Annotated in this window: 197 protein-coding genes, 2 tRNA genes, 7 pseudogenes and 1 riboswitch; of the genes and pseudogenes, 104 read left to right on the top strand and 102 right to left on the bottom strand. The window is 69.8% G+C overall.

Features of this window, described 5'->3' with window-relative positions; all coding sequences use genetic code 11:
• Window positions 1-112 precede the first annotated feature (112 nt).
• The 7 genes and pseudogenes from OHA73_RS21285 (at window position 113) to OHA73_RS21315 (ending at window position 6,753) form a co-directional block, all read left to right on the top strand.
• Window positions 113-397: a hypothetical protein gene (locus OHA73_RS21285; protein WP_327655837.1), complete on the top strand. Its 285-nt coding sequence runs from the start codon at window positions 113-115 to the stop codon at window positions 395-397.
• A gap of 779 nt (window positions 398-1,176) precedes the next feature.
• Window positions 1,177-3,069, top strand: coding sequence for an alkyl/aryl-sulfatase (locus OHA73_RS21290; protein ID WP_403726000.1), 1,893 nt, complete (start codon window positions 1,177-1,179; stop codon window positions 3,067-3,069).
• A gap of 3 nt (window positions 3,070-3,072) precedes the next feature.
• The gene (locus tag OHA73_RS21295) at window positions 3,073-3,609 is read left to right on the top strand and encodes a SulP family inorganic anion transporter (RefSeq protein WP_266718706.1); all 537 of its coding nucleotides are present in this window, start codon (window positions 3,073-3,075) and stop codon (window positions 3,607-3,609) included.
• Window positions 3,610-3,668: 59 nt separating this feature from the next.
• Window positions 3,669-4,070, top strand: a complete 402-nt coding sequence (locus OHA73_RS21300) for a VOC family protein (RefSeq protein ID WP_266711625.1) — start codon at window positions 3,669-3,671, stop codon at window positions 4,068-4,070.
• 399 nt (window positions 4,071-4,469) lie between these two features.
• Window positions 4,470-4,853, top strand: coding sequence for a hypothetical protein (locus OHA73_RS21305; protein WP_266711627.1), 384 nt, complete (start codon window positions 4,470-4,472; stop codon window positions 4,851-4,853).
• Window positions 4,854-4,968: 115 nt separating this feature from the next.
• Window positions 4,969-5,454: pseudogene (locus OHA73_RS21310) on the top strand (transposase); the annotation flags it as partial.
• Between the two features lie 165 nt (window positions 5,455-5,619).
• Window positions 5,620-6,753, top strand: a complete 1,134-nt coding sequence (locus OHA73_RS21315; RefSeq protein ID WP_327655838.1) for an alpha/beta hydrolase — start codon at window positions 5,620-5,622, stop codon at window positions 6,751-6,753.
• 15 nt (window positions 6,754-6,768) lie between these two features.
• On the opposite strand, the gene OHA73_RS21320 is transcribed toward OHA73_RS21315, so the two are convergent.
• The gene (locus tag OHA73_RS21320) at window positions 6,769-6,939 is read right to left on the bottom strand and encodes a hypothetical protein (protein ID WP_327655839.1); all 171 of its coding nucleotides are present in this window, start codon (window positions 6,937-6,939) and stop codon (window positions 6,769-6,771) included.
• A gap of 232 nt (window positions 6,940-7,171) precedes the next feature.
• Here OHA73_RS21320 and OHA73_RS21325 point away from each other — a divergent pair, with 232 nt between their 5' ends.
• Genes OHA73_RS21325 through OHA73_RS21335 form a run of 3 tightly spaced genes read left to right on the top strand, consistent with a single transcriptional unit; the run spans window position 7,172 to window position 9,808 of the window.
• Window positions 7,172-7,798 carry a hypothetical protein gene (locus OHA73_RS21325; protein ID WP_327655840.1) on the top strand — a complete coding sequence of 209 codons (627 nt, stop codon included), beginning with the start codon at window positions 7,172-7,174 and terminating at the stop codon, window positions 7,796-7,798.
• Between the two features lie 10 nt (window positions 7,799-7,808).
• Window positions 7,809-9,101, top strand: coding sequence for a sensor histidine kinase (locus OHA73_RS21330; protein ID WP_327655841.1), 1,293 nt, complete (start codon window positions 7,809-7,811; stop codon window positions 9,099-9,101).
• Window positions 9,102-9,133: 32 nt separating this feature from the next.
• Entirely contained in the window at window positions 9,134-9,808 is a 675-nt protein-coding gene (locus OHA73_RS21335) for a response regulator transcription factor (RefSeq protein ID WP_266711637.1), read from the top strand.
• Between the two features lie 128 nt (window positions 9,809-9,936).
• Here the strand turns inward: OHA73_RS21335 and OHA73_RS21340 are convergent, their stop codons facing one another.
• From OHA73_RS21340 to OHA73_RS21370, 6 genes and pseudogenes are all read right to left on the bottom strand, one after another.
• Window positions 9,937-10,302 (bottom strand): VOC family protein, encoded by a 366-nt coding sequence (locus OHA73_RS21340; protein WP_327655842.1) that lies wholly within the window; start codon window positions 10,300-10,302, stop codon window positions 9,937-9,939.
• 163 nt (window positions 10,303-10,465) lie between these two features.
• On the bottom strand, window positions 10,466-10,792 hold the full coding sequence (locus tag OHA73_RS21345; RefSeq protein WP_327655843.1) for a hypothetical protein: 327 nt from the start codon (window positions 10,790-10,792) through the stop codon (window positions 10,466-10,468).
• Window positions 10,793-11,143: 351 nt separating this feature from the next.
• A pseudogene (locus OHA73_RS21350) lies at window positions 11,144-11,289 on the bottom strand (IS256 family transposase); the annotation flags it as partial.
• 540 nt (window positions 11,290-11,829) lie between these two features.
• Window positions 11,830-12,336 carry a GNAT family N-acetyltransferase gene (locus OHA73_RS21355; protein WP_327658498.1) on the bottom strand — a complete coding sequence of 169 codons (507 nt, stop codon included), beginning with the start codon at window positions 12,334-12,336 and terminating at the stop codon, window positions 11,830-11,832.
• 124 nt (window positions 12,337-12,460) lie between these two features.
• Window positions 12,461-12,898, bottom strand: coding sequence for a hypothetical protein (locus OHA73_RS21360; RefSeq protein ID WP_327655844.1), 438 nt, complete (start codon window positions 12,896-12,898; stop codon window positions 12,461-12,463).
• A gap of 1,018 nt (window positions 12,899-13,916) precedes the next feature.
• Window positions 13,917-14,255, bottom strand: a complete 339-nt coding sequence (locus tag OHA73_RS21370; protein ID WP_327655845.1) for a hypothetical protein — start codon at window positions 14,253-14,255, stop codon at window positions 13,917-13,919.
• 631 nt (window positions 14,256-14,886) lie between these two features.
• Here OHA73_RS21370 and crcB (OHA73_RS21375) point away from each other — a divergent pair.
• The 5 genes from crcB (OHA73_RS21375) (at window position 14,887) to OHA73_RS21395 (ending at window position 17,579) form a co-directional block, all read left to right on the top strand.
• The gene (gene crcB, locus OHA73_RS21375) at window positions 14,887-15,378 is read left to right on the top strand and encodes a fluoride efflux transporter CrcB (protein ID WP_327655846.1); all 492 of its coding nucleotides are present in this window, start codon (window positions 14,887-14,889) and stop codon (window positions 15,376-15,378) included.
• Window positions 15,375-15,725: a DUF190 domain-containing protein gene (locus OHA73_RS21380; RefSeq protein ID WP_327655847.1), complete on the top strand. Its 351-nt coding sequence runs from the start codon at window positions 15,375-15,377 to the stop codon at window positions 15,723-15,725. The genes crcB (OHA73_RS21375) and OHA73_RS21380 overlap by 4 nt, the downstream gene beginning before the upstream one ends.
• Entirely contained in the window at window positions 15,722-16,099 is a 378-nt protein-coding gene (crcB, locus tag OHA73_RS21385) for a fluoride efflux transporter CrcB (RefSeq protein ID WP_327655848.1), read from the top strand. Before OHA73_RS21380 ends, crcB (OHA73_RS21385) begins: the two co-directional genes overlap by 4 nt.
• A 338-nt stretch (window positions 16,100-16,437) precedes the next feature.
• Complete coding sequence (locus OHA73_RS21390; RefSeq protein ID WP_266711649.1) at window positions 16,438-16,971, top strand: DUF4232 domain-containing protein; 534 nt, start codon at window positions 16,438-16,440, stop codon at window positions 16,969-16,971.
• Between the two features lie 194 nt (window positions 16,972-17,165).
• Entirely contained in the window at window positions 17,166-17,579 is a 414-nt protein-coding gene (locus OHA73_RS21395; protein WP_266711651.1) for a hypothetical protein, read from the top strand.
• 50 nt (window positions 17,580-17,629) lie between these two features.
• On the opposite strand, the gene OHA73_RS21400 is transcribed toward OHA73_RS21395, so the two are convergent.
• On the bottom strand, window positions 17,630-17,929 hold the full coding sequence (locus OHA73_RS21400; RefSeq protein ID WP_266711653.1) for a NucA/NucB deoxyribonuclease domain-containing protein: 300 nt from the start codon (window positions 17,927-17,929) through the stop codon (window positions 17,630-17,632).
• A gap of 16 nt (window positions 17,930-17,945) precedes the next feature.
• Here OHA73_RS21400 and OHA73_RS21405 point away from each other — a divergent pair, with 16 nt between their 5' ends.
• Window positions 17,946-18,362 carry a hypothetical protein gene (locus tag OHA73_RS21405; RefSeq protein WP_327655849.1) on the top strand — a complete coding sequence of 139 codons (417 nt, stop codon included), beginning with the start codon at window positions 17,946-17,948 and terminating at the stop codon, window positions 18,360-18,362.
• Between the two features lie 166 nt (window positions 18,363-18,528).
• Here the strand turns inward: OHA73_RS21405 and OHA73_RS21410 are convergent, their stop codons facing one another.
• The 5 genes from OHA73_RS21410 to OHA73_RS21430 form a co-directional block, all read right to left on the bottom strand.
• Window positions 18,529-19,086: a GrpB family protein gene (locus OHA73_RS21410; RefSeq protein WP_327655850.1), complete on the bottom strand. Its 558-nt coding sequence runs from the start codon at window positions 19,084-19,086 to the stop codon at window positions 18,529-18,531.
• A 133-nt stretch (window positions 19,087-19,219) separates the two neighbouring features.
• Window positions 19,220-20,929, bottom strand: coding sequence for a relaxase/mobilization nuclease domain-containing protein (locus OHA73_RS21415; protein WP_327655851.1), 1,710 nt, complete (start codon window positions 20,927-20,929; stop codon window positions 19,220-19,222).
• Window positions 20,926-21,576, bottom strand: coding sequence for a plasmid mobilization relaxosome protein MobC (locus OHA73_RS21420; RefSeq protein WP_327655852.1), 651 nt, complete (start codon window positions 21,574-21,576; stop codon window positions 20,926-20,928). Before OHA73_RS21420 ends, OHA73_RS21415 begins: the two co-directional genes overlap by 4 nt.
• A 48-nt stretch (window positions 21,577-21,624) precedes the next feature.
• Complete coding sequence (locus OHA73_RS21425) at window positions 21,625-22,398, bottom strand: DUF2637 domain-containing protein (RefSeq protein ID WP_327655853.1); 774 nt, start codon at window positions 22,396-22,398, stop codon at window positions 21,625-21,627.
• 263 nt (window positions 22,399-22,661) lie between these two features.
• Entirely contained in the window at window positions 22,662-24,185 is a 1,524-nt protein-coding gene (locus OHA73_RS21430) for a DnaB-like helicase N-terminal domain-containing protein (RefSeq protein WP_327655854.1), read from the bottom strand.
• Window positions 24,186-24,477: 292 nt separating this feature from the next.
• On the opposite strand from OHA73_RS21430, the gene OHA73_RS21435 reads away from it, so the two are divergent.
• Complete coding sequence (locus OHA73_RS21435) at window positions 24,478-24,996, top strand: helix-turn-helix domain-containing protein (protein ID WP_327655855.1); 519 nt, start codon at window positions 24,478-24,480, stop codon at window positions 24,994-24,996.
• 568 nt (window positions 24,997-25,564) lie between these two features.
• Here the strand turns inward: OHA73_RS21435 and OHA73_RS21440 are convergent.
• From OHA73_RS21440 to OHA73_RS21450, 3 genes are all read right to left on the bottom strand, one after another.
• Window positions 25,565-25,921: a hypothetical protein gene (locus OHA73_RS21440; RefSeq protein ID WP_327655856.1), complete on the bottom strand. Its 357-nt coding sequence runs from the start codon at window positions 25,919-25,921 to the stop codon at window positions 25,565-25,567.
• Between the two features lie 238 nt (window positions 25,922-26,159).
• Entirely contained in the window at window positions 26,160-26,930 is a 771-nt protein-coding gene (locus tag OHA73_RS21445; protein ID WP_327655857.1) for an IS5 family transposase, read from the bottom strand.
• A 125-nt stretch (window positions 26,931-27,055) separates the two neighbouring features.
• Window positions 27,056-28,504: a recombinase family protein gene (locus OHA73_RS21450; protein WP_327655858.1), complete on the bottom strand. Its 1,449-nt coding sequence runs from the start codon at window positions 28,502-28,504 to the stop codon at window positions 27,056-27,058.
• A gap of 122 nt (window positions 28,505-28,626) precedes the next feature.
• Between OHA73_RS21450 and OHA73_RS21455 the strand changes: the two genes are divergently transcribed.
• Window positions 28,627-29,046, top strand: coding sequence for a DUF3151 domain-containing protein (locus OHA73_RS21455; RefSeq protein ID WP_327655859.1), 420 nt, complete (start codon window positions 28,627-28,629; stop codon window positions 29,044-29,046).
• 103 nt (window positions 29,047-29,149) lie between these two features.
• Here OHA73_RS21455 and OHA73_RS21460 read toward each other — a convergent pair.
• The 8 genes and pseudogenes from OHA73_RS21460 to OHA73_RS21495 form a co-directional block, all read right to left on the bottom strand.
• Window positions 29,150-29,422 (bottom strand): annotated as a pseudogene (locus OHA73_RS21460) (DUF3151 domain-containing protein); the annotation flags it as partial.
• A gap of 125 nt (window positions 29,423-29,547) precedes the next feature.
• Entirely contained in the window at window positions 29,548-30,579 is a 1,032-nt protein-coding gene (gene fbaA / locus OHA73_RS21465) for a class II fructose-bisphosphate aldolase (RefSeq protein ID WP_267069969.1), read from the bottom strand.
• A gap of 158 nt (window positions 30,580-30,737) precedes the next feature.
• Window positions 30,738-31,298 carry an orotate phosphoribosyltransferase gene (gene pyrE / locus OHA73_RS21470; protein WP_266711677.1) on the bottom strand — a complete coding sequence of 187 codons (561 nt, stop codon included), beginning with the start codon at window positions 31,296-31,298 and terminating at the stop codon, window positions 30,738-30,740.
• 76 nt (window positions 31,299-31,374) lie between these two features.
• A complete protein-coding gene (locus OHA73_RS21475) occupies window positions 31,375-32,169 on the bottom strand; it encodes an aldose epimerase family protein (RefSeq protein ID WP_266711679.1) in 795 nt (264 codons plus the stop codon).
• A 70-nt stretch (window positions 32,170-32,239) separates the two neighbouring features.
• Window positions 32,240-33,196, bottom strand: a complete 957-nt coding sequence (locus OHA73_RS21480) for an SRPBCC family protein (protein ID WP_327655860.1) — start codon at window positions 33,194-33,196, stop codon at window positions 32,240-32,242.
• An 872-nt stretch (window positions 33,197-34,068) separates the two neighbouring features.
• Window positions 34,069-35,592 (bottom strand): polyamine aminopropyltransferase, encoded by a 1,524-nt coding sequence (locus tag OHA73_RS21485; RefSeq protein ID WP_443063106.1) that lies wholly within the window; start codon window positions 35,590-35,592, stop codon window positions 34,069-34,071.
• Window positions 35,593-35,776: 184 nt separating this feature from the next.
• Window positions 35,777-36,301: a DUF2617 family protein gene (locus tag OHA73_RS21490; RefSeq protein ID WP_266711683.1), complete on the bottom strand. Its 525-nt coding sequence runs from the start codon at window positions 36,299-36,301 to the stop codon at window positions 35,777-35,779.
• A gap of 335 nt (window positions 36,302-36,636) precedes the next feature.
• The gene (locus OHA73_RS21495) at window positions 36,637-36,936 is read right to left on the bottom strand and encodes a hypothetical protein (protein WP_327655861.1); all 300 of its coding nucleotides are present in this window, start codon (window positions 36,934-36,936) and stop codon (window positions 36,637-36,639) included.
• Window positions 36,937-37,061: 125 nt separating this feature from the next.
• On the opposite strand from OHA73_RS21495, the pseudogene OHA73_RS21500 reads away from it, so the two are divergent.
• The 5 genes and pseudogenes from OHA73_RS21500 to OHA73_RS21520 form a co-directional block, all read left to right on the top strand.
• A pseudogene (locus OHA73_RS21500) lies at window positions 37,062-37,826 on the top strand (aminotransferase class I/II-fold pyridoxal phosphate-dependent enzyme); the annotation flags it as partial.
• A 255-nt stretch (window positions 37,827-38,081) separates the two neighbouring features.
• Window positions 38,082-38,273 carry a hypothetical protein gene (locus OHA73_RS21505; RefSeq protein WP_327655862.1) on the top strand — a complete coding sequence of 64 codons (192 nt, stop codon included), beginning with the start codon at window positions 38,082-38,084 and terminating at the stop codon, window positions 38,271-38,273.
• On the top strand, window positions 38,270-39,736 hold the full coding sequence (locus OHA73_RS21510; RefSeq protein WP_327655863.1) for an N-6 DNA methylase: 1,467 nt from the start codon (window positions 38,270-38,272) through the stop codon (window positions 39,734-39,736). The genes OHA73_RS21505 and OHA73_RS21510 overlap by 4 nt, the downstream gene beginning before the upstream one ends.
• Complete coding sequence (locus tag OHA73_RS21515; protein WP_327655864.1) at window positions 39,736-41,046, top strand: hypothetical protein; 1,311 nt, start codon at window positions 39,736-39,738, stop codon at window positions 41,044-41,046. Before OHA73_RS21510 ends, OHA73_RS21515 begins: the two co-directional genes overlap by 1 nt.
• Window positions 41,047-41,050: 4 nt before the next feature.
• Window positions 41,051-42,214, top strand: coding sequence for a pyridoxal phosphate-dependent aminotransferase (locus OHA73_RS21520; protein WP_327655865.1), 1,164 nt, complete (start codon window positions 41,051-41,053; stop codon window positions 42,212-42,214).
• A 669-nt stretch (window positions 42,215-42,883) separates the two neighbouring features.
• On the opposite strand, the gene OHA73_RS21525 is transcribed toward OHA73_RS21520, so the two are convergent.
• From OHA73_RS21525 to OHA73_RS21550, 6 genes are all read right to left on the bottom strand, one after another.
• Window positions 42,884-43,363 carry a hypothetical protein gene (locus tag OHA73_RS21525; protein WP_327655866.1) on the bottom strand — a complete coding sequence of 160 codons (480 nt, stop codon included), beginning with the start codon at window positions 43,361-43,363 and terminating at the stop codon, window positions 42,884-42,886.
• 494 nt (window positions 43,364-43,857) lie between these two features.
• Window positions 43,858-45,114 (bottom strand): hypothetical protein, encoded by a 1,257-nt coding sequence (locus tag OHA73_RS21530; RefSeq protein ID WP_327655867.1) that lies wholly within the window; start codon window positions 45,112-45,114, stop codon window positions 43,858-43,860.
• A gap of 157 nt (window positions 45,115-45,271) precedes the next feature.
• A complete protein-coding gene (locus OHA73_RS21535; protein ID WP_327655868.1) occupies window positions 45,272-48,541 on the bottom strand; it encodes a type I restriction endonuclease subunit R in 3,270 nt (1,089 codons plus the stop codon).
• Window positions 48,538-49,758 carry a restriction endonuclease subunit S gene (locus tag OHA73_RS21540; protein WP_327655869.1) on the bottom strand — a complete coding sequence of 407 codons (1,221 nt, stop codon included), beginning with the start codon at window positions 49,756-49,758 and terminating at the stop codon, window positions 48,538-48,540. The genes OHA73_RS21535 and OHA73_RS21540 overlap by 4 nt, the downstream gene beginning before the upstream one ends.
• A 61-nt stretch (window positions 49,759-49,819) precedes the next feature.
• Window positions 49,820-51,442, bottom strand: coding sequence for a class I SAM-dependent DNA methyltransferase (locus OHA73_RS21545; RefSeq protein ID WP_327655870.1), 1,623 nt, complete (start codon window positions 51,440-51,442; stop codon window positions 49,820-49,822).
• Window positions 51,443-51,459: 17 nt separating this feature from the next.
• Window positions 51,460-53,601: a hypothetical protein gene (locus tag OHA73_RS21550; RefSeq protein ID WP_327655871.1), complete on the bottom strand. Its 2,142-nt coding sequence runs from the start codon at window positions 53,599-53,601 to the stop codon at window positions 51,460-51,462.
• A 318-nt stretch (window positions 53,602-53,919) separates the two neighbouring features.
• Here OHA73_RS21550 and OHA73_RS21555 point away from each other — a divergent pair, with 318 nt between their 5' ends.
• From OHA73_RS21555 to OHA73_RS21565, 3 genes are all read left to right on the top strand, one after another.
• Window positions 53,920-56,379 carry an AAA family ATPase gene (locus tag OHA73_RS21555; RefSeq protein WP_327655872.1) on the top strand — a complete coding sequence of 820 codons (2,460 nt, stop codon included), beginning with the start codon at window positions 53,920-53,922 and terminating at the stop codon, window positions 56,377-56,379.
• Window positions 56,376-56,768, top strand: a complete 393-nt coding sequence (locus OHA73_RS21560; protein WP_327655873.1) for a hypothetical protein — start codon at window positions 56,376-56,378, stop codon at window positions 56,766-56,768. The genes OHA73_RS21555 and OHA73_RS21560 overlap by 4 nt, the downstream gene beginning before the upstream one ends.
• An 88-nt stretch (window positions 56,769-56,856) precedes the next feature.
• Entirely contained in the window at window positions 56,857-60,249 is a 3,393-nt protein-coding gene (locus tag OHA73_RS21565) for a HelD family protein (protein ID WP_327655874.1), read from the top strand.
• Window positions 60,250-60,514: 265 nt separating this feature from the next.
• On the opposite strand, the gene OHA73_RS21570 is transcribed toward OHA73_RS21565, so the two are convergent.
• From OHA73_RS21570 to OHA73_RS21580, 3 genes are all read right to left on the bottom strand, one after another.
• Complete coding sequence (locus OHA73_RS21570) at window positions 60,515-61,036, bottom strand: hypothetical protein (RefSeq protein ID WP_327655875.1); 522 nt, start codon at window positions 61,034-61,036, stop codon at window positions 60,515-60,517.
• A 172-nt stretch (window positions 61,037-61,208) separates the two neighbouring features.
• Window positions 61,209-61,691: an NUDIX hydrolase gene (locus OHA73_RS21575; RefSeq protein WP_327655876.1), complete on the bottom strand. Its 483-nt coding sequence runs from the start codon at window positions 61,689-61,691 to the stop codon at window positions 61,209-61,211.
• Between the two features lie 10 nt (window positions 61,692-61,701).
• Window positions 61,702-62,922, bottom strand: a complete 1,221-nt coding sequence (locus tag OHA73_RS21580; protein ID WP_327655877.1) for a helix-turn-helix domain-containing protein — start codon at window positions 62,920-62,922, stop codon at window positions 61,702-61,704.
• Between the two features lie 177 nt (window positions 62,923-63,099).
• On the opposite strand from OHA73_RS21580, the gene OHA73_RS21585 reads away from it, so the two are divergent.
• The 8 genes from OHA73_RS21585 (at window position 63,100) to OHA73_RS21620 (ending at window position 71,209) form a co-directional block, all read left to right on the top strand.
• Window positions 63,100-63,917 (top strand): IS5 family transposase gene (locus OHA73_RS21585; protein ID WP_443063197.1). Its coding sequence is split into 2 segments (ribosomal slippage): window positions 63,100-63,429 and window positions 63,432-63,917, totalling 816 coding nucleotides; the frame shifts between segments, so codons are not numbered across the junction.
• A gap of 101 nt (window positions 63,918-64,018) precedes the next feature.
• Complete coding sequence (locus tag OHA73_RS21590) at window positions 64,019-64,912, top strand: aminoglycoside phosphotransferase family protein (protein WP_327655878.1); 894 nt, start codon at window positions 64,019-64,021, stop codon at window positions 64,910-64,912.
• A gap of 86 nt (window positions 64,913-64,998) precedes the next feature.
• Window positions 64,999-66,249 (top strand): methionine adenosyltransferase, encoded by a 1,251-nt coding sequence (locus OHA73_RS21595; protein WP_327655879.1) that lies wholly within the window; start codon window positions 64,999-65,001, stop codon window positions 66,247-66,249.
• A complete protein-coding gene (locus tag OHA73_RS21600) occupies window positions 66,249-67,175 on the top strand; it encodes a phosphotransferase (protein ID WP_327655880.1) in 927 nt (308 codons plus the stop codon). Before OHA73_RS21595 ends, OHA73_RS21600 begins: the two co-directional genes overlap by 1 nt.
• On the top strand, window positions 67,172-67,888 hold the full coding sequence (locus OHA73_RS21605; RefSeq protein WP_327655881.1) for a histidine phosphatase family protein: 717 nt from the start codon (window positions 67,172-67,174) through the stop codon (window positions 67,886-67,888). Before OHA73_RS21600 ends, OHA73_RS21605 begins: the two co-directional genes overlap by 4 nt.
• Window positions 67,881-69,173: a serine--tRNA ligase gene (gene serS, locus OHA73_RS21610; protein ID WP_327655882.1), complete on the top strand. Its 1,293-nt coding sequence runs from the start codon at window positions 67,881-67,883 to the stop codon at window positions 69,171-69,173. Before OHA73_RS21605 ends, serS begins: the two co-directional genes overlap by 8 nt.
• Window positions 69,174-70,196 (top strand): glycosyltransferase, encoded by a 1,023-nt coding sequence (locus tag OHA73_RS21615; protein ID WP_327655883.1) that lies wholly within the window; start codon window positions 69,174-69,176, stop codon window positions 70,194-70,196.
• Window positions 70,196-71,209: a hypothetical protein gene (locus tag OHA73_RS21620; protein WP_327655884.1), complete on the top strand. Its 1,014-nt coding sequence runs from the start codon at window positions 70,196-70,198 to the stop codon at window positions 71,207-71,209. The genes OHA73_RS21615 and OHA73_RS21620 overlap by 1 nt, the downstream gene beginning before the upstream one ends.
• Window positions 71,210-71,799: 590 nt before the next feature.
• Here OHA73_RS21620 and OHA73_RS21625 read toward each other — a convergent pair.
• The 6 genes from OHA73_RS21625 to OHA73_RS21650 all read right to left on the bottom strand — a co-directional run bounded on the left by OHA73_RS21625 (window position 71,800) and on the right by OHA73_RS21650 (window position 78,954).
• Window positions 71,800-73,533, bottom strand: coding sequence for a relaxase/mobilization nuclease domain-containing protein (locus OHA73_RS21625; RefSeq protein ID WP_327655885.1), 1,734 nt, complete (start codon window positions 73,531-73,533; stop codon window positions 71,800-71,802).
• A complete protein-coding gene (locus tag OHA73_RS21630; protein ID WP_327655886.1) occupies window positions 73,530-74,102 on the bottom strand; it encodes a MobC family plasmid mobilization relaxosome protein in 573 nt (190 codons plus the stop codon). The genes OHA73_RS21625 and OHA73_RS21630 overlap by 4 nt, the downstream gene beginning before the upstream one ends.
• Window positions 74,103-74,367: 265 nt before the next feature.
• Entirely contained in the window at window positions 74,368-75,105 is a 738-nt protein-coding gene (locus OHA73_RS21635) for a DUF2637 domain-containing protein (protein ID WP_327655887.1), read from the bottom strand.
• 281 nt (window positions 75,106-75,386) lie between these two features.
• Window positions 75,387-76,928 (bottom strand): DnaB-like helicase N-terminal domain-containing protein, encoded by a 1,542-nt coding sequence (locus tag OHA73_RS21640; RefSeq protein ID WP_327655888.1) that lies wholly within the window; start codon window positions 76,926-76,928, stop codon window positions 75,387-75,389.
• Window positions 76,929-77,068: 140 nt separating this feature from the next.
• A complete protein-coding gene (locus tag OHA73_RS21645) occupies window positions 77,069-77,329 on the bottom strand; it encodes a hypothetical protein (protein ID WP_327655889.1) in 261 nt (86 codons plus the stop codon).
• 176 nt (window positions 77,330-77,505) lie between these two features.
• Entirely contained in the window at window positions 77,506-78,954 is a 1,449-nt protein-coding gene (locus OHA73_RS21650; RefSeq protein WP_327655890.1) for a recombinase family protein, read from the bottom strand.
• A 23-nt stretch (window positions 78,955-78,977) separates the two neighbouring features.
• On the opposite strand from OHA73_RS21650, the pseudogene OHA73_RS21655 reads away from it, so the two are divergent.
• The 3 genes and pseudogenes from OHA73_RS21655 to OHA73_RS21665 all read left to right on the top strand — a co-directional run.
• Window positions 78,978-79,418: pseudogene (locus OHA73_RS21655) on the top strand (aminotransferase class I/II-fold pyridoxal phosphate-dependent enzyme); the annotation flags it as partial.
• Window positions 79,419-79,515: 97 nt separating this feature from the next.
• On the top strand, window positions 79,516-80,088 hold the full coding sequence (locus tag OHA73_RS21660; protein ID WP_327655891.1) for a SigE family RNA polymerase sigma factor: 573 nt from the start codon (window positions 79,516-79,518) through the stop codon (window positions 80,086-80,088).
• A complete protein-coding gene (locus OHA73_RS21665; RefSeq protein ID WP_327655892.1) occupies window positions 80,085-81,458 on the top strand; it encodes an outer membrane protein assembly factor BamB family protein in 1,374 nt (457 codons plus the stop codon). Before OHA73_RS21660 ends, OHA73_RS21665 begins: the two co-directional genes overlap by 4 nt.
• 88 nt (window positions 81,459-81,546) lie before the next feature.
• Here the strand turns inward: OHA73_RS21665 and OHA73_RS21670 are convergent, their stop codons facing one another.
• Window positions 81,547-82,086 (bottom strand): YbjN domain-containing protein, encoded by a 540-nt coding sequence (locus tag OHA73_RS21670; RefSeq protein ID WP_266711693.1) that lies wholly within the window; start codon window positions 82,084-82,086, stop codon window positions 81,547-81,549.
• A 105-nt stretch (window positions 82,087-82,191) separates the two neighbouring features.
• Entirely contained in the window at window positions 82,192-84,789 is a 2,598-nt protein-coding gene (gene clpB / locus OHA73_RS21675) for an ATP-dependent chaperone ClpB (protein WP_327658500.1), read from the bottom strand.
• A 127-nt stretch (window positions 84,790-84,916) separates the two neighbouring features.
• On the opposite strand from clpB, the gene OHA73_RS21680 reads away from it, so the two are divergent.
• Window positions 84,917-85,330: a pyridoxamine 5'-phosphate oxidase family protein gene (locus tag OHA73_RS21680; protein WP_327655893.1), complete on the top strand. Its 414-nt coding sequence runs from the start codon at window positions 84,917-84,919 to the stop codon at window positions 85,328-85,330.
• A 118-nt stretch (window positions 85,331-85,448) separates the two neighbouring features.
• On the opposite strand, the gene OHA73_RS21685 is transcribed toward OHA73_RS21680, so the two are convergent.
• Together OHA73_RS21685 and OHA73_RS21690 are read right to left on the bottom strand one after the other, a co-directional pair.
• Window positions 85,449-85,793 (bottom strand): hypothetical protein, encoded by a 345-nt coding sequence (locus tag OHA73_RS21685; RefSeq protein WP_266711699.1) that lies wholly within the window; start codon window positions 85,791-85,793, stop codon window positions 85,449-85,451.
• Window positions 85,790-85,990 carry a hypothetical protein gene (locus OHA73_RS21690; RefSeq protein WP_327655894.1) on the bottom strand — a complete coding sequence of 67 codons (201 nt, stop codon included), beginning with the start codon at window positions 85,988-85,990 and terminating at the stop codon, window positions 85,790-85,792. Before OHA73_RS21690 ends, OHA73_RS21685 begins: the two co-directional genes overlap by 4 nt.
• Window positions 85,991-86,118: 128 nt before the next feature.
• Here OHA73_RS21690 and OHA73_RS21695 point away from each other — a divergent pair, with 128 nt between their 5' ends.
• Both OHA73_RS21695 and OHA73_RS21700 read left to right on the top strand, forming a co-directional pair.
• Complete coding sequence (locus OHA73_RS21695) at window positions 86,119-87,102, top strand: helix-turn-helix transcriptional regulator (RefSeq protein ID WP_327655895.1); 984 nt, start codon at window positions 86,119-86,121, stop codon at window positions 87,100-87,102.
• Window positions 87,099-88,100: a helix-turn-helix transcriptional regulator gene (locus OHA73_RS21700; protein WP_327655896.1), complete on the top strand. Its 1,002-nt coding sequence runs from the start codon at window positions 87,099-87,101 to the stop codon at window positions 88,098-88,100. Before OHA73_RS21695 ends, OHA73_RS21700 begins: the two co-directional genes overlap by 4 nt.
• A 17-nt stretch (window positions 88,101-88,117) precedes the next feature.
• Here OHA73_RS21700 and OHA73_RS21705 read toward each other — a convergent pair whose 3' ends face one another.
• The 8 genes from OHA73_RS21705 to OHA73_RS21740 all read right to left on the bottom strand — a co-directional run bounded on the left by OHA73_RS21705 (window position 88,118) and on the right by OHA73_RS21740 (window position 96,350).
• On the bottom strand, window positions 88,118-89,242 hold the full coding sequence (locus OHA73_RS21705; protein ID WP_266711707.1) for a sugar ABC transporter substrate-binding protein: 1,125 nt from the start codon (window positions 89,240-89,242) through the stop codon (window positions 88,118-88,120).
• Window positions 89,243-89,465: 223 nt separating this feature from the next.
• The gene (locus tag OHA73_RS21710; protein ID WP_327655897.1) at window positions 89,466-89,987 is read right to left on the bottom strand and encodes a GNAT family N-acetyltransferase; all 522 of its coding nucleotides are present in this window, start codon (window positions 89,985-89,987) and stop codon (window positions 89,466-89,468) included.
• A 71-nt stretch (window positions 89,988-90,058) separates the two neighbouring features.
• Complete coding sequence (locus tag OHA73_RS21715) at window positions 90,059-90,520, bottom strand: heat shock protein transcriptional repressor HspR (RefSeq protein ID WP_266711711.1); 462 nt, start codon at window positions 90,518-90,520, stop codon at window positions 90,059-90,061.
• A 5-nt stretch (window positions 90,521-90,525) separates the two neighbouring features.
• On the bottom strand, window positions 90,526-91,713 hold the full coding sequence (gene dnaJ, locus OHA73_RS21720) for a molecular chaperone DnaJ (protein ID WP_266711713.1): 1,188 nt from the start codon (window positions 91,711-91,713) through the stop codon (window positions 90,526-90,528).
• Between the two features lie 48 nt (window positions 91,714-91,761).
• A complete protein-coding gene (gene grpE / locus OHA73_RS21725) occupies window positions 91,762-92,436 on the bottom strand; it encodes a nucleotide exchange factor GrpE (RefSeq protein ID WP_327655898.1) in 675 nt (224 codons plus the stop codon).
• The gene (dnaK, locus tag OHA73_RS21730; RefSeq protein ID WP_266711717.1) at window positions 92,433-94,292 is read right to left on the bottom strand and encodes a molecular chaperone DnaK; all 1,860 of its coding nucleotides are present in this window, start codon (window positions 94,290-94,292) and stop codon (window positions 92,433-92,435) included. Before dnaK ends, grpE begins: the two co-directional genes overlap by 4 nt.
• Window positions 94,293-94,473: 181 nt before the next feature.
• Window positions 94,474-95,502, bottom strand: coding sequence for a glycosyltransferase family 4 protein (locus OHA73_RS21735; RefSeq protein WP_327655899.1), 1,029 nt, complete (start codon window positions 95,500-95,502; stop codon window positions 94,474-94,476).
• A 2-nt stretch (window positions 95,503-95,504) separates the two neighbouring features.
• Window positions 95,505-96,350, bottom strand: coding sequence for an NAD-dependent epimerase/dehydratase family protein (locus OHA73_RS21740; RefSeq protein WP_327655900.1), 846 nt, complete (start codon window positions 96,348-96,350; stop codon window positions 95,505-95,507).
• Between the two features lie 197 nt (window positions 96,351-96,547).
• Here OHA73_RS21740 and OHA73_RS21745 point away from each other — a divergent pair, with 197 nt between their 5' ends.
• The 5 genes from OHA73_RS21745 (at window position 96,548) to OHA73_RS21765 (ending at window position 104,432) form a co-directional block, all read left to right on the top strand.
• On the top strand, window positions 96,548-98,830 hold the full coding sequence (locus tag OHA73_RS21745) for a (Fe-S)-binding protein (protein WP_327655901.1): 2,283 nt from the start codon (window positions 96,548-96,550) through the stop codon (window positions 98,828-98,830).
• Between the two features lie 185 nt (window positions 98,831-99,015).
• On the top strand, window positions 99,016-100,410 hold the full coding sequence (locus OHA73_RS21750; protein ID WP_327655902.1) for an FG-GAP repeat protein: 1,395 nt from the start codon (window positions 99,016-99,018) through the stop codon (window positions 100,408-100,410).
• Between the two features lie 116 nt (window positions 100,411-100,526).
• Window positions 100,527-101,750 (top strand): FG-GAP repeat domain-containing protein, encoded by a 1,224-nt coding sequence (locus OHA73_RS21755; protein ID WP_327655903.1) that lies wholly within the window; start codon window positions 100,527-100,529, stop codon window positions 101,748-101,750.
• 173 nt (window positions 101,751-101,923) lie between these two features.
• The gene (locus tag OHA73_RS21760; protein ID WP_327655904.1) at window positions 101,924-103,405 is read left to right on the top strand and encodes an FG-GAP repeat protein; all 1,482 of its coding nucleotides are present in this window, start codon (window positions 101,924-101,926) and stop codon (window positions 103,403-103,405) included.
• 160 nt (window positions 103,406-103,565) lie between these two features.
• The gene (locus OHA73_RS21765; protein WP_327655905.1) at window positions 103,566-104,432 is read left to right on the top strand and encodes a Yip1 family protein; all 867 of its coding nucleotides are present in this window, start codon (window positions 103,566-103,568) and stop codon (window positions 104,430-104,432) included.
• 78 nt (window positions 104,433-104,510) lie between these two features.
• On the opposite strand, the gene OHA73_RS21770 is transcribed toward OHA73_RS21765, so the two are convergent.
• Together OHA73_RS21770 and dcd are read right to left on the bottom strand one after the other, a co-directional pair.
• Window positions 104,511-105,017 (bottom strand): phosphoribosyltransferase, encoded by a 507-nt coding sequence (locus tag OHA73_RS21770; protein WP_266711733.1) that lies wholly within the window; start codon window positions 105,015-105,017, stop codon window positions 104,511-104,513.
• A gap of 11 nt (window positions 105,018-105,028) precedes the next feature.
• Window positions 105,029-105,604, bottom strand: a complete 576-nt coding sequence (gene dcd, locus OHA73_RS21775; RefSeq protein ID WP_267069955.1) for a dCTP deaminase — start codon at window positions 105,602-105,604, stop codon at window positions 105,029-105,031.
• A gap of 509 nt (window positions 105,605-106,113) precedes the next feature.
• Between dcd and OHA73_RS21780 the strand changes: the two genes are divergently transcribed.
• Window positions 106,114-106,187, top strand: a tRNA-Gly gene (locus OHA73_RS21780).
• A 234-nt stretch (window positions 106,188-106,421) separates the two neighbouring features.
• On the opposite strand, the gene OHA73_RS21785 is transcribed toward OHA73_RS21780, so the two are convergent.
• Complete coding sequence (locus OHA73_RS21785) at window positions 106,422-111,470, bottom strand: DUF5979 domain-containing protein (RefSeq protein ID WP_327655906.1); 5,049 nt, start codon at window positions 111,468-111,470, stop codon at window positions 106,422-106,424.
• Window positions 111,471-111,668: 198 nt separating this feature from the next.
• Window positions 111,669-112,664, bottom strand: a complete 996-nt coding sequence (locus OHA73_RS21790) for a chitinase (protein WP_266711739.1) — start codon at window positions 112,662-112,664, stop codon at window positions 111,669-111,671.
• Window positions 112,665-112,936: 272 nt separating this feature from the next.
• Between OHA73_RS21790 and OHA73_RS21795 the strand changes: the two genes are divergently transcribed.
• From OHA73_RS21795 to OHA73_RS21805, 3 genes are read left to right on the top strand one after another with little or no spacing between them, the layout of a single operon-like run.
• A complete protein-coding gene (locus OHA73_RS21795; protein WP_327655907.1) occupies window positions 112,937-113,164 on the top strand; it encodes a hypothetical protein in 228 nt (75 codons plus the stop codon).
• Window positions 113,165-113,183: 19 nt separating this feature from the next.
• Window positions 113,184-115,505, top strand: coding sequence for a bifunctional polysaccharide deacetylase/glycosyltransferase family 2 protein (locus tag OHA73_RS21800; protein WP_327655908.1), 2,322 nt, complete (start codon window positions 113,184-113,186; stop codon window positions 115,503-115,505).
• Complete coding sequence (locus OHA73_RS21805) at window positions 115,502-116,614, top strand: acyltransferase family protein (RefSeq protein WP_443063107.1); 1,113 nt, start codon at window positions 115,502-115,504, stop codon at window positions 116,612-116,614. Before OHA73_RS21800 ends, OHA73_RS21805 begins: the two co-directional genes overlap by 4 nt.
• 15 nt (window positions 116,615-116,629) lie before the next feature.
• Here the strand turns inward: OHA73_RS21805 and OHA73_RS21810 are convergent, their stop codons facing one another.
• The gene (locus OHA73_RS21810) at window positions 116,630-116,896 is read right to left on the bottom strand and encodes a winged helix-turn-helix domain-containing protein (protein WP_327655909.1); all 267 of its coding nucleotides are present in this window, start codon (window positions 116,894-116,896) and stop codon (window positions 116,630-116,632) included.
• A gap of 165 nt (window positions 116,897-117,061) precedes the next feature.
• Here OHA73_RS21810 and OHA73_RS21815 point away from each other — a divergent pair, with 165 nt between their 5' ends.
• The 4 genes from OHA73_RS21815 to OHA73_RS21830 all read left to right on the top strand — a co-directional run bounded on the left by OHA73_RS21815 (window position 117,062) and on the right by OHA73_RS21830 (window position 120,553).
• Window positions 117,062-117,235 (top strand): hypothetical protein, encoded by a 174-nt coding sequence (locus OHA73_RS21815; RefSeq protein ID WP_267069949.1) that lies wholly within the window; start codon window positions 117,062-117,064, stop codon window positions 117,233-117,235.
• On the top strand, window positions 117,232-117,414 hold the full coding sequence (locus OHA73_RS21820) for a hypothetical protein (RefSeq protein ID WP_267069948.1): 183 nt from the start codon (window positions 117,232-117,234) through the stop codon (window positions 117,412-117,414). Before OHA73_RS21815 ends, OHA73_RS21820 begins: the two co-directional genes overlap by 4 nt.
• Window positions 117,415-117,442: 28 nt before the next feature.
• A complete protein-coding gene (locus tag OHA73_RS21825; RefSeq protein WP_267069947.1) occupies window positions 117,443-117,970 on the top strand; it encodes a Uma2 family endonuclease in 528 nt (175 codons plus the stop codon).
• A 90-nt stretch (window positions 117,971-118,060) separates the two neighbouring features.
• Window positions 118,061-120,553, top strand: a complete 2,493-nt coding sequence (locus tag OHA73_RS21830; RefSeq protein ID WP_327655910.1) for a polysaccharide lyase family 8 super-sandwich domain-containing protein — start codon at window positions 118,061-118,063, stop codon at window positions 120,551-120,553.
• Window positions 120,554-120,578: 25 nt separating this feature from the next.
• On the opposite strand, the gene cobN is transcribed toward OHA73_RS21830, so the two are convergent.
• Complete coding sequence (gene cobN / locus OHA73_RS21835) at window positions 120,579-124,325, bottom strand: cobaltochelatase subunit CobN (protein WP_267069945.1); 3,747 nt, start codon at window positions 124,323-124,325, stop codon at window positions 120,579-120,581.
• 53 nt (window positions 124,326-124,378) lie between these two features.
• Window positions 124,379-124,472: riboswitch (cobalamin riboswitch) on the bottom strand.
• 190 nt (window positions 124,473-124,662) lie between these two features.
• On the opposite strand from cobN, the gene OHA73_RS21840 reads away from it, so the two are divergent.
• From OHA73_RS21840 to cobJ, 3 genes are read left to right on the top strand one after another with little or no spacing between them, the layout of a single operon-like run.
• The gene (locus OHA73_RS21840; protein ID WP_443063108.1) at window positions 124,663-125,940 is read left to right on the top strand and encodes a cobalamin biosynthesis protein CobG; all 1,278 of its coding nucleotides are present in this window, start codon (window positions 124,663-124,665) and stop codon (window positions 125,938-125,940) included.
• Between the two features lie 8 nt (window positions 125,941-125,948).
• Complete coding sequence (locus OHA73_RS21845; protein ID WP_267069943.1) at window positions 125,949-126,599, top strand: precorrin-8X methylmutase; 651 nt, start codon at window positions 125,949-125,951, stop codon at window positions 126,597-126,599.
• Window positions 126,596-128,110, top strand: coding sequence for a precorrin-3B C(17)-methyltransferase (gene cobJ / locus OHA73_RS21850; RefSeq protein ID WP_327655912.1), 1,515 nt, complete (start codon window positions 126,596-126,598; stop codon window positions 128,108-128,110). The genes OHA73_RS21845 and cobJ overlap by 4 nt, the downstream gene beginning before the upstream one ends.
• On the opposite strand, the gene OHA73_RS21855 is transcribed toward cobJ, so the two are convergent.
• On the bottom strand, window positions 128,107-128,880 hold the full coding sequence (locus OHA73_RS21855; protein ID WP_266711763.1) for a cobalt-precorrin-6A reductase: 774 nt from the start codon (window positions 128,878-128,880) through the stop codon (window positions 128,107-128,109). The two genes, cobJ and OHA73_RS21855, sit on opposite strands and share 4 nt — an antisense overlap.
• Window positions 128,881-128,891: 11 nt before the next feature.
• Between OHA73_RS21855 and OHA73_RS21860 the strand changes: the two genes are divergently transcribed.
• The 4 genes from OHA73_RS21860 to OHA73_RS21875 all read left to right on the top strand — a co-directional run bounded on the left by OHA73_RS21860 (window position 128,892) and on the right by OHA73_RS21875 (window position 132,618).
• Window positions 128,892-130,025, top strand: coding sequence for a cobalt-precorrin-5B (C(1))-methyltransferase (locus tag OHA73_RS21860; protein WP_267069941.1), 1,134 nt, complete (start codon window positions 128,892-128,894; stop codon window positions 130,023-130,025).
• A gap of 43 nt (window positions 130,026-130,068) precedes the next feature.
• On the top strand, window positions 130,069-132,003 hold the full coding sequence (locus OHA73_RS21865) for an SMI1/KNR4 family protein (protein WP_267069940.1): 1,935 nt from the start codon (window positions 130,069-130,071) through the stop codon (window positions 132,001-132,003).
• An 89-nt stretch (window positions 132,004-132,092) separates the two neighbouring features.
• A complete protein-coding gene (locus OHA73_RS21870) occupies window positions 132,093-132,362 on the top strand; it encodes a type II toxin-antitoxin system Phd/YefM family antitoxin (protein WP_266711769.1) in 270 nt (89 codons plus the stop codon).
• Window positions 132,355-132,618, top strand: a complete 264-nt coding sequence (locus OHA73_RS21875; protein ID WP_267069939.1) for a type II toxin-antitoxin system RelE family toxin — start codon at window positions 132,355-132,357, stop codon at window positions 132,616-132,618. The genes OHA73_RS21870 and OHA73_RS21875 overlap by 8 nt, the downstream gene beginning before the upstream one ends.
• Window positions 132,619-132,642: 24 nt before the next feature.
• Here the strand turns inward: OHA73_RS21875 and cobM are convergent, their stop codons facing one another.
• On the bottom strand, window positions 132,643-133,392 hold the full coding sequence (cobM, locus tag OHA73_RS21880) for a precorrin-4 C(11)-methyltransferase (RefSeq protein WP_266711773.1): 750 nt from the start codon (window positions 133,390-133,392) through the stop codon (window positions 132,643-132,645).
• Window positions 133,389-134,651: a precorrin-6y C5,15-methyltransferase (decarboxylating) subunit CbiE gene (cbiE, locus tag OHA73_RS21885; RefSeq protein WP_443063109.1), complete on the bottom strand. Its 1,263-nt coding sequence runs from the start codon at window positions 134,649-134,651 to the stop codon at window positions 133,389-133,391. The genes cobM and cbiE overlap by 4 nt, the downstream gene beginning before the upstream one ends.
• 120 nt (window positions 134,652-134,771) lie before the next feature.
• Here cbiE and OHA73_RS21890 point away from each other — a divergent pair, with 120 nt between their 5' ends.
• Window positions 134,772-135,182, top strand: coding sequence for a bleomycin resistance protein (locus OHA73_RS21890; RefSeq protein WP_266711775.1), 411 nt, complete (start codon window positions 134,772-134,774; stop codon window positions 135,180-135,182).
• 98 nt (window positions 135,183-135,280) lie between these two features.
• Window positions 135,281-137,077 carry a DUF6049 family protein gene (locus OHA73_RS21895; protein ID WP_267069938.1) on the top strand — a complete coding sequence of 599 codons (1,797 nt, stop codon included), beginning with the start codon at window positions 135,281-135,283 and terminating at the stop codon, window positions 137,075-137,077.
• Between the two features lie 26 nt (window positions 137,078-137,103).
• On the opposite strand, the gene OHA73_RS21900 is transcribed toward OHA73_RS21895, so the two are convergent.
• Both OHA73_RS21900 and OHA73_RS21905 read right to left on the bottom strand, forming a co-directional pair.
• Window positions 137,104-138,066, bottom strand: a complete 963-nt coding sequence (locus tag OHA73_RS21900; protein WP_266711779.1) for a S8 family peptidase — start codon at window positions 138,064-138,066, stop codon at window positions 137,104-137,106.
• Between the two features lie 108 nt (window positions 138,067-138,174).
• Entirely contained in the window at window positions 138,175-139,113 is a 939-nt protein-coding gene (locus tag OHA73_RS21905; protein ID WP_266718713.1) for a LysR family transcriptional regulator, read from the bottom strand.
• 135 nt (window positions 139,114-139,248) lie between these two features.
• Between OHA73_RS21905 and OHA73_RS21910 the strand changes: the two genes are divergently transcribed.
• The 5 genes from OHA73_RS21910 (at window position 139,249) to OHA73_RS21930 (ending at window position 145,086) form a co-directional block, all read left to right on the top strand.
• Window positions 139,249-140,487, top strand: a complete 1,239-nt coding sequence (locus tag OHA73_RS21910; RefSeq protein WP_327655913.1) for an MFS transporter — start codon at window positions 139,249-139,251, stop codon at window positions 140,485-140,487.
• A gap of 59 nt (window positions 140,488-140,546) precedes the next feature.
• Entirely contained in the window at window positions 140,547-141,410 is an 864-nt protein-coding gene (locus OHA73_RS21915) for a ParA family protein (protein ID WP_327655914.1), read from the top strand.
• Window positions 141,410-142,234, top strand: coding sequence for a ParB/RepB/Spo0J family partition protein (locus tag OHA73_RS21920; protein ID WP_327655915.1), 825 nt, complete (start codon window positions 141,410-141,412; stop codon window positions 142,232-142,234). Before OHA73_RS21915 ends, OHA73_RS21920 begins: the two co-directional genes overlap by 1 nt.
• A 47-nt stretch (window positions 142,235-142,281) precedes the next feature.
• A complete protein-coding gene (locus OHA73_RS21925) occupies window positions 142,282-143,691 on the top strand; it encodes an IclR family transcriptional regulator domain-containing protein (protein WP_327655916.1) in 1,410 nt (469 codons plus the stop codon).
• Window positions 143,692-143,763: 72 nt separating this feature from the next.
• A complete protein-coding gene (locus tag OHA73_RS21930) occupies window positions 143,764-145,086 on the top strand; it encodes a PP2C family protein-serine/threonine phosphatase (RefSeq protein ID WP_327655917.1) in 1,323 nt (440 codons plus the stop codon).
• On the opposite strand, the gene OHA73_RS21935 is transcribed toward OHA73_RS21930, so the two are convergent.
• Window positions 145,014-145,649 (bottom strand): NAD(P)-dependent oxidoreductase, encoded by a 636-nt coding sequence (locus tag OHA73_RS21935; RefSeq protein ID WP_266711791.1) that lies wholly within the window; start codon window positions 145,647-145,649, stop codon window positions 145,014-145,016. The two genes, OHA73_RS21930 and OHA73_RS21935, sit on opposite strands and share 73 nt — an antisense overlap.
• Before the next feature lie 125 nt (window positions 145,650-145,774).
• On the opposite strand from OHA73_RS21935, the gene OHA73_RS21940 reads away from it, so the two are divergent.
• Complete coding sequence (locus tag OHA73_RS21940) at window positions 145,775-146,227, top strand: hypothetical protein (RefSeq protein ID WP_327655918.1); 453 nt, start codon at window positions 145,775-145,777, stop codon at window positions 146,225-146,227.
• A 36-nt stretch (window positions 146,228-146,263) separates the two neighbouring features.
• Here the strand turns inward: OHA73_RS21940 and OHA73_RS21945 are convergent, their stop codons facing one another.
• The gene (locus OHA73_RS21945) at window positions 146,264-146,695 is read right to left on the bottom strand and encodes an SH3 domain-containing protein (protein ID WP_266711795.1); all 432 of its coding nucleotides are present in this window, start codon (window positions 146,693-146,695) and stop codon (window positions 146,264-146,266) included.
• 167 nt (window positions 146,696-146,862) lie between these two features.
• Here OHA73_RS21945 and OHA73_RS21950 point away from each other — a divergent pair, with 167 nt between their 5' ends.
• The 5 genes from OHA73_RS21950 to OHA73_RS21970 all read left to right on the top strand — a co-directional run bounded on the left by OHA73_RS21950 (window position 146,863) and on the right by OHA73_RS21970 (window position 151,292).
• A complete protein-coding gene (locus OHA73_RS21950; RefSeq protein ID WP_267069930.1) occupies window positions 146,863-147,906 on the top strand; it encodes an ATP-binding cassette domain-containing protein in 1,044 nt (347 codons plus the stop codon).
• Entirely contained in the window at window positions 147,903-148,757 is an 855-nt protein-coding gene (locus tag OHA73_RS21955) for an ABC transporter permease (RefSeq protein ID WP_327655919.1), read from the top strand. Before OHA73_RS21950 ends, OHA73_RS21955 begins: the two co-directional genes overlap by 4 nt.
• A 69-nt stretch (window positions 148,758-148,826) precedes the next feature.
• A complete protein-coding gene (locus tag OHA73_RS21960; RefSeq protein WP_327655920.1) occupies window positions 148,827-149,783 on the top strand; it encodes a hypothetical protein in 957 nt (318 codons plus the stop codon).
• The gene (locus tag OHA73_RS21965) at window positions 149,713-150,207 is read left to right on the top strand and encodes a DUF7144 family membrane protein (RefSeq protein WP_267069927.1); all 495 of its coding nucleotides are present in this window, start codon (window positions 149,713-149,715) and stop codon (window positions 150,205-150,207) included. Before OHA73_RS21960 ends, OHA73_RS21965 begins: the two co-directional genes overlap by 71 nt.
• 86 nt (window positions 150,208-150,293) lie before the next feature.
• A complete protein-coding gene (locus OHA73_RS21970; protein WP_443063223.1) occupies window positions 150,294-151,292 on the top strand; it encodes an endonuclease/exonuclease/phosphatase family protein in 999 nt (332 codons plus the stop codon).
• Window positions 151,293-151,452: 160 nt separating this feature from the next.
• On the opposite strand, the gene snpA is transcribed toward OHA73_RS21970, so the two are convergent.
• The gene (snpA, locus tag OHA73_RS21975; RefSeq protein WP_443063110.1) at window positions 151,453-152,136 is read right to left on the bottom strand and encodes a snapalysin; all 684 of its coding nucleotides are present in this window, start codon (window positions 152,134-152,136) and stop codon (window positions 151,453-151,455) included.
• Between the two features lie 128 nt (window positions 152,137-152,264).
• Here snpA and OHA73_RS21980 point away from each other — a divergent pair, with 128 nt between their 5' ends.
• The 3 genes from OHA73_RS21980 to metG all read left to right on the top strand — a co-directional run bounded on the left by OHA73_RS21980 (window position 152,265) and on the right by metG (window position 157,553).
• Window positions 152,265-153,197, top strand: a complete 933-nt coding sequence (locus tag OHA73_RS21980) for a LysR family transcriptional regulator (RefSeq protein ID WP_266711805.1) — start codon at window positions 152,265-152,267, stop codon at window positions 153,195-153,197.
• A gap of 154 nt (window positions 153,198-153,351) precedes the next feature.
• Window positions 153,352-155,664: a VWA domain-containing protein gene (locus tag OHA73_RS21985; protein WP_327655921.1), complete on the top strand. Its 2,313-nt coding sequence runs from the start codon at window positions 153,352-153,354 to the stop codon at window positions 155,662-155,664.
• A gap of 158 nt (window positions 155,665-155,822) precedes the next feature.
• Window positions 155,823-157,553: a methionine--tRNA ligase gene (metG, locus tag OHA73_RS21990; RefSeq protein WP_327655922.1), complete on the top strand. Its 1,731-nt coding sequence runs from the start codon at window positions 155,823-155,825 to the stop codon at window positions 157,551-157,553.
• 15 nt (window positions 157,554-157,568) lie between these two features.
• Here metG and OHA73_RS21995 read toward each other — a convergent pair whose 3' ends face one another.
• The 3 genes from OHA73_RS21995 to OHA73_RS22005 are packed head-to-tail and all read right to left on the bottom strand — an operon-like array spanning window position 157,569 to window position 160,737.
• Window positions 157,569-158,393: a hypothetical protein gene (locus OHA73_RS21995; RefSeq protein WP_327655923.1), complete on the bottom strand. Its 825-nt coding sequence runs from the start codon at window positions 158,391-158,393 to the stop codon at window positions 157,569-157,571.
• A complete protein-coding gene (locus tag OHA73_RS22000; RefSeq protein ID WP_267069923.1) occupies window positions 158,366-159,799 on the bottom strand; it encodes an ABC transporter permease subunit in 1,434 nt (477 codons plus the stop codon). Before OHA73_RS22000 ends, OHA73_RS21995 begins: the two co-directional genes overlap by 28 nt.
• Window positions 159,796-160,737 (bottom strand): ABC transporter ATP-binding protein, encoded by a 942-nt coding sequence (locus OHA73_RS22005; protein ID WP_327655924.1) that lies wholly within the window; start codon window positions 160,735-160,737, stop codon window positions 159,796-159,798. The genes OHA73_RS22000 and OHA73_RS22005 overlap by 4 nt, the downstream gene beginning before the upstream one ends.
• Before the next feature lie 121 nt (window positions 160,738-160,858).
• On the opposite strand from OHA73_RS22005, the gene OHA73_RS22010 reads away from it, so the two are divergent.
• Both OHA73_RS22010 and OHA73_RS22015 read left to right on the top strand, forming a co-directional pair.
• Window positions 160,859-162,019: a sensor histidine kinase gene (locus OHA73_RS22010; protein ID WP_327655925.1), complete on the top strand. Its 1,161-nt coding sequence runs from the start codon at window positions 160,859-160,861 to the stop codon at window positions 162,017-162,019.
• A 32-nt stretch (window positions 162,020-162,051) separates the two neighbouring features.
• Entirely contained in the window at window positions 162,052-162,720 is a 669-nt protein-coding gene (locus OHA73_RS22015; protein WP_327655926.1) for a response regulator transcription factor, read from the top strand.
• A gap of 2 nt (window positions 162,721-162,722) precedes the next feature.
• Here OHA73_RS22015 and OHA73_RS22020 read toward each other — a convergent pair whose 3' ends face one another.
• Both OHA73_RS22020 and aspS read right to left on the bottom strand, forming a co-directional pair.
• Complete coding sequence (locus OHA73_RS22020; protein ID WP_327655927.1) at window positions 162,723-163,661, bottom strand: intradiol ring-cleavage dioxygenase; 939 nt, start codon at window positions 163,659-163,661, stop codon at window positions 162,723-162,725.
• Between the two features lie 162 nt (window positions 163,662-163,823).
• A complete protein-coding gene (gene aspS / locus OHA73_RS22025) occupies window positions 163,824-165,590 on the bottom strand; it encodes an aspartate--tRNA ligase (protein ID WP_266711821.1) in 1,767 nt (588 codons plus the stop codon).
• Window positions 165,591-165,891: 301 nt separating this feature from the next.
• On the opposite strand from aspS, the pseudogene OHA73_RS22030 reads away from it, so the two are divergent.
• A pseudogene (locus OHA73_RS22030) lies at window positions 165,892-168,009 on the top strand (ATP-binding SpoIIE family protein phosphatase); the annotation flags it as partial.
• Here OHA73_RS22030 and OHA73_RS22035 read toward each other — a convergent pair.
• The 3 genes from OHA73_RS22035 to OHA73_RS22045 all read right to left on the bottom strand — a co-directional run bounded on the left by OHA73_RS22035 (window position 167,982) and on the right by OHA73_RS22045 (window position 170,874).
• Complete coding sequence (locus OHA73_RS22035; RefSeq protein ID WP_327655928.1) at window positions 167,982-169,178, bottom strand: AI-2E family transporter; 1,197 nt, start codon at window positions 169,176-169,178, stop codon at window positions 167,982-167,984. The pseudogene OHA73_RS22030 and the gene OHA73_RS22035 overlap by 28 nt on opposite strands.
• 94 nt (window positions 169,179-169,272) lie before the next feature.
• Window positions 169,273-170,238 carry a pirin family protein gene (locus tag OHA73_RS22040; protein ID WP_327655929.1) on the bottom strand — a complete coding sequence of 322 codons (966 nt, stop codon included), beginning with the start codon at window positions 170,236-170,238 and terminating at the stop codon, window positions 169,273-169,275.
• A 177-nt stretch (window positions 170,239-170,415) separates the two neighbouring features.
• Window positions 170,416-170,874 (bottom strand): SseB family protein, encoded by a 459-nt coding sequence (locus tag OHA73_RS22045; RefSeq protein WP_266711827.1) that lies wholly within the window; start codon window positions 170,872-170,874, stop codon window positions 170,416-170,418.
• Window positions 170,875-171,070: 196 nt separating this feature from the next.
• Between OHA73_RS22045 and OHA73_RS22050 the strand changes: the two genes are divergently transcribed.
• The 3 genes from OHA73_RS22050 (at window position 171,071) to OHA73_RS22060 (ending at window position 174,732) form a co-directional block, all read left to right on the top strand.
• Entirely contained in the window at window positions 171,071-172,909 is a 1,839-nt protein-coding gene (locus OHA73_RS22050) for an acyl-CoA dehydrogenase (protein WP_266711829.1), read from the top strand.
• Window positions 172,910-173,111: 202 nt separating this feature from the next.
• Window positions 173,112-174,410 (top strand): M18 family aminopeptidase, encoded by a 1,299-nt coding sequence (locus tag OHA73_RS22055; protein WP_327655930.1) that lies wholly within the window; start codon window positions 173,112-173,114, stop codon window positions 174,408-174,410.
• Between the two features lie 97 nt (window positions 174,411-174,507).
• The gene (locus tag OHA73_RS22060) at window positions 174,508-174,732 is read left to right on the top strand and encodes a DUF6458 family protein (protein WP_267069916.1); all 225 of its coding nucleotides are present in this window, start codon (window positions 174,508-174,510) and stop codon (window positions 174,730-174,732) included.
• Window positions 174,733-174,736: 4 nt separating this feature from the next.
• On the opposite strand, the gene OHA73_RS22065 is transcribed toward OHA73_RS22060, so the two are convergent.
• The 3 genes from OHA73_RS22065 to OHA73_RS22075 form a co-directional block, all read right to left on the bottom strand.
• Window positions 174,737-176,554, bottom strand: a complete 1,818-nt coding sequence (locus OHA73_RS22065; RefSeq protein ID WP_327655931.1) for an NHL domain-containing thioredoxin family protein — start codon at window positions 176,552-176,554, stop codon at window positions 174,737-174,739.
• A gap of 29 nt (window positions 176,555-176,583) precedes the next feature.
• Window positions 176,584-177,843, bottom strand: coding sequence for a recombinase family protein (locus OHA73_RS22070; protein WP_266711837.1), 1,260 nt, complete (start codon window positions 177,841-177,843; stop codon window positions 176,584-176,586).
• Between the two features lie 66 nt (window positions 177,844-177,909).
• Window positions 177,910-178,326, bottom strand: coding sequence for a cupin domain-containing protein (locus tag OHA73_RS22075; RefSeq protein ID WP_327655932.1), 417 nt, complete (start codon window positions 178,324-178,326; stop codon window positions 177,910-177,912).
• A 51-nt stretch (window positions 178,327-178,377) separates the two neighbouring features.
• Here OHA73_RS22075 and OHA73_RS22080 point away from each other — a divergent pair.
• Window positions 178,378-179,390: pseudogene (locus OHA73_RS22080) on the top strand (helix-turn-helix domain-containing protein).
• Between the two features lie 61 nt (window positions 179,391-179,451).
• Entirely contained in the window at window positions 179,452-180,324 is an 873-nt protein-coding gene (locus tag OHA73_RS22085) for a YhjD/YihY/BrkB family envelope integrity protein (RefSeq protein WP_327655933.1), read from the top strand.
• A gap of 103 nt (window positions 180,325-180,427) precedes the next feature.
• Here OHA73_RS22085 and OHA73_RS22090 read toward each other — a convergent pair whose 3' ends face one another.
• On the bottom strand, window positions 180,428-181,969 hold the full coding sequence (locus tag OHA73_RS22090; protein ID WP_266711842.1) for an FG-GAP repeat domain-containing protein: 1,542 nt from the start codon (window positions 181,967-181,969) through the stop codon (window positions 180,428-180,430).
• Between the two features lie 226 nt (window positions 181,970-182,195).
• Between OHA73_RS22090 and OHA73_RS22095 the strand changes: the two genes are divergently transcribed.
• Window positions 182,196-182,696: an LURP-one-related/scramblase family protein gene (locus OHA73_RS22095; protein WP_266711844.1), complete on the top strand. Its 501-nt coding sequence runs from the start codon at window positions 182,196-182,198 to the stop codon at window positions 182,694-182,696.
• Between the two features lie 49 nt (window positions 182,697-182,745).
• On the opposite strand, the gene OHA73_RS22100 is transcribed toward OHA73_RS22095, so the two are convergent.
• Window positions 182,746-183,579 carry a carbon-nitrogen family hydrolase gene (locus OHA73_RS22100; RefSeq protein ID WP_327655934.1) on the bottom strand — a complete coding sequence of 278 codons (834 nt, stop codon included), beginning with the start codon at window positions 183,577-183,579 and terminating at the stop codon, window positions 182,746-182,748.
• A gap of 179 nt (window positions 183,580-183,758) precedes the next feature.
• On the opposite strand from OHA73_RS22100, the gene OHA73_RS22105 reads away from it, so the two are divergent.
• On the top strand, window positions 183,759-184,583 hold the full coding sequence (locus OHA73_RS22105; protein ID WP_266711848.1) for a maleylpyruvate isomerase family mycothiol-dependent enzyme: 825 nt from the start codon (window positions 183,759-183,761) through the stop codon (window positions 184,581-184,583).
• A gap of 413 nt (window positions 184,584-184,996) precedes the next feature.
• Here OHA73_RS22105 and OHA73_RS22110 read toward each other — a convergent pair whose 3' ends face one another.
• Window positions 184,997-186,310: an MFS transporter gene (locus OHA73_RS22110; protein WP_266711850.1), complete on the bottom strand. Its 1,314-nt coding sequence runs from the start codon at window positions 186,308-186,310 to the stop codon at window positions 184,997-184,999.
• Window positions 186,307-186,966, bottom strand: a complete 660-nt coding sequence (locus OHA73_RS22115; RefSeq protein WP_266711852.1) for a GntR family transcriptional regulator — start codon at window positions 186,964-186,966, stop codon at window positions 186,307-186,309. The genes OHA73_RS22110 and OHA73_RS22115 overlap by 4 nt, the downstream gene beginning before the upstream one ends.
• A gap of 152 nt (window positions 186,967-187,118) precedes the next feature.
• On the opposite strand from OHA73_RS22115, the gene OHA73_RS22120 reads away from it, so the two are divergent.
• Window positions 187,119-187,997 (top strand): D-alanyl-D-alanine carboxypeptidase family protein, encoded by an 879-nt coding sequence (locus tag OHA73_RS22120; protein ID WP_267069910.1) that lies wholly within the window; start codon window positions 187,119-187,121, stop codon window positions 187,995-187,997.
• A gap of 100 nt (window positions 187,998-188,097) precedes the next feature.
• Here the strand turns inward: OHA73_RS22120 and OHA73_RS22125 are convergent, their stop codons facing one another.
• Genes OHA73_RS22125 through pdhA (OHA73_RS22135) form a run of 3 tightly spaced genes read right to left on the bottom strand, consistent with a single transcriptional unit; the run spans window position 188,098 to window position 191,728 of the window.
• Window positions 188,098-189,486: a dihydrolipoamide acetyltransferase family protein gene (locus tag OHA73_RS22125; protein ID WP_266711856.1), complete on the bottom strand. Its 1,389-nt coding sequence runs from the start codon at window positions 189,484-189,486 to the stop codon at window positions 188,098-188,100.
• A gap of 14 nt (window positions 189,487-189,500) precedes the next feature.
• On the bottom strand, window positions 189,501-190,481 hold the full coding sequence (locus OHA73_RS22130) for an alpha-ketoacid dehydrogenase subunit beta (protein ID WP_267069909.1): 981 nt from the start codon (window positions 190,479-190,481) through the stop codon (window positions 189,501-189,503).
• A 5-nt stretch (window positions 190,482-190,486) separates the two neighbouring features.
• Entirely contained in the window at window positions 190,487-191,728 is a 1,242-nt protein-coding gene (pdhA, locus tag OHA73_RS22135; RefSeq protein WP_443063111.1) for a pyruvate dehydrogenase (acetyl-transferring) E1 component subunit alpha, read from the bottom strand.
• Window positions 191,729-192,109: 381 nt separating this feature from the next.
• On the opposite strand from pdhA (OHA73_RS22135), the gene OHA73_RS22140 reads away from it, so the two are divergent.
• Entirely contained in the window at window positions 192,110-192,766 is a 657-nt protein-coding gene (locus tag OHA73_RS22140; protein WP_266711862.1) for a response regulator, read from the top strand.
• Window positions 192,767-192,876: 110 nt separating this feature from the next.
• Complete coding sequence (locus OHA73_RS22145; protein WP_266711864.1) at window positions 192,877-193,356, top strand: pyridoxamine 5'-phosphate oxidase family protein; 480 nt, start codon at window positions 192,877-192,879, stop codon at window positions 193,354-193,356.
• 44 nt (window positions 193,357-193,400) lie between these two features.
• Here OHA73_RS22145 and OHA73_RS22150 read toward each other — a convergent pair whose 3' ends face one another.
• Both OHA73_RS22150 and OHA73_RS22155 read right to left on the bottom strand, forming a co-directional pair.
• Window positions 193,401-194,990 carry a protein kinase domain-containing protein gene (locus OHA73_RS22150; protein WP_266711866.1) on the bottom strand — a complete coding sequence of 530 codons (1,590 nt, stop codon included), beginning with the start codon at window positions 194,988-194,990 and terminating at the stop codon, window positions 193,401-193,403.
• A gap of 348 nt (window positions 194,991-195,338) precedes the next feature.
• Window positions 195,339-195,884, bottom strand: coding sequence for a bacterial proteasome activator family protein (locus tag OHA73_RS22155; protein WP_266711868.1), 546 nt, complete (start codon window positions 195,882-195,884; stop codon window positions 195,339-195,341).
• Window positions 195,885-196,045: 161 nt separating this feature from the next.
• Here OHA73_RS22155 and OHA73_RS22160 point away from each other — a divergent pair, with 161 nt between their 5' ends.
• Complete coding sequence (locus OHA73_RS22160) at window positions 196,046-196,504, top strand: hypothetical protein (RefSeq protein WP_327655935.1); 459 nt, start codon at window positions 196,046-196,048, stop codon at window positions 196,502-196,504.
• A gap of 10 nt (window positions 196,505-196,514) precedes the next feature.
• Here the strand turns inward: OHA73_RS22160 and OHA73_RS22165 are convergent, their stop codons facing one another.
• The 7 genes from OHA73_RS22165 to pdhA (OHA73_RS22195) all read right to left on the bottom strand — a co-directional run bounded on the left by OHA73_RS22165 (window position 196,515) and on the right by pdhA (OHA73_RS22195) (window position 204,846).
• Window positions 196,515-197,495 carry an NAD(P)H-quinone oxidoreductase gene (locus OHA73_RS22165; RefSeq protein ID WP_266711872.1) on the bottom strand — a complete coding sequence of 327 codons (981 nt, stop codon included), beginning with the start codon at window positions 197,493-197,495 and terminating at the stop codon, window positions 196,515-196,517.
• Window positions 197,496-197,555: 60 nt separating this feature from the next.
• Window positions 197,556-198,653 (bottom strand): potassium channel family protein, encoded by a 1,098-nt coding sequence (locus OHA73_RS22170; RefSeq protein WP_267069907.1) that lies wholly within the window; start codon window positions 198,651-198,653, stop codon window positions 197,556-197,558.
• Entirely contained in the window at window positions 198,650-200,221 is a 1,572-nt protein-coding gene (locus OHA73_RS22175) for a molybdopterin molybdotransferase MoeA (protein ID WP_267069906.1), read from the bottom strand. Before OHA73_RS22175 ends, OHA73_RS22170 begins: the two co-directional genes overlap by 4 nt.
• On the bottom strand, window positions 200,218-201,126 hold the full coding sequence (locus tag OHA73_RS22180) for a DUF6457 domain-containing protein (protein ID WP_267069905.1): 909 nt from the start codon (window positions 201,124-201,126) through the stop codon (window positions 200,218-200,220). The genes OHA73_RS22175 and OHA73_RS22180 overlap by 4 nt, the downstream gene beginning before the upstream one ends.
• A gap of 83 nt (window positions 201,127-201,209) precedes the next feature.
• On the bottom strand, window positions 201,210-202,670 hold the full coding sequence (locus OHA73_RS22185; protein WP_267069904.1) for a dihydrolipoamide acetyltransferase family protein: 1,461 nt from the start codon (window positions 202,668-202,670) through the stop codon (window positions 201,210-201,212).
• 14 nt (window positions 202,671-202,684) lie between these two features.
• Window positions 202,685-203,707, bottom strand: coding sequence for an alpha-ketoacid dehydrogenase subunit beta (locus OHA73_RS22190; protein ID WP_267069903.1), 1,023 nt, complete (start codon window positions 203,705-203,707; stop codon window positions 202,685-202,687).
• Entirely contained in the window at window positions 203,704-204,846 is a 1,143-nt protein-coding gene (gene pdhA / locus OHA73_RS22195) for a pyruvate dehydrogenase (acetyl-transferring) E1 component subunit alpha (RefSeq protein WP_267069902.1), read from the bottom strand. Before pdhA (OHA73_RS22195) ends, OHA73_RS22190 begins: the two co-directional genes overlap by 4 nt.
• Window positions 204,847-205,020: 174 nt before the next feature.
• On the opposite strand from pdhA (OHA73_RS22195), the gene OHA73_RS22200 reads away from it, so the two are divergent.
• Window positions 205,021-205,530, top strand: coding sequence for an Lrp/AsnC family transcriptional regulator (locus tag OHA73_RS22200; RefSeq protein ID WP_266711886.1), 510 nt, complete (start codon window positions 205,021-205,023; stop codon window positions 205,528-205,530).
• A 45-nt stretch (window positions 205,531-205,575) separates the two neighbouring features.
• Here OHA73_RS22200 and OHA73_RS22205 read toward each other — a convergent pair whose 3' ends face one another.
• Complete coding sequence (locus tag OHA73_RS22205; protein WP_266711888.1) at window positions 205,576-206,184, bottom strand: TetR/AcrR family transcriptional regulator; 609 nt, start codon at window positions 206,182-206,184, stop codon at window positions 205,576-205,578.
• Entirely contained in the window at window positions 206,181-207,689 is a 1,509-nt protein-coding gene (locus OHA73_RS22210) for a 3-hydroxyacyl-CoA dehydrogenase (protein ID WP_267069901.1), read from the bottom strand. The genes OHA73_RS22205 and OHA73_RS22210 overlap by 4 nt, the downstream gene beginning before the upstream one ends.
• A 228-nt stretch (window positions 207,690-207,917) precedes the next feature.
• On the opposite strand from OHA73_RS22210, the gene paaN reads away from it, so the two are divergent.
• Window positions 207,918-209,630, top strand: a complete 1,713-nt coding sequence (gene paaN / locus OHA73_RS22215; protein ID WP_267069900.1) for a phenylacetic acid degradation protein PaaN — start codon at window positions 207,918-207,920, stop codon at window positions 209,628-209,630.
• Here the strand turns inward: paaN and OHA73_RS22220 are convergent.
• The 3 genes from OHA73_RS22220 to OHA73_RS22230 are packed head-to-tail and all read right to left on the bottom strand — an operon-like array spanning window position 209,627 to window position 212,545.
• Window positions 209,627-210,409, bottom strand: coding sequence for a TrmH family RNA methyltransferase (locus OHA73_RS22220; protein ID WP_327658504.1), 783 nt, complete (start codon window positions 210,407-210,409; stop codon window positions 209,627-209,629). The genes paaN and OHA73_RS22220 overlap by 4 nt on opposite strands.
• Window positions 210,410-210,455: 46 nt before the next feature.
• A complete protein-coding gene (locus OHA73_RS22225) occupies window positions 210,456-211,643 on the bottom strand; it encodes an HTTM domain-containing protein (RefSeq protein WP_327655936.1) in 1,188 nt (395 codons plus the stop codon).
• A 23-nt stretch (window positions 211,644-211,666) separates the two neighbouring features.
• The gene (locus OHA73_RS22230; RefSeq protein ID WP_327655937.1) at window positions 211,667-212,545 is read right to left on the bottom strand and encodes a DUF5819 family protein; all 879 of its coding nucleotides are present in this window, start codon (window positions 212,543-212,545) and stop codon (window positions 211,667-211,669) included.
• A gap of 290 nt (window positions 212,546-212,835) precedes the next feature.
• Here OHA73_RS22230 and paaA point away from each other — a divergent pair, with 290 nt between their 5' ends.
• From paaA to OHA73_RS22260, 6 genes are all read left to right on the top strand, one after another.
• Window positions 212,836-213,858, top strand: a complete 1,023-nt coding sequence (paaA, locus tag OHA73_RS22235; RefSeq protein ID WP_266711898.1) for a 1,2-phenylacetyl-CoA epoxidase subunit PaaA — start codon at window positions 212,836-212,838, stop codon at window positions 213,856-213,858.
• Window positions 213,855-214,166, top strand: a complete 312-nt coding sequence (gene paaB, locus OHA73_RS22240; protein WP_267069898.1) for a 1,2-phenylacetyl-CoA epoxidase subunit PaaB — start codon at window positions 213,855-213,857, stop codon at window positions 214,164-214,166. The genes paaA and paaB overlap by 4 nt, the downstream gene beginning before the upstream one ends.
• The gene (gene paaC / locus OHA73_RS22245; RefSeq protein ID WP_443063112.1) at window positions 214,163-214,930 is read left to right on the top strand and encodes a 1,2-phenylacetyl-CoA epoxidase subunit PaaC; all 768 of its coding nucleotides are present in this window, start codon (window positions 214,163-214,165) and stop codon (window positions 214,928-214,930) included. The genes paaB and paaC overlap by 4 nt, the downstream gene beginning before the upstream one ends.
• Window positions 214,924-215,529: a 1,2-phenylacetyl-CoA epoxidase subunit PaaD gene (gene paaD / locus OHA73_RS22250; RefSeq protein ID WP_327655938.1), complete on the top strand. Its 606-nt coding sequence runs from the start codon at window positions 214,924-214,926 to the stop codon at window positions 215,527-215,529. Before paaC ends, paaD begins: the two co-directional genes overlap by 7 nt.
• Window positions 215,529-216,656, top strand: coding sequence for a 1,2-phenylacetyl-CoA epoxidase subunit PaaE (gene paaE / locus OHA73_RS22255; RefSeq protein WP_327655939.1), 1,128 nt, complete (start codon window positions 215,529-215,531; stop codon window positions 216,654-216,656). Before paaD ends, paaE begins: the two co-directional genes overlap by 1 nt.
• Window positions 216,657-216,780: 124 nt before the next feature.
• Window positions 216,781-217,935: an acyl-CoA dehydrogenase family protein gene (locus OHA73_RS22260; RefSeq protein WP_327655940.1), complete on the top strand. Its 1,155-nt coding sequence runs from the start codon at window positions 216,781-216,783 to the stop codon at window positions 217,933-217,935.
• 49 nt (window positions 217,936-217,984) lie between these two features.
• Here OHA73_RS22260 and OHA73_RS22265 read toward each other — a convergent pair whose 3' ends face one another.
• From OHA73_RS22265 to OHA73_RS22280, 4 genes are all read right to left on the bottom strand, one after another.
• A complete protein-coding gene (locus OHA73_RS22265; protein ID WP_266718725.1) occupies window positions 217,985-218,314 on the bottom strand; it encodes a rhodanese-like domain-containing protein in 330 nt (109 codons plus the stop codon).
• A 50-nt stretch (window positions 218,315-218,364) separates the two neighbouring features.
• Window positions 218,365-219,255: a hypothetical protein gene (locus OHA73_RS22270; RefSeq protein WP_327655941.1), complete on the bottom strand. Its 891-nt coding sequence runs from the start codon at window positions 219,253-219,255 to the stop codon at window positions 218,365-218,367.
• A gap of 57 nt (window positions 219,256-219,312) precedes the next feature.
• Entirely contained in the window at window positions 219,313-220,761 is a 1,449-nt protein-coding gene (locus tag OHA73_RS22275; protein ID WP_327655942.1) for a DUF2252 domain-containing protein, read from the bottom strand.
• A 257-nt stretch (window positions 220,762-221,018) separates the two neighbouring features.
• Entirely contained in the window at window positions 221,019-221,408 is a 390-nt protein-coding gene (locus OHA73_RS22280; RefSeq protein ID WP_266718726.1) for a winged helix-turn-helix transcriptional regulator, read from the bottom strand.
• Window positions 221,409-221,562: 154 nt separating this feature from the next.
• On the opposite strand from OHA73_RS22280, the gene OHA73_RS22285 reads away from it, so the two are divergent.
• A complete protein-coding gene (locus tag OHA73_RS22285) occupies window positions 221,563-222,216 on the top strand; it encodes an FMN-dependent NADH-azoreductase (protein ID WP_266711912.1) in 654 nt (217 codons plus the stop codon).
• Between the two features lie 186 nt (window positions 222,217-222,402).
• Here the strand turns inward: OHA73_RS22285 and OHA73_RS22290 are convergent.
• A tRNA-Leu gene (locus tag OHA73_RS22290) sits at window positions 222,403-222,485 on the bottom strand.
• Window positions 222,486-222,819: 334 nt separating this feature from the next.
• Here OHA73_RS22290 and OHA73_RS22295 point away from each other — a divergent pair.
• The 5 genes from OHA73_RS22295 to OHA73_RS22315 all read left to right on the top strand — a co-directional run bounded on the left by OHA73_RS22295 (window position 222,820) and on the right by OHA73_RS22315 (window position 228,831).
• Window positions 222,820-223,701 (top strand): FhaA domain-containing protein, encoded by an 882-nt coding sequence (locus OHA73_RS22295; protein WP_266711914.1) that lies wholly within the window; start codon window positions 222,820-222,822, stop codon window positions 223,699-223,701.
• A gap of 10 nt (window positions 223,702-223,711) precedes the next feature.
• Window positions 223,712-224,233, top strand: a complete 522-nt coding sequence (locus tag OHA73_RS22300; RefSeq protein WP_266711916.1) for an FHA domain-containing protein FhaB/FipA — start codon at window positions 223,712-223,714, stop codon at window positions 224,231-224,233.
• A 158-nt stretch (window positions 224,234-224,391) separates the two neighbouring features.
• Entirely contained in the window at window positions 224,392-225,921 is a 1,530-nt protein-coding gene (locus tag OHA73_RS22305; protein WP_266711918.1) for a Stp1/IreP family PP2C-type Ser/Thr phosphatase, read from the top strand.
• A gap of 25 nt (window positions 225,922-225,946) precedes the next feature.
• Window positions 225,947-227,374: an FtsW/RodA/SpoVE family cell cycle protein gene (locus tag OHA73_RS22310; protein WP_266711920.1), complete on the top strand. Its 1,428-nt coding sequence runs from the start codon at window positions 225,947-225,949 to the stop codon at window positions 227,372-227,374.
• Complete coding sequence (locus OHA73_RS22315) at window positions 227,371-228,831, top strand: peptidoglycan D,D-transpeptidase FtsI family protein (RefSeq protein ID WP_266711922.1); 1,461 nt, start codon at window positions 227,371-227,373, stop codon at window positions 228,829-228,831. The genes OHA73_RS22310 and OHA73_RS22315 overlap by 4 nt, the downstream gene beginning before the upstream one ends.
• The last annotated feature ends 141 nt before the right edge of the window (window positions 228,832-228,972 follow it).

Below are 228,972 nucleotides of genomic sequence, written 5' to 3' on the forward strand. Positions count from 1 at the left end.
GTCTCGCAATAGAGAACGTGTTCCCCGGTCGTCGGCGGCCGGGGAACACCCCTCCGAGAGCCTGTGGGCGATCGCCATCGAAGCGCTGCTCTCCTACGTGTGGGTGGTGCTGATGCTGTGCACCACGGTCTACAGCTGCGTGCACTACCTCGTCGCTCCGCAGGACGCCCACTTCAGGGCTCTGCTGGCTTGGGGCCTGGGCATCGCGGTCATCGCTACCATCCAGGTGAGCGTCGCCGCCCTGGTCGACCTGCACCTCGAGCTGCTGCTGCCGCTCTATCCGCTGGCGTACTGGACCATCAACGCCCTGGCGGCGATCCGCTCTCAGACCCCGGGCCTCGTGCGCGGGCCCCGCAAGAAGCGGGTCGTGTGGGACCTCGCCCGCAGCTCGACCTGACGCCTACAAGCGGCCGAACAACCGAAGCCGGCGGCGGCTTCGTTGGGGTCGGGGGCGGGCCAGCCCCGCCGGTTCGAGGAAGCGAGGCTGACCCCCAAGGAGAGAGCCCAGCCGCGAGGTGTGTGCACTTCCCCAGAACGCTCACTCCGCGTCAGGTACCCGCAGCGGAGCCCCGCCACTGTAACGATGCACCAACCGCCAAGTTCTGCGTTCTAGCAGCGAATTGACGAATCCCCGAGGAACCAAAGCGCCTTCACGCACCGTTCATGCAGGCGAAGCGCCGATGCGAAGGTACACCGCAGGTTGACGTTGCCTCCCGTCAGTGAGGCACTTCAAATCTCTCCAGGGTGGCTGCGAATCGGGCGGATCAGCAGAACGCCGAGGCCCGGGCAGACGAGTTGTGGTCCAGGGTCTCGATCCGCATTGGGCGCAAGCAAGCGCCGCCGGCGCACAGGAGGGGAACCGACGGACGCGGCGGCAGCCTGCTCACCGCAGGAACGTTTCCACACGAGGATCATGAAATCTCGTAACCGCGCCGCCTTGAGTCGACGGACCCTTCAGCTCCGTAGGTGGGAGGCCGCGGCTGTGGCCTGATGTTTGTGGGCATGGTCCGCAGCAGCCGCACCGGCTCATGTTGTGACTGATCGCAAGGGCCATCGCCGGGGCTTCGCGGGGCGTCCTTCGCTGTGCTCGGCTTCACTGTCCAGAGGCGGCCTGCCTCAAGAGGGCGGGGTGAGTCGCGGCGGCGTTTTGTCGCTTTCTGGTGTGAATCTAACGATATGAATCTGACGCCGAAGGCCGTGCAGCCGCCCATCGCCCAGCAGCAGGCCGAGATGCGGGAGCGCCTCCCGTTCGCCGACTCCCAGGACTTCGAGGACGCCTCGCGGGGGCTCATCGCCCGCAGGGTGCCGAGCGCCGTCACCGACGCCGACGGCGCCGTCGTGTGGGACAACGACACGTACGCCTTCCTGAAGGGCGATGCTCCCGACACGGTGAACCCGAGCCTGTGGCGTCAGTCCCAACTGGTCGCCGAACAGGGCCTGTTCGAAGTGGTCGAGGGTATCTACCAGGTGCGCGGCCTCGACCTGTCGAACGTCACGTTCGTCGAAGGCGCCACCGGTGTCCTCGTCATCGACCCGCTGATCTCCACGGAGACCGCCGCTGCGGCCCTGGCCCTGTACCGCGAGCACCGAGGCGAGCGTCCGGTAACAGGTGTCCTGTATACGCACTCGCATGTCGACCACTTCGGCGGCGTCAAGGGCGTCACCACCCAGGAGGACGTCGACGCCGGCCGGGTCACGATCATCGCGCCGGAGGGTTTCACCGAGCACGCGGTGGCGGAGAACGTGTACGCGGGCACCGCGATGGGTCGGCGCGCCGCCTATATGTACGGGGCCGCACTCGCCCGCGGCCCCCAGGGCGCGGTCGGAGCCGGGCTCGGCCAGACCACCTCCACCGGCACGGTCACTCTGATCCCGCCGACCCTGATCGTCACCGAGACGGGGCAGGAGGAGGTCGTCGACGGGATCCGGATGATTTTCCAGATGGCCCCCAACACCGAGGCGCCGGCCGAACTGCTCATCCACTTCCCCGACTTCAGGGCCCTGTGCACGGCCGAGGACGCCACCCACACGCTGCACAATCTGCTGACGCTGCGCGGCGCCGTGGTCCGTGACCCGCACGCCTGGTCGCACGCGCTCACCGAGACCATCGACCTGTTTGGCGAGGCGACGGACGTGGCGTTCGCCTCGCACCACTGGCCCACCTGGGGGCGGGACCGCGTAGTCGGCTTCCTGGGCGTCCAGCGTGACCTCTACGGCTACCTGCACGACCAGTCGCTGCGGCTGATCAACAAGGGCTGGACCGGCATCGAGATCGCCGAGCACCTGGAACTGCCCCCGGCTTTGGAGAACGCCTGGAACACCCACGGCTACTACGGTTCGGTCAGTCACAACCTCAAGGCCATCTACCAGCGCTACATGGGCTGGTTCGACGGCAACCCGGCCCACCTGTGGCAGCACCCTCCGGTCGAAGCCGGCCGACGCTATGTCGAGTTCATGGGCGGTGCCGACGCCGTCGTGGACAAGGCGCGCGGTTCCTTCGATGAGGGCGACTACCGGTGGGCGGCCGAGGTGCTCAGCCACGTCGTCTTCGCCGAGCCCGACCATGCCGCGGCCCGCGAACTGCTCGCCGACACCTTGGAACAGCTCGGCTACGGCGCGGAGAACGGCACGTGGCGAAACTTCTACCTCTCCGGCACCACCGAACTGCGCGCAGGCCAGTTCGGCACCCCCACCGTCACCGCGTCTCCCGACATCGTCGCGCACCTCACCCCCACGATGCTGTTCGACGCCATCGCCATCCAGATCGACGGCCCCAAGGCGTGGGACGAACAGCTCACGGTCGACGTCCGCCTCACCGACGCCGACGAGCGCTACCGCCTCACCCTGTCCAACGGCGTCCTCAACTACAGCGTCGCGACGCAGAAGACGGCCGCGGACGTCACCCTCACCAGCACAGTCCACGCCCTGTCGGAGCTGGCTGTCACCGGGCTCACCCCGGAGAGCCTCGACCGGGCCGGTGTCCAGGTCGAGGGCGACACGTCGGCGCTCCAGCGCCTCACCGCCGTACTCGATCCCGGCGACCCGGACTTCCCCATCGTCACCCCCTGACCTATTGCCAGGTGTTCGACGGGCCCGCGCCCGGCACGTGCCGTCCAGGAGGGCGATCATGACCGACAGCGGGACCCCGCGGCCCCCACCCCTTCGCCTGAGAACCCGGCGCCACCGGTCAAGCCAGCCGGACTCGGACGTCCGACGGCACGCGACGTCGTCTCCGGCTTCGCCACCGGCCTGTTCTCCATCCCCGAAGGCATGGCCTACGCGGGTATCGGAGGCTTCGCCGCGCCCCTGGGCCTATGGTCCGGCGTCGTCCCCACCATCGTCGGCTCGGTGTTCGCCCGTACCGCCCTGATGGTCACCACCCTCACCATCCTGGTCGGCGTGGTCATGCTGCTGATGAGGCTGCTGAAGCTCGGCTCCGTGATGTCGTTCGTATCGACAGCCGTGATGACCGGCTTCACCACCGGCATCGCACTGCAGATCGTCACCGGCGTCCTCAAGGACGCCACCGGCAGCAGTAATGATCGTGTTCCCTCGGCGGTCGGTGGCCGGGGAACACGCCCCTTGATCCGTTCACCGTTCCTGTCATAAGAACATCGCTCCACCCGACCTCTATGCATAGCTCGCCCGCTCGTAGATCCTTTGGAGCTGTGACAGAAGCGGCTAACACTCCTTCATGGACCAAAGGCATCAGTGCGATCACTCTCTTCGTCGAGGATCTCGACGCCACGAAGCAGTTCTACCGTGAGGTCTTCGGGCTACCGGTGGCCTACGAGAATGACAACTCGGCTGTCTTCGAGTTCGGCAACACCATCATCAACCTGCTGAAGATCACAGCAGCACCCGAGCTCATCGCGCCCGCTCGCGTCGCCCAGGCCGACGTCGGCTCCCGTCTCCAACTCACCCTGCCGGTGGACGATGTGGACGCGATGTGCAAGGAACTGGTCGCCCGCGGTGTCACCCTGCTCAACGGCCCCATGGACCGGCCCTGGGGCATACGGACCGCCAGCTTCCGCGATCCCGGCGGCCACATCTGGGAAATTGCCCAGTGACTGCGCCGCTTGGCCTCGGGCCCCGGACACACCTCTGCCGGCCACCTCGACGCGGCGCGAAAACTCCTCGACGGCCGACGATGGATGATCCAGACCTAACGCGGCCGGCGGGTATGCCACCAAGGACAGGCTGAGTCCACGAAGTGCCTGAACGGCCTTGCGGAACAACCCGGCAGGCCGTGCCGATAACCAACGTCTGGTCGCTGAGGCTCCGTGTGCGCCTCGCATGATGATCAGTGCGGATGCTGCGGTTGGACAGCGATGCTTCTAGGGGGAGTTGAAGTGCAGAACACGAGTGGAGAGGCTGGCCTCGTCATAGCCGTGGTGGTCGTCGGCCTGGTAATACGGCAGCAGCTGCGTACCCGTCCCGTTTCGCGTGCCGGATCGCTGGTCACTCCAATGGCAGTCGGTGCCTTTGGTGCCATCGGGATCGCGTTCGGTATCGGCTCGGTCGTCAAATATCGCCCGCTGACCACGCTGACCGTTGCCCTCCTGGTGGCAAGCCTGGCCATCGCGGCGTCATTCGGCGTGGCAAGGGCCCGGACCGTGGAGATCTGGCGTGGACCCCAGAGCGAGGTGCTGCGCAAGGGGACGGCAGCGACGACTGGTCTGTGGCTCGCCTCGGGTGGGGTGCACATCGGGCTGGCACTGTGGATCGACCACGCGGCCGGGACCGGGCTCCTGGGGAGCGCGTCGCTCTACGCATACCTGGCGATCGGCCTGGGGACGCAGAACCTCCTGGTGCGCAGGCGCGCCGCCGCACTCTCCTGGCTCTGTCCATAGCGCTGTTCGGGTCCACCGCCGTGGTGGTGGGCCCCCGGGCTCCGCCCGTGCGAGCCTGTCGGCCGCGTATCAGGGCCAGTTCCTGTCGTATCTGGCGGTGGACCTCGTCCTGGGCCTCATCGTCCCCAGCCTCGCCAACTCGCTCCAGGCCGTGCTCGACCAGCGCAAACTCCTGGCCCACCGCATCGAGGAACTGCTGGAGGCCCACCCTCTTTCCCAGGTCCTGATCTCGATGCCCGGTATCGGCATCAGGACCGGCGCCCGCATCCTCATCGACGTCGGCGACGGCACCCGCTTCCCCAGTGCCGCCCACCTCGCGGCCTACGCCGGCCTCGCCCCCGCGACCCGCAGCTCCGGGTCCTCGATCCGCGGCGAACAGCCCTCCCGCAGAGGAAACAAGCAGCTCAAACGAGCCTTCTTCCTCTCCGCTTTCGCCGCCCTGGGCGACCCGCAATCCCGCACCTACTACGAAAAGAAGATCAGCCAGGGCAAGCACCACACCCAAGCCCTCCTCTGCCTCGCCCGCCGCCGAGCCGACGTCCTCTTCGCCATGCTCCGCGACGGCACCTTCTACCAACCACCAACCCCGATTGCCCCTTGACCAAAGTCATAGGGACGCCCCCCCAACGTGGTGCTCTCGCCTGCTGCTTGGACGGTCAGCAACCTCAAGTGCACCTGCGCAGCGGGCACTTCACCCTCCCGCACCATTCCATCCGTGATAGCACAGGAGGGGTTTGTCAGGTCGAGTGTCGAACGGGGTGCTGTGGTGGCTGTGGGCTATCTGGTGACCGTGGTGTTGGCCGTACTGATCGTGGTGTTCTGCCTGGCTCGCATACGCGGACCGCAACCGCTCTTCTACTTCAGCTACCGGCTCGGCCTGGTCTTCAACGAGATCCCGCACGTCGCTCTCTACGCACTGGCGGCCTCGACGGCACTGGCCTTCTCGGAAGGCGACATCACCACGACCTCCGACCGGGTGAACGTCGGGGTGGCGGGGGCCGCGGCTGCCGGACTCATGGTGGTCACCCTGCGCGGGATGCGGGCGGCGTCCGTGGTGCGTGTCGCCTTGGACGACGCGCTCGGCGCCGGGACAGGGACGCACCGCCGGCCGCCGCTGGCACGCATCCTGTTCAGGCCCGTCTTCCGCCGCCGCCGTGACGTCAAGCGGGTGGGCAACCTCAGCTACGGGGACGCAGGCCGTCGCAACCTCCTCGACGTCTACCACCACCGCTCGTGCCCCGAGGGCGGCTCCGTAATGATCCACTTCCATGGTGGCCACTACGACCAGGGTCGGAAGAACACTCAGTCGCTGCCCCTGCTCTACCGGCTCGCCAGCCAGGGCTGGGTCTGCATCAGCGCCAACTACCGGCTGCGCCCCGACTTCCCGCATCCCGCCCATCTGATCGACGCGAAGAAGGTCATCGCCTGGGCGCGCGAACACGCAGCGGAATACGGCGCGGCGCCTGCGGCGGCCGTGTTCGTATCGGGGAGCTCCGCAGGCGGGCACATGGCGGCGCAGGCAGCACTCACCCCCAATGAACCGGACTACCAGCCCGGGTTCGAGGAGGCGGACACCTCCGTGACCGCCGCCGTCGTGCTCAACGGTTTTCTCGCGGAGTACTTCGACGGAGACCCGGCGACCTCGCCCGTAAACCTCGTCCGGACGGATGCACCGCCATTCCTCATCGCGCACGGGGACCTGGACGAGCACGTGGACACGGAGAACCCAAGGGCTCTTGTCACCGCTTTGGGATCGGTCTCCGCCTCGCCGGTCGTGTACGTCGAACTACCGGGTGCCCACCACGCTTTCGACCTCTTCCACTCATTCCGGTTTGAAGCGCTCATCGGCGGCGTCGAGGACTTCGCCGCGTGGGTGACGGCCCGGAGGAATCCGGCCTAAGAACTCGTCACACGATCATGCGTTGATCTCGCCGCCGCGCGGGCCCGCGGCCGCGTCGGAGGGCGCCCCAACGCCGTCAACGCCGACCTGCTGCGTCAGGCCCGCGACCTGCTGTCCAACCCGGACAACAGCGTCGAGTCGATTGCCGAGCTCCTCGGCGTCTCCGTCGGCGCCCTCTACAACCACATCCTTGACCTCAAGCCGCTCCGCGTCACCCGCATCCCCACGGTTTCGCCCGGGGAACGCTGAGCTCAGCACGGGTGGGGGCATGGTGCGAGAGGTGGAGGGGGCGGGCGAGGGGTCACGGGGTGGGGAAAACCGAACCACCGGGTTACGTGCGGGCACCATCGTCCACAGTGGGCCCGCCCGGAAAGCTGGAGGCATCGCGTTCGTCCAGCTCACAGTGAGGTGCATTCCCATGGTCACATCAGCTTCCCCGGCCCCGGCCCACCTGTCCGCTCCGTCCATCCGACGCGGAGCGCGGGCGGTCCTGCGGGAGCCGTTCCGGGCAGCGACCTGGCGGCGCGTGGCGTACCTGCTGCTGGCCCTGCCGGTCGGCGTGCTGTGCGTACCGCTGGCGCTCGTCGGCGGTCCGGCCGGCCGCGTCCAGCGCGGGCTGGCCCGGCGGCTGCTCGGCCTGCAGATTGCGGAGCCGGCGCACACCGGCCCCAGGGCCCTGGCACACGCAGTGATCAGCCTGCCGCTCAACCTCATAGCCGCCGTGCTCACCGTCTACGGCTGGTCGACGGTGCCGCTCAACTTCGGCTGGCCGCTGCGTCCCCTCATCAGCCTCGGCGACGCCGACCCCACCCACGCCTGGGGTGGCCCAACCCTCGCGGGAGTCTGGGGTCTGCACGCCCTCGGCGGGCTGGGCTTCCTCCTCCTCATGCCGTGGATCGGCCGGGGCCTGACCGCACTTCAGGCCCGGCTGGCCACCGGCCTCCTCGGCGGCCGCCGCACCGGGGTGCTCACGCCCGTACTCCTGGCCCTGCTGGTCGTCGTCGTGGGTGCCGCACTGGCCCTCCCGGTCGCCCATCAGATCTAAGTTGAGTCCCATGCGCCGCCTACGCACCTTCGTCACCACCCCCTTCGCCCCCAGAAGCCTGACCGCTCTCCTGTACACACTCCTCGTGCTGCCCCTCGCCGTGGCGGGGGCCCTGCTCGTCGTCACCGGCCTGCTCCTCGGCGGCCTGCTGTCGGTGACCCCGCTCGGCCCGTGGCTGATCGCACTGACCGTGCGCGGCGCGCTCTCCCTGGGAATTCTCCAACGGGCACTGGCTCAGGCCCTGTTGGGGATGGCGATCGAGCCGCCGGTGCTGCGCAGCGAGCCCGGAGTCTTCGGCTGGCGGCGGGCCGCGCTCGGCGCCCGGGCCGGCTGGCGCGCGGTGGGCTGCGCGCTCGCCGCGCCCCTGACCGCGGCCCTGCCCGTCGCGGCCGTGACGATCGGCTACGTGTACGGGCTGCTGCTGGCCCTGCATCCCGTCCTCAAGCACTGGAACTACGTCACCGTCCGCGCGGCCGACGGTTCCGTACGGCACGTATCACTGCAGGTCATGGGTGTCGAGTTCGACTCCTGGCCGCGCTGGGTGGTGGCCGTCGCGGCCGGGCTGCTGCTCCTGCTGACCGCCCCGTGGTTGTTGCGCCACGCCCTCGCCCCGCACCGGGCTCTACTCAGCTCCCTCCTCGGCCCGGGCGCCGCCGACCAGCGCATCCGCACGCTCGAGGAGACCCGCGCCCAGGCCGTCGACGACGCGGCGGCCGTGCTGCGCCGTATCGAGCGGGATCTGCACGACGGCGCACAGGCGCGTCTGGTCGGCCTCGGGATGCATCTGACGCTGATTCATGAACTGATCACCGCCGACGCCGACCGCGACCGGCTGCTCGCAGTCGTCCACACCGCCCAGGGCAACGCGAAACAGGCCGTGGTCGATCTCCGCAACCTTGTCCGCGGCATCCACCCGCCCGTCCTGGACCAGGGGTTGGACGCCGCGCTGGCCACTCTCGCCGCGGACAGTGCGCTGCCGGTGACCCTCACCGCCGACATCCCCGTCCGCCCCACCCCTGCGATCGAGTCCATCGCCTACTTCTGCGCCGCCGAGCTCCTCGCCAACGCGGTCAAGCACAGCAGCGCCTCGGAAGTGTCCATCGATGTCGCCGCCGGGTCGGGAGCGGCGGCCGGTGCGCTGCGGCTGGCCGTCCGCGACGACGGCCGCGGCGGGGCGGTCCTCGGTGCGGGCAGCGGGCTGACCGGTCTGTTGGCCCGGGTCCGCACCGTGGACGGCATCCTGACCTGTGACAGTCCCTCCGGAGGGCCTACGGTGGTCACCGTCCTCCTGCCCGCCAGATGAACAACTGATCACAGACAGCAGAGGTACCGGCCATGCGCGTCGTCATCGCCGAGGACTCCGCGATCCTGCGTGACGGACTCGCCCAACTCCTCGCCCTGCGCGGCGTGGAGGTGGCCGCCGCCGTCGAGGACGCCGAGGCACTGCTCACCGCCGTCGCCGAGCACCGTCCGGACGCCGCCGTGATCGATATCCGGCTGCCGCCCGGCCATACCGACGAGGGCCTGCGCGCGGCTGTGACGATCCGTCAGGAGTATCCGGCCACCGGCGTGTTGATCTTCTCGCAGTACGTCGAGACGAAGTTCGCGGACCGCCTGCTCGGCAGTCGGAGCACAAGCAGTGGAAGTGACGGTGGTGGAATCGGCTATCTCCTGAAGGAACGCGTCATGGACATCGGCGAGTTCGTGGACTCGCTGCGGCGGGTCGCGGCCGGTGGTACCGCCCTGGACCCGGAGGTCGTCGCCCAGCTCTTCGGCGCCGCCCGCCGCGCCTCGGCATTGGACGCCCTGACCCCGCGCGAGCGCGAGGTGCTGTCCCTGATGGCCCAGGGCCGGACGAACTCCTCCATCGCGGAGGCCTTCGTCGTCTCCGAGCGTGCGGTCGAGAAGCACATCGCCAATATCTTCACCAAGCTCGACCTACCACCCTCCGACACCGACAACCGGCGGGTGCTGGCGGTGCTGCGCTACCTGGAGACCGGCGGCGCGTAGCCCCGAGTCTCCGTCGGGTCCGCGGCGCCGAGCCGCGAGGAGGTCGTCGCGAGCATCAAAGCCACTGCCTGCAAATGACCTCTACCGCAGGCAGCCCACGCCCTGCACAAGCTCCCGAACCAGCGTCATCAGGCCGGGGTCGGCTGAGTGAGGTTCACCGCGTTACCGTCGGGGTCCTTGATGTGGGCGACGCGCTGTCCCCACGGCATGTCGTTGGGTCCGCCGGTGACCGAGCCACCCAACGCCTCCACCCGGCCGAGCGTCGCCTCGACGTCGTCGACACCGATGCTGAGCAGGATCCGCGGCGCCGCCCTGCTTCCCGGGTCGTCCTTGGCCACCAGCCCGAGGTCGGTGTCGCCGATGCGCAAGCCGAGGTAGAAGACCGGGCCCTTCGCCGGCACCCGGAAGATCTCCTCGGCCCCGAACAATTCCGTATAGAAGCCGAGCAGAACGTCCTGGTCGGCAGTCAGGATCACTGGCTGGATGGTGGACATGGCACCCCTGTCGAGAACGGTCGTATCGCTGGACAGACCGTTCGAGGGCGGTGGACTCATCGGCAAACTCGCTCCGCCGGACGGACCGCTGGTGAAGGACTTGAGCGCCGGCTTCACCCAAGCCGGAAGAGCTCTCCGCAACGTGAGCCCACCGGCTCATCACTCACGTGCCATCGGGCACTTCTTCCTGCCGTGGCTGGTAGTCGAGATATACACGGTCCGTGTGACCAGGCCATGACAGGGAGAGCCGCCGGCATCCGGCCTGGGGCAGGTCCACGATCGAGGAACCTAGATCCACAACGCGGGCAACCCGCTGCGCCGGATTCGCGAGTGTGGCCTCGATGGTCAACCGCGCATCACCGGGAGCGTCGTCGCGCGGCACCCAGCGGATCTTGTTCGTTCTCGCGCTGCCGCCGGACGGCGCGTGGTACGGATAGCCGAACAGGACCGCCAGGATGCGGTTGTGCTCACCGAGCGCGTAGTGGGGCACGCTGCGGGGTCCGAAGCTGTCAGCGGCCCACGTCGGGAGGCGACCAGACCTGGTTCCCGGGCCGCAGGTCCCACCTCCGTTGGTGGCCGCCGAACGGGATTTCGGTGTGCGGTCTGTGCCGGCGGCGTCCGGTGTGGACTTTCCTAACGAACACGCGGGCAGAAGGACAGCGAGCAGCAGGCACAGCGCCCCAAAGGATCTGGGCGCGCCTTTCACGCGATCGGTGCGGGCAGGTGTCTTCACGCACCACTCCCCCAAGTTGACCTGCCGTCCGGGCACTTAACGGTAGTCCGCAGGCTCAGCTGAGGGTGCGGGTCTGTGCAGCGATCGGTGGAGCGCGGTCGGGTTGATTTAGCTGCGGCCTGCGGCGAGTCGGCCGTCGAGGGTGATGTCGAAGGCCTGAAGCGCGGCCTTCCAGCGCATGGTCCAGCGATTGCGTCCGGTGCCGTGGGATCCAGGCTCATGACGGCCAGGCAGACGCACTTCAGCTCGGCCTGCAGACGGTGCAATCGGCAAAACGGGTGAGCACGGGTCGCCACGAAGGCGCCGCTATGAAGTGGCCTGCCCATCCTCACCTGCACGCGGCACGGAACCTCCGGGCTCAGCTGGGTTGGAGTGGCGCTCGGATGCCTCCAGGAGGGACTCCCAACTCCTTTGCCTCGCCTTGTAGACGCACCAGCTTTCACTGCGCATTCGCTGAAATACGCCGAGTTTTCTGAGGATGAGGCGGTCGTCGGCGTTCGCCTCCAGTCGCCCCGCCCGTATCTCGTCCAATCGCCACCCGAGTACCGCAGCATCAAGAAGTGCCTCGAACGTCGGCTCTGCTTCGTCTCCCATTGGCTGCCCTTCCCCTGAGCTTGCCTGTGAGTCGTCAGCGTACGTCGCGTCGTTCAACTGCGTTCCACATGAAGCTATTTGACCGAAGGTGCGCGATTGGTGCGCAAACTGTCCACCGGCACGAAAAGGAGCCCCCCTCGCCCGCCACGTCCGCACGCGGAGCCCGCTCCCGCGCGCAGGTCAACCCACCGGAGCGCCGCCTACGACAAGTGCTTCCGCATCAGTGTGCATGTGGTCTCGTATCGACGCAGTGTCCCGTCGGAGGCTTGCTCGTCCCACGAATCGGGCCGGCTGCCGTACGCGATGTAGCCCAGGCGTTCGTACAGGGCGCGAGCGCGCGAATTGTCCTCTTCCACGCCCAGCTCCGCCTGCCGCAGGCCGCGGTCCTTGATGCGTTGTTCCGCGGCCTCAATGAGGACGGTTCCGATTCCACACGATTGCAGTGCGGGATGGACGGCCAACTGCCACAGAGTTCCAGCACCTTCTGAGGCCCGGTAGTCCACGCCGCCCTTCGCGATCGGAATGTTCGCGGGCGTGCAGACGGCCAAGTAATCGACGTCACCAGCCTGAGCTCGCTTCAACTGCTGTGCGACGCCTCGGAGATGGTGGTCGGATCCTGCCCATGAGCACGACGTCAGATCAGCAGACGTCAGATCACGCACGACGAGTCTCACCTCAACCTTGACCAAGACAAGCACCTCCGGCATGCCCGCATCCCCACCGACCAGGCCCGGCGCGATGCGGATTCGCGACGCGGGCCTGCACAGCGCCTGCCAGAAGGCGAGCGGCCTGGCCCCCTGGCGGGCCGTGTCGCTCACGATGCCCAGCCAGTCAGACCGGCGGGTTGGAGTAGGCCTTGCGCCAGAACGCGGCCTTGGTCCCCGATCCTGCGATGCCGTCGAGAGCACCCTTGTAACCGTAGAACTTCTTCAGGTTGGCCTGGAGCGACACGATCGTCTTGGGCCCCACGACCCCGTCGATGGCGCCCTTGTAAGGCGAGGGCTGACTGGGCCAGGTGGCCAGGTATCGCTGCAGCGCCTTCCAGCTGCTGGTCCCGAGCGCCCCGTCGATCGAGCCCGTGTAGCCGTACATGGTGAGGATCCACCGCTGGATCCTTTTGGCACCCTGGCGGTCAAGGCCGAGATTGACCACGGCCGCGCTCGCCGGTCCTGCGAAGCCGACCACCGCCACACCGGAAGCCGCCACCGCCAGCAGCCCGCCTCTGATCAGCCCGCGACGCGAGACACCGTCCCGCCTGCTCTGCTCCACGTTCTTCCCTCCCCGTGGCCGGGGATCTTCTCCCGGCTCGGCGCACAACTTAACCCTGTTCGCCGTCGAACACCCCGGGTTCGTGGACTCCCGCCCTGGGCCCGGCCTTCCCACCGGCGGATCACACGATCACTGGCGCCCCGTTGTCTGCCTCCGCACCTGCCGGTGAACAGCGGGAAGGCAACTGCTCTATCAGCGGCGTCGACGGGTCTGCACAGGCGAGGACGGGGCCGGGCCGCCCGATCACCGAGCGGGCGGTCGAGGTCGTCGTCGAACTCGAACAGGCCGGCTATCTGAATCGGCGACGGGTCGGACGGCGCAACCAGTACACCCTCGACCGATCAGCCGCTCCGGCACCCGGCGGAAAGAGGTCTCACCGTTCGCGACCTGGCTGAAGCCGTTGCAGGCCGTGAGCTTCAGGTGCGCAGAACGTCTGTGGAGTTCTGGTGGGCCTGCGTACCCTCCAGTTGCTTGCTGTGTCACTTCCGGTTCGCCAGGGAGGGTGTGGCGTGCTTGGCGCCGGGAACTCGGACTGCCGTGTTCCGTGGTTAGGCAGTCAGCCTGGGACGCCTGGTGTCCGCGGTCGGCCGTCCGGCGGCGGACACCGCGCACTTGGTCTGGGATCCGGTTGTCGTGCGGCCTCATGGCGTAGAGGAAATGCGCGGGGCCGTAACTGATTGGGCGGGCTTTCCAGAGGAACCTGGAAGTGGGTGGTACCGGCAGTGACGGGCTCCCCTCCACGGCTGGTGCCGCCCCGGCCGTGGCGCCGATGTCGCGGGAATGCGTCGGAGCCACGGGGACTGGTCCGACGATTCCTTCCCTCGGCGGCCCAACCGGAACGCCGTAATGCCTCAGATGCGCAGCGCGATGGTCGGAGGCTTGCGGAGCTCCCCTGTTGCCGCCGCAGATGCGGCGGCAACAGGGGACGCGCGGGACCGTGGCTCCCCTTTTCTCGGTCCTCGCGCGGGGTGCCCTCCTGGCGTGGGGGCGAGGCTGCGGGAGTTGCCTCGCCGCTCGGTCACGTGCGGAGGGCGGAGGCTGGAGCCGCGTTGTCGGTGATGCGGCTCCAGCCGGCCTCGGTCGTCATGACTCGGGGGCAGGGAGCCCGGGGCATGGGTGTGAGCCCAATTCCCCTTCTAGGTGCGAGCGTAGGGCGGTCCCAGGGCGATCGGAAGAGCGTTGCGGGCATGCGGCCCGCGAGGCCGGTCGGTTCCAGGAGCCCACGGCTCATCGCATAGGAGATGTCGAGGGCGGCGTGCTCGTCGACCACCTGGTCGACGATGTGCTGCTGGCCCAGATCGTGCCCACCCGACGCCTGCCATGCCGCGTGCCGGTTGACGTTGTACTTGCGCTGCACCCCGCTACGGAGACCGAGCTGAGACTTCGTGCGGAGGCGTCATCCTCAGTCTCGGCCGGCAGAGTCCGTTGAATGGAGAAGAACGGGTGGCGGCCGCCGTTCGGGACGGCGGCCGCGTGCCCTCCTGTCCTCCCCGGACAAGCCACTGGAGCACTCCCTCCAGGCAGCCGGGGGCGTGCTTCTGCCCGGCCTCGAAGTTGCCCCGAGGGACCGGCCGGGCTGTCGGTGACTTCCGCGGGAGTGGAAGGCAAGCCCGGCGTCTTCACGATGCGCCACAGGCTCGCTCTGCTGCAGGGTTGCCCCTCCCCGGTAGGCCAGAAGGCGCGGAGGGTTGTACTCACCGTAGAACCCGAGCTGCAAAACGAACCCTGACAGCCCGGAACCGTTACGCACGGCCGCACCGCGCTGCACGGACACGTGCGGCCACTGTCCTCACAAGTCCCCGAATCGCACAGTGGCGACGGGTGTTCCCCGTGCACGGGATAGCCTGGGGTTATGCGGTGCTTTTGTGTGCCGCGCGGCGGTGGGGCTCGCCGTACCCGAACCGCGGCAATGCTGCCGCCAACAGTCCCTACCCGTGACCGACCCTGTCCGTGCACCTGCGGTCGGGGCACCACGTGTAGGGAGAGGTATGCGTTCGGACGAGACTGGGCTGTCGACAGCGGAGCCCACCGACCCCGATATCGATCTGGCCGGGACGGGGCAGCGCCAGGAGCTGCGGCGTTCGCATGACGGTGTCTTGCTGGTGATCGCTCTGGGCGGGGCGCTGGGTGCTGTCGCTCGCTTCGAGGCCGCCCAGGCGTGGCCGACCGTCGGCAACGGCTTCCCCTTCACCACCTTGGCGGTGAACGTCATCGGCTGCCTGGTGATCGGGATCTTCCTCGTCGCGGTCACCGAGATCTTCTCCGCCCGCCCGCTGCTCCGCCCGTTCTTCGGCACCGGGGTACTCGGCGGCTTCACGACCTTCTCCACCTACTGCGTGGACATCGAGCGTCTCGTCACCGGCGGCCGGCCGGGCATCGCACTCACCTACCTGGCGGCAACCGCCGCGGCAGCGGTGGCCGCGGTGACCGTGGGCGCGTGGAGCACGCGCCGGATCCTGGCGAAGTGGAGCGAATCATGAGCTGGAGCACGCAGGCGGCACTGCGGCTGACCGTCCTGGTCGATGACACCGACCTGTGGCACCACAAACCTGTGTGCAGCGAGATCGTCCACCGGGCCCACGCCGCTGGACTGATGGGCGCCTCGATCTTCCACGGCATGGAGGGCTTCGGCAGCCGACAGGTTGTCCACACCACCCGGCTGCTGTCGATGGCCGACGACCTCCCCGTGGCCGTGGTGATCGTCGATACCGAAGAACGCGTCCAAGCCTTCCTCCCGCAGCTGGAAGAGATGAACATCGAGGGCCTGATCACCCTGGAACCCGTCCAGGTCGTCCGCTTCGACAGCGCACAGGTGAAGAGCCCGTGAGTGATCTTCTGCTGGTCGCTCTCGGCGGCGCGGTCGGCGCCCCGCTGCGCTATCTCACCGACAGGGCCGTCCAGGCCCGCCACGACACCGTCTTCCCCTGGGGCACGTTCACCGTCAACGTCGTCGGCTCCCTGATCCTGGGCACCCTCACCGGCGCCGCCCTCTCCGGAACCGCCGGACACACCGTGCAGCTGCTACTGGGCACCGGGCTCTGCGGAGCACTGACCACCTACTCGACGTTCTCCTACGAGACACTGCGCCTGGCCGAGGGTGGGGCACGGTTCTTCGCCGCGGCCAATGCCGTCGTCACCATCGTGGCCGGACTCGGCGCCGTCTTCGTCGGCTCTGCCCTCGCCCAGGCACTGTTCGCATGATCCGAATCAGCGCCGCGCAAGAAGGCCGGCATGTACGGACCTGCTCGCTTCCCTGCCGAGCACCAGAACTTGCCGTGTCCGTGCTGTTCGTCGGATGGGCTGCGGCGACACTGCCCGATCTGATCGATGCCAGGTCGTAGGTACGGGCTCCGATTGGCCCGCACCCGGTCGGCCAGACGCGGCGGTCGATAACCGACCATCTCAGTCCGAGTATTTACCCACCCTGCCCTCTTGTGACCGTTTGGTGACATTGGTGGTGAGTCTCGTGGCAAGACGCCAGTGCAGAGGAAGTTGCGACTGCCTCCGTACGTGAGCACGAACTGCAAGGAGGAACGAACATGGTCATCTCGCGCGCCACCATCGCCGTCACCGCCGCGGTCGCTTTCGCTGCCGCGGGAACGGGGACGGCTCTCGCATCTGACGCCACATCGTCTGCGACGCGAGCCACGCAGGAATGCCAGCCGGGCACTCTGAAGGCGACCACGACGCAGCTCGGGACCGAACAGGCGGGCATGAACCATGCCGGGACGTTCCTGAAGCTCACCAACACCGGGAACGTCACTTGCGTGATTTCCGGCTACGCGGGCCTCGCCCTGGAAGGCAGCGGCCACACCGCGCTGACGACGCAGACCGAACACAGCGACACCTACTTCGCCGCGGACCCCGGGCGGCATGATGTCACCCTGCAGGCTGGCGACTCGGCCTACGCCGACCTCGTGTGGACGCATACCGGAGCTGATACTGCAGCCGCCCGCTACCTGCAGATATCGCCTACGGGCGGCAATTCGCACAGCACCGTGGCCTTCAAGCAAGACGTGGACAACGGCGATCTGTCAGTCACGGCGTGGAGCGACGCTCCGCCCACCATCTGAGTTGGGTGTGGCTCTCGGCTCTTCCAAGATTTTCGTAGGCGTTGATCGACTGCCCGGTTTCCGCTCGGCCGGCTGGATCGGCACGGCACGCTGGTGACGTGTGATGTCAATGTGACGGACCTGCTGCCGCAGCTGTCGGCGGGAGCAGCGCAGGGAGAGAGCCATCCGTGGCCTTGAGCAGGCAGACTGACGGGATGGAAATCGTGGGGACGTGGTCGGGCACCGTGTGCGTAGAGAATTCTCTGTTCGGGGCGCAGGAGGACGCCACCGTCGGCGAGGAGCCCTGGACGGAACTTGACCTGGACTCAGGCCCTCTGGTTGCCGGTCGCGGCGCTTTGCTCATCGTCAGCCCCTCGATTGATCACGACGCTGACGTCACGGTTCAGGTACTGAGCGGCGCGCCCGACGCTCGTGAGCAGGCAGGGTGGGCGACGGCCGGTAGGGCCGTGTACCACAGCACCGGTACTGATCTGGCTGTCTGTTCTCTCACACAGGGCTTCGAGTCGACCGGACTCGAGCTCCAGGAGCGCACGTACTCGGTTCGGCTGTTGCGGCGCCAAGTCCAGATGGAAGAGCAGAACGACGCATTCCTCATCCAACTGTGGTGAGCCGGCGGGTGGGTGGCGCGATCTGCGATCACGCCACCCACCGTGCGCTCTCAGGTGATGCGAACCTGGAACGCGTCGGTGTGCAGGACTCTCTGCGCCTTGTAGAACGCTGCCAGGGCTGCTCCGGCCTTGGAGTTGTCAGTACCCGGCACGTACTTCAAGGAGTAGTTGCCGTTTCCCGCACCGCTTCCTTCCCAGGTTGCGGCGAAGGGGAATTCGTCGCACTGTTCGTCCGCGTTGGGCGGTGGCAGCTTCTTGCATTCACGGGCCGTGGTGTTGCGGTTGTTCTTGTACTGGCCGTCCGCCGTGGCGTCCCACTTCGAGTACAGCCGGTAGTTCTCCCTGGTCAACCACTACCAGCAACAGATGCCGAAGCCCCTGTCCGCCCCATTCGTCACCGCCCACGGCAAGGAACTCGGCCTCGGCCGTGACACCCGGGTATGGCAGTTCCTCAAGGCCGCCGCCGAACGCCCGATCACCGAGGAGCAGTGGCGGGACTTCCTGCGGATGAGCCCGTGGTTCGAGGACCACAAGCACTTCATGCGGGACCAGGTGACCGCCTACCGGGAGACGGGACGCCTGGCCGCCGCCACCTACGGCATGGTGCAGGGCAAGGCATCCGTGCGGGACATCGACGAGAAGACAAAACCCTGGATGCTCAACAGCCTCTACGTCCCCCGCACAGTCCGCCACGAACGAGGCGCCCCACTGCCGCGCACCTACGCCGTCTCCGACGACTTCGCCGCCCTGCAACGCGAACAGGACCGCCTCCCGAAAAGCTGATCTGCCCAGACCCCTCCCAGTCCCGGGTGCTGCGGAAGCATGCGTCGCGTGCTCCCCGCTGACGTCCAAGATGAAGCGGGAACGTCTTGCATGTGCTGGGCGGGCGGTGGCAGCGGCATGCGACACCAGCGAGGGATCCTCAGCGAGGCAGGTTCGGTTCCCGGGCTCAGATGCCGGGCGTCCAGCCTGAGGCTCCCGCCCAGGCTTCGGCCCGCTCGCTGATCTCGGCGATCAGCGGGCCCTTGGCCGCCGCGTAGGCGTTCATGTCGGGCCAGTCCTGCTCGGCCAGGTGCTGCTTGTGCCGGGCGTAGGCCGCACGGTCGGCGGCATCCCTGCGCAGCCAGTCGCGGAACAGCAGGTGACGGCGCTCCCACTCGCTTCCGGCCGTGCAGATGTGTACCTGGACGCCCAGGTCGGGGGTGCGCACCATGCGGTGGCCGGGCTGGCGCACGCGCAGGACGTATCCGGCCCTCTCCAAGGCCAGGAGATAGGCGTCCTCGTCATCGGCGTCCGGCACGCTCAGGTCGATGTCGATGATGGGCTTGGCGACCAGCCCGGGCACGGCCGTCGAACCGACGTGGTCGACCCGCCGGGCCACCGGGCCCACCGCGTCGACGATGCGTCGCCGTTCCCGCTCGAACGCGACCGGCCATGCCGGGTCGTAGGCGACAACCCGGATCTCGCGCTTTTCCTGGCCGCCTATCAACTCAGTCTGATCGCCCATGACTCCATTACAGCCCAGCGGGATGACGGTCTGTTCCCCGGTCCATGCCAATTCGCCCGCGGCCTACAGCTACGAGCCTTGGGTTCACAGTCATCCAGGCACCTGCCAGTGGCTGTCCGTGCCGTCAGGGTGCTCAACGGGCACGGCTTGGTCGGGGTAGGGGCGAGACGGACGCGGGCTGTACCTGCGGGCTGGGTGCCACGTGGGCCCGGTGATCGCTGCGGGCCTGTGCCGCGAGGGCGCGTGCGCTGGGTGCTTGTCGTGCGGCGAGGCGTTGGATGCGCCAGGTGAGGACCCGGGCCGGTCGGTCGGCGTCGGCAAGCGGGCGTCGGCCGACGGCGCTGCGCAAGACCTCCTCGGGGTTGTGCCCGGCCTTCTCGGCTTGGGTGAAGGTCGCGGTGAGCGCGTCGAAGGCGGCGTCCTCGACGATCTTCTCGGCGTACTCGGGTACGACGTGGTGGACCAGGCGGATGTGCCGTTCGACGGTGGGGCGGGGCGGCCGTTGCTGGGCGAGAGCGGCCAGGGGTGCAGTAGCCGCTTCGTCGTAGGCGGCCTGGAGGTCGAGCTGGGTGCGCTGAGCGGCGGCGGCCTGCTGGTCGTGGTGGCGGAGCTGGTGCCATCGGGCAGCAGCGATCACGGCCAGGAGCGCGACATCGAGGAACATCGCCAGGACGGCGCCGTCCTTCGGCGACGGCTCGCGCAGAATCGCGCGGACCGCACTGCGCAGGGCGCGAGCATGCTGGTGATCGGCCCGGATGCGGGAGCGAGCCGCTCGCTCAAACTCCCTTGACGCCCTATGGAGTTGGGCCCGCAGTGGTGCGGGCGCGATGAGGGGCAGGGTGTCGAGGGCTTCGCCGAGGGCGTTGATGTGGGCTTGGGCGGCCTCGTCATCGGCGTTGCTGTCGAGGTGGTGGGGGATGCGTTCGGTGGCGGCTGTTGCCTGGTGCCAGGGGTCCGTGCGACGCGCGGCCGTCTGACCGTCGGCGTGCGAGGCAAGGTCGTCGAGTCGCTTTTTGATCTTCGGGAAAGACAGGTCCGGTGCGAGTTCGGAGCCGGAGAACCGGATCGGCTCGCCGGCCTGGTTGGTGTCGCTGGTGAGAGTGACCGTGTAACCCCGGATGTCGCCGGAGGGGAAGTGCTTCACGTCGACCTGGACACCGTCGGTGTGAGCGAGCAGGTCGAGAAACTCCTCAGTTCCGCGGGCGGCGGCCACGGCGGTACGAACCGTGGTGCGCAGGCGCTCGCGAGTAGTGCTGGGCTGCCCTGCGCGCTTGGCCTTCTCCTGTTCGGCGCGGGTGGATCGCCTGGCGGCCGTGCGGTCACCGCGCACCACCTGGAACAGGCCGTACTCCTTTTCGACCTTGGCGAGTTCGCGGTCGGCGGTGAGGTAGTCGTTCCAGTGCCGGGCCGGGCGCAGGTCGGCGCGGATCGTGGTGGCGGCGATGTGGATGTGGTCGTCGGCGTGGCGCACGGCGACCCAGCGGCAGCCGTCCGGATCACCGGCGGGGGCGATGCCGGTGGCGGCGACGACGCGGCGGGCGATGTCGGCCCATTCGTCGTCGGTGAGGTGGCGGTCGGTTGTGGCGGCGCGGATCGAGCAGTGCCACATGTGGCGTTCGGGCGCGCGGCCGAGGCGTTCGGCCTGTTTGACGTGCAGGTCGAGGTCCGCGACGAGCTGCCTGCGGGCGGCGTCGGGGTCATCGGGGGTGCGGCCTGGGTCAGGGGCGAAACCATCCCAGGAGGCGACCAAGTGCGGGTCGTGGTGGTCGGTGGCCTTCTTGGTGTCGTACAGGTAGCGGATGAGGCCGGCGGTGCTCTTGCCGCCCGTGATCTTCGCGATCACCCGGCCGCCTTCGTGGTGACGGCCTGGTTCGCGGCGTTCGCGATGTGGCGGACCGCCGTGCCGACGGCATCCAGGGTGCGATCGGTCTGGGCCAGCAGGGCGCTGTCCCCAGGGTGTGGATACCCGCCGGAGTTGAGCCTCCAGGCGATCTGGTTGACGTTGCGGCCGATCTTGGCGACCTGCTCACGCAGGGCGTTGAGCTCGTCGATGTAGTCGTCGAGCTGGGTGCGCTGGCCGGGGAGAGTGAAGCCGAGGTCACCGTTGATGTGGGCCATGACGAGGGCGCCGACGTAGTGGGCGGCCGCGATGTTCAGGGACCGGGCCTTGGCCAGGATGACGGCCTTCTCGTCGGCGCTGTAGCGCACGTCGACGCGGTCTGTGCGCTGCACGGGCATGCGGCTGCGACGGCGGGCGACGCGGTGCACGGCGGCTTCGTCGGCGGCACGCGGCAGCGGCAGTTCGGCGTCGACGAGAGGCTTCTCCGAAGTGGGCGCCCCCTGGCGCCCGCGTGCCTCCGCCACCCCTGGGGCGGAGGCTCCCCCGTTGGACCGGCCCTTGGACGGTCCAACGGGATACCTTGCTCCGCCGGTGGGCCCGGTGGTCATCTCCTGCTGGGCGGTGCGCAGTTCGTCGTGCGACTCATGCATGGGCTGGTTCTCCGGGAGTGCGAGGCCGAGATCGAGGAGGTCTGGAAGTCAGGCGGCTTCCGCGCCGAGTTCTGGTCGACCGGCGGCGGCGTCGAGCTCCGTCTGGACGAGGCCCTTCAGCTGGTCCGCTTCCTGTCGCCCGATGCTGAGGCCCTGGTTACGGAAGGCGGTCTCGATGTGGCGGCGTGAGGCGCGTTCGTTGCGGCCCAGGGGTGCGGTGCGGGCGATGTCGAGCCGGTCTGCGGAGGCGTACTCGAAGGTGAACTCTTCGGTCGTGGCTGGGGCCTCAGGAGCGTCAGCCACGTCGGTAAGGCCCGAAGCGGCGCCGGTGGCGTCTGGTACCACGTCGGTGGCCTCGGCTTCCACTTCGGGCGTGGGATGGCGGCGGACGACGAGGTAGAGGTGGACGGCGCCGGCCAGAGCGAGTGGGGCGATGGCCGAGAGCGCTCCGACGGTGACGTCGTCGAGCCGGAGGCCGTCCCCCGGGTGGGTCTGTTCGTTGAGGCGTACAGCGTGCAGGGCGTTGGCCCAGATGCTGGTGATGGTGGCGGCGCCGACGAGGGTCCATACGTAGGCGCGTGAAGGGGTGGGGGCGGTGCGCAGCATGAGCAGAGCGCCCACGCCGATGCCGATGAACCCGTCGATCACAAGCGGGAAGGCGTACGTGAGCAGCCCGCGGATGTGGATGGCCACAGCCATCTGCCGCAGGGCGTCGTAGGAGAGGGCGAAGGCGAACGCGGCGAGCAAGGCGATGCCGGCGCGGATCGCTGCGGTGCCCGCGGCCGGGGCCGTGGGCGTGGCCGGGGTGGTGCGGGAGGGCAAGGTTCGAACTCCAGAAAGATGCTTTGCGGGACTGTGAGGGGAGCGTTCACGCGGGGTCACGCGAGGGGGCGTACACGCGGGCCCCCTTCTAAAGGGGGGCCCGCGCGTGAACGCTCGGGTGCGTGTACGGCGTGAACGGTCCCGTGATCGTTTGACCTGCGGTTTTTCCGTGTCCGTGTACGCCGCGAGCGGTTCATGGCGCCGGTTGCGCGTGAGGGGCGCGTGTACGGTTCCGTGAACGCTCTGCAGGGGCCGGGGACGGTTCAGCCGACGGCGGTGAGGTGGCGGGCGGAGGCGTAGTAGCGGGCCTGCTGGCCGCCCCCGGATCCTCCGGCGATGCCGTCGGCGCGAGTGGCCAGGCCGGTGTCGACGAGGCGGGTCAGATGGCGGCGTGCCTTCTCCACGTCGGCACGCTCGGGCTCGGCCCCGCCAGTGAGGGTGGCCGCCAGCTCGCGGACGGTCATCCCGTTCACGGCGTTGCGCAGCAGGACGGCGGGATCCCGGCTGGGGTCGACGGTGGTGGTGCCGCGCTTGTGGTCGTGGGTGACGTCCAGCGGGCCGATCTCCCCGGTGGGGGTTTTGAGGTGGTGCAGGGTGACGGCGGGGTCGCCGGCCCGGCCGGTCACGAACAGGACGCTGCCCGCTCCGGCCGTCAGCCACGTGGAGCCGTAGACCTGGTCGAGGGCTGGGCGTTGGCCGCGTGGGGCGTCGGCGGTGGCCTTGCGCTGGTGGTGCAGCTCCAGGATCTCGACGCCGCCTCGCAGGGCGCGCATGCGGGCGTTGTGGAAGGCGACGGCGAGGCTGTCGTCGACCATGGTGCTGACCGCGTCCTTGAGGCTGTCGATCACGATGGTGTCGGCCTGGTGGGCGGCGGCGAGGTCAGCGAGGAGGTCCGGCTCCTTGTCGAGGGTGGCGGGCAGCGGACCCTGCCAGACGACGAGCCGGTCCCGGAGGATCTTCTCGTCGGTGTCGAAGACGCGCCGTGCCATGGCCTTGGCGATCTGCTTGGGCCGGTCCATGGCCAGGTAGAGGACCCGCCTGCTGGGGGCGACCGGCATTTCCAGGACCGTCTCCTGCAGGCCGAGGCGGGCGAAGATCACCTGGTGGGCCAGGGTGGTCTTCCCGACCCCCGGTGCGCCGACGATCATCAGGCTCTCGCCGGGCGCCCAGATGGTCTGTTCCCGGGTGCCCCACAGGGGTTCGGCGTCCGCGCCGGTCTCGCGCACGAAGCACCAGCCGTCGACCGCGAAGCGCGACAGGCGCCCCTGCCCCGACGCGAGGGCGCGCTCACGTTCGGAGCGCATCTCGGTTTCCACCTCGCTGCGGAGCGCCTCGGGATCGGCTCCCGGTTCCCGGGCGCGCTGCACGGTGTGGACTGCGAAGGAGAGCAGGCGGCGCAGGTCGGCCTTCGCGCGGACGATCTGTGCGTGGTGTTCGGCGCTGCCGATGCCATAAAGGGCGTTGGCGAGCTGGTGCAGGTGGGCAGGGCCGCCGATTCGCTGCAGGTCGCCCTGCTGCTGGAGTACCTCGGTGAGCACGATCGGGTCGGTCGGCTTGTCCTCGCGGTGCTGGGCGAGGAGCGCGCGCCAGATGGTTTCGTGCGCGGGCCGGTAGAAGGCGTCGTCGCCCAGGACGGGGCGGACCGCGTCGATGACGGCGCTGTCGTGCATGCAGGCGCCGAGCACCGCGCGCTCGGCGTCCACGTTGTAAGGCGGCTCGGCCGCGTCGAGCGTCGACTCGGGACCGTCCTCGTAGCGGGATGGCGTGTTCGGCCGGTTGTCGGCCATACTGGGCCTCAGCTCCTCTGCTCGCGGGCCATACGGGACGGCAATCCCGGCCTCGCGTGTTGATCGCTAGGGATGGCGGTTGAGAGGTTTGCGCTTGAAGCCCCCGGCACTGCCGGGGGCTTTTTCGTGCCCACGCATCAGTACGGGCGCCGCCTTGGGCGCCTTGCGCGGGATCATCAGCATGCCACACGAATTGCAGATCGCAGTATTGCTCTGCGTATCGCAGAGTAGATGTTACTGTTGAGGAGTTCCTGCGAACGGCAGAGAACCGCTACGAACGGAAGGAGCAGTGGTGCCGGAGGAAGAAGCGCCCGAAGACGGCGTCCTGCTCAGCGGCGAGGCGAATGTCGCCACGCGCATCAGGGTGGAGCGCGAGGCGCGCGGCTGGAGCACCAACGCCGTCTCCGACCACCTGAACGAGGCCGGCTTCGACATGAACCCGTCCGCGGTCTGGCGCATCGAGAACGGCAAGCGCCGCATCAACCTCGACGACGCCATCGGCTTCGCCGAGGTCTTCGGCATCGACCTGCGCAACCTCGTGGGGCCGCCACAACTGGCCGCCAAGGCGCGCGCCATGGAACTCATCGACGAGGTGGTGGACGCGTTCCGCGCGACGCAGAGAGCCAACATGGCATTCACCGAGGCGCGCGACGCCCTCGACACCTACCTCACCGAGCACCCCGACATCCGCGACGAAGCCGACCTCATGGTCCAGAGCGCCATCGCGGAGGAGGCCGAAAAGACCATGCAGAAGATGCACGGCCCTCCGTCCGGCGAACACGACAACGACACCCCCGGCGACGAGGCGTAGCCCTCCGTAGGCCCAACCCCGCGCGCCCGCGCCGAGCCCGCAAACCCTCGGCATGAGCAGCTCACTCACATCCCTGGCCATCAATCGGCGAGCCGGTGTTGCCGCACCCACGCCCGCCGGACCTCGAAGAGGATCCACTCCTTGCGCCACCCCCTCCCCACCCCACATCGACCTTCGCTCGAAGGCCGCAGCCTCCCTCGCCCTGTCCCACCACCGCCCGCTCCCCCAAGCGGCGGCCACAGCGGGAACGGTGAGGGAGGTCCGGCCCTTTGACCGAGGACGAGTGGCTGCGCCGCGTAGAAGCTCAACTCCCTGACCGGGACGAGGAGTGGGTCGAGGACCTGCTCCGGATCTTCGGCATAGAACGTGCATGAGAACGAATGAGAGCCGGGCTCCAGCCAGCTTGATTGCTGGCTGGGGCCCGGCTCCCGTTCGTGACCGCACACTGAGGCTTTGCCAACCTCAGATTGGGCAGGTCGAGGGGTGCGTGGGGCGAGACAGGGCCTACACCCACGGAGGCGTCTCCGGACGGCACACCGGCCAACTCGGGCCTGAGTGATGGACTCGCTCAGCGTGCTGGGACGTGCACGGTGAAGCGGACTTTGGTGGAGCCGAGCGTCTCGGTCACCTTCCAGCAGCCGGGCTCGGGGAAGTTGATGACCGTCGGCCACCACTGCCGGCCATCGTCGGCGGTGGCAAATCCACCAGTACTGCTGCGCGCGGAGCCGGGGCGGTCCAGTCGTTCGACGTCGACGTGCGGGGTGCCCTTCTGATCAGTCATCTGCCCGTGGGCGTCCAGCGTTATCGACGCGTACTTCGTGCGGTATCCCTGTTCGCGTTCGTCCGCGTGATCCAGAAGGTCTGGTCTGGCCACCCATAAGTCATCAGCGCCGTACCATCTGCGCTTCTTGTCGAAGTCCTGCACAGCGGCTGGCACGGAGTCGGAAGAGACGGGAGCGGTGTCGGTGCAGGCTGCATTTGTCCTGCCAGGAGCATCCGGCCGGCCTGTCGAGCAGGAGGGCGAAACCGGCTGGGGTGGCATCGAGGTCGAACAGCCGACGGCCAGCAACACCAACGGGCCAACCCAGGACGCTGCTCCTCGTGCCATCCGGCTTCGCATGCGCCTCAGTCTTCCACGGCGGTGAGCTCCAGCGGGTGCGTCCTCAACCTGCGATCGAGTTGGTGCGGTGCAGGGTGAGGACGGCCCGGACGAGGCTGGTGATGCGGGTCGTCGAACAGCGGATCTTACGCAGGAGCCGCCAGGTCTTCAGGGCTGCCATGGCCTGTTCGACGAGAGCCCGGATCTTCGCGTGGGACCGGTTCGCCGCTTGTTGGCCTGCGGAGAGTGTCTCCCATCGGCCCCAGTGCGGGATTCGGATCGTGCCGCCGGCGCCGCGGTAGCCCTTGTCCGCCCAGCAGGCGATCTGCACCTGGTCGAGAGCGTCGATGATGCCGTGCTCCCGAGCTGCCCGAACATCGTGGACCGCACCGGGCAATGCGGGTGACGCCCACAGCAGCTGGCCGAATGGATCCGCGAGGACCTGCACGTTCATCCCGTGCCTGCGGTGCTTGCCGGAGTAGAACGGCCGGTCGGCGGCTATACGGTCGATGGGCAGGAGCGTTCCGTCCAGCAATACGTACGCCTCGGTCGACGCTGCCCCGACGGCCTCGGTCAGCGTCGGTGCGAGCGCCGCGAGCAGGTCGACTGCTTCGGTCACGTAGCGGTAGACCGTGCTCGTTCCAACCCGGAAACCTGTCGCAAGTTGGGCATAGGTCGTCCCGTTCCGAAGATGCGCCAGCGCGAGCAGTGCCTGCCTGCCAGAGCTCAGTCGGCGCCAGCGGCTCCCGATCCGGCGACGGTGCTCACTCAACCGGGCGGCAAGGAAGCGTAGGGAACGGCTGGACACGTCCAGCCCGCACGGATAGACAAGCACAGGAAGCCTCTGGAGAGTCGGGCAATCTTGGTCGTGAACCCGTCTACCAGGGGCTTCGCCTCTGCGTCAGCTCAACAGCCCAACTCAGAAGTCGAGTTGGCAAAGCCTCACTGCCTACATTGCCGTCACCTGAGTACCGGCTCGATGTCCGCCGGATCGAAGACCGGCCCGTTGGACGCCGGCTTGATGACAACCGCACGGAAGACCTTGAGCACGGCTGCCCGCTGCTGCTCGATCGTCAGGTCCTCCCACCGCTCCCGTACGTCGACGGGCCCGGCCTCAAAGGTCGCCACCTCGGCCCGGTGGAGGGCACGCTCCCTCTGGAGCTCCGCCATCTGCTTCTCAAGGTCATCGGTGAGGGCGACGTAGCGGGCAGCGGACATCCGCTTCTCCTGCCATGCCTGCTTGAACTCCGCCATGTCCCTTTCCAGGGAGGCCAGTTCCTCCTCCTTGGTCCACTCCGGCGCACGCGTCCGGACATCCGTCAGCGCCTTGTCCGAGCTGAGGAACACGGCGTTCCTGATGAGGCGGTCGACCGGCTCCCCCGACCTGGCCACTCCCCCGCATCCCCCGTCGTTCTTCCCGGGGCAGGCGTACCTGAACTGCGACGACGTCTTCGACTTCCGGTACGAGGGGAAGGCGCGCATCTTCGTGCCGCATCGACCGCACCGGGCGATGCCGGAGAGCAGGTACTTGGTGGCGTAATCCCGGACCACCCGCCCCTCCGTCTCCTGCCGGACCTTGTCCATCAGGAGATGCCACTCGTCCGGCGTGACCACCGGTTCCCAGTCGCCGACAACGGGCTCGCCGCGCTCATCGAGGAACAACTCCCCCTGGTGCATGCGGTAGCCGCAGACCCGCGGGTTCATCAGCATGCGCTTGATCTTGGAGTCGTCGAAGAAGCCGCCGCTGTGCGACCGAATTCCCTTGTCCCGCCACTCGCGCGCGATCGTCGCCCAGCGGATGCCGCCCAGGAAGTCCCTCACCGCCTTGCGGAGGTTCTCGGCTTCCTCCGGCACCACGGTCCTGCGGTCCTCACGACTCCATCCGTACGGAGCCCGGCCGCCCGGCAGCTTTCCCTGCGTGGCCAGTTCGAGGTGCTTGCGCTTCGTACGTCGCGAGGTGTCCGCCGAGGACTTGTTGGCGATGGTGACCTTGATCCGCGCGATGAACCGGCCGTTCTCCGTGGACAGGTCGATGTCCGACGCCGATACGGAGTCGAAGACGAGATGACGCTTGCGGCGCTCGGCGTCCTCGTACTCATCGATCCACGCTTCGAGTTCGCGCGGCTGCCGTGTGAAGCGGTCGATGTCCCAGGCGACGACACCGTCGATCCGCCCGGCCTTGAGGTCCTCCAGCATCTTCCGGAACTCCGGGCGCACGGTCCTGCGCTTGTACGCGGACAGGTCGTTGTCCTCATAGACCTTGGCGACCTCCCACCCCCGCGCGGCACAGTGCAGTCGGCAGTCCTCCTCCTGCCGCACGACGCCAAGGCCCTCGGCCTCGTCGTCCTTGCTGATGCGGGTGTAGATGCCCACCTGGATGCCACCGGAGGGCCCCCGTCGTTCTGCCATGCGCGGGATCGTCGCACACCGTGAACGCATACATCAAACGCCGTTCTCACTACCATTTACTCCCTGGCCGAGGTTCCCTGCACCCATCCCGAACTGCAGGCGGCAAGTGGCAGACTGGCGGTATGACGACGCACAAGAACCTGCTGGGTGGACCGGACCCGACGTACCTTCCGGAGAACGAAGAGGCGTACTGCCTCCTGGGCGAGGAGTCCCAGTCGCCGGCCGATGTCGCGGCCAAGTACCCGACCTTCTCGCTCGCCTGGGCCATGCTCGCCGACGACGCCTTCGAGGCGGGGCGTGTGGTCGAGTCGTACGCGTACGCGCGCACCGGTTACCACCGCGGGCTCGACTCGCTGCGCCGGGCGGGGTGGAAGGGGCACGGCCCCGTCCCTTGGGACCACCAGGCAAATCGCGGGTTCCTGCGCTGCCTCGCCGCCCTCGCCCGCGCCGCCGGCGCGATCGAGGAGAAGGACGAGACCGAGCGGTGCTGGCAGTTCCTCAAGGACAGCAGCGAAGAGGCGTACACGACGCTGAAGCGCTGACCAGCGCGGCGGTAGCCGTTGCAGCCGCCGTAGCAGCACAAAAAAATGCCGCCGCTTCTTACGAAGCGGCGGCACCGAGTGCACGATTACATCTTCCGCCACTCTCCCACGGCACCGGGCCGTGGCCCTTCCAGCCGGCACGGCGCAGCGAGTCGAGGCCGCGGTGGTAGCCGGTGCGGGCGTAGGCGTAGGACTCGACGACGCTGCCGCGCTCGAACGCGTCGTCGGCGAGCTGCGCCCAGGCGAGCGAGGAGGTGGGGTACTTCGCGGCGACGTCCGCAGGGGCCGTGCCGGACGCGAGCAGCTCGCGGGGCTCCGGGTCGTCCGGGAGCTCGGTCGGGGGCGGACCGCCGAGGAGGTTCTCGTGAAGGTTCATGGGGTCAAGTGTGCCGCGCCCGGACGGTTACCCGTCGAGCGCCCTCGTGACATGCGACGGGCCCGGCTCCCCGAGGGGATGCCGGGCCCTTGCACAGAAGGGCCTGCGGGAGGCCCCACGGAGGACTACTTGATGCGCGTACCCGTCGAACGCAGGTTCTCGCAGGCCTGGACGATGCGGGCGGTCATGCTCGCCTCGGCCTTCTTGCCCCACACGCGCGGGTCGTACGTCTTCTTGTTGCCGACCTCGCCGTCGACCTTCAGGACGCCGTCGTAGTTCTCGAACATGTGGCCCGCGATGGGCCGCGTGAAGGCGTACTGGGTGTCGGTGTCGAGGTTCATCTTCACGACGCCGTTCTCCAGCGCGGTCGTGATCTCCTCGACCGTCGAGCCGGAGCCGCCGTGGAAGACGAAGTCGAACGGCTTCGAGCCGGCCGGCTGACCGTACTTCGCGGCGACGCCCTCGTTCAGCTCCTTGAGCAGGTCGGGGCGGAGCACGACGTTGCCCGGCTTGTAGACGCCGTGCACGTTGCCGAAGGACGCGGCCAGCAGGTAGCGGCCCTTCTCGCCCAGGCCCAGGGCCTCGGCGGTGCGCAGCGCGTCGTCGACCGTGGTGTAGAGGTTGTCGTTGATCTCGTGCGAGACGCCGTCCTCCTCGCCACCGGTCGGCGTGATCTCGATCTCGAGGATGATGTTCGCGGCCTTGGCCTTGGCGAGCAGCTCCTGCGCGATCGTGAGGTTGTCGGCGAGGGTCTCGGCCGAGCCGTCCCACATGTGCGACTGGAAGAGCGGCAGGCCGCCGGCCTCGACGCGCTTGGCGGAGATGTCGAGCAGCGGGCGCACGTAGCCGTCCAGCTTGCCCTTGGGGCAGTGGTCGGTGTGCAGCGCGATCTTGTTGCCGTAGCGCGCGGCGGCGACGTGCGCGAACTCGGCGAGCGCCTCGGCGCCGACGACCATGTCCTTCACGCCCTGGCCCGAGAGGTACTCGGCGCCACCGGTGGAGATCTGGATGATGCCGTCGGACTCGGCCTCGGCGAAGCCCTGAAGCGCCGCGTTCAGCGTCTGCGTCGACGAGACGTTGATGGCCGGGTAGGCGAACTTCCCCGCCTTGGCCCGGTCGAGCATCTCGTTGTACTGGTCCGGGGTTGCGATGGCCATCTGCCGTCTCCTCGTAAAGCGCGCGGGTTGCGGGTTCGGGTTGTCGTTCTGGGTGACCCTCACCAAGGGGGTGACATCATCGTCGACCCCATCCTTCCAGACTCGGCCAAATGCTCCAGCCCTGCGAAGTGGACCGGGTCGGTCCGGGTGAGTCCGGGTCAGTCCAGTCCGAGCTCGTCCTTCGAGAAGGCGAAGAGGTACGGAACCCCGGCGCCCTCGGTGATCTTCTCGGCGGCGCCGGTGGCCCGGTCCACGATGGTCACGACGGCGACGACCTCGGCCCCGGCCTCGCGCACCGCCTCGACGGCCTCCAGCGGGGAACCGCCGGTGGTGGACGTGTCCTCGACGACGACCACGCGACGGCCCTTGATCTCCGGGCCCTCCACACGCTTCTGCATGCCGTGCGCCTTGGCGGCCTTGCGGACGACGAACGCGTCGAGGCGCTCGCCGCGGGCGGCGGCGGCGTGCAGCATCGCGCCGGCGACGGGGTCGGCGCCCATGGTGAGGCCGCCGACCGCGTCGAACTCCAGCCCGTGCTTGCCGGTCAGGTCGAGCAGCACCTGGCCGACCAGCGGGGCGGCCTCGCCGTCGAGGGTGACGCGGCGCAGGTCGACGTAGTAGTCGGCCTCGATCCCGGAGGAGAGCGTCACCTTGCCGTGCACCACGGCCTTGTCCTTGATCTGCTGGAGCAGCGCGTCGCGCACGTCGTTCGAAGTCATGGCTATGAGCTTAAGGGCCCGGCGCGGGGGCCGGTTTTACAGGTGGCTCCACGTCGTTACAGGTGGCTCCACGTCTCTACAGGTGGCTCCACGTCCAGGTCGTGCTCGCCTCCAGCGGCTCCACGGGCGTGACCAGGCGCGGCGCGGTGTTCAACCCGTTCGGAGGCCCTGTCTGCGGCTCCACGCACACAGCCGCGTCCTGCTCGTCGTACACGACGACCCACTGCTCGGGGCTCTTCACCTCGAGCTGGAGGGCGCCCGGCCAGGACAGCATGACGTCGACGCCGTCGGGCATCCCGAAGCAGTCGTCCCAGGGCCCCGGGGTGGGCTCGATGCGCTTGCCGGTCGGCAGGTGGTCGGCGCCGCGCTCCTCCTGCCAGGCCGGGTCGAAGGCGATCTGCACGCTGCTGCCGCCGTCGGTGACCGTCCGGTTGAACCAGGGGTGCCAGCCGATCTGCGCGGGAAACGAGTCGCCGTACGTCTCGATCCCCATCGACAGGGTCAGCGAGTTCTCGGTGAGCGAGACGAGCTGCGTGACGCGTCCGCTGTACGGCCAGGGGTCGGTGAGGTCGTACGTGAAGGCCGCCTCGGTGTGGGTGGCGCGCGCGGTGGTCCACTCGGCGTTTCGGCCGAAGCCGTGGATGGCGTGCGGCGGGGAGTTCAGCGGCATCTGATGGACCTTGCCGCCGTCCCGGAACTGCCCGTCCCTGATGCGCCCGCACCACGGCACCATCGGAAAGCAGCCGTACTTCTCGCCCTGCCGCAGCAGCTCGGTACCGGAAATCTTCAGGCTGCTGATACGGCAGCCGTTGCCCGGCGCCACGGTCACTTCCGCGTCGCCCGCGGTCAGCGTCGTCTCCTGTGTCGTCACGGGTCCTGAGCCTATGCGGGGCGGGGCCACCGGCGCCTGCGCAGGGCTCCGCCGATTGTGCGGAGAGGGCCTAGCGGCGCCTGCGCAGGACCCGGCCGACGACGATCGCCGAGGCGAGTGCGACGGCGGCCGCGGGGGCGGCCCAGCGCAGCGTGGCGCTGGTCGTGACGCCTTCGGGGGCTGGCACGGGGGCGTACCGGCCGCGCGGCGGTGCGTGGTCGACCTCTTCCGCGCTGCGGCCGATCATCGTGCGCCGGGCGTGCGCGGCGACCGGCTCCGCCGGGAGGTCGGATTCGGGTCCGTCGGCGGCCGCGAGATCCGTGTCGGGGTCGAGGGACGGCGGCGGAATCTCGGTGTCGAAGACGGAGGAGTGGTCGTCGCCCCCTTCGGCTCCGCCTTCGCCGGAACCGTTGTGGGCGGCGCTCTCGCGGGGGTCGCCGACCGAGCTGCTGCCGGAGCCCTCGACGGTGTCCTCAGCCGGCCCACCGCCCGCGTCGTCGTCCGTGTCCGCGCCGGTACCCGCGCCCGGGTCCGTGCTCACGTCCGTGCGCGCGTCGTCGTCGGAGTCCGCGCTCCCGCTCATGTCCTCGTCGGGGTCCGAGCCCGGCTCCTGGCCGGTCGCTCCCAGGTTCTCCGCGAAACGGTTCAGCAGACGATGGACCGCCGACGCCACGGCCTCGCGCGGCAGTTCCGCGACCCGGCCGTCGCCGGAACCGGTGCCGGAGAAGGTGACGGCGGAGCCGCCGGCCGCCGCCGCGACCCGGGCGGTCAGGGCGAACTTCACGCCTCCCGTGCCGCGGGCCTCGCTGCCTTCACCCGTCACGGCGAAGGAGCCGTCCGCCGACTGCGTCACGGTGACGCCGCCGCGGTACGTGATGGTGTGCCCGCCGATACGTACCTTCAGCCGGCCTCCGCCACCGGAGGCGTCACGCTGGTAGCCGGGCAGGGCCCGGTCGACGCGTTGGGAATCGCAGAGCACCGCCCGCAGTGACTCCGCCGGAACCGGAACGAACACCTCATGCTCCATGCCGCCGAGCCTAGCGACCTCATCGCTCACGTGTCCCCCCTTCGCCCTCCGCCTTTCGACTTTCCAACGCCCCAGGGTGCCCTTGTGCTACCGCGACCGCGAGTGGGCGCGGGGGCTGCACCACATCGACGACGGGCGCTACCCCGGCGCCGCACATCGACGACGGCAGGCGCCGCCCTCGGCCCCACGCATCGACCACGGCAGGCGCCGCCCCGGCCAGCACACCGCCCCCGGCACCACGAAACAGGCACCACCCCGGGGAGCCGGAGCCCGGAGGGGGCGGGCGGGTGGGAGACGACCAAGGCCCGGCCCAGCCGAAAACACGACGGCGTCGCGAACCGACACCGCAGACGCCACCCCGGCAAAACCCAGGCCCCCGCATCGACCACGGCAGACGCCACACCCGGCCCGCCCCCACAACCCCGACCCCACGCATCACCGACGGCAGGCGCCACCCTGGCCCACGAACCAACCCTCGGCACCCCGAAACAGGCACCACCCCGCGGGGCCGAAGCCCCCGGAGGGGGCGGGCGGGTGGGAGACGACCGAAGCCCGGCGCAGCCGGAAAGGCACGGCGCCGCGAACCGGCACCACAGGCGCCACCCCCGGCAAAACCCCGGCCCACGCCTCGACCACGACAGGCGCCACCCCGGCCCACAAACCAACCCCCGGCGCCGCGAACCGACACCACAGGCGCCGCCCCACAACCCCGGCGCCGCAAACCGGCACCGCAGGCGCCACCCCCGGCACCGCCCCACAACCCCGCCCCCGCGCAACACCCCCGACGACCCCCGGCCCCGCCGACCCGCACCCCGGGCCCCGGGCCCCGCCGACCCGCACCCCGGCCCCCCGAACCCGCCGGCCAGGCGTCGTCAGTCGCCGAATCGCGGATGCACCAACGTCGACGGCGCGTGTCCCGCCCCGGCCCGTACCACCCGCGCCCCCGCCGGAGGCCCAGGTCGCGTCCATCCCGCCAGGACGAACCCCACACCCCCGTCGCCGCGATACGCCACCGCCCGCAACCCCGCGGAGCGAACCGTCGCGGCAGCCGTCCCCAGCGGCCCCGCCCCGCCCCTCACCCGCGCCACCACTCGCCCCCGGTCCGCGAGAACCCGCCCCACCAACCCGTAGAACTCCTGCGAGTACAGCTTCGTGCTCGCCGTGCTGCCGGGGTCGGGCAGATCGCACACCACCACGTCGTACGGCAGCGCCCGCGGAGCGCTCCGCAGCCACGCGAACACGTCCCCCGTCAGCACCCGCACCCGCGGATCCCCGAGCGACCGCCCGTTCAGCTCGCGCAGCCCCGGGTCGGTCCGGGCCAGGTGCACCACCGCCGGGTCGGGGTCGACCACGTCCACGCGCCGCACCCCGCGGACCCGCAGCGCCTCCCGCGCGGCGAGGCCGTCACCCCCGCCGAGGATCAGGACCCGCGCGCGCGGACCGCCGTGCAGCGCGGGGGCGACGAACTGCCGGTAGGGACGGCCCCGTTCGCGCCCGTCGGCCCGCAGCTGCCCGTCGAGAAAGAGCGACGTGGGGCGCCGCCCACCGCCCGTGAGCACGACTTCCTGCGCCCCGGTCTGCACGGCGACCCGCACATCCGCCCCGAACAGGGCGTGCCGCGCCGCCCGTTCGAAGTCGTCGACGAGGACCCAGGACGTGGCGAGCACACCGAGCACCGTGACGTTCGCGACGATCAGCAGCCAGCAGGCCCGCCGGCTCAGGTCCCGCCGGAACAGGCCGAGGACGAGCACTGTCCCCGCCACCGCGTTGACCGCCCCGGTGAGCAGCGCCCCCGTCAACTGTCCGAGCAGCGGCAGCAGAAGGAAAGGGAACGCAAGGCCGCCGACCAGCGCACCCACATAGTCCGCCGCGAACAGGTCGGCCACGGCCCCGCCCGCGTCCTGCCGCCGGATCCGCTGGATCAGCACCATGAGGAGCGGCACTTCCGCCCCGATCAGCACCCCGATGGCCAGCGAGAACCCGACGAGCAGCCAGCGCGGCCCGTCCGCCCAGGCCCCGCCCCAGGCCCCGGTCCACGCGAACACCGCGTACAGCGCCATGGCGCTGCATCCGCCGACGAGCGCGAGCAGCGCCTCGATCATTCCGAAGCCGACCGCGGCGCGCAGCCGCAGCCACTTGGCGGCGAGCGAGCCGAGGCCCATCGCGAAGACCATGACGGAGAGCACGACGGAGGCCTGGGTGACCGAGTCGCCCATCAAGTACGAGGCGAGCGCGACCAGTTCGAGTTCGTAGACCAGTCCGCAGGCCGCGCAGACGAAGACGCCTGCGAGGACGAGGAGGCGCCCGGTGCCCGGCTTCACCGGGAGCGGGGACCGGACCGGGCCGCCCAGGGACCTGGGGTCTCGGGTCGTCACGGGTGGGTGCGGTTCGATCACGCCTGGAACGCTACGTCACCGTTCGACTCCGTCCGGTCACCCACAAGTGTGGAACCGATGTACCGCAGGCATACCCGTGATCCGCGCGACCTGCGCGACCACCGCGAGCCGGGCTCACGCGGCCGCTCACTCCGCCGCCCGGGCCTCCGCCCACGCGCCTCCGCCCGCACCACCGCCCGCGCCGCTACAGCGCGGCGGCCACCGGCATCCGCGCCCCCACCCGCGTACGAGTGGCGACCAACTGGCCGTCCTGCGGGTAGGCGTGCCAGGTGCGCCAGTGCACCTGACCCTCGTGCCGCTGGGCGAGCATCGCGGTGAAGGCGTGCGGGCTGCCGGGAAAGACGCCCGCCAGACCGTTCGGATGGTCGGCGACGAGCGCGAGCAATTCCTGTGCGCGGCCCGCAAATTGACCCGCAGTCAAATGTTCGACGCGGGCCGCGAATTCGTACTCCCAGTCGCCGAGGCGCTTCGCGACGCCCAGCGGGAGCGGCGTACTGCTGCCGGGAATGCACGCCACGGTCTCCGAACAGCTGCCGTTCTCCTCCTCGAGCAGCACCTGGTGAGAGGCGCCGAGCAGCCTCAACTGAAGCCTGGCATCGTCGATGTCGAGGTCGAGCGTGGCGAGCGCGGGCAAGGGCTCCCGGCCGAGGGCCCAGGCCAGATCGGCCGCACTCGTATCGGTATAGGCGGTGTTCAGGGTCGTGAGCATGGGTCGGCTCCGCTAGCACGCAAAGGGAGGTGGGGCCGGCTGCGTCGAAGGAGCCGGCTCGTGCCCACGTGAACGCGATAACTACGTAGTACGAGGGCTGCGTTGACGGTTAAAGGGAATCATGGTGGGCGACGCCATCACAGCATTTTTACCCAACTTCGGAGGGTTTCCATCCCCCCGAGGGCAGCACAGCTCAACTGTTCAACTTCCACGAGCACCTTTCGCGCCCGGCGCACAACCTCCGAGGGCACAACCGGACAAGCGTGCGGCCCACGCGGACCGACTGCCCCGTGTCAGTCGCCTCCGCGCGGGCCGCACGCCCCGACAGCGGTGTGTCAGCTTCCGCCGCCCCCGCATCCACCACCGCCACCACCGCACGACGAGCCGCCTCCACCACAGGAGGAGCCGCCGCCGCACGAGTGGCCGTGATGACCGCCGCCGGAGTCACCGGACGAGGAACACCCGTAGCCGCCGCCACCGCTCGCGGCACCGCCACCGGCCCACCAGCTGCTCCTGCCGGCACGGTTCTTCTTCAACGATGTACTGGGTGAGCGGCCGCTGCCGCCCGCCCTTGCCGTCCCGAGCACGATGGCGAGCACCACCATCACGAAGACCACGATGAAGAACACGTTCATCACCGGCCCTCCTCTCTCTTCCCCCGTATCCCCCGAGGGGCCGCCCCGTGCGGGCGTGACAGGGGAATGCCCGTGCCCGGAGCACGCCAAGCAGGAGTTGAGGAAGTCCAGAGGTTCGGCGCAGGATGACCGGCATGACCTCCAGCGCACGCCCCCTGCTCAACCGCCGCCTCGCCGAGTTCGGAACGACGATCTTCGCCGAGATGTCCGCGCTCGCCGTGCGGACCGGCGCCATCAACCTCGGCCAGGGCTTCCCCGACACCGACGGCCCCGAGCAGGTGCGCGAGGCCGCCGTACGGGCGCTGCGCGCGGGACACGGCAACCAGTACCCGCCGGGCCCCGGCATCCCCGAGCTGCGCACCGCGATCGCCGACCACCAGCAGCGCCGCTACGGCATGGAGTTCGACCCCGACCGCGAGGTCCTGGTCACGGCGGGCGCCACGGAGGCCATCGCCGCCTCCCTCCTCGCCCTCGTCGAACCCGGCGACGAGGTCATCGCCTTCGAGCCCTACTACGACTCGTACGCGGCGAGCATCGCGCTCGCGGGCGGTACGCGCGTACCCGTGACGCTGCGCCCGCACGAAGGTTCCTTCCGCCTCGACCTCGACGAGCTGCGCGACGCGGTCACCGACCGCACCCGTCTCCTCCTCATCAACACCCCGCACAACCCCACCGGCACCGTCCTCAGCCGCGCCGAACTGACCGCCATCGCCGAACTCGCCGTCGAACGCGACCTCCTGGTCGTCACCGACGAGGTCTACGAGCACCTCACCTACGGCGACGCCGAACACATCCCGCTCGCCACGCTCCCCGGCATGCGCGAGCGCACGGTCACCATCGGCTCCGCGGGCAAGACGTTCTCGTTCACCGGCTGGAAGGTCGGCTGGGTCAAGCCTTCTTCACGCACCTATTTCTCTCGCACCGCACGCACGCGGTCACGGCGGCCGGCGCACTCGCACCCCTGTAGTCCCAAATAGCGTGCACTCGCTAGACACCCGTCTTTCGCTCGCGAGCTTTATAGAAAATCCCAAACCCCGTGCACTGTGGGCCACTTAGGCCCTAGCTTCTACTGTCTTACCTGTTGCCGGGGATCACACGGGGCGTTCGGCCTCTCCTGGATCCCTCTGTTCTCAGGAAGGACGCACGTGCCGCAAAAGCCGATGTACGTGATCATCGCGGTCCTCGCTGCGCTGGTGGTCGCGCTCACAACCAGCCTCGTCGCCGCCTTCGCGGGCGAGCGACCCACGGCGGTCTTCAAATCCGGAGGGGCTACCTTCGGCGCTGCTCTGACGCTCGCTCTCGGCGTGCTGGCTGCTTTGGGGGTGGTGGGCCCGTGACCGAGACCCGTATCCCGCAAGGGAGTTCGCCTGCCGATGACAAAGCGATGCATGGGGCTCTCGCGCAGGTGCGCCAAGAGCGCGCACGGCTTTCCCGCCAGATGAACGCTCCTGACGCGGCCCGAATCGTCCTCGGGCTGCTCTACCTGAATCGAACCGCGCGCTTCGCCGCCGAGCCGGGTATTCCCACGTGGGGATGGCTGGTGAGCGAGGCCCAGAAGGGCAGCTCGTCCATGGGGCCTGCTGTGAGGAAGTGTCTCGCCCGTCGGCTTCCGTCGATCGACACCGGCGACGGCTCGACGACGCACGACTCCATACCCGCCCTACCTCCGGGCGCCGACGCCCCTCTACGCGGCATCATCCGCGCGATCAGCTCCGTTCAACACGTCGGAACGCTACTCGATGAGAGCCTCAGAGACCTATCGGCTGACCAGGCACGCGAGGACCGCTACTTCACGCCGGATGACATCGCTCGCCTCATGGTCGGTACCGTCGCACCCCAGGACGGGAACTCCGTGCTTGACCCCGTATGTGGTTCAGGTGGGCTGCTGGTCGAGGCCCACCGCTACGTCCGTGATCGCGTAGGACTCGACCCGAACATGTCCTTGCGGGGAAGGGATCGGCACACCCAGACTTCGCAAGTCGCCCTCATGAACGTCTCCGTTCGAGGTATCGAAGCCCATATCTATCCGCCGAGGGACAGTCTCGCCGAGGCCGAACCGGATCGGTACGACATAGTCCTGGCCAATCTCCCCTTCAACCAGCGCGACTGGGCACCAGAGGACCAAGTCTCCTCCGACCCCCGGTGGTCGGAAGAAACCGCGCCCAAGAGTTCAGCCAACTCGGCGTGGATCCAGCACGTCAGGCATGCACTGGCCGAGCAGGGCAGGGCCGCCTTCCTGATGGCCGACACCGTGGCCACGAGCAGTCAGCCCGCTACACGGCGGCTGCGGGAGAGGCTGCTGCGGGAAGATCTGGTCGAATGTGTCATCTCGCTGCCGCCGCGCATATTTGGCCACACGGATACCACGGCCTGCCTCTGGGTGCTCAACAAGGACAAGAGCCCACGCCCCGACTGGAATGTCGTCGACCGTCGCGGACACGTGCTGTTCATCAACGCGCGGCGGGCTTTCGAGGCCGTCCCACGATCGAGAGCGCGCCGACTGGGCGAGAAGCACTGCAAGCACATCCTGGCCACTCTGGCCATATGGCGCGGCAGCACCGACAACGGTGACGCGCCCACGGACTACCGCGATGAACCCGGCTGGTCCCGGAGCTGCTCTACGAAGGAAGTCGCCGGCGACGATTACAAGGTCCTGCCCACCCGGTGGGCCACAGAGCCTTTGGATCCCGAATGCGATACACGGAGGCGGATCGACCAGCTCAAGCAAGAGCTGATCGACGACCTCACCCAAGTCCACACTCTCGAGACGCAATTGCTGGACGCATTGGAGGAGATCTGATGGGCGAGACTGCACGTCATGACGACTCCGCCAGCGGAGCGTGGCAGAGGACAGCCATCGCTGACCTCAAGGACATGTACACCACTTCCGGAGTCCTGGACGACAAAGCTCGTGACCAGGCAGGCATCATCAGCTCGACGTATGTCGAGGACGGCAGGATCCGCACGCCCCAGCCTGGGACGCCTGCCCCAGATGGCTCGTCCCCCAATCGAGCAATCCTCAAGGAGGGCGATCTGGCCGTCGTACTCGTCAGGAGAACGGGCGATGCCGCTCTCGTCACTGCCGACCACGCGGGGTGGACTGCATCCAGGTCGATCGGAATCGTTCGTGGGGATCCGCACGTCGTCAAGTGGCTGCGAATCTGGCTGCAAACGCCCACGGCGAAGTCACGGATCGATGAGGACGTGACGGCGCACGTCGAACCGACAGTGAGTCTCGGAACGCTCCGCCACATGCCTTTCCCTCTCCCCCCACCAGACATCATCACCACGTACGACACAGTCTTTCGCCTCATCGAAGAGATGATCCAGCTCCGCCAGGCGGCTGCCCGAAGGGCAATGGAATTGGCCGACGCAATCCATGACGACTACTGCTCCTCCTCGGGACCGGCCTGGAGGACACGACCGCTCGGCGAGGTCGCCAAGGCGAAAACGGGCACCGGTTCCGCGCGCTCTATTCCCCACAAGTCGAATGAGCCCGGTATAGACGTAATTGCCCCGACCGATCTCTTCGACCTCCCGGTGCCCTATGTGTCGAATTTTCGCCTCAGCAGTCCCGCCCACAAGACGGCATGGCCGCCCGGCACCTTCATGCTGAGCACTCGACCTGACGGCACACACATCGCCGTGACGCAGCACCCGGCAACACCCACCCGAGGAGTCGTGGCGCTGCAGCCCACGGACGAAAGTGACGGCTGGTGGCTGCTCCACGAGATGAGAAGCCGGAGCAGTGACATCGCGCAGGCAGCCCCGGGCCGGAACTCCCGAGAGATCTCCGCACGCGCTCTCACTCGCCTGAGCATCGCCTGGCCCGACCCGATCACCCGCGAAGACTTCCACTTCAAGGTCGATCCGCTGCACGCGACAGCACGGCAACTGGTTTCCGCAGTCTCGACGCTGAGCGCCCTCAAAGACGCGATCCTTCGCGACATCGCAGCAAAGGCCCGCACTGTCTTGGAGCGCGGGAAGGAGCCCGACCCAGGCGGCACACCTCTCGCCCCCGCGATCCTCCCCATGCCGCGCGAGGCCACAGCCGACCATGAGCCAGGATGGACTCCGGAAAGTCGACGGGAACCCGAGCGAGAACGGTGAAGAGATGAACGACAGGCCCCTGCTCAACCGCAGGCTGGACGGGCTCGGGACGACGATCTTCGCGGAGATGTCGGCGCTTGCGACGGCAACGGGAGCGATCAATCTGGGCCAGGGGTTCCCCGACACGGATGGTCCGGAGTCCGTACGTGAAGCGGCCGTACGCGCCCTGCGCGAAGGCCACGGCAACCAGTACCCGCCGGGCCCCGGCATCCCCCAACTGCGCGCAGCCATCAGCGATCACCAGCGCCGCTTCTACGACCTGAGCTTCGACCCCGACACTGAAGTTCTGGTCACCGCGGGAGCGACGGAGGCGATCGCCGCATCCATGCTCGCTCTGCTCGAACCCGGCGACGAGGTGATCGCCTTCGAGCCCTTCTACGACTCGTACGCCGCGTGCATCGCGATGGCCGGCGCGAAGCGGATCCCCCTCACCCTGCACGCGCCGTCCTTCCGCCCGGACCTGGACGAGCTGCGCTCCAAGATCACCCCGCGCACCCGCCTCCTGCTCATCAACACCCCGCACAACCCGACGGGGATGGTGCTCACAGCCGAGGAGCAGAGCGCCATCGCGGCCCTCGCCATCGAGCACGATCTGCTGGTCGTCACCGACGAGGTGTACGAGCACCTGGTCTTCGCCGGCGCCCACCGCCCCATCGCGGCCCTGCCCGGCATGCGTGAGCGCACGGTCACCATCGGCTCCGCGGGCAAGACCTTCTCGTTCACGGGCTGGAAGGTTGGTTGGGTCACTGCGGAAGGTCCACTCCTCGCGGCCGTCCGGACGGCCAAGCAGTATCTGACCTACGTCAGTTCGGGCCCGTTCCAGTACGCCATCGCCGAGGCGCTGCGACTGCCCGACTCGTACTTCGACGACTTCCGCGACGACCTGCGTCGCAAGCGCGACCTGCTCGGCGACGGCCTGCGCGCGGCCGGGTTCGAGGTCTACGAGCCGCAAGGCACGTACTTCATCACCACCGAGATCACCCCCTTCGGCGAGAAGGACGCCTACGCCTTCTGCCGTGCACTCCCGGAACGCTGCGGCGTCGTCGCCGTCCCCAACTCCGTCTTCTACGACGACCCCGAGGTCGGCCGCAGCCAGGTCCGCTTCACGTTCTGCAAGCGGGTCGAGGTCCTGGAGGAAGCGGTCGAGCGTCTCGGGACGCTGGCGTAGTCCGTTGCCCAGCCGATTCGACGTTGCGGAAGTTACGGTGCCGCTCTGCGCGGGATGCCACCTGGAGGCAGCGTCATGAGCAGCGTTGCCGACACCCTGCTCGTCCTGGTGCCGCAGCTCTCCGGGCTGCGTGAGCCTCGCCGGTGCTGCGTCTGGTGCGATGCCGCGCTGGGCTCCGGACGCAACGTCGATCTCGGCGAACGCGAAGCAGGCGAACGCCACTGGTTCCCCCGCGCGGCTGCCCGCGTTGCACCGCGCGGGAGGTCTACCGGCAGCTCATAGAGCACACCAGTTCCTGCGAACAGTGCGTCGATGATGAGAGCTTGTGCGCTGCCTCGACGGACCTGCGCCGCGCACTACGGGAAGGGCAGCGTGGGTGAGCAGGCTCGCGACGCCGCAGCGCGGAGTCATCCCCTGCTACTGCCCCATCCGTAAGCCCGGCACAGAACTGCGCTGCACGCGCCCGCCAGCTCACGGCGGTGACCACCACGACTACACAGCGAACAGACGAACAGCTCCGGGATTCGCCCAGGCACAACCTGGCCCGCCCGCGTCGGCGAGACGCAAACGGGCTGAAGACACCCGACACCGGGCACACCTGCGCGCCCGTCGGCGGGACCAGGCAGCCGCCCGGTTCGCCCTCAAGCTCGGATCCCAGGGCCTTACGCGTCAACGACGAAGTTCCGAGACGCTGTCGGCGGGATCCCCTTCCAGGATGGTCCAGCTCCACGAGCGACCGTCGACCGTCAGAGTGATGTCGTCTGCGATGCGCCATCCGCTCATCCATCGGCCACCACCGTGATTGCGCGCCCGACACGAACAGGTGCATACATAGCCGAGTGCACCCATACAGCGAGGGTTGCACTTCTCGGAACGGTTGAACTCTCTGCCAAGCAGAATGCGGCCGTGCCGCTGCACAAGGGTGCCAGCGAGTTCGATGAAGTGGTCGGTGGACACGGCCCAGGAGTCGCTTTCCCGTTCCCACTCCGGCCTAGCTCGCCGATGTACGTAGTCGTGCACGAACTGCTCATGCTTCTGCCAACCGTACTTGGGGATCCAGTAGCCGGTGCGCCCCTTGGCGGGAAGAGTGACGATGGGGGCGTCGGTGTCGCCCCACAGCGGGATCCACGATGGTCTCGGTACAGGCACTTCCCGAATCGTGCTGCGCGGGCGGCGCGGCACTGAAGGCGACCTGTCGGAGTGGCCGGTCGGGGAGAGGGGTGCCCGGGGCGCTCCGGGCTGATAGCGCTGCTTTGCCGACTCCGGGCACTGCCCTGTCCGCCGGTCGGCGCGAGGATGGGCGAGCACCTTCCCAGTACGCCGATCTATCCGTATGACGCCGCCACAGAGCCGACACCGGCCCTTCTCAGTAGGGGAAGTGGGCAAAAGCGCTCCCTTCGTACTGAGAGAGTCCGAATGCTTTGACGGGCTCAGGCCCTTCGGACGCGGCAGGCCCAGCGTAGGCGTGAAGTCCTGTGACGGACACCGAGTTGGAGATATCTGACTACACACCTGGCCATCACGCCGAACTCCATCAGCGTGCATCAGGAGACCCTTCAGGAGACCGGAACGAGGGAGCTCGACAGATGCAGGGCCGCCAGGAGGCTGGCGCCAGACGTCCGGTATACCGGGATGGTCGGCGCTCAATCAGTCTTCTCGTCGCCTTGTTCGTCGTTCCCGCGCAGACGACGCGCTCTCTCGGCGATACCGGTGGAAAGCTTGCTCTTCACCGAATTGGCCCGGCCGAGCGTCTCGCTGCCGAGACTTCGGGCCGCATCAACACCCATTACTCCGGTTGCCAATGCATTGTCCCTCACTTCCAAGACAGCTTCCGTCCAGCGCCTCGCCTCAGATGAGTTTCCGCCGGTCTCGATTCCGAGCCGTACGTGAAAGTCATGGACGCCGGCCGCAGCCCGGTTGCTCGACTGGACCACAGTCGGGGACGTCGTCGGGTGCAGCAGCACCTTGGCGTTGGCCACGCCGGCAGCAGTGTTCATCCTGGCCAGCAGATTCTCGGTGCTCTGCGATATGTGCTCCAACCGGTCTTGCCGGGCAGCCTTCAGACCCAGGCGATGCCCGTTGAGCTCATCCGGGGAAGCGTCCAGCACCCTGTCGAGTTCGAGTACGGCGATCGCGTCCTGCAACCGGAAGGAGCGGGCAAGAACGGCGAGCCACTCCCGAACGATGCCCTCAGCCTCCTTGACCCTCGTGGCGAGATCACCGATCTTGGTCTGCCTCTCCATGTTCTCCGCAAGCGCGTCGAGTTGACGCAACGCGTACGCCTGCGTCTCCGCAATCGTCGCCGGCGCGGCGTGCACCTTCGACCAGGTAACTTCGTCGACCCTGCCCCGCTTCTCTCGGATGGTCATGGCCTCCTCGATCACGAAGCCCACTCCGATCATGCGGGCCAACACAGCGTCCTTCTGGGCACGCAGTACGTCGTCGACCTTCTTGTCGATCGCGGCGAGATAGTCAGTGATCTCGTCCATGGTCTGTTGCATCGCAACCTGCGCCATGAACTTCCCGGCGTTGGCAAGAGTCGTCGGGTTGGACAGGAGCGATCGGGGCGCGTGCGCGAACTCGAGGAATCCCTTGATCTGGCCCTTCTGCCCCTTCAGCACACCCGTGCTGAGCCCTGTTTTCGCGCTCTCTCTCAGGCCATACTTCTTGATAAGCAGCGCCGATTTTGGTGTCAGCTTCACCCAGTGAGCGGAGTTGGCGGCGATCTCCGATGCTGCCTCGGCGGCTGCAGCACCCGTGGCGAAGACGGACTTGTACCATCGCGGCCCGAGGCTCTTGGACGGCAGTCCCTCCGAAGCGAGGAAGCTTTCGACATCCTTTGTGCTCCCCATGACTGTCAGCCCATCGCCGTCGCTGATCAGCTGAATCTCGTTGTCCATGGTCCGCTCCTGCAGTGGCTTCTCGCCGTCGAAGGTGGTCGGAGTTCGCAGAGTGATCGCCGGACCGCGGCCGAGGTCTTCCAAAAGCAGGAGACCTCGGCCCAGACCCGGCCGGGACGTGGGTGCACTGCCATTTCGCCGGCGTGGTCGCGCGGCCTCAGCTGTCGGGCATACCGGTCGTTGCCCACTCGTCGGCGAAGTGCTCCATCTGCTTCAGGACCAGGTCCACAGCCTCCGCGCGCCTGTCCGGCGGATAGCCGTGGCGGGCCAGCAGGCGCTTGATGGCGCTGCGGAGACCGGCGCGGACCGGTTCACGGGCGATCCAGTCGGGCTTGAGCTTCTTTTGGACCTCCGCGACGAGATCGCGGGCGATGCTCGCCAGGACTTCATCGCCCATGAGTTCCTGAGCCGTATCGTGTTCGGCTACGGCGTCGTAGAAGGCGAGCTCGCGCCAATTCAGCGGCGGATCGAACTTCTCGCCGCGCCGAGCGTCTTCGACCACCTCCTTGGCCATCTCGACCAGCTTGGCAATGAGTTCGGCGCTCGTGTACTGCTGCCGCGTGTACCGGATCATCAGGTCCTGCAGACGGTCGGAGAAGGCCGTGCGGCGGACGATGTTGTGACGGGTGACCTCGCGCATCTTCTGCTCGATGAGCCGACGCAACGCCTCCGCCGCGAGGTGCGGGGTATCGCTTCCCTGGAGCTTGGCGACAACCGCGTCGTTGAGGTGCGTCAGGTCGGCCATCTCCAGGCCGGCCTCGGCGAACAGGTCCGATATGCCGCCGGTCTCGACCACAGACGAGGTCAGCTGGGCGAGGTACAGCTCGACGTCGCGGGCGACGGGCAGGCCGCGGGCTTCGCGGTCCGCCGCGTCGAGCTTGGCCATGTAGGCGCGGACCTCGACGAAGAACTGGATGTCCCGGCGCCAGGTCGGGTGATCCGGGAAACGTTCGCCGATGTTCGTGGCGCTGGCGGACAGCGCGTAGAAGCGCTCCAGGCGGTGGGAGTGGTCGCGGAAACGTCGGCCGACGGTCTGGCGGGGGTCGTCGAGCTGCTCCGGGTCGTTGCCGGGGGTACGCGGGTTCCGGAGGTACTCGGCGGCTCCACCAGCGGCGTTGACGAACGCCTTCGCTGTCGGCTGTTCAAGACGCGCCCGCCAGTTGTAGCCGCGCAAGATGTCGCTGAGGATGCCGTACTCATTGCGCAACTCGTCCAGCGCGCGGTCTAGGTCTTGGCCGAGGGTGCGGTCCTCCTGGTCGGCATCCGTATACTCGGCGATCGCCTTTTGCAGGTTCTCCGTCAGCGGCGCGTAGCCGACGAGCAGACCGTCCTCCTTGCCGCGGAAACGGCGGTTGACCCGAGCGAGCGCCTGCATCAGGTTGGCGCCCTTGAGCGGACGGTCCAGGTACATGGTGTGGACCGGCGGAGCATCGAAACCGGTCAGCAGCATGTTGTTGACGATGAGCAGCTCCAGCTCGTCGTCGGGGTCTTTGGCCCGGTTGATGACCGCCTTACGCTGGCCGTCGGGCAGCGCGTGGACGAGCAGACGGTCCTCGTCCTTGCGGGAGTTCGAGGAGAAGACGATCTTCATCGCGCCCTTGGCCGGCTCGTCGTGGTGCCACTCCGGCCGCAACTCACGCAGGGCGTCGTAGACGCGGACGCAAATCTCACGGGTCGCGCAGACGACCATCGCCTTACCGGCTGCCCCGCCATCCTCGGAGACGCCGACGAACGGTCGCATCCGCTCGCGCCGCTCCTCCCAATGCGCCACCAGGTCTTCGGCAAGGTCTCGGACACGGGCAGGTAAGCCGTACATGGCGTTCATCGTGGCCACGGCGGTCTCGACCCGGCGGCGCTCGGTGTCATCGAGACCATCGGTGATGCGGTCGGCCTCTTCGTCGATCTGTGTCGGGTCGACGTCCTTGTCGAGGACGAGCTTGATGACGCGGCCCTCGTGGAAGACCTTGACCGTCGCGCCATCGTCGGCGGCCCTCTTGAGGTCGTAGATGTCGATGTAACGGCCGAAGACCTGGCGGGTGTTGCGGTCGGCCTCGGAGATCGGCGTTCCGGTGAATGCGAGGAGCGTGGCGTGCGGGAGGGCGTCGCGGAGGTGGCGGGCGTAGCCGTCGAGGTTGTCGTAGTGGCTGCGGTGGGCCTCATCGACGACGACCACGATGTTGCGCCGGTCGGAGAGCAACGGGTGGTCGGCCCCCGACTCCTTCTCCTTCTTGGTCTTGCCGAACTTCTGCAGGGTGGTGAAGAGGATGCCGCCGGTCCGCTTGGCCGCGAGCTCCTCCCGCAGTTGGGCCCGGGTCGATATCTGGAGGGGCGTACCCGGAAGGATCTCGCTCTCCAGGAAGGTGGAGTACAGCTGGTCGTCGAGGTCGTTGCGGTCGGTGATGACGACGACGGTCGGGTTCAACAGCGCCGGGTCGCCCATCACCATCGCCGAGGTGAGCACCATCTCCTCGGACTTGCCCGAACCCTGCGTGTGCCAGACGACACCGGCCTTACCGTCTCCAGATGCCGCCTCCCGCACCTTCTTCGCGGCCTCGATCACCGCGAAGTACTGGTGCGGCTTCGCGATGCGCTTCATCCGCTTGGCCGGGACGAAGTTGATGAAGGACCGGCACAGGGAGAGGAACCGAGGCTGGGTGAACAGCCCGTGCAGGGCCAGATCCTGGCCCGAGTCAAACACCCCATCGCTGTCCGCGGCGAACGGGTCGACCCGAGCCCCGGTCTCGTCCGTGTTCCACGGCGCGAAGTGCTCGTACGGAGTGAAGGGTGTGCCGTACTTGGCCGTGATGCCGTCGGAGAGCAGCACCACCGCGTTGTAGCGGAAGGCGGTCGGGAATTCCTTCACGTACCGGGAGACCTGGGAGTGCGCGTCCTGGAGCGTGGCGCTCTCGTCGCCGGCACGCTTCAACTCCAGTACGGCGAGCGGGAGTCCATTGACGTACAGAACGATGTCGAAGCGGCGCCGCTTCTCGCCGTCGACAACGGTGACCTGGTTCAGCGCGCGGTACGTGTTCCCATCCGGGTCCGTCAGGTCGACGAGGCGGATGGTCGGGTTGCGCTCGGCACCGAAGGTGTCGGTGTAGACGACGGAGCGGATGCCGGTCGTCAGGTAACCGTGGGCGGTGCGGTTCTCCTCGTACGTGTCCTGCGACTCCGGGGTTGCAGCGACACCGACGGCGTCGCGGACGGCGTCGGGGGGCAGCTCGGGGTTGAGCCGCTCGACCGCCTCCTGGAGGTCGGGGTAGAGGATCAGGTCGTCCCAGGACTTACGGTGCCCGGAACCGGGGGCGAACTCGTTACCGGATGCCGGCAGCCAGGCCAACTCGGCGAGCTCGTCGAGGGCGAGCAGTTCCCAGTCGGCTTCCAGGGGGCGGTGACTCTGGCTTCTTCCGCTCTCGTCGTACGTCATGTGCGATCCTCGACAATCTTCTCGGCGTCTTTGACGCGAAGGCGTCCGGACATGAGCTGGGGGAGGAGGATGTCTCGGAGGGCGGCGAGGGTCAGCGTCTCCGCCAGGGCCTGGTCAGCTTGCTCCTCCAGTGCCTCGAGCTTGGGGCGGAGTTGCTGCTGCCGCGTCCTATTAGGCAGGGTGATCTCCAGGCCACCAAGTTGAGCGCGGCGAAGCTCAGTTTGGCCAGTACTTCCCTCGCCCATCGCCTCGATCTCAGGCTGAGCACGGAGCAACGCAAACCCAGCACAGACCGGGTCTACACGCGCTTCGTCAAAGCGCACGATCGTAATGTGGGAGTCGACGGTAGCCGCATCATCAGAAGTCCACAGTGCGACTCGACCGAGGGTCCCGACGCCCGTCGAATTGACTAGTACGTCGTTTCGATGGAGCAGCTTCGGAGCCTTTACCTTCTCACGTAGCGTGCGGCGTGCAGGGCCCAGGTTCACACGGCCATCACGGATGCATTTCTGATTCAGGACTACAAGAGATTCGCAAGATTCTGAATACTTTGGGGCAACTCCCCGAGTTAGTACGTTTGATACGGATGCGACGTCGACTTGCGCGAGGTCGCCCGCAAGCGAGGAACGAGCAAAGAGGGTCAACCCAAGTTGACGAGCCGCGGTTGCGATGCGCTCATTGACGGCGATCTTGTCATCCAAAGATCCGAGCACGGAGACGATCCGATCCTGCTCTCCGCGACTGGGGATGCACACGTGGAAGGCTTTTGCCTCGGGGTAGTAAACAGTCTGGTGGGTTGTTCCATGCGCGAACCGCCGGACGGAGTCCTGCTCCATGACCAGGATGTAGTGAAGGTAGCGAGATGAAATCTGCGGCCCGCATACCCAGTTGATGAAATCCTGGCTCGTCGCCATTGGAACACCCATGGTGACCACATAGCCCACCGATGCCGTTCGAGACAGGCAAACAGTACCGGCGGGAAGCAATCGTGCGGATGAGTTGTCCAGGCCGTCCTGCGTGATCGTTTGCAGGGTGGATGTAATGACTCGCCCATGATTTCCGGTCGCATCCTTGATGCCGATCCATGGGACGTCACCATCCCAGTACTCGGCGTGCCGACGGCTTGGAGTATGACCACTCTCCAGACGGGCAATGTCTGACAACGGAGTCCAGATAAAGCCCGAAGGTGACGGAATGCTGGGTTTGCCGACGCTCAATGCCCACTTACCAGGGATGATCCCGGTTGTGGCGGCGCGTCCGCCCGTAGTTGTACTGGTCCTAGCCATCGAGGGCCCCCAACTGTTCCCGAACCGTCTTCTCAAGCTCCGCCGACTGCTCGAACAGCCCGAACAGCTCCTTCGTCAGCGTGGAGATCCGTGCCGCCACAGCCTCCGCGTCCTCCTCCTCTGTCTCGACTGCCCCTACGTACCGCCCCGGCGTCAGCACGTACCCATGCTCACGGATAGTGACCAGGTCGGCCGAGAAGCAGAACCCCGCCTCATCCGCGTACGTCAGCCCAGCCTTCCGCGCCGACGCCGTCCCCCGCCACGCGTGATATGTGTCGGCGATCTTCGCGAGGTCGGCCTCTGTCAGGAACCGTTCCGTCCGGTCCACCATCTCGCCCATGTTCCGCGCGTCGATGAAGAGGATCTCGCCTCGCCGGTCGTCCAGACGCTTCGCACCCTGCGGCGTCTTGTCCTTGGCCAGGAACCACAGGCAGGCCGGGATCTGTGCCGTACGGAACAACTGCGACGGCATGGCGACCATGCACGCCACCAGATCGGCCTCGACCAGAGCCTGCCTGATCTCGCCCTCGCCACTGGACTGCGAGCTCATCGACCCGTTCGCCAGGACAATGCCGGCGGTCCCCCGCTCTCCCAGCTTGGAAATCATGTGCTGGAGCCACGCGTAGTTGGCGTTGTTCTTCGGCGGGACGCCGTGCCGCCACCTCGGGTCGCCCTCGTCCCTCGCCCACTCCTTGATATTGAAGGGCGGGTTGGCCATAACGAAGTCGGCCTTGAGGTCAGGGTGCTTGTCGTCGGCGAAGGTGTCACCCCAACGGGCGGCAAGGTTACCGTCGATGCCGTGAATGGCGAGGTTCATCTTGGCCAGGCGCCAGGTGCGCTCGTTGAGCTCCTGACCATAGACAGCGATGTCCGCCTTGTGGCCGCGCCCTTGATGCGCCTCGATAAACTTTGCCGCTTGGACGAACATGCCACCCGAGCCGCAAGCCGGGTCGTACACACGCCCCTCGTACGGTTCCAGAATCTCGACGATCAGCCGGACCACCGACTGTGGCGTGTAGAACTCACCGGCCCGTTTGCCCTCGGCCCGCGCGAAGTTGCCGAGGAAGTACTCGTACACCTCACCCAGCACGTCCTGTGCCGGCTTGTCGCCGCTGCCACCGAAGCGGGCGTCGCTGATGAGGTCGACGAGTTCGCCGAGACGCTTCTGGTCGACGTTGTCGCGGTTGAAGATCTTCGGCAGGACGCCCGTGAGCGAGGCGTTCTCGCGCATGACGGCGTCCATCGCGTCGTCGAGGAGCTTGCCGACGCCCTGGCTCTTGGCGTGAGTGGCGATCCACGTCCAGCGGGCGGTCTCCGGTACCCAGAAGACGTGGGCGCCGGTGTACTCATCCTGGTCCTCCAGGAAGTCGGCCATCCGGTCCTCGCCGATGCCGGCATCGGCGAGTTCCACGGCGAGTTCGGAGCGGCGCTCCTCGAAGGCGTCGGAGACGTACTTCAGGAAGATCAAGCCGAGGACGAACTCCTTGTACTGCGCGGCGTCAATGGAACCGCGCAGCTTGTCGGCGGCCTTCCACAGAATCGCCTGAATCTCCCTGGCGGTGGAGGCGCTGAACAACTCCGCCTGTTCGGTCGGTTTTTTCGTAGCGGTAGCCATAGGGAATATCGTCTCTTTCAATCGTCGGTTCCGGGGAGATTCTGGAGGGTGAGCGTGCCGTCTGCGATACCAGCGGCGGTAAGGCGGGCCAAGTCGTCGAGAGCGGCGGACTGCTCCCGCAAGAGGTGCGCGCGGGTCTCGATCTCCGCGAGCATGACGTCGAAGCGCTCGGCCTCGCGTCGGCTCAGGTCGGGTATGAGGAGGTCTTCGATGCCCCGCGAGGCCCGCACCGCGCCGCTGGTACGCGCATACTCGGCGGCTGCCGCCCGCAGTAGAGCCGCCAGCACCCGTGGCAGCACCGGCGGATCGGCATCTGGGTGGACCCGGAGAATGCGGGCTGGGGCTGCCACCAGGGACAGGCCCTCTTCGTCGACGTAGGCACCGAAGCGAGGGCTCGTTGTGACGACTATGTCTCCCGGCTCGGTGAACAGGGCGTGTTCGTATCCGGTGAGGAGTACTCCGCGATCGATGCGGCGGCCGCCCGGAGGCGCGATACCGAGGACCTCGTCGGGCGTGAGCACCGTGTAGTGACCGTCTGTCGTGAGGTGCTCGTGGGCGAAACGGTGCCCAGGGCGGCGGCGTAATCGTCGATCGTCGAGGAGACGGCGGACGGTGGTGCGCCGCACCGGCTGGTCGTCGGGGCGCAGCACGGCCTGGACGCTCAGTGCCGTGCGCAGGTCGGTACGCTGCCCGGCCTGCTCGTGCAACTCCGTCAGGCGCTGCTCCAGGGCGCTGATGCGGACCGGACGCTCGATGACGTCTCGGGTGTAGCGGGCCATGGGCGGGCGGTGCTGGGTGGTGAAGGCGGCGCCCGGCCGATCGTTGAGGTCCTTTGCGGGCACGATCACCGCATGGCGGGGTTCGTGCCGGCGGTCACCGAGCCAGGTAGCGGCGCGCCAGATGGCGATGTCCTCGGCGAGCGCGTCAAGGACCGTTTCGGTGAGCGGCTGCGCGGAGTAATCGGCGAGGAGGACCAGGCCCGTGCGGTGTTCCGCCGAGGTGCGGGCCAGCACCCAGAGGGCGGTGCGGTAGCCGGGACGGTAGGGAAACGCACCGTCGGGGAGGCTTACCGTGGCCTTGAGCAAACCGTCCCGGAGGAAAGACCGGCGCAGGCGATCGGCCTCGCTGTGCCGGGGTAGCGGGCGGACGAGTACGTCGGCGGGGCCGAGGACGACCGCTGTGGAACCTTCGTCGAGATAGTCGGTGAGTGCCTGCACCTGTTCCAGGACGGCCTGCGGGCTGCGGTTCTCCGCCGGTTCGTAGGGGAGGACAGAGACCAGCAGATGGGGGTATCCCCAGTCGTCGACAGGCAGGTCCTCCCCCTCAGTTACGCCGAGGTCGAACTCGTTCACTCCTCGGACGAGCATCCGACGGCGGACCAGGCGAGCCCGCACCGGGTCGGAGTCAGCGGCGAGGTAGGTGTGGCCGGAGCCCTCGGCGGACCGGGCGTGCAGCGCGGCGAGCAAGTCGCCAGAGCAGGCATACGGGGTGGCGACGACGGAGCCTTCTTGAAGAGTGCCGACGCCGGACAGGGCCGCGAGGGCGCATACCACCGCCGGGGTGGGCTCGTCGGCTGCCAGGTCGTGGGAGCCGAGGCGGCGGCGGACCTCCAGGATCCAGTCGAAAGCCTCGGCAGGTGTGTATGCGGCCTCAGTCAGTTCGTCGGCCAACGCAGCCAGCTGGGGGCCGATGGTGCCCGGCTCCGGGACGGCCCTCAACTCAGCTGACACATACGTGTCCTCGGGATCGAGCTCGTCTGCCTGAGCGAGGACCGCATCCCAACTCTCGCCGGAGAGAGGGGCGTCGAGTTGCCATCGCAGGCAGATCAACGCGGTCAGCGCCCCAACCAAGACGGAGGTCGAAAGGGCCGGCGTCCGCCACGCGGCCAGGGTATACAGGGCCAGTTCGGCCCGCAGATGGCGAGGGTCGGCGTTGCCGCGGCCCGTCGTCGTCAGCCAGTCGACGACCGCGCAGGCGTCGAACAGGGGCCGCCCATCCTTGTGGGCGACGGGCGCCGGGAAGTCCGAGTGTCTGCGGCTCCAAGTGGTGGGGACGGGCCGACGCACCTGCGCCAGGGTGGCAATTTCCGTGTAGGTGATCCGCCAGGACGGCAGCTCGGGAACGATGCGCGAGAAGGCCTCTTGGCCTGTGCTGGTCACTCGTCTCGCCCCCTCTGTTCTGGCTCCATTAGCGGTCCATGGCCCCGGCAGCCCTCGGTGGGCTCGCGGCAGGCAGAACCATATAGCGAGGGGAAAACGGAAGGAGGGAGAAGGCTGATAACCCTGGTTATCAGCCTTCTCGAAGCTTCTCGGAGCTCTTTGGCCTCACTCTGGTGCTCAGTCGGCACAACAGCACTGGTGCCCACCCCAGTCACGCATCTCAGAGTTCCAGCTCACCGGCACAGCACTGCAGACGCCCACGTCTCCAGCGCCTCGATGCCTGTCCCTCCGAACCAGGACCAGATCCAGGGAAGCCCCATGACGAGTTCAGAACAGCCCACGCCGGACACGCACCCTTCCACGAACCCTGCCGGGGAGACTCCCGCCGGCCAGTCGGTACCCCTCGCCGATCTGGTGGAGGCACAGCTGGCTGAGGCAAGCCTCGGCGAACCCGTGAAGGCGCTCCTGGCAGAGGCACTCGGCAACACGGAGGCCCAGAGGACCTCCCCGATGGGACGGATCTACCTCGACTCCGTCTCCGTGGAAGGCTTCCGTGGCATCGGCTCTCGCGCCTGGCTCAACCTGAGCCCGCGGCCGGGTGTCACGCTCGTCGTAGGTCGCAACGGCTCCGGCAAGTCCAGCATCGCCGAGGCCGTCGAGACGGCGTTCACCGGGACGAACATGCGCTGGCTGGGACAGGACGCGACGCGCACCAGCAACTGGCGGAACCTGCACGAGAGTTCCAAGACGGAAGTCGAGGTCAAGCTCGCCGTCGAGGGTGATATCGGCCGGAGCACGCTCACTCGCACCTGGACCGGTAACGACATCGGCGACTGCGCGGGCACGTTCCGACGGCCCGGACACGGCACGGTCTCCCTCGACCAGGTGGACTGGAATCAGGCCCTCGTGGACTACCGACCCTTCTTGTCGTACGTCGATCTCGGCCGCATGATCAGCGGGAAGCCCTCCCAGATGTATGACTCCATCGCCACGATCCTCGGCCTGGGGCACATCAGCACCGCGTACAACCACCTCGGGCAGCAGGAAAGGGCGCTGGGTGACGCCGTCAAGGCCGTGAAGAACGAGGTGCCGGAGCTTAAGAGCGCGCTGTACGCACTGCAGGACGACGAACGTGCGGTCCAGGCACTCGTAGCCATCGAGACGAAGGGCCGTCCCGACTTCGAGGCCCTTGAGGGTCTGGTGGCGGGCCTGCCCGCCACCGACGACGGTCTCCTCGCCGAACTGCGCGCCGCGGTCGACATGCAGGGTCCCGACCTTCAGCAGGTCGGGGCCGCAGTGGACCGGCTGCGCGAGGCGCTCGCCAGAGTCGAGGACGTGCGACTGACCGGCGCCGAGGACGCACTGCAGCGGGCCCTTCTCCTGGAGAAGGCGCTGGCCCACAACAACCGCCACCCCGACGAGGGGACCTGCCCCGTCTGCGGCACCGAACAGGTCCTCGACGTCGCGTGGGCTGCCGACGCCAGCGTTCAGATCGAGATGCTCCGCCAGGAGGCAAAGACCGCCGAGGACGCCCGTAGCGGACTGCGGTCGGCGACCCGAGCGGCGCAGGACCTCGCCCAGACGCCCGGGCGGATCCCGGTTGCCCTGGCCGATCCGTGGAGCGCCTGGCTCGCCTGCCGGACAGTCAGCGACCCGAGTGAGCTCGCCCAGCGCGTCCACGACACTGCATTGGTCCTGGCCGATGCCTGCGCCGCTGTGAAGGACAACGCCACCAGAGAGCTGGAGAAGCGGGACGAGCGGTGGCGCCAGCTCGTCACACGCCTGGCGAGCTGGACGGAGAAGGCCCGCGCCGCGGCGGAGGGCGAGCCCCGGATGGGTCACGTCAGGAAGGCCCGCGCCTGGATCAAGGCGCTCTCCGCCGAACTGCGGGAGAAGCGTATGGAGGGCTTCACCAGTCGCTCTCAGCGGATCTGGGAGAAGCTTCGCCAGGAGAGCGACATCGACCTCCAGTCGGTGACTCTTCAGGGCAGCGAGAAGGCTAATGTCCGCAAGCTCGTCATGGACGTCACCGTCGACGGCGAGGCGGCTTCGGCACTGAGCGTCATGAGCCAGGGAGAGCAGCACTCTCTCGCGCTGTCGCTGTTCCTGCCCCGGGCCGCCACCGCTGACAGTCCGTTCGGCTTCATCGTCATCGACGACCCCGTACAGTCCATGGACCCCGCCAAGGTCAACGGGCTCGCCCAGGTCCTGCACGAGCTCGGCGAGCACCGGCAGGTGATCGTGTTCACCCACGACACCCGACTCCAGCGCGCCTTCACGACCCAGGACCTGCCGGTCACGGTGTTCGAGGTGGAACGGGGCAAGTCGTCCAAGGTGCACGTCAAGCCGGTGACCGACCCCGTTCGCCAGGCAATCGGGGACGCCAGGGCCCTTGCCAGCACCAAGAATCTGCCGGAAGCAGCACGCACCCATGTGCTGCCCAGCCTGTGCCGGATCGCCCTGGAGAACGCCTTCGTCGAGGCAGCCTGGGTCCAGCATCACCACTCGGGAGGCTCTGAGGATGACCTGCATGCCGCCGTAGCCGACGCCGACAAGCTCATGAAGATGGCCGCGCTGGCCTTCTTCGGCGACATCGGCCGCACCGGCGATGTATATCGGGAACTGCGCACCCGCTGCGGACCGCGCTCGGTGGACCTTCTCAAGCAGTGCCAGACCGGCGCCCACGCCGCGGGCGCGCGGATCGCCGATCCTCACCGGTTCGTCGACGAGACCGCGGATCTCGCACAGAAGGTGCGTACGGCGGGGGTGACCAAGTGACGACCGCTCCAGTCGCCTCCGTCGAAGAGTTGCTGCTGACGGCCGACCTGTTGATCTCCGACCCCAGCATCGGGGCGACGGCCACCGGCCGGCACCGCGGAGCCTCCCTCGCACTGCGGACAGCACTGGAGATTGCTGTCGACCGCACGCTCGACGCAACGGTGCCGGGGCTCGCCGACACCACCACGCGGGCCAAGATGCTGTGCCTGCGCTGCTACATCGACGCGACGACCGCCCGCCGGACCAACACCGTCTGGTCGCACCTCTGCCTGGGATGTCACTACCACCAGTACGAGATCGGCCCCACCCAGGACCAGGTCCGCGCGTGGAGAGCGGAAGTCAACGAACTGGTACGGGAATTGACATTCCTGTCAACTATTAACAACTGACCCATGTGTCTGCTAAGTCTTTTACCGGGGGTCGGGCATATGCCCGACATGTAGCGCCTCTCTGGGGGCTACAGGGGGAAGGACGTACATGAGCACCACTGCACGAGACGAGATCATCGCCGAGGAGCAGAAGGCGGTGGATCACGCCTACAACTGCTACGAAAAGCGTCTGGCCGAACTGAGTGGCGGCTCCATCGCCTCGGCCTCGGCAAGCGGCAAGGACAGCGTCGCCAACCGGCAAGCCGCCGATGACAAGGCCGCTGAATACGCGGGTCTCGGTGACGCGTCGCTGGTCATCAGCCGCGTGGACACGCGGGATGGCCCGGACGAAGAGCCGGATACCTGGTACGTCGGCCGTCGTGCCGTCTCGGATGTGGAGACCCGCGACTCCGTCGTAGTGCTGTGGACCACCCCGCAGGCGCAGAAGTGGTCCAAGGCTCTGCCTGACGCTCCGGGGGACATGCTCCTGCGGAGGCAACTGCGTTGCACACAGCGCGTCGTCAACGAGTATGTCGACGAGATCTCGGTCGCGGTCCCCTCTCCCCAGCCGGTCGAGGACGAAGCCGCCCCGGAAGCCACGACGACAGCACCCTCCCGCGTCCTACCGCAGCCGGAACCGATGCAGCCGCCGGCCCTCACGCCCTCTGGCCCTGCCCGGGGGCATCGCAAGAAGCCCCAGGCCGTCGACGACCTCCTCCTGCGAGAGCTTCAGCGATCCCGCAGGGGCAGCATGCGGGACATCGTCGAGACCATCCGCCGCGACCAGATGAACCTCGTCACCGAGTCCCCCTCCGACGTCCTCGTCGTGCAGGGCGGCCCGGGAACAGGCAAGTCAGCGGTCGGCCTGCACCGGGTGACGTGGCTCGTCAACAACGGCCATTTCAAGGCGCAGGACATCCTCGTTGTCGGCCCTCACGAACGATTCCTCGAATACGTCGGCCAGGTCCTCCCGACCCTCGGTACGCGGAACATCAACGCGGTGCAGGTGAACCATCTTTGGGATGGAGAGATCCTCGGTACGGATACGTCGCGAGCGCGGTTGATCAAGTCCGACGACCGCATCGCCGACGTCCTCCGTCGGCGCGTCGAGCACGAGTGTCGACCTGAAGCGATCGACGAGTTCACGAGCACTCCCTCGTACAAGGACGCCAAGCCCGAACTCGCCGTCACGGCAGGCAGCGCCACCCTGCGCGTCCCGCACTCCGAGATCCTCGCGCTGCTCCAGGAAGCACGTGAGAGCGACGGCTCCTACCGTGAGCGCCGTGACCGCTTCCGCAGTCTGCTGATCGACCGCCTACTCCAGGAGCCCACTTCCCGCGCTACACGCCGCAGCCCAAGCGAAGCGGTCCGCCGTAGCCTGGGGCGTAACCGCCAAGTCGGGCGTCTGATCGAGCGCGTCTGGCCGTCGCCGAGCGCCAGGGAGGCCCTCCGGGGCCTCTACGACTCATCCGAACTCCTGCAAACCTGCGCCAACGGCATCCTCAATGTCGAGGAACAGAAGAGCCTCCACCGTCCGAGGGCAGACAAGGCCGATGCCGACCCGTGGACGCTCGACGACCGAGTCTGTCTCGAAGAGCTCCAGTTCCTCATCACCGGAGAGACCCCGCCACGCTACGGACACATTGTCGTGGACGAGGCCCAGGACCTGACGCCGATGCAGGCCCGATGCCTTCGCCGGCGTATCGCGGTGAACGGATCCATGACGGTCCTCGGTGACCTCGCCCAGGCCACGGGCCCGCACACCTACGCCGATTGGGATCACCTCGGCACTCTGCTGTCCGACCACGGCGACTGGCGCATCGCAGAACTGAACACCAGCTACCGCGTACCCGCCGAAATCATGGCCTTCGTCGCGCCGCTGGCCCGCACGATCGCACCCTCTCTCGCGTACCCACAGGCCGTACGTGAAGCCGGTACCGACAGCGTCCGAACACTGGCCGCCGAGCCGTGGACGCTGCTCGACGACACCGTCGCCCAAACGACGCGGCTCGCCGGCACGAGCGACGGGCGGACTCTGCGCTCCGTGGCCGTCATCGTCCCCGACGACTCCGGCTGGCTGGACAAGATCAACCAGCATCTGGACCAGACCGATGGCCTTACCGGAGAACAGCGCGCTGCCTTGTCTGTTCTCCCCGCCGCCCAGGCGAAGGGCATGGAGTACGACCACGTCCTCGTCGTCGAGCCCACCACCATCGCCAACCGCGGACCGGCCGGCCTGCGTCAGCTGTACGTCGCTCTCACTCGAAGCACCCAGAGCCTGACCGTCCTTCACACCTCCCCGCTTCCGGAAGCCCTTATGGACACCACCCGCACCACCGAGCGCGGATCCGCCGAAAACGAACCAGGCATAGCGGCCGGTGACCTTCCTGAGATCGGCACCGACATCCGCGTCCAAGTCCTCGACCGAGGTACGGGCGGCCGCTACAGAGTCAAAGCCCTGTCGCCGGTGCTCGAAGTCCCTCTGGTCCTGACCGTCCGCCACGGATCAACTCCTCCGCGTCCCGGCGAGAAGGTGGACTGTTGGGTCTTCGCCCATGAGAAGACCCACTGTGTACTCACCTCGGACCAACGGGGCCGACAGCCCATCTCGCCCAGGATGGCCGAACGCTACGTGACGGCGCTCAGCGTGCTCGACGAACTGGCCGACGACGACTCTGTCGTACCGGAGAACGTCCGCGAGCGAGTCTCCGAACTGAAGGGCATGGCCAACCGCGTACTCCGCCGTGACCAGGCGGACTGGGTGGACGTGCGGCGGGTGCTCGGATCTCCCGACAGAGGCCGTGTCAGCCTCCTCCGTGACCTCGCCGCCAACACCAACCGCGCGCTCAAGGACGGCAATCTGGACGTGAACCGGCTCCGGGAAGACCTTGCGCGTACGGGCTGGTCCCAATCCCTGGCCCAGGCCCAAGAGGCGCTCCAGCACCGAAGGACCACCTCGGCCGATCCGGAGGCCGATACCGATACCGATTCCGCGCCAGCTTCTGCAGCACAGCAGCCCGAACAGGAAGTAGTCGAGCCCATGCCACCCGCCGAGGACACGTCCACCACCACGACGCCTCCTGTGAAGGGTCTTCAGCTCGCGCTGGAGGCCACGGCCGCCGCCGACCGCACGTGCAAGAAGCACGAAGCAGCGCGACATGCCCTGATGTCAGTCCTGTTCGAGGCAGATGTGCAAGCGACGACATCCCCGGTCATTGACGTCAGCCGCACGGCTGAGGACGGCCACTTCCTTTATGAGGTCCTCGGCGCAGGCCACTCCTCCTACGCCGAACTCCGCTCGGGTGCAGCCCGCCTTCTGGAGATCAATCACACCCTGCCCGCTCCGGCCGACCGTCTCTACCTGGTCCTCTCCGAACCACCGGCCGAGAATTGGTCTGCCGAAGCTCTCCACGACGTCTTCGGCGTCCATGTTCTCTGGCGCACCCGCGACAGCTGGGACGGGCTGGACGCCGGTACCGCCCTGGGCTCGGGGCAGGCGTAATCCCCTCGGCGCAGGTCATGCCCGACGAGTTCTGCTTCTGCAGGATGAGCTCGACCACCCAGGCGCGTGTGAACACCTCACCGTGCTCCACCGCCGCCTGGAGAGACTTGGGAATGCTGAGGTCGTCGGGGCTGAACAGCGCGAAAGTTGCAACGCGAGGACAGCACCGCCCCTACCGCCGCGAACCGCGATTCCATCCACAGAGCGTAGTCAGGTAGTAGCAGGAGTTCAGGTGGGCGAGACAAACGTCTCGAAGATAGGACCTTCAAGCGCCGTGCTTTGCGCGAAGGCGTTCGTTCTCCTTCTCCAGCGCCTCAACCCGCCGTTCGAGCTCGGCTCGTGTCGGCCGCTTCAAAGGTAGCGATCGGGCCGGTTCAGGCTCAGGTGGCCCCGCGAGCAGGCCGATGGGTTCGTAAGCCACGACTGTTGTCCGCTCTTCCCTGCATTCAGGGCATGGCTTGGTGTACGCCCCCGCAGAGATGGGGTCGGCGTACGAGCAGTGCGCCTGTGTCTCGATGATGTGGCCGCAGTAGAGCCGCACACGCCACCGCATGATTTCGTGATCCTGCTTTTTGAAGGACTCCAAAAGTTTGGCGAGCTCCTCGAATGCCTGCCGACGACGCTCCGCCCTCGCTGGGTCTGCCCGACACTTGGCGATGTCCTCATCGACCTGCCGCTGAACCCACCGGCTGCTCTCCTCACTCTGCTTCTGACGGCAATGGTCGCTGCGAGTGAGTTCGTAGTCCTCAAGTGGAACGCCGCTGCTTCGGTACTCGACTCCACGCATGATGGCAGCGTATTCGCGGTGCACCAACTACCCGTACTGACGGTCACTTACGAGAACCTTCATGCTATTTCTGATCGAAATTGGCGAGAGAGGCCCGAATATAGCCACCGAAAGGAGCATGCGGCACAGGTCCGAGGCGCGAACTGCTCGACGCACTCAACGTCTACGCAGACTACAAAACAGATTCCGGCGCCATTCCGTGCTCCAGATAGGTGGTCGCGCCATTGGCACGAGCCTCGACGCCCGCCATGATGCGGCGTGCAAGGCGAGGGATGGTGAGCTCCGACAGCTCCCCAGTGTCATGGAAGGCGTATCCACGGAGCTCGTCGGCTTGGAGCTCGATGTGCCCGCACTCATCCTCAGTGAGACGGCCTCCGTCGAAGAGGTAAAGGACCTTGTCACCCTCTCCGGGACTGGGTGCCCAATCCACGACGAGAAGGCGGCCGATGCCCGGCTTGATGCCCAGCTCCTCGTGTACTTCGCGCACGCAGGCTTGCAGAGGCGACTCACCGTCCTCCACGTACCCGCCGGGGATATCCCGGTAGTCCTTGTACGACGGCTCGACGAGCAGGACCCTGCCGGCATCGTCGAAGAAGAGCGCGCCGGCTGCCATGCGCGGGTGGGCCATCTTCGCTTCGTGCTCGTTCTCGGTCACGGGACGGACTCTAACCGCCGACTACGCCGAGCCTGCGGGCCAGGTCTGCCACCGGCTGGGACGGGCGGCCTCGGGTGCCGCGGATCCAGCCGATGACCAGTTCCCGGCTCAGGTAGTGGTGCCGTACCTGTTCGGGGGCGGCCTGCTCGGCGTCGAGGAGGGTGGTCAGGGCTTCGTCGGTTCGGTTCCAGGCGCTGAGTGCTCGGGCGACTTCCAGGCTGTGCCGCACGCGTCGTTCCACCGGCAAGCCGCTGGTGTCGATGCGTTGCCCGAGGTCCGCGGCTATCTGGATGTCGCCGAACTCTCCGGCAGTGGCGACACAGTGGATGGCCACGTTGGTCGGGCCGAAGGCCGTCCAGAGGTGGTTGGCGTCGCCGCCCAGGCGCTGTGCGGCATCGTCGGCTTCTCGGAGGAAGGTCTGCGTCGTTGCCCGGTCCTCCGCTCGGGCTGCCGCCATGGCGCCGGCGAGGAAGAGCGTGCCATAGACGGACAGGTACTCGTCGTTCGCGGTGCTCAGGCCGGGCTGCATGACGGCCGCCGCGTCGTTGACCAGTTGGATCGCCGCGGTGAAGCGGCCGGTGGCCATCAGGCAGTGCGTGACCGCCCGGAAGAGCGATCCGGTCACCGTGCTTTGGCCGCTCTGCTGCGCTGCCGCCAGGCCGCGGTCGGCGGCGATCCACGCCAGTTCCGACTCACCCACCTTGCCCAGCACCATCGCCGCACCGTGATAGGTCAAGGCGAGTTCTGCTTGGGCCTCCTCGCTTTCGCGCCCCGAGTACGCGCGGGAGGCGGCAAGGGCGTCGGCCAGGACGAGGGGGAGCCGTCGGGTGACGAGGCCGAACCTGGATTCCTGGTACGCGTCGAGGACTTTCTTCACCTCGGCCCGGAGATCCTCCAGAGCCGGCGGCTCGTCGTCGGGTGGGGGTCCCAGTAGGGGCGTGAGCTGCTTGTAGTCCATGAGGGCTTCGCGCAAGGCGGGGACCGTTCGACGACCGGTGTCGGCCGACCACTCGACGAGGGTCGGCTCCGCGAGCAGGTCTCCGAGGGAGACGTCCAGTGCGTCGGCGAGTGAGGTGATCACCGAGAGGCGGTCGAGCTCGATCCGGTTGTTCTCCGCTTTGCTCAGCCAGTCCGTGGTCCGCCCGACGAGGCCGGCCAGGACCTCCTGGGATAGCCCGCGTCGGCGCCGGTACCAGGCGACGCGCTCGCCGGTGGTCAGATGCTCTGTCATCCCTCGCATGTCCTGAGCATCACCTCGTGGCGGAAAGGGACCCCGGAAGAATTTTCCGGGGTGCTACGGGATTCCTTCTCTACTGTCGCAGCAGACCGAGAAACCCGCCGGACTAAAAGGCTCTAACAAAAGCTGCTGATCATGAGTGTTTCGGTCTGTCTGTCCGTAGGTCTGGTCATGGGAGAGCGTCAGTCGCGGCCATGGATCGTGTCGGACGAACTGTGGTCGATGATCGAGCCGTTGCTGCCGAAGCCGGGCCCGAAGAAGGTCGAGGGCAGACCACGGGTCCCGGACCGGCAGGCACTGTGCGGGATCCTCTTTGTGCTGCACACCGGCATCCAATGGGAGTACCTGCCGCAGGAGTTGGGCTTCGGCTCGGGCATGACCTGCTGGCGCCGGCTGGCCGCCTGGAACGAGGCGGGGGTGTGGGACGGACTGCACCTGGTGCTGCTGAAGAAGCTACGGTCGGCGGGCAAGCTGGACTGGTCCCGGGCGGTGATCGATTCCTCGCACGTGCGGGCCGCTCGGCGGGGCCCAAAAGCGGGCCGAGCCCGGTCGACCGCGCGCGGCCGGGCAGCAAGCACCACGTGCTCACCGACGGCCAGGGCATCCCGCTCGCCGTATCGCTGACCGGCGGCAACCGCAACGACGTCACTCAACTCCTGCCCCTGCTCGACAAGGTCCCCGCCGTGGCAGGCACGGTCGGACGGCCACGCAAGCGGCCGGACCTGTTGTTCGCTGACCGCGGCTACGACCACGACATCTACCGGCGCCAGGTACGACAGCGCGGCATCCGCCCGGTCATTGCCGAACGCGGTCAGCCGCACGGCACCGGACTGGGCACCTTCCGGTACGTGGTCGAGCGCACCATCGCGTGGCTGCACGGCTTCCGTCGTCTCCGCATCCGCTGGGAGCGGCGTGACGACATCCATGAAGCCTTCCTCGGGCTGGCCGCCTGCCTGATCACTCATCGGCACGTCCAACGCCTTTGTTAGCACCTCTAAGTAGTCAACTCCCTTCACTCCGGCTGGCTTTGATGATCGGCCCTGCTCAGCAAGCGGGGCAGGGCACGGCCTACGGATCGGAGGTGTAGAAAGTGCACTGCGCGAAGGTGTCGGAGTCGTGGATCGAGCAGGAGCTCGGTCCGTTCGCGCCGCCGGTCGTCAAGCCGTACTCCCGAACACGGTTCGCCATGGACGGTAGTGCTCTGCTGAAGTTCTACACGGGCATTGATCCCGAGGACCGGCGCCTGCGCGAAGCTGCGACGGTTGAGTGTGCCGCCCTCATGGGCATCTCGGTTCCGTCCGTCCTGGCCACAGGAAATGACGGGGCCGGATCCTGGACGGTGTTCCAGGCGGTGGGCGGCACGCCCTGCTCAGTGGGTACGCGCACGGCGGCAGAGGAGTACATCGGTCACGTCGTGGCTGTCAGCAGCTGGCTGCACCGTCCTACCGCCGGCGTCACGCCCGGCTCCGGCTGGAGAGGGTGCCGCTCCGCCTCTGCCTCCTCCAGCCAGTTCCTGTTGGACCAGTTCTCCCCTCGCTGCCGGTGGCTGCCCTGGTGGGCAGTGCTGGACCAGGCCCTCCAGACGATCGATTCCCACCCGGTCGTTCGCCTGCACGGTGATCTAAAACCCGAGCACGTCCTCATCGACGGCAAGCATCTGCACGTCGTCGACTGGGAGGCGAGCTCCTGTGGGCCAGCCGTTGCCGACCAGGCCGACGTGGTCTTCCACTTCGTACGCGACCAGGTGTACGAGGGCGTACCGCCCGGGCGCCTTCCAGTCGACCTCCTGACCCGGCTGCCCTACAGCGGGCCAGTTCTCGCCTGGCGCCTGCTGCTCTGGCTCGATCGTCGTCGTACGCATGACATCGAGCTCGTCACCACCCACGACGTCCACCGACTCGCGGCCGCGGAGACGGCCGCCTCCGCGTACAGGTCGCTTGCTCGGACCGTCTCGCATCTCCGCGCTGCCGGCGTTCCCCGCTGAACGCTGAATCCCAATCGCACCGCTCGTCCAGGCGTGCTGACGCCTGCGCTCATCCCATTCTTCCCACCCCTGAACGGGAGTTCGTGATGCCTCGTACGAGCACGATCATCGGCAACAGTCACCTCGTCATCGACACCGCCACGGCCAGGCCGGACGCGACGACCATCGTCGAGCGGAAGGGCCTCGGCCACCCGGACACCCTCGCCGATCACCTCGCGGAGCGTCTGTCCCGCGCCTACAGCCATCACACCGTCGCCCGGTTCGGCGCCGTACTGCACCACAACTTCGACAAGCTCGCTCTCCTCGGCGGAGCGAGTGAAGTCCGCTACGGGGGCGGAAAGATGGCGGCCCCGGTCCGTGTCCTGGTCAACGGGCGTGCGGCGCCCATGTGCGGGGACGACAAGATCCCGGTCAAGGAGATCGTCGAGGCCGAGGTCCGGCAGTTCTTCGCCGAGCGGCTCCCCGAGGTGTCGGATCACCTCGACATCGTCTTCAACATCACCAGCAACTCCAGCCCGGGGGCGGTCCTCACGGGCGACGAGGTGCCTGACCGCACACGCTGGTTCAATCCCCGGTCTGTCGATGACCTGCGCGAGCGTCGAGTTCGGCTCTCGAACGACACCTCGTTGGGAACCGGCTGGGCCCCGGAGAACGCCTTCGAGTCGTTCGTCCGTGAGCTAGTGGACCACTTCTCCGGCGAGAGCGAGTTCACCCGCGCCCACGCCTGGTGCGGGTCGGACGTCAAGCTCATGGGTTACTGGGACGGCGGCCAGGCCGACATCGTCGTGTGCGTCCCGCAGAAGTCGCGCCACGTCGCCAGCCGGGCCGAGTACGTCCGCAACACGGAGTCCGTCCTGGCCGAATGCCACCGTCTGGCCGACCTGCAACTTGCTGGAACCCAGGCACGCTTCCGACTCAACGCCCGCGACGTCCCGGAGAAGGACGAGCTGTACCTCACCTACACCGGAAGCTCGATCGAGTCGGGGGACGAGGGCGTCGTGGGTCGCGGTAACCGGGTCAACGGGCTGATCACACCGCTGCGGCCGATGAACCTGGAGGGCGCCAACGGCAAGAACCCCGTCTACCACGTCGGCAAGCTCTACAACATCGCCGCCCAGCGCCTGGCTCACCGTCTGCACGAGGCCACGGACGGGCACGCGGAAGTCCATCTGGTCAGCACCACCGGCCAGCGTCTGGACGAGCCGTGGCGCATCTTGGTCCGTCTCTCCTCTCCTGACGCCCAGCTCGACAAGGTGCAGTCCCTCGTCACGGAGGCTCTGAGCGCGTTCCCAGCCCTGACGGACGAGCTCGTCTCCGACGGGATCGTGCTGAGCTGATGACGAAGCGGACGCTCGGAGAGGTCCCCGCAGGGTGCCGGCAGCGGTTACTCGCGCACTACGGGCCTGCGGCCAAGCCATGGCTCGACGCCGTCCCGGGGCAGCTGGCGCGTGCGGCAGATCGCTGGAAGCTCGCGCTCGGCGAGTACCACGATGCCGGGCACGCCTCGGTGATCGCGACGGCGACCCGACTCGACGGGCGTCCGCTGCTCCTGAAGGCTTGGGTCGACCCGTCTCGCTATGGCCACGAGGTCGAGGCGCTACGGCTCTGGGCCCGCGGACCAACCATCGACGTGTTGGAGGCTGCAGACGACCTGGCTACGGCCGCGCTCGAACTCGTCGGAGGCCAGCCTGGCGGTGCGGACCGGCCGAGGCGGGAGCTGCAGATGGTCGCGGCGGCCCTCCACGGCCTGCACGCCTTCGGACGGCACCGTCGCCGGGCGGGCGTACTACCGCTTCTTACTGACCACCTCGACGGCGAAGTCGGGCCCCGGATCGGGCGGCGGTTGCAGACGCTCAATCTGGGCAGCTGGCGTCCCCTGGCTGAAGCCGGGCAGTCGACCGTCGCCGATCTGAAGGAAGGGTCCCGCAGGTCGACGGTGCTGCATGCGGACCTGTACCGGGAGAACGTGCTGTTCGACTGGCGAGGACTCCCTCGGCTGATCGATCCGCTTCCCATGGTGGGCGACCCGGCCTTCGACTGGGCCTTCTGGGCCGTCTACTACGACCTCGGACGCGCCACCAACAGACGACTGGCCATCGCCTCACGCGTCTCCCGGGTCCCCATTCCAGTGCTCGCGCCCTGGTGTCGTCTCTTGGCGGTCGACGGTCTCCTGTTCTACGTGGAGTCCGGCGATCCGCGAGCGACGCTCATGGCCGAAGTGCTCGGCGACCTCTTGGCGACGACCTCCCGGAGCGGATCGTGACGACATACATCCTCCGCCATGGCCAGACGAACTACAGCAAGCGCTACCTCGTCAATGGCGACCCGACCAAGCAGATCCTCCTGACCGATGAAGGCCGACAGTCGCTGGGCCTCGTATGGAGCGCCGTTCCTCTCCGCTCCGTGGCCACCTGGCTGACGAGTGAATTCCCGCGGGCGCGCCAGACCGCTTTGCTCCTCATGGGCGTCCCGTCGCCCGAGCCGATCGTCGACGCGCGGCTCAACGAACTCGACTACGGAGATTTCGAGGGCAAACCCTTCCTCGAATACGCGGCCTGGCTCGATGCACACGGCCCTGGCCAGTGCCCGCCCGGCGCCGTGGAGTCACAGCGTGAGGGCATACGCCGCATGCTCACGGGCGTGCTCGCCGCCCTGGAACCTCCCGGGCCTCGGGTCCTCGTCGGCCACGGGCTGCTGCTGTCCGTCCTCCACTGGCACCGGAATCGGGCCACCGATGAGGCCATGCCGCTGTTCTTCCCCGAAGCCCCGTACGTCGAGCCGCTCGTTCTTCTCGACGACGAGCTGCCCCTTCTGGTCACGGAACTCATGGATGATCTTGATTCGGCCGCCCTGCGCGAGATCACCGCCGGTGATGACGCGTCGATATTGCGGATCGGCGAGGGTCCGGCGGTTGCTACCGTCGATCCGGTATCCCCATCCCATTCGCCGGATAAGAAGGATCTTCCCCATGCATGATGCCCGCGCCCTGATCGAAATGGGTGCCGAAGCGGTACGTCGGCTCGCTCGTCGCGGTTACTCCCTGGACCTGTCCCGGCTGGAAGACCTTCAGTCCCGGCGCAACCAGAGCATCCGCTCGGCCGACGAGCTGCGGGCGGAGTCCAAGCGGGTGGCGAGCGAGGTCCAGCAGACGGCCAAGCAGGGTGGGGACATCTCCAAGCTGAAGGAGCGCGCCCGCGACCTGAAGGACGAGATCCGCGACATCGAGGCCGCGCAGGAGAAGGTCCAGGAAGAGCTCACCGAGCTCCTCCTGACCATCCCCAACCTCCCCGACGACGAGGCTCCGGACGGCGACTCCGAGGAGTTCGCGGTCGAAATCCGGCGCGTCGGCAATCCGCCGGCGTTCTCGTTCAAGCCACAGGACCACGTCGACCTGGGCGAGGCCACCGGCATCCTCGACTTCGCCCGCGCCACCAAGCTGTCCGGTTCGCGCTTTGCGGTCTCCCGCGGTGCCGGCGCCGCCCTGGAGCGTGCTCTGGCCACGCTCTTCCTCGACATCCACACACGCCGCCACGGCTACGTCGAGCACGGTGTCCCGTACTTGGTGACCCGCAAGACGATGACCGGCACCGGCCAGCTGCCGAAGTTCGAAGAGGACCTGTTCAAGACCGGCGCCGCCGATCGCGACCTGTTCCTCATCCCGACGGCCGAGGTCCCGCTGACCAACCTCTACGCCGACGAGATCATCCCGCCCGCCGAGCTGCCCCTGGCCCTCACGGCCCACACCCCGTGCTTCCGCTCGGAGGCCGGCTCGTACGGGCGCGACACCCGCGGCCTGATCCGCCAGCACCAGTTCTCCAAGGTGGAGATGGTCAAGATCGTTGACCCGGAGACGGCGGACGCTGAGCTGGAGACGATGGTCGGCCATGCCGAGGCGTGCCTGAAGGAGCTCGGGCTCGCCTACCGCGTGGTCAAGCTGGCCGCCGGCGACACCGGCTTCTCCGCCCAGCTCACGTACGACATCGAAGTCTGGATCCCGAGCCAGAACACCTACCGGGAAATCTCCTCGATCTCCAACTTCGGTAGCTTCCAGGCCCGCCGCGCCAACATCCGCACCCGCGGGGATGACGGCAAGCCCAAGCTCGTCGCCACCCTCAACGGCTCCGGCCTGCCCGTCGGCCGCACCCTGGCCGCGCTCCTTGAGCAGTGCCAGCAGCAGGACGGCTCGCTCGTCCTCCCCGAATCTCTCTTCCCGTACCTCGGCTTCCGCCGGATCTCGGCGGACGGAACACCGGAGGCATAAGTGCTCGTCGGCGTCTGCGACTTCCCTGGTAGCTACGCCTTTCCACCCGCCGGATACGGCGGAATCGAACGATGGCTGTGGGCGGTCGCCGTAGGCGCCCGAGCCGCAGGCGCCGACGTACACCTCCTCGGGCCGGGCTGGCTCACGGACCTGGAGTACGACTGGGTCCGCAAGCCGGTCCGCTTAGAGGACGTCACCGCCGGATCGCTGGCCGAGCGCGAGCTACGCGATATCGACTACGACCTGTTGGTCGTAGGGCACGAATACCCCTCGTTGCCCGCGTGGACCCGGACGTGGAGTGAGCTGGACTGCGACGTCGCCACATTCCAGCACTCCCCCGTCTTCCAACACTCCGACACTGCATTCGACGGCAAGCAGTCGCGCCTCTACTGCTACTCGCCCGAGATGATCGAGCGATACGCCGGTCACCAGCCCATCCCTGAGCTGGCCGTGCACTTGGGCCTCGACGAGGACGAGCCGCCCTCCGTCGCCGGACGCGACCTCGTATGGCTCGGCCGCATCGACGCCGAGAAGGCGCCCCATCTGGCCGTGCGTGCCGCCCAGTTACTCGGCCGCCGGATACGGATCGTCGGACCCGTTTTCGACGAGGAGTACGTACGACGCCATGCCCGGCTCCTCAACGCGGACCACGTCGAATGGGTCGGCGAACTTGGCGGCCCCGCCAAGACCGCAGCCATCCGCGACGCCTCCGTCTTCGTCTATACGTACGCACGCGACTACGTGGAGGCCGGCGCCGCAATCTTCGGAGAATCCCTCCGCACTGGCACACCCATGGCCGCGCTCACCTGGCGCACGGGCACCTGCGCCGAAGCCGCCCTCTGCGACGCGACCGGCGCAATCGCCGTGGCTGACCCCGAGGTGGATGACGAGGCCGCCGCTCACCAACTGGCGCGCGCCATCGAGCGGGTGGAGATCCTAGATCACCGGCAAGTCCAAGAGATCGGCCTCCACCGCTTTGATCCCGCTCGGCACTTCAGCGCGATGGCAGCGCGATCATGCTGATGACTACAGCCAGTACGGCCGGAGACACGCTGGCTCAACGGATGCCCGCTGTGCTCCGCGCGAGCTTGGGGCCGCACTGGGAGTTCACGGCCGACCCGGACCACATCGAGGTCCAGCATCCGCACCGTGGCACCCCCTACAGACCGCCACGCAGAAGTCCGTCGTGGACTTACCTGCTCGACAGCCTGGAGAACTCCTTCGCGAGTTCCGGAGCCGTGCGCGACGCCTCTCTCCCGCTCCGCTGGGGCAGGGAAACCGAGCTGACCATCTCCTCTGTGCAGGCCCTCGACCCGCTCCTCAAGGACGGCAGACCCCACACGTATCGGAGCGGCTTCCTCCCCCAGCCGGTGGTCCGCTTCACCGGTCAGCGCGACGCCACCGGCCAGTTACGGGAGGGGTTCCTCAGCGCGTTCGTCAACGTTTCCCGGGTCCAACCGGTAAGGAACTTGGATGAGTACGGATCCATTCTCGACAGCTGGCTGACCACGCTCTCGCAACTAGGCTTTCACACACGGCACTTACGCATCTATGGCAAGTTGCGCCCATGGCGTCGACGCCAGGTCGAAGGCATTACGCTCCGCTTCGCCCACCTGGATCTCACTCTCGGCGACATCGTCCTCCTGTGGCACACCGACCACCCGGATCGCTTGGCAGTAGACCTCGGGACGGGCCTGGAGCGCCTGGCCTGGGCGCGTACCCAGACGCACTGGGAGGAACTGATCTATGGCCGCTTCGCCCACGCAGCACCACCAGCGACGTTGGACGCCATCCGCACCGCCACGCTCCTCCTGGGCCAGGGGATCACTCCTGCGGCCCGGGGCGCCGGCGGCGTCACCCGTAGGGTCATCGCCACCATCGACACGGCTGCTGCGCGCCTCGGCGTCAGTGCCGTCGTGCGAGACGCATACGACTACTGGTCGCTCATCGGCTCTCCGCTCGTTCCATGGCCGGAGGTCGCTCGCGCTATCGAGGAGGAGAAAACGGGCGCGACCAGATCAGCAGTGCGGTCCTGACACTCGGGGCCTCTCCCACCGAGCGAGGTCGAGAGCCAACCAAATGCGTTCTCCGCAGAGGTACCTAAGCAGCAAATAATGGCCGGGTTGGTGACAGTTCGGCAGATTCTCCACCGTCGACCATGCGCGTTGGCTACCGTCCCTCAATGAAGTCACAGGTAGCCGAAGTCACTGAAGCCTGTACCTGCCTCGCGAAGGACAGCGTCTGCCAGGACTGCAGAGGCGAAGGGTGGGTCACACCACTACCTGAAGACGGACTCCGGCGAGACGCCACCGGCAGCTGCACGTCGTGCGACGGGCGGGGCGGCCACCGCCTGCCGCACGAACCGACGTGCCCTGTGATGCAGAAGCACCCTGGGCTTGAATATTTCGCACCACAGCTCATCAGCGACTCGGGCAGCACCACCGTCTTCAGCACCGGCGACGCGCTCGCTCGTCCGGAGGTACGACGGCGTCTCGGGCAGATTCTGTTCGGGCCATAGCTCTGACGAGCGGATTCGCGGGCAAACGGATCCCTCTGGAGCCTGACCAAGGTGAGATCGGCACAGGACCCTGCGGTTCGCGCAGGGCCCCGCGCCGCAGCTGAGCGGTTACCGCTGGGGCCGGTTCTGCCGCGGGGCCGGCGAGGAGACGCTCGGCTGCGCTGCAGGGGCCACCGTGCTTCCAGGGAATGTTCCTGTGGTCGTGCGTCGGCGAGCCGCTTCGGCTCGGCGGTTGGGGGCGGGGTTGCGGCCGGTGTGTTGGATGCGGGTGATGAGAACGCGGGCAGGTTGGCGGGCGGTGTTCAACTCGCGTTGTCCGGCGGCTTCTTTGAGGAGTGGGTGGGACTGGTAGCCGCGCGCTTCGGCGTCGGCGAGGACAGCGGCCAGGGCGGGCCAACTGGAGTCGGCAAGGATGCGGGCGGCGTGGTCGGGGACGGTGGCGCGCACGTCGCTGGCCAGGGTGAGGCGGGCTTGTTCCTTGGGCTGGCGGCGCTCCAGTTCGGCGAGTACGGGGCTCATGGCTTGGTCGGTTGCGGTCTGGAGATGGTCGAGGGCCTGGCGGGCGGCGTCGGCCTGGTGGGCGTGCTGTTTGGCCTCGTGCCAGCGCTGGGAGAGGATCGCGGACCACACGAGGGCGGCGAGGAGGGTGGCGAGAGCGCTACCGTCCGGCCCTGTTGCGGTGTTGATGATGTCGCGGGCTGCGATTCGTACAGCATCGGCCGCCCGATTCTCGGCGCGGATCTGGGAGCGCTGAGCGCGGGCGAACGTCGTTGCCGCGGCGACGAGTTCGGGGCGCAGGTCAGCCGGGGCCTGCTGAGCGGTGGCCTCGATGAGTTCGCCGAGGGCGGCGATGTGGGCCTGGGAGCGTTCGTCGCCCTCCTTGGTGATCGTGGTGGTGTCGCCGAGTTGGGCGTGGAGGGTGTCGAGGGCTTCGGTGGCTTGATGCCACGGTGTGGCGGGTTTGTTGCGGCGTGCGGTGGGGTGTTCTTCGGGCGCGACGGCTTCCAGGCGGGCCCGCAGTTTGGGCAGGGTGAGGTCGGGGGCGATCTTTCCTCCGGGGTGGAAGATCTGCTCGCCCTTGCCGTTTAGGTCGCCGGGGCGCCCTGCGGCGTATCCGAGGAGATCGCCGGAAGGCCCACGTCGGGGCTTGATCGCGACGCCGTCGGCCTCAAGGTAGGCAAGCAGCTCCTCGGTACTGGCGGCATGCGGGATGGCCGCGCGGACCCGATCCTCAAGCCACTTCCTGCTGGTCCGGTTCCAGCCGAGGCGCTCGGCCTTGTGCATCTCGGGTTGGGTGGGACGGCGCGCGGCGGTTCGATCGCCCTTCTTCAACTGCAGCAGCCCGTAGTCCATTTCGATCTCGCGGCACGCGTCACCGACGCGCTGGCCACTGTTGTGGAGCCGCGGGCGGCGGCCGTCTTCGCGGACGGTGGTGGCCAGGATGTGGATGTGGTCGTCCGCGTGGCGTACGGCGATCCAGCGACAGGCCAGGTCGTCGCCGGGCGCGGCGATGCCGGCAGAGTCAACGATGCGTTGGGCGATCTCGCCCCACTCTGCGTCGGAGAGGTACCGGTCCTCGGGTGCGGCACGCACGGGGCAGTGCCATACATGGTCGGTGAATGGTCGGCCGAACTCGCTGTTGCGCAGGCGCACCGGCTCGTTGAGGTAGCGGGCGAGTTCAGTGAGGGTCGCGTTCTCCTTGCGGCCGGGGTCGGGCATGCCGAGCATCGCGAAGCCGGCGACGATGTGCGGATCAAGGTGCTCGTCCTGGCGGCCGGGGCCGTAGAGGTAGGCGAGCAGGCCACGGGTGTTGGACCCGGCCGGTTTGATGGCGGCGATCACGCGGACGGCTCCTCTTCTTCCAGCTCGGCCAGTTCGACGGGCTGGCGCAGGGCCTCAGCGATCAGGTCCAGGAGCTGCTGGAGTTCGGTCAAGTGCCGGCGGAGGTCAGGGGGCGTGTAGTCGCTGTTGAGGGCGCGGGCGATCTGGTTGACGTTGACTCCGATGCGGTTGAGCTGGCGCAGTACTTGGGCGCGGAAGTGGTGGGTTCGGCGGCGGTCCTCGGACAGCGGGAGGTTCGCGGTGAACCGTCCGGTGATGAAGGCGAGGACGACGTCGGCGGCGAAGCCGGAGTCGCCCTTGTAACCGTGCTCGGCGGCGATGTCCTGGAGGTGAGCGCGCTCCTCGTCGAGGAAGCGCAGGGGGCCGACGCGTGCGTCGCGCTTTTCGCCGGTGAAGCGGCGGATCGTGGGCTGCGCGCTCTTCACGGCGGGTTCGCCGGCGGCAGCGGCGTCTTCACGTACGGGGTGCAGGATCTCGCGCTGAGCGGCGTGGAGCTCGTCCGGGTCGGGGCCGTCCTCGGCCCCGACCTGCTGGACTGGCGCCCCCTGGCGCTGGGCCTCCTCCGCCACCCCTGGGGCGGAGGTCCCCGAGATCCGGCCTTGAGTCGGACTCGGGGTACTACTGGCTCCGTCCGGGACAGTCCGTCCGAACGCCCGCTGCAAACGTCGCAGCAGAGTAGGCGACTTCGAAGCAAGCAGCGGCACGCTGGAATCGTGATCGGCGTGGTGGCGATCGTGCGTCACGAGGAGGTTCTCCGGAGGGGCTGGAAGAGCTGCGGGGCGGGCCGTGGTCGGCGGAACAGGCATTGAGGTTGCGGCCCAAACAAAAGGACGGTCAGCTGCCGGTCTGGACGGTTCCGTGTCCGAGCTCGACTTCGGGCCGGAGGATGTTCATCACCTCGGTCAGTCGCTTACCGCTGACCGAAAGTCCCTTGTCCCGTATGGACTGTTGGACGATTGCCCGGGTGAGGGTGCGTTTCTCGGAGACGGCGATGCGGCCGATCTCCACGAGTTCGTCGAGGGTGGCGCTCGGCGGTCGGCCCCCGCGTGCCTTGCTCTGCGGAATCCGGTGGTGGGGTTCCGGTCGCTGAACGGAAGCGTCCGCCATCGGCCGGGCCGCCCGATCAGGAGTCGAGTCCTGGCGGGCGGCGGGCTCGGCGACGAGCTGGTGGATCTGCCGCATCAGTACGCCGAAAGCAAGGAGCGCAGCGGTCGGCGGGACGGCGGCGACCACGTAGTCGAGCATGGGCACGGCGCCTGCGTCGCCCGTTCCGCTCACGCCCGCCACGTTGAGCGCGATGGATCCGACCGAGCCGACGCCGGTGAGGGCAATGGCCCACCGGTCGGTGACCCGGCGCAGACCCGCGCGGAGCATCAGGAGTTCGCCCGCGACGATGAAGGCGTCCAGGGTGGCGGGCCATGCCCACCGCCGGGCCGGCGAGCCACGGAGTCCGTGGTTTCCGGCGACCTCGGCAAGGTGCGCGTACGAGAGCCAGAAGCCGCCGACAGTAAGGGCCACGATGACGCCTCCGGCTGCGGCAAGCGCGTATCGCTCGGCGGTCTGCTTGGTCATGCCCACGGTCCTTCCAACGTGACGACGAGCTGTGGGGCGGCGCTGGCCTGGGGTGTGATGACGAGCAAGGTCGGTTCTCCACAAGCGGTGAGGGCAGGGGCGCTTACGCTGCCCCCTCTCCAAGGAGGGGGCAGCGCGTAGGCGCTGGGGTGTGAATGCGCCGTGCGATGAGGTGTAGGCGCTTGACCTGCGGTTTTTGAAGATTCGTACGTGGTGAAGGCGGTGCGTACGCGGCCTCGGCGGGCCGGGGCGCGTACGGCACCGCGTACAGGGCCGCCGGGTCAGGACACGGCGGTGATGTGGCGGACTACGGCCTTCCACCGGGTGGCTTGGCCACCGCCGGTGCCGCCGCCTGCGCCGGTCTCCTGGGTGGCGTCGCCGCTCTTCGTGAGGTTCTCCAGGCGGCGCCTGGCCCTGGCGATGTCCGCGGCGCCGGGCTTGTCCTCACCAGTGATCTGGGTGGCGAGCGTGCGTGCGGTGAGCCCGCTCGCGCCGGCCTGCCGCAGGAGCGTCAGCGGGTCGAGGCTCGTATCGACGCGTGAGGTGCCACGGGGGTGGTCGTGGATGACCGGCAACGGGCCGATCTCGTCGTCGACGGTCTTGAGGTGGTGGAGGTGGACCACCGGATCCCCGGCGGAGCCGTTGAGGAACACGACGCTTCCGGCGCCCGCGGTGAACCAGGCCGATCCGTAGACCTGGTCCAGGACCGGCCGTTGGCTGCGCGAGACATCGGCTCCCTGCTTGCGCTGGTGGTGCAGTTCGAGCAGCTCGACGCCGTCGCGCAGGAGCTGTTGGCGGGCGTTGTTGTACGCGAGACCGGCCTCGTCGTCGGTGAGCTTTCCGACCACATCCTTGAGGCTGTCGATCACCACGGTGTCGGCGCCGTGCTCGGCAGCCAGCTCGGCGAGAAGCTGCGGCTCCGTGTTGAGCGAAGCGGGCAGCGGACCCGACCAGAAGACCAGGCGCCGACGGAGGATGTCCCGGTCTGCCTGGTGCACGACGCGGGTGAAGGCGCGGGCGAGCTGGCTGGGCCGGTCCGCGGCGATGTAGAGAACCTTTTCACCCTCCCGCACCGGCATGTCCAGGACCTGGGCGAGCAGGCCGAGGCGAGCGAGGACGATCTGCTGGGCGATCGTCGACTTGCCGACACCGGGCGGCCCGACGAGCATCAGGCTCTCGCCGGGAGCCCAGGCTGCTTTTCCCGGCGTCCCCCACACAGGCTGGGTGGTGGCCGGGGTGTCGGTGACGAAGGACCAACCGTCCACGGCGTACCGCTGCAGCCTCCCGCCTGAGCTGCGGCGTGCGCGGTCGGCGGCCTCGCTCAGCGATGTCGCCAGCAGGCCGCGCACCTCGGCCGGGTCGGCTCCCGGCGCGGTGGCGCCTTGGAGTACGCGGACCGCCGTGGCCTGCAAGCCGCGCAGGTCGGCGTGGCTGCGGACTATGTCCGCGTAGTACGAGGCACCCGAGCCGACGGTTGCCAAACTCGCCAGAGAGTGCAGGTACTGGGGGCCACCCACACGCGTGAGGTCACCCGTTGACTTCAACTGGTGCGACAGCGCGATCGGGTCGGTCGGTGCTTCCTGCCTGCGCAGCTCCAGCAGGGCATGCCAGATCGTCGTGTGCGCCGGCTGGTGGAAGTCCCCTGGATCCAGCGTCTGCCGGACCTCGTCGATGACCGCACCGTGGAACATGCAGGCGCCGAGCACAGCCGCCTCGGCGTCCACGTCGTGAGGTGAGGTGGTCGTGACGTCGATCGCGTCCTGCGGGCTGGAACGGGAGTGAGTCGATGGTGTCTGCCACTGCGGGGTCGTACCCTGGAGCACAGAGCTTCCTTGTCTCGGGCCGATACGGACTGGCAGGTCCCGGCACCGGATAGATCGTTTGGGCGGTCGTCGAGGGAGTCGTCGCGGCCCTTGGTGCTCCAACACCGGGGCCGCTTCTCTTTTCTCGTACGTCGGTGGGCTCAGGCGGCCTTCTCATAGCGCGAGCCGGTCATCAGGTTCGCCAGCCGCGCCGCGCTGTGCGGGCTGATCGTCGTGGTGAATCCGGCGCAGACGCGGCGCAGGGCCTGAGCGCGAGCTTCCTCCTGTAGTGCGACTCGGGTCGTGGGTGTGGTCTGTGCTGTGCTCGCCTCGGGCAGCAGGCGCACGGGCAGCTCCTGGTGGGCGGTGCGGGGATGGCAGCCCCCGCACCACACGGATCGATCGTTGGGCGGTCGGTACATCGCGCCGTCTCCAGGTGCTCCAACACCTGGGACGTGCATGCCGTCGGCGGAGGACCGGCAGGTCGACCGTCATCGGCAGTGCCTTAAGGATCCGGAGAATCGCCGGTTTTCCCAGACGGGAATCTGCTGCTATCTTTCCGCCCCCGCGTGCCCGCCCAAGGCACCTCGGTCAGCCCTCAGAGCGGGTTCTGCTCGATCGCGATGCGGTCCCAGTCCATGTGCCTGCCGAACTTCTTCGGTTCGTCGATGACCACCCCGGCGAACAGGAAGCGCAGCACCGCATTCCGTCGCTCGTCGGTCATCGCCTCGTCCTCCCAAGCTGCGCGAGCGCCTTCCCCCGTCAGGCCGTCGAGGAGCACCATCGGCCGGACGACGACCTTGCGTTGGGCCTTGGCAATGCGATCAGTGATCTCCTTGCGCATCCTGCGGAACTCCGCAGTGGAGAGCTCCTTCGCCGTCCACATCTCGTTCAGTTCGGCGAGCTGCCGCTGGTCGTCCTCCAGCTCCCTGGCCGCACTCTCGGCGAGATTGCTGCTGGCGAGCCGACCATCCACGCGGAGCTTGCCGAGCAATTCGACGGCGGCGTCAGCGACGAAATCTTCAAGGGTCTTAGCCGTGATCGACCGAGTGCACTTCATCTCGTCGTTCCGACCGCGGCGGTTGCACTGGTAGACCGGGCCAGTGTTCTTGGCGGTGCCGGACATCAGCGTTCCGCACCGTCCGCACATCACCAGGCCGCGCAGCAGGTAGTAGCGCTGAGGCGGATTGCTGAGCGACTCCCGGTACACCGCCGAGCGGTACTCACGCCGCGCCCGCACCTCCGCCCAGACCCCCGCGTCGATGATTGCTGGCCAGGCACCAGGTCCGGCCTCGACACCCTGGTGCATGCGAATGCCTGCGACGTGCCGGGAATCGAGCAGGCCACGCACCGTTCCCGCGTTCCATACCTTGCCGCTCGCCGTGGGAACGCCCCGGTGGTGCAAGTCTTTCGCGATCGGCGCCGCCCCCTCGCCCTTCAGGTACCGGTCGAAGACCTCCCGGACGACCTCGGCCTCCTCCTCGACGATCGTCATCCCGTCCTTGGTGTAGCCGAACCGACGTACGCCGCCCTGCGGCTTCCCTTCTCGCACCCGGTCCTGAAGCGCGTCCTTCAACCTCCGTGAGGTGTCGTCCGAGGAGCGGCAGGCGTGCGCGACTTCGATACGGAGGATGAAGCGGTCGTCCGGGTCGGAGAGGTCACGCCGGTTGGCCTCACCGTGCAGCGTGATCGCCTGATCGTCGGCGACCTGGAGCAGTTCCTCCAAGTCCCTTGGCTGGCGCATCAGCCGGTCGGGGTGGTAAGCGACGATGTGCCGGAAACTCCGGCCTCGGGCCTCCTCCAGGAGACGCTCCCAACCGGGCCGCTTGCGCCTACGACTCCACGCCGAGCGGCTGTTGTCGACGAAGACGTGCGCCGGATCGATGACGAGCCCGCGGCGCTCGGCCACCTCCCGGCAGATGCGCTCCTGGCGGTCGACACCTGTCTGGTCGTCGTCCTCGGCCGTGGATATCCGGCAGTAGATGGCCGCCGACTCCCCGGCGACCGAGGTGTGGGAGTTTCCCCTGGTGGGCTTGGTGCGTGGCATGCAAATAAGTGTATGAACACGGCGTGGCCTGGGTGACGTCCACGCCGGAGCTCGTCACGGCGGTCCGCTCCGCGAAGCAGTTCCTGACGTACGTCTCCGCGGGCCCCTTCCAGTACGCGGTCGCCGAGGCCCTCGCCCTCCCCGACACGTACTTCTCCGACTTCCGCGCCACCATGACGGCCAAGCGCGAACTGCTCGCGACCGGCCTGGAAGACGCGGGCTTCACCGTCTTCCGCCCCCAGGGCACCTACTTCATCACCACCGACATCCGCCCCCTCGGCTTCGACGACGGCTTCGAGTTCTGCCGCGCCCTCCCCGAACGCTGCGGCGTCGTCGCCGTCCCCAACGCCGTCTTCTACGACGACCGCGCCGCGGGAGCCCCCTTCGTCCGCTTCGCCTTCTGCAAGCAGGACGAGGTCCTGAGCGAGGCGGCGGCGCGGCTCGCCAAGGTGCGTACGCGGTAGGGCGGTTCACGGCGGCCCATTGAAGAAGGCCCGCACGACAGGCATAGATGTCCCGTGCTCCGCGCGTCCTTGTGGGCGTCAGAGAACGGGAGGGCCAATGGACCCGCAGGATCAGCTCAGATTCCGGGACTTCGTCGACGCCAGGTGGGGCACCCTGCTCCGCCTGGCGAACCTGCTCACCGGCGGCGACCGGCACGAGGCCGAAGACCTCGTACAGACCGCGCTGATGAAGGCGCTCGGGCGCTGGCGGCACATCGACGACCCCGAGGGGTACGTCCGCAAGGTGATGTACCGGCACCAGGTCAGCCGCTGGCGGCTGCGCCGACCGCACCGCGAACCGACGTTCGACGCCTCGCGCACCGTATGGCGCGAAGAGGGCACGGCCGACGGCACCGCCGACGCCGACCTGCGGATCACCATGGCGGGCGCGCTGGCCCGGCTCACCCCGCGCCAGCGCACGATGCTCGTCCTGCGCTACTTCGAGGACCTGTCCGAGACCGAGGTGGCGGCCGCCCTGGGCTGCTCGGTCGGCACCGTACGCAGCACCACCCACCGCTCCCTGGCCCGGCTGCGCACGCTCGCCCCGGAACTCGACGCCCGGCGCCCCGCCGCGGCCACCGATCCCGACCGCCCCGCGAACGGCACCGCGCCGAAGGGAGCCCACGCATGAACGCCGACCAGCTCGACCACAGGCTCCGGGACGTCCTGCACGCGTGGACCCCCGACACCACCGCCGCCCCCACGGACCTCGCCGACCGTCTCGTACGCCGCCGCAGGCGCCGCACCACGCTGCGCGTCACCGGCGCCGCACTCGGCCTCACCGCCATCGCCTTCGGCACGGTCCTCGTCACCGGCACGGGCGACGACCGGCCACCGACCCCGACCAACCACGTCAGCCGGGAGGGCAAACTGCGCTGGCAGACGCCCCTGCCCGGCAAGACCGCGTGGGACGCCTGCGCCACCGGCCCCGGCACCGTGTACTGCAGGAACTCCGGATACGACGGCCTCGGCGTCGACACCCGTACCGGAAAGGTCGTGTGGCAGCGCAAGGCCGCGCACCCCGACAACGGCGGCACCCCTTCGGGCTCGATCACCGGCGTCCGCGACGGAATCCTCTACTCGTACGCCGACCACGCGCCCGGCACCTCGAACCCCGGCACCGACGTCGTCGCCGTCGACATCGACAGCCGCAAGGTGCTGTGGCGGCACAAGCTGGCCGACGACAGCCGCGACGCGGACTCCGCCGTGCTCTTCGACGGCGGCATTCTCGCCAACACCCCGACGTTCAAGAGCGCGGCCGCCCTCGATCCCAGGACCGGCCGCACCCTGTGGACACACAAGTGGAAGCAGGCCGACTGCACCGCCGCCGCGATCGGCGGCGTCCCGCACCTGATGTGCTCGCCCGACAGTGAGAAGGCGCCGCAGCGCAGCACCGTCGTCCGCCTCGACCCGGCGACCGGCCGCCCGCACACGGTCGCGACGGTCAAGGGCATGACGAGCTACATCGGCAGGGACGGGGACACCGTGCTCCTCGCGGCCCCGGTCGGAAAGCAGAAGTTCATCGGCGAACCCGGCCCCACCGACCTGATCCGCGTCGACACGGGCACCGGGAAGGTGACGCGGCACCGCGCCGACGGACCGCGCGGCGGCGTGATCGCGGACGGCGTCATGCTCACGGTCCGCAAGGACGGCACGGCCCTCGCGTGGTCGGCCGCCGACGGGAAACAACTGTGGGCGAGCGAGTCGGGCCTCCGGCTCCGCAAGGACCCCAGCGGCCCCGGCATGTACGAACTGGCCTCCGCCGCGGCCGTGAACCTCACCGACCAGGTCGCCTACTTCCTCGACCCGACCGGGAACATGGTGGGCCTCGACCTCGACAACGGCGCGGTGCGCTGGCGCGGCAAGGTGAAGCTGCCCGAGCGGCCGGTGCGGGGCGGCGTCGCCCCCGAGCTGATGACCGAGGGACGCCACGGCCTCATCGGCCAGGTCGACGGCGAACTGTTCCGCATCGACCCGAAGCCGGCGCGCACAGAGTCGTAGCCACGACAAGAGCCCGGCCGGCAGCCGCCCTCATGGGCAGACACACCGGCCGGGCTCTCACGCAAAACTCACGCGGACGCACTCGGACTCACTGGGAGTCGTCGCCGTCCTCCGGCTTCTCCGCGGAGTCGACGTCGGCCTCCAGGCCGAGCTGCTCCACCAGCCACCGGTCGAACTCGATCGCGGCGCGCACCCAGCTGACCGTCGACGACACGAAGTGCTCGAGCGCGACCCCGGTGCCGATCAGCATCTGCGCCTCGCCGATGAGGCGGACGGTGCCGTCGTCGTGGGTGTGGCTGTAGACCTTCGGCCACAGGGTGCGGCGGTTCCAGTCGTCGATCGACTCGAGCAGCTGCGGCTTGATCTCGATGCCGTGCGGCCGGTCGTAGAACGTCCGCACCGAGAAGACCTGCTGGTCGTCCTCGCCGCGGAACATGAAGTACGTACGGAACTCCTCCCACGGCGCCGCGAGGTCACCCTCCTCGTCGGTGACGTACTTGAGCTCCATCTGCTCCAGAAGCTGCTTGACCAGGTCCTGGTCGGGAACGACGGGACCGGCCGGTCCCGCTCCCTCTTGCGGGTCGGGCTGTCCCCCGAAATTGGGAATCGAGGACGGGTCGATGCTCACTTGCTTGGTCCCTTCGTATGGATGCCGCCATCCTCTCCCACCGAGGCCCCCCAAGGGCAAGCCCGCGCCCCTTCGCAGGGGCGCGGGCGTTTCGCGGCGGGCGGACTACAGCGTCTTCCCCGTCGCCGGCCCCACGGTCAACCCGTCGCCGAACGCGTCGACGCGGACCGTGTCGCCGTCCTTGACCTCGCCGGAGAGGATCTCCTTGGCGAGGCGGTCGCCGATGGCGGTTTGGATCAGGCGGCGCAGGGGGCGGGCGCCGTAGGCCGGGTCGTTGCCCTCGTCGGCGAGCCAGGCCAGGGCCTCGTCGGAGACGTCCAGGGTGAGGCGGCGGTCGGCGAGGCGCTTCGCGAGGCGGTTCAGCTGGAGGCGGGCGATGCGGGAGAGCTCGTCCTTGTCCAGGGCCGAGAAGACCACCAGGTCGTCGAGGCGGTTGAGGAATTCGGGCTTGAAGGACGCCCGGACGACTTCGAGGACTTGTTGCTTCTTCTCTTCCGCCGAGGTGAGCGGTTCGACCAGGTACTGGCTGCCCAGGTTCGACGTCAGGACGAGGATCGTGTTGCGGAAGTCGACCGTGTGGCCCTGGCCGTCGGTGAGGCGGCCGTCGTCGAGGACCTGGAGGAGGATGTCGAAGACCTCGGGGTGGGCCTTCTCGACCTCGTCCAGGAGGACGACGGAGTACGGGCGGCGGCGGACCGCCTCGGTGAGCTGGCCGCCCTCCTCGTAGCCGACGTAGCCGGGCGGGGCGCCGACCAGGCGGGCGACGCTGTGCTTCTCGCCGTACTCCGACATGTCGATGCGGATCATGGCCCGCTCGTCGTCGAAGAGGAAGTCGGCGAGGGCCTTGGCGAGTTCGGTCTTGCCGACGCCCGTCGGGCCGAGGAAGAGGAAGGAGCCGGTGGGGCGGTCGGGGTCGGCGATGCCGGCGCGGGTGCGGCGGACCGCGTCGGAGACCGCGCGGACCGCTTCGGTCTGGCCGATGAGGCGCTTGCCGAGCTCGTCCTCCATGCGCAGGAGCTTCTGCGTCTCGCCCTCCAGGAGGCGTCCTGCCGGGATGCCGGTCCAGGAGGCGACGACGTCGGCGATGTCGTCGGGGCCGACCTCGTCCTTGACCATGGTGTCCTTGGAGACTTCCTCCTCGGCCTCGGACGCTTCCTCCAGGTCGCGTTCGAGCGTCGGGATCTCGCCGTAGAGGAGCTTGCTCGCGGTGTCGAAGTCGCCGTCGCGCTGGGCCCGTTCGGCCTGGCCGCGCAGTTCGTCGAGCTTCTCCTTCAGTTCACCGACGCGGTTGAGGGACTCCTTCTCCTTCTCCCAGCGTGCGGTGAGTCCGCGCAGCTCCTCCTCCTTGTCGGCGAGGTCGCGGCGGAGCTTGTCCAGGCGGTCGCGGGAGGCCGGGTCGGTCTCCTTGGCGAGGGCCATCTCCTCCATCTTCAACCGGTCGACCGAGCGCTGGAGTTCGTCGATCTCCAGGGGCGAGGAGTCGATCTCCATGCGGAGCCGGGAGGCCGCCTCGTCGACGAGGTCGATGGCCTTGTCGGGGAGGAAGCGGGAGGTGATGTAGCGGTCGGAGAGCGTCGAGGCCGCGACGAGGGCGCTGTCGTTGATCTGGACCTTGTGGTGGGCCTCGTAGCGGCCCTTGAGGCCACGGAGGATCGCGATGGAGTCCTCCACGGAGGGCTCCGCCACCAGGACCTGCTGGAAGCGGCGCTCCAGGGCCGGGTCCTTCTCGATGCGTTCGCGGTACTCGTCGAGCGTGGTCGCGCCGACCATGCGCAGTTCGCCGCGGGCGAGCATCGGCTTGAGCATGTTGCCCGCGTCCATGGCGGAGTCGCCGCCGGCGCCCGCGCCGACGACGGTGTGCAGCTCGTCGATGAACGTGATGATCTGGCCGTCGCTCTCCTTGATCTCGGAGAGGACGGTCTTGAGGCGCTCCTCGAACTCGCCGCGGTACTTGGCGCCCGCGACCATCGCGCCGAGGTCGAGCGAGACGAGCCGCTTGTCCTTGAGGGACTCCGGTACGTCGCCCTTGATGATGCGCTGGGCGAGGCCTTCGACGACGGCCGTCTTTCCGACGCCGGGTTCGCCGATGAGCACCGGGTTGTTCTTGGTGCGGCGGGACAGGACCTGGACGACGCGGCGGATCTCCTGGTCGCGGCCGATGACCGGGTCGAGCTTGCCCTCGCGGGCCGCCGCCGTGAAGTCCGTACCGAACTTCTCCAGCGCCTTGTAGGACCCTTCGGGGTCGGGTGTGGTCACCCGGCGCCCTCCCCTGCTCTTGGTGAATGCGTCGACCAGCTTCTTCGCGCCGGCCCCGTTCTGTGTCAGTACGTCGGCGGCGGCGCCGCCCTTGGCCGCGATGCCGATGAGCAGGTGTTCCGTGGAGAGGTAGTCGTCGCCGAGGTCCTTGGCGCGCTCGGACGCGTCGGCGATGACGGCGAGCAGGTCGCGGTTGGGCTGGGGCGGCGCGACGGTGGATCCCGTCACGCTGGGCAGCGAGGCCAGTACCCGCTCGGCGCCCGCCCGCACCTGCGCCTGGTCGGCGTCGACCGCGGCGAGGAGGTCGGTGATGTTCTCGTTGTCCTGGCCCTCCAGCAGGGCCAGGAGCAGGTGGGCCGGGGTCAGATCCGGGTGGCCCCCGGACACGGCCCGGCTGCTTGCCGCGTTGATCGCGTCGCGGCTCCGGTTCGTCAGCTCGGCGTCCACGTGCCTGCTCTCCTCCATGCGCTAGGGAAACTCACTCTGACTCATCGAACGTGCACAAAGTTGAGTCTATTCCACTCAAGGGCGTCCAGGGAAAGGGCCCGGTCCCCTCTGGGATAGGTTCCCGTTCATGGCCAAGCGCATCGACCTCGACGCCCCCGGATCCGCCTTCCTCGACTTCTGGCGCGAACGGCACCTGTGCACCCTGACGACGCTGCGCGCGAACGGCACGCCCCATGTGGTCCCGGTCGGGGTGACGTACGACGCCGAGGCGCGGGTCGCCCGCATCATCACGGGCAAGTCCACAAGGAAGGCCGCCCATGTCGTCGAGGGGTCGGGGTTCGCCGCGGTGTGCCAGGTCGACGGCCGGTGGTGGGCCACGCTGGAGGGGCGGGCGACGGTGCACACCGACCCGGAGCGCGTCGCGGACGCCGAGCGCCGCTATGCCGAGCGCTACTCGCGCGCGCCCCGTCCGAACCCGGACCGGGTGGTCATCGAGATAGCGGTGGGCCGGGCCACGGCGAACGTCCCCGACCCCGCGTAGCCCCCGGCCGCAATACGCCCCCGTACACAACTACAGCGGCGCCACCGTGTCAGGTTCACGGTGGCGCCGCTGCAGGGGGGGGAAGCACCTGCGCGATTACAACGACGGGGGCATCGCGTCAGGCACTGCGGGGGGTGGCTGTGGAGCGTGGGTGGGACTGCGAGGGCTCGGGTCCTGCCTCGCCGACCAGTTCATGGTCCCGCTGGTCGAGGTTCACAAAGATCATTCCGTACCGGACGACCGTACGTACCGGCTGTGGGGCGCCGCGCGGTCGGCGCAGGCACCGGTAGGCCCGGATGTCGTCGCCCTCGCGGACCACGATGATGGGCTCTCCGAACAGGGTGACCATGAGGGAGTCACCGTCGCTCGGAATCGCGGTCACGAGGTCGATGGTGTGCCAACCGGAGCGGTAGGCGATCGCCATCTCCCGGCGTAACGACCGGTCGTCGGGCGGGGTGATCATGCGCCGCCGCCTCCGGTCACGGGAGCGACTCCCCACGCGACGTCGTCGGCGCCGGCCACGGTTGTGACGCTCTGCGTACCGACCTGATCAGAGCCCCAGGCGACATCGCCAGGCGTGGCGGCACCGGCGGTGCCGAGCGCCAGCGCAACAGCCGCGACCGCCGCGCCGAGCACTGAGCGAAGCATTCTCTTACTCATGTCGGCTTCGTCCTTACTTGATGGCTTCTTCTCCCCCGCACCACAGACGATGACTCATTCGGGCACATGGAAACCACAGCGGCGATGCATCATGTTCCTGCACGTTCAGGACCCTGGGGGGTGGAGATTTGCCAACGAGCAACCCAAAAGCGACACATCCTCATCCGGTCACTGAGCTGTGCCCGGAGGGAGAGCGCCTTTACGCCAGAGCGCTGAGCGCCGGCCGTGTCGCGCGCGCCGAGATCAAGTCAGCTCCCTGCCTGCTGGAATTCGCGCTCCTGCACCCGGATCCAGATGACGCGGACTGGCTCCGTCCGGTTCCGCCCTCGGTCGTACTGTCCCAGCGGTTGCAGCCCATAGAGCGGGAAATCCACGAACGACGGGAGCTGTCCGGTGAACTCACCGCTGCTTTCCAGCCGTTCATGGCCATCAGTGCCCAGATGCCCGCGACGACGCACGCCATCACCGTGCTGGAGGGCGGCGGCCGGATCAAGGCGGCGCTCGACAAGGCCATCGCCGAGAGCCGCACGGAAGTGCTGACCGTGCAGCCGGGGGGCGGTCGCAGCGAGCATCTGCTGATCGAGGCCCTGGAACGCAGCCGGCCCCTCATCGAGCGCGGCATATCGATGCGCACGCTGTATCAGCACACGGTCCGATACAGCCAGAACACCTTCGCGTACATGGACAAGATGGCGGGTGCCAGGGTAGAGATCAGGACGCTCGAGGAACTCATCGAGCGGCTCATCATCTGCGATCACGACGTAGCGTTCATCCCGGCCGAGGCCGGCGACAGCATGGCCCTCGAGCTGCGCCACCCCGGCCTCGTGCAGTACCTGATCAATGTCTTCGACCACATGTGGCGGCGCGCCACCCCGCTGCAGGAAGACGTCCCGTACGAGTCGACTCCCGAAGGAATCACCGGTGTTCAGCGCTCCATCGCCAAACTGCTCATCGAAGGGCATGTCGACGAGGCCATCGCCCGTCGGCTCGGCATGAACGTGCGCACCTGCCGCGCCCACATAGCGAAGATCGCCGCGGCGCTCGGCAGCGGCAGCCGGGCCCAACTCGGCTATCTGATCGCCCAGTCCGGCATGCTGGAGCAGGATTCGTGACGACCGAATCGCACACCGGGCGCCAGGTGGACTCCCATGGCCATGGCGCGGAGGAGCTGTGCCAGGAGGGCTCGGAGCTGTACGCCCGTGCGCTGCGCGAGGGCCGTGTCCACAAGCGTGACACCGAACCGGCGCCCTGCCTGCTGCGCTTCGGCCTCCTCGTGCCCGCCGACGACGATCCGACGACGCTGAGACCGGTGGCCCCCGCGGTCGCCCTGCCGCGCCTCCTCGGCTCGTACGAGGAGGAGATCGTCCGGCAGAGACGGCGCAGTTCGCGCCTGGCCGACCAGTTCGCCCCGCTGATCGCTCTGGAGACGCAGCGCGCCTCGATCCCCAGTACGCCCATGTTCCGGGTCCTGATGGGGTTCCGGCGGATCAACGAGGCGATCGACGAGGCCGCGGGCGAGGCCTCCCAGGAGCTCCTGACCATCCAGCCGGGCGGCCGGCGTCCCCCGCGAGGGCTCGCGGCGGCGCTCCCCCGGGAGCAGGCCCTCCTCACCGGCGGTGGCCGGATGCGCACGCTGTACCAGCACACGGCCCGGCACTCCCCCGCCGTCATGGCGCACTACGAACAGCTCATCGGCGACGTCCAGGTCCGCACGCTCGACGAGGTCACCGAGCGGCTCGTCATGCTGGACCGCACGGTCGCCTTCATCCCCGCGAACCGCGACCGCACGGTGGCCCTCGAGGTCCGCCACCCGGCCCTGATCAGCTATCTCGCCACGACCTTCGAACGCCTGTGGCAGCTGGCCACGCCGATGTACCCGCAGGCGGCGGTCGAGGAGCCGGCCTCGGACGGCGTCACGACGCGTCAGCGCACCATCGCGACGCTGCTCATCGAGGGCCACACGGACGCGGTGATCGCGGAGCGGCTCGGCATGAACGTCCGCACCGTCCGCGTGCACATCGCGAAGCTCGCGGCGACGCTGGGCAGCGACAGCAGGGCCCAACTGGGCTATCTGATCGGCCAGTCGGGCATCCTGGAGGACGCGGACTAGCCAGCCACCCACACCGGCTACTTCAACCCCGCCTCCGCGCAAGCCTGTGCGTACTTCGCCGTGCAGATCTGCGACACCTTGAAGATCTTGTCCTTGACGACGGTGCTCTTGATGTTGTCCTTGGTGAGCGCGACGACGCTGACGCTCGCCGTCCTGATCTGCTTGGTGGTCGGGCTGTCGGTGCGGTCCATCGCCAGCGCCTCGAACTCGATGTCGCGCCCCTGCGAGATCCGCACGGCCATCTCGGCGGCGGTCTCCGCCTCGTCCGGGTACGGCTTGTAGACGCTCATGTACTGCTCGCCGTCCAGGATCCGCTGCACGGCGGCGAGTTCGGCGTCCTGGCCGGTGATCGGCGGCATGTCGCGGACGCCGACCTCCTTCAGGGCCTGGATCACGCCGCCGGCCATCCCGTCGTTGGCGACGTACACGCCCGCGATGTTGTCCGCGCCGAGCGCGTTGACGGCCTGCTCCATGTTGGCCTTGGCGTTGGACGGCTTCCAGCCCGCGGTGTCGTACGACTTCGCGACGGTCACGGCGTTGCCGAGTTCCACGCGGGCGGCGGCCTTGAACTGCGCGGCGTTGGGGTCGCTGGGCGAGCCGTTGATCATCACGACCTTGTCGCGCTTGGTGGCCTTGGTCCCGCCGAGTGCGGAGATCAGCGCCTTGCCCTGGGTCTGTCCGACGAGCTCGTTGTCGAAGCCGACGTAGGCGTCCACGGGCCCCTCCGCGAGCCGGTCGTACGCGATGACGTGGATGCCCGCGTCCTTCGCCTTGCGCACGGCCGGGGCGATGTCCTTGGCGTCCACGGCGTCGACGACGATCGTGTCGACCTTCGCGGCGATCATCTCCTGCAGCTGCTTGCGCTGGAGGGCCGCGTTCTGCTTGGCATTGGCGTAGACCAGCTCCCCCTTGCCGGACGTCAGCTTCGCCACCTGACGCTCGAATATGGGGTGGTCGAACTTCTCGTAGCGAGCGGTCTCCTTCTCCGGAAGCAGCAGACCGATCTTGACATCGTTGCCCTTGGTGGTGGACGCGCTGGGCCCGCTGTCGCCGCCCGGCAGCACGCCGCCGCAGGCCGAGAGCGAGGCGACCAGGACGGATGCGGCGCCGGCCATGGCGGCGCAACGCATACGCGTGTTCATGTGCGGATACCTCCCTGACGTGGCCGCGACGGTGCGGCCGAGGTGGCTCGAAGCCAACTCGCCCGCCCACTGACCGTCAAGAGGTGAAGCCACACCGCAACGAAAACGGGTCCATTACTTCTTCACATGAAGCCGAAGACGGCGAATACCGGACACCTTCGCAAGGTGTTCAAGACCTTCACAGGAAACTCAAAGGCGACTCTCGAATCTCAGGCCTCGAGTCTCAGCCCTCGAACTCCGTCAGGTCGATCGCGTACAGCATGCAGCCCTCCACCCGGCCGGGCAGCGGCGCCATCCCCAGCTTGTGGAGAACCTTCTCCGAGGAGGTGTCGCCCTCCGCGGTGACCGCGACGACCCGGTCGATGCCCCGGTCCTGAAGCGCGAACTCCAGCGTCGCCTGCGCCGCCTCCGAGGCGTACCCCTGGCCCCAGAACTGTCGCGCGAGCCGCCACTGGATGCCGATCTGGCCCGCCACCTGCTCCGGGGCGTCCGGCACGTACAGGCCGACGGCGCCCGCCAGCTCGCCGGGGCCGAGGAGTTCCACGGCGAAGACCCCGAAGCCCTCGTCGTCCCACTCCTCCTCCCAGCGCTCGATGTCCTCGGCGGTCTCGTCGAGGGAGCGGAGGGAGCCGTCGCCGACACGGCTCATCACGGCAGGGTCGGCCTGGATCTCGGCGAGCGGGGCGAGGTCGTCGTCCGGCTGCCAGCGGCGCAGGAGGAGGCGGGGGGTGCGGATCTCGGTCATGGCTCCATCCTGCGGCATACGAAAGGGCCCCGGTGACAACGCCTCCGGGGCCCTTCACGCATGAGTGCGGACTACTGCTCGGACGACCGCTTCGGCCGCCACACCACCAGCGCGCTCGTCTGCTGGACCTCCTGGTACGGGACCAGGTCCCGCCGGTAGGAGGCGTGCACCGCCGCCTCGCGCTGCTGGATCGCGGAGGCCGCGCTCTCCACTGCCGAGGAGAGCTCGGCCACGCGGGACTGCAGCGCGGCGACCTGGTTCTCCAGCTCGATGATGCGCTTGATGCCGGCCAGGTTGATGCCCTCTGCCTGCGACAACTGCTGCACCGCACGGAGCAGTTCGATGTCGCGGGCCGAGTAGCGCCGGCCGCGCCCGGCCGTGCGGTCGGGCGAGACCAGGCCGAGGCGGTCGTACTGGCGCAGGGTCTGTGGATGCAGGCCGGACAGCTGTGCCGCCACCGAAATGACGTACACCGGCGTTTCGTCGGTCAGTTCGTACGGGTTGTGGCGCCGACGGCCGGGCTGCCCGTCCATCACATTCACGCTCCCTTCGCGGCCTTGAACAGTTCTGCCCGCACGTCGGTGTCCTCAGTCGCCTTGCGGTACGACTCGAGGGCGCTGCGGGCGTCCTCCGAAAGGTCCTTGGGGACGGCCACCTCGACCGTCACCAGCAGATCCCCGCGCGTGCCGTCCTTGCGGACGGCGCCCTTGCCGCGGGCCCGCATCGTCCGCCCGTTCGGCGTGCCCGGGGGCAGCTTCAGGGTGACCGGCGGGCCGCCGAGCGTGGGCACCTTGACCTCGGCGCCGAGCGTCGCCTCGGTGAACGTCACCGGGACGGTGACGGTGAGGTTGTCGCCCTTGCGGCCGAAGACCGGGTGCGCGTCGACGTGCACGACGACGTACAGATCGCCCCCGGGGCCGCCCCGTTCACCGGGAGCGCCCTTGCCGCGGAGCCGGATGCGCTGGCCGTCCGAGACCCCCGCGGGGATCCTGACCTGCATGGTGCGGGAGGACTTGGCCCGCCCACTGCCCTTGCAGGCATCGCACGGCGTCTCGGCGATCAGGCCGCGGCCCTTGCAGTCCACGCACGGGTCGGTGAGGGAGAAGCCGCCACCGCCGCCCCGCGAGACCTGTCCGGTGCCGACGCAGGTCGGGCACACGCGCGGTGTGCCGTTCGCGTCGCCGGTGCCGGAGCACGCCTTGCAGGGAGCCTGGGACGACATGCGCAGCGGGACCGTGGCCCCGTCCACCGCCTCGGTGAAGCTCAGCGTCACCTCGGACTCGATGTCCTGGCCACGGCGCGGCTGAGTACGGGTACCCGTACCCGCGCCGCCCCGGTTGAACAGGCCACCGAACACATCGCCGATGCCGCCGCCGAAGCCGCCCGGACCGCCCTGGCCCTGGGCGCCGCCTCCGAAGAGGTCGCCCAGGTCGAAGTTGAACGAGCCGCCCGCCCCCGCACCGCCGGGTCCCGGACGGAACCCGCCGCTGCCGAACAGGGCGCGCGCCTCGTCGTACTCCTTGCGCTTCTTGGGGTCACCGAGGATGTCGTTCGCCTCGGAGATCTCCTTGAAGCGCTCCTCCGCCTTGTCGTTGCCCTTGTTGGCGTCGGGGTGGTTCTCGCGGGCGAGCTTGCGGTACGCCTTCTTGATCTCGGCGTCGGTGGCGTCCTTCGGGACGCCGAGGACCTTGTAGTAGTCCTTCTCGATGAAGTCCTTGGTGCTCATCGGCCTCGACGTCCCTCCTCACTCACATCAATCAGTACGCGTACGACGTCAGCCCTCTTCCGGGCCACCGTTGTCCTTCTCGTCGCCCTTGGTCTCGGCCGACTCGGCAGCGTCCTCGGACTTGCCCTGCGCACCCGGCTGCGGCTCGGCCACGGCCACCCGCGCGGGGCGGATGGTGCGCTCGCCGATCCGGTAACCCGGCTGCAGGATCGCCACGCAGGTCGTCTCGGTGACGTCCGGCGCGTAGGAGTGCATCAGGGCCTCGTGCACGGTCGGGTCGAAGGGCTCGCCCTCCTTGCCGAACTGCTGAAGGCCCATCTTCGCGGCGACCGTCTCCGTGGATTCGGCCACCGACTTGAAGCCGCCGACGAGCTCGCCGTGCTCACGGGCACGGCCGATGTCGTCGAGAACGGGAAGCAGCTCGGTCAGGAGGTTCGCGACGGCGATCTCCTTGACCGTGACGCGGTCCCGCTCCACACGGCGCCGGTAGTTCTGGTACTCGGCCTGCAGGCGCTGGAGGTCCGCGGTGCGCTCGTTGAGCGCGGTACGCACCTGGTCCAGCTGTGCCGTCAGGGCAACATCCTGAGCAGAAGCTGAGTCCCCGGCCGGGGCCGCCCCCTCCGTGTCGGAGGGAGCGGCCTGCGGCTCGGCGTCGTCGGGGGTGGCGCCGGAGGGGACGTCAGGCTTCTCGTTCTCCTCGAAGCCCGGGGTCTCCTCCGTCACGCGGCACCGTCCTTGCGGTCCTTGTCCTCGTCGACGATCTCGGCGTCGACGACGTCGTCGTCGGCCTTGGCGTCACCCTGAGGAGCGTCACCCTGCGGGGCGTCACCGGCGGCCTGCGCGCCCTGGGCGTCGGCGTACATGGCCTGGCCCAGCTTCTGCGAGACGGCGGCGACCTTCTCGGTGGCGGTGCGGATCTCGGCCGAGTCCTCGCCCTTGAGCTTTTCCTTCAGCTCGGTGAGGGCTTCCTCGACCTCGGTCTTGACCTCGCCGGGGACCTTCTCCTCGTTGTCCTTGAGGAACTTCTCCGTCTGGTAGACGAGCTGCTCGCCCTGGTTGCGGGACTCGGCGGCCTCGCGGCGGGCGTGGTCCTCGTCCGCGTACTTCTCGGCCTCTTCGCGCATCCGGTTGACCTCGTCCTTCGGCAGCGAGGAGCCACCGGTGACGGTCATCTTCTGCTCCTTGCCCGTGCCGAGGTCCTTGGCCGTGACGTGCATGATGCCGTTGGCGTCGATGTCGAAGGCGACCTCGACCTGCGGGACACCACGCGGGGCCGGCGGCAGACCGGTCAGCTCGAACATACCGAGCTTCTTGTTGTACGCCGCGATCTCGCGCTCGCCCTGGTAGACCTGGATCTGCACCGACGGCTGGTTGTCCTCGGCCGTCGTGAAGATCTCCGAACGCTTCGTCGGGATCGTCGTGTTGCGCTCGATCAGCTTGGTCATGATGCCGCCCTTGGTCTCAATACCCAGGGACAGCGGGGTCACGTCGAGGAGCAGGACGTCCTTGACCTCACCCTTGAGGACACCGGCCTGCAGGGCGGCGCCGATGGCGACGACCTCGTCCGGGTTGACGCCCTTGTTGGCCTCGTTGCCCGCGGTCAGTTCCTTGACCAGCTCGGCGACGGCCGGCATACGGGTCGAACCACCGACGAGAACGACGTGGTCGATCTCGGACAGGTTGATGCCCGCGTCCTTGATGACGTTGTGGAACGGCGTCTTGCAGCGCTCCAGAAGGTCCGACGTGAGCTGCTGGAACTGGGCGCGCGTGAGCTTCTCGTCCAGGTGCAGCGGGCCCTCGGCGGACGCCGTGATGTACGGCAGGTTGATCGTGGTCTCCGTGGAGGAGGACAGCTCGATCTTCGCCTTCTCGGCGGCCTCGCGCAGGCGCTGAAGCGCCATCTTGTCCTTGCCCAGGTCCACGCCGTGGCCGTTGTTGAACTGCTTGACCAGGTAGTCGACGACGCGCTGGTCCCAGTCGTCACCGCCGAGCTGGTTGTCGCCGTTCGTGGCCTTCACCTCGACGACGCCGTCGCCGATCTCCAGGAGCGAGACGTCGAAGGTGCCGCCACCGAGGTCGAAGACCAGGATGGTCTGGTCGTCCTTGTCCAGGCCGTAGGCCAGGGCCGCGGACGTCGGCTCGTTGACGATGCGCAGGACGTTCATGCCCGCGATCTCGCCGGCTTCCTTCGTCGCCTGTCGCTCGGAGTCGTTGAAGTAGGCCGGGACGGTGATGACCGCGTCCGTGACCTTCTCGCCGAGGTAGGACTCCGCGTCGCGCTTCAGCTTCTGCAGGATGAACGCGGAGATCTGCTGCGGGTTGAAGTCCTTCCCGTCCAGGTCGATCTTCCAGTCGGTGCCCATGTGGCGCTTCACCGAGCGGATGGTCCGGTCCACGTTCGTGACCGCCTGGCGCTTCGCAACCTCGCCGACCAGCACTTCGCCGTTCTTCGCGAAAGCGACGACGGACGGCGTGGTCCTGGCGCCCTCGGCGTTCGCGATGACGGTGGGCTCACCGCCCTCCAGAACGCTGACGACGGAGTTAGTCGTGCCCAGGTCGATGCCGACCGCACGTGCCATTTCGATTCCTCCAGCTACCTACTTGAGTGGAACTGGCTCAAGACTGCAACACCCTCCCCCTCGGCGTCAACAGACCTGAGTCCCACCCACTCAAGTTTTATCCTGCCCTTATCGGCAGACCGCTGGAGACACAGCTCTGACCTGGGCTTTTGTGAAGTGTCGTGAGCTCGTACGGCGATGATTACGCTACGAGCGAGGCGTAGAGGCACTCGGTGCGCTCGGTCCAGGCGCCTTCCCCGTACCGCTTCGCGTACACCGCGCGGCAGTGCTCCCGCAGCGTCGGGAAGATCTTGGCGGCCACGTCGAGCGCGCCGGGAAGGTGGGCGTCCAGGGTGGTGACCGTACCCGTGCCCTCGGACCGCACGGCACGCGGCACCGCCGACGCTCCGGCCCCCTCGAAGGCCAGCACCGGCAGCCCCGCCGCGAGCGCCTCCGCGTACACGAGCGGCACCGCCCTGCGCGTCCCCCGCCCCGGCAGCACGATCCCCCGATATCCCGGAAGCGCCCGCCTGAGCTCCCCCCGCCCCACGGCCCCGCACATCCGCACCGACGCGGGCGCCGCCGCCCGGCACCGCCCCTCCAGCGGCCCGGCCCCGATCACATCGAGACGCTCACCCGCGGGCCAGCGGCGCAGCAGTTCGAGCACGCCCCGCTCCGGCGCGAGCGGCCCGACGCACACCCAGGCGGCACCAGACCCATTGGCCCCGTCTGCACCGCTGCCCCCGTCGACCCCACTCGCCCCGCCCGCCCCGACCTCCGGTTCCGCGACCGTGGGTACGAAGTCGGGCACCACGTCGAGGCGTTCCCGGGGCAGCCCGGCGCGCGCGCACGCGTCCCGGCTCGCCTCCGAGAGGACCACGAGGCGGTCGGCCCGCCGCAGCAGCGGATCCTGCCGCAGCCCGCCGCGCGGCGCCCACGGGAACTGCAGCGCGGCGAACCGGGAGCCACGGTGGGGCCCGTGCCGCAGGGTGGCGACCACCGGGCCCGTCCACTCGGTGACCCAGGCGCGGCCGAAGGCGGGGTACAGGTTGTGGACGTGCACGACGTCCGGGCCGAACGCCCGCAGGGTGGCGAGGGGGCCGCGGCCACGGCCGTTCGCCGCGACGAGGCGCACCTCGTGTCCTGCGCGGGTGAGCGCGGCGACCTGGTCGAGGACGGCCTCGTCCTCGCCGCCCGGGGCGCCGAAACCGTGGACGACGGCGATCCTCATGGTCAGACCCTGGCCTCGGCGGTCGTGACCACACCGAACGCGCCGCCCGCGTCGACAAGGGCCGCGTCCACGATGTCGAGCAGCCCCAACGCGGGCTCCCATCCGGTGAGTTCCCGCAGCGGCCCGGCGTCCGGACGGTGCGACTCCACCTCCTCGTACGCCGCCTCACAGGGAACGAAGCGGAGCGGGGAGGGGGAGCCGGAGCGTTCGACGATGACGCCCGCCAGGTCGGCGACGGCCGTCTCCTGCGTGCCGCAGACGTCGAAGGCGCGGCCGGCCGCGGCGGGCTCGGCGAGCAGCCGCAGCAGCGCGTCGACGGTGTCGGCGACGTGGGTGCAGCGCAGGCGCCGGGTGCCGTCGCCGTGGATGGTGAGCGGCAGGCCCGCGACCGCCCGTTCGGCGAGGCGCGGGAGGACGGCGCCGCGCGCGGGCGACTGGCGCGGTCCGACGGTGTCGTACAGATGGACCACGGTCACGTCCCCGTCGGGGGCCTCCCCCGCGGACTCCGTGGAGGCGAGGAGCAGGCTGCGGCCGTGCTGCCGGGCGGCCTCGGCGACGGGGCGAACTCCCTCGGTCGCCAGGTGGACCACCGCATCGCAGCGGCCCGCGAGTTCGGCGACGAGCCGGGCGTCGAGGGCCGAGCCGCGCACGAAGCGGAGCCGGGAATTGGGCCAGGCGGCGGCGAGGTTGGCGCGGTCGCCCGTGGAGAGGTCGTCGAGGACGACGACGGTGTGTCCTTCGGCAAGCAGCGCATCGGTGAGGTGCGAGCCGACGAAGCCCGCGCCACCGGTGACCAGGTATGTCAAAGGTGCGGTCATGGAGGGTGCGGTCGTCAACGGTGCGCTCATCCCCATAAGTTATTCCGTAATGTCCAAATATGGGGTGAATAACACGATCCGCTTTGGGGGCCCGCAATGATCCGCACAGGGGGACCTGCGCGACACAGATCACCAGCCTGGCGACTACATTGCGCACAGGTAAGTGGGTAGTCTCAGACGGACAACCTAAGTTACCGCTTAGTAACGCAGGCCCGAGGAGCCCCCAAATGCAACTCGCCGCGATCATCGTGTCGCTGGCCCTGATCGTCGTCGGCGTGGCTCTGTTCGTCCGAGCCATCGCGCAGATCTACCGCTACGTGCGGCTCGGCCAGAACGTCCCCGCGGGGACGCGTACCGACGAACCCGTGCAGCGCACCGTCACCGTGGTCAAGGAGTTCCTCGGCCACACCCGCATGAACAAGTGGGGCATCGTCGGCTTCGCGCACTGGTTCGTCGCCGTCGGCTTCTTCTCGCTCATCCTGACGATCGTGAACGCCATCGGCCAGCTGTTCCAGGCCGACTGGCTGCTGCCGATCATCGGCGAGTGGGCGCCGTACAACATCTTCGTCGAGTTCATCGGCCTGATGACGTCGCTGGGCATCCTCACGCTGATCGTGATCCGCCAGCTGTCGAAGCCGAACAAGGCGGGCCGCAAGTCCCGCTTCGCCGGCTCGAACTTCGGCCAGGCGTACTTCGTCGAGGCCGTCATCCTGATCATCGGCGTCTGCATCCTGGCGCTGCACGCCCTTGAGGCGACGATGCACGGGCTCGACCACTACGAGGCGTCGTTCTTCGTCACGTACCCGCTGGTCCTGGCCTTCAAGGGGCTGAGCCTCGGCGCGCTGCAGAACATCGTGTACTTCACCGCCATGGTGAAGATCGCGACCTCGTTCATCTGGATGATCACGGTCGCCCTGAAGACCGACATGGGTGTCGCCTGGCACCGCTTCCTGGCCTTCCCCAACATCTGGTTCAAGCGCGAGGCGGACGGCGACGTCGCGCTCGGCGGGCTTCAGCCGATGACCTCCAAGGGCGAGCCGATCGACTTCGAGGACCCGGGCGAGGACGACGTCTACGGCGTCTCCCAGGTCGAGCACTTCTCCTGGAAGGGCCTGCTCGACTTCTCCACCTGCACCGAGTGCGGCCGCTGCCAGTCGCAGTGCCCCGCCTGGAACACGGGCAAGCCGCTCTCCCCGAAGCTGCTGATCATGTCGCTGCGCGACCACGCGCACGCCAAGGCCCCCTACCTGCTCGCCGGTGGCGGCAAGGACATGGAGGGCAACGAGCGGGCCACCGAGGAGCAGCTGGCGAACGTGCCGGCCGCCGCCCTCGCGGAGGCCGAGCGCCCGCTGATCGGCACGCACGAAGAGAACGGCGTCATCGACCCGGACGTCCTGTGGTCCTGCACCACCTGCGGCGCCTGTGTCGAGCAGTGCCCGGTCGACATCGAGCACGTCGACCACATCGTCGACATGCGCCGCTACCAGGTGATGATCGAGAGCGCGTTCCCGTCCGAGGCGGGCACGATGCTCAAGAACCTGGAGAAGAAGGGCAACCCCTGGGGCCTGGCGAAGAAGCAGCGCCTGGAGTGGCTCAAGGAGCTCGACTTCGAGGTGCCGGTCGTCGGCAAGGACATCGAGGACCTCACCGAGGTCGAGTACCTCTACTGGGTCGGCTGCGCCGGCGCCCTGGAGGACCGGGCGAAGAAGACCACCAAGGCCTTCGCCGAGCTGCTCAACATCGCGGGCGTCAAGTTCGCGATCATGGGCGGCGACGAGAAGTGCACCGGTGACTCCGCCCGCCGCCTCGGCAACGAGCCGCTGTTCCAGCAGCTCGGCCAGGAGAACGTCATGTCGCTGAACATGGCCTTCGGCGAGGAGTACGACGAGGACGGCAAGGTCACCGAGGAGTCCAAGAAGCCCCGGACGGCCAAGAAGATCGTCGCGACCTGCCCGCACTGCCTCAACACGATCGGCAAGGAGTACCCGCAGATCGGTGGGGATTACGAGGTGATCCACCACACGCAGCTGCTCCAGCACCTGGTCGACGAGGGCAAGCTGACGCCGGTCACGCCGGTCGAGGGCATCATCACGTACCACGACCCGTGCTACCTGGGCCGTCACAACAAGATCTACTCCCCGCCGCGCGAGATCATCGCCAGTGTCCCGGGCATCCGCAACGAAGAGATGCACCGCCACAAGGAACGCGGCTTCTGCTGCGGCGCCGGTGGTGCGCGGATGTGGATGGAGGAGCGGATCGGCAAGCGCATCAACAACGAGCGTGTTGACGAAGCGCTTTCGCTGAACCCGGACATCGTCTCCACCGCCTGCCCGTTCTGCCTCGTCATGCTGACCGACTCGGTCAACGGCAAGAAGAACGATGGCAAGGCCAAGGAGTCCGTCACGGTCGTCGACGTGGCCCAGCTCCTGCTCGACTCCGTCAGGACGCCGGTCGACCCGGCGGGCGAGGCGGAGACCGAGGACGCGCCGGAGCCCGAGCCGGTGAAGTAACCATCTGAGCCGGTGAAGTAGTCACCTGCGTACGACCGAAGAGGGCACCCCGTTCACGACGGGGTGCCCTCTTCGCTTGTTCCGTCCCGTTCACTTGTTCTGTCCCGTACAACCATTCACCGGCCCCCAGCCGTCACACCAGCGGACCATCGAGAACAACTGCCCGACCCAACGCTGGAGTTGACGTGCGCCTCAAGAAAATCGCCATGGTCGCCGGGGTGGCCGCCCTGACCGCGGGCGGCCTCACCCTCCCCCTCGCGGGGACCGCCTCCGCGGCGAGCACGCTGAAGGACGACTTCAACGGCGACGGCTACCGTGACCTCGCCATCGGCACGCCGAAGGCCAACGCCGTGACGGTGACGTTCGGTTCGGCCTCCGGGGTGGGCAGCGCCAAGTCCGTGACCGTCACCCAGGAGACCTCCGGCGTGCCCGGGGCCACCGAGAAGGAGGACGAGTTCGGGGAGAACGTCACCAGCGGCGACGTCAACGGCGACGGGTACGCCGACCTGATCGTCGGCGCCCCCGGCGAGCGGGTCACCGACTGGGCGAGCGGCTCGCTGAACGTGGTGTGGGGCGGCGCGAACGGCTTCACCAAGGGCGCCACCGTCTACCACGCGCCCTCCGCCGACGACGAACGCTTCGGCGAGGGCGCCGTCTTCGTCGACCTCGACGGCGACGACCACGCGCAGCTCGCCGTCGTCAGCGCCAAGAAGTACTGGTGGTACTCGGACAGCAACGCCCCCGAGGACGCCTACGCGCCCGAGGTCGAGTTCGTGCCCGAGGGCGTGACGCTGGAGGGCCTCACCGCCGACCAGTTCCACGGCAAGGGCGTCGGGAAGACGTACACGTACGTCCTCTACGGCAAGAACGCCGACGGCAGCCCCTACACGGGGTGGGTCGACGGCGGTCCCGGCGACATCGGTTACCACTCCGGGCGGATCGACGGTCAGTTCGCAGGATCCACCACCGAGGCCGCCGCCTCCGGCGACGTGAACTGCGACGGCTACCCCGACCTCGTCACCGGCCAGGCCGCCGACAACTCGGTCTGGGTGTTCTCCGGCGGATCCACCATCTTCACCGACGAGATGGAGGGCATGCACAAGGTCACCCAGGACAGCGACGGCATCCCGGGCGCGACGGAGGCCGAGGACCGCTTCGGCGCCTCCGTCTCCGTCGGTGACGTGGACGGCGACGGCTGCGACGACGTCGCGGTCGGCGCGCCCGGCGAGACCGTCGACGGCGTGCGGGGCACCGGATCGGCCGTCGTCCTCAAGGGCTCCGCGCGCTACATCGGCGAGGGCCGCGCCTACCACCAGGAGACCAGCGGGGTGCCGGGCGTCGCCGAGACCGGCGACCACTTCGGCTCCACGGTCCGCCTCAAGGACATCAACGGGGGCGGCCGCGCGGACCTGTCCGTCGCCGCGTCCGGCGAGGACATCGGCTCGGCCGCGGACGCGGGCGCCGTCACGGTGCTGAAGGGCTCGTCGCCGTACCCGACGACGACGGGCGCGACCTCGTTCAACGGCGCGGACTTCGGCCTTCCCGGCGCGGGCATCGCGTTCGGCACGTCCCTGCGCTGACGTTCCCGTCCTTGCCCCTGCCATCATGTGGAAGTTGTGAACTCATGGGAGGGGCGGGGGCGTTGTTGATACCCGGGTACATACAAAGAGCCGGCGTACGAAGAGGCAGCGGGGCTGTGTTGTGCGCCGCACTGCTCGCCGCCGCGCTCACGGGGTGCGGCGGCCACGACGGCGGCGGCGCCCACCGCCCCGCGACCGTGGCGGGCAAGCAGCAGCGGAGCGCGCCGCTGCCGGTCCCGCGCGGCAAGGGCAGCAAGCTCCCGAGCGACTTCAACGGTGACGGCGCCCCCGACCTCGTCCTCGACGACCTCGCGCACGACGGGCTCGGCGACGACCCCGGCATCGGCGTCGTCTACGGGAGGAAGGGCCACGGACTCGTCGCCGGGACCCGGCAGTTGCTGACCCCGGCGAAGTACGCGGCCCGGATCAAGGGGCAGGCCCCGGCCACGTTCGCTTCGGAGGCGAGCTGCGACCTCGACCGGGACGGCTACGCCGACCTCGTGGTGTCGACGGACCCGCCGTACGACGGTCAGGGCATGCCGCCGGTACCGCTCCAGATCCTCTTCGGCTCGCCCACCGGGATCTCCGGCAAGGGCGTCACGCTGAAGATCCCCGCGCGGGCCAGGTTCGGCAACGAGTGGCCGGACCAGCCGGTGTGCGGGGACTTCGACGGCGACGGCAGGAACGACCTGGTCGTGCACGCCAGCGGGGGACGGCTCAGCGTGCTGCCGGGCCCCTTCACCCGCGCCGGCGCCCCGCGCGGCACCACCGGCATCGCGCAGGCCTCCGGGAACGTGCCGACGGGCCCCGCCGCCGACCTGAACGGCGACGGCACCGACGACGTCCTGGTCCGCGCCCACACCGGCACGGCACGCTCCGCCGTCGCCCTCGGCGGCCCGAACGGCTTCACCAAGGGCGCCACGTACCCGGCGGGCACGGACGCGGTCTTCGGCCGCTTCGGGGCGGCGGTCCTCGACGAGGCCGGCCTCAAGCTGTACGCGCCCGGGGGCCGGGCCACCCGCACGGTCCGGGTCACCGGCGACCGGCTCGCCGCGGCGGACCTGAACGGCGACGGCCGCGACGAACTGGCCGTGTCGGACGCCTCGGACGGCGTCCACCTCATCGGTTCGGGCAAGCCCCGCAGGGCCCCGGCGAAGGGCCACGTGATCGCGGTCGCGGACTACGACGGGGACGGCCGCGACGACCTCGCCCTGCAACACACCAAGGGCACCACGGGCGCCACGGACACGGTGACCGTGCTGACCGGAAACCGCACCGCCGCCACGCTCGTATCGGGCACCCCACAGCTCACGTTCTCCACCACAGAGTTCAGCAACTAGCTTCTGTCCAGCAGAAACTCAGTCGCCACGTACAACCCTCCCGCCCCACCAACGGTCTCCTGTTAGCCGACCGCAAGGTCACAGCCGGGGTAATTCCCGGCCAACGACCCGCGAACGGCACCCCGTTGACGGGACGCCCGCCAGGCGTCCCCCTTGCCGCAGGAGCCAACCGAATGGCCAAGCACAGACGTAACCCCGCCCCGTCCCCGGCCCGCCTCCGGCTCGCCATGGCCACCGCCACGGCGGCCGCCCTGACCGGCGGGATCTTCGTCGCCACGGCGGGGACCGCGACCGCGGCCACCCCCGGCGTCGCCGCCTCCGACGCCGACTTCAACGGCGACGGCATGGCCGACGTCGCCACGTCCGCGCCGCTCGCGTACGTGGGCGGGCACTCCGGCGCCGGACAGGTCAGCGTCCTGTACGGCGGCGGCAAGCACACCACCATCAGCCAGAACTCCACCGGCGTGCCCGGCACGGCCGAGACGAACGACGCGTTCGGCTCCGCCACCGCCTACGGCGACTTCAACAGCGACGGCTTCGACGACCTGGTCGTCGGCGCCCCCGGCGAGGACGTCGGCACCGACAAGGACGGCGGCACCGCGGCCATCCTGTGGGGCTCCGCGAACGGTCTGTCCGGCGGCAAGAGCGGCAAGACGCTCACCGACCCGCGCCCCTCGAAGCACGACGCCTTCGGCGCCCGCCTGACGGCCGGCGACTACTTCGGCGCCGGCACGGACGACATCATCGTGGCCACACCGAACTCGTCCACCATGGACCGGATCGCGATGGGCGGCGACCAGAGCTGGTCCACCCTGAGCGCACCCGTGCAGAGCGGCTCCGACGGCGTCGGCGTCCACAACCTGCACACCGGCGACGTCAACGGCGACGGCCTGGACGACTTGCTCGTCAACGGGTACGAGGCCGACTCCGACATGGGCTGGAACGCCAACTACTACCTGCCGGGCGGCAGCGGCTTCAGAACCGGCGCCGACGCCGTCAAGCTGCCCGCCGGCGTGATCACGGACGTCGGTGACGTCGACAGCGACGGCTACGGCGACGTCGTCATCGGCCTGGAGTGGGACACCGACTCCGGCGTCCCCGGCGCCCAGCTGGGCGGCGCCGTCAAGATCGCCCACGGCTCCGCGAACGGCCCGGTCGCCTCCGCGATCCAGACCATCGACCAGGACACCTCCGGCGTCCCCGGCGGCGGTGAGACCGGCGACGACTTCGGCGGCGAGCTCGACCTCGGCGACATCAACGGCGACGGCCACCTCGACCTCGTCGTCGGCTCCGTCGGCGAGAACCTGGGCGGCGTCGCGGACGCCGGCGCGATCACCGTCCTGTACGGCGCGGCCGACGGCTCCGGCATCACCGGCGCGGGCGCCGAGCTCTACAGCCAGAACACCCCGGGCGTCCCCAACTCCGATGAGAAGGACGACAACTTCGGCTCCGACGTCCACATCGACGACCTCAACGACGACGGCCGCGGCGACGTGATCGTGGGCGCCCTGGGCGAGAACGGCGGCAACGGCGCGGTCTACGCCCTGAACTCCCAGGCCGACGGCACCCTTTCCGGCTCCGCCGGCACCTACGTCTCGACACTCGGCATCTCCGGCTCCGGCACCCCGCTGCTCGGCGCCAACTTCGCCGACTGACGCACCCTGCCTGCGCGGCGCCCCTAGGGCCTGACCCAAACGACAGGCCCTAAGGGTCCCCGTCGGGGGTCCCCTACGGGATGTCACAGCTCAGCCGCAATGCCGGGCCCGAACCCCGGGCCCGGCATTCCGTTCACGGAAACCAGGTACGTTCGAGTACGTGGCTGGATTCAGGAACGGACGCGGCCGGGACAACCGCGAAGCGCCGCAGGGGCACCCTCCGTACGGGCCCCCTCAGCAGCAGCAACACGGGTACGGGCAACAGCAACAGCAGCAACAACGGCAGCAGTGGCCGCAGCCGAACGGCGGGCACGGCGAGCCGGAGTACTTCGGCGATCCGAACGCGCCCCGTACCCACGACCCGTACGCGGCGAACAACCCCGGTCACACCCAGGCGTTCTCGGTGAACCCCGGCGACGACCCGTACGCGTACGGCCAGGGCTCCACCTACCAGGCGGGCGCGGCCGCCCCGGCCGGACCGGTCGGCCCCCGCCTGCACTGGAAGCCGCTGCTGTCCGGGATCATCCTGCGCCCCGCGCCGACGTATCTCCAGATGCGCGACTACGCGATGTGGGGCCCGGCCCTGCTCGTCACGTTCCTCTACGGGCTCCTGGCGATCTTCGGCTTCGACGGCGCCCGCGAGGACGTCATCAACGCCACGATGTCCTCGGCGATCCCCTACGTCCTGACGACCGGCATCGCGATCACGCTCAGCTTCTTCGTGCTCGGCGTGGTCACCCACACGCTGGCCCGCCAGCTCGGCGGCGAGGGCGCGTGGCAGCCCACGGTCGGCCTGTCCATGCTGATCGCCTCCCTCACCGACACCCCGCGCCTGCTCTTCGGCATGTTCCTCGGCGGCGACGCGATGTTCGTCCAGCTCATCGGCTGGGCGACCTGGGTCGCGGCGGGCGCCCTGCTGACCACGATGGTCTCCAAGTCCCACGACCTCCCCTGGCCGAAGGCGCTCGCGGCGTCGGCGATCCAACTGATCGCACTGCTCTCGATCATCAAGCTCGGCACGTTCTAGACGTCCCCGGCCAGCGCCTTCCGGCACACGAAATGAGGGGCCCCGTGGGGCCCCTCATTTCGTACATCCGACGCACGCTCAGGCGTCGAGAACCTGCCCGTCCCGCTTCACGACGGGCGGTTCAACACTCCACGGGAAGTTAATCCACTCATCGGTCCGCTTCCACACGTACTCGCACTTCACGAGCGAGTGGGACTTCTCATAGACGACGGCCGAGCGGACCTCGGCCACGGTGTCGAGGCAGAAGTCGTGCACGAGCTTCAGCGTCTTGCCGGTGTCCGCGACGTCGTCGGTGATCAGCACCTTCTTGTCGCTGAAGTCGATCGCGTTCGGCACGGGCGCGAGCATGACCGGCATCTCGAGCGTGGTCCCGACGCCCGTGTAGAACTCCACGTTCACCAGGTGGATGTTCTTCACGTCCAGCGCGTACCCGAGCCCGCCGGCGACGAAGACGCCGCCGCGCGCGATGCTGAGGATGATGTCGGGCTGGTACCCGTCGTCGGCGACGGTCTGCGCGAGCTCGCGCATGGCGACACCGAACTTCTCGTACGTAAGGTTCTCGCGCACGGGCGCCACATCACTCATGTTGCTGCTGCTCACACCTGGGTCCGATGGAAATTGAGGAAGGAACGGGAGGCGGTCGGCCCGCGCTGTCCCTGGTAACGCGAACCGTAGCGCTCGCTGCCGTACGGGAACTCGGCGGGTGACGACAGCCGGAACATGCACAGCTGGCCGATCTTCATGCCCGGCCACAGCTTGATGGGCAGCGTCGCGAGGTTCGACAGCTCAAGGGTCACGTGACCGCTGAAGCCCGGGTCGATGAACCCGGCCGTCGAGTGCGTGACGAGCCCGAGCCGCCCGAGCGAGCTCTTGCCCTCCAGCCGCGAGGCGAGGTCCTCGGGCAGGGAGATGACCTCGTACGTCGACGCGAGCACGAACTCACCGGGGTGCAGGATGAAGGGCTCGTCACCCTCCGGCACCACCATCCGCGTCAGCTCCGCCTGCTCGACGCTCGGGTCGATGTGCGGGTACTTGTGGTTCTCGAACACCCTGAAGTAGCGGTCGAGCCGCACATCGATGCTCGACGGCTGCACCATGGATTCGTCGTAAGGATCGATCCGGACCCGGCCGGCGTCGATCTCGGCCCGGATGTCCTTGTCTGAGAGAAGCACGTAGCGAGGATACGCAGTGGGCGCGGGCCCGCCACAATCGGCGGGGCCCGCGCCCACTGTCACTGGTGCCGCTTACCGCTCGTCCGGTCCCACAGGAACGGCGTGCCGAAGTCGCGCGCACCGCGGACACCGAATCAGCCGGCTTGGACCGAGACGGTCCGCCTGCTGCATCGGGAACGAAGCGGTGCTGAACACGTGCCCTTCGGCACATCGGACGACGGTGCGATCCATCGAGTCCATCAAGTCCCGGAGTCCCTTCCCCACGGAGCCATTGGGCCAGTTTCCTGACCGACGACGAAAAGCAACATTACGGGATGAAAGGGACGCCAATCCAGGCGGCACCCCGCGGTGAATCGTCCTCGGCCGGAATCCCCACCGTACGCTTCAACTCCCTTCACCCGCAGTCACTTCCACCCCGCACAACGCAGCCGGGCCCCGGGGCTTCAGCGCCCGGGGCCCGGCATGGGGTACAGTGTCGCCAGTACGGATCGCCTCAACGGCCGTACCGCGCGGGTGTAGTTTAATGGTAGAACATAAGCTTCCCAAGCTTAGAGCGCGAGTTCGATTCTCGTCACCCGCTCCACAGCCAAGGCCCAGGTCATCGACCCGGGCCTTTTTGCTGTGCGGACTCGCTCAGTCGTCGCGTGCCACATGGGTGCCAGAAGCCGTGGATCTACGAGCCTGTTCCGGGCCGCAAGGTCCTCACGGCCCGAGCCCCCGAAGTCCCCGCCGCGGTCGGCCACTTCCACACATGAACAGACGGTGGCCCCCGGCGAGTTCGTATCGCCGGGGGCCACCGTCCTGTTACCGCCGAGGATCAGCCGCGGCCCCTGCGGGACATCGCGCGGATCGTGAGGCCGGCCGCGAGGGCGAGGACGGTGAGCAGGGCGCCCAGGATCGTCCAGTCGCGGAAGCCGGTGTCGGCGAGGTGGCCGCCGCCGTCGTGGCCGCCGGTGCCTCCGCCGTTGGTGCCGCCGGACTCCGGGAAGGTGTTGGTGACGTCGACCGTGGCCGCGTCGTTCACCTGGACCGTGCCGTCGGAGCCGTCGTCGGAGGCCTCGTACGTCACCGTGTCACCGGTGGGCACGTTCGTCTCCTGCACCGTGCAGGTCGAGCCCTCCGGGACGCTGATCGTGCGGTCCTCGCCGTCCTTCAGCTCGAAGGAGCTGTCGTCCGAGGACAGGGCCACGTCGCCCTGGTCGGTCGTGCAGGCGAGCGAGAAGTCGTACGGGCCGGCTCCTCCGTTGACCACGTGCTTGCTGACGGTCAGGTCGGCCGCCGGGAAGGTGTTCGTGACCTTGATGGCTGCCTGCTCGTCGGAGTCGCCCGCCGTGATCACCGTCGGGTTGTCGGCGGATCCGTGGTCGACGGTCGCCTTGGCGGCGCCCCCGGTGTCCACCTCCTCCGCCCAGCAACGGGTGTTCACCGGCAGCGGCTTGATGGTGACGGGCTCACCGTTCTTCACCTCGAACGTCTTGTGCAGGATGCGGTCGCTCGGTTCGCCCGAGGCGTTCGGAAGGGTGCAGGAGACGTCGACGCCGTAGGTGCGGCCGTCGTCGGCGTAGCCCGCCGCGTCGCCGTCGATCGCCTTGTTCAGGGTCAGCGCACCGAACTCGTACGTGTTGGTGATCCGGGCGAACTGCGGGGTCTCCGTGCCGATGTTCGGCTTGATGGTGACCTCTACCGGGTTGTCCTTGGTGTGGTCGGACGCGCCGCCTCTGGCCGAGGTCTCCCAGATCTTGCACTCGGCGCCCGCCGGGATCCCCTTGACGTTGACCGGCTTGTCGGCGGAGACCCGGTAGTCCTCGTCGAGGACCACCCGCGGCAGTCTGCCCTGGGGGTGGATGGTGCAGGTGACGTGGTACGGGTACGGGATCCTGCGCAGCAGGTCCGTCGCCGCGTCGGGGTGCTTGCCGAGCCGCTTGACGAGCCTCAACTCACCGTAGGAGAGGGCGACCCCGACCTTGATCGGCTCATTGGCCTGGAGCACCCGCGGGGAGCCGGCGCGGTCGGTGGTCTCGTTGTGGGCGTAGGAGTTCCACGCGATGGTCGGGTCGCCGTTGTGGGCGACGTCGAGCGGGGTGTTCATCGCGTACGTGATGTCGACGGTGCCGCCGGGCTCCAGCGGCTGCGGGAACTTCAGGTCCATGTCGGCGCCGCGCGCCTTGCTGCTGTAGGCGTCGTCCCACGTGGTGGACGGGCACTGGTCCGCGCTCGAACCGGCGCCGCCCATGTCCAGGTCGTCGGTGCACAGCGGCTCGTCGTTCTCGTACTTGGTGGTCATCTCGCCGGGGCTGTCGCCGTCGAGCTGCGGCTCGGAGGCGAGCGTGGGCCGCTTGTCCCAGGCGGTGGCGCGGTCCTGGTCGAGGATGACGCCCTCGTCACCGGCGACCGGGAACCGGTCGATGACGCGCATGTTCGTGCCGTCCTCGGTGCCGGCGTTCCGCAGGCGCATCAAGTAGTGGTACTGGTCACCGGGGTTGACCAGGGCGACGCACGGGTTGGCGGTGTACTTGCGGCCGGTGGAGTCGGTCGTCATCAGGCAGGAGTCGTCGCCCACGTCGACGGTCTTGTTGGTCTTGGTGTTGTACCAGCCGAGGGAGTCGTTGCCCGAGACCCACTTGCGGGCGGTGAACGCGGCGCCGGTCTTGGCCGTCAGCTTCGCGTCGTCGACGCAGTACAGGCCGGAGCCGAACATGGCGCCGTTCTCCTCCGCCTCGCTCGCGTCCTCGCAGGCCAGGTCCGGGTCGGACGAGGTGGCACCCATGGTGTTGGTGACGGACTCGTCGGCGCGGATGCCGGCTTCCAGCTTCACGTGGATCTCGATGGTGAAGCTGCCGCCGGGCGGGAAGTTCCACGCCTTGCCGTCGTCGTCCTTGGAGAAGTCCCAGGTGAGCCCGGAGGTCCGGTCGCCGTCGGTGGTCTGCGAGAAGACGGGCGTCGGGATGGCGACGGTGCCGTCCGGCTCCTTCTTGTCGATGATCTTGTACGGCTCGCCGTTGTCACCCGCGAAGGTGTCGTCGAACGCGATGCCCTCGGGGAGGTCGTCCTTGACGACGAGGTTCGGGACGTTCGCCGTACCGGTGTTGGTGACCTTCAGATAGAAGGGGGCGTCCTCGCCGGGGGAGAGAACGGTGTCCGGGGTCTTGTCGACGTCGAGCTTGGGGTCGCCCTTGACCAGGTCGAGGGTGGCGTTGACCGGGTCGATGTCCCGGGGCTTGTCCTCGTCCTCGACCTTGGTGAGGAACTGGCCGCTGGCCGTGTCCTCCAGGTGGCTGGGGACCGGGCCGCCGCTGCTGCGCAGGGTGGGGCGCGGGCTGACGTCGAGGGTGAGGATGCCGGAGCAGGTGTTGTCGGCGCACTCCGGCTTGATCACGTAGCCGTCGTTGCTGGTGCTCGTCGAGGAGTACGTGGCGCGGATGCCGGTGACGTCGGCGGCGTTGACGCCGGACGGCAGGGCGGCGTCGGCGGACGGGGTGCCGTTGACCCACTCCCCGTTCACGTACGCGTCGATCTGTACGCGGTTGGCGCCGGCCGGCATCTGGTTCGACTTGATGGACACGAGGTCGACGGCGTCGAAGAAGTCGTCGTCCTGGTCGATGATCTTCAGGTACTTGGCCGACATGTTGCCGGTGTTGCGGACGGTGAGCGTCATGTCCGCGTGCTGGCGGGGCAGTCCGGCGACGTACTCGGGGAGCTGGCCGGGCGCGATGGTCTTGTTCAGGGAGGCGCCGTCGGCGGCGGGCCCGGTCTCCATGGACTTGCAGTCGCTGCCGTCGACGTCACCGCCCTGGCTGTCCTTCGCCGTGACGGAGAAGCAGTTCTGGAACGTCTCGCCGTTCTCGACACCCTCGCGGCGCTCGCCGGTGACCTTGATGGTGACGCTGTCGCCCGGCGCCATCTTGCCGTCGTAGACCCCGCGCACGCCGGTGGCCCGCGCGAGCACGGCCGGGTCCACACCGTCGTAGTCGACCCACTCCTCTTCCTGCGGGTCCCACACCTGAATGGTCACCGGTGCGTCGGACGGCGAGACGGAGACGGACGTGATCTCCAACTTGTCGAAGGGGCTTTCGCTGCCGGGCTTGCCGTCCGCGTCGGCGGACGGGTCGGTGATGACCACATCGCTCAGCGGCAGGTTGCCGGTGTTCGTGAACTTCAGGTCCATGTCGATGGGCTGACCCGGCGGCACGTCCGTCTGGCTGACGGTCTTGACGCCGTCGCCGGCGCCGGACGGGTCCTCGACGATGAGGTTCTGGCAGGCGCTGCCGGAGGCGGTGCCGCTGCCGTCGCTGCGGCCGGCGTCGCCCTTGGTGCCCGCGCAGTTGCTGACGCCGTCGGCCACGTCTCCCGCGTCGACGTCGTCGGTCAGGGTGCCGTGCAGGTCGAGCCCCGCGTCGGCGCCCTCCGCGATGGACGGATTGCCGTCCGCGTCGACGCCGGTGTAGGTGACCTCGACCTTCTTGACCTGCTTGCAGTCCGCGGGGACGTCGTAGGTCGCGTTCTCCGTGTAGGTCTCTTCGCGGGTGGTCCCGTCCTCGCAGGTGACGGTGAGCTTCGCCTCGGTCGCGCCCTCGGGGAAGCGCAGCCGCACCTTGTCGACGTCGAGCTTGTCGAACTCGCTGGTCGCGTTCGCGTCCGGCTCGGTGATCGTCATCGACTTCACCTTGAACGGCGACTTGTTCGTGACGTCGACCCCGGTGCTGACCGGCGAGTTCTCGCCGATGACCGCGTGCTCGTTGGAACCGTGGGAGAAGTCGCCGTTGGTGTCGGCGTAGTACTTCTTCGTCGAGTCGAGGACCAGGATGTCCGGCAGGATGTCGTACGTGTCGCAGGCCTGGTCGCCGTCGACGTCGCCGTCCGTGGTCTCCTTCGCGGACGGGGTCGCGCAGTTGTTGACCGTGATCTTGTCGGTGGGCTTCAGGTCCGAGCCGTCCGAGCGCTTGGTGTCCCGCAGCTTCATGCCGACATCGACGCTGCCGCCGTTCTCGTCGTACGGCAGCGGGTCGCCGTTGCTGTTGGTGAAGACGACTTCAAAGCCGACCACGTCACCCGGTTCCACCCCGTCCGGCAGCGGAAGCTTGCCGGGAGAGGTGATGTCGTCGCCGGTGTGCGTCTGCCCGTCGGCCGTGGTGACCACCAGGTGTGCCTGGTCGGCGCCCTTGGGGAACGCGGTGACGGTGGCCCCGGTGAAGTCGAAGTACTCGAACGTCTCCTCGGTGTCGTCGGACACCGACAGCTCGGTGACCTCGGCCGAGGACGAGGAGTTGTTGCGCACGTTCAGCTTGATCGTGGACTCTTCGCCGCTCATCGCGACCGCCGAGCCGTCCTCCCACTCCTTGGTCGTCACCGGCTTGACCACGCGCGGGATGTTGATGGTGATGTCGGAGTCGGAGGTCTTCGGGTCCGCGTTGTCGGCGTCGGCCTGCGCGGTGTTGGTGATGGTGGTGCCGTCCTCCAACTCCGTGTCGGCCGGCACCCGCATCCCGATCTCCACCGAGCCCGCCTGGCCCGCGCGCAGGCCGGTCTCGCCCTCGGGATTCTGCAGCGGCTGCTTGTAGACGATCGTCAGCTGCCGCGTCGCCTCGTCGTAGGTGACGTCGCGGGTGCTGTTCGACTGCGGGAGGTCGGTCACCTCCAGGCCCTCCGGCAGGGTGTCGGTGACCGTGAAGTTCACGCAGTCCACGTCCAGGCCGGAGCACTGGCCGTTGAGGGTGTAGATGAACTCGTCGCCGGGCTCCAGCGGCCCGTCGGCGTCGTTGGTCTTCGTGATGCCGACCGCGCTCATCGGGTCGTCGGCGGCCGCGAGCGGAGCGGTCAATGCCTGGGAGCCGAACAACAGGCTGAGCACCGCGGCCAGCACGACCATCGCTCGTAGTCGCGTTGGCCTGCCTCTTGGCACAAACCGGTTCCGCATGCGCATCACGTCAACTCCCGGGCCGAAAACTTGGGCGTGATCGCGACGGTAGGAGGTGATGACTTATCTGACTGTTACGGCATGCCGGTGGATTGACGGCCTATCAGTTAATTCGCCCGTTCGGCGGCACGGGAGGCGCCGCGAGGGCGCTCAGCCGGACAGCGCCCTCCCGTACGCCCCCTCGCTCTGCCGCACCCCGCTGCAATTGGTGGCCGCGTCGTCCGTGTCCGTGCCGGACTCGCACGGCACATCGCGGAACGTCGCCCACGTCGAGACCCACGCGATGCCCTTCTTCTCGGCGAAGGACCGCAGCTGTGCCGCGTCCGCGAGGGTGAAGGTCTCGCCGTCGATGTCGTTCGCGCCGAGCATCGAGGTGAGTGCCATGCCGCGCCAGGCCTTCGCGTCGGAGAGGCCGAAGACCTTCTTCAGCTGGGTGTGGGTGGCGCGGGCCGAGGTGCGGGCGTAGTCGCTCATGTCGCCCTGGTAGGACTCGCCGTAGTTCATGGTCATGACGTTGACCGTGGAGACCTGGACGGACTGGTTGTTGGCGGCTTCGAGGAGGTCGACGCTGTCCTCGTCCAGGCCGGACGGCATCACGGGGAGCGTGAAGGTGACGTCCACGTCGCGCTGTTTCTGCAACAGGGCTATCGCCTTGGCGCGCTTGGTGTTCGCTGCGGAGTCCTTGAGGGTGTCGCCCTCGATGTCGAAGTCGACGTGGGTGGCGTCGCCCGCCGCGTCCAGCGCCTTGGCGTAGGCGGCGGCCAGGTCGGACGCGGTGTCGCAGGTGGTGGCGAGCTCGTTGCCGTCGGCGCCGCCGAAGGAGACGCGGAGTGTGGCGCCGGAGGCGGCGAGTTTCTTGAGGCGGGAGGCGACCCCGGCGTCGGCGATTTTCGTGTGGCCACCCCAACTCGGCGTGCAGCTGGAGCTGTTGGATACGACGAAAGCGAGGTTGTACGCGTCCGGGGAGCCGGCCGAGTCGGTGGCGTAGGCCGTGGAGGCGCTGACGTACGGGGCGTACCCGGTGGCGGCGGAGGAGTCGGCCTTGGACCGGGTGTCGGAACTGGTGTCGGACGACGTGGCGCAGCCCGCGCACGCGAGCACGGCCAGGCCCAGCATTCCGGCGGCGGACTTCAGCGGAATCGGCATACGGAGAACCTCGCACCCGAAACTGTGTCAGCCGGCCGTTTTCACTCAAGAATTGCACAGGAGAACCGGGGCAGAACGGCCGATAATCCCCCACCCGCCCAGGCCGCTGACAGCCTTCGCCGCATTTCAGGGCGGGCTGACAAGCAGCGCTCAGCATGGGCCACAAAAGGCTGCATACTCTGCGCGGAATGCGCTCCGATGCCGTTCTCGAAACCCCTGCCGCAGGTCGCGGCCGCCGCCGTAAACCCCGCAGTGCCCCTGGCGAGGGCCCCGTGTTCGTCGACTCCTCCGGCCGCAGAGCCCGACTGCTGCGCCGCCTGGGGATCGCCGTGTGCGTGGGCTGCGCGGGCTACGTGGTGTTGCTGGTTCTCGCGTTCATGGGCGTGGGCATTCCGCTGACTTCCTCGGACCTGCTGCCCTTCGGCGACGCCCGGCAGGCGCCCCCTTCCGCTCCCGCCAACGGCGCGCCCGGTACTCCCGGCGCTCTCGGCGCCAACTGAGCGGAGGACGAGCCCAGTTATGTCCCAAGAGACGAAGCTGCCCACGCCGCGCGGCGGACGCCGGCACGCCAATCCGAGCCGTATCGCCCGCATGGGCCGCCGCGCCGCGACGCTCCAACGCCCGCGCACACTCCTCGCGTTGCTGCTCCTGCTGGCCCTGAGCTGCGCGCTGCTGCTCGACGGCTACGTGCGCGGCGAGGTGTTCAACGACAAGCGGGTCCGGGACGGGGCCGCGTACGACCAGGTGTCGGACTCCGCCCTGGAGTCCGGCCCGATCTGGACGTCCCGCAACGGGAAGGTCCAGGACGAGTCCGTACCGAAGAAGACCATCGTGCTCACCTTCGACGACGGCCCGAACCCCCAGTACACGTCGAAGGTCCTCGACATCCTCGACGACAACGACGTGCCCGGCACGTTCTTCCTCGTCGGCTCGATGGCCGCGCGCTACCCGGACCTCGTGAAGCAGACGGTCGACCAGGGCAATGAGGTCGGCATCCACTCGTTCTCGCACGTGGACCTCTCGTACCAGTCGTACGCGCGCCTGAAGCGGGAGCTGAAGCAGACGCAGCTGGCGATCGCGGGTGCGGCGGGCGTCACCACGACACTGTTCCGGGCGCCGTACTCCTCGGAGACCGACGCCATCGACAACTACAGCCTGGGCGTCTACAAGAAGGTCGCGAAGCTCGGCTACACCAGCGTGTTCATCGACACCGACAGCGACGACTGGAAGCAGCCGGGCGTCAAGAGCATCATCGACACGGCCACGCCGAAGTCCGGCAAGGGTGCCTCGGTGCTCTTCCACGACGCGGGCGGCGACCGGGACCAGACGCTGAAGGCGCTGCCGCAGTACATCAAGAAGATGAAGGCCAAGGGCTACACCTTCACCACGGTGAGCGGCGCCCAGGCGATGAACCAGAAGGCCAAGGCCAAGACGGCAGCGAAGGCAGGGGCACAGACCGGGGCCCAAGCCGGTCGGCCGCACGCGCTGCCCGGCGCCCGTGAGCAGGATCTCGATCCCACCTCCACGGCCGCCGAGCAGGCCTCCCTCCACGAGGCCACCGGCTCCACGCTCTACGTCGGCAAGTCCCTCATCGTGGCCACCGCCATCGCCGAGTGGACGATGCCGGTGCTCTCCGTGTTCCTGGCCGTCGTCGGCGTCGCCGTCATGGCCAGATTCGCGCTCATGCTGCTCGTGGCCCGCCGCCACTACCGGCAGCGCAACCACCCTTCCTTCTCCTGGGGGCCGCCCGCCACCCGCCCGGTGAGCGTGATCGTGCCCGCGTACAACGAGAAGGAGTGCATAGCGAACACGGTGAACTCGCTGATGTCCGGCACGCATCCGCTCGAGGTCATCGTCGTCGACGACGGTTCGTCGGACGGCACCGCGGAGATCGTCGAGTCCCTCGGCCACCCGAACGTGCGCGTCGTCCGGCAGGAGAACGCGGGCAAGTCGTCCGCCCTCAACAACGGTGTACGGCACGCCCGTTACGACATCGTCGTGATGATGGACGGCGACACGGTCTTCGAGCCGGACACCGTCGCCAAGCTCGTGCAGCCCTTCGCCGACCCCGAGGTGGGCGCCGTCTCCGGCAACGCCAAGGTCGGCAACCGCAGGACGCTGATCGGCGCCTGGCAGCACATCGAGTACGTGATGGGCTTCAACCTGGACCGCCGCATGTACGACACGCTGCGCTGCATGCCCACCATCCCGGGCGCCATCGGCGCGTTCCGCCGGGACGCGGTGCTCGACGCGGGCGGCATGAGCGAGGACACCCTCGCAGAGGACACCGACATCACCATCGCCATGCACCGGGCGGGCTGGCGCGTGGTCTACGAGGAGCACGCGCGGGCGTGGACGGAAGCGCCGGGCTCGTTCAAGCAGCTGTGGAGCCAGCGCTACCGCTGGTCGTACGGCACGATGCAGGCGCTCTGGAAGCATCGCAAGTCCCTTACGGACAAGGGGCCTTCGGGGCGCTTCGGGCGGGTCGGCATGCCGCTCGTCGTGCTCTTCCAGATCGTCACGCCGGTCTTCGCGCCGCTCATCGACGTGTTCACCGTCTACTCGATGATTTTCGTGGACTTCAAGGCGTCGCTGTTGGCGTGGCTGGCCGTGCTCGGGGTTCAACTCGCCTGCGCCGCCTACGCGTTCAGGCTCGACAAGGAGAAGTACCGGTATCTGCTGATGCTGCCGCTGCAACAACTCGCGTACCGGCAGATGATGTATCTCGTCCTGATCCACTCCTGCGTCACCGCCCTCACGGGCGGCCGGCTGCGCTGGCAGAAGCTCAAGCGCACGGGCGAGGTCGGGACGCCGACGGCCGGTACGGGGGCGGGTCGGTGATCGAGGACGCTCCGACGCGGGAGCTGCGGGCGGTGGGCGTGCCGCCGGTTCCCGTACGCGATTCGGCTCCCGTACGTGTCCCGGCTCCCGCGCCTTCCGCGCATCCGGCGGGGCGCGACCGGTACTTCGACGCGCTGCGGGCCGTCGCGCTGGTCCGGGTCGTCGCGTACCACTGCTTCGGCTGGGCCTGGGCGGGGCTCGTGTTTCCGTCCATGGGCGTGATGTTCGCGCTGGCCGGATCGCTGATGGCCCGGTCCCTGCAACGGCCCGCGCTGTCCGTCATCCGCAGCCGGATGCGGCGGCTGCTCGTGCCGTTCTGGGCGTGGGGCGCGGTCGTCGTCGCGGCGATGCTGGTCCATGGCTGGATGCCGGGCTGGCGGATCGTCTACTGGGTGGTCCCCATCGGTGATCCGCCGGGCAACGCCTGGGGTGAGCAGGCCTGGGAGATCCTCTGGTACCTGCGCTGCTACCTGTGGTTCGTGCTGCTGTCCCCGCTGCTGCTGCGGGTCTTCCGGTGGGCGCCGGTGCCGGTGCTGCTGCTGTCGCTCGTTCCGATCGCGCTGTTCGACACCGGAGATGCCACCGACTTCTGCATCTTCGTCTTCTGCTGGCTGCTCGGATTCGCCCACCGGGACGGGTTGTTGGAGCGGTGGAAGGGGTCGGTCGTCGTCGTGCTCTCCGGCGCCGCGCTCGCGTTCGGGCTCTGGTACGCGCTCAGCCACCAGGGCGAGTACGGGACGTACGACCTGGACGACGTGCCGCTCGCGCAGGCGTTCTGGTCGGCCGGGTTCGTCACGCTTCTCTTCTACGCGAAGGCGCGGTGGCGTATCGACTTCGCGTGGCTGGCGCGGTGGCGGAGGCTCGACCGCGTCGTCACCGTGTTCAACGCGCGTGCCGTCACGATCTACCTCTGGCACGAGATCGCGCTGATCCTCGCGGTGCCGCTGGTCGACACGTTCTGGAACGTTCCGGCGTTCGAGAGGTGGCTGCCGCTGGAGAGCCAGTGGTTTTTGTTCGGCATCGGGTGGGTGCTGATCGCGGTGGCGGTGCCGATGTGGGGCTGGGTCGAGGACGTCGCGGCGAAACGCTCGCCGCGCCTGTTGCCGTGAGCCCTGAGGCCCCTGCTATTCGGCGGGGGCCTCTTCCGTCGGCAGCTCGCGGACCACGAAGGTGCCGCGGGCGTGGACGGTGACCACGAGGCCCTTGTCGCGCAGGATCGACAGGGCGCGGCGCACCGTAATGGTGCCCGCGCCGAAGTCGTGCGCCATGGTCATCTCGCCAGGCAGGCGCATCCCCGGCGTGTAGGTGCCACTGCGGATGCGTCGCTCGATGATGTTGGCGAGCTGCACGTAGTGGTAGTCGAGGCCCTCGGGGTCAATCTTGTCGCTCACGAAGGCGACCGTAATGGGTCGACCACGGTCATGCACTATCAGTATCGGTCAGTAGCGGTCAGCCGCTTCTTATCGCGTCAAGAAGCTTCTAGCTTCAGCAATGGAAGACCCCCGCGACGCTGGAACGTCCGGGGGCACGGCCAACGCTTACTAGGAGCGCTGACGATGACCGACCTTATCCGCCTCGCCCTCACCTGGGTGCTGCATCTCGTACTTCCAGGGACCGGCCGGCACCGCGCCGGAAACCCCTACCCCCTCGCGCGGAGGCGCCTCGCCCTCGTGCTCGCCGCCGATTGCGGGATCGATCTCGACCGACACGTACGAGGAGCAGTCGCATGAACGACAACCCCCACCGCCCCGTCCGCATGTGCGTGTGGTGCGAGGTGATGACGCACGAACCCGTGCTCGTCGCCGAGGTGCACCAGGGCACGGGCCCCGGCTTCAACGTGTACGCGTGCCCGCAGTGTGCCGAGTGGACTCAGCCGCACGAAGTCGACCTTCCGAGGCGGCTACCGTGAGGGACGGAACGCGAACCGTGGAGGCGGCATGCCGGCAAGCAATGCAGAACGGTCGGGCCCGCTGGAACACCAGCAGTTCGCCGTGCGAATGCGCAACGCGCTTGAGGCCGACGCCCGCCGTGCCACGCGGGACGAGTTGCAGGTCGAAGTGGAGACCACCGTCTTCTTCAAGCCCGACAAGTCCAGCTTCCTCACCCCCGACTTCCTGGTCCGCCGCGGCCTGCCCGGAGCCGACGCCTTCGCCGACGACACCGTCCTGGTCGGCGAGGTGGTCTCCGGCCCGTACAACCACAAGCGCAGGCTGTGGAAGACGGACCGCTACGCGGAGGCAGGCATCCCCTGGTACTGGGAGGTCGAGCTCGACTCCGGCCGGACGTGGGACGTCACGTCGGTGCGGGCGTACGTACTGGCCCCCATCATCCAGGCCGGGCTCGCCGTGAAATCGCTGCATCCCACGGCGTACGTCCCCGTCGGCGAATGGGAGCCCGGCGGCCTCGGCATCGAGTTCCCCGAGCCCTTCGCCATGAGCATCGGCTGGGAGGACCTCGCGTTCTGAGCCGACGGCTCTTGTCGGGGATCACCCCGTCTGCTTGACTCCGGCGCGCGCGTGCCGATCGTGGGCGAACGACGGAGGGACGGACGACCGATGGAGATCACCCGTAGACGTCTGCTGAGTGTCATCGCCGCGAGCGGGGTGCTTGCCGCCGTGCCCACCCAGTGGGCGAGCGCGGCTCAACTCCCGGACGGGGCCGCGCGGTTGCTCGCCAATGCGACCGAGATGTTCGCGGGCACCACCGAGTCCAACGCGCGCAAGGAGACGGCCGACAAGCTCGCCGCGATCGAGAAGACCGCCCGCACGAACCTCGCGGCGATGGACGCGGCGTCAGGCGACGGTGAGCTGTTCAAGGGCGTGCCGCTCGGCAGCAGCGACCCGAACCTCAACACCACGTACCAGCGGGTGTACGAGATCGCGCTCGCGACCCGCACCCCGGGCATCTCCCCTGATCTGTACGGGAGTTCAGCCGTGCGCGGCCGGGTCGTCGACGCACTGACGTGGCTGCACGAGGAGTACTACGGCGACCAGTCGACCGGCTATTACGGCAACTGGTTCACCTGGGAGATAGGCGTCTCGCAGCACGTCAGCCGGACGCTGGTGCTGCTGGGCGACGCGGCGTCCGCCGAGCTGACCACCACGTACATCGCCTCCATGGACGCGTATCTGCGCAGCGGCAAGAACGGCGACGTCGACCTCGACTCGCGCTTCCACACCGGCGCCAACCTCGCCGACATCACCACCAACCGCATCCTCCAGGGTGCCCTCACCGGCGACGAGGCCCGCATCCGCAAGGCCCTCACCGACCAGCTGACGGTCTTCGCGACGATCGACCCGTACGACCTCCAGCACGGCGTCACGGACGGCCACTACGCCGACGGCTCCTTCATCCAGCACTCCTCCGTCGCGTACACGGGCTCGTACGGAAAGGGCCTGCTCACGCGCGTCATCCAGACGCTGAAGCTGCTCGACGGGACCGGGTTCGCGTACGGCGACGAGCTGATCCCCACGGTGCAGAAGTGGGTGCGCGACGGGTTCGCGCCGCTGATCTTCGAGGGCTGGATGATGGAGGCGGTGAAGGGGCGGGCCGTGTCGCGGACGGCCAGCGGGTACACCGACTCCGCCGTCGTCGTCGAGGCCGTCGTCGACCTCGCGTCCCTGTCGACGGGCGACGCGGCGACCGCGCTCAAGTCGTACGTGAAGCACATCCGCGGCACGTCGAAGGCGTCGCTCGACCCGGCGACGTTCGTCTCGCCGCTCAGCATCGTCCGGTACGCCGACATCCTCGCGGACTCCTCCGTCCCGGCCGCCGACCTCAACCCGCCCGCCCGCTCCGTCGCCTTCAACGCCATGGACCGCACGGTGCACCGCCGCCCCGGCTACGCGTTCACGCTCTCCCGCAGCTCGCGCCGGATCAGCAAGTACGAGTACATGAGCGGCGAGAACCTGCTGCCCTGGTTCCAGGGCGACGGCGCCCACTATCTGTACCTGGCGGGCCAGGACCAGACCCAGTCTTTCGGCGTCGACTACTTCACCACCGTCTCGCCGTACGGACTCGCGGGCGTGACGGCACCCGTCGAACACCGGGGATCCGTACCGGAGTTGTACGGAGGGAAGCTCTTTTACGACAACCCTTCCCATCCCCTGAACTTCACCGCGTCGTCCGAGTCGCAGAACAAGTACGTGTACTTCCCTACGGCCACGCAGGCGTACTCGGGCGGGGCCGTGCTCGACGACACGTACGGAGCCGTCGGGTGGGTCGCGTCGGACGACGTGCCGTGGCGGGACAAGCGGGCGGGACTGCTGCCCGAGGACTTCGTGGCGTACCGGAGCGCGCGGGCCACCAAGTCGTGGTTCCTGCTCGACGACGAGATCGTGGTGCTCGCGGCCGGGGTCGGGGACGCTCCCGGCGGCGGGCGAGCGGTGACGACGACCGTCGACGCGCGCGTGGCCCCGGCCGGTGACGCGGTGACCGTGGCCGAGGGCGACGGCTGGGTGCGCTGGGCGGACGGGACGCAGGGCGCGGCGGTGGGATACGTACGCCTTGCGGGGCCGAAGGCGAAGGCGCGGCTCGACACGGTGACGCGCAGCCGACGCGTCGTACGGACCACGAACCCGGACACGGCGGTGACCCGGCAGGTGTTCTCGCTGACGGTCGAGCAGGCGGCCGGGGCGAAACCGGTCTCCTTCGCGTACACGCTGCTGCCGAACGCGTCCGAGTCCGCGGTACGGGCGTACAAGGGTGCGCGCGTGCTCACGAACACCTCACGGATGCAGGCCGTGGCCCACGACGGGCTCGGGCTCACGGGGGCGAACACCTTCACGTCCGGCGCCCACCACACGGCGGGACTCGACGTCGAGGGCCCGGCGTCCGTCCTCGTGCGGCGCCGAGGCGGCAAGGTCACGGTGGCGGTGTCCGACCCGACGACCGAACGCGACACGGTGACGCTGGTGCTGCGCGGTCACCGCCTGCGCAAGGCCGACGGCGACGACGCGGTGCGCGTCACCGCCGTGCCGGGCGGAACCCGGCTCGACGTCGACACGCACCACGCGTACGGACGGAGCTTCGGTGTGACTCTCCGCTGACGCTGAAGCGGTAAGGCGGTGAGGCCTACTCGTCCGCCTCCAGGTCGCCCTCCGTCTCCAGGTACACCTGGCGGAGGGCCTCCAGCGTCTGCGGGTCCGGCTTCTCCCACATGCCGCGCGACTCGGCTTCGAGCAGCCGCTCCGCGATGCCGTGCAGGGCCCACGGGTTGTTCTCGCTGAGGAACTGGCGGTTCGTCTCGTCGAGGACGTACGTCTCGGTCAACTTGTCGTACATCCAGTCGGCGATGACGCCGGTCGTGGCGTCGTAGCCGAACAAGTAGTCCACCGTCGCGGCGAGTTCGAAGGCACCCTTGTAACCGTGGCGGCGCATCGCCTCGATCCACTTGGGGTTCACGACACGGGCCCGGAAGACGCGGGACGTCTCCTCGACGAGCGTGCGGGTCTTGACCGTCTCGGGACGGGTGGAGTCGCCGATGTACGCCTCGGGGGCGGACCCGCGCAGCGCGCGCACGGTGGCGACCATGCCGCCGTGGTACTGGAAGTAGTCGTCCGAGTCGGCGATGTCGTGCTCGCGGGTGTCGGTGTTCTTCGCCGCGACCGCGATCCGCTTGTAGGCCGTCTCCATCTCCGTACGGGCGGAGCGTCCCTCCAGGCCGCGGCCGTACGCGTATCCGCCCCACACCGTGTAGACCTCGGCGAGGTCGGCGTCCGTGCGCCAGTCCTTGGAGTCGATGAGCTGGAGCAGACCGGCGCCGTACGTCCCCGGGCGGGAGCCGAAGATCCGGGTCGTCGCGCGCCGCTCGTCGCCGTGCTCGGCCAGGTCGGCCTGGGTGTGGGCCCGCACGTAGTTGATCTCGGCCGGTTCGTCGAGCGACGCGGCGAGGCGCACCGCGTCGTCCAGGAGGCCGATGGTGTGCGGGAACGCGTCGCGGAAGAAGCCGGAGATCCGGAGGGTGACGTCGATGCGGGGGCGGTTCAGCTCCTCGTACGGGATCGGCTCCAGGCCGGTGACGCGGCGCGAGGCGTCGTCCCAGACCGGGCGGATGCCGAGGAGGGCGAGGGCCTCCGCGATGTCGTCGCCGGCGGTGCGCATGGCACTCGTGCCCCAGAGGGAGAGGCCCACGGAGGTGGGGTACTCGCCGTTGTCGTCCTTGTACCGGGTGAGCAGGCTCTCGGCGAGGGCCTGACCCGTCTCCCAGGCGAGGCGGCTCGGGACGGCCTTCGGGTCGACGGAGTAGAAGTTCCGCCCGGTCGGCAGCACGTTGACGAGCCCGCGGAGCGGTGAGCCGGAGGGCCCGGCGGGCACGAAGCGGCCTTCCAGGGCGCGGATGGCGTTGTCCAGCTCGTCGGTGGTTGCGCTCAGCCGAGGCACGACCTCGCGAGCCGCGAAGTCGAGGATGGCGGCAACACCATCCAGCCCCGCCGGCGTTTGAGGCGCGGGGTCCGGGGCGGAGCCCCGATCTTCCAGCCCCGCCGGCGTTTGAGGCGCGGGGTCCGGGGCAGAGCCCCGAGGCGTGAGCCCGGACGACGCCAGCGCCTGCGGCACCGCTTCCGGGTCCCAATCCGCCGCCTCCATCGCCTCGACCAACGTCCGCGCCAGCGCCTCCGCCTCGTCGGCAGACGTAAGGGTCGCCGCGGATTCATCCAGGCCGAGCGCCTCCCGCAACCCCGGAAGGGCTTGGTTGCCGCCCCAGATCTGACGCGCACGCAGAATCGCCAGGACCAGGTTGACCCGGCCCGCCCCGGAGGGCGCCGCGCCGAGGACGTGCAGACCGTCGCGGATCTGGACGTCCTTGATCTCGCAGAGCCAGCCGTCGAGATGCATGATGAAGTCGTCGAAGCCCTCGTCCTCGGGCCGGTTCTCGATCCCCAGGTCGTGGTCGAGCTTCGCGGCCTGGATGAGGGTCCAGATCTGGGCCCGGATCGCCGGCAGTTTCGCCGGGTCCATGGACGCGATCTGGGCGTGCTCGTCGAGGAGTTGCTCAAGCCGGGCGATGTCGCCGTAGGAGTCCGCACGCGCCATCGGCGGCACCAGGTGGTCGATGAGCGTGGCGTGCACACGGCGCTTGGCCTGCGTGCCCTCGCCCGGGTCGTTCACGAGGAACGGGTAGATCAGCGGCAGATCGCCGAGCGCCGCGTCCGGCCCGCACGCCGCCGAAAGCCCCGCGTTCTTGCCCGGCAGCCACTCCAGGTTGCCGTGCTTGCCGAGGTGGATCATCGCGTCCGCGCCGAAACCGCCGTCGCCGGACGATGCCGCGATCCAGCGGTACGCCGCCAAGTAGTGGTGGGACGGCGGGAGATCGGGGTCGTGGTAGATCGCGATCGGGTTCTCGCCGAAGCCGCGCGGCGGCTGGATGAGGATGAGGAGATTGCCGCGACGCAGGGCCGCGAGGACGATGTCGCCCTCCGGATTGCGCGACCGGTCCACGAACATCTCGCCGGGCGGCGGCCCCCAGTGCCGCTCGACGCTCTCCCGCAGCTCCTGCGGCAGCGTCGCGTACCAGCGCTTGTAGTCGGCGGCCGGGATGCGGACCGGGTTCTTCGCGAGCTGCTCCTCGGTGAGCCACTCCTGGTCGTGGCCGCCCGCGTCGATGAGCGCGCGGATCAGCTCGTCGCCGTCGCCGGAGGCGAGACCGGGGATCTCGGCCCGGTCCCCGAAGTCGTAGCCCTCGTCGAGGAGCCTGCGCAGCAGCGAGACCGCGGACGCCGGGGTGTCGAGGCCCACCGCGTTGCCGATGCGCGAGTGCTTCGTCGGGTACGCGGACAGGACGAGCGCGAGCTTCTTGTCCGCCGCCGGGATGTGCCGAAGTCGCGCGTGGCGTACGGCGATCCCGGCGACGCGGGCCGCGCGCTCGGGGTCGGCGACGTACGCCGGGAGCCCGTCCTCGTCGATCTCCTTGAAGGAGAACGGGACGGTGATGAGGCGGCCGTCGAACTCCGGCACCGCGATCTGGCTCGCGGCGTCCAGCGGCGAGACACCCTCGTCGTTCTCCTCCCAGTCGGCCCGGGAGGAGGTCAGGCACAGGGCCTGGAGGATCGGGACGTCGAGCTGCGTGAGCGCGCCCGCGTCCCACGACTCGTCGTCGCCACCGGCGCTCGCCTGCGCCGGGCGGGTGCCGCCCGCGGCGAGGACCGTCGTGACGATCGCGTCGACCGGGCGCAGGGCGTCGATCAGCTCCGGCTCGGGGGCGCGCAGCGACGCGACGTACAGCGGGAGGGGCCGGGCGCCCGCGCGCTCGATCTCGTCGCAGAGGCCGTGCACGAACGCCGTGTTGCCGCTCATGTGGTGGGCGCGGTAGTAGAGCACGGCGACCGTGGGGGCGTCGTCGTGCTGCGTGTCGTCGTGCTGCGTGGAGGGCTCGCGGTCCAGCGGGCCCCAGGCCGGCGCGGCGACCGGCGGCTCGAAGCCGTGGCCGGTCAGCAGCACCGTGTCCGAGAGGAAGCGGGCCAGGTGGTCCAGGTTCTCCGGGCCGCCGTGCGCCAGGTACTTGTGGGCCTCGGCCGCGATGCCGACCGGCACCGTGGACGTCGCCATCAGCTGGGCGTCGGGGGCCTGTTCACCGGTGAGGACGACCAGCGGGATCCCGGCGGCGGTCAGCCGGTCGATGCCGTCCTGCCAGGCGCGGACGCCGCCGAGGAGGCGTACGACCACCAGGTCCACGCCGTCGAGGAGACCCGGCAGGTCCGTCTCCACGTCGATGCGGGAGGGGTTGTCGAAGCGGTACGTGACCGGGGCGTCGGCGGCGTTGGCCGCACGGGCGCTGAGCAGGTCGGTGTCCGACGTCGACAGGAGCAGGAGCTGCTGGGGCATGCGTCGTCTGGCCTTCCTCGGGGTGTCCGCGCCCCGGGTGGTCGTGTGTAAGGGAGTTCCTGGCTCGCTCTCCGTGTGGAGAGTTCACAGTGGCGGGACCGCGCCGGAATCACACCGGGCTTCCTCCCCTGTCGCCGTCGCCGGCGATGGCCGACCGGGTCCGGTCAGCCACCGAGCATCGTACGGTGCCGGGCGACGACCTGGTACGGGGTGGTGGAAAGAGCCCATAGGTATGCTCCCCGGCATGTCCCCCTCCCCCATATCCGTCCCGCCCCCTGAGCCGGGTGCAGCCTCGACGGGCTCCGGTGACGCCTGTCCCGGGGCTTTGCGTCTACACATGGCCGACGACGGGTTTCTCGCGCGGGTGCGGATCCCTGGCGGGGTGCTGAGCGTGGACCAGGCGCGGGCGCTCGCCGGGGCGGCGGGGCGGCTCGGGGACGGGATGCTGCGTCTCACCTCGCGGGGGAATGTGCAGTTGCGGGGTTTGCGGGACGGGTGCGGGGCGGAGTTGGCGGGGGTGCTCGGGGCGGCCGGGCTGCTGCCGTCTGCCGCGCACGAGCGGGTCCGCAACGTGGTGGCTTCGCCGATGTCCGGGCTCGACGGGTGCGGGTTCGTGGACGTGCGGGAGTGGTTGACCGGGCTCGACGCGGGGCTGTGTGCGAGTTCCGTCACGCCGGAGTTGTCCGGGCGGTTTCTGTTCGGGTTGGACGACGGTCGGGGGGACGTGGCTGCGCTGCGGCCCGACGTGTTGGTGCGGGGCTTGCCGTCCGGCGAGGCGGAGGTGTTCCTCGGGGAGGTGGGGGTGCGGGTTCCGTACGCTCGCGCGGCGGAGGTCGCGGTCGCCGCGGCGGAGGTGTTCGTGGCGGCTGCGCGGGAGGCGTCGGGGCGGGTGTGGCGTGTGGCTGAACTTGGGCTTCCCGCCGAGGAGTTGGAGCGTCTGCTGTCCGCCCACCCGGCGTTGACGCCTCGGGGCTCCGCCCCGGACCCCGCTGCTCAATCGCCGCAGGGGCTGGATTTTGCCGAACCGGCGTTGACGCCACGGGGCTCCGCCCCGGACCCCGCTGCTCAATCGCCGCAGGGGCTTAATTCGGCCGCCACCGCCTTGGGCAATCTGCCGCCTTGGGCGGCAGGGTGGGCAAGGCGGCCCCCGGTGCCGCGCAACAAGGACGTTGGGCCCGGCCCCGGTGCCCGGCCGGTGGTCACCGTGCCGCTCGGGGCCATCGGGCCTCGCCAATGGGACGCGCTCACCGAGTTGGCCGGGCAGCTTCCCCCGCGGGAGCTGCGGCTGACGCCCTGGCGCAGCGTCGTCGTGCCCGGGGCCACGCCGGAGCAGATCGAGCGGCTCGCCGAGACCGGACTCGTGGCCGACCCCACCTCCCCCTGGACCCGCGTAGCGGCATGTATCGGGCGGCCCGGGTGCGCCAAGTCCCACGCCGACGTACGGCACGACGCCACCGTCCACCTCGGCGACGCCCACCCGACCCTCCCCACCTACTGGTCCGGCTGCGAACGCCGCTGCGGGCACCCCGCCGAGCCGTACGTCGACATCGTGGCGCAGCCCGACGGCAGCCACACCACCACCGTTCCCTCCGTCCCCCACCACACCGAGAGCTGAGACCAACCGTGTTCGACTACGAGAAGGACGGCGCGGCGATCTACCGCGAGTCCTTTGCCACGATCCGCGCGGAAGCCGCGGACGGACTCGCGGCGCTGCCCGCCGACGTCGCCCAGGTGGCCGTCCGCATGATCCACGCCTGCGGCCAGGTGGATCTCGTACAGGACATCGGCCACTCGACCGGCGTCGTGGCGAACGCGCGGGCCGCGCTGCGCGCCGGGGCGCCCATCCTGTGCGACGCCCACATGGTCGCCAGCGGCGTCACCCGCAAGCGGCTCCCCGCCGACAACGAGGTCGTCTGTACTCTCCGGGACCCTCAAGTCCCGTCGCTGGCAGCCGAGTTGGGGACCACCCGCAGCGCCGCCGCGCTCGAACTCTGGCGCGACCGCCTCGACGGTGCCGTCGTCGCCATCGGTAACGCACCCACCGCGCTCTTCCACCTCATGGAGATGATCGCGAAGGGCGCGCCGAAGCCCGCCGCCGTGCTCGGCATACCCGTCGGCTTCGTCGGCGCCGCCGAGTCGAAGGACGCGCTCGCCGCGAACGAACTGGGCCTCGAACACCTCGTCGTACGGGGACGCAGGGGCGGCAGCGCCATCACCGCCGCCGCACTGAACGCGATCGCGACCGAGGCGGAGATCATGGAGGACCGGGCATGAGCAACGCGCCTTCCCAGCAGGGCAAGCTGTACGGCGTCGGGCTCGGTCCCGGCGACCCGGAGTTGATGACGGTGGCCGCGGTGAAGGCGATCGCCTCCGCCGACGTCATCGCGTACCACTGCGCACGCCACGGACGTTCCATCGCCCGCTCGATCGCCGCGGAGCACATCCGCGAGGAGCAGATCGAGGAGCGGCTGATGTACCCGCTCACGGTCGAGACGACGGACCACCCCGGCGGCTACCGGGGCGCGCTCGACGACTTCTACGCCGAGGCCGCCGCCACCCTCGCCGCCCACCTCGACGCGGGCCGCACGGTCGCCGTGCTCGCCGAGGGCGACCCGATGTTCTACGGCTCGTACCAGCACATGCACAAGAGGCTCGCCGACCGTTACGAGACGACCGTCATCCCGGGCGTCACGTCCATCAGCGCGGCGGCCGCACGGCTCGGGCAGCCGCTGTGCGAGGACAAGGAGACGCTGACCGTCATCCCCGGCACGCTCCCGGAGGACGAGCTGTCCGCGCGGATCGCCGCGGCGGACTCCGCGGTCGTCATGAAGCTGGGGCGTACGTTCACCAAGGTGCGTGCGGCGCTGGAGAGTTCGGGGCGACTCGACGACGCGCGCTACGTCGAGCGCGCCTTCATGGACGGCGAGCGCACGGGTGCACTCGCCGACATCGACCCGGCCTCCGTGCCGTACTTCTCCGTCGCCGTGCTGCCCTCGCGGGTCGACGCGGAACCGGTGGCGGACCCGGACCCGGCTCGCGGCGAGGTCGTGGTCGTCGGCACCGGTCCCGCGGGCGCGCCCTGGCTGACGCCTGAGTCGCGCGGCGCCCTCGCGAACGCCGACGACCTGGTCGGCTACACCACGTACATCGCGCGCGTCCCCGAACGGCCGGGGCAGGTGCGGCACGGCTCGGACAACAAGGTCGAGTCCGAGCGCGCCGAGTTCGCCCTCGACCTGGCCCGCCGCGGGCATCGCGTCGCGGTCGTCTCCGGGGGCGACCCCGGCGTCTTCGCGATGGCGACGGCGGTACTCGAAGTCGCCTCGGAGGACCGCTACTCGGGGATACCGGTGCGGGTGCTGCCCGGCGTGACGGCGGCCAACGCGGCGGCGGCGAAGGCGGGCGCGCCCCTCGGCCACGACTACGCGACGATTTCGTTGTCGGACCGGCTCAAGCCGTGGGAGGTCATCGCGGAACGCCTCCGTACGGCGGCGGCCGCGGATCTCGTCCTGGCCCTCTACAACCCCGGTTCGCGCAGCCGGACCTGGCAGGTGGGCAAGGCGCGCGAGCTGCTCCTCGAGCTGCGGCTGCCGGACACCCCGGTGGTGCTCGCGCGCGATGTCGGCGGCCCCGAGGAGAGCGTCCGCGTCATCCGCCTCGCGGACCTGGACCCGGAGGTCGTCGACATGCGTACGTTGCTGATCGTCGGCTCGTCCCAGACCCAGGCGGTGGTCCGTGCGGACGGCCGTACGGTGACGTGGACCCCACGCCGCTACCCCGACTTTTAAGCCCCGCTTGTGGACGAGAGGCCGCGGGGGCCGGGGCAGAGCCCCGAGGCGTTGAGCCACTCGGCCGCTTCCTCGACGGTCGTGGCCACCGGGACCCCGTCGGGTACCGGGGGACGGCGGACCACGACCACCGGCACCCCGGCCTCGCGGGCGGCGGTCAGCTTCGGGGACGTCGCCGCCCCGCCGCTGTCCTTGGTCACCAGGACGTCGATGGCGTGGTCCGCGAGGACCGCGCGTTCGGCGTCCAGCGTGAACGGGCCACGGTCCAGCAACACCTCCATCCGCGGCGGAAACGGCGGCTCGGGCGCGTCCACGGACCGTACGAGGAAGTGCGCGTCGTCGACATGGGCGAACGCGGCGAGACCCATCCGCCCCGTGGTGAGAAAGACCCGCCCCGCCCCACGCACCGCCTCCGCCGCCTCCTCCAGCGACGCGACCTCCCGCCAGTCGTCCCCCACACCCGGCACCCACCCGGGCCGCCGCAGCGCGAGCAGGGGAACATGGGCGGTGGCGGCGGCCCGCGCCGCATTGAAACTGATCGTCTCGGCGAAGGGATGGGTCGCATCGATGACCGCGCTCACCGCGTGCTCGCACACCCACTCCGCCATCCCCTCGGCACCCCCGAACCCACCGATCCGCACCTCACCGACCGGCAGCCGGGGCGCCGCGACGCGCCCCGCGAGCGAGCTGGTCACACGGACGTGCGGATGCAGGGCCTCGGCCAGGCGCCGGGCCTCGGTCGTCCCGCCGAGAATCAGCACGTGCGGCATCGGGGAACTCCATGAGTGGTGAGACAGAAGCGAAGGGTGGACGCGGCGCCCAACTCAAGCACACCGGTCTGCGCCCCGGCTGGACGACCGGCGCCTGCGCGACCGCCGCGACCACGGCCGCGTACACGGCACTCCTGACCGGCGAGTTCCCCGACCCGGTGACGATCACCCTCCCGAAGGGCCAGACACCGTCGTTCGCCCTCGCGGTCGAGTCCCACGACGGGGAGTCCGCGACGGCGGGCGTGGTCAAGGACGCAGGCGACGACCCGGACGTCACGCACGGCGCGCTCGTACGGTCCACGGTGCGGCGCCTCCCGCCCGGCTCTGGAGTGGTCTTCAAGGCGGGCCCAGGCGTCGGCACGGTCACCCGGCCCGGACTCCCGCTGCCCGTCGGCGAACCGGCCGTCAACCCCGTGCCCCGCGAGATGATCCGCACGCACATCGACCGGGTGGCTGGGGCGCAGGGCGTCCCCGGCGACGTAGAGGTCACGATCTCCATCGACCACGGCGAGGAGATCGCCCGCTCGACCTGGAACCCCCGCCTCGGCATCCTCGGCGGCCTCTCGGTCCTCGGCACGACGGGGATCGTCGTCCCCTACTCGTGCTCGGCGTGGATCGACTCGATCCGCCGCGGCGTGGACGTGGCGCGGGCGGCGGGACGCACACACGTGGCGGGCTGCACGGGCTCCACGTCCGAGAAGACGGTCGTCCGCGAACACGACCTGCCCGAGGACGCGTTGCTCGACATGGGCGACTTCGCGGGCGCGGTCCTGAAGTACATCCGCCGCCACCCGGTCGACCGCCTCACCATCTGCGGCGGCTTCGCCAAACTCTCCAAACTGGCGGCCGGCCACCTGGACCTCCACTCGGGCCGCTCCCAGGTCGACAAGACCTTCCTCGCGGAACTGGCCCGCAGGGGCGGCGCGTCGGAGGCACTGGCCCAGGAGGTCACCGAAGCCAACACCGGCCTCGCCGCCCTCCAACTCTGCACGGCGGCAGGCGTCCCCCTGGGCGACCTGGTGGCGAACACGGCCCGCGACGAGGCCCTCGCGGTCCTCCGCGGCGCCCCTGTCGCGGTCGACGTCATCTGCATCGACCGGGCGGGAACGGTCGTCGGCCGGAGCGGGGCACAGGGACCGCGCTGACACGTCACGGCCGTTGTCAGTGGCGGGTGCCATCCTGGCGTTCATGGGGAACTCGGGGTGGGGGCCGCTGCTCAAGCGGTGGAGCGAGGAATGGCTGGAGGCGCGGCGCGCCGAGGACTCGGACGTGTTCGAGGACCTGGACGAGGACGTCGTGCGGGACCGCTGGCTGGGCTTCGAACCGGCCGGGGCGGAGGCCGTCTCGGCGTTGGAGGAGCGGATCCGGGGGCTCGGGATAGACGTGCCGCTGCCGCCGTCGTTGCGCGGGTTCCTCGAGACGACGGACGGGTGGCGGCACGCCGGCGGCTGGGTCTATCTGCTGGCGGGGGCGGCGGACATCGGGCCGTACGGGGATCCGTACGGGCAGCAGGCGCTGTACGAGGAGTATCTGGACGAGGACGCGCCCGACGACGAGGTACTCCTGGCCGGCATGTGGGGGCGGGCGCTACAGCTGTCGCTCGACTCGGACATGACGGATGTGCTGCTCGACCCGGGCGACGTGGGCGCCGACGGGGAGTGGGCGGTGTACGTGTACCACGGGTGGAGTGGTGAACGGCCGGGCCGGTACCCGTCGTTCCGCGCGTTCATGGAGGACATGTACCAGGAGTTCTACCGCCTGGGCAGCGGTCACTCCAGCTTCGAGAACGCGGTGACGCGGGACCTCGACTCGCGAGTGGAGGATGCCCGACTCGCCTGCCTGAGAGGCGAGTTGGACAACGCGCTCGACGTCTTCCGTGAAGCGGGGGAACTCGGCAGGCCCCGGGCCGGCCTGCTGGCCGCACAGCTGCGGACACTGCTCGGCGACGGCGGCGGCTGGGTGCCGGTCGACCCGCGCATGGACGATCCGCTGTACGCGGGCGAGGTGCTGCCCTTGAAGGCGCTCCACCACGTGCGCGAGGGCGGGCAGCGCGACGACCTCGTGCTCGGCCCGGTGACCGAGGACTACGCGACGGACCGGGAGCGGGCCGCGGCCGTGCTGGCGCGGATCAGGGAGCGTACGTACGAGTACGCGTCGCCGGGGCCCTTCGGGCGCGCGGTCGTCGAGGCCAGGGAGCTGGCGCGCTGGGGCGACACGGACGGCGCCTGGCGGGTGCTCGCGGCGGCGGTCCCGCGCTGGGAACCGTATCGGGACGACCACGTGGCACCGTTCGGCCTGCTCGGCGACCCGCTGCTGGGCCCGGTCGTCACGCCGGAACGCGGCCGGGAACTGCTCACCACGCCTCGCGCCGGTCAGACGGCAGCCGCGCCCGCCGACCGGAATGAGCCGAAGCCGGTGGTGGTGCCCGACGGGCTCGGATGGCTGACCCAGTGGCACCCGAGGGCCGAACTGCGCCGGGACGCCTACCGGTTCGTTCTTGTGGAGGACATCCGCCCCGAGGAGCTGGCGGAGCGGTTCGGTGCGGGACCGCTGGAGCCCGTGGCGGCCGAGTCCGACCTGCGGAACCTTCCCTTCGCGCAGCCGCGACGGCAGGGCCCCCGCACCCCTCTGGCCAGGATCGGCGCCCTGGACGGCTGGAGCTTCGCCTTCGAGTCGGGCCTCTGGCCGGACGCCGAGTCGGGGCGCCTGCCGGCCTTCGACCCGGACCGCCTGACACACCCGGGCACCGCCCTGTCGCACGGCACCCGCGCCCTCACGGTCTGGTGGGAACCCGGCCTGTTCCACTTCGCGTGCGCCGAGGACGGCGAGCAGCGGTACGCCTTCACGGTCCACGAGAACGAGCGCCAGGAAACGGGCACGATCCCCGCCGCACTCTCCCCCGCCCTACTGTTCCCCGACCCCACAGGACCCGCCGCCGACCTCTCGGACGAGAACCGCGCGCTGGACGCGATAGCGGCGACGTTCGACGTCTCGCTGCCCCAATTCGCCCTGAACACCGGCCGGTTGCCCGTCCTGCCGACCCGCCCGTGGCTCGGCAGCAGACCACCGGAAGCCGCGAAGCCGGGCGCGAGGCTCACGTTCACGCGCAGGAGGGCCCGGTGAGCCGGTTCAACGGCCATCGGCCATCGGCCATCGGCCATCGGCCATCGGCCATCATGTGTACACATGGCACACTAGGTACATTTGAGCGTATGACGCAGCCGCTGCCCATAGAGTCCATCCGCGATGTCCGCGCGCACCTGGCCGAGGTGGTGGAGCGGGCCGACCGGGACGACGTGCCCACGGTGATCACGCGCCGCGGCAAAGAGGTCGCCGCCGTTGTGTCCATCGAGGTGCTGCGGAAGTACCAGGAATGGGAAGAGCGCGAGATCAACCGCATCATCGACGAGCGCATGGCGAAGCCCTCGGCCGGCGTCCCGATCGAGGACGTCATGAGGGAGACGTTGGCGCGCGGTGAGTGAGTACCGCACCGTCTTCCACCCCGAGGCACAGGCCGAACTGCGCAAGATCCCGCGCGCCATGGCACTCCGCATCCTGGCCAAACTGACCGAGCTGGAGAGCGATCCGCTCGGCTTCAACACCACCGCGCTGGTTTCCCAGCCCGACAGGCGCCGCCTCCGAGTGGGCGACTACCGCGTGATCTACACGATCGACAACGGCGAGCTGGTGGTGTGGGTCGTGCACATCGGGCGTCGGTCCACCGTTCACGAGACCTGAGTTACGAGATCTGAGTTCCCCGACTCAGCACACGTGCCGGTCGCGTTCCGTCGAGTACAAGTGGCTGTCGCGGAACTGCGAAGCGCCGAGCGTGCGGCCCACCAGGATGACCGCCGTGCGCAGCACGCCCGCCCCCTTCACCTGGTCCGCGATGTCGGCGAGCGTGCCGCGCAGGACCAGTTCGTCGGCGCGGCTGGCGTAGGCGACCACCGCGGCCGGGCAGTCCTCGCCGTAGTGGGGGACGAGTTCGGCGACGATCCGGTCCACGTAGCGGGCGCCCAGGTGCAGGACCAGGAGTGCGCCGCTCGCGCCCAGCGTCGCCAGGTCCTCGCCGGGAGGCATCGGCGTGGCCTGCTGGGCGATGCGGGTCAGGATCACCGTCTGGCCGACCGTCGGCACCGTCAGTTCGCGCTTCAGGGCCGCTGCCGCCGCCGCGAACGCCGGGACGCCGGGCACCACTTCGTACGGGATGCCGAGTGCGTCCAGGCGGCGCATCTGTTCCGCCACCGCGGAGAACACCGACGGGTCGCCGGAGTGGAGGCGGGCGACGTCGTGGCCCGCCTCGTGTGCGGCCACGTATTCGCGCTCGATGGCGTCCAGGTCGAGGTTCGCCGTGTCGATGAGGCGTGCGTCCTGTGGGCACTCGGAGAGGAGCTCCTCCGGGACCAGTGAACCCGCGTACAGGCACACCTGGCACGCCGCCAGCGTGCGCGCGCCGCGCAGGGTGATCAGGTCCGCGGCTCCGGGGCCCGCCCCGATGAAGTAGACGGTCATCGATCCTCAACCCCTGTTTTCGTTACTGACCATTGCGTGACCGGCATCGCCTGCCGCCATCCGGTGAAGCCGCCGACCGGCACCGCGTGCGCGACGGAGAGCTTCACCAACTCGCCTCCGTGGCGGCGGTACCAGTCCGCCAGGAGGGCCTCGGATTCGAGGGTGACCGTGTTGGCCACCAGGCGGCCGCCCGGCGCGAGCGCCGCCCAGCAGGCGTCGAGCAGGCCCGGCGCCGTGAGGCCGCCGCCGATGAACACCGCGTCGGGAGAAGGGAGTTCGGCCAGGGCGGCGGGCGCCGGGCCCGTCACCACGTGCAGGGTCGGGACGCCGAGGCGGGACGCGTTGCCCGCGATGCGCTCCGCCCGTACCGGGTCCTTCTCCACCGTGTACGCGGCGCAGGAGGGGTGCGTGCGCATCCACTCGATCGCGATCGAGCCCGAGCCGCCGCCGATGTCCCACAGCAGCTCACCCGGCGCGGGCGCGAGCGCGGCCAGCGTCGCGGCGCGCACATGCCGCTTCGTGAGCTGGCCGTCGCTGTCGTACGCGGCGTCGGGCAGGCCCGGTACCGCGCCGAGGCGCAGGGCGTCGGGGCCGCGGCGGCAGTCGACGGCGATGACGTTGAGGGGGTCGCCGGGGGCGTGCGGCCACACCTCGGCCACGCCCTCGTACGCCGACTCCTGCTCGGTGCCGAGCTGTTCCAGGACGGTGAGGCGGCTGGGGCCGAAGCCGCGCGCGGTGAGCAGCGCCGCCACCTCGGCGGGGGTGTCCGCGCCCGCCGAGAGGACCAGGACGCGGCGGCCGTCGTGCAGTGCGGCGGTGAGGCGGTCCGCCGGGCGGCCGACCAGCGTCACGACCTCGGTGTCCTCGACGGGCCAGCCGAGCCGGGCGCACGCGTAGGAGAGCGAGGAGGGGTGCGGGAGGACGTGGACGGCGTCGGGGCCCGCGATCTCGGTGAGGGTCCGGCCGATCCCGTAGAACATCGGGTCGCCGCTGGCCAGGATCGCAAGGCGGCGGCCCGCGTACCGGTCGAGGAGAGCAGGGACGGCGGGGCGCAGGGGCGAGGGCCACGGGACGCGTTCGGCGGCGCACTCGGCGGGCAGCAGGGCGAGTTGGCGCGGTCCACCGAGGACGGCGTCGGCGGCGAGGAGCGCGGTGCGCGAGGTGTCCGGGAGGCCCGGCCAGCCGTCGGCCCCGATCCCGACGACGGTCGCCACGGGTCCTGCGGGGTGCGCGGGAGACGCGGGTGTCGCGGGAGTCACTGCCAGGTACCTCGTAGGTCGTACGTCATGCTCAGGAAGGTCACGTCAAGGCCGTCGACGTCGGGAGCCGCACTCTATCGGGCGACATCGGCGCCCCGGCCGAGCGCCCCTGGAGGCCCGATGTCCCGCACCCCGACGACCGGCCGCGTCGCCCCGGTCATGCCCGGCCGCGACCTGGAGGCGACCGTCGCCTTCTACGCCGACCTCGGCTTCACCGCCGACGCCCACTATCCGGACGACGGCTATCTGATCCTCGTCCGCGACACCGTCGAACTGCACTTCTTCCACGCCCCCGACACCGACCCGCTGAGCACCGCGCACGCCGCGTACCTGCGGCTCGACGGGGGCGCGCACATCGCGGACGCCCTGTACGAGGAGTGGCGGGGCGTCGGCCTGAGCCAGGCCCCCGACGCGACGCCGCGGCTCGTCGAGCCGGACGACACGGTGTACGGGATGCGGGAGTTCGCGCTCGTCGACCCGGACGGGAACCTGCTGCGGATCGGCTCCGAACTGGAGGAGCGGGAGGGCTGACGCCGACGCGCCGCCCGGCCGTCCGGTCCTCGTACCGGCCCCCTCCACGGTGTTACCTCAAGACCTCAGGGACCGGCGGCAGAGGGGAACGAGGCGGCATGGCGAGGAACGGGACGGCACGGGCCTGGGTCGTGTGCGCCATGGTGCTCGGGGCCACGGCCCTCCCCGGTACGACGCCGGAGGCGACCGCGGCGGACGACCCCACACAGGCCGCCGTCGTCTGGCCGGTGACCACGACCCCGCACATGACGGCGGCCGCGCTCGGCTCGGGGGCGGACGCGAAGCCGGTCTTCGACGACGACTCGCTCGCCGGCCTGTTCGCGCCCGGCGGCCGGCTGCGCGAGGTCGTCGAGGCGGGCAAGGGCCGCGACGTCAGCTGGGTGCTCGACCCGGACGTGGTGATCGCCGCGCAGGAGATGTCCACCGGCTACCGCGTCGCGAAGAACTCCGACTCCGCCAGCCCGCAGGACACCACCGAGGGCACAGGACAAGGCGCGGCCCGCTCCTGGCTCAGCGCGCTGCGGGACGCCGTCGAGGGCCGCGAGGTCTGGCTCCTCCCGTACGCCGACACGGACCTTGCCTCGCTGGCCCATCACCCCGGCACCGACACCGACGACCTCACGGAGGTCGTGTCCGGGCTCGCGGCCGACACGAAGAAGCGGGTCGACCGGATCCTCGGCATCGGCACCCGCGCGGGGCTCGGCTGGCCCGCCGACGGCGCGCTCGACTCCGACGTGACCGCGCTCGGCGCCAAGCTGGGCGTGACGCGGGTGCTCGCCTCGGGCCAGGGGCTCACGCCCGCGGGCGCAGAGCCGGTGACCGTGGGCAGCGGCGACGACGCGATGACGGCGCTGCCCTACGAGGCCGACCTCACGACCGCGCTCGGCCGCGTCAAGGACCGGGCGCCCGACCCCACTCCCTCCGCGACATCCCCGTCACCGTCACCGTCGCCGTCGTCCGGCGACTCCACGTCGTCCCCGAGCGCGAGCGCCTCCGCGAGCCCCGACACCGCCGACAAGGACACCGTCGACCACATCACCGCGCTCGTGAAGGCGAACGCCCGCCCGGTCCTCGTACCGCCCCGCAATATGTCGGGAACGGCGGCGGACGCGCTCGGCGCCGCCATCGACTCCGGCACCGACGACGGCTGGCTCGACCTCCAGGACCTCCGCGCGGCCGACGACGACCCGGTGAAGGGGACGGCCGCGTCCCCGTCCGCGTACCCGGCACGGCTGCGCGCCGGCGAGCTGGACAAGGAACAACTGACCGACGCTGCGGGCAACTTGGACCGGCTCGCGACCCTCAGTAAGGTGCTCGCCGACCCGAAGGACACCACGGCGTCCGTGCACGCGGCGATGGCCCGCGCCCTGGCCACCGCCTGGCGGGTGGAGGAGGACTCGGCGCAGCGGACGTTCCAGGACCGTACGACGGACTTCCTGTCGACGTCGGTGAAGTCGCTGCGGCTGGTGCCGAAGACGACCGTCACGGTCACGTCGGGCGACGCCTCGATCCCGGTCACGGTCGACAACGCGCTCCAGCAGGAGGTCTCCGGGCTCGAACTGCGCGTCACGTCCAGCGACTCCGAGCGTCTCAAGGTCAACGACGGCGTGATCTCCGTGTCGGCCGAGGGCTCGGCGAGCCACACCTCCCAGATCGACGTCACCGCGAAGGCCAACGGCAAGGCGCATCTGACGGCGCAGCTCTACACGACGAGCGACGGCAAACCGTGGGGCGACGAGATGACCTTCGAGGTCGACGTGACGTCGGTGTCGTCCGGGGCGATCGCCGTAGTGGCGGCGGGCGTCGGGCTCATCGTCCTGGCCGCGGTGTTCCGGATGCGCCGGGTGCGCAGACGGAACAGCCGCAACGACGAGCCCGAGACCCACGACGACTGATCACAACGACTGATCACGACGACTGATTACGAGTCCTTGTCCGCCTTCTTCACCGCCGCCTCCGCGTCCACGATGCCGAGGCCCAGCTTGTCGTTGTGCTTCGGGTTGGTGGCCGTCTCCCGGATCGTGGAGATGATCTCGTCGGGGTCGAGCCCCTGGTGGTGCAGGAGCGCCGCGAGCGCGGAGACGTACGGCGCCGCCATCGACGTGCCGGAGAGCTTCCCGTAGCCGGACGTGTCCTTCAGGGTCTCCTTCGTCGTGTACGTCGGCAGCGTGGAGAGGATGTCCTCGCCGGGGGCCGAAACGGCCTGCTCCGCACCGAAGTTGGAGAAGTCGGCCGCCGTGCCCTTCTCGGTGCTCGCGCCGACCACCAGGACCGGCGTGTCCACCTTGTACGGCTGGGTGTCCGCGCCGTCGTTGCCTGCCGCGGCGACGACCACCGCGCCCTTGTCGTGGGCGTGCTGGATGGCCTGGTTGAGGATGCCGCCCTGGAGCAGCTTCGTCATCAGGACGCCCTCGCCGAGCGAGAGGTTGATGACGTCGGCGCCGTGGTCGGCGGCCCAGACGATGCCCCTGGTGATGTTGCCGTTGGACCCGGAGCCGTTCGCGCCGAGCACCCGCACCGGCATGATCTTGGCGCCGGGCGCGCCGCCCGCGACGCCGACTCCGTTGTCGGTGTGGGCGGCGGCGATGCCGGAGACGTGGGTGCCGTGGCCGTTGAGGTCCTTGGGGTCGTCGTCGCCGTCGACGAAGTCGTGGCCGTCGACGAGCCGGCCCTTGAGGTCGGGGTGGTCGGTGGCGACGCCGGAGTCGACGACGGCGATGGTCGTGTCGTCGCCCTTCGACGTGTCCCAGGCGGCCGGCAGTTTCATCGCGTCGAGGGCCCACTGGTCCTTCCGCATGGGGTCCGGCTTGCTGTCGTCCCCGCAAGCGGTCAGGAGCAGGAGGCTGGCGACGGTGGCGGCGACGAGCGGTGTACGGATGCGCATGTTCCGAGCCTGCGGGCCCCCGCCGCCTCACGCATGTGGTGGCCAGCCGTGTGGGCTACCGCCGGCGTCAACGCGCCCAACCCGACATTCAGCGCGCCGAGCCCGGCCTCAACGCGCCCAGCCCGGCGTCCAGAAGTCGCCCGAGCCGTCCTCCTGCCGCTCGTACCGGTCCGTCAGATACGCACGGAGCGCCGCGAGACCGGGGTGCCGGTTGTCGTCCCGCCACAGCAGCGACAGCGGGTAGAGCGGCGTCGGACGGCGTACGGGGATGAACCGGAGCTCGATGTCGGCGGGGCGGGTCAGGGGGGTGCGGGTGCCCATGATGGTGGCCACGTCGTCCGCCGCCGCGACCGTCCGCAGCAGGTGGCCGCCGCCGAAGGTGGTGCCGCCGACGTCGATGGTGAGACCGAAGGCGCGCTCCAACTCCTCGTAATACGCGGCCCATTCGCTGCCCTTGACCATGCCGGGCATCCAGATCCGGTGCCCGGCCAGCTCGGCGGGCGTGACCTCGGGGCGGTCCGCCAGGGGGTGCGCCGCGCCGGTGACAATGATGGCCGGCTCGTCGATGACGCGGGCGCTGCGCACCTCGCGCGGCAGCCGGTCCTCGGGCACCGCGCGCGTCCAGAACGCGGCGTCGATGCGCCCCTCGCGTACGGACGCGAGCGCGGCCCGCCCGCCGTGGCCGAGGGCGACGACGTCGAGCGGGAGGTGCGGGTGGGCCTGGTGGAAGTCCTGCACGACCCCGTTGGTGATCACGTTGGAGCCGAGCACGTCCACGCGCAGCGGGCGCCCGCCGCCGCGCACGGAGTCGGCGGCCCGCTCGGCGACCGCGAGCAGCTCCCGCGCGTGCGGCAGGAAGGTCTCGCCGTCGAGGGTGAGCCGGGCGCCGCGCGGGGCGCGCGTGAAGAGGCGCACGCCGAGCTCCCGCTCCAGTGCGGCGACGCGCTTGGAGGCGGCCTGCTGGGTGATGCCGAGCTCGGCGGCGGCGATCTGGATCTGCCCCTCGTCGGCGACGGCGACGAAGGTGCGTACGGTTTCCGGGTCCACGCTCTCCATACAACCATTGGTTGTACGGATATGAGTGCCGGTTGTTTGCCGCGGCGCGCCGCTCGGAGCTTGTATCTCCCGGTCGGAGACGGGAATCAGGGGCGGGAACCAGTGGCGGGGACGAGAGGGCGGGGCATGCGGCTCGGGCGGGATTTCGGGTGGCTGTGGGCCGCCTTCGCGGTGAGCACCGCCGGTTCGTGGCTCGCGCTCGACGCGTTCCAGCTGATCGCCGTCCTGGTGCTGCACAGCGGCGCCGCACAGGTGTCGTTCCTGTCGGCCGCCGGACTCGCGGTCGGCGCACTGCTCGCGGTGCCGCTCGGTCCGTGGATCGAGTTCCGGCGCAAGCGGCCCGTGCTGGTCCTCGCGGACCTGGTGCGCTGCGCGGCCCTGCTCACGCTGCCCCTCGCGTACGCCCTCGACGCGCTGACCTTCACTCAACTCGTCCTCGTCTCCGTGGTCGTGGCCGCCGCCGACATCGTGTTCCGCGCGGCGAGCGGCGCCCACCTCAAGGCGCTCGTCCCGGACGAGGGCCTGCTGGCAGCCAACGCCCGGTTCGAGTCGACACAGTGGACCGCCACGGCCGTCGGACCGCCGCTCGGCGGTGCGCTCATCGGCGCCTTCGGACCGCTGACGACGGTCCTCCTGGACGCGGTGAGCTACGTCCTGTCGGCGGTGGGCGTCCGCGCCATCCGCGCACCCGAGCCGAAGCCCGCGCGCAGCCCGAACGGCGGCCGGTTCAGCGCCGCGGACATCGCGCAGGGCTGGCGCCATCTGTGGCGGCAGCCCCGGCTGCGCGCCCTGTTCCTCAACAACAGCCTGGTGAACGCCCTGATCATGGTGGGCGCCCCGCTCATGGCGGTGCTGCTCCTCGACGACCTGGGCCTCGCCCCCTGGCAGTACGGCCTGGTCTTCGGGATCCCGTGCCTGGGCGGGCTCGCCGGCTCCCGGCTCACCGAGCCGCTGGTGAGGCGGTACGGGGAGCGGCGGGTGCTCCTGGTGAGCGGGTCGGTCCGGGCGTGCTGGCCGATCGGGCTCGCGTTCGTGGGGCCGGGAGTCGCGGGGATGCTCGTGGTGGTCGTCGTGGAGTTCGGCCTCATCACGTGCTCCGCCGTCTTCAGCCCCGTCATGGCGGCCGAACGGCTGCGGCTGACGGACGACGACCGGGTGGCGCGCGTGCTGTCCGCCTGGACCGTCACCCAGCGGGCCGTCACCGCCGCGCTCACGCTGGTGTGGGGCGTCTTCGCGGCACTGATCGGGACGCGCGGGGCGCTCGCGCTCGCCGGAGTGCTGCTGCTCGGGACACCCCTGCTGCTGCGCGGCCTGCGCTCCCCGGCGTGTACACCCCGCCCCGCGGCGCCCACGCTGCCAGAGTGACCACGAACAACCGCCCCAAATGCACCGGATTTCCCGGTTCATTGAGTTAGGGAGCTTTCGTGGCAAACGTACACGTGATCCTCAATCAGAAGGGCGGCGTGGGCAAGTCCACGCTCGCCGTGAACCTCGCGGCCGTCACCGCCGACGTGCTCGGCGCGGGCGCCCCCGACGCCGAGCGGCCGCCCGTCGTCGCCGTCTCCATCGACCCGCAGGGCTCGGCCGTGTGGTGGTCGGAGCGGGTCGGAGAGGGCCTCCCCTTCGACTTCGTGCAGGCCCACGACGACCTCTCGGGGCTCGCGGCGCTCTCCCGTATCCCGTCCGCCCAGCACGTCTTCGTCGACACCCCGGGCTGGCTCGACCTCGCCGACGACGACGGCACCGACCCTCTCGGCAAGGGCGCGGCAGCCGACGCCCTGCGCGCGGTGCTCTCCAACGCCACCGACGTCATCGTCCCCATCGAGCCGGAGCCGCTCGGCTTCCAGCCCACGCAGCGCACGGTGGAGCGGGTCGTGAAGCCCCGCGGACTGCCCTTCCGCGTGGTCATCAACAACTGGGACCCGCGCGACGGCAAGGCCGATCTGGCGCAGACCCGCGCGTTCGTCGAGGCGCAGGACTGGCCGCTCGCGCGCACCGTCGTGCGCCACTACAAGCTGCACACGCGGGCCAGCGCGGACGGCCTCGTCGTCACGCAGTACGGCGCCAACCGGGTCGCGCTCCAGGCCCGCGAGGACTTCTTCCGGCTCGCCCTGGAGGTGGGCCTCGCGGCGATCCCGGCCCCGGCCCGCAGCACCAAGAAGACGGCCAAGAAGGCCGACGCGAAGACCACCAAGAAGGCCGCCACTCCGGCTGCCGCGAAGACCGCCACGAAGACCGCCACGAAGCCCGCCGCCAAGTCCTCCCGCAGCAAGAAGGTGACCGTCTGATGGGGCGTCGTACCGACCTGTCCTCGCTCCTGTCCTCCGAGAAGGCGGCCGCCGAGGAGCAGGCCGCGGCGCCCGCCCAGCGCAGACGCCCCGACACCAAGCCGCTCACCGTCGCGATCGGCGACCTCACCGAGAACCCGGACAACCCGCGGCACGAGCTGCGCGACCTCGACGGGCTCGCCGAGACGGTCCGCGAACGCGGCGTCCTCCAGGCCCTCGGCGTCGTCTCCGCCGCCGTCTTCCTCGCCGCGCGCCCGCACCACAAGGAGGCCGTGGGCAAGGCCCCGTACGTCGTCCTGCACGGCCACCGGCGGCTCGCGGCGGCCCGGATGGCGGGCCTGGACGAGGTTCCGGTCCTGGTCAGGGACGATGCGACGCGTTCCGACGAGGACGCGCTGATCGAGAACGTGCAGCGCGACGACCTCACGGAACTGGAGCAGGCGCAGGCCATCCAGGGCCTGATCACCTCCTACGGCTACTCGCAGCGCCAGGTCGCCGCCCGGATCGGCAAGACGCAGGGCTTCATCTCCCAGCGCCTGTCGCTGATGAAGCTGCGCGAGGACATCCAGGAGGCGCTCGCCGACGGCCGTGTCTCCATCGAGGACGCCCGCCGCATCGCCCGCCTCCCGAAGGAGGAGCAGGTGCTCCCCGGCGAGCCGGATGCCGCCGCGACCGTCCCGGCCGCCCGCAAGGAGAAGCGCGGCCGCGATTACGGCGTAATCAAGATCGACAGCCGGGGGACCCCGGACGATGTGGTCGAGGCGCTGCGTCGGCATCTGGCCCCCGCCACCCTCGACCGGATCATCGAACTGCTCGGCCGATAGTCGACTGTGTCGTCCACGCGGTCTCCGTGGTCGCTTACCGTGGCCCCGTGCTCGAAGTGCCGACCGTGCCGTCCCCGTCCGTGACCCCGCAGCCGCCCGCCGAGGCCGTCGCCCCGCTGATGCGCGGCCTCGACGTGCTGCGGAGTCTCACGGCCGCCGACAGCGGGGACGGCACGCTCGCCCTCGCCGACCTGGCCCGCACCACGGGCCTGGCCCGCTCCACGGTCGACCGGATCTGCGCGACCCTCGCCCATCTGGGCTTCGTACGCCTCGACGGGCGTGACGCCTCGCTCGCCCCGCCCCTGATGACCGTCGCCAACGCCTGCCTGGACGCGCTGCGGGTGCCGGGGGTCCTCGGCCCGCTCGCCGACGAACTGGCCGACGAGCTCGACGAATCCGTCTCCCTCGCGGTCCCCGACGGCGACGGCATCCGCTTCGTCCACCAGGTGCTGCGCAGGCGCGCCCTGTCCATCAGCTTCCGGGTGGGCGACGCGCTGCCGGGGGGTGGGTGTGCGCCGGGGCTGGTCTTCCGGGACGGCCTTTCCCTCGCGGTCGACGATCAGTTGGTGGAGCGGGGGCTGGTCGCGGTGGCGGTGCCGGTGAGGGGTCCTGACGGTTCCGTGGTCTGTGCCCTGAGCGTGGTGAGCCATACGAGCCGGCATGCCGCCGGGGAGCTGGCGGGGGCGGTACGGGGGCCGTTGGAGGCGTGTGTGCGGTCGATGGAATCCGTGCTGGCCACCTCTTCCCACGCCTCGGGGCGCCGCCCCGGACCCCGCGCCTCAAACGCCGGCGGGGCTGATATTGAACGCGCCCCAGTTGTGTCCCTCGCCAGGGGCCTCCGCGTCCTTACCGCCTTCGACAGCGCCCACCCCACCCTGACGCTCACCGAGATCGCCGAGGCCACCGGGCTCGCCCGTGCGACGGCCCGCCGCGCCCTCATCACCTACGAGCACCTCGGCTACGTGACCCACGAGGACCGCGCCTTCCGTCTCACCCCGCGCGTCCTCACCCTCGGCTGCGCCCCGCTCTCCCGCACCACGCTCCCCCGCATCGCCGCTCCGCACCTCGCGGCCCTGTCGAAGCGGCTCGGTGAATCCGTCGGCCTGTCCGTGCCGGACGGCGACCGTGTGCGGTGCACCGCGCGGGTGACGCCGCGCCGGGTCATGAGCGTCGACATCGGCGTCGGCTCCCGGCTGCCCGCGAAGGACACGGCCGCCGGGCTGCTGCTCCGGGGCGACGGGGAGTCGGCCGTGGCCGACGGGCCCGAGGCAGGGCTGCGGTCCGTCGCCGTGCCGGTGCGGGACCGGGCGGGCCGGGTCGTCTCCGCGCTCGACGTCACCGCCCACCAGGGCCGCGGGGACGACGACGCGTGGACCGAGGCGCTGCGGGACACCGCGGCGCTGATCGCGGCGGACCTGCACGTGACCTCACGCTTCGTGAGCGTCCCGGTGCACTGAGACCCGGATCTCACCGGCGTACGGACCTTGGTCCCTACTCCTCGCGACGAATGCCCCGCATTCTCATATGTGATGACATCCCGCAGCTCCAGCAGCTTCTACTCCTCGATCCGTGGCGCGGCTCCCTCCGCCTCCCGCCCCACGGGCGGCTGGCGTGCCGTGGTGCTGCTCGTCGCGGTGATGGCGCTCATCATCACGACGCTCGACGTGGCGACGCCCGCGGACTTCCGGGCGCGCGCCCTGCTCGGCCTCGTGCCGATCGTCGTGGCGCTGCTCGCCCCCGTGATCGTCACCGCCGTCGTCACCGGGCTGCTGATCATCGCCTACCTGGGGCTGCAGGCCGTGGCGCCGCTGCCGAGCGGCGGCTGGGCCGTGCTCGGCCCGCTGATGATCGGCACCGGTGGCCTGCTCGGCGTGCTCATCGCCCGTCGCAGGGAGGAGCAGCGGGCCCGCCTCCAGGCCCTCACGGACATCGCCGAGGCCACGCAGCGCGCGGTGATGCGCGGACTGCCCGAGCGCTTCGAGGACCTGCGCATCGCCGACTTCTACCAGCCCGCCGCCCGCGCGGCCCGCGTCGGCGGCGACTGGTACGACTTCCAGCCCTCGCCGTACGGGGTGCGCGCCGTCCTCGGCGACGTCAGCGGCAAGGGCCTGCCCGCGGTGTCCGCGTCGGCGTGGCTGCTCGGCGCGTTCCGGGAGGCGGCGTACCACGAGGAGCGGATCGACGAGGTGGCCCGGCGCCTGGAGATCGCCATGCAGCGCTACAGCGCCTGGACCCGGCTCACGAACGACGAGGGCCTCACGGACGCGTTCTCCACCGGACTGCTGCTGCACTTCCCGCCGACGTCCCCCGATGTGGTCGACGTCGTCAACTTCGGGCACGAGCCGCCGCTGGTCGTCACCGCGGACGGCCGCGTGCACACCCCCGACCTCCCGGCCGGACTCCCCCTCGGCATGGGCACGCTGAGCGCCGCGGGGCCCGGCGTGGCCCGGCTGCCCTTCGGGGTCGGGGACACGCTGATCCTCTTCACCGACGGCGTGACCGAGTGCCGTGACGAGGACGGCACCTTCTACCCCGTACGCGAGCGGCTGCCGCGACTGGTGTCCCCGCGCGGCGCGCAGGACCCGCCCGAGGCGCTGCTGCGCCGCCTGGCGGAGGACCTGCGCGAGCACCGGTACGGCCCGCCGAGCGACGACGCCGCGATCACCGTGCTCCGCAGGACCGCGGAGCGCGCGCCGTACCAGAACGAGGCGGACGCCGAGCTGTACGCGTACCGGCCGAAGGAGGAGACCGCGGACTCGGCCGTTCAGGGGGCCGTGGCTCAGTACGCCACCGACATGCGCTTCCTGGAGTGCGCGTCGCGCTCGATCTCGTCGACGAAGGCCAGCGCGTAGTCCTCCGCGCTGATCCGGCTCTCGCCGTTCGCGTCCTGCATCAGCCGGTCGCCGCCGACCCGGAACTCCTCGGTGCGCTCCCCCGGGCCGATCTCCGCGGCCGGCGAGATGTACGTCCAGTCGAGGTCGTCGACCGTGCGCAGATACGCGAGCACGTCCCGGTGCGCGAGCGCCTCGCCGCGGTACGCGTCGGGGAAGTCCGGCTGGTCCGCCAGCGCCTCGCCCGGCGCGACCTCCAGGCTGCCCGCCCCGCCGACCACCACGAGCCGCGCGACCCCGGACCCGCGCACCCCGGCGACCACGGACTGGTTGAGCGCGAGGAACGGCTTCTGCGGGTCGGATCCGTCACGGGGCGGCGCGAGGGCGGAGGCCACGGCGTCGTGCCCGCCCGCGAGTTCCGACAGCCGCTGCACGTCGGAGACGTCCGCCGCGACGGCCGTGACACCGGCGACGGGAACGTCGCCCGAGCGGCTGACGGCGGTCACGCTGTGGCCGCGGCCCAGGGCCTCTGCGGCGATACGGCTGCCGACCATGCCGGTGGCGCCCAGGAGCAGGATGTTCATGCGCTCAGCGAAACACGGAGCGCCACCGCGCGCATGTTGCGAAGGGCGTGCCACGAGAGGTCAATGGAAGGCGAAGAAAGCGGAACTCGGGGCATCCGAGGGGGCCTGGCAGAAAGGAGCCCGTCATGGCTCAGCATGCGGCACCCGCACCCGGACGTGGCACCACCGGACGCAGCACCGCCGGACGCGGCACCAGTAGTGCTGCTCTCTCCCCGACGAGCGCGGCCGTCGTCGTTCCCGTCGTGACCGGCATCGCGTACGGCTTCTGGGCGGCGAGCATCGACCGCTTCGGCGGCGAGGTCACCGGAGGCAACATCGCGCTCGGCTTCGTCACGGGCATCATCGTGGCGGCGCTCTGCTTCGGCATCCACCACTGGTCGAAGCAGCAGGCGGGCCGGCACTTCCTCGCGCGGGCCTCGGCCTGGGGCGCGTTCGCCGGCATCGCGGTCGGCTTCCTGCACAGCCTCTCGGATCCCGCGATCCTGTGGTCGATCATGCTCGGCCTGATCGTCGGGGCGTCCACGTTCGTGGGCACGTACTACCGGTACTACTCGGCGAGCGAGTACGCACCCGTATAGAACGTACGTTCTATCGCTCCGACGCATGATGCCGAACTAGTACGTGACGCCGAACTCCCGGGTCTCGGTCTCCCGGTAGTACCAGCCGCTCGGGCCGTGGTCATGATCGTGCCGCGGCCCGTCGGACGGTGCCCCGGACGTACAGCTCGGCACGCCGTGGCCGCCGGTGTCGACGTACGCGGCGCTGGCCCAGCCGCGGGCGCCGGTGAACCAGTACCAGGTCGAGGTGCCGTGCACGGACGAGCCGTCGGTGGCGCACTCGATACGGTCCTGGCTGCCCGGCGCGAGCCGGTACACGACGGATGCCGAGGTGCTCGGCCCCGAGCGCAGGTTGAGATCGGACTGCGAGACGACCGTCCCCCAGACGACGTCCCCGCTGTTCGCACTGGCCGGTGCCGCGGCGGTCACGGCGAGCAGTCCGCCCGCCAGAAGCCCGGCGGCAGCCAGGGCCGGAGTGGTTCGGCGCATGATCGGCCTCCCAAAAGTGAGCCCAAGATCCCCACGCCCCCACGTCCAGGAAACACCCGTTCGGCCCAGTGCTCCACCGGAGACCCGGTGGCGCGGAGCGGGCGGCCGATGAGTTCCCGTCGCAGCCCCGGTCTTCCTCTGTGACGTGACCGAGAGGGGCACCCGACATGAGCACCACCGCCACCACGACCGGCCTGGCCATCGAGACCGCGGGCCTCGTCAAGACCTTCGGCGACAACCGCGCCGTCGACGGCATCGACCTGACCGTCCCGGCCGGCACGGTCTACGGAGTGCTCGGGCCGAACGGCGCGGGCAAGACCACCGCCGTGAAGATGCTCGCCACGCTGCTGCGGCCCGACGCGGGCGAGGCCCATGTTTTCGGCCACGACGTGGTGCGCGAGGCCGACGCGGTGCGCTCCCGCGTCAGCCTCACCGGACAGTACGCGTCGGTCGACGAGGACCTGACGGGCCACGAGAACCTCGTGCTGCTCGCCCGCCTGACCGGCCACGGCAAGAAGCCTGCGGCCGCGCGCGCCGACCAACTACTCGACGCCTTCGGCCTGTTGGATGCCGCAAGCCGCCAGGTGAAGAACTACTCGGGCGGCATGCGGCGCCGTATCGACATCGCCGCGTCCATCCTCAACACCCCCGACCTGCTGTTCCTGGACGAGCCGACCACCGGGCTCGACCCGCGCAGCCGCAACCAGGTGTGGGAGATCGTCCGCGCGGTCGTCGCGCAGGGCACGACGGTCCTGCTGACCACCCAGTACCTCGACGAGGCCGACCAGCTGGCGGCCCGGATCGCCGTCATCGACAAGGGCCGCGTGATCGCCGAGGGCACCAAGGGCGAGCTGAAGTCGTCGGTCGGCTCCGGATCCGTCCACGTACGCCTGCGCGACGCGGACCAACGACCGGACGCCGAGCGGCTGTTGAACACCGTGCTCGACGCCCAGGTGGTCCTGGAGCCCGACCCCGTGGCGCTCACCGCCCGCGTCGGCGGCGCCGACAACGGCCGGGGCGCGGCCGAGCAGGCCTCCCGCGCGCTCGCCGAACTGGCCGCCGCCCGCATCACCGTGGACACCTTCGCCCTCGGCCAGCCCAGCCTCGACGAGGTGTTCCTGGCCCTCACCGACCAGCCCGTGCAGGACCAGAACCCTGTACAGGACCCGAAGTCCGGACAGGACCAGAAGTCCGAGGAGGCGACGGCATGAGCATCACGACCACCCCCAGTACCGAAGCGCAGGAGCTCGCCCCGGTCAGCGCCGAGTCCCTCGCCGAGCTGCTCATCGCCAAGGAACGCCCGCCCCGGCCCAGCGCCGTGTCCACGTCGCTCACCTTCGGCTGGCGCGCGATCCTCAAGATCAAGCACGTGCCGGAGCAGCTCTTCGACGTCACGGCGTTCCCCGTGATGATGGTGCTGATGTACACGTACCTGTTCGGCGGCGCCCTGGCAGGCTCCCCGAGCGAGTACATCCAGTACCTGCTGCCCGGCATCCTCGTGATGTCGGTCGTGATGATCACGATGTACACGGGCATCTCGGTCAACACCGACATCGAGAAGGGCGTCTTCGACCGCTTCCGTACGCTCCCGATCTGGCGCCCGTCCGTGATGGTCGGGTACCTCCTCGGCGACGCCCTGCGCTACACGATCGCGTCCGTCGTGATGCTCGCGGTCGGCCTGATCATGGGGTTCCGGCCGGACGGCGGGGTGCTCGGCGTCGTCGCGGCCATCGCGGTCCTGCTGGTCTTCTCCTTCGCGTTCTCGTGGATCTGGACGATGTTCGGGCTGCTGCTGCGCACCGAGAAGTCGGTGATGGGCGTCAGCATGATGGTGATCTTCCCGCTGACGTTCCTCAGCGACATCTTCGTGAAGCCCGAGACGATGCCGGGCTGGCTGCAGGCCTTCGTCAACAACAACCCGGTCACGCACGTCGCGTCCGCCGTGCGCGGCCTGATGGACGGCGACTGGCCGACGGCCGAGGTGCTGTGGTCGCTGGGCTGGGCGGCGCTGCTGATCGCCGTGTTCGGGCCGATCACGATGCGCCTCTACAACCGCAAGTAGGCCCTGGGCGGTAGTCCGTATGCAGGCACCCCGGTCGCGCACGGCGCGGCCGGGGCCTTGCCTGGAACGGTGATCCGAAGAACCGCCTCCGCCGTTCTGCTCGTCCTCGCCTGCCTCCTCGTCCCGCTCGGCACGCTCTCCACCTGGGCGAAGTACGAGATCGGGGACAGCGACCGGTACGTGTCCGCGATGGCGCCGCCGGCCGGCGACCCGGACGTGCAGAACGCGGTCGCCGACGCGGTGACCACGGGGGTCATGAAGAACCTCGACGTGGGCGCGCTCGCATCGGTCGTCGAGGACTATCTGCACGACGCGGTCGTCTCGTTCACGGACACCGACGCCTTCCGGGGCGCCTGGAACACCGCGAACCGCGCCGCCCACGACGCCGTGCAACAGGCCCTCGACGAGGGCACCACGGGGCCCGTCACGCTCGACCTGGCCCCCGTCACCCGGCAGGTCAAGCAGCAGCTGGAGGAGAACGGGGTGCCGTTCGCCGAGCGGATCCCGGTCGCCCACACCGAGGTCACCCTGCTGTCCGCCGGCGACCTGGCCGGGCTGCGGAAGGGCTTCCACGCCTTCCAACTCGCGGGCCCCTGGCTCCCGTTGGCCGCCGTCGTGTGCGCCGTCGCGGGCCTCGCGCTCGCCCGGCGGCGCCGTCCCGCGCTCGCCCTGACCGCCCTCGGCGCCGCCCTGGGCGCGGCCGCGCTGCTCATCGCGCTGCCGCTCGCCCGCGCGTTGACGCTCGAAGACATCTCCGACGCGGCGAACAAGGCGGCGACCGCCGCGGTCTACGACGCCCTGACCTCGCCGATGCGGACCGCGTCGTGGGTGATCCTCGCGGTGGGCGTGGTGGTGGCGCTCGCGGTGTGGCTCGGCCGGCACCCGTTCAGCCGCGCGCGGAATGCCGCCTCCCTGCTCCGGCGCGAGCATTCCAGTGACACGAGGAGGCGCCCGCATGACACAAACACCGCCGGAAACCGAGAAGACGACCGCCTGGTCCCAGGACCACCGCACGCCCGACCCTGACCCCACGCTCGGCGAGAGCCCGCGCGGCGCCTGGGCGGCCGGCGGCACCCTGTTCGCCGGCGTCCTGATGCTGGTCAGCGGCTGCCTCGGCGTCCTCAACGGGATCGCCGCCATCGCCAAGGACGACGTCTACAGCCGGATCGGCGACTACGTCTACGCCTTCGACCTCACCACGTGGGGCTGGATCCACCTGGTCATCGGCGCGCTCGTCGCGGTCACCGGCTGGGGCGTGCTCAAGGGCCAGGACTGGGCGCGCGGCGCGGGCATCGCCCTCGGCGCGCTCTACGTCGTCGAGTACTTCCTGTTCCTGCCGTACGCGCCCGTGTGGTCGCTCATCTCCATCGCCATCGGCGTCTTCGTCATCTGGGCCCTCGCCACGGACCACGGCCGCGCGCCCAACCCCGGGGCCGCCAAACCGGCCTGACAGCGGGGCGCCCCGGCTAACCTGGAGGGCTCCGAACAGACCGGTACGGAGACGGGGGCCGGGTCTTGGACCAGCGACAGCAGCACATCACGGACGAAGCGCCCGGCGCCCCGCGGTACGAACCGCGGGGCGCCGGGCGCCGCCGTGTGAACAGGACGGGGGCGTGGGCGGCGGCGCTGCTGCTCGTCGGGGTGAGCGTGGTGGTCGGCTGCCGGGCCGCGGACCGCGACGCGGTGACCCCCGTCCCCCAGCTCCTCGCGTTCCTCCCTTGGCTGATCGCGCCCACGGCCGCCGCCCTGCTCCTCGCGCTGCTGTCGCGCTGGCGTACGGGGCTGGTCTGGGGCCTCGCCGTACTCGGCGCGCTCGCCTGGTACATGGAGCCGTACGGGACGGACGGCGAGCCGGACGGCGCCCCCGTCTCCGGCGTCCGGGTGCTGGCGTCCAACGTCCAGTTCAGCCGCGGCACCAACGCGCTGATCGACACGGTCGCCCGGCACCGCCCCGACATCGTCTTCGTCGAGGAGTGCGGGCAGCCCTGCCGGGACGCGCTGGACCGCGAGTCGCTGCGCACCCGCTACCCGCACCGGCAGGCCGTGGCGGCGGACGGCTCGGAAGGCTCGATGATCCTCAGCAGGTTCCCGCTGAAGGCGGCGCCGACGGTGGCAGGGACGATGGGCATGCCGGCCGCCACCGCCGACGTACGCGGTCACGCGGTGCGCCTCCAACTCGTGCACCCCATGCCGCCGTTGCCCGACCAGGTGGGCCTGTGGAAGACGGAGCTGGGCCGCCTCGCGGACGCGGCGCGGGCCACCGAAGGGCCCGGGATCATGGCGGGGGACTTCAACGCGACGCAGGATCACGCGGCGTTCCGCCGGATCCTCGACGCGGGGCCGCTGCACGACGCGGCCCGCCTCACCGGCCACGCCCGCACCCCGAGCTGGCCGTCGACCGCGCCCGGACCGCTGGGCACGCAGATCGACCACGTACTGGTGACCGACGACTTCTCGGCGGACAAGGCCCGCTTCATCGACCTCGCGGACACGGACCACCGGGCGCTCCTGGTGGACCTGACGCTGCACGGCTGAGCGCACCGGGCCGCCGCCCGTGGGGAGACGGGCGGCGGCCGGGTGAGGGAAGAGAGACGGCGGCCCGCTGCGGTCAGTTCGCAGGTGGGGGCCGGGCCGCGCGCCTCGTCCGTCGGATCCGCCAGGGCCTGACGGGAGTTCGAAGACAGGCCCTGGGGCCCTAGCGCAGCTCGGCCTCGGCCTTGTGCAGGGCCTTGGCGAACCCGTTGGCCCACAGGGATTCCACCTGTGCCTTCTCGTTCGCGTCCGGGTTCGAGTTGGTGCACGAGGGGCCAGGACCGCCGCCCGACATCAGCTCACTGCACGGCCCCTCGTAGTGATCGGGGAGGCCGAGCACATGGCCCGTCTCGTGCGTGGTCACGCGCGTGGAGTCGTACTCCTGGTTCTGCGCGTAGTCCAGGAAGACGTAGCCGCTGCCGTGCCCGTCCGTCGACGCGTACGAACCGCGCGAGTCGTTCCCCTCGCGGTACGAGAAGTCGCCCCCGCCGGACGAGGCCTGGAGCTTCACGTTCGACACCGACGCGTTCCAGATCGACGCGCTGCTCGCTATCTGCTGCTGGAAGGTGGGCGCTTGTGAGGCGTCGTACGAGACGGTGACGGACTGGGCGCCTGGGTTGGCGGCCCGCTTCTCGGCGACGGACTTCAGGACGGCCTGGAAGAAGGCCTTGTTGGCGGCGGCCTCCTCGGCGGAGCCGGCGTAGTGCGAGCCGACGTAGTGCGCGACCCGCTCCGTGGACCCGGAGGACGAGGCGGACGCGGGGGCCGCGGCGAGGGCGGCGACGGTGAGCCCGGCGCCGAGGGCGCAGGCGAGCAGACGAACAGATGTGGGGGGTGTCATGTTCATGCGTGAGAGTCTGGGGCGGACGGGACGCACGAGGTAGATGCCACTGCGCGATAACTCCGCGTTATCCCCACACAGTTGACGCTGGTGACTCTGGTGCGACGTACGGGACCGGCCTACGCTCGACGCCCATGGAGCTGGAAGTGCGGCACCTGCGCGTCCTGTGCGCGATCGAGGACACCGGCAGCCTGCACAAGGCGGCCCGTCACCTGGGCATGACCCAGCCCGCCCTCAGCACCCAGCTGCGCCGCATCGAGGACCACCTCGGCGGCCGCCTGTTCACCCGCGAACGCACCGGCTGCCGCGCGACGCCGCTCGGCCGCACCCTGCTCACGCGGGCCCGCCCGCTGGTGGACGACCTGCGCGCGCTGGTCGACGAGACGCGCGCGATGGCGCAGGACTCGGCCGGTGGCCTCCTGCGCATCGGCTCCACGGCCAGCCGCGCGATACCGGGCTGGCTGCGCCGCCTGCGCGCGAGTTCGCCGCACGAGCCGTCGCTGCGCATGGACGTCTCGGCGCACGCGCTGCTCCGCCTGGTGGCCGAGGGCGGCCTCGACGTGGCGTTCGTCCACGAGGTGGAGGGCAGCCCCCTGCGCATACCGGAGTCCCTGACCTGCAAGGTCCTCCTGGCCCGCGAACCCCAGTACGTCTCCCTGCCGGCGGACCATCCGGCGGCCGGCAGCCCGGTCGTGCGTCTGACGGACCTGGCGGAGGACCGGTGGATGATCGACCCGACGGTGGACGGCGAATGGGACGGCCTGCTCCGGGCGTTCCGCTCCGCGGGCCTCAACCCCCGTGTCCTGCACGGTGATTACCTGACCGCGTCCAACCTCGTCGCGACCGGCGAGGTGGTGACGCTCTGCCAGCCGACCTCGCTCGCCCGCCCCGACATGGCCATCCGCCCTCTTGAGGGCGACCCGGTCGCCGTACGCCTCCTCCTCGCGGCCCGCTCCGCACCCGTCCTGGACGCGGTTCTGCCGGCCCTGCGGGAGGCCTATTGGGAGTCGGCACACCAGTCACCGGCGTATCGGACACGTCTCACGGAGTCGGGCGTGATCGACTGAATCCATACAGAAAGGGCGGCAGTTGTCCGCTCGGTCGAACGACCCGACCCTGCCCAAGATCACGGTCCGTGGCGGCTAACCTTACGTGTCCACCCTGGCCAGGGGTTCCAGGGAGCAGGGACGTCGGGGACAACTCATGCGGAAGGTTGCGCACATGGGCATTCTGGATCTGCTGCGGAACGCATTCGGGCGATCGCGCAAAAAAGACGAGACCGCTGCCGCCGCGGACCCAGCGCCTGCCGCTGCCGCTTCCGACCAGGCGCCAACGGTCCCCGCTCCGTCCAAGGGCGAAGCCGACGACCTGGTCTCGGCCGCCTTCGACAACATCTCGGTCCCGAAACCGTCGAGCCCGGTGGGCGGCGAGCGGCTGCCGCGGGAGCCTGCGGCGGAGCGGGGCGAGGCGGAGGCGCCGACCGGGGAGAAGTCCGAGGCTGCGGCGCCGGCCGAGGAAGAGGCTGCGGCTCCGGCCGAGGCGGAGGCTGCGGCTCCGGCCAAGGCGGAGGCTGCGGCTCCGGCCAAGGCGGAGGCTGCGGCTCCCGCCGAGGCGGAGGCTGCGGCTCCCGCCGAGGAGAAGACCGCGGCTCTGGCCGAGGAAGAGGCAGCGGCCCCCGCCAAGGCGGAGGCTGCGGCTCCGACCGAGGAGTCGACTTCGACCGAGCGGAAGACGGAGGCTGCGGCCGAGGAGACGCCTTCGGCCGAGCCGAAGACGGAGGCTGCGGCACCGGCGGAGGCCGAGACGGCCGCTGCTGAGACTCCGTCGGAGGATGCGGCCGAGGCGGAAGCTGCGGCGTCGGCCGAGGTCACGGCAGCGGCTCCGGCCGCGGCCGAGGAGAAGGCCGAGCCCAAGTCTGAGGATGCGGCGGCGGCTCCGACTGCGGCCAAGGAGAAGGCAGAGGCGGCGAACGCGGCGGCTCCGGCCAAGGACAAGGCAGAGGCTGCGGCTCCGGCCAAGGCAGAGGCTGCGACCTCGGCGCCGGCGGAGCCCGAGATCGGGACCGAGGCCAAGGACAACGCCGAGGGCGCGACCGTCGCCGCGGCCGAGACCAAGGCCAACGCCGAAGCCCCGGCCCCCGCCAAGGTCGCGACCAAGGGCGAGGCCAAGGTCGAGGCCGAAGCCCCGGCCCCCGCCGAGGCCAAGACCAAGGCCGCCGCCCCCGCCGCGAGCAAGACCAAGGCCAAGAAGGCAGCCCCCGCCAAGGGCAAGGCCAAGGCTGCGGCTCCCGCCGCGAGCGAGACCAAGGTCGACACCGAAGACGCGGCCTCCGCTGTGGGCAAGGCCAAGACCGAGGACGCCACCCCCGCCGAGGCCGAGACCAAGGTCGACGCCGAGGCTGCGGCCCCCGCCAAGGCCAAGGCTGCGAAGCCCGCCAAGGGCAAGTCCAAGGCCGACACTGAGGCCCTGGCCCCCGCCGAGGCCAAGGCTGCCGCCCCCGCCAAGAGCGAGACCAAGGCCGAGGCCAAGGTCGAGGCCGAGGATGCGGCGGCCCCCGCTGTGGGCAAGCGTCCCGCAGGGCGGGACGGGTGGGCACAGCCCCCGGTGCAGGCCGAAGAGGACAAGGGGGCCGACCCCGTCACGGCGGAGGAGCCCACCCCGGCTCAGGCCGACAAGACCGAGGAGCCCACCCCGGCCCAGGCCGAAGAGACGGAAAAGGTCGACCCTGTCGCGGCGAAGACCCCGGCTCAGGCCGAAGAGACCAAGGACGTCGACCCCACCCCGGTAAAGACCCCGGCCCAGGCCGACAAGACCGAAAAGGTCGACCCCGTCGCGGCGAAGACCCCGGCTCAGGCCGAAGAGACCAAGGACGTCGACCCCACCCCGGCCGAGATCAAGACCCGCGCTCCCGGCCTGGAGGCCGCCCACCAGGCCGCCGGCACCGCCCTCAAGACCCGCGGCCTCACCGGCACCCGCGCCACGGTCTACCTCGTCCTGGACCGCTCCGGCTCCATGCGCTCGTACTACAAGAACGGCTCGACCACCGCCCTCGCGGAGCAGACCGTCGCGCTGGCCGCCCACCTCGACACCCGCGAGACCCCCACCGTCCACACGGTGATCTTCTCGACGGACATCGACGCCTCCGGAGACCTCACCCTGGACGCGTACGAGGGCAAGGTCGACGCCTGGCACGCGGAGGCGGGCCGGATGGGCCGCACCAGCTACCACCGCGCCATCGAGGAGATCGTCGCGCACCACGAGAAGTCGGACGACCCGAAGGCCCCGGCCCTGGTGATCTTCCAGACGGACGGCCCCCCGGACGTCCAGCGCCCGGCGAACGAGGCCCTCGCGAAGGCGGCCGAGCGCCCCCTCTTCTTCCAGTTCGTGACGTTCGGCGACCCGGACTCGAAGAACTTCGACTACCTCCGCAAGCTGAAGGCGGAGAACGCCGCGGTCTTCCACGCGGGCGAGACCCCGCTGGAACTCACGGACGCGGAGCTCTACAAGGGCCTCTTGGAGGCCTGGCGCCCGTAACCCCCGCCCCGTAACCCCGCTCTCCCCCAAGAGCCCCCGATACCCCATGGCCGTCCGCGCAGTAAAACACCGCGCGGGCGGCCACCCCATGTCGGCTACGATTTCTAGATTCCACTCACGTCAATTCCATTCACGTCACAACCCGGGAGCAGCCCCCGATGGCTCGACACCTCATCACCAGCGCCCTTCCGTACATCAACGGGATCAAGCACCTGGGCAACATGGTGGGGTCCATGCTCCCGGCCGACGTGTACTCCCGTTACCTGCGCCTGCGCGGCCACGACGTGCTGTACATCTGCGCGACGGACGAGCACGGCACGCCCGCCGAGCTGGCGGCCAAGGAGCGCGGCATCCCGGTCGCCGAGTTCTGCGCGCAGGCGCACGACGCGCAGAAGGCGGTCTACGACGGGTTCGGTCTCGCCTTCGACCACTTCGGCCGCAGCTCGTCGCAGCAGAACGCGGAGATCACCCAGCACTTCGCCCGCAAGCTGAACGAGAACGGGTTCATCGAGGAGCGCTCGATCCGGCAGGTGTACTCGCCCGCCGACGGCCGCTTCCTGCCCGACCGTTACGTCGAGGGCACCTGCCCGCACTGCGGCTACGACAAGGCCCGCGGCGACCAGTGCGAGAACTGCACGCGCGTCCTCGACCCCACCGACCTGATCGACCCGCGCTCCGCGATCTCCGGCTCCACCGAGCTCGAGGTCCGCGAGACCAAGCACCTCTTCCTCCTCCAGTCGAAGCTGCAGGTCGAGGTCGAGGCGTGGATCGACGAGGTCGCCGACGAGTGGCCGCAGCTCGCGTCCTCCATCGCCCGCAAGTGGCTGACCGAGGGTCTCAACGACCGCTCGATCACCCGCGACCTGGACTGGGGCGTCCCGGTCCCGGCGGACACGTGGCCGGAGCTTGCGGCCGACGGCAAGGTCTTCTACGTATGGTTCGACGCCCCGATCGAGTACATCGGCGCGACGAAGGAGTGGGCCGACCAGGCCCCCGACGGTGAGACGCGCGACTGGAAGTCGTGGTGGTACGAGCCGGCCGGCGCCACCGACGTCCGGTACACGGAGTTCATGGCGAAGGACAACGTCCCGTTCCACAGCGTCATGTTCCCGGCGACGGAGATGGGCATCCGTGAGCCGTGGAAGAAGGTCGACTACCTCAAGGCCTTCAACTGGCTGACGTACTACGGCGGCAAGTTCTCCACGTCGCAGAAGCGCGGTGTCTTCACCGACCAGGCCCTGGAGATCCTCCCGGCCGACTACTGGCGCTACTTCCTCATCGCGAACGCGCCGGAGTCGGACGACTCGTCCTTCACCTGGGAGCACTTCACGGCGACGGTGAACAAGGACCTGGCCGACACCCTCGGCAACTTCGTCAACCGCGTCCTGTCCTTCTCCCGCAAGCGCTTCGGCGACGACGTCCCGGCGGGCGGCGAGCCGGGCGAGGCGGAGACGAAGCTCGGCCAGGAGATCTCCACGCTCCTCGCCGAGTACGAGACCCAGATGGAGGCCCTCCAGTTCCGCAAGGCCGCGGCGGCGCTGCGCGCCCTGTGGTCGGCGGGCAACTCCTACCTGGAGGAGAAGGCCCCCTGGCTGGAGATCAAGACCGACAAGGACGCGGCCGCGCTGACCCTCCGTACGGCGATGAACCTCATCCGCCTCTACGCGGTGGTCTCCGAGCCCTTCATCCCGGCGTCGGCAGCCGCCATGCGCGCGGCGTTCGACCTCCCCGGCGACGACGCCTCGTGGGTCACCCCCGAGGAGGCCACGTCCCTGACCACGGTCCCGGCCGGCACCCCCTTCACCGTCCCCCCGGTCCTCTTCGCGAAGATCACCGACGAGGACCTGGAGTCCTACAAGGAGCGCTTCGGCGGCGAGCCCGCCGCCTAGGGCCTGTCGGCGGGCTCAGGCGTCCCGGCGCCTGAGCACCGCCCACCCCACCACCAGCGCCCCGCCCGCGTAGGCGGCGAGGACGGCGATGCCGGTCCAGGGGGCGAGTGGGGCCGTGCCGGGGCCGGTCGTCGTCTGGACGGCGAGGCCCGCCGTCATCGGGGAGAACTTCTGGACCCGGTGCAGCACGTGCTCCGGCATCGTGATGATCAGCGTGGCCAGGTAGGGCCCGTACAGCAGCGCCATCACCGCCCCGACGGCTGCCGCCGCGTGCCGCACCATCAGCGCCACCCCCACGCTCAGCAGCGCGACGAGCAGCAGATAGACGGCCGTGCCGAGCGTCGCCCGCCACAACTCGGGCGAGGAGAGCGGGAGTTGGGGGAATCCTGACGATCCCGGCGAGTCCGATGGTCCCGATGATCCCGACAGGACGGCGCGGCCCGCCGCCAGGGAGCCGAGGACCGCGGGGAGCGCCGCCGCCAGGACCGCCGCCGCCGTCACCGCCGCCTTCGCCAGGAACACCGTGGTGCGCCGCGGGTTCGCCGCGAGGGTCGTACGGATCATGCGCGGGTACTCGCCGCAGACCACGCCGATCGCGACGAGCGCGGCCGCCGTCTGCGCCAGGTACACCCCGGACAGGGACAGTGCGGTCGGCGCGAGGACCCCCGACTGCCCCTCCTCGGCGCTCGCCGCGATCAGCGCGGTGAACGCGATCATCGCCCCGGTCAGGGACACCACCGTCCACAACTGCCCGGGAACGGTACGGAGTTTGGTCCACTCGCCGTGCACGGCGCGCGCCGCGCCCGCCGCCGTCATACGTCCCGCCCGGTCAGCCGCCACCGCGCCGCCCCGAGCACCACCACCACGTACAGGCACAGCACCCCGAAGCCCGCCCACGGTGTGATGACGGTGTCGAGGAGCCGGCGGGTCTGCTGGACCGCGAGGCCGGCCGTCGGCGTGGCCCGGCCGACGAAGTCGCTGAAGCCGATGGACGTGCTCTGCGCGACGATCGGCAGCACCACGAACGTCACGATCATCAGGACCACCGCCGGCACCGCGCGCCGCAGCAGCGCCCCGACCCCCAGGCTCAGCACGGCGGCCAGCGCCAGGAACGCGGCGCTGCCGACGATCGCCCGCATCGTCGCCGGGTCGGTGAGGGAGAGCTCGGGGAAGAGCGGCGGGGCGAAGCCGTTGTCGCGCAGGGCGGGGCGGGCGACGAGGAACTCCGCCACGCTCGCGACCAGGCCCACGACGAAGACCGTCGCGCCGAGGACGAGCGCCTTCGCGGCGAGCACCCGGCCGCGCCGCGGGCTCGCGGTGAACGTGGTGCGCACCGTCCCGGTCTTGTACTCGGACGTGATGAACAGGACGCCGAGGGCGATCACCGCGATCGTCGCGATCTGGATGCCGTCGTCGAGCGCCATCTTGACCAGGTCGGGCTGTCCGCCGAGCTGTCCGACGCCGCCCATGCCGAGGCCGCCCAGGTCACCGCTGCCGGTGATCGTGAAGGTGCCGGCCTGCTCACGGAAGGGCTTCGGGTCGGCGACGGGGTCGGCCATCTCGCCCTTCTTCACGGTCTGCTTGATGTCCGTCTGCCGCCAGCCGCCCTTGCCCTGCGCGGGGAAGGCGACATGGTCGAAGACCGCCCTGCCGAGCGTGGCCTCGGGGTGCATGCGCAGGTCGCCGGGGCCGCTGCGCTCCTCCTTGCCGTCCATCGGCGACGTGACGAAGAGGCCCGCCTCGGCGGTGGCCGGCAGCCCGGCGACGGTGAGCGTGCCGACCTTGGTCCAGGCACGGCCGTCGGCGGACTCGTAGCCGGTGACCCGGTCCCCGGACCGTACGAGCCGCAGCCAGCGCGGTGCGTCCGCGCCGCCGGAGCCGGTCAGTTCGTGCTTCCCGTCGGCCATCATCCGCACGCCGTGCTCCGGCGTCACCATCAGGGCGGCGTACGAGGATCCGCTCGCGGTGCCGTCCTTCAGGAGCAGCCCCGCCTTCGCCCAGCCGGCACTGTTCTTCTGCGCGGCGACGCGCACGGTGAAGGTGCCGTCGCCCGCGGCCGTCCGGTGCACGAAGGACGAGGCGTCGTACTTCTTCGGGCCGCCGTAGCCGAACTGGCTGCCGTTCGCCGACGCGACGGTCAGCAGCAGGCTGAGGGCGAGCAGCGCGATCAGGGCGAGGGGGGTGCTGCGGACGCTGCGCAGCTTGGTCCACTCGGCGCGCACGGCACGGACCATCGGCGACCTCATGAGGACGCCTCCTGTGCGCTCAGTCCGGTAGCGGCGAACTCCGTTGCCGCACCGGTGAGTTCCATGTACGCCTCCTCCAACGTGGCCCGGTGCCGGGACAGTTCGGAGAACGGAATGTTGTGCGCGCCGAGCCGGGCGACGACCTCCTCGGCGGCCAGACCGGTGACGGTGAGCGCGTCGGGGCCGGTCACGGCGACGGTGGCGTCGGCGCCCGCGAGGACCGCCAGGGCCTCGGCGCGCCGACTGGTGCGCAGGGCGACGCGCTCGCCGGACGCCTCGTCGAGCAGCGCGGCGACGTCGGTGTCGGCGAGCAGCCGCCCCCGGCCGATCACGATGACGTGGTCCGCGGTGTCCTGAAGTTCGCTCATCAGGTGCGAGGAGACGAGGACCGTACGCCCTTCTGCCGCAAGGGACTTGAGGAAGCGTCGGATCCACTGGATGCCCTCGGGGTCCAGTCCGTTGACCGGCTCGTCGAGGATCAGCACGGGCGGATCGCCGAGCAGCGCGGCCGCGATGCCGAGCCGCTGGCGCATCCCGAGGGAGAAGCCGCCCGCGCGCTTCTTCGCGGCGGAGGCGAGGCCGACCTGGTCGAGGACGAGGTCGACGCGGCGGCTCGGCAGCCCGTTGTAGTGGGCGAGCCACAGCAGATGGTCGCGGGCCCGGCGGCCCGGGTGCAGCGCCTCGCAGTCGAGCAGCGCGCCGACGGTGGACAGCGGGTCGGCGAGCCGCGTGTAGTCCTGCCCGCCGATGAGCGCGGCTCCACTGTCGGGCCGGTCGAGCCCGAGCATCATCCGCAGCGTCGTCGACTTCCCGGCCCCGTTGGGCCCGACGAACCCGGTCACCCGCCCCGCCTCGACGGTGAAGCTGAGCCCGTCCACGGCCACGGTGGCCCCGTACCGCTTGCACAGCCCGCGGGCCTCGATCGTCATATCCGTCATGCCAGTTGACGTTAGGGACCGGGCGCCGCGGCGGCGTCCCGCCCGGGCGTGGTCTCCCGGAGGAGCCGCTCCCCCCGCAGGGGGACGCCGCCCGCGCCCCGGCCCGCCGATAATGACCGCCATGACGGGGACCTGGACCACGGCACGGGCACGGGCCCAGCGCGCGGCCACCGCACGTGACCTGCCGCTGCTCGCCGCCACGGTCCTGGCCCTCGCGGCCCTCGCCGAGGTCACCGGGCAGAGCCGCGACCCGGCCCCCGAACTCCCCGGCCTGCTCGCCCTGGCGCTGGGCGCGACGGCCCCCCTCGCCTTCGTCCGCTCCCAGCTCCTGCTCACCGCCACGGCCCTCACCGCGGCCGCGCTGCTCGCCCCCCTCACGTACGGCCAGACGCTGTACGCGGGCCTCCCGGCGCTCGCCGCCGCCCTGTACCTGGTGGGGCGGCGCGGTCCTGGCCGCACCGCCGTCCTGTTCGCCGTGCCCTTCACCGCGTACGCGCTCACGGACGACAGCGGCCCCTACGGCGTCGTCCTCCTCGCGGGCGCGGCGGCCGCGCTCACCGCAGGCGGCGCCCGGCGCGCGCAGGCCGAGGCGGCCCGCCGCAGCGCCGCCGACTGGGCGTACGCGGACACGACCCTCGCCCACGCGGCGCTCGGCGAACGGGCCCGTATCGCAAGGGAGTTGCATGACATCGTGGCCCACCACATCTCGACGATCTCGGTGCAGGCGGAGACGGCCAGATACACGACGCCCGGTCTGCCGCCGGAGGGCGCCGAGCGTTTCCTGGCGATCGGCGACACCGCCCGGCTCGCCCTCACCGAGATGCGCCGGCTGCTCGGCGTCCTGCGCGAGGACGCCCCCGCCGAACCCGCCGCGGCCGCGCCCCGCTCCCCGCAGCCGGGCCTCGACCAGCTCGTCACCCTCGTCGACGAGGCCCGCGCGGCGACCGGCACCGCCGTCCGCCTCATCGTCCGCGGCCACGTCACCGCCCTCGACCCCGGCCTGGAACTCACCGCGTACCGCATCGTCCAGGAAGCCCTGACCAACGCCCGCCGGCACGCGCCGGGCGTCGCCGTGGACGTCGAACTGCACTACATGGAGAGCCAGTTGGCGATACGCGTACGGGACTGCGGACCGGGCACGGGCCCCGGCGAGCCGGGCCACGGCCTGCTCGGCATGCGCGAACGCACGGCGATGGCGGGCGGCACCCTGCGCGCGGGCCCGGCACCGGCAGGCGGCTTCCTGGTGGAGGCGTCCCTGCCGGTCAAGGGCCCCGCCGTATGAACGCCCCCCTGAACGCCCCCATGAATGCCTCCATGAGCGCCATCCGGATCGTCGTCGCCGACGACCAGGACGTCGTACGGGCCGGATTCGGCGCGCTTCTCGACAGCCAGGACGACTTCACTGTCGTGGGCAGCGCACCCGGCGGCGTCGAAGCGGTCCGCGTCTGCCGCGAGGTCCGCCCCGACCTGGTCCTGATGGACGTCCGCATGCCCGGAATGGACGGCATCGAGGCCACTCGCCGCATCGCGCGCGACCTGCCCGCGACCCGCGTCGTGATGCTGACGACCTTCGACCTCGACGAGTACGTGTACGACGCGCTCGCCGCAGGCGCCAGCGGCTTCCTGCTCAAGGACATGCAGGCCGAGCGGCTCTTCGAGGCGGTGCGTGTGGTCGCCGCGGGCGAGGCGCTGCTCGCGCCGACCGTCACCCGCCGCCTGATCGCCGAGTTCACCCGGCTCCGCCCGCGCGCGGTCCCCGAACAGGCCCTCGCCGTCGACGCGTTGACCCCGCGCGAGCGCGAGGTGCTGCGACTGATCGCCGAGGGCCTGTCCAACCAGGAGATCGCCGGACGCCTCGTGGTCGGCGGCGAGACCGTGAAGACCCACGTCAGCCGGGTCCTCGCCAAGCTCGGCGTCCGCGACCGGGCGCAGGCGGTGGTGGCGGCGTACGAGTCGGGACTCGTGGTGCCGCGCTCGGGGTGAGCTCAGGAGGACTGGGAAGCGGCGGGCGACGGCATCGTGTCCGTCGAGTCGTGTGTCTCGTCCGGCGCCACCCCCATCGTCAGCGACGCCACGACGCCCTTGTCGATGTGCTTCTTGAGGTACTTGAGGTGCAGCAGGCCGCCCTCGGTGCCGTTGTCCGGGTAGATCGTGTCCTCGTCGAGCGTCGTACGGGTCGTGGTGTTCGTCGAGTACGGCGTGACCTCGGCCGAGGCGAGGACGGACGCCTCGGAGAAGAAGAGCTGGCCGGTGTGGCAGGTGTGGCCGCCCTCGTAGCCCGCGTCGGTCCACTCGCCGTCGACGTGCACCTTGACGTGGATGTGCACGCAGCGGCCCTGGTACCAGCCCGGGAAGACCGTCTTGAACGCGACGCGGCCGTGTTTGTCGGTCTTCCATGTGCCGCGCAGATAGCGCTCGTCGTCGGTGGGTTCCTGGTGCCCGCCACCGCCGCCACCGGGGCCGCCCGTCGGGGGCTCACCTGTCGGCGTGCCCGTGGGCATGTCCGTGGGGGCGCCCGTGGGAGGCGTGCCGCCGCCGGAGCTCATGTCCTCGTAGCCGGAGTAGATGCCGACGGCATTGCAGTGCCAGATGTCGACGGCGGCGTTCTTCAGCGGCTTGCAGGTCTCCGCGTCGATCACCTTGAGGCTCAGCAGGAGCGGGATGCCCTCCTGGTCCTCGGTGATGTCACGGCGGAGCTTGTCGGCGTCGATGTAGTACGGGCCCTCGGTGGTCTCCGTGGTGAGCTGGTAGCAGGCCTCCGTGTCCGACGCCGTTTCGTCGGCGAACGCTCCGCCCTCCGTGAGGGTGCCGGCGATGCCCACGGCCGCGACGGCCGCACCACCCGCCAGGATGGCCCTACGGCGGGTCAACTCTCGTCTGTGTGACGCTACTTGGGTCTCAGGTTGCTCAGTCGGCTCGGTCATGGGCGTGGACGCTAGGGGCCGAAGCTGTCAGGGACATGGGTGCCGACTGTGAATCAGGACTGCGCATCAGGACTGCGCATCACCCGGAAACGCCAGGGCCCCCGCTCCGGTGTGCGGAGCGGGGGCCCTGACGTGAACTGCCGTACGGAGCCGGTGACTTGGTTACTTCTTCTCGACCGGCTTGCGCAGCTGGATGTTGAGCTCGCGCAGGCGCGACTCGTCCAGCTCGGTGGGCGCGCCCATCATCAGGTCCTGCGCGTTGCCGTTCAGCGGGAAGGAGATGGTCTCCCGGATGTTCGGCTCGTCGGCGAGGAGCATGACGATGCGGTCGACGCCCGGGGCGATCCCGCCGTGCGGCGGGGCGCCGAAGCGGAACGCGCGGAGCATGCCCGCGAACTCGGCCTCCACGGTCTCGGCGTCGTAGCCCGCGATCTCGAACGCCTTGATCATGATGTCGGGCTCGTGGTTACGGATGGCGCCGGAGGACAGCTCGATGCCGTTGCAGACGATGTCGTACTGCCAGGCCAGGATGTCCAGCGGGTCCTTCTCCTCCAGGTCCTGCATACCGCCCTGCGGCATGGAGAACGGGTTGTGGGAGAAGTCGATCTTGCCGGTCTCCTCGTCCTTCTCGTACATCGGGAAGTCGACGATCCAGCAGAAGCGGAACACGCCCTCCTCGAAGTGGCCGGCGCGCTTGGCGGCCTCGACGCGGACGGCGCTCATGATCTTCGAGACCTCGTCGAACTCGCCCGCGCCGAAGAACACTGCGTGGCCGGCCTTGAGGCCGAGGCGCTCGGTGAGGACCTTGACGTTCTCCTCGGTGAGGAACTTGGCGATCGGACCGGCGAACGTGCCGTCCTCGCCGACGCGGATCCAGGCGAGGCCCTTCGCGCCCTGCTCGACCGCGTAGTCACCGAGGCCGTCGAAGAACTTGCGGGACTGCGACGCGGTGTCCGGGACGGGCAGCGCACGGACGTGCTTGCCGGCGAACGCCTTGAACTCCGAGCCCTCGAACACGTCGGTGATGTCGACGAGTTCGAGCTTGGCGCGCAGGTCCGGCTTGTCGTTGCCGTACTTCAGCATCGACTCGCGGAACGGGATGCGCGGGAACGGGGACGTGACCTCGCGGCCGCCGCCGAACTCCGTGAAGATCTCCGTCATGAGCTTCTCGATGGGGCGGAAGACGTCTTCCTGCTCCACGAAGCTCATCTCGATGTCGAGCTGGTAGAACTCGCCCGGCGAGCGGTCCGCGCGCGCGTCCTCGTCGCGGAAGCACGGCGCGATCTGGAAGTAGCGGTCGAAGCCCGAGATCATCAGCAGCTGCTTGAACTGCTGCGGCGCCTGGGGGAGGGCGTAGAACTTGCCCGGGTTCAGGCGGGACGGGACGACGAAGTCGCGGGCGCCCTCGGGGGAGGTCGCGGCGAGGATCGGCGTCGCCATCTCGTTGAAGCCGAGGTTGACCATCTTCGAGCGGATCGAGGCGATGACCTCGCTGCGCAGCATGATGTTGCGGTGCATGCGCTCGCGGCGCAGGTCCAGGAAGCGGTACTCCAGGCGGCGCTCCTCGCCCACCCCGTCGTCCTGGTTGATCTGGAACGGCAGCTGCTGCGCCGCGCCGAGCACCTCGACCGTGGAGGCCTCGATCTCGACCTCGCCGGTGGGCAGCTCCGGGTTGACGTTGTCCGCGCCGCGGGAGACGACCTTGCCGTCGATACGGACGACGGTCTCCTTGGTCAGCTTGTCGAGAACCTCGGCGGCCTCGGTGCCGGGACGGGCGACGAGCTGCGTGATGCCGTAGTGGTCGCGCAGATCGATGAAGAGGATGCCGCCCAGGTCTCGGCGATTGTGCAGCCAGCCGCTCAGCCGGACGTCGGAGCCGACGTCAGAGGCGCGGAGCTCGCCGCAGGTGTGGGACCTGTACCGATGCATCGTCGTTCATCCAGCCTTTGCGCTTGGGGTTCCCGGGAGACAACCGGGATCCCCCCAAGCCTACCGGCCCCGCCTTGGGCCCTCCGCCTCCGCCGCCTTGGGCAATCTGCCGCCAAGGGCGGCAGGGTGGGCAAGGCGGCACCCCGGCGCGGGCAGCGCCTCCGGTCGGCCCCCACCCCGTCGCGGCCCGCCGTCAGCCCCGCCGCAGCCGCACCGCAGCCCCGTCCCACCGCAACACCCCCACCCGCCCCGGCGAAGCCTCTGGTGGCCGTAATCGATCACCTCTTCCTAGAGTGGGGCAATGCGCACCGGTGACCTCCCTCCCGTGGAGGACGTCCTCGCCGCTCTGGCCACCGGGCTGTGGCGATGGGACAACCGGGCCGGGCTCGTCACCTTCGACGCCGAGGCCGCCCGGCTCGTCGGCCTGCCCACCGCCGCCCCTGGCGAGCCGGTCACCTTGACGGAGTCCGCGGCCCGCGCCCGTTTCCACCCGGTCGACTGGAACGAGATAGACGGGATCGTGCAGCTCGCCGTCGCCGAGGGCACCCTCGCCGAGGCCCGGCTGCGCGTCATGGACGACCAGGGCCGGGTGCTGCGCACCGTACGCAGCCGCTCCAAGCCGGTCGCGCACGGCGACTCCCCGGACTCGTACGAGCTGATCGGCACGATCCAGGAAGTGACCGAGCCGCCGCCCGGGGCCGCCTCCCGCACCCCCGTGACCGGCGACTGGCGGCGCTCGCGCGAGGCCTTCCTGCTGGACGCGGGGCGGGCGCTCGCGGAGGCCGGGTCCACGGAGGAGGTGCTGCGGGTCGCCGCCGGGCTCTCCATGCCGGGGTTCTCGCCGGACGGCCTCGCGGTGTTCGGCGTCGCGGGCGACCGGCTCACCGTCATCGGGCACCACGGCCAGGAGGACGGCGACGAGTCCCCGTTCACCGACATGGACCTGGCCACGGACTACCCGGGCGCCGAGGTCGTCCGCACCGGGCGCGCGGTCTACCTGTCGTCGCCGGACGAGTACCGCGCCCGCTATCCGGCCGCCTGGCCGCTGGCCGCCCGCTTCGAGCGCAAGTCGTGGGCGTTCCTGCCGCTGATCGTCGCGGGCCGCACGCTCGGCGCGTGGATGGCGGGCTTCACCTACCCGGTGTCGTTCACGCCCGACGAGCGCTCGGTCCTCACCACGGTCGCGCGGATGCTGGCGCAGGCCCTCTCCAGGGCCGGGGTCGCCGAGTCGGAGCGGGAGCTGACCGACGGCCTGCAGAAGTCGATGCTGCCGACGCTCGGCCCGGAGATCCCGGGGATGAGCGTCGCCGCCCGCTATGTGCCGACCGGCGGCGGCCTCCAGGTCGGCGGCGACTGGTACGACATGATCCCGCTGCCGGGCGGTGGCATCGCCCTGGTCATCGGCGACGTACAGGGCCACGACGTGCGCGCGGCGGGCCTGATGGGGCAGCTCCGGGTCGCCCTGCGCGCGTACGCCTCCGAGGGGCACCGGCCCGACGCCGTGCTCTCCCGCGCCTCCCGCTTCCTGCACGGCATCGGCGACACCGACGAACCGGGGGCCGACCCGCGGTTCGCGACCTGTCTGTACGTCCAGGCCGACCCCGCAACCGGCGTCCTGGAGATCGCCCGCGCCGGGCACCCGGACCCCGCGATCCGGATGGCCGACGGCACCGTCCTCGTCCGCCCCACCGCGGGCGGCCTGCCGCTCGGCGTCGACCCCGACGCGGACTACCCGACGACCCGTCTCGTCCTCGAACCCGCAGAGACGCTGCTCATCTGCACGGACGGCCTGATCGAGACGGGCGGGCACGACCTGGACACCGGCTGGTCGCGGATCCGCGCGGCCCTGGAGGCCGGCCCCGACGAGCGCCTGGAAGAGCTGGCCGACGCCCTGGTGCAGGCGGTGCACGGCCCCTCCTCGCACCACACCACGGGGCCGCTCGCGGACCGCCGCGAGGACGACATCGCGCTGTTGCTGCTGCGCCGCACCACCCAGTCGGCCGGTGCCACCGTGGCCCGGCGCACCGCGATGACCATCGCCCAGGCCGAGCCCGAGCGGATCGCGGCCGCCCGCCAGCAGCTGCGGGAGCTGCTGCACGACTGGGCCGACACGGATCAGATGGACTCGGCGGTGCTGCTCGTCTCCGAGATGGTCACCAACGTCCTGGTGCACACCGACGGCGACGCGCTCCTGGTCGCCGAGATGACCCGGCACGGCGCCGAACCGCGCCGGCTGCGCGTGGAGGTCGCGGACGCCTCCGACGACCTGCCGCACAAGCGCCGCCCCGGTGAACTGGCGTCATCGGGGCGGGGTCTGGTGCTCATGGAGCTGCTGGCCGACCGGTGGGGCGTGGACCCGCGGGGCGAGGGCAAGAGCATCTGGTTCGAGCTCTACGAACCCTCGGAGGCCCCGGCGGACCCGGCAGCACCGGAGGCCCCGGAGGCCTCGGTGGATCCGGTGGACCCGGTGGACCCGGAGGACCCGGTGGACCCGGAGGGCCCGTCACCCGTTTCACGTGAAACAGAAGGTGGTCCTTCGCCCATGTCATCGGGCGCGTAACGCCTCCTCAGCTCCCCGAGGACGCCGAACGCGGCGGCCACCAGCGGCACCGCGAGCAGCATCCCGAGAATGCCCGCGACCGCCGCGCCCGCCGTGATCGCCAGCATCACCATCGCCGGGTGCATCTGCACGGTGCGCGACTGGATCATCGGCTGCAGGATGTGCCCCTCCAGCTGCTGCACGGCGAGGATCACCCCGAGCGTCCACAGGGCGATGATCAGCCCCCGGTCGGCGAGCGCGACGAGCACGGCGACGGCCCCGGACAGGGTCGCGCCGAGGTAGGGGATGTACGCGCCGACGAAGACCAGCGCGCCCAGGCCCACTGCACCCGGCACCTGAAGGATCAGCAGTCCGACGGTGATGCAGATGCCGTCGATGAGCGCGATGAACGTGGTGCCGCGCATGAACCCCGAGATCGCCTCGAAGGCCCGCCGCCCCATGGCCTCCAGGACCTCGCCGTGGTGCGGGGCGATCGCGCGCGCGAGCCCTGCGGCCCGGTTGGAGTCCTTCAGGAAGAAGAAGGTGAGCAACAGCGCGAGCACGCTGGTGGCGAGCAGCGAGCCCAGCGCGGAGAGCCCGGCGATCACCCCGCCTGCCAGGTTGGAGCCCCACTTGCCGACCTGGTCCTTGGCCTTGTCGGCGACATCGCCGAGATCATCGGCGCCGGTGAGGCCGACGTGGTCCCTGAGCCAGTCCCCGGCCTGCCGCACCGAGTCGACGATCTGCTGCCCGGTGTCGATCAGCGCGGTGACCACGATGTAGCCGGCGCCGCCGACCACGGCGATGAGCGCGACGCAGGTGAGGATGGCGGCCAGCGCGCGCGGCAGCTTCAGCTTGGTGAGCCATTCGAAGACCGGGCCGAGGAGCGCGGTGCCTAGCAGCGCGAGCAGCACGGGCGTGACGGCCGAATGGAAGATGATGACCAGCGCGATCCCGACGCCCGCGACCGCGGTGACGAGCAGCATGACTGCGCACCAGGCGGCGAGGCGGCGGGCGGGGTCGGGGAGGAGTGGCTTACCGGTCTGCACCCCGCCAGACGATCATGCACGCGAACGCCCCGCCTCCCGGCCGGGTCCGGCCGAGTGACGGGGCGTCACATCACGCATCACCTCACGCGATGCCTTACGTGTGCGGCAGGCGCTCCTTGCTGGGGATGACGCCCAGGCGTCCGGCCTGGAAGTCGTCGAAGGCCTGCTGCAGTTCGGCCTTGTTGTTCATCACGAACGGGCCGTAGTGCGCCATGGGCTCACGGATCGGCTGCCCGCCCAGGATGACCACTTCGAGGTCGGGGGTGTTGCCGTCCTGGGCCTCGTCGGCGCGCACGGTCAGGGACGAGCCCGCGCCGAACACGGCGGTCTGTCCCGTGTGCACGGGACGCCGGTCGGCGCCGACGGAGCCGCGGCCCGCGAGCACGTACACGAGGCCGTTGTAGTCCTCGCGCCAGGGCAGCGTCGCCTCGGCGCCCGGGCGGACGGTGGCGTGCACCATCGTGATCGGGGTGTGCGTGATGCCGGGACCCTCGTTGCCGTCCAGCTCACCGGCGATGACGCGGAGCAGCGCGCCGCCGTCTTCGGTGGTGAGCAGCTTGACCTGGCCACCGCGGATGTCCTGGTAGCGCGGGTTCTGCATCTTGTCCTTGGCGGGCAGGTTGACCCACAGCTGGAGGCCGTGGAACAGACCGCCACTCATGACGAGCGACTCGGGCGGCGTCTCGATGTGCAGGAGGCCGCTGCCCGCCGTCATCCACTGGGTGTCGCCGTTGGTGATGGTGCCGCCACCGCCGTGCGAGTCCTGGTGGATGAAGGTGCCGTCGATGATGTACGTGACGGTCTCGAAGCCGCGGTGCGGGTGCCAGGGCGTGCCCTTGGGCTCACCGGCCTCGTACTCCACCTCACCCATCTGGTCCATCATGATGAACGGGTCGAGGTGCTTGTAGTTGATCCCGGCGAACGCGCGGCGCACCGGGAATCCCTCCCCTTCGAAACCGCTGGGCGCGGTCGTCACGGCGAGCACGGGGCGCGCCACGGCGTCCGCCGGCGCGGCCACACGGGGCAGGGTCAGCGGGTTCTCGACGGTCACAGCGGGCATGGCGGCCTCCTCAAGGTCTGATTTCAATTTAGTTGAACGGTGAACATCTAGCAAGTCGTGCGGTATTCCCGGCCGCGCCGGGGCCGGGTCCGGACACGCAAAAGACCCGGACGCGTGAGCGTCCGGGCCCGTAGGAAGTAGCGGGGGTGCGGTTATCCGTCTACGAAGTAATGGCGTCTAGCCATACATGCGGCGCATCGCGAAGTCGACCATCTCCTCGACCGCCTTCGCGTCGAAGACCATCCGGTGCTCGCCCTCCATGTCGAGGACGAAGCCGTATCCGGTGGGCAGCAGGTCGATCACCTCCGCACCGGTGATGACGAAGTACTTGGACTCCTTGCCCGCGTACCTGCGCAGCTCCTTGAGCGTGCTGAACATCGGGATCACCGGCTGCTGCGTGTTGTGCAGCGCGAGGAAGCCCGGGTTGTCACCACGCGGGCAGTAGACCTTCGACGAGGCGAAGATCTGCTGGAAGTCCTCGGCGGACATCGAGCCCGTGGTGAACGCGCGGACCGCGTCCGTGAGCGAGGGCGGCGACGGCTCCGGATACAGCGGCGGAGCCTGCTGCCCGTACCCGCCCTGCGGCGGCGCGTACTGCTGCTGCCCGGCGCCCGGGCTCTGGTCGTAGCCGTACATGAGGGAAAGACTACCGACGCCCGAGGGGGCGGCGGGACGAGAGCGCCAAGGCGCCTAGTTCGTCACAGATGCCCACTGGGGGTTGATTCTTATTACCCACGGGTAGCATTGTGTTGGTTACTAGTTGGTATGCGTACGAGGACGGTCCGGGCGACCCCGGACGACCCGCCTCCCCGATCTTTACGGAGCCGTCGCCATGGGGCATTACAAGTCGAATCTCCGCGACATCGAGTTCAACCTCTTCGAGGTACTCGACCGCGACAAGCTGTACGGCACCGGACCGTTCGCGGAGATGGACGTCGACACCGCCAAGAGCATCCTCGAAGAGGTCACCCGCCTCTCCGAGAACGACCTTGCGGAGTCCTTCGCGGACGCCGACCGCAACCCGCCGGTCTTCGACCCGGAGACCAACACGGCGCCGGTCCCGGCCTCCTTCAAAAAGTCCTACCAGGCCTTCATGGACGCCGAGTACTGGCGTCTCGGCCTGCCCGAGGAGATCGGCGGCACCACCGCCCCGCGCTCGCTCATCTGGGCCCACGCGGAGCTGATCCTCGGCGCCAACCCGGCGGTCTGGATGTACTCGTCCGGTCCCGCGTTCGCCGGCATCCTCTTCGAGGAGGGCAACGAGCAGCAGAAGAAGGCTGCCGAGATCGCCGTCGAGAAGCAGTGGGGCTCGACGATGGTGCTGACCGAGCCGGACGCCGGTTCGGACGTGGGCGCCGGCCGTGCGAAGGCCGTCGAGCAGGCGGACGGCTCCTGGCACATCGAGGGCGTGAAGCGGTTCATCACGTCCGGTGAGCACGACATGTCGGAGAACATCCTCCACTACGTCCTCGCCCGCCCCGAGGGCCACGGCCCCGGCACCAAGGGCCTCTCCCTCTTCCTCGTCCCGAAGTTCGAGTTCGACTGGGAGACCGGCGAGCTGGGCGAGCGCAACGGCGTCTACGCCACCAACGTCGAGCACAAGATGGGCCTCAAGGCCTCCAACACGTGCGAGATGACCTTCGGCGACCAGCACCCCGCCAAGGGCTGGCTGATCGGCGACAAGCACGAGGGCATCCGCCAGATGTTCCGCATCATCGAGTTCGCCCGCATGATGGTCGGCACGAAGGCGATCTCCACGCTGTCGACGGGCTACCTCAACGCCCTCGAGTACGCCAAGGAGCGCGTCCAGGGCTCCGACCTGGCCCGCAGCACGGACAAGACCGCGCCGAAGGTCACCATCACGCACCACCCGGACGTGCGCCGCGCCCTGATGACGCAGAAGGCGTACGCGGAGGGCATGCGCACGCTCGTCCTCTACACGGCCTCCGTGCAGGACGCGATCCAGGTCAAGGAGGCCGCGGGCGAGGACGCTTCGGCCGAGCACGCGCTCAACGACCTGCTCCTGCCGATCGTGAAGGGCTACGGCTCCGAGAAGGGCTACGAGCAGCTGGCCCAGTCGCTGCAGACGTTCGGCGGCTCCGGCTTCCTGCAGGAGTACCCGATCGAGCAGTACATCCGTGACTCGAAGATCGACACGCTCTACGAGGGCACGACCGCGATCCAGGGCCAGGACTTCTTCTTCCGGAAGATCGTCCGCAACCAGGGTGCCGCGCTGAACGCGCTCTCCGAGGAGATCAAGAAGTTCCTCGCCGTGGAGACCGGCGGCGAGGAGCTGACCGCGGCCCGCGAGACGCTCGCGAAGGCGGCGGGCGAGCTGGAGGCCATCGTCGGCCTCATGATCAACGACCTGGTCGCCACCGAGCAGGACGTGAAGTCGATCTACAAGGTCGGCCTCAACACGACCCGTCTGCTGATGGCCTCCGGCGACGTGGTCGTCGGCTACCTGCTCCTCAAGGGTGCGGCCGTCGCGGCGGAGAAGCTCGCGGCGGGTGCCTCCGCCAAGGACGTGCCGTTCTACCAGGGCAAGATCGCCGCGGCGAAGTTCTTCGCGGCGAACGTCCTGCCGGGCGTGACGGGCGCCCGCAAGCTCGCCCAGACCACGAGCGAGTCCGGCGTGGACATCATGGACCTGGACGAGTCGGCGTTCTGACGCTCCGCTGAACCGGTATGTGGCCAAGGCCCGTCGTCCCTTTCGCGGACGGCGGGCCTTGCCCATGGCCACAGAGCGTGCCGTCGTCGGCAGCCACGGCCACCCGTAGTTGCGCGCACAGTTCCCCGCGCCCCTTTCAGGGCCGCCGGAGGCAGGCCGATGGGGCCGCGCCCGACCAGAGGCACTGGCCTACCCTTGCCGCATGAACACCGCCTCCCGCCCCTTCGATCGCGGGCACACCGACGACCTGATGTCCTTCCTCGCGGCGAGCCCCACGCCGTACCACGCCGTGGCCAACGTGGCCGCACGCCTGGAGAAGGCGGGCTTCCAGCAGGTCGCCGAGACCGACGCCTGGGACGGCACCAGCGGAGGCAAGTTCGTCACCCGCGGCGGCGCCGTGATCGCCTGGTACGTGCCCGAGGGGGCCCGCGCCCACACGCCGTTCCGGATCGTCGGCGCGCACACCGACTCCCCGAACCTGCGCGTGAAGCCGCAGCCCGACATGGCGAGCAACGGCTGGCGGCAGGTCGCCGTGGAGATCTACGGCGGACCGCTGCTCAACTCCTGGCTCGACCGCGACCTCGGCCTCGCGGGCCGCGTCTCGCTGCGCGACGGCACCGAGCGCCTCGTGAACGTCGACCGCGCCCTGCTGCGCGTCCCGCAGCTCGCCGTGCACCTAGACCGCTCCGTCACGACGGACGGCCTGAAGCTCGACAAGCAGCGCCACATGCAGCCCATCTGGGGCCTCGGCGGCGACGTCCACGAGGGCGACCTCATGGCCTTCCTGGAGGACGAGAACGGGCTCGGCCGCGGCGACATCACCGGCTGGGACCTCATGACGTACGCGATCGAGGCCCCCTCCTACCTGGGCCGCGACAAGGAGCTCCTCGCGGGCCCCCGCATGGACAACCTGCTGTCCGTGCACGCCTGCACCGCCGCGCTCGCCGAGGTCGGCAAGCAGGAGGACCTCCCGTACATCCCCGTGTTCGCCGCGTTCGACCACGAGGAGAACGGCTCGCAGTCCGACACCGGCGCCGACGGCCCGCTGCTCGGGAACGTCCTGGAGCGTTCGGTGTTCGCGCGCGGAGGCTCGTACGAGGACAGGGCGCGCGCCTTCGCCGGCACGATCTGCCTCTCCTCCGACACCGGTCACGCCGTGCACCCCAACTACGGCGAGCGTCACGACCCCACGCACCACCCGCGCGCCAACGGCGGCCCGATCCTCAAGGTGAACGTCAACAACCGCTACGCGACGGACGGTTCGGGCCGGTCCGTGTTCGCGGCGGCGTGCGACAAGGCCGGCGTGCCGTTCCAGTCGTTCGTGTCCAACAACGCGATGCCGTGCGGCACCACGATCGGCCCGATCACCGCGGCCCGGCACGGCATCAAGACCGTCGACATCGGCGCGGCGATCCTCTCCATGCACAGCGTGCGCGAACTGTGCGGCGCCGACGACCCGTACCTGCTGGCGAACGCGCTGACGGCGTTCCTGGAGGGCTGAACGGGACCGCCCGCGCCAACAGCGGTGTGAGGACGAGGGGTTCGGGGGTACCCGGGCCCCTCAAGCATTTCCGTACACACAACAGGAGGCGGGCCTGATGAACCTTGGGGGTTCCATCGTCCTGATCGCCGTCGGCGCGATCCTCGCGTTCGCGACCGACTGGCACATGGAGAGCGTCAACCTCGACCTGGTCGGATGGATCCTGATGATCGTCGGCCTGATCGGGGTCTTCGTGTTCCGCAGCATCGGCAAACGCCGGGGCCTGGTCCCGCCGGCCAACCACACGACCGTGATCGAGGACGAACGGGACCGTCACATCTAGCGCCCTAGGCGCCTTGGGCGTCCCGGTCGTCCATGCCGGCCAGCACCAGCGGCAGCCGCTCCGCCCCGCCCACGTCCACCACCACGACGGGTACGCCCCAGTCCTGCTGGTGGACGTGGCAGGCGGGGTACTCGTTCTCCGGGTCGTCGTCACAGGACGCCGCCATCGCCGATACGTGCAGCACGCCCTCGGTGACGGCGGGGTTCAGCGTCAGCCCGCGGGCCAGATCCGTGCCCGCGCCTGCCCCCGCCGCCAGCAGCTCGGGCGGCGTCGACGAGACGAGCAGCCGGGTGGAGGGACCGTACCGGGTGTCGAGCTTCTGCCCGGCCGGCGCCTGGAAGACGACGTCCAACTGAAGTGTCCCGCCCGCGACTTCGGTCGCCGCGCGCTGCGTGCGATGCGCGACGGACTCGACGCGCACGGCCTCCTCGGGGAGGCGCAGCCGGGTCAGCCGGTGCCGCGCGGACTCGACGACGACCACGTCCCCGTCGACGACGAGCGCGTCGCTCGGTTCCCTCAAGTCCGTTGCCAGCGTGGTGACTTGACCCGTCGCCGGGTCGTAGCGCCGCAGGGCGTGGTTGTACGTGTCCGAGACCGCGACCGAGCCGTCGGGCAGCGCGGTGACGCCCAACGGGTGCTGGAGCAGGGCCTGTTCGGCGTCACCGTCGCGGTGCCCGAAGTCGAAGAGCCCGGTGCCGACGGCGGTGTGCACGGCGCCGTCCCCGTCCACGTACCGCAACGCGCTGGTCTCGGAGTCGGCGACCCACAGCCGCGTCCCGTCCGGGGAGACGGCGAGGCCGGAGGGCTGGGCGAACCAGGCCTCGTCGCCGGGACCGTCCACCAGCCCTTCGTTCGTGGTCCCGGCCGCAACCGCGACCGTCCGCGTCTCGGGGTCGTACGTCCACAGCTGGTGCACGCCCGCCATGGCGATCCACACCTTGCCCCCGAAGACGGCGACGTCCCAGGGGGAGGAGAGGTCGACGTCCAGGGCCGGGCCGCTGGTCGGGGAGCCCTGCCACCACTGCTTTCCGGTGCCGGCGAGGGTCGTGACGGAGCCGGTCCCGAGGTCCAGGGCGCGCAGCGCGTGGTTCACGGTGTCGGCGACGACGACGGTGTTCTCATCGAGAAGGGCAAGCCCCTGCGGCTCGTTGAAGGAGTCGGCCCCGAAGCCGCGCTCCCCGCTGCCGAGCCGCCTGACGACGCTCTCCCCGTCGCCCTCCAGCTCCACCAGCTGATGCCGCGTCGTGTCGCTGACCAGGAAGTTCCCCGAGGGGAGCGCGATCGCCTTGCCGGGGAAGCGCAGGTCGGTCGCGACCGGTTCGGGCGCCACGTACGGCCCCTCGCCACGCCGCAGCGTGCCCTTCGCCGCGTGCTCCGCCTCCAACTCCTCGACCAGCGTCCCGATCGCGTGCGCGTGCCCCTCACCGGCGTGCTGCGCGACGACATACCCCTCGGGGTCGATCACGACGAGCGTGGGCCAGGCGCGGACCGCGTACTGCTTCCAGGTGGCGAGCTCCGGGTCGTCGAGGACCGGGTGCTCGACTCCGTACCGCTCGACGGCGTCGACGACCGCCGCGTGCTCGGCCTCGTGCACGAACTTCGGCGAGTGCACCCCGATGATCACGACGGTGTCGCGGTGCTTCCCCTCCAGCTCACGCAGCTCGTCGAGGACGTGCAGGCAATTCACACAACAAAATGTCCAGAAATCAACAATTACGATGCGGCCCCGCAGGTCCGCCAGGCCACTCAGCTTGCCGTCAGTGTTGATCCATCCACCCTTGCCCACCAGCTCAGGGGCCCGGACACGTGCGCGCTTCGACATGTCTCAAGACAACCACGGCACCCTGTGTCTCATTCCGCGCCGCACTTCTCGGCCCATTCGATGCGAAGCCTCTTTGCGGGGTCGAACCGTCGACCGCGGCCGTCCGCCTTCGTCACCCAGATCCGGTCGACCTCCGTGCTGAGCAGACTCCTGCGCCCTGGCACATCGATGCGATCCCACTGATTGACGATCGCCTTCGGTGCCCGGCCGAGAAACGCATCGACAACAGCCCTCTCGACCGGCGTCGCCATGGCGCGCGCCCCTGGGCACACATGGCCGAGACGCACGCCGTGACACACGTAGGAATGGCCGCTCATGCTCATCCGTGTACCGCACCCTTCGACGGCGCAGTACAGCAGCCCGGTCAGCAGATGGGCCGGTTCCCGGACCGGGAATTTCACCCCGTCCGCCCTTGTACGCGTCCTCGACGCGAAAGCAGCCACGATCACGTCCTGCTCTTGCACGGTGACGATGCCTTCCCCCACGTTCACCGGAGCCCCGGTCTCCGCATCGCGGTACGGCCTCACCACAGACGTGTACTTGAGGCGGCTTCTGGCCTCGTCCCAGACCATCTGGGTCTGAGGCAACAGCCCTGCGAACGCAGGAGCCCTCAGTAACTGGGACAGGGTCCCAACCTGCCACAGGCCGCCTCTCGGAGCAGGCACGCCGTGCTCGTTGAGCATCCTCGCGATCCGCACCAATGGCGTGCCGGACAGGGCTTCGTCGGCGATCAGCCGCGCATACACGGATGTCTCGGAATCCGGTGCGAGTCGCCCCGTCTCCGAGTCGATGCGCAGTCCGTAGGGAGGCTGTCCCCCGATCCAGCGTCCCTGGCGGCGGAGAAACTGCTTGGCGTGCTGGATGCGCTGCCCTTGCGTCTCCGCTTCCTGACGCGCCCACTCCGACAAGGAGGAGATGGCCAGCCGAGCGCCCGGCGAAGTCGAGTCGAGACCGTCCATCACCGAGATCAGGCGCCCTCCGACCTGATCAAACTCGTCCAGCAGTGGGCCGATCTCGCTGATTCCCTTGCGACTGAGCCTGTCCAGCTTCCAGACGATCAGTGTGCGAACGGCCCCCGAGACGACCCCTGCTCTCGCCTTGTCGAAGCCTTCACGTACAACGTCCTTGTACCCGGACCTTCCTCTGTCGACGTGAACCATCCGGACCGCGAGCCCTTGATCGGCGGCCCAACGGCGGCAATCCATCTCTTGCCGCTCAATCGCGGTCTTGCCGTCCCGGTCGAGCGAGAGTCTCAAGTACAGATCCGCTTGGTTGTCACCCTGCCGCATGTCCCCTCCCAGAGTTGCTTACTCTATGAACGAACAGCACGGTCAAGGGTCACCAACTCAGGCCGTTCAGCGCCCAGTCACCCCCAAGTTGTGTCCCGTCGTCGAGTCGACGTGGTCCGGTACGGGGTCGTGGGCGTCGCCCGTCGTGGGGGTGCCGGTGGGTTCCAGGAGGAGGATCGCGGTGCCGGGGGCCGCGTGCGGCTTGTGCCAGGTGCCGCGGGGGACGGTGAAGACCGAGCCGCGGGGGAGGACCACGGCCCGCTCCCCGTCCTTCTCGCGAAGGCCGATGGTGAGCTCGCCCTCGACGACCAGGAAGAACTCGTCCGTGTCCTCGTGGACGTGCCAGACGTGCTCGCCCTCGGCCTTCGCGAGGCGGACGTCGTAGTCGTTGACCGACGTGACGATGCGGGGGCTCCAGGTCTCGTCGAAGGTGGTCAGGGCCTGGGTGAGGGATACGGGTGCGGATGCGGATGCGGATTCCATGCGGTCATCCTGGGCCTGCCGCCGCGGGCGTACGAGTGCTAGAAATCGCGCATGGCGCAAGGATCCTCGCACCGTGTCCCGCACGTGGTCGTCCTCGTCGACGAGGGCGTCAACCCCTTCGAAGTCGGCGTCGCCACCGAGGTGTTCGGGCTGCCGCGGCCCGAACTCGGTGCACGGGGCCCGCTGTACACGCTGACGTTGTGCGCGCCGGAGCCCGACATCCGGATGAACCACGGGTTCTTCACGATGGCGGGGGCGGCGGGGCTCGAGGCCGTCGACCGCGCCGACACCCTGATCGTGCCGGGGCGCCCCGACAACGTCGTGCCGCGCACCGGGGCCGTCCTGGAGGCCATCCGGCGGACGCACGCGCGCGGTGCCAGGATCGCCGCCTTCTGCACCGGGGCGTTCGCGCTCGCCGAGGCCGGGCTGCTCGACGAGCGGCGGGCCACGACGCACTGGCGGTGGGCCGAGGAGTTCCGTGCGCTGCATCCGAAGGTGCTCCTGGAGCCGGACGTGCTGTTCGTCGACGAGGGTGACGTACTGACCGCGGCGGGGAGTGCGGCCGCGCTCGATCTGGGGCTGTACCTCGTGCGGCGCGATCACGGCGCGGAGGTCGCCGCCTCGGTGTCCCGGCGGCTCGTCTTCGCGGCCCATCGGGACATGGGGTCTCCCCTGCTCGAGTTTGTTCGAGAGCTTGGGGAAGGGCAGCGGCGTTCATCGAGCAGCCCGTGCCCGTGGTGCCGGACGCCTCGCTCGCGCCGGTTCTCAGCTGGGCGCAGGAGCGGCTCGACGAACCGCTCACCGTCGCCGGCCTGGCCGCCCGCGCCGCCGTCAGCCCGGCCACCCTGCACCGCCGCTTCCGCGCCGAACTCGGTACGACGCCGCTGGCCTGGCTGCTGGGTGAACGCGTCGCCCTGGCCTGCCGGATCATCGAACGCGGCGAGCAGCGGATCGACGTCGTGGCGGCCGGGAGCGGCCTGGGCAGCGCCGCCAATCTGCGGACGCACCTGAAGCGGACGACGGGGCTGAGCCCGTCGGCGTACCGGAAGAGGTTCGGGGGGTAGGGGCCGGAACCCGGTGTGGCAAGTGGGCGTCGGGCGGGGGTGTGAACGACGCTGGGCAGCTATGAGCGACAGCAGCGGACGCGTCACCCGTACCGTCCAGTGGGCCACCGGGCACGTCGAGTCCGTGCGGGAGCGGATTCCCTTCGTCACCCGCACGGCGCGGCAGATCGTTTCCGTGCGGCTGCTGGACTCGTCGACGCGGCTCGCCGCGCAGGCGTTCCTCACGGCGATCCCGGTGCTGTTCGTCATCGCCGCGTTCGCGCCGTCGGCCGTGCGGGAGCAGCTGCTCGACTCCTCGCGCACCGCCATCGGGCTCAGCGACGGTTCGCTGGCCGAGGTCCGGCAGGTGTACGGCGTGAACGACTCGACCACGCGCGACACTTCGGGCGCGGTCGGTGTGCTGGTCACGCTGGTGTCCGCGACGGCGTGCAGTCGGGCGCTGCAACGGGTGTGCGAGCGGTCGTGGCAGCTGCCGCCCGCCGGGCTGCGGGTCGTGGCCTGGCGGTGGGCGGTGTGGCTGGGCGTGTGGCTGACCGCGGTCCTCGCGCAGGGCGTGCTGCGCGACGGGTTCGGCGTGGGCGCGTGGCTGGGGATTCCGCTGTCGTACGTGACGAGCGTGCTGCTGTGGTGGTGGACGCAGCATCTGCTGCTCGGGAGCCGGGTGGCGTGGCTGCCGCTGCTGCCGGGAGCCGTGCTCACCGGGATCGGCGTGGTCACGCTGTCGTGGGCCTCGCACCTGTACATGCCGCGCGTGCTGAACCGTTCGCTCGCCCAGTTCGGCCCGTTCGGGCTCGTGTTCACGCTGCTGTCGTGGCTGATCGTGCTGTTCACGGTGGTGTGCGCGGGGATCTCGGTGGGCTATGTCGTCGCGCGGGAGCGGCCGGTGGCGCGGGTGTTGCGGATGCCTGAAGCCGGCCCTGAGACGGGTGCCTGAAGACGGTCCTGAGACGGACGCCTGAAGTCGGCCCTGAGACGGGTGCCTGAAACGGCGTAGGGCCGCACCCCCGCGAGGGTGCGGCCCGTCCGTCCGTGCGTGGTCAGCGCAGCGGGTTGCCGAAGAGGGCCTTGGCGTCAGGGGCGCCGAGGTCCTTCGGGTTGATGGCGGTCGAGCCGGTGGCGGTGATGCCGGTGGCCGTGCCGGGGAAGGACCAGGTCGCTCCGGCGGACGCGTTCTCGCCGGTCGCGGAGACCGCGAGGTCGCGCTTGCCGTCGCCGTTCGTGTCGAGCAGCTGGCAGCCCGAGCCGAACGCGTCGTCCGACTCGGCGACGCCGGGCACGTCCGCCGTGTTCTGGTTGAGGACCTGGGAGCCCTCACCGGTCACGCCGTCCGCGGTGCCGTGCAGCAGTGCGACGGCGCCGGCGTCCGTCAGGCCGCTGAAGTCCTCGCCCGCGATGCCGAGGGCGACCTCGGCCTTGCCGTCGCCGTCCACGTCGGCCACGGAGACGCAGGAGCCGAGCTTGTCGCCGTCCTCCTGGGCACCGTAGAAGCCGGGCAGGGACTGGTCGAACTCCTGGGTGCGGTCGCCCTTCAGGCCGTCCTTCGTGCCGAACGCGACGGTGACCTTCTGGTTCGTCTCACCGATGTCGGACTCCTCGGGGTCGGAGCCGACGACCAGGTCGTCGATCCCGTCGCCGTTGATGTCACCGGAGGCCAGTTCCCCCTGGGTCTCCGGTGCCCAACCGCGCTTGAAGCCCGAACCGCTGCCGTACAGCACGGTGTTGTTCCACATGCCGTCGCCGTTGTACGAGCGCAGGGCCAGGTCGTCGCGGCCGTCGCCGTTGAGGTCGCCGACCGCGTTGAAGAACACGGGGCCCGTCGTCGAGTCCGGCCCGTCCACGCAGCCGTACTGGTCGTCGACGCAGGTCGCGTCGGACTGGCCGTAGCCCCACCACTCGGACTTGTCCATGAAGTTCAGCTTCTGGGCCGGGGCGCCGGCCTTGGAGACGGGTCCCTTCCACAGGGCGGCGCCCTCGGTCTCGGGGTCGTCGCCGTAGCTGCCCATGTCGGCGAGCAGGGCCAGGTCGGCCTTGCCGTCGCCGTCGAAGTCGCCGATCTGCGGCGATCTTCCGTACGTGGCGATCTTCGTGCCGCCGGTCAGGCCTGAGGCCGAGCCCCAGACGATGACGCTGCCGGCGTCCTTGCTCTTGGAGCCGATGACGAGGTCGCTGTAGCCGTCGCCGTCCAGGTCCCCCTTGGTGAGGTACTGGCCGAACGCCTCCTTGGCCGCGGCGGAGCCCGGTATCCCGCTGGTGGAACGGGAGATCAGCTTCTTGTTCGCGGGGTCCAGCCCATTTGCCGAGCCGTACGTCACCGCGACGTAGCCGGCTCCCGCCTGGCCGGAGATCGTGCCTCCGGTCGCGGCGGTGACGAGGTCGGCGTACCCGTCGCCGTTGAAGTCATCGGCGGCGTCGGCCTGTCCCGCGGCCGCCTTTCCGGCGGTGGCGGTTCCGGTGGAGATTGCCCCGGTGGCCGCCTGGGCCGGGGCCAGTGACACGGCGGTCAGGCCGCCCGCGACGAGGGCCGCGGACAGCAGGCCGATCCGGGTCCTGCGGACACTGTGGGGTCGTGCGCGCAACATGCGGTTCCTTTGGTCGTAAGGTCACGTCCACCTCATACGACCCATTAATCCCTCGAACGGTTGCACGCACCATGTAACTGTATTGTCCCGAGGGCCCGTTGGGCGTCAACCGGAACCCCGGGCTCCCCCATGGATTCCTTTGCGCTTCCCTGCGAGTTCCCCCATCCGGTCCCGAAGGACGTCGCGACGGGGGTCCCCCGCGCGACTTTCGGGCACTGTTCGACGTATGCGCTACGAAGTGAGAGAGCGGATCTTCGGGATCGGCGAGGACTACTGGATCGAGGACGAGCAGGGCAGCAAGGCCTTCCTCGTCGACGGCAAGGCGATGCGCCTTCGGGACACGTTCGAGATCAAGGGCCCTGACGGCCGGGTCCTCATCGACATCCACAAGAAGGTGTTCGCGCTGCGCGACACGATGGTCATCGAGCGCGGCGACGAGGAGCTGGCCAGAATCAAGCGCAAGCGGCTCTCCCTGCTGCGCAACCACTACCGCGTCCAGCTCGCCGACGGCGACACGGAGCTCGACGTCAGCGGCAAGATCCTGGACCGGGAGTTCGCCGTCGAGTACGAGGGCGAGCTCCTCGCCGAGATCTCGCGGCGGTGGCTGCGGGTGCGGGACACCTACGGCGTCAACGTGGTCCGTGAGGACGCGGATCCGGCGCTGCTGATCGCGGTGGCGGTGTGCGTGATCCACCTGGCGGAGAAGGAGCGGGGGGTGGTGGACTGAGTCCCCGGCCGCCGGGTGCCGACGGCCGGGCCAGGGCCTGTCGTACGGCTCAGGCTCGGCGGGTCGGCTCGGCGAGCCCCAGTTGGCGGTCCTTCAGGGCCGGGAACTGCTCGCGCGTGACGCCGACCTTCGCCGGGTCGAACTCCACCCGCAGCACCTCTTCCCCGGCCCCCGCCTCCGCGAGCACCGCGCCCCACGGGTCGACCACGATGCTGTGCCCCGCCTGCGGAACCCCCGCGTGCGTACCGGCACTTGCACACGCCAGCACGAACGCCTGGTTCTCCACGGCGCGGGCCTGCGCGAGCAGCGTCCAGTGCGAGCGGCGGCGCTCGGGCCAGCCCGCGGACACGATCAGCGTCTCGGCGCCGCGGTCGACCAGGCCCCGGTACAGCTCGGGGAACCGCAGGTCGTAGCAGGTGGTCACGCCCGCCACGGTCTCCGGCAGCCGCACCGTCACCAGTTCCTCGCCGGCGCCCATCAGCACGGCCTCGCCCTTGTCGAAGCCGAACCGGTGGATCTTCCGGTAGGTGGCGGCGAGTTCACCGTCGGGGGAGAAGACGAGCGAGGTGTTGTAGAGGGGGCCCTCTCCGGCGGAGCCGCTGTCGGACGCTGCCCGCTCCGGGATCGATCCCGCGTGCAGCCACACCCCCGCGTCCCGCGCGGCCTTGGCCATCGCTTCGAAGGTCGGCCCCTCCAGGGGCTCGGCCTCCTCGGAGAACAGCTCGTAGGCGAAGGCCCCGGTCGTCCACAGCTCGGGTAGTACGACGAGGTCGGCGGCCCCCGCCTCCGCTCGTACCAGTGAACTCACGCGTTCCCGACGGGCGTTGACCGATTCGGTCGCCTTGTCGTCATTTACCGCGACCTGGATGAGCGAGGCGCGCACACTACCACCGTCCTGGCATTCGAGCCGTCGGCTCTACGTCAACAACAGCCCTACGTCCGTCACACCAAAGCACTGCCGGGGTGCCTACGGGCAGCGTAACTTAGCCTCTCAAGACACCCACGCCCGTGCCCGACGACTGTCTAAACGCCCGTGTACCACCGCTCGAGGGGTCCCCTTCCGTGAGTCTCCACCCCAGCCTTCAGACCTACGCCGACGCCTGGACCCACTCCGTGGAAGCGATATCCGAGCTGGTCACACCGCTCGCGGAGGGTGAGTGGAACCGGGCTACACCGTGTCCTGGCTGGTCGGTGCGCGACCTCGTCTCGCACGTGATCGGCGTCGACTGCGAGATGCTCGGCGACCCGCGGCCCATCCACACGCTGCCCCGCGACCTCTACCACGTGCAGACCGAGTCGCAGCGGTACCAGGAGATCCAGGTCGACATCCGCCGGCACCACACGGCACCCGAAATGGTCTCCGAGCTCGAGTACACGATCATCCGCCGCAACCGGCACCTGCGGAACGAGTCCCGCGAACCCTCGACCATCGTGCGCGGCCCGCGCGGCATCGAGGAGACCCTCGAATTCGCCATGCGCAGGCGGGCGTTCGACATCTGGGCGCACGAGCAGGACCTGCGCTGGTCCCTCGGCAAGCCCGGCAACCTCGACTCCCCGGGCGCGTACGTCACCCGTGACCTGCTGCTGTCGATCCTCCCGAAGATCGTCACGAAGGACGCGGGTGCTCCGGCGGACTCGGCCGTCGTGTTCGATGTGCACGGCCCCGTGGAGTTCCTGCGCACGGTACGCGTGGATGCCGATGGCAAGGGCACGATCGACGGCTCCCCGTCGCTCGGCCCGGCGGTGACGATCGCCCTGGACTGGGAGACGTACGTACGGCTGTCGTGTGGCCGGGTCACGGTGGACGCGGTGGCGGACCGGGTGAAGACGGACGGCGACGCGGATCTCGCGTCCGCGATCCTACCGGCCCTCAGGGTCACGCCCTGACGCGACGAGCCGGCCCCCGTACCCCACGCCACGGGGCTCCGCCCCGGACCCCGCGCCTCAAACGCCGGCGGGGCTGAAAGAGATCGGCGCTCCGCCCCGGGCCCGCGGGTTCTCGCACCCGAGCGGGCCTCAAAGATCGGGGCTCCGCCCCGGACCCCGCTGCTCAAACGCCGCAGGGGCTTGAATTGCCCACCCGGCCACGGCTCCCCACCCGTTACGGTCGCCCCCGCCCCCGCCTTGGGCAATCTGCCGCCTGGGGCGGCAGGGTGGGCAAGGCGGCGCCCGGTGCCGCGTAACAGGAACGTCAGGCGCCGACCCCGGCACAGCCAGGTCGACGGTGCGGGCCGCGCATCACGAAGGCGTCCACCCCGGCGCAGCCAGGGCCACGGCGCAGGCCGCAGGCCCCCGCCCCGTCACACGGGAACGTGAACCGACGCCACCCGGGACGCGACCAACCGCTCGCGCTCGGCCCGCGCCGCCCGCCCCCGCAACCGGAGGATCTGGCTCACGCCGAGCGCCTCCAACACGAACACCGCCGAGAACGCCACCCGGTAGTTGTCGCCGGTCGCATCGAGCAGCACCCCCACCGCGAGCAACGTCGTCATCGAGGCGATGAACCCGCCCATGTTGACGATCCCGGACGCCGTCCCCTGCCGCTCCGGCGGATTCGCAGGACGCGCGAAGTCGAACCCGATCATCGACGCCGGCCCGCACGCCCCCAGCACCACACACATCACCACGAGCAACGCCATCGGCGCCCGCCCCGGCCACACAATCGGCATCGCCCACAGCACCGCGGTCATCGCCACGGTCCCCAGCGCGAGCGGCAACCGCGCCGCATGGTGCCGCGCCACGATCTGCCCGTACACCAGGCCGACCATCATGTTGGAGAGCACGACCAGGGTCAGCAGCTCCCCGGCCGTCCCCCGCGAGAGCCCCTGCGCCTCCACCAGGAACGGCAGCCCCCACAGCAACAGGAACACCATCGCGGGGAACTGCGTCGAGAAATGCACCCACAGCCCGAGCCGCGTCCCCGGCTCCCGCCACGTCGCCGCGATCTGCCCCCGCAGATACGCGGCGCCCTTGTGCGTACCGGCCGGCGGAGCGGGCTCGTACCCCTCGGGGTGGTCCTTGAGGAACAGCAGCATCAGCACGAGCACCACGACACCCGCGAGCGCACTGCCCGCGAACGCGGCCGTCCACCCGATGCCGTGCAGCAGCCGCGCGATCACCAACGTAGAGACCAGATTGCCCGCCATCCCGACGAGCCCGGCCAGCTGCGCGACCAGCGGCCCGCGCCGCGCCGGGAACCACCGCGTGCCGAGCCGCAGCACGCTGATGAAGGTCATGGCGTCACCGCAGCCGAGCAGCGCGCGCGACACGAGCGCCATCGAGTACGAGGAGGAGAACGCGAAGCCGAGCTGTCCGACCGTGAACAGGACGACGCCGAAGGTCAGGACCTTCTTCGTGCCGAACCGGTCGACCATCAGGCCGACGGGTATCTGCATGCCCGCGTACACGAGCAGCTGGAGGATGGAGAAGGTGGACAGGGCCGAGGCGTTGATGTGGAAGCGTTCGACGGCGTCGAGACCCGCGACACCCAGCGACGTACGGAAGATGACGGCGACGAAGTAGACGGCGACGCCGATCGACCAGACGGCGACGGCCCGCCGCCCGCCGGGCGGATCGCCGGGCAGGGACATCGACGGGGAGGTGGCTGAGCTCATCGCTCGTCACCCCGCGCCAGACCCCGCACCCAGCTCACGTGCCGGCGCACGACGGCGACGGCGGCCTCCTCGTCCGCGGCCCGCAGGGCGTCGAGGATCTCGCTGTGCTCGGAGAGCGTCTTCGCGATGCGGTCGGGGTGCGAGCGCATCACGGCGACGCCCATCCTCAGCTGCCGGTCGCGCAGCTGGTCGTAGAGGCGGGAGAGGATCTCGTTGCCCCCGCTGCGGACGATCTCCGCGTGGAAGCAGCGGTCGGTGGTGGCGGCCTCCGTGAACTGTCCGGCGGCGGCCTGCGCCCGCTGCTCCTCCAGGAGCTCCTCAAGGCGCGCGATGAGCTGCGGCCGCGCCGGCAGGGCCTTGCGCACCGCGTGCTCCTCGACGAGCAGCCGGGTCTCCACGACGTCCGCGATCTCCTGCGCGGAGACCGGCAGGACGAGGGCGCCCTTCTTCGGATAGAGCTTGAGCAGCCCCTCGACCTCCAGCTTGAGCAGCGCCTCCCGCACGGGCGTGCGGGAGACCCCCACGGCCTCGGCGAGCTCGCCCTCGGTGAGCAGCGTCCCACCCTCGTAGCGGCGCTCGAGAACGCCTCGTTTTACGTGGTCGTAGACGCGCTCGGCGGCGGGTGGTCGCTTTTCCGTGACAGCTGCTGCGGGCATGCGCACATCATAGATACAACACGTACGCAAGCCGACGGGCGTCCATGATTCGGGACACCCGCCCCACGCAACCGTCGGGGCTCCTCACGTGTCTCACACAACGCGGCCCCGCCCCAAGGGGCCCGATTCCAGGGACATTTGGAGCACTCGACTTGAAAACTCGCATTGCGGGCGTAGCCGTTCTCGTCGCGGGATCCGTGATCACCAGCGGCGCGCTGGCCACCACCGCGCAGGCCGCCACGGCTCCGGCCAAGCCTTCGGTCGCCGCGGTCGGCGGCTATGTGATGAACAACGGGACGGGTTCGAGCCTGTACACGAAGGCCGCGGACACCCGTAGGTCCACCGGCTCCACCACCAAGATCATGACCGCCAAGGTGGTGCTGGCCCAGAAGAACCTGAACCTGGATTCCAAGGTCACGGTCCAGAAGGCGTACAGCGACTACATCGTCAAGAACACCGCGTCGTCGGCCCGCCTGATCGTCGGCGACAAGGTCACCGTCCGCCAGCTGCTGTACGGCCTGATGCTGCCCTCCGGCTGCGACGCGGCGTACGCGCTCGCGGACAAGTTCGGCTCGGGCTCGACCCGTTCGGCGCGCGTGAAGTCCTTCATCGGCAAGATGAACAAGTCCGCCACCGACATGGGCCTGAAGAACACCCACTTCGACTCGTTCGACGGCATCGGCAAGGGCGCCAACTACTCGACGCCGCGCGACCTCACGAAGATCGCGTCCTCGGCGATGAAGAGCTCGACCTTCCGCTCGGTCGTGAAGACGAAGTCGACAAAGCAGAAGGTCACGGCGAAGTCCGGCGGCTACCGCAACATGTCGTGGTCCAACACGAACAGCCTGCTCGGTACGTACTCCGGCACCATCGGCGTCAAGACGGGCTCCGGCCCGGAGGCGGGGTACTGCCTCGTCTTCGCGGCGACGCGGAGCGGGAAGACCGTGATCGGGACGGTGTTGAAGTCGTCGTCCGTGAGCGCGCGGACGTCCGACGCCAAGAAGCTGATGGACTACGGGTTCAAGAAGTAGCCGTTGGCCATACGGCCGATTCAAGCCCCTCCGGCGTTTGAGGAGCGGGGTCTGGGGCAGAGCCCCAGGTCCTCAGCCCCGGTGCCGGAGGGGCTTACGGTTACGCCCAGGTAATGAGCCGCTTCGGCCGCTCCAGGATCGCCGCCACATCGGCCAGCACCTTGGAGCCCAGCTCCCCGTCCACCAAACGGTGGTCGAAGGACAGCGCAAGCGTCGTCACCTGACGCGGCTTGACCTTGCCCTTGTGGACCCACGGCTGAAGCTTGATCGCTCCGACGGCGAGGATCGCCGACTCACCGGGGTTCAGGATCGGTGTACCGGTGTCGATGCCGAAGACGCCCACATTGGTGATGGTGACGGTCCCGCCCTGCATCGCGGCCGGGGACGTCTTGCCCTCACGCGCGGTGGACACCAGATCGCCCAGCGCGGACGCCAGTTCGGGCAGGGTCTTGGCCTGCGCGTCCTTGATGTTCGGCACGATCAACCCGCGCGGGGTGGCCGCGGCGATGCCCAGATTCACGTAGTGCTTCTGGACGATCTCCTGGTTCGCCTCGTCCCAGGCCGCGTTGACCTCGGGGTTGCGCTTGATCGCGACGAGCAGCGCCTTGGAGATGAGCAGCAGCGGGTTGACCCGCAGCCCCGCCATGTCCTTGTCGCCCTTGAGCTCCTCGACGAGCTTCATCGTGCGCGTGACGTCGATGGTCACGAACTCCGTGACGTGCGGCGCCGTGAACTTCGAGTTCACCATCGCCTGCGCGGTCGCCTTCCGCACACCCTTGATCGGGATCCGGGTCTCGCGAACGGAGTCGTACGAGGCGGGGGCGGCGGCCACCGGAGCCGGGGCCGGCGCCTGTGCGGGGGCCTCGGGCGCGGGCGCGACGGCCGCGTGCACGTCCTCGCGCGTGATGATCCCGTCGGAGCCGGAGGGAATCACGGTGGCGAGGTCGACCCCAAGATCCTTGGCAAGCTTCCGCACGGGCGGCTTGGCAAGCGGCCGGTCCAGGGCGGCCGTTCCATTGCCGTTGCCATTCACCGCCGCTGTGGGCAACTGTTCCGCAGGGGCGGAAGCGGTGGGCACAGCCCCCGGTGCAGCGTCCGACACCGAGGCCTCAACCCCGTTGGCCCCCTTGCGGGCCCGACGCTTCGTAGAGGACTCGGCAACGCCGTATCCAACGAGCACGGGCTGGCGGCCACTCGGCGCCTCGGCCTCAGCAGCCTCCGGCTCAGCCGCCGCGGGCGCAGGCTCCTCCCCGGCCACGTCGACCGAAATGATCACCTGGCCGACATCAACCGTCGTCCCCTCGGGGAAGAGCAGCTCCCGCACCACCCCGTCGTACGGGATCGGCAGCTCGACGGCCGCCTTCGCGGTCTCGACCTCGCACACGACCTGCCCGTCCTCGACGGAGTCGCCCGGCTGGACGTACCACTTGAGGATCTCGGCCTCGGTCAGGCCTTCGCCCACGTCGGGCATCTTGAACTCACGAGCCATGATGCGGCCTCCTCTCAGTACGCAAGGGAACGGTCGACGGCATCGAGCACCCGGTCAAGACCTGGCAGGTACTCCTCCTCCAGGCGCGCCGGCGGATACGGCGCGTGGTACCCGCCGACCCGCAGCACGGGCGCCTCCAGGTGGTAGAAGCACCGCTCGCTGATCCGGGCCGCCAGCTCCGCACCGGAGCCGAGGAAGACGGGCGCCTCGTGCACGATCACGAGGTGGCGCGTCCTCTCCACCGACTTCTGCACGGCGTCGAAGTCCATCGGCGAGATGGAGCGCAGGTCGAGGACCTCCAGGGACTTGCCCTCCTCCTCGGCGGCCGCGGCCGCCTCCAGGCAGACCTTCACCATCGGCCCGTACGCGACGAGCGTCAGGTCGCTGCCCTCACGCGCGACGGCGGCCTTGTGCATGTCGCCGGGCACGGCCTCCGTGTCGACCTCGCCCTTGTCCCAGTAGCGGCGCTTGGGCTCGAAGAAGATCACCGGGTCGTCGCTCTGGATCGCCTGCTGGAGCATCCAGTACGCGTCACTGGAGTTCGAGGGCGAGACGACCTTCAGGCCCGGCACGTGCGCGAACAGCACCTCGGGCGACTCGCTGTGGTGCTCGACCGCGCCGATGCCGCCGCCGTACGGGATGCGGATGACGACCGGCGTCTTGACCTTGCCGAGCGCGCGGGCGTGCATCTTCGCGAGCTGCGTGACGATCTGGTCGTACGCGGGGAAGACGAAACCGTCGAACTGGATCTCCACGACGGGCCGGTAGCCGCGCAGCGCGAGGCCGATCGCGGTGCCGACGATGCCGGACTCGGCGAGCGGGGTGTCGATGACCCGGTCCTCGCCGAAGTCCTTCTGCAGGCCGTCGGTGACGCGGAAGACGCCGCCCAGCTTGCCGACGTCCTCGCCCATGACGAGGACCTTCGGGTCATTGTCGAGCGCGGTGCGCAGCGACTCGTTGATCGCCTTGGCGATCGGAAGCTTCTGTACAGCCATGACCGTCAGGCCTCCCCATCCGCGAACGACGCCTGGTAGGCGGCGAATTGTGCGCGCTCCTCATCGACGAGCGCGTGCCCGTCCGCGTACACGTTCTCGAAGATCGCCATGAGGTCCGGGTCCGGCATGGCCCGTACGACATCGCGTACTCGCTTGCCCAACGTCTCGCTCTCGGCGTCGAGTTCCGCGAAAAATCCCTCATCCGTGTCGGTTTGGGACTCCAGGTACGCGCGCAGGCGCAGGATCGGGTCCTTCGCCTCCCAGGACACGCGCTCGTCGTCGGACCGGTACTTCGACGGGTCGTCGGAGGTGGTGTGCGCGCCCATGCGGTACGTGAACGCCTCGATCAGCGCCGGTCCCTCGCCCTGGCGGGCCCGGTCGAGGGCCCAGCGCGTCACGGCGAGGCAGGCCAGCACGTCGTTGCCGTCGACGCGCACGCCGGGGAAGCCGAAGCCCTGCGCGCGCTGGTACAGCGGCACGCGCATCTGGCGCTCGGTGGGCTCGGAGATCGCCCACTGGTTGTTCTGGCAGAAGAACACCACGGGGGCGTTGTAGACGGCCCCGAAGTTGAAGGCCTCCAGGACGTCGCCCTGGCTGCTCGCGCCGTCACCGAAGTACGCGATCACCGCGCTGTCCGCGCCGTCCTTGGCGACGCCCATGGCGTAGCCGGTGGCGTGCAGCGTCTGCGAGCCGATGACGATCGTGTACAGGTGGAAGTTGTTGCTGTTCGGGTCCCAGCCGCCGTGGTTCACGCCGCGGAACATGCCGAGCAGGTTCGTCGGGTCGACCCCGCGGCACCAGGCGACGCCGTGCTCGCGGTAGGTCGGGAAGACGTAGTCGTCCTCTCGGGTGGCCCGCCCAGAACCGATCTGGGCCGCCTCCTGCCCGAGCAGCGACGCCCACAGGCCCAGCTCGCCCTGGCGCTGAAGCGCGGTGGCCTCGGCGTCGAAGCGGCGGGTGAGAACCATGTCGCGGTACAGGGCGCGCAGCTCGTCGTCCGTGATGTCGGCGACGTACCGGTCGTACTCGGCGTTCTTGACCCGCTTGCCCTCAGGGGTCAGCAGCTGCACCAGGTCGCTCTGCGGCGCTCCGGCCTTGGCCGGCGTCTTCGCAGGCGCCTTGGCCGCGGTGGTCTTCGCGGGCGTCTTGCCGGGGGACTTCTTCGCAGACTTCTTCGCAGCGGTCCGCTTGCGCGGCGGCTGTGCCTTCTGCGCTGCGGCAGTGCTGTCCGCACTGTCTACGGTCACGTGTGCTCCTCCGTCGGTCCGGCCCCGGGATTGCCGGATGGCCAGTCGGCTCGGCTCGCCTGATCCGTCCACGCACGGGGTGGGTGCGAGGCGCCGGCAACAGGCGTGACAAGTGCTCCGGCAAACACCCTTCACCCAGCACGTTACCCAGTGGGTCACACATCTGCGAAACCCCATCTGACCTGCGATTTTGCTTGGATTTCCAAGTAAGTGGTTGGTTGGATTTCCTAGTATCGCGAGGGAAGACGAAGCGTCGCAGGTCACAGCTGTGCGACGGGTCCTGGATCTCAGCCTGGCAGGGGGCCGGAACACCGGCACGTTATCCCGGTCACCCCACGGTCATCTAGGGCGCGGCCAAGGTTCGTATGTGAGACTGATGCCGTGCGCGAAGACGGAAAAATCCACGTATTTCTGCTCGACGACCATGAAGTGGTCCGCCGCGGCGTCCACGAGCTGCTGTCCGTAGAGGACGACATCGAGGTGGTCGGAGAGGCCGGAACGGCCGCCGACGCCCTGGTGCGCATCCCCGCGACCCGGCCCGACGTGGCGGTGCTCGACGTGCGCCTGCCGGACGGCAGCGGGGTGGAGGTGTGCCGGGAGATCCGCTCCCAGGACGAGTCGGTCAAGTGCCTGATGCTGACGTCGTTCGCGGACGACGAGGCGCTCTTCGACGCGATCATGGCCGGCGCCTCCGGATACGTACTGAAGGCGATCCGCGGCAATGAGCTGCTCACCGCCGTACGGGACGTCGCCGCCGGCAAGTCGCTGCTCGACCCGGTCGCCACGGCCCGCGTCCTGGAGCGGCTGCGCGACGGCGGCCGCAAGGGTGACGACAAGCTCTCCGGCCTCACCGACCAGGAGCGCAAGATCCTCGACCTGATCGGGGAGGGCCTGACGAACCGGGTCATCGGCGAGCGCCTGCACCTCGCCGAGAAGACGATCAAGAACTACGTGTCCAGCCTGCTGTCGAAGCTCGGCATGGAGCGCCGCTCCCAGGCGGCCGCGTACGTGGCCCGTATGCAGGCCGAGAAGCACTGACGGCTCCCCCGTCCCCCTCCCGGGATGCCCGCCCGCACAGGACCTAGGTCACGCGTCCTGGGGGCGGGCTCCTCTGGTTTACGGATGAGCCTGCGGCGCAGAGTGGTGACATGCCCTCCGACCCGCAGAAAGACCCGCAGCAGGCGCCCCCGCAGCCGCCGCAGAAAGCGGCGGCCGGGCGGCAGGACCGGGACCTCGCCTTCGAACTGCTCGCCCGCGTGCCCTACGGCCGCGTCGCGACCAGCATGCGCGCCCTGCCCTTCCTCGCCTCCACCCGCCACATCGTGGCCGACGGACGGCTTCTGCTGCGCATGCACCGCGGCCTCGGCTACCACGAGGCGTGCATCGGCAGCGTCGTCGCCTACGGGGCGGACAACCTGGGGCAGGAGCGCCCCGAGGACGCGGGCCAGTGGTCCGTGCAGTGCGTCGGCACCTGCGAGCAGGTCGAGCCGACCACGGCCGACCTCGAACTCTTCGGTCCCGCCCCGCACTACGCGGACGACGAGCCCTTCGACCCGGTCTACCTGCACGTCGCCCCGCAGTTCGTGACGGTGCACGAGCTGCGGGGCGGTTCGGCTCAGCGGAGCTGATTCAGCGGGGTCCGGGGCGGAGCCCCGTGGTGTGGCCGGGCGGACTACTCGGCGCTGTCGCCGCCGGTGTCGCCACCCGTGTCGCCGCCGGTGTCACCACCGATGATGCCGCCGTCGTCACCACCCGTGCCGCCGTTGCCGTCGTCGGGCTGCGAGGGCGTCGGAGTCGGGGTCGGCTTGGTCGCCGTCTGCGTCGGCGTCGGGTCCGCGCTGGTCGGGTCGCCCGTCGGCTCGTCGGACTGGGTCGGCGACGGGTTCGTCGTCGTGGGCTGCTGCGTCGGCGTATAGCCGGTGTCGCCGCCCGTGCTCGTACCCGGCTCCTCGGTCGCGTCGTCAGAGGCGTCGTCCGAGGCCGTCTCGCTGGGCTCCGAGCTCTTCTCGGACTTCGTAACGCTCGGCGACTTCTTGTCGCTGGGGGTCTTGTCCTTGCCGTCGCCACCGCTGAGCGCCCAGGCGACGCCCACCGCGATCGCGATGACCGCGAGCACGGCGACGATCCACAGCTTGCCGCGGCCGCCTCCCTTGCCCCCGTTCCCGTCGAAGCCGCCGTCGTCGCCGCCCGGCGGGCGCAGCATCGGCTGCTGGGCCGTGCCGGAGTCGCCGGGGTGCTGCATCGCCGTGGTGGCTGCGACACCCATCGCGGGCGTCGAGCCGCCCTCGTGGGAGTCGATGGGTCCGGTGTTCCAGGTGCCGGTGTGGCCACCCTGCTCGTACAGCATCTGCAGGCTGTACTGGACGAGCCCGCGCATCTCCTCTGCCGTCTGGAACCGGTCGTCCGGGTCCTTGGCGAGCGAGCGCATGACGAGGCCGTTCAGCTCCGGCGGCACCTCGTCCAGGACCTCGGACGGCAGCACGGGGGTGTCCTGGACATGCTGGTAGACCACGGACAGCGGGGTCTCACCGGTGAACGGCGGGCGCAGCGCGAGAAGTTCGTAGAGCAGGCAGCCGACGGCGTACAGGTCGGAGCGGTGGTCGACGGCCTTGCCGAGGGCCTGCTCGGGCGAGAGGTACTGCGGGGTGCCCATGACCATGCCGGTCTGCGTCATGGTCGACTGCGCGCCGTGCAGGGCGCGCGCGATGCCGAAGTCCATCACCTTCACCGCGCCGGTGTTGGTGATGATCACGTTCGCGGGCTTGATGTCGCGGTGCACGATGCCGTGCTGGTGCGAATAGGCGAGCGCTTCCAGGACACCCGAGACGATGATCAGGGCCTGTTCGGCACCCGGAGCCTCCGCGCTGAGCAGGAGGTCGCGGATGGTGCGGCCCTCGACCAGCTCCATGACGATGTACGGGACGGTGCTCCCGGCGACGACGTCCTCGCCGGAGTCGTAGACCGCCACGACCGCGTGGTGGTTGAGCCCCGCGACCGACTGTGCCTCGCGGGTGAAGCGGGCCTTGGAGACCGGGTCCTCGGCGAGATCGGAGCGGAGCAGCTTGACGGCGACCGTGCGCCCGAGGCGTACGTCCTCGGCCGCGAAGACCTCCGCCATGCCACCCCGGCCGAGTCTGCCGGTCAGTCGATACCGACCGTCCCCGACGAGCCCGCCGTTACCCCACATCTCCGGCGCATCTGACATACCGCCGCCAGTCGCCTCGGGGTCGGACGGGCCCTGAGCGCGCTGCTGCTGTGCCATCAGTCCTCGCCGTCGTTTCTGTCCGTGCTGCCGGATCCATATCGGAGTACGCGCGGTTGCGAAATACCGACTCCGTCGGGCCACGCTACAGGCATCGGCCATGTCGCTGTTCCGAGATGGACCGGACATCCAACCCGTTGCCGTGCAGGCCTTGCAAATCGTGAGCAGGATATTTGTAGGCGGCCGATGACGAATTCGTGATCACTTGGGGCGATCGGCATCTGTCGTCCGGTGGCCAAGTTCACGCATACGTAGGGGCCCGTCTTGAAGACGGGCCCCTACGTATGTGCACCTGTGTACTTGTTGACCTGGAGGTTGACCTGTCCGCCGGCCCACCTGTCCGCCGACCTAGAGGTACGGACCGCCCGAGCGGCCGCCCGCGCGCGGGTCCTCGTCCTCTTCCTCGCCGCCGCCGACGCCGGGCGGCAGCGCCCGGCGCATCTGCTCGAGCTGGGCGCGCGCCGCCATCTGCTGGGCGAACAACGTCGTCTGGATCCCGTGGAAGAGCCCCTCGAGCCAGCCCACCAGCTGGGCCTGCGCGATGCGCAGCTCGGCGTCGCTCGGGGTCGCCTCCTCCGTGAAGGGCAGGGAGAGCCGCTCCAGTTCCTCGACAAGTTCGGGGGCGAGGCCGTCCTCGAGCTCCTTGACCGAACTGGAATGGATCTCCTTGAGGCGCTGCCGGCTCGCTTCATCGAGGGGAGCCGCGCGCACCTCTTCGAGCAGCTGCTTGATCATGCTGCCGATGCGCATCACCTTGGCGGGCTGTTCCACCATGTCGGTCACCGGGATCTCGCGGGACTCGTCGCCGCCACCGCCGCCAAGCGCCATGCCGTCCTGGCCCACGACCAGGACCTGCGGGTTCTCCGGCGACTGTTCGTTCCTCGGCATCTCCATGCCGCCATTCTCTCGTACCTCGCTGTCACATCTCGGTGGTGCCCCCGTTCGGAGCTGATCCACCATGCCGGGCGGGACGAAATCCGGCGTGCCTGTTTTTTCCCGCTATGTGAGGCTTAGCGCAGGCATCTGGACGAACCGGGAGCGGAAGGGGGCTGGGAATGCGACGGCTTCGGTGGGTGGCCGGGCTTCTCTTCTCCGCGCTGCTGTTCCTGGCGGCGCCCGTGTCCCTGTCGTACGCCGCCGGGTCCTCGTCTTACGCTGCCGGGTCCTCTTCGTACGCCGTCGAGGCTCGCTCGGGCGCCGCCGGGCCCCATGCGTACGTCGCCGAGCCCTCGCCGCACGGGTCCCTCGCGGGGAGCCGTGCGGGGGTGGGCCGGATCCCGCCGGGGCGCGAGCTGCCCACGCCTGACACCACCGGGGCCGTGCTGCCCCCGGCCCCCACCGAGCCGCCGCCCGCCGTGTCGCAGGAGCCGCGCCCCGAGCGGCCCACCGCCCCCGAAGGGCAGGCCGTCGGCGAGCCCGGGACCGGGCCCTTGGTGAACGTGCTGCCACTGGGGGCAGGACTGCTGCTCACCGGGCTCGGCCTCGGGTTCCTGGCGCTGCGGCTGCGCCGGTGACGCCTGCCGGCTACTGGTTGGTGAGCAGGACCTTGCCGATGTGACCCGACTCCTCCAGGACCCGGTGGCCCTGCGCGGCGTCGCTCATCGGAAGCGTCCGGTCCACGATCGGCCGCACATGGCCGCCCTCGACCAGCGGCCACACGTGCTCGCGCACGGCAGCGACGACCGCCGCCTTCTCGGTCAGCGGGCGGGCCCGCAGCGTGGTCGCGGTGATGGCGCCGCGCTTGCCGAGCAGCGTGGCGATGTTCAGCTCGCCCTTCACCCCGCCCTGCATGCCGATGATGGCGAGCCGGCCGCTGGTGGCGAGGGCGTCGACGTTCCGGTTCAGGTACTTGGCGCCCATGTTGTCGAGGATGACGTCGGCGCCCGCCCCGCCCGTGGCGTTCTTGATCTCTTCCACGAAGTCCTGCTCGCGGTAGTTGATCAGGATGTCCGCGCCGAGCTCCCCGCAGAAGTCGAGCTTCTCCTTGGTGCCGGCCGTGACCGCGACCTTGGCGCCGACCGCCTTCGCGAGCTGGATCGCCATGGTGCCGATGCCGCTGGAGCCGCCGTGCACGAGGAAGGTCTCGCCGGGCCGCAGGTTGGCGATCATGAAGACGTTGGACCAGACGGTGCAGGTCACCTCGGGCAGCGCGGCGGCCGTGGCCAGGTCGAGGCCCCCCGGCACCGGGAGGAGCTGCCCCGCGGGGACGACGACCTTCTCGGCGTACCCGCCGCCCACGAGCAGCGCGCACACCTCGTCGCCTACCGACCAGCCGGAGACGCCGGTGCCGAGCTCGACGATCCGGCCGGAGCACTCCAGGCCGGGATAGGGGGAGGTGCCGGGCGGCGGGCTGTAGAAGCCCTGCCGCTGGAGCAGATCGGCGCGGTTGACGGCGCTGGAGACCACCTCGACCAGGACCTCGCCCTCGCCGGGTACGGGGTCGGGGACCTCCGTCCAGACGAGCGCCTCGGGTCCGCCGGGTTCCGTGATCGTGATCGCATGCATGGCCGCGAGGCTACTCCCGTGGATCAGCCGCGTGGAGAGGGTCGGCCCGTGCGGAGAGGATCAGCTGCGCGGAGTGGGCTTCATGTCCGGTGCCAGCTGGGTCTTGGGCGTGACGCGGGTGATCGTGATGAGGCGGTCCGTCAGCTTGAGCGAGCCGACGGCCGAGTCGTCGTAGCCGAGTACCCGGTGCCCGCGGATGACGCTGACGACCAGGTCCTCCGTCTCCTTCGGCTGCAGGCCGACCTCGGCCTTGGTGACCGGGCGTTCGACCATGTCGAGGCCGGAGCCCTTCTGGATGAGGTCCTCCATGACCATGCCCGCGTGCGGGCTGAGCACGGACAGGCCGAGCAGCCGCCCCGCCGCACTGGCGCTGGTGATGACGGCGTCGGCGCCGGACTGGCGCAGCAGCGGCGCGTTCTCCTCCTCGCGGACCGCGGCGACGATCTTCGCCCCGCGGTTCAACTGCCGCGCGGTGAGCGTCACGAGGACCGCCGTGTCGTCGCGCTGCGTCGCGATGATGATCTTCCGCGCCCGCTGTACCTCAGCCTGCAACAGGACCGAGCTGCGCGTGGCATCGCCCGTCACGCCCGCGTATCCATGGGCGTTGGCGCTCTCGACGACCTTGGGGCTGGGGTCGACCACGACGACCTGCTCGGGCTTCAGGCCACTCGCGCAGACGGTCTCCACGGCGCTACGACCCTTGGTTCCGAAGCCGACGACGACAGTGTGGTCACGCAAGGTGGACCTCCAGCGTTTCAGGCGCCATTCCTCCCGCGTCCGCTCGGTGAGGACTTCGAGCGTGGTGCCGACCAGGATGATCAGGAAGAGCACACGCAGCGGCGTGATGACGAAGATATTGGTGAGCCGCGCCGCGTCGCTGACCGGCGTGATGTCGCCGTATCCCGTGGTGGAGAGCGTGACGGTCGCGTAGTAGAACGAGTCGAGCAGGTCGACATGGCCATCTGAGTTGTCGTTGTAGCCGTCTCTGTCGATCCACACGATCAGTGCGGTGACGACGAGCACGGTGAGCGCTATCAGCACGCGCCGGGCCACTTGGAGGAGCGGACGCTCGACGACCTGCCGGGGAAGTTTCACCCGGTAGGTCGCGGTCCGCTCGTCCTCTTGGCGTGCGATGGCGTCATCGCCGGCCAGTTTCACGTGAAACACCCTTCGTTTCCCGCCGGGTTGAGACCGGGCAGGCCAGGGTTCCACGACCACGGCAGGTCGAGGATCTCCACCTCCTGGCCCTCCGTGGCGCCGCCGGGCGGGATGACGGCGAGCCCATCGGCGGCTGCGATGCCGCGCAGCATGGCCGGACCGTTGTAGTGCAGCGGCACCGCCCACTCGTGCCCACTGCCGTCGTCCTGCCGCAGCACGATGGGGATGAGGCGGGTGTCGTGAGGGTGACCGGGGGCGGGCGTGTGCAGGGGTGCGGTGTACGCGTCCGCGGTCCGGCCCCCGTCCAACTGCCGCTGCCCGCCGTGGGATTGGCGCTGCGCGGAGCTGTGCGTCTGGTCCTGCGCCCGGCCCGAGAGCACCCGGAGCAGCGGCTCGGCGAGCGTGAGCAGGCCGGAGACGGCGGCCAGCGGGTTGCCGGGGAGGCCGACGAGGTGCTGCCCCTCCTTGAGCCGGGCCAGCAGCATCGGGTGGCCGGGGCGGACGGCGACCCCGTCGACGAGGAGTTCGGCGTCGAGGGCGCGCAGGGTGGGGTGCACGTGGTCGACGGGGCCGGACGCGGTGCCGCCGGTGGTCACGACCAGGTCGGTGCCGGCCTCCCGTACCGCCTTGAGCAGCGCTTTCGCGTCGTCGCCGAGCCTGCGTACGGCGATCACCTCGACGCCGAGCGCACGCAGCCAGTGCGGGAGCATCGGGCCGAGCGCGTCCCGGATGAGGCCGTCGCGGGGGAGACCGGCGGTGAGCAACTCGTCGCCGAGGATCAGGACTTCGACCGTCGGTCGCGGGACGACGGTCAGGGTGTCGTAGCCCGCGGCGGCGGCGAGACCGAGGACGGCCGGGGTGACGAGGGCGCCTGCGGGCAGCAGCAGTTCGCCGCTGCGGCACTCCTGGCCGCGGGGGCGGATGTCCTGACCGTGGGCGACGGCGTGCAGCGCGTGCAACTGGCCGCCCGCGTCGAGGTGTCCGTGCTCGCTGCGGATGACGGCCGTGGCGTCCGAGGGCACGCGGGCGCCGGTCGCGATCGCCGCGGCCTCGCCGTCGGTCAGCGGGGCGGGCGGCTCGTGTCCGGCGAGCAGCCCTTCGCCGCCCACGGCCCAGGGGCCCGGGCCCGCGACGACCCAGCCGTCCATCGCCGAGGTGTCGAAGGAGGGCAGGTCCGTCAGGGCGGTCAGCGGGGCAGCGAGGACCAGGCCGAGCGCCTGGTCGAGCGGGACGCTGCGCGCTCCGCGGGGGCCGCGTTCGGCCCGTGCGGCGGTGCGGCGGGCCGTGGCCCAGGAGGTCGCGGCATGTCGGTGCGATGGGGCGGGGACCGGAGTCCCGGGTGTGGCGGAGTTCTGCGGGGTGGTCCGCTCGGTGGTCCGCTCGCCCTTGGGCTGTTCGTCGCGGCGCCGGTCGTCCTGGTGCGGTTCTCCGTGGCGTTGCTCTCCGTGGTGCCGGCCGCCGTGGGGGCGGTTGTCGTTGGCCAGGGCGAGTGCCTCGTCCACGTCGACGTCCATCGGATCGACGCCCACCGGGACGGCCTGCGGCGACCGCCCGTTGGGGGCGCTCATCCCGCGTCGTCCGGCTTGGCCTCGGCCTCCTGCGCCCAGCGATTGGCGAGCTCGGCCGCCTTCGCCGCGGCGGACGCCACGGCTTCGGGGCCGCCTCCTGCCTGCGCCGCCGCGTATCCGACGAGGAACGTCGTCAGCGGTGCCGCGGGGCGCGCGACGCCGTGCGCGGCGTCACGGGCGAGGTCGAGCAGGACGCCCGTGTCGACGTCCAGGTCGATGCCCAGTTCGTTCTTGGCTGCGGTGATCCATTCGTCAAGCACTCGTCCATGCTCCCTGATACGTGACCGGGCGGCGGCGATGTCGTCCCAGGTGTCGCAGTCGAACGACGCGACGGGGTCGGTGATGCGGGTCAGCCTGAGGTTACGGGTGAACAGGCGCAGCGGAAGGCCCGAGAGGTCACCGTGTTGGGCCTTGAGTTCGCCGAGGACGCGTCGCAGTGCCGCGTACCGGTAGGCGGCGACGAGCGGCTGGTCACGGCCGTCGCCGTCGGCCAGCAGCGCGCCGTCGACCGCCTCGCCGGTCACGCCGTCGTTCGCGCCGCCGAGTTCGCTTTCGGCTTCGAGCGCGTCGAGAAGGCCTCGTACGGTGCGGTCGCCCAGGAACGGCAGATCGGCGGAGAGCACGAGGATGCTCTCCGCCACCCGTTCCGGTGCGGCCTCGAGTCCCCGAACCCCCGCCTCCAGAGCGGCGAGCGGCCCCCCGCCCGGCGGGTCCTCGCGGGCCCAGACGACGGGGCGCGCGGTGCGGCGCGGCTCGGCGACCACCACGGTGGCGCGGGCCCCGGCGCACGCGTGCAGGACCCGGTCGAGCAGCGCGCGACCGCCGACCCGCACACCCGGCTTGTCCGCGCCGCCGAGCCGGCGCGCGCCGCCCCCGGCGAGGACGATGGCGTCGTACGCGTTCATCCCCCGAGTATGGGCTCACGGGCGATCATTGCCACCAGGCGGGCGGGCGATCCTTGCCATGATCCTTGCCACCGGTCGGCCGGTCACAGGGTGCGCAGCAGCACCGCCGGTTGTTCCACGCAGTCCGCGACGTACCGGAGGAAGCCGCCCGCCGTGCCGCCGTCGCACACCCGGTGGTCGAAGGTGAGCGAGAGCTGTACGACCTGGCGGACCGCCAACTCCCCTTCGTGCACCCAGGGCTTGGCGGCGATGCGGCCGACGCCGAGCATGGCCGCCTCGGGGTGGTTGATGATCGGCGTGGAGCCGTCGACGCCGAACACCCCGTAGTTGTTCAGCGTGAAGGTGCCGCCGGTGAGTTGCGAGGGCGACAGCTTCCCGGACCGGGCCGCCTCGGTCAGCCGGGCGAACTCGGCGCTCAGCGACTCGGCACCGCGTGCGTGGGCGTCGCGTACGACGGGCACGACCAGGCCGCGGTCGGTCTGCGCGGCGAACCCGAGGTGCACCTCGTCGAGCCGGACTATCTCGCGCCGCTCGGTGTCCACCGTGGCGTTCAGCTCCGGGTAGCGGGCCAGGGCCGCGGTGCAGATGCGGGCGAGGAGCGCGAGCACGGAGATCTTGGGGCCCGCGGAGGGGCCGGTCGCGGAATTCATCGCCACGCGCGCGTGCATGAGTTCCGTGGCGTCGGCGTCCACCCAGCAGGTCGCGTCGGGTATCTCGCGCCGGCTGCGGGACAGCTTGTCGGCCACGGCGCCGCGAATGCCGCGCAGGGGGGTGCGGTGCTCCTGCCGGGTGGCGGCCGGAGCGGGGGCGGGCGCAGGGGCGGCGGGCGCCTCGGTGGCGGCGCTCGCGGCGTTGGCCGTGCTCGTGGCGTCTGCCGTGCTGGCGGCGTTGGCCGCGTTTTCCACGTCTCCCCTGAGGATGAGCCCGTCGGGCCCCGACCCGGTCAGCTCTCTGAGGTCCACGCCGCGGTCGCGGGCGAGCTTGCGGACGAGCGGGGAGATCACGGGGACAGGCCCCTGGGCGCGCGGTGCGCTCTCCGGTGCGGCGGGCACGCTGTCCAGCGGCGCGGGCCGCACCCGCCTGCGCCGGGTCGGCGCGGTGGTGGTTCCGTACCCCACCAGCACGTTCCCCGAGCCCTCGGCCTTCTGGGCCTTGTCCGCGTTCTCTGCCTTCTCGGCCTTCTCAGGAGCCCCCTGGGAAGCCTCCCGTTGCACCTCCTGGCGCGCCTTCGCGGGCTCTTCCGCGGCGGCCGAAGACGGTGCGGGAACGTCCGACAGCGGCACGTCCGACGACGACTTCGCGCCCACGGCCACCATCAACAGCGGCGCCCCGACCGGCAGTTCGCTGCCCTCGTCACCGAAGCGGGCCGTGACCACACCGCCGTACGGGCACGGCACCTCGACCATCGCCTTGGCCGTCTCCACCTCGACGACGGGCTGGTCGACGGCGACGACGTCACCGACTCCCACCAGCCACTGCACGATCTCCGCCTCGGTGAGACCCTCCCCGAGGTCGGGCAGCTTGAACTCGAGCACCTGCGCCATTACCCCACCGTCCCTCACTGATCCCATTGCAGCCGAGCCACCGCATCCAGCACCCGGTCCACTCCGGGCAGATGGTGCCGCTCCAGCATGGGCGGCGGATACGGAATATCGAAACCGGCCACCCGCAGCACCGGCGCCTCCAAGTGGTGGAAGCAGCGCTCGGTCACGCGCGCGGCGATCTCCCCGCCGGGCCCGCCGAAGCCACCCGACTCGTGCACGACGACCGCGCGTCCCGTGCGCCGGACGGACTCGGTGACCGTCGCGTCGTCGAACGGCACCAGCGAGCGCAGGTCGACCACTTCAAGATCCCACCCCTCCCCTCGGGCCGCCTCGGCCGCCTCCAGGCAGACGGGGACGGACGGTCCGTACGTGAGCAGCGTGGCACTGGTGCCGGGGCGGCGAACCACTGCCGTACCTATCGGAAGAACGTCTTCCGGTGCCTCGGGGTTCCAGGAATCCCTCGTCCAGTAAAGGCGCTTGGGCTCCAGGAAGACGACCGGGTCGTCCGAGGCGATGGACTGCCTCAGCAGCCCGTACGCGTCCGCGACCGTGGCCGGCGTGACGACGGTCAGGCCCGGCGTCGCCATGTAGTACGCCTCGGAGGAGTCGCTGTGGTGCTCCACGCCGCCGATCCCGCCGCCGTACGGCACCCGCACGGTGATGGGCAGCGGCATGGCGCCGCGCGTGCGGTTGCGCATCCGCGCGACGTGCGAGATCAGCTGCTCGAAGGCGGGGTACGCGAACGCGTCGAACTGCATTTCCACGACCGGGCGCAGACCGTACATCGCCATGCCCACGGCGGCGCCGAGGATGCCCGCCTCGGCGAGCGGGGTGTCCGTGCAGCGGTCCTCGCCGAACTCCTTCGCGAGCCCGTCGGTGATCCGGAAGACGCCGCCCAGGGTGCCCACGTCCTCGCCCATGACGTGCACGGACGGGTCCGCGGCCATGGAGTCGCGCAGCGCGCGGCCGAGGGCCTGCGCCATGGTGGCGGGCTTGGTCGCGGGCTTGCTCCTGGGCGGCCGGGCCACAGTCGTCATGCCTGCTCCCCTTCCGCCTCGGCGTCCAGCTCGGCACGCAACAGTGCCGCCTGCTCCCTCAGTTGGGGGGTCTGCTCCGCGTACACGTCGCCGAACAGGTCCATCGGATCGAGGGCGGGGTCCTGGTTCATGCGCGCGCGCAGCTCGGCCGCCTGTTCCTCCGCGCCGTCGCGCACGGCCCGGATGCCGTCCTCGTCGATGAGCCCGCGCCCGGTCAACTCCCGCTCCAGGAGCAGGACCGGGTCGTGCGCGCGCCACATCTCGACCTCGGCTTCGGTGCGGTAGCGGGTCGCGTCGTCGGCGTTCGTGTGCGCGTCCATCCGGTACGTGACGGCCTCGATCAGCGTCGGGCCACCGCCCTCACGCGCGCGGGAGACCGCGTCACTGAGCACCTCGTGCAGGGCCGCGGCGTCATTCCCGTCGACCAGGCGGCCCGGCATCCCGTACCCGACGGCCTTGTGGGCCAGGGACGGCGCCGCGGTCTGCTTGGCCAGCGGCACGGAGATGGCGAACCCGTTGTTCTGTACGAGGAAGACGACCGGTGCCTGCCACACGGCGGCGAAGTTCAGCGCCTCGTGGAAGTCGCCCTCACTGGTGCCGCCGTCGCCGACCATGGCGAGCGCCACCACATCGTCGCCCTTTAGCTGCGCGGCATGTGCGAGGCCCACGGCGTGCGGGAGCTGCGTCGCGAGCGGGGTGCACAACGGCGCGATGCGGTGCTCGCGCGGGTCGTATCCGGTGTGCCAGTCGCCCCGCAGCAGCGTCAGGGCCTGTACGGGGTCGAGGCCGCGGGCGACGGCCGCGAGGGTGTCGCGGTAGCTGGGGAAGAGCCAGTCCCGCTCCTCGAGGACCAGCGCCGCGGCGACCTCGGCGGCCTCCTGGCCGGTCGTCGAGGGGTACACGGCGAGGCGGCCCTGCTTGGTCAGCGCGGTCGCCTGCGCGTTGTACCTGCGGCCGCGCACCACCTCCGTGTACAGGCGGCGCAGCAGCTCCGGGTCGACGCGGGCGGCGGCGTCGGTGCCCAGGACCCGGTGGGGCTCGGCGTCGGGCAGCAGCGGCGCGGGATCCGTGCGGGGCTGCCAGGCGGGCGGCGGGACGGGCCTGCCCTCGCGCGTGGCCCGCTGGTCCATGACCGTCATGACGGCACCTCCTCGTGGGAGCGGCTCGGACGGCGCGTCGGATGTGATGCGCCTCACCTACCGATTGTTCGGTCGACGGCACATTTTGGCTACAGGCACCTCCAGGCTGTGGACAATCGGTTCTCCACAGCCTGAGATGAATGCAGTACGTCCATGGTAAGGAGGCGGGGGCGGATGGCATCTGAACAAATGGCCGAAGGCTCCGGGAGCCCGGTCCAGGGCCCCGCGGCCCGCCCGCTGGACGCCATCGACCGGGACATCCTGCAGCTGCTGCTGAAGGACGGGCGCGCGTCGATACGCTCCGTCGCCGAGCAGGTCCATGTGTCCCGGGCGAACGCCTACGCGCGGATCAACCGCCTCATCGAGGACCGCGTGATCCGAGGCTTCGGCGCCCGCGTCAACCACGAGCGGTCAGGCCAGGGCGCCTCCGCCTACATCACGCTCAAGATCGTCCAGAACACCTGGCGGACCGTGCGCGAGCAGCTGCGCCGGCTGCCGGAGGCCTCGCACATCGCACTGGTCAGCGGCGATTTCGACGTCCTGATCCTGGTGCACACGGAGGACAACCGCGCCCTGCGCGAACTGGTCCTCACCAAGCTCCAGTCCATCCCCGAGGTGCTGAGCACGCGCACGCTGCTGGTCTTCGACGAGGAAGACCTCGAAGGGAGCTCGCCGGACTCCTGAGGGGCCCGCGAGGGCCCTCAGTGCGCCCTCGCGGGCCCCTCAGGGTCAGCCGGCCTTGCGCAGCCCCTGGAAGACCAGCTCGACCACGGCGTCCGCCACTTCACGGTCGCCGAGCCCGCCGCCGTCCGGCCGGTACCACTCCACGAGCGAGTTGATCATCCCGAAGACGAGCCGCGTGGCGAGCCGCACCTCGATGTCACCGCGTACGTCCCCGTCGGCAGCGGCCGCCCTGAGCAGCTGGGCGACCTGGTGGTCGAACTCCCTGCGCCGCTCCATGGCCCACCGCTCGGTGTCGGTGTTGCCGCGCACCCGCAACAGGAGGGTCACGTACGGCAGTTCACCGGTGAGCACCTCGACCATGCGCCGCGTGACGTACTCCAGGCGCTCGATCGCGCGTCCCGCGCGCGCGGGTTGCTCGTCGAGGATCCCGAAGAGACCGTCGAGCGCGCGGCTCACGGCGCGGCGCAGCAGCTCCTCCTTGCCCGTCACATGGTGGTAGATCGACGACTTGGAGATGCCGGCCGCCTTGGAGAGGTGCTCCATGGAGGTGCCGTCGTAGCCACGCTCGTTGAAGACGGTGACCGCGACCGCGAGGAGGCTTTCGGGCGTGTAGGTGTCGCGGCGCGCGCCCGTGTCCCGTCGTGCGGTGGTCATGCGGAGCCCTCCCACTTCTTGGGGGTGTACGAGTGCCGGAAGAGGGCCAGGGACGGCGCGTGCCGCCCCGAGGGGTCGCGTTCGTGCAGTTCCTCGAGCAGCCCGCAGGCCCAGCCCCGGCCGAGCCTGCGATCCCACTCCAGGGGCCCCAGCGGGTAGTTGACGCCCAGGCGCATCGCGGTGTCGATGTCGCCCTCGGTGGCCACCCCGCGCGCGAGGGCGTCGTGCGCCAGGTCGATGATCCGCGCCACGGTGCGAGCCACGATCATGCCGGGCACGTCGCCGATGACGCTGACCTCCTTGCCGAGCGCCTGGAAGAGGCCGACGGCCTCGCCGATGGTGCGCGGGTTGCCTTCCTGGCTGGTGGCCAGGGCGATGCGGGTGGCCTTGCGGTAGTCGAAGGCGAGGTCGAAGTAGACGACGTCGCGGAACTCGACGGACGTCTGGCCGTCCGCCTGCACGAGCTGGCCGCCGCTGGGCAGCATGATGCGCGTGCCCTTGTCCTCGTCCTCCTGGACGACCTCGATGCCCGCCTCGCGCATCATCGGAATCAGCTCGCCCGCGGACTCCAGGTCGCCCTCGACGGTCACGCGCGCGGGCGGCCCGGCCGGCCCCGCGGTGTGCGGCTCGGGACGCTCGGGGTCCTCCCCGTACGCGTACCAGCCCTGGCCCGACTTGCGGCCCAGGCGGCCGGCCTCCACCAGGCGGCGCTGGGCCAGCGAGGGCCGGAACTTCGCGTCCTGGAAGAAGCCGTCCCACACGGAGCGCGTCACGGCCTCGTTGACGTCCTGCCCGATCAGGTCGGTGAGTTCGAACGGCCCCATCCTGAAGCCGCCGCTCTCCCGCAGCACGGCGTCGATGGTGGCGGGGTCGGCGCCCTGCTCCTCGTACACGGCGAACGCCTCCGCGTAGAAGGGCCGCGCGATCCGGTTGACCAGGAAGCCGGGGGTGTCCGCACAGGCCACCGGGGTCTTGCCCCAGGCCCGGGCGGTCTCGTACGCGCGCGTGGCCGCGGTGACATCGGTGGCGGCGCCGGAGACGACCTCCACCAGCGGCATCAGGGGCGCCGGGTTGAAGAAGTGCAGCCCCACGAAGCGGCCCGGCCGGCGCAGCGCCCCGCCGATCGCCGTCACGGACAGGGACGAGGTGTTGGTCGCGAGCAGACAGTCCTCCGCGACGACGTCCTCCAGCTCGCGGAACAGGTCCTGCTTGACGTCGAGTCGCTCCAGGACGGCCTCGACCACGAGCGTCGCGGGCGCCAACTCGCCGAGCGTCTGCGCGGGTTCGAGCCGGGCGACGGCGACCGTCCGCTCGGCGGCGTCCAAGCGGCCCTTCTCGACGAGCCGGTCGAGGCGCGCGGCGATCGACTCGGCGGCGCTCCTCGCACGCCCTGGCACGGCGTCGTACAGCCGGACGGGATGCCCGGCGACGAGGGCGACCTGGGCGATGCCCTGCCCCATGGTGCCGGTGCCCACCACGCCGACGAGGCGGTCATGTGCTGTCATGCACGTGATCCTCCCGTACCGGGCCGAGCCATGGGGTTCGGGGGCTCGTGCGGCCGATTTTCTCCGGCTTTTCCACAGCTTTTCCGCACCCCCTTGTCCCGACCGATCGTTCGGTTACTCTAACTCTGTTGGTTCGTTCCTGCCCAGACCAGCCTGCTCAGTCCCGTCCAGTCCCGCCCAGCTCGCCGGCTCGACGAGGAGCCGCAGCCCAGGAGGAGTTGGTCCCCCATGGCCGCCGCCGAACTCACCGCGCACGACCTGATCGCCAAGCACCGGCCGACGCTCGACCAGGCGCTGGAGACGATCCGTACGCGCGCGTACTGGTCCCCGCACCCGGAGCACCCCAAGGCCTATGGGGAGAACGGGAGCCTGAGCATGCCCGAGGGCAAGGCAGCCTTCGACGCCCTGCTCGGCACCCGCCTCGACCTCGGCCAGCCCGGTACGGACGAGTTCGTGGGCGGTGAAGTGTCGCCGTACGGGATCGAGTTGGGTGTCACGTATCCGCACGCCGACATCGACGTGCTGCTTCCGGCCATGCGTGCGGGCATGCGCGCGTGGCGCGAGGCGGGCGCCGAGGTGCGCGCGGTGACGTGCCTGGAGATCCTGGCCCGGATCGGCGCGCGGACGCACGAGTTCGCGCACGCGGTCATGCACACCAGCGGCCAGGCCTTCATGATGGCGTTCCAGGCGGGCGGCCCGCACGCGCAGGACCGCGGCCTGGAGGCGGTGGCGTACGCGTACGAGGAGCAGGTGCGGACCCCGGGCGCCGCGGAGTGGTCCAAGCCCCAGGGCAAGCGCGATCCCCTGGTCCTGGACAAGGAGTTCACGCCGGTGGCGCGCGGCATCTCCCTGCTGGTCGGCTGCAACACGTTCCCTACGTGGAACGGGTATCCGGGCCTCTTCGCCTCCCTGGCCACAGGCAATCCGGTCCTGGTGAAGCCGCACCCGCGCGCGGTGCTGCCCCTCGCGCTCACCGTGCGGGTGGCCCGCGAGGTCCTCGCCGAGGCGGGCTTCGACCCGAACCTGGTGGCGCTGGCGGCCGAGCGGCCCGGAGAGGGCATCGCCAAGACCCTGGCCGTACGCCCCGAGATCAGGATCATCGACTACACGGGGTCCACGGCCTTCGGCGACTGGCTGGAGACGAACGCCCGGCAGGCGCAGGTCTACACGGAGAAGGCCGGCGTCAACACGGTGGTGATCGACTCGACCGACAACTACAAGGGCATGCTGGCGAACCTGGCGTTCTCGCTGTCCCTGTACAGCGGCCAGATGTGCACCACGCCGCAGAACCTCCTGGTGCCGCGCGAGGGCATCACCACGGACGAGGGCCCCAAGGCGTACGACGAGGTGGTGGCCGACCTCGCGAAGTCGGTCGGCGGCCTGCTCGGCGACGACGCCCGGGCGAACGGGGTGCTGGGCGCGCTGGTCAACCCGGACGTGAAGGCCCGGCTCGACGCGGCCCCCGGCATCGGCGAAGTCGCCCTGCCCTCACGGGAGATCAGCAACCCGGACTTCCCCGACGCCGTGGTCCGTACGCCGGTGATCGTGAAGCAGGACGGCGCGCGGAAGTACTGGGAGGGGGCGGACGCGGAAGCCGCCTACATGAGCGAGTGCTTCGGCCCGGTGTCCTTCGCGGTCTGCGTCGACTCGACCGGTGACGCGGTGGACCTCCTGCGCCGCACGGTGCGCGAGAAGGGCGCCATGACGGTCGGCGCGTACACCACCTCCGAAGAGGTGGCGCAGTCCGTCGAGGACGTCTGCCTGGAGGAGTGCGCGCAGCTCTCGCTCAACCTGACGGGCGGGGTGTACGTGAACCAGACCGCGGCGTTCTCCGACTTTCACGGCTCGGGCGGCAACCCCGCGGCGAACGCGGCCCTGTGCGACAGCGCCTTCGTGGCGAACCGCTTCCGGGTCGTGGAGGTACGACGGGAGGCCAGCTAAGGGGCCTGGGTGCTGTGCGCGCTCCAGTGGAAGAGCGTCATGCCGACGCTGGTGGCCAGGTTGTAACTGGAGACCTGGGGCCGCATCGGCAGCGACACCAACTGGTCCGCACGCGCGCGTAGTTCGGAGGAGAGGCCGCTGCGCTCGGACCCGAAGGCGAGCAGGGCGTCGTCGGGCAGCTTCAGGCCGCGGATGTCCGCGCCTTCGGGGTCGAGCGCGTACAGCGGCCCGCTCGGCAGCTCGTCGACCGCGAGCCGCTCCACGGCGGTCGCGAAGTGCAGCCCCGCCCCGCCTCGTACGACGGTGGGGTGCCAGGGGTCGAGGTCGCCTGTGGTGACGACCCCGGTGGCGCCGTAGCCGGCGGCGAGGCGGATCACGGCGCCCGCGTTGCCGAGGTTGCGCGGGTTGTCGAGCACGACGACAGGGGTGGTGCGTGCCTGGCGCCCGAGGGCGGCCAGGTTGTCGGCCCGCGCGGGGCGCCCGGCGAGCGCGGCGACCCCGGTGGGGTGCAGCCGCGGCACGAGCCCCCGCAGCACCTCGTCCGGAACCTCCACGAGGAGCCCCGCCAGGTCCCGTACGACATCGGGGGCGAGCTCGTCGGCCAGGGCGAGCGCGGACGCACGGTCGACGGCGAGCGCGACCGGGACGTCGGCGCCGAAGCGTAGGGCGTGCTTGAGGGCGTGGAAACCGTCGAGCAGCACCGCGGAGTCCGCGAGCCGCCGCCAGGCGCGCACGGCGGCCTCCGCGCTCCGTGGGTCCTCGGGCCGCTCGTCCCGCATGCCGCCCGCGCCGTCCGCCGTACTCGTCCCGTTCACGGCAGGAAGCCTACGTGCGCACGGCCGACGGCTCCGCCGCCACCGGTTCGCCTTCGTCCTCCACGGGCCGTCCGGGCTCGGCCACATCCTTCGTAGGGGAGAAAACGCGACTACGCGCGCGTGCCACCCAGCCGCCGACGCGCACCAGGAAGGACGTCGGCAGGAACACCGCGTCCGCGGCGATCATCGCGAGCGAGAAGAAGGGCAGCCCGAGCACGACGGCGATGACCGCGTGCTCCAGCATCATGAACACCAACAGGACGTTCTTGAGGCGCCGGTTGAAGACGGTGAACGGAAAGGCGACCTGGACGGCCACGGTCCCGTACGTCACGAGCAGCACCATCGGGCCGAACTGGGTCAGCAGGTCGCCCAGGGCGGGCCAGGGCGAGAAGTAGTCCAGATGGAGCGGGTAGTAGACCGCGGAGCCGTCCTGCCATCGGCTGCCCTGGATCTTGTACCAGCCCGCCGTCGCGTAGATCAGACATGCCTCGACCATCACCACGAGCAGTCCGGCGTTGTGCAGCAGGTTGGCGACGACGTCGCACAGGAGGCGGGAATCGCCCTGTCGATCGCGGCGGTTCACGGACCACCACACCGCTTGGGCCGCCCACATCCCCCAGAAGAACAGCAGCCAGCCGCCGCCGACCTTCCCCGTGAACGTGATCGCGGCGAGCACGAGCCCCATGACCCACCACAGCACGATGCCGAACCGGTCCTCGGCCCCGCGCCGCAGCCTGCGGGCGTCCAGCGACCAGACCTGCCCGCACCGCGTGAAGACGAGGTAGATCGACATGAGGTGGATGACGTTGTCGCCGCCGTCCCCCATGAAGACGCTGCGGTTCTGCAGGGACAGCACGCCGATCATGAAGACGACCGACATGGTGCGGGTGCGCCAGCCCAGCATCAGCAGCGCGGACGACACCACCGCCACTATGTAGACCAGCTCGAACCAGCCCTGCCCGTCGGACCACATGAGCGCGCTGAACGCGTGGTTGTCCTCGGTGAGCTGCTGCGCCATGCCCCAGCTCCACGGCCCGTCGGGGCCGTACATCTCCTGACGGTGCGGGAACTCGCGCAGCAGGAAGAGCAGCCAGGTCGCGGAGAACCCGATGCGGATCACGGCGCTCTGATAGGGGGCGAGCGCGGACGCGGTGACCCACTGGAGGCCGTCGCCCAGCCTCTGCTGCATGCGGTCCATGAGTCCCATGGAAGGTGCGCCGTTCATCGGTCACCGCCCGCCGAGTCCACCGACGACTGCACCCGCACGCGCGTGCCGCTGTCGAGCGGTGCGTCGCTGGAGGTGACCGTCCACCACGGCACCTGCCGGTACACCGGCTTCTGGTTCACCTTCTCGTCACTCCACTTCGGGGGCTCGACCATGGTCGTCTTCGAGCGGATCTGGACGCGCTCGACGGTCTCGCCCTTGCCCGCGGCCCCGAGCCGGTCGAGGCGCAGCACGAGGATGCGGCGCAGATACTGCTCGGAGAGGGTGCCGCGCAGACCGTTCGGCCGGTTCTGCGCGTCGTGGGTGCCCGTGTAGACGTCCCAGGCGCGGCGCAGCTCGTTCTGCTGGGTGTGGCTGGGCAGCAGGTTCCCGTCGATGGCGGCGCCGTCCTGCGCGGACATTCCGTACCAGTGGGTCGCACGCAGTTCGCCGTCGGGCGTGCGGACCTCGGCGCGGGCCTCCACCGCGATGTTCTGCTGCAGCGGGTTGGGCGCGAACAGCTTCCAGTTCTGCTCGAACTCCGGGTAGACCCACGCGCCGACCAGCTCACCGTGCTTCTTGGTGATCGTGTTCGACGGCGCGACGTGCAGGAACACCATCAGGATGTGCACGCAGGTGACGAGCGCGATGCCGATGAGCGCGAGGACGGCGGTCAGCTGATGACCGGGGGAGAGCGCCGCGAGCCCACGTCGCTCGGGTGTCCCGGACGGTCCCCCGCCCGATTCCGTACCCGACGGACCCGATGACCCTGATGGCCCGGACGACCCCGAGTGCCCCGATGGCCCCGATGGCTCGGGCAGGCGGGGTCGCGGCGGAGCCGACGGCTCCGTCGTGAGCCGCGCGCCCTCGTCCGCGGCGCCTGCTTCTGTCTCCATCGGTGCTCCCCGATCCCGATCCGGTGCTGCCGGTTCCCGGTCCATCCGCCGATCGGCGGCCCCGCGACGAACCGGTTCCGAGCCGTCGCCCCACGGGACGACGCACCGGAACCGTACTGGGGAGCGCCCGCACGGCACAGACGTCCGAGGTTATCCACAGGCCGACTGCACAGGGTTGACACCTTACGGCGCCTAGACCCACCATTGAATCCGACGAACCGAACGATCGGTCGGGAGCCGGTGAGGCCCCCGACCCGAGGTCGGGCACCCAAGGTCGAGGGGGACCGGGCATGGCGACAGCAACCCCGCAGCACCGCGCGGCCGGAGCGCGGCCGGACACCACCGGCGGCACCGCCGAGCCGGGCGACGCCGCGTTCCAGGCCGTGTTCGACGCGGCGGTGGCGGCGGAAGAGCGCATCGAGCCCCGCGACTGGATGCCCGACGCCTACCGCGCGACGCTCGTGCGCCAGATCGCCCAGCACGCCCACTCCGAGATCATCGGCATGCAGCCGGAGGCGAACTGGATCACGCGCGCCCCTTCGCTGCGCCGCAAGGCGATCCTGATGGCGAAGGTCCAGGACGAGGCGGGGCACGGCCTCTACCTCTACGGCGCGGCGGAAACCCTCGGCACCGGCCGCGACGAGCTGCTCGACAAGCTGCACAGCGGTCGCCAGAAGTACTCCTCGATCTTCAACTACCCGACGCTGACCTGGGCCGACGTCGGAGCGATCGGCTGGCTCGTGGACGGCGCGGCGATCACCAACCAGGTGCCGCTGTGCCGCTGCTCCTACGGTCCGTACGCGCGGGCGATGGTGCGGATCTGCAAGGAGGAGTCCTTCCACCAGCGCCAGGGGTACGAGCTGCTGCTCGCGCTCAGCCGCGGCACCGAGGCCCAGCACGCGATGGCGCAGGACGCCGTGGACCGCTGGTGGTGGCCGTCCCTGATGATGTTCGGCCCGCCCGACGACGAGTCCGCGCACTCGGCCCAGTCGATGGAGTGGAAGATCAAGCGGCACTCGAACGACGAGCTGCGCCAGCGCTTCGTGGACATCTGCGTCCCGCAGGCCGAGTCCCTCGGACTCACGCTCCCCGACCCGGAGTTGAAGTGGAACGAGGAGCGGGGGCAGCACGACTTCGGACCGATCGACTGGTCGGAGTTCAAGGCGGTCCTCAAGGGCAACGGGCCGTGCAACGAACAGCGCATCACCCAGCGCAGGCGCGCCCACGACGAGGGCGCGTGGGTGCGCGAGGCCGCCGCGGCCCACGCGGCCAAGCACTCCACCACGGCGACGCGAGAAGGCAGGGCGGCATGAGCGACACCCCGAGCAGCGCCTCCGGCACCGCGGACTGGCCCCTGTGGGAGGTCTTCGTACGCTCCCGCCGCGGCCTCTCCCACACACACGCCGGCAGCCTGCACGCCCCGGACGCGGAGCTGGCACTGCGCAATGCGCGCGACCTCTACACCCGCCGCGGCGAGGGCATCTCCCTGTGGGTCGTGCCGTCGGCGGCGATCACCGCCTCGTCGCCGGACGAGAAGGACCCGTTCTTCGAGCCCGCCGCCGACAAGCCCTACCGGCACCCGACGTTCTACGAGATCCCGGAAGGGGTGAAGCACCTGTGACGCAGCCTGAAACGACGCAGCCCGATACGACGCGGCCCCGCACGCACGGCACGCCGGACACCGCGTCCGCCGCCCTGGCCCTCGGCGACGACGCCCTGGTGCTCTCGCACCGCCTGGGGGAGTGGGCGGGACACGCACCGGTCCTCGAAGAGGAGGTGGCCCTCGCGAACATCGCGCTCGACCTGCTCGGCCAGGCCCGCGTCCTGCTGAGCCTGGTGGGCGACGAGGACGAGCTGGCGTACCTGCGCGAGGAGCGCGCCTTTCGCAACGTGCAACTGGTCGAGCAGCCGAACGGGGACTTCGCCCACACCATCGCCCGGCAGCTCTACTTCTCGACCTACCAGCAGCTCCTCTACGCCCAACTGGCCGGGACCGGATCCGAGTTCGCTCCCCTGGCCGCCAAGGCGGTCAAGGAGGTCGTCTACCACCAGGACCACGCCCGGCAGTGGACACTGCGCCTCGGTGACGGCACGGAGGAGAGCCACACGCGGATGCAGCGCGCGGTCGACTCGCTGTGGCGGTACACCGGCGAGATGTTCCAGCCGGTCCCCGGCCTGGACATCAACCCGCAGGGGCTGCAAGCGAGTTGGACCACGATTGTCGCCGACACGCTGCAAGAGGCGACGCTGACCGTGCCCGAGGGCCCGCAGCTCGGCGCATGGAGCGCGGGAGCCGGTCGGCAGGGCGTGCACACCGAGTCCTTCGGCCGGATGCTCGCGGAGATGCAGCATCTGCACCGCAGCCACCCGGGGGCGTCATGGTGACCACGGCGCGCACCCACGAAGACCAGCAGGACCGGCAGTCCCGGCAGGACCAGCAGTCCCGGACTCAGCAGGAGACCCCGCTCGAAGCCGAACTGCGCAGGCTGGCCGGGTCCGTGCCCGATCCCGAGCTGCCCGTCCTGAGCCTGGAGGAGCTGGGCGTGCTGCGTGCCGTGCACACGCGCGGGCCCGGCCGCGTGGAGGTCGAGCTGAGCCCGACGTACACCGGGTGCCCCGCGATCGAGGCGATGTCGGCCGACATCGAGCAGGTGCTGCACGAGCACGGCATCCCCGAGGTCACCGTCCGCCCGGTGCTCACCCCGGCCTGGTCGACGGACGACATCACGCCCGAAGGCCGCCGCAAGCTGCGGGAATTCGGCATAGCGCCGCCGCGCACCACCCACGCGTCGGCGGGCCCGGTCACGCTCTCCCTCGGCCCGACCCGGCACACCGCCGCCCCGGCCACCGCGGAGCCCATCGCCTGCCCGCACTGCGGATCGACGGAGACCGAGCTGCTGAGCCGGTTCTCCTCCACCGCCTGCAAGGCGCTGCGCCGCTGCCTGTCCTGCCGCGAGCCCTTCGACCACTTCAAGGAGTTGTGATGGCGCACGAAGGGGGACGGGCCCGCTTCCACCGGCTCCGCGTCGCGGCGGTCGACCGGCTCACCGACGACTCCGTGGCACTGACCCTCGCCGTACCGCCCGAGCTGCGCGAGGCGTACCGCTTCACTCCGGGACAGCACCTCGCCCTGCGCCGCACCGTGGACGGAGCGGAGATCCGGCGCACGTACTCGATCTGCTCGACCGCCCCGGCGCACGAGGCACCGAGCAGCCTCAGGGTCGGCGTGCGCCTGGTCGACGACGGCGCCTTCTCCACGTACGCGCACAAGGAGATCGCCGTCGGCGACGAGCTGGAGGTGATGACCCCGGCCGGCCGCTTCACCCTCGACCCGAACCCCGCCGCCGACACCGCCGCCTCCGGCTCCGCACCCGCCCCCACCTCCGGCCACTACGCCGCGGTGGTCGGCGGCAGCGGCATCACGCCCGTCCTGTCCATCGCCGGCACCCTCCTGGAGCAGGCGCCGGACGCCCGGTTCTGCCTGATACGCAGCGACCGCAGCACCGCGTCGACGATGTTCCTGGAGGAGGTCGCCGACCTGAAGGACCGGTACCCGGACCGGTTCCAGCTGGTCACCGTGCTCTCCCGGGAGGAACAGCAGGCGGGCCTGGCATCCGGCCGGCTCGACGAGGAGCGGCTCACCGCGCTCCTGCCCGCGCTGCTGCCGATGGAGCGCGTGGCGGGCTGGTACCTGTGCGGACCGTACGGGCTCGTGCAGAGCGCCGAGCGGGCGCTGCGCGCACTCGGCGTGCGGCGCGAGCGCGTCCACGAGGAGATCTTCCACGTCGACGACGGCGGCCAGGACCGGGACCGGGTGGCCGCGCCGACGCCCGCGCACAGCACGGTGACGGCGCAGCTCGACGGCCGCTCGGGCAGCTGGCCCGTCCAGGACGGCGAGTCCCTCCTGGAGGCCGTGCTGCGCAATCGTCCGGACGCGCCGTACGCCTGCAAGGGCGGCGTCTGCGGGACCTGCCGCGCGTTCCTGGTCTCCGGATCGATCCGCATGGACCGGAACTTCGCTCTGGAGGCCGAGGAGACCGAGGCGGGCTATGTGCTGGCCTGCCAGTCGCATCCGACCACGGAGAAGGTGGAGTTGGACTTCGACCGCTGACCCCGGCGAACGCGTGGGGCCCACTGTTCCCTTCTCGTAGAACCTGTTCTATCTTGACGACCCGTCAGATCGCGGGCGCGGTACGGCAGGCACGGCAGGAATGGCGTAACGGGAGGAAAGGCCAGTGGACTTCACCTTCTCCGAGGAGCAACAGGCGGCCGTAGAGGCGGCGCAAGCGGTGTTCGGACCGGTCGCGCCGGACGGTGTGCCCAGCCCCTCACTCACCTCGGGCGCGGTCGCCGAGGACTTCGACCGGGCGCTGTGGGCGAAGGCCGCCGACGCCGATCTGCTCAGCCTGCTGATCGGGCCGGAACACGGCGGAGCGGGACTCGACGCCATCGCGCTCTGCCTGGTGCTGCGCGAATCGGCCAAGGTCCTCGCCCGGATCCCGCTGCTCGAACACAGCGCGGCCGCGACGGTCGTACAGGCATGCGGTGGGGACCAGCTGCGGCAGGAGATCCTCCCCCGCGCCGCACGCGGCGAGCTCGTGCTGACCGTCGCCTCCGCGGGCCACACCGGACACGACCCGGCCGAACTGGCGGTCACCGCGCGCAAGGAGGCCGGCGCGGGACCGGACACCTGGGTGCTCGACGGCGTACAGACGGCCGTGCCCTGGGCCTTCGGCGCCGACCTGATCCTCGTCCCGGCACACACCGGCGAGGGCGAAGCGGTGCTCGCGGTACTCCCCGGGCCGTCCACCGACGTACCGGGGCTCACGTTCGCCGAGCAGATATCGACGACCGGCGAGCGCCAGGCCGAGCTGCGCCTGGACGGCGTGCGCGTCGAGGGGCCGCACCTCATCGAGGACGACACGGCCTGGTCCCGCCTGCACGACCTGCTCGCCACCGGCACCTGCGCGCTCGCGCTCGGTCTCGGGGAGGGCGTGCTCAAGATGACCAGCGACTACGCGGGCAAGCGCGAGCAGTTCGGCCACCCCATCGCCACGTTCCAGGCCGTGGCCGTGCAGGCCGCCGACCGCTATATCGACCTGCGCGCCATGGAGGCCACCCTGTGGCAGGCGGCCTGGCGCATCAGCAGCAACGCGAGCGGCCCACTGCCGGTCGCGGGGGACGTGGCGGTCGCCAAGACCTGGGCGTCCGACGGCGTACGACGCGTCGTGCAGACCGCACAGCATCTGCACGGCGGCTTCGGCGCGGACACGGACTACCCGCTGCACCGCTATCACGCGTGGGCCAAGCACCTGGAGCTCTCGCTCGGCCCGGCCGCCGCCCACGAGGAGGCACTCGGCGACCTGCTGGCGGCGCATCCCCTGGGGTGATCAACCCCAAAAAGCAGATGTCAGGCCCCGAAAGCCGAAAAAACAGCTCTCAGGCCACCGCGCCCGGCTGCCCGTTGTCGTCCACGACGGCGCGGCCGGCCGCCTCCCAAGCCTGCATGCCCCCGTCGACGTTCACCGCGTCGACGCCCTGCTGCGCCAGGTACATCGTCACCTGGGCGGAGCGTCCGCCGGAGCGGCAGATCACGTTGACGCGGCCGTCCTGCGGCGCCGCCTCCGTCAACTCGCCGTAGCGGGCGACGAATTCGCTCATCGGAATGTGCAGCGCACCCGCCGCGTGACCTGCCTGCCACTCGTCGTCCTCACGGACGTCGAGGAGGAAGTCCTCTTCCTTGAGCTCGTCGACAGCGACCGTGGGCACACCAGAACCGAAAACCATGCCCCCGACGCTACCCTCTCGGGCCCCGGAGCTCAGGAGGCGGTCAGCCGCTCCAGCTCCGCCTCCTGCTCGGCGACCTGCGCCAGCAGCTTCTCGGCGATCTCGTCGAGCAGGGTGTCCGGGTCGTCGGGAGCCATCTTCAGCATGGAGCCGATCGCGCTCTCCTCCAGCTCCTGCGCCACCGCCGTGAGCAGTTCCTTGCGCTGCGACAGCCACTCGAGGCGGGCGTACAGCTCCTCGCTCTCGCTCGGCTGCTGCTCGGGCGGCACCGGGCCCGCGTCCCACTCCTCGGCCAGCTCGCGCAGCAACGCCGCGTCACCCCGGCCGTACGCCGCGTTCACCCGTGCGATGAACTCGTCGCGGCGCTCCCGCTCGCGCTCGTCCTGCGCCAGGTCCGGGTGCGCCTTGCGGGCCAGCGCGCGGTAGAGCTTGCGCGCCTCCTCGCTGGGCCGCACCCGCTGCGGCGGCCGCACCGGCTGATCGGTCAGCATCGCGCTGGCCTCGGGGAACAGCCCGTCCCCGTCCATCCACCCGTGGAACAGCTCCTCGACGCCCGGCATCGGCATCACCCGCGCCCGCGCCTCGTCGGCCTTGCGGTGGTCCTCCGGATCACCGGTGCGGGCCGCCGTCGCCTCCGCGATCAGCGCCTCCAGCTCGTCGAGCCGGCTGTACATCGGCCCGAGCTTCTGGTGGTGCAGGCGCGAGAAGTTCTCCACCTCGACGCGGAAGGTCTCCACGGCGATCTCGAACTCGATCAACGCCTGCTCGGCGGCGCGCACGGCCCGCTCGAGGCGCGCCTCGGGCCGCTCCGCGCTCCGCTCTTGGGCCCGCTCGTTGAGGCGTTCCTTCAGGCGGTCCTTGAGGCGCTCCCGAGGTTGCTCCTCCGGCTGCCCTGCCACATCGTCGGTCTCCGGGGTCGTCACACGGCCAGCGTAGGGCACGGTGTTGACCGGACCGGAACGGCTGCGGCGCCCCGCTCCTCAGACGCCCGCCTCGGCCGCCACCCGCCCCTCGCGCACGGCCCGCACCAGTTCCCCGTGGTCGGCCTCGGTCCGGTCCGCGTAGGCGACGGCGAACGCGGCCACCGCCTCGTCCAGCTCCTCGTTCTTGCCGCAGTACCCGGCGACGAGCCGCGGGTCGGCGCTGTGCGCGTGGGCGCGGGCGAGCAGGGCGCCGGTCATCCGGGCGTAGTCGTCTATCTGGTCGGCGGCGAGGGCGGCCGGGTCGACGCTGCCCTTGCGGTTCCTGAACTGCCGCACCTGGAAAGGCCGCTCGTCGACCGTGGTCCACCCGAGCAGGATGTCGCTGACGACCTGCATCCGCTTCTGCCCGAGCACCACCCGCCGCCCCTCGTGCTCGACGGGCTCCGCCGCGAACCCGGCCGTCGGCAGGTGCGGAAGCAGCGCCGATGCCCGCGCCTCCTTCACCTGCAGCACGAGCGGCTCGCCCCGGTGGTCGAGGAGCAGCACCACGTAGGAGCGGGTGCCGACGCTGCCGGTGCCGACGACGCGGAACGCCACGTCATGGATCGCGTACCGCCCGAGCAGCGGCAGCCGGTCCGCGGACAGGGTGTCCGGATAGGGGCCCAGCGCGCTCGCGACAGCCGCGGCCTCCTCGTCGGGCACCGAGCGCAGCACCGGCGGCGCGTCCACGAACCGCCGTCCACCGCCCTTGACGGCGACCGTGGACTTGGCCGCGAACCGTCCGCTGGTGTTCCTGCTGGCCTTCTCGGAGACCCGCTCCAGGGTGCCGAGCAGATCCCGGGCGTTCGCGTGGGAGACGAGCTCCTCGTCGGCGATCGCGTTCCACGCCTCCAGGGCGGGGAGTTTCGCGAGGAGGCGCATAGTGCGCCGGTAGGCACCGACGGTGTCGTGCGCCGCTTCCTTGCAGGTGTCCTCGTCGGCCCCCGCCTCCCGGCCGGCGAGCACGAGCGAGGTGGCGAGCCGCTTCAGGTCCCACTCCCAGGGGCCGTGCACCGTCTCGTCGAAGTCGTTCAGGTCGATGACGAGGCCGCCGCGCGCGTCCGCGTACAGGCCGAAGTTGGCCGCGTGCGCGTCACCGCAGATCTGGGCGCCGATGCCGGTCACCGGGGTGCGCGCGAGGTCGTACGCCATCAGGCCCGCGGAGCCGCGCAGGAACGCGAAGGGGGTGGCGGCCATGCGCCCGACGCGTATCGGCGTGAGCTCGGGGATCCTGCCGCGGTTGGACTCCTCGACGGCGGCCGACCCGTCGGGCCTGTCCGGGTCCGCCGCGAAGTCCCGGTGCGCGGTCCGCGGCACCTTCTCGCGCAGCGCCTTGCCCGCAGCCTTCGGCGTGCTGCCCGAGCCTCCCGCAGCCTCAGCGAACCCCGGCACCCGCGGCAGCAACCGCGCCCCGGCCTCCGGCGCCCCGCCCTGCCTCGGCACCGCCACGTGATCCGATCCGCCCATGACCGACCGCCTCCCCCGCTCCCGTACGAACGTCACGCACGAGGCCGTCCCCGCACGTCGCGTGCAATCGGTCACGACCGTACCGCCGGGCCGGAAAACCCGTCAGGGCCTGTGGAAAACCCTCAGCACGTGCACAACTCGCTCACTCCGCGAGCCCGTTGCTCCGGAACCTCTCCGGCCCCGTCACTCCGGGAAGCCTCCAGCGCCGTCCCCCAGGGCACCTCCACTCCCGTCACCCCGCGACGCCTCCGGCCCCGCTACTTCCGGAACTCCTCCGGACACGTCCCGCCCTCGGCCCCCAGATACTTCTCGGCCCAGTCCCCCAGCTCCCCCAGCGCCGGCTGCAACGCCGCGCCCGCCGCCGAGAGCCGGTACGAGACGCGCAGCGGCGGCCCCTCGTCGACCTGCCGCACGACGAGGCCGGCCGCGCCGAGCTCGGTCAGCCGGTCGGAGAGCATCCGCTCACTGATGCCCGGGATGGCCCTGCGCAGATCCGCGAAGTGTCTCGGGCCGCTCATCAGGACGGACACGATCAGCCCCGTCCAGCGCTTGCCCAGCAGTCCGAAGACGCGCGTCATGCCGATGTCGACCGTCGAACACCTTTGGGGTTCGTGGGTCACGGCGCCTCCCGCACACGCCTCGCTCATGTCTTCCCCGTTGCCCACCATGCCTCCAGGGTACTGCGTTCTCGTATGGGGGTGAAAAAAAGTAAGCCCCTGTGCTATTACTAGTTACATACTCAATTACCGCGCCCTCGGTCCCATCCTGACAGGGCGCCCTCAACCCTCACGGGAGAGAACCATGGCCACCCTGCTCCACATCGACTCCTCCGTCTTCGACGGCCAGGCCTCCGCGTCCCGTGCCGTCACGGACGCCTTCCGCAAGGCCTGGGAGGAGCAGCACCCGGAGGGCACCGTCGTCTACCGCGACCTGGCCGCGAACCCGGTGCCCCACATCACCGCCGACGCCCACGTGGCCGGCTTCGTCCCCGCCGACGCGCACACGCCGGAGCAGGCCGCCGCCTTCGCCGAGCGCGTCAAGCTCATCGAGGAGCTGGAGCAGGCGGACGCCATCCTGATCGGCGCCCCGATGTACAACTTCTCGATCCCCTCCACGCTGAAGGCGTGGCTGGACAACGTGATCCTCATGGGCCGCACCTCGGGCCCCGAGACCCAGTCCGCCAAGGGCACCCCGGTCACCGTCGTCGCCAGCCGCGGCGGCTCCTACGCGCCGGGCACCCCGCGCGAGGGCTTCGAGTACGTGCAGAACTTCCTGGGTGCCGCCCTGCGCGACGGCCTCGGTCTCGACCTGGACTTCATCGTCCCGGAGCTGACCATGGCCCCGCAGAACCCGGCGATGTCCGAGCTGATCCCGCTCTTCGAGGCCTCCCGCACCAAGGCTCTCGCGGACGCCGAGGAGAAGGGCAAGGCGCTCGCCTCCCGCTTCGCCGCCTGAGGACGCGTACCTACCTGAGCAAGCGCACGCACCTGAGCACGCGCGCGTCACGCGCGCGTAGCGACGTGACATAACCCACAGGGCCCCACGACCAGTCGGTCATGGGGCCCTGTGGGTATGCGCACCCGCCAACTGCGGGCAACGCAAAAGCCCCGCAGATCCGAAGATCTGCGGGGCTTTTCACTGTGCGCGAGGGGGGATTTGAACCCCCACGTCCCGAAGGACACTGGCACCTGAAGCCAGCGCGTCTGCCGTTCCGCCACTCGCGCAATCGAGTGTGTCTTCCGAACCCTGTGCCCTTGCGGGCCCTGTGCCTTCCGACGAACAAAACATTAGCACGCTGCGAAGGGTGGATTCACATCCGTTCCTGGGGGCTCTCGGCGGGCACCCGGGGCCTGGATCGCCCACGGTCCACAGCCGCGTACGGGACACTGTGTGGAGGCCACCTCTACGATCCCCAGACAAGGGGCCCGCGTGAGGGGCTGTGAGCGTCGACACTCATCGAGCAGGCGGACAGGGGGAACCAGCCGATTTCCCGACGCGTGGATACGATCAGTAAGCAGTACCAAGTAGGCAGGACGGCAAAGAAGGAGGAGGTGCCCCATGGGAGTCCTGAAGAAGTTTGAACAGCGCCTGGAGGGGCTGGTCAACGGCACCTTCGCCAAGGTCTTCAAGTCCGAGGTGCAGCCCGTCGAGATCGCCGGAGCGCTGCAGCGCGAGTGCGACAACAACGCCACGATCTGGAATCGCGACCGGACCGTCGTCCCCAATGACTTCATCGTGGAGCTCAGCGCGCCCGACTACGAGCGGCTGAGCCCCTACTCGGGCCAGCTCGGTGACGAGCTGTCCGGCATGGTGCGCGACTACGCGAAGCAGCAGCGCTACAGCTTCATGGGCCCCATCAAGGTGCACCTGGAGAAGGCGGACGACCTGGACACGGGTCTGTACCGCGTACGCAGCCGCACCCTCGCGTCCTCCACCAGCCAGGACCGGCCCCAGCAACAGCAGCGCCCCGCCCCGGCCGCCCGGCCGAACCAGGCGAGCCAGGCGCCCGGTGGCTACGGATACCCGGGGCCCACCGCGGCCCCGCCGATGCCCGCGGCCCCGCCGCCGGGCCGTCCGGCGCAGGCACCGCAGCATGCACCGCAGTCGGCGCCCGCGGCACAGGGACAGCAGCCCGATGCGGGCCCGCTGCCCGGTGCCCGCGTGCGCCACTGGATCGAGATCAATGGCACACGCCACCAGATCTCTCGCGCCACCCTCGTGCTCGGCCGGTCCACCGAGGCCGACGTGCGGATCGACGACCCCGGCGTATCGCGCCGGCACTGCGAGATCCGGACCGGAACGCCCTCGACGATCCAGGATCTCGGATCCACCAACGGCATCGTGGTGGACGGGCAGCACACCACCCGCGCTACGCTCCGCGACGGCTCGCGGATCGTCGTGGGCCAAACCACCATCGTTTACCGGCAAGCCGAAGGGTGAAGCGGGGGCAATGTCAGAGCTGACCCTGACGGTCATGCGGCTGGGTTTCCTGGCCGTTCTGTGGCTGTTCGTGATCGTGGCCGTCCAGGTCATCCGCAGCGACCTGTTCGGTACGCGCGTCACCGCACGCGGCTCGCGCCGTGAAAGCGGGCGCACGCAACAGGCCGCACGACAGGCCGCTGCGCCTCCGCAGCAGCGGCAGCAGCAGCAAGGGGGCGGTGGCCGCCAGCGGCGCGGTGCCCCCACCAAGCTGGTCGTCTCCGAAGGCACGCTCACCGGAACCACGGTGGCGCTGCAGGGGCAGACGATCACGCTCGGCCGTGCGCACGACAGCACGATCGTGCTCGACGACGACTACGCGTCGAGTCGGCATGCCAGGATCTACCCGGACCGGGACGGTCAGTGGATCGTCGAGGATCTCGGGTCCACCAACGGCACATATCTCGACCGGACCCGCCTCACGACGCCCCAGCCGATTCCGCTGGGTGCGCCGATCCGCATCGGCAAGACCGTCATCGAGCTGCGGAAGTAGTGCTACGTCATGAATGAGCGCGAGCGGAGCGAGCGGGCCGACGCGGACGTCCGGGCCCTTGCTGCCCCGGACACCGGCGCGCTCCCGACCGGAGGGTGGGCAGTGTGGTTCGACACGACCGGCTGTACCCGGAGTCTGAGCCAGCTGGGCAGGTGCGCATGAGTCTGTCACTGCGCTTCGCCGCCGGATCACACAAAGGCATGATCCGCGAGGGCAACGAGGACTCCGGCTACGCCGGCCCCCGGCTGCTCGCGATCGCCGACGGAATGGGCGGCCAGGCCGCCGGTGAGGTCGCCTCGTCCGAGGTGATCTCCACCATCGTCGCGCTCGACGACGACGTGCCCGGTTCGGACATCCTGACCTCGCTCGGCACCGCCGTGCAGCGGGCCAACGACCAGCTCCGGATGATGGTCGAGGAGGACCCCCAGCTCGAGGGCATGGGGACCACCCTGACCGCACTGCTGTGGACGGGCCAGCGACTCGGCCTCGTACACGTGGGCGACTCGCGCGCGTATCTGCTGCGCGACGGCGTGCTGACGCAGATCACCCAGGACCACACGTGGGTGCAGCGCCTCGTCGACGAGGGCCGCATCACGGAAGAGGAAGCCACCACGCACCCGCAGCGCTCGCTGCTCATGCGCGCGCTGGGCAGCGGCGACCACGTCGAGCCCGACCTCTCCATCCGTGAGGTCCGGGCCGGCGACCGGTACCTGATCTGCTCCGACGGCCTGTCCGGCGTCGTCTCCCACCAGACGATGGAGGAGACGCTCGCCAGCTACCAGGGCCCGCAGGAGACGGTCCAGGACCTGATCCAGCTGGCGCTGCGCGGCGGCGGACCCGACAACATCACCGTGATCGTCGCGGACGTCCTGGACATCGACAGCGGGGACACCCTCGCCGGTCATCTCTCGGACGCACCCGTCATCGTCGGCGCGGTCGCCGAGAACCAGCAGGCGCTGCACGAAGGCAGCGCGATGGAGACGCCCGCGGGCCGCGCCGCCGGACTCGGCCGCCAGGCCCCCGGTGGATCCGCCGGCGGGGGCGGCGAGTTCGGCCCGCCCGACAGCGGCGCCGTGGAGGGCTTCTCCTACTCGGACGAGGACTTCGTGAAGCCGCGGCCCCGCCTGAGGTGGCTCAAGAGATCCCTCTACACGGTGCTCGCGCTTGCCGTCATCGGCGGCGGACTCTACGGCGGCTATCGCTGGACGCAGACGCAGTACTACGTCGGCACCAACGAGGCGCACGTGGCGCTGTACCGCGGCATCAGTCAGGACCTCGCCTGGGTGAGCCTGTCCGACGTCGAGAAGGACCACCCGGAGATCGAGCTCAAGTACCTGCCGCCGTACCAGCGCAAGCAGGTCGACGCGACCATCGCCGAAGGCGACCTGGCGGCCGCCCAGGACAAGATCCAGGAACTCTCCGCGCAGGCCACCGCATGCGAGAAGCAGGCCGCACGGGACAAGGCCGAGAACGAGAAGAACGCGAAGACCGGCGAGGGCGAAGCCGGCGGAACCTCCACGGGGGGCACGACGTCAAAGGCGTCGTACCGCGTCGCGGAAACCGCCACACCCACGCCGAACCCGTCGGAGTCCTCGTCCGGCAAGTCCAAGACCTCTCCCAAGCCCACCCCTGGCCCCACTCTCTCCGACGAAGAGCAGCAGCTGGCCAAGGCGTGCGCGCAGCAGTAGAAGCCGTTGGGGGCCCCAGCACGCCATGAGTAGTAACTCCACGACCCATACGTCGACCATTGGAGCGATCGGAGCACCCAGCCGGCGCAACACCGAGCTCGCGCTCCTGGTGTTCGCCGTGATCATCCCGGTGTTCGCGTACGCCAATGTCGGCCTCGCCCTCGACGGCGAGGTCCCCACGGGCCTGCTCGGCTACGGTCTCGGCCTCGGCCTGCTCGCGGGCGTCGCCCACATCGTCGTACGGAAGTTCGCGGCGTACGCGGACCCCCTGATGCTGCCGCTGGCCACGCTGCTCAACGGGCTCGGCCTGGTGGTCATCTGGCGACTCGACCAGTCGAAGCTGCTGCAGTCGATCGACCAGGCGGGCAGCGCCGCGCCGAAGCAGCTGATGTACACGGCCATGGGCATCGCGCTGTTCATCGTGGTCCTGATCTTCCTCAAGGACCACCGCGCCCTGCAGCGCTACACCTACATCTCCATGCTCGGCGCCGTCGTCCTGCTGCTGCTCCCGCTGGTTCCGGGCCTCGGCCAGAACATCTACGGCGCCAAGATCTGGATCCACGTCGGCGGTTTCTCCATCCAGCCCGGTGAGTTCGCGAAGATCGTTCTCGCGATCTTCTTCGCCGGCTATCTGATGGTGAAGCGGGACGCCCTGGCGCTGGCCTCGCGCCGCTTCATGGGCCTGTACCTGCCGCGCGGCCGCGACCTCGGCCCGATCCTCGTCGTCTGGGGAATCTCGATCCTCATCCTGGTCTTCGAGACCGACCTCGGTACGTCGCTGCTGTTCTTCGGAATGTTCGTCATCATGCTGTACGTCGCCACGGAGCGGACCAGCTGGATCGTCTTCGGTCTGATGATGTCCGCGGTCGGCGCCGTCGGTGTGGCCACGTTCGAGCCGCACATCCAGCAGCGCGTCGACGCCTGGCTCGACCCGATGAAGGAGTACATGCTCAGCCGGCAGGGCGTGCCGGGCCACTCCGAGCAGGCGATGCAGGCGCTGTGGGCCTTCGGTTCGGGCGGCACCCTCGGCACCGGCTGGGGCCAGGGTCACTCCGAACTGATCCGCTTCGCAGCGAACTCCGACTTCATCCTCGCCACCTTCGGTGAGGAGCTGGGCCTGGCAGGCCTGATGGCGCTGCTGCTGATCTACGCACTGATCGTGGAGCGCGGCGTGCGCACCGCCCTCGCGGCCCGCGACCCCTTCGGCAAGCTGCTCGCCGTCGGCCTGTCCGGCGCCTTCGCGCTGCAGGTCTTCGTCGTCGCGGGCGGTGTCATGGGGCTCATCCCGCTGACCGGTATGACGATGCCCTTCCTCGCGTACGGCGGTTCCTCCGTCATCGCCAACTGGGCGCTCATCGGCATCCTGATCCGCATCAGCGACACCGCGCGGCGGCCCGCTCCGAGCCCCACGCCAAGTCCCGACGCCGAGATGACCCAGGTGGTCCGACCGTGAACAAGCCCCTGCGCCGTATCGCGATCTTCTGCGGCCTCCTGGTCCTGGGCCTCCTGATCCGGGACAACTGGCTCCAGTACGTGAAGGCCGACTCGCTCGCCTCCGACAAGGAGAACCGTCGCGTCGCCATCGAGCGGTACTCGACGCCGCGCGGCGACATCATCGTCGACGGCAAGTCGGTCACCGGCTCCAAGGCGACCACCGGCACCGACCTCAAGTACAAGCGCACCTGGAAGGACGGGCCCATGTGGTCGCCCGTCACCGGCTACGCCTCGCAGGTCGTCGGCGCCAGCCAGATCGAGAACCTCGAGGACGGCATCCTCAGCGGCAACGACGACCGCCTCTTCTTCCGCAACACCCTCGACATGATCACGGGCAAGCAGAAGGAGGGTGGCAACGTCGTCACCACCCTCAACGCCGACGCGCAGAAGGCCGCCTACGACGGCCTGAAGAACCGCGGCAAGGGTGCCGTCGCCGCCATCGAGCCGTCCACCGGCAAGATCCTCGCGCTCGCGTCCACGCCGTCGTACGACCCCTCGTCCTTCGCGGGGAACTCCACCGACGACAGCCAGACGTTCACGCGGCTCGACAAGGACAAGGACAAGCCGCTCCTGAACCGCGCGCTGCGCGAGACGTACCCGCCCGGTTCGACGTTCAAGCTGGTGACGGCCGCGGCCGCGCTGGAGAGCGGGAACTACGACCCGGACCAGAAGACCGACACCCCGCTGCCGTGGACGATGCCGGGCACCACGACGCCGCTACCGAACGAGGGCAACATCCCTTGTAAGAACGCGACGCTGCGGGTCGCCCTGAAGGTCTCCTGCAACACCGTCTTCGGCAAGATCGGCTCGGACCTCGGCGTCGACGCGATGCGTGAGGAAGCCGACAAGTTCGGCTTCAACAAGGAGCAGTTCATCCCGGTCCGCTCGAACAAGTCGAACTTCGACAAGGACATGAACAAGTCGGAGACCGCGCTCTCCTCGATCGGCCAGTTCAACACCGCCACGACTCCGCTGCAGATGGCCATGGTCGCCTCCGCGGTCGCCAACGACGGCAAGCTCATGGAGCCGTACATGGTGGACGAGTTGAAGGCCCCGAACCTCGACACGATCGAGAAGACGGACCCGAAGGAGATGAGCCGGCCGCTCTCCAAGGTGAACGCGCAGAAGCTCCAGTCGATGATGGAGACGGTCGTCAACGACGGCACCGGCGCCAACGCCAAGATCCCCGGCGTCACCGTCGGCGGCAAGACCGGTACCGCGCAGCACGGTGTCGACAACAGCGAGAAGCCGTACGCCTGGTTCGTCTCCTACGCCAAGACCGACTCCGGTTCGCCGGTCGCGGTGGCCGTCGTCGTCGAGGACAGCGCCGCCAGCCGTCAGGACGTCTCCGGTGGCGGTCTGGCCGCGCCCATCGCGCGGGACGTGATGAAGGCGGTCGTGGACAGCAAGGAATGACGCGACGGAACTCGGCTTCACTGCGCCTTGTGAGCCCGGTCACTCGTTGTTCACATAGATGCACGTGGCGATACCGGTCCTGTCACGGGTCACGGTGGTGGCCAGGTCACGCTGGGCAAGCCGGGTACGGTATGCCCGGAC

It is taken from the genome of Streptomyces sp. NBC_00483, assembly GCF_036013745.1.
Taxonomy (GTDB): Bacteria; Actinomycetota; Actinomycetes; order Streptomycetales; family Streptomycetaceae; genus Streptomyces.

Bases quoted from the DNA above. Each gene is read 5' to 3' on its own strand.
- OHA73_RS22060 (WP_267069916.1), top strand. From the start codon at position 174,508: ATGAACCTTGGGGGTTCCATCGTCCTGATCGCCGTCGGCGCGATCCTC.
- OHA73_RS21840 (WP_443063108.1), top strand. From the start codon at position 124,663: ATGGCCGACGACGGGTTTCTCGCGCGGGTGCGGATCCCTGGCGGGGTG.
- OHA73_RS22110 (WP_266711850.1), bottom strand. From the start codon at position 186,310: ATGAGCTCAGCCACCTCCCCGTCGATGTCCCTGCCCGGCGATCCGCCC.
- OHA73_RS22145 (WP_266711864.1), top strand. From the start codon at position 192,877: ATGCCCTCCGACCCGCAGAAAGACCCGCAGCAGGCGCCCCCGCAGCCG.
- paaB (WP_267069898.1), top strand. From the start codon at position 213,855: ATGAGCGACACCCCGAGCAGCGCCTCCGGCACCGCGGACTGGCCCCTG.
- cobJ (WP_327655912.1), top strand. From the start codon at position 126,596: ATGAGCAACGCGCCTTCCCAGCAGGGCAAGCTGTACGGCGTCGGGCTC.
- OHA73_RS22180 (WP_267069905.1), bottom strand. From the start codon at position 201,126: ATGAACGCGTACGACGCCATCGTCCTCGCCGGGGGCGGCGCGCGCCGG.
- snpA (WP_443063110.1), bottom strand. From the start codon at position 152,136: ATGAACATGACACCCCCCACATCTGTTCGTCTGCTCGCCTGCGCCCTC.
- OHA73_RS22150 (WP_266711866.1), bottom strand. From the start codon at position 194,990: ATGGCACAGCAGCAGCGCGCTCAGGGCCCGTCCGACCCCGAGGCGACT.
- OHA73_RS21665 (WP_327655892.1), top strand. From the start codon at position 80,085: ATGAACGCCGACCAGCTCGACCACAGGCTCCGGGACGTCCTGCACGCG.
- OHA73_RS21405 (WP_327655849.1), top strand. From the start codon at position 17,946: ATGCCGAAGCCCCTGTCCGCCCCATTCGTCACCGCCCACGGCAAGGAA.
- OHA73_RS21495 (WP_327655861.1), bottom strand. From the start codon at position 36,936: ATGAACGTGTTCTTCATCGTGGTCTTCGTGATGGTGGTGCTCGCCATC.
- OHA73_RS22205 (WP_266711888.1), bottom strand. From the start codon at position 206,184: ATGACCACCGCACGACGGGACACGGGCGCGCGCCGCGACACCTACACG.
- OHA73_RS22005 (WP_327655924.1), bottom strand. From the start codon at position 160,737: ATGACGGATATGACGATCGAGGCCCGCGGGCTGTGCAAGCGGTACGGG.
- OHA73_RS21770 (WP_266711733.1), bottom strand. From the start codon at position 105,017: ATGAGTGATGTGGCGCCCGTGCGCGAGAACCTTACGTACGAGAAGTTC.
- OHA73_RS22225 (WP_327655936.1), bottom strand. From the start codon at position 211,643: ATGGACCGCATGCAGCAGAGGCTGGGCGACGGCCTCCAGTGGGTCACC.
- OHA73_RS22015 (WP_327655926.1), top strand. From the start codon at position 162,052: ATGAGCGCCATCCGGATCGTCGTCGCCGACGACCAGGACGTCGTACGG.
- OHA73_RS22155 (WP_266711868.1), bottom strand. From the start codon at position 195,884: ATGGAGATGCCGAGGAACGAACAGTCGCCGGAGAACCCGCAGGTCCTG.
- paaD (WP_327655938.1), top strand. From the start codon at position 214,924: ATGGTGACCACGGCGCGCACCCACGAAGACCAGCAGGACCGGCAGTCC.
- pyrE (WP_266711677.1), bottom strand. From the start codon at position 31,298: ATGACTTCGAACGACGTGCGCGACGCGCTGCTCCAGCAGATCAAGGAC.
- OHA73_RS22065 (WP_327655931.1), bottom strand. From the start codon at position 176,554: ATGTCGAAGCGCGCACGTGTCCGGGCCCCTGAGCTGGTGGGCAAGGGT.
- OHA73_RS22000 (WP_267069923.1), bottom strand. From the start codon at position 159,799: ATGAGGTCGCCGATGGTCCGTGCCGTGCGCGCCGAGTGGACCAAGCTG.
- OHA73_RS21520 (WP_327655865.1), top strand. From the start codon at position 41,051: ATGAACGACAGGCCCCTGCTCAACCGCAGGCTGGACGGGCTCGGGACG.
- aspS (WP_266711821.1), bottom strand. From the start codon at position 165,590: ATGCATCGGTACAGGTCCCACACCTGCGGCGAGCTCCGCGCCTCTGAC.
- OHA73_RS22220 (WP_327658504.1), bottom strand. From the start codon at position 210,409: ATGCGGGACGAGCGGCCCGAGGACCCACGGAGCGCGGAGGCCGCCGTG.
- OHA73_RS21800 (WP_327655908.1), top strand. From the start codon at position 113,184: ATGTCCCAAGAGACGAAGCTGCCCACGCCGCGCGGCGGACGCCGGCAC.
- OHA73_RS22175 (WP_267069906.1), bottom strand. From the start codon at position 200,221: ATGAGCGCCCCCAACGGGCGGTCGCCGCAGGCCGTCCCGGTGGGCGTC.
- OHA73_RS22125 (WP_266711856.1), bottom strand. From the start codon at position 189,486: ATGGCTCGTGAGTTCAAGATGCCCGACGTGGGCGAAGGCCTGACCGAG.
- OHA73_RS21980 (WP_266711805.1), top strand. From the start codon at position 152,265: ATGGAGCTGGAAGTGCGGCACCTGCGCGTCCTGTGCGCGATCGAGGAC.
- OHA73_RS22055 (WP_327655930.1), top strand. From the start codon at position 173,112: ATGAACACCGCCTCCCGCCCCTTCGATCGCGGGCACACCGACGACCTG.
- OHA73_RS22305 (WP_266711918.1), top strand. From the start codon at position 224,392: ATGAGTCTGTCACTGCGCTTCGCCGCCGGATCACACAAAGGCATGATC.
- OHA73_RS21705 (WP_266711707.1), bottom strand. From the start codon at position 89,242: ATGAACACGCGTATGCGTTGCGCCGCCATGGCCGGCGCCGCATCCGTC.
- OHA73_RS21645 (WP_327655889.1), bottom strand. From the start codon at position 77,329: ATGTACCGACCGCCCAACGATCGATCCGTGTGGTGCGGGGGCTGCCAT.
- OHA73_RS21825 (WP_267069947.1), top strand. From the start codon at position 117,443: ATGCCGGCAAGCAATGCAGAACGGTCGGGCCCGCTGGAACACCAGCAG.
- OHA73_RS22165 (WP_266711872.1), bottom strand. From the start codon at position 197,495: ATGCATGCGATCACGATCACGGAACCCGGCGGACCCGAGGCGCTCGTC.
- OHA73_RS21355 (WP_327658498.1), bottom strand. From the start codon at position 12,336: ATGCCGGAGGTGCTTGTCTTGGTCAAGGTTGAGGTGAGACTCGTCGTG.
- dnaK (WP_266711717.1), bottom strand. From the start codon at position 94,292: ATGGCACGTGCGGTCGGCATCGACCTGGGCACGACTAACTCCGTCGTC.
- OHA73_RS21430 (WP_327655854.1), bottom strand. From the start codon at position 24,185: ATGGCCGACAACCGGCCGAACACGCCATCCCGCTACGAGGACGGTCCC.
- OHA73_RS21680 (WP_327655893.1), top strand. From the start codon at position 84,917: ATGGCCAAGCGCATCGACCTCGACGCCCCCGGATCCGCCTTCCTCGAC.
- OHA73_RS21965 (WP_267069927.1), top strand. From the start codon at position 149,713: ATGACACAAACACCGCCGGAAACCGAGAAGACGACCGCCTGGTCCCAG.
- crcB (WP_327655846.1), top strand. From the start codon at position 14,887: ATGCGTTCGGACGAGACTGGGCTGTCGACAGCGGAGCCCACCGACCCC.
- OHA73_RS21290 (WP_403726000.1), top strand. From the start codon at position 1,177: ATGAATCTGACGCCGAAGGCCGTGCAGCCGCCCATCGCCCAGCAGCAG.
- OHA73_RS22210 (WP_267069901.1), bottom strand. From the start codon at position 207,689: ATGACAGCACATGACCGCCTCGTCGGCGTGGTGGGCACCGGCACCATG.
- OHA73_RS21380 (WP_327655847.1), top strand. From the start codon at position 15,375: ATGAGCTGGAGCACGCAGGCGGCACTGCGGCTGACCGTCCTGGTCGAT.
- OHA73_RS22185 (WP_267069904.1), bottom strand. From the start codon at position 202,670: ATGGCGCAGGTGCTCGAGTTCAAGCTGCCCGACCTCGGGGAGGGTCTC.
- OHA73_RS21570 (WP_327655875.1), bottom strand. From the start codon at position 61,036: ATGCGTGGAGTCGAGTACCGAAGCAGCGGCGTTCCACTTGAGGACTAC.
- OHA73_RS21860 (WP_267069941.1), top strand. From the start codon at position 128,892: ATGAGTGGTGAGACAGAAGCGAAGGGTGGACGCGGCGCCCAACTCAAG.
- OHA73_RS21530 (WP_327655867.1), bottom strand. From the start codon at position 45,114: ATGGACAACGAGATTCAGCTGATCAGCGACGGCGATGGGCTGACAGTC.
- OHA73_RS21335 (WP_266711637.1), top strand. From the start codon at position 9,134: ATGCGCGTCGTCATCGCCGAGGACTCCGCGATCCTGCGTGACGGACTC.
- OHA73_RS21710 (WP_327655897.1), bottom strand. From the start codon at position 89,987: ATGACCGAGATCCGCACCCCCCGCCTCCTCCTGCGCCGCTGGCAGCCG.
- OHA73_RS21480 (WP_327655860.1), bottom strand. From the start codon at position 33,196: ATGGAGCATGAGGTGTTCGTTCCGGTTCCGGCGGAGTCACTGCGGGCG.
- OHA73_RS22085 (WP_327655933.1), top strand. From the start codon at position 179,452: ATGAGCGACAGCAGCGGACGCGTCACCCGTACCGTCCAGTGGGCCACC.
- OHA73_RS22010 (WP_327655925.1), top strand. From the start codon at position 160,859: ATGACGGGGACCTGGACCACGGCACGGGCACGGGCCCAGCGCGCGGCC.
- OHA73_RS22090 (WP_266711842.1), bottom strand. From the start codon at position 181,969: ATGTTGCGCGCACGACCCCACAGTGTCCGCAGGACCCGGATCGGCCTG.
- OHA73_RS21650 (WP_327655890.1), bottom strand. From the start codon at position 78,954: ATGCCACGCACCAAGCCCACCAGGGGAAACTCCCACACCTCGGTCGCC.
- OHA73_RS21410 (WP_327655850.1), bottom strand. From the start codon at position 19,086: ATGGGCGATCAGACTGAGTTGATAGGCGGCCAGGAAAAGCGCGAGATC.
- OHA73_RS21945 (WP_266711795.1), bottom strand. From the start codon at position 146,695: ATGCGCCGAACCACTCCGGCCCTGGCTGCCGCCGGGCTTCTGGCGGGC.
- fbaA (WP_267069969.1), bottom strand. From the start codon at position 30,579: ATGGCCATCGCAACCCCGGACCAGTACAACGAGATGCTCGACCGGGCC.
- pdhA (WP_267069902.1), bottom strand. From the start codon at position 204,846: ATGACGGTCATGGACCAGCGGGCCACGCGCGAGGGCAGGCCCGTCCCG.
- metG (WP_327655922.1), top strand. From the start codon at position 155,823: ATGGCTCGACACCTCATCACCAGCGCCCTTCCGTACATCAACGGGATC.
- OHA73_RS21940 (WP_327655918.1), top strand. From the start codon at position 145,775: ATGGCTCAGCATGCGGCACCCGCACCCGGACGTGGCACCACCGGACGC.
- OHA73_RS22190 (WP_267069903.1), bottom strand. From the start codon at position 203,707: ATGACGACTGTGGCCCGGCCGCCCAGGAGCAAGCCCGCGACCAAGCCC.
- OHA73_RS21955 (WP_327655919.1), top strand. From the start codon at position 147,903: ATGAGCATCACGACCACCCCCAGTACCGAAGCGCAGGAGCTCGCCCCG.
- OHA73_RS21535 (WP_327655868.1), bottom strand. From the start codon at position 48,541: ATGACGTACGACGAGAGCGGAAGAAGCCAGAGTCACCGCCCCCTGGAA.
- OHA73_RS22300 (WP_266711916.1), top strand. From the start codon at position 223,712: ATGTCAGAGCTGACCCTGACGGTCATGCGGCTGGGTTTCCTGGCCGTT.
- OHA73_RS21545 (WP_327655870.1), bottom strand. From the start codon at position 51,442: ATGGCTACCGCTACGAAAAAACCGACCGAACAGGCGGAGTTGTTCAGC.
- OHA73_RS21890 (WP_266711775.1), top strand. From the start codon at position 134,772: ATGTCCCGCACCCCGACGACCGGCCGCGTCGCCCCGGTCATGCCCGGC.
- OHA73_RS21325 (WP_327655840.1), top strand. From the start codon at position 7,172: ATGGTCACATCAGCTTCCCCGGCCCCGGCCCACCTGTCCGCTCCGTCC.
- OHA73_RS21660 (WP_327655891.1), top strand. From the start codon at position 79,516: ATGGACCCGCAGGATCAGCTCAGATTCCGGGACTTCGTCGACGCCAGG.
- OHA73_RS22040 (WP_327655929.1), bottom strand. From the start codon at position 170,238: ATGCCCGCTGTGACCGTCGAGAACCCGCTGACCCTGCCCCGTGTGGCC.
- OHA73_RS21685 (WP_266711699.1), bottom strand. From the start codon at position 85,793: ATGATCACCCCGCCCGACGACCGGTCGTTACGCCGGGAGATGGCGATC.
- OHA73_RS21910 (WP_327655913.1), top strand. From the start codon at position 139,249: ATGCGGCTCGGGCGGGATTTCGGGTGGCTGTGGGCCGCCTTCGCGGTG.
- OHA73_RS21935 (WP_266711791.1), bottom strand. From the start codon at position 145,649: ATGAACATCCTGCTCCTGGGCGCCACCGGCATGGTCGGCAGCCGTATC.
- OHA73_RS21930 (WP_327655917.1), top strand. From the start codon at position 143,764: ATGACATCCCGCAGCTCCAGCAGCTTCTACTCCTCGATCCGTGGCGCG.
- OHA73_RS21865 (WP_267069940.1), top strand. From the start codon at position 130,069: ATGGGGAACTCGGGGTGGGGGCCGCTGCTCAAGCGGTGGAGCGAGGAA.
- OHA73_RS21285 (WP_327655837.1), top strand. From the start codon at position 113: ATGCTGTGCACCACGGTCTACAGCTGCGTGCACTACCTCGTCGCTCCG.
- OHA73_RS22160 (WP_327655935.1), top strand. From the start codon at position 196,046: ATGCGACGGCTTCGGTGGGTGGCCGGGCTTCTCTTCTCCGCGCTGCTG.
- OHA73_RS22045 (WP_266711827.1), bottom strand. From the start codon at position 170,874: ATGTACGGCTACGACCAGAGCCCGGGCGCCGGGCAGCAGCAGTACGCG.
- OHA73_RS21920 (WP_327655915.1), top strand. From the start codon at position 141,410: ATGGGGCGTCGTACCGACCTGTCCTCGCTCCTGTCCTCCGAGAAGGCG.
- OHA73_RS22130 (WP_267069909.1), bottom strand. From the start codon at position 190,481: ATGGCTGTACAGAAGCTTCCGATCGCCAAGGCGATCAACGAGTCGCTG.
- OHA73_RS21340 (WP_327655842.1), bottom strand. From the start codon at position 10,302: ATGTCCACCATCCAGCCAGTGATCCTGACTGCCGACCAGGACGTTCTG.
- OHA73_RS21635 (WP_327655887.1), bottom strand. From the start codon at position 75,105: ATGACCAAGCAGACCGCCGAGCGATACGCGCTTGCCGCAGCCGGAGGC.
- OHA73_RS22075 (WP_327655932.1), bottom strand. From the start codon at position 178,326: ATGGAATCCGCATCCGCATCCGCACCCGTATCCCTCACCCAGGCCCTG.
- cobM (WP_266711773.1), bottom strand. From the start codon at position 133,392: ATGACCGTCTACTTCATCGGGGCGGGCCCCGGAGCCGCGGACCTGATC.
- OHA73_RS21900 (WP_266711779.1), bottom strand. From the start codon at position 138,066: ATGCGCATCCGTACACCGCTCGTCGCCGCCACCGTCGCCAGCCTCCTG.
- OHA73_RS21820 (WP_267069948.1), top strand. From the start codon at position 117,232: ATGAACGACAACCCCCACCGCCCCGTCCGCATGTGCGTGTGGTGCGAG.
- paaN (WP_267069900.1), top strand. From the start codon at position 207,918: ATGGCCGCCGCCGAACTCACCGCGCACGACCTGATCGCCAAGCACCGG.
- OHA73_RS21785 (WP_327655906.1), bottom strand. From the start codon at position 111,470: ATGGTCGTGCTGGCCGCGGTGCTCAGCCTGTTGTTCGGCTCCCAGGCA.
- OHA73_RS21600 (WP_327655880.1), top strand. From the start codon at position 66,249: ATGACGAAGCGGACGCTCGGAGAGGTCCCCGCAGGGTGCCGGCAGCGG.
- serS (WP_327655882.1), top strand. From the start codon at position 67,881: ATGCATGATGCCCGCGCCCTGATCGAAATGGGTGCCGAAGCGGTACGT.
- OHA73_RS21565 (WP_327655874.1), top strand. From the start codon at position 56,857: ATGAGCACCACTGCACGAGACGAGATCATCGCCGAGGAGCAGAAGGCG.
- OHA73_RS22070 (WP_266711837.1), bottom strand. From the start codon at position 177,843: ATGCGGCAGGGTGACAACCAAGCGGATCTGTACTTGAGACTCTCGCTC.
- OHA73_RS22310 (WP_266711920.1), top strand. From the start codon at position 225,947: ATGAGTAGTAACTCCACGACCCATACGTCGACCATTGGAGCGATCGGA.
- OHA73_RS21305 (WP_266711627.1), top strand. From the start codon at position 4,470: ATGGCAGTCGGTGCCTTTGGTGCCATCGGGATCGCGTTCGGTATCGGC.
- OHA73_RS22230 (WP_327655937.1), bottom strand. From the start codon at position 212,545: ATGGAGACAGAAGCAGGCGCCGCGGACGAGGGCGCGCGGCTCACGACG.
- OHA73_RS21830 (WP_327655910.1), top strand. From the start codon at position 118,061: ATGGAGATCACCCGTAGACGTCTGCTGAGTGTCATCGCCGCGAGCGGG.
- OHA73_RS21330 (WP_327655841.1), top strand. From the start codon at position 7,809: ATGCGCCGCCTACGCACCTTCGTCACCACCCCCTTCGCCCCCAGAAGC.
- OHA73_RS21490 (WP_266711683.1), bottom strand. From the start codon at position 36,301: ATGCTCACGACCCTGAACACCGCCTATACCGATACGAGTGCGGCCGAT.
- OHA73_RS22050 (WP_266711829.1), top strand. From the start codon at position 171,071: ATGGGGCATTACAAGTCGAATCTCCGCGACATCGAGTTCAACCTCTTC.
- OHA73_RS21580 (WP_327655877.1), bottom strand. From the start codon at position 62,922: ATGACAGAGCATCTGACCACCGGCGAGCGCGTCGCCTGGTACCGGCGC.
- OHA73_RS21715 (WP_266711711.1), bottom strand. From the start codon at position 90,520: ATGGACGGGCAGCCCGGCCGTCGGCGCCACAACCCGTACGAACTGACC.
- OHA73_RS22020 (WP_327655927.1), bottom strand. From the start codon at position 163,661: ATGACCGAGCCGACTGAGCAACCTGAGACCCAAGTAGCGTCACACAGA.
- OHA73_RS21420 (WP_327655852.1), bottom strand. From the start codon at position 21,576: ATGCATGAGTCGCACGACGAACTGCGCACCGCCCAGCAGGAGATGACC.
- OHA73_RS21895 (WP_267069938.1), top strand. From the start codon at position 135,281: ATGGCGAGGAACGGGACGGCACGGGCCTGGGTCGTGTGCGCCATGGTG.
- OHA73_RS21870 (WP_266711769.1), top strand. From the start codon at position 132,093: ATGACGCAGCCGCTGCCCATAGAGTCCATCCGCGATGTCCGCGCGCAC.
- OHA73_RS22280 (WP_266718726.1), bottom strand. From the start codon at position 221,408: ATGAGCGAGGCGTGTGCGGGAGGCGCCGTGACCCACGAACCCCAAAGG.
- OHA73_RS22295 (WP_266711914.1), top strand. From the start codon at position 222,820: ATGGGAGTCCTGAAGAAGTTTGAACAGCGCCTGGAGGGGCTGGTCAAC.
- OHA73_RS21740 (WP_327655900.1), bottom strand. From the start codon at position 96,350: ATGAGCGCACCGTTGACGACCGCACCCTCCATGACCGCACCTTTGACA.
- OHA73_RS22200 (WP_266711886.1), top strand. From the start codon at position 205,021: ATGGCATCTGAACAAATGGCCGAAGGCTCCGGGAGCCCGGTCCAGGGC.
- OHA73_RS21985 (WP_327655921.1), top strand. From the start codon at position 153,352: ATGGGCATTCTGGATCTGCTGCGGAACGCATTCGGGCGATCGCGCAAA.
- OHA73_RS21620 (WP_327655884.1), top strand. From the start codon at position 70,196: ATGACTACAGCCAGTACGGCCGGAGACACGCTGGCTCAACGGATGCCC.
- OHA73_RS22275 (WP_327655942.1), bottom strand. From the start codon at position 220,761: ATGGGCGGATCGGATCACGTGGCGGTGCCGAGGCAGGGCGGGGCGCCG.
- OHA73_RS21515 (WP_327655864.1), top strand. From the start codon at position 39,736: ATGGGCGAGACTGCACGTCATGACGACTCCGCCAGCGGAGCGTGGCAG.
- dnaJ (WP_266711713.1), bottom strand. From the start codon at position 91,713: ATGAGCACCAAGGACTTCATCGAGAAGGACTACTACAAGGTCCTCGGC.
- OHA73_RS21790 (WP_266711739.1), bottom strand. From the start codon at position 112,664: ATGCCGATTCCGCTGAAGTCCGCCGCCGGAATGCTGGGCCTGGCCGTG.
- OHA73_RS21450 (WP_327655858.1), bottom strand. From the start codon at position 28,504: ATGGCAGAACGACGGGGGCCCTCCGGTGGCATCCAGGTGGGCATCTAC.
- OHA73_RS21760 (WP_327655904.1), top strand. From the start codon at position 101,924: ATGGCCAAGCACAGACGTAACCCCGCCCCGTCCCCGGCCCGCCTCCGG.
- paaE (WP_327655939.1), top strand. From the start codon at position 215,529: ATGGCGCACGAAGGGGGACGGGCCCGCTTCCACCGGCTCCGCGTCGCG.
- OHA73_RS22115 (WP_266711852.1), bottom strand. From the start codon at position 186,966: ATGCCCGCAGCAGCTGTCACGGAAAAGCGACCACCCGCCGCCGAGCGC.
- OHA73_RS21395 (WP_266711651.1), top strand. From the start codon at position 17,166: ATGGAAATCGTGGGGACGTGGTCGGGCACCGTGTGCGTAGAGAATTCT.
- OHA73_RS22095 (WP_266711844.1), top strand. From the start codon at position 182,196: ATGCGCTACGAAGTGAGAGAGCGGATCTTCGGGATCGGCGAGGACTAC.
- OHA73_RS21595 (WP_327655879.1), top strand. From the start codon at position 64,999: ATGCCTCGTACGAGCACGATCATCGGCAACAGTCACCTCGTCATCGAC.
- OHA73_RS21745 (WP_327655901.1), top strand. From the start codon at position 96,548: ATGCAACTCGCCGCGATCATCGTGTCGCTGGCCCTGATCGTCGTCGGC.
- OHA73_RS22285 (WP_266711912.1), top strand. From the start codon at position 221,563: ATGGCCACCCTGCTCCACATCGACTCCTCCGTCTTCGACGGCCAGGCC.
- OHA73_RS21455 (WP_327655859.1), top strand. From the start codon at position 28,627: ATGACGACGCACAAGAACCTGCTGGGTGGACCGGACCCGACGTACCTT.
- OHA73_RS21815 (WP_267069949.1), top strand. From the start codon at position 117,062: ATGACCGACCTTATCCGCCTCGCCCTCACCTGGGTGCTGCATCTCGTA.
- OHA73_RS21950 (WP_267069930.1), top strand. From the start codon at position 146,863: ATGAGCACCACCGCCACCACGACCGGCCTGGCCATCGAGACCGCGGGC.
- OHA73_RS21690 (WP_327655894.1), bottom strand. From the start codon at position 85,990: ATGAGTAAGAGAATGCTTCGCTCAGTGCTCGGCGCGGCGGTCGCGGCT.
- cobN (WP_267069945.1), bottom strand. From the start codon at position 124,325: ATGCCCCAGCAGCTCCTGCTCCTGTCGACGTCGGACACCGACCTGCTC.
- paaA (WP_266711898.1), top strand. From the start codon at position 212,836: ATGGCGACAGCAACCCCGCAGCACCGCGCGGCCGGAGCGCGGCCGGAC.
- OHA73_RS21735 (WP_327655899.1), bottom strand. From the start codon at position 95,502: ATGAGGATCGCCGTCGTCCACGGTTTCGGCGCCCCGGGCGGCGAGGAC.
- OHA73_RS21555 (WP_327655872.1), top strand. From the start codon at position 53,920: ATGACGAGTTCAGAACAGCCCACGCCGGACACGCACCCTTCCACGAAC.
- OHA73_RS21390 (WP_266711649.1), top strand. From the start codon at position 16,438: ATGGTCATCTCGCGCGCCACCATCGCCGTCACCGCCGCGGTCGCTTTC.
- OHA73_RS21855 (WP_266711763.1), bottom strand. From the start codon at position 128,880: ATGCCGCACGTGCTGATTCTCGGCGGGACGACCGAGGCCCGGCGCCTG.